153 protein-coding genes, 5 tRNA genes, 1 rRNA gene, 1 other RNA gene, 3 pseudogenes and 1 riboswitch (1 of these 164 running past the window's edge) are annotated in these 161509 nt (G+C 60.2%); of the genes and pseudogenes, 121 read left to right on the top strand and 42 right to left on the bottom strand.

Going from position 1 to position 161509, the window contains the following annotated elements; all coding sequences use genetic code 11:
- From BR00_RS05780 to BR00_RS05770, 3 genes are all read right to left on the bottom strand, one after another.
- Positions 1-483: ribosomal RNA gene (locus BR00_RS05780) — 16S ribosomal RNA — on the bottom strand; the annotation flags it as partial.
- 470 nt (positions 484-953) lie between these two features.
- A complete protein-coding gene (locus BR00_RS05775; RefSeq protein WP_496476637.1) occupies positions 954-1793 on the bottom strand; it encodes a hypothetical protein in 840 nt (279 codons plus the stop codon).
- Between the two features lie 3 nt (positions 1794-1796).
- Positions 1797-2375 carry a FlgO family outer membrane protein gene (locus tag BR00_RS05770; RefSeq protein WP_496476636.1) on the bottom strand — a complete coding sequence of 193 codons (579 nt, stop codon included), beginning with the start codon at positions 2373-2375 and terminating at the stop codon, positions 1797-1799.
- A 406-nt stretch (positions 2376-2781) separates the two neighbouring features.
- Here BR00_RS05770 and BR00_RS05765 point away from each other — a divergent pair, with 406 nt between their 5' ends.
- The 8 genes from BR00_RS05765 (at position 2782) to BR00_RS05730 (ending at position 11250) form a co-directional block, all read left to right on the top strand.
- The gene (locus BR00_RS05765; protein ID WP_496476635.1) at positions 2782-3360 is read left to right on the top strand and encodes a GspH/FimT family pseudopilin; all 579 of its coding nucleotides are present in this window, start codon (positions 2782-2784) and stop codon (positions 3358-3360) included.
- On the top strand, positions 3348-3953 hold the full coding sequence (locus BR00_RS05760; RefSeq protein ID WP_496476634.1) for a PilW family protein: 606 nt from the start codon (positions 3348-3350) through the stop codon (positions 3951-3953). Before BR00_RS05765 ends, BR00_RS05760 begins: the two co-directional genes overlap by 13 nt.
- The gene (locus BR00_RS05755) at positions 3943-4350 is read left to right on the top strand and encodes a type IV pilus modification PilV family protein (RefSeq protein WP_496476633.1); all 408 of its coding nucleotides are present in this window, start codon (positions 3943-3945) and stop codon (positions 4348-4350) included. Before BR00_RS05760 ends, BR00_RS05755 begins: the two co-directional genes overlap by 11 nt.
- A gap of 13 nt (positions 4351-4363) precedes the next feature.
- Positions 4364-4900 (top strand): pilus assembly PilX family protein, encoded by a 537-nt coding sequence (locus tag BR00_RS05750; protein ID WP_496476632.1) that lies wholly within the window; start codon positions 4364-4366, stop codon positions 4898-4900.
- A 20-nt stretch (positions 4901-4920) separates the two neighbouring features.
- Positions 4921-5205, top strand: coding sequence for a hypothetical protein (locus tag BR00_RS05745; RefSeq protein WP_281750625.1), 285 nt, complete (start codon positions 4921-4923; stop codon positions 5203-5205).
- 4 nt (positions 5206-5209) lie between these two features.
- Complete coding sequence (locus BR00_RS05740) at positions 5210-6373, top strand: PA14 domain-containing protein (RefSeq protein WP_496476631.1); 1164 nt, start codon at positions 5210-5212, stop codon at positions 6371-6373.
- A complete protein-coding gene (locus tag BR00_RS05735) occupies positions 6370-10596 on the top strand; it encodes a pilus assembly protein (RefSeq protein WP_496476630.1) in 4227 nt (1408 codons plus the stop codon). Before BR00_RS05740 ends, BR00_RS05735 begins: the two co-directional genes overlap by 4 nt.
- Before the next feature lie 264 nt (positions 10597-10860).
- Positions 10861-11250, top strand: a complete 390-nt coding sequence (locus tag BR00_RS05730; RefSeq protein WP_496476629.1) for a response regulator — start codon at positions 10861-10863, stop codon at positions 11248-11250.
- On the opposite strand, the gene BR00_RS05725 is transcribed toward BR00_RS05730, so the two are convergent.
- Together BR00_RS05725 and BR00_RS05720 are read right to left on the bottom strand one after the other, a co-directional pair.
- On the bottom strand, positions 11247-13841 hold the full coding sequence (locus BR00_RS05725; protein WP_496476628.1) for a PEP/pyruvate-binding domain-containing protein: 2595 nt from the start codon (positions 13839-13841) through the stop codon (positions 11247-11249). The genes BR00_RS05730 and BR00_RS05725 overlap by 4 nt on opposite strands.
- A 4-nt stretch (positions 13842-13845) precedes the next feature.
- Entirely contained in the window at positions 13846-16329 is a 2484-nt protein-coding gene (locus BR00_RS05720; protein WP_496476627.1) for a sigma 54-interacting transcriptional regulator, read from the bottom strand.
- A gap of 159 nt (positions 16330-16488) precedes the next feature.
- On the opposite strand from BR00_RS05720, the gene BR00_RS05715 reads away from it, so the two are divergent.
- The 6 genes from BR00_RS05715 to BR00_RS05690 are packed head-to-tail and all read left to right on the top strand — an operon-like array spanning position 16489 to position 19932.
- Positions 16489-16935 (top strand): universal stress protein, encoded by a 447-nt coding sequence (locus tag BR00_RS05715; RefSeq protein ID WP_496476626.1) that lies wholly within the window; start codon positions 16489-16491, stop codon positions 16933-16935.
- 9 nt (positions 16936-16944) lie between these two features.
- The gene (locus BR00_RS05710; RefSeq protein ID WP_496476625.1) at positions 16945-17232 is read left to right on the top strand and encodes a DVU0150 family protein; all 288 of its coding nucleotides are present in this window, start codon (positions 16945-16947) and stop codon (positions 17230-17232) included.
- A gap of 18 nt (positions 17233-17250) precedes the next feature.
- On the top strand, positions 17251-18309 hold the full coding sequence (locus tag BR00_RS05705; RefSeq protein ID WP_496476624.1) for a sulfite exporter TauE/SafE family protein: 1059 nt from the start codon (positions 17251-17253) through the stop codon (positions 18307-18309).
- A 16-nt stretch (positions 18310-18325) separates the two neighbouring features.
- Positions 18326-18919: a DUF4881 domain-containing protein gene (locus BR00_RS05700; RefSeq protein ID WP_496476623.1), complete on the top strand. Its 594-nt coding sequence runs from the start codon at positions 18326-18328 to the stop codon at positions 18917-18919.
- A 54-nt stretch (positions 18920-18973) separates the two neighbouring features.
- Positions 18974-19162 carry a hypothetical protein gene (locus BR00_RS05695; RefSeq protein WP_496476622.1) on the top strand — a complete coding sequence of 63 codons (189 nt, stop codon included), beginning with the start codon at positions 18974-18976 and terminating at the stop codon, positions 19160-19162.
- A gap of 11 nt (positions 19163-19173) precedes the next feature.
- Entirely contained in the window at positions 19174-19932 is a 759-nt protein-coding gene (locus BR00_RS05690) for a hypothetical protein (RefSeq protein WP_496476621.1), read from the top strand.
- A 19-nt stretch (positions 19933-19951) separates the two neighbouring features.
- Here BR00_RS05690 and BR00_RS05685 read toward each other — a convergent pair whose 3' ends face one another.
- From BR00_RS05685 to BR00_RS05670, 4 genes are read right to left on the bottom strand one after another with little or no spacing between them, the layout of a single operon-like run.
- Positions 19952-20734, bottom strand: coding sequence for a response regulator (locus tag BR00_RS05685; protein ID WP_496476620.1), 783 nt, complete (start codon positions 20732-20734; stop codon positions 19952-19954).
- Positions 20735-20744: 10 nt separating this feature from the next.
- Positions 20745-22280, bottom strand: coding sequence for a sensor histidine kinase (locus tag BR00_RS05680; protein ID WP_496476619.1), 1536 nt, complete (start codon positions 22278-22280; stop codon positions 20745-20747).
- Entirely contained in the window at positions 22264-22659 is a 396-nt protein-coding gene (locus BR00_RS05675; RefSeq protein WP_281750638.1) for a response regulator, read from the bottom strand. The genes BR00_RS05680 and BR00_RS05675 overlap by 17 nt, the downstream gene beginning before the upstream one ends.
- Positions 22634-24316: a sensor histidine kinase gene (locus BR00_RS05670; protein ID WP_496476618.1), complete on the bottom strand. Its 1683-nt coding sequence runs from the start codon at positions 24314-24316 to the stop codon at positions 22634-22636. Before BR00_RS05670 ends, BR00_RS05675 begins: the two co-directional genes overlap by 26 nt.
- 232 nt (positions 24317-24548) lie before the next feature.
- A riboswitch (TPP riboswitch) is annotated at positions 24549-24660 on the top strand.
- 37 nt (positions 24661-24697) lie between these two features.
- Between BR00_RS05670 and BR00_RS05665 the strand changes: the two genes are divergently transcribed.
- The 3 genes from BR00_RS05665 to BR00_RS05655 are packed head-to-tail and all read left to right on the top strand — an operon-like array spanning position 24698 to position 28379.
- Positions 24698-25726, top strand: a complete 1029-nt coding sequence (locus BR00_RS05665) for a thiamine ABC transporter substrate-binding protein (RefSeq protein WP_496476617.1) — start codon at positions 24698-24700, stop codon at positions 25724-25726.
- Entirely contained in the window at positions 25726-27363 is a 1638-nt protein-coding gene (locus BR00_RS05660) for an ABC transporter permease (protein WP_496476616.1), read from the top strand. The genes BR00_RS05665 and BR00_RS05660 overlap by 1 nt, the downstream gene beginning before the upstream one ends.
- Positions 27360-28379: an ABC transporter ATP-binding protein gene (locus tag BR00_RS05655; protein ID WP_496476615.1), complete on the top strand. Its 1020-nt coding sequence runs from the start codon at positions 27360-27362 to the stop codon at positions 28377-28379. Before BR00_RS05660 ends, BR00_RS05655 begins: the two co-directional genes overlap by 4 nt.
- On the opposite strand, the gene BR00_RS05650 is transcribed toward BR00_RS05655, so the two are convergent.
- The 12 genes from BR00_RS05650 to bioA form a co-directional block, all read right to left on the bottom strand.
- On the bottom strand, positions 28336-29217 hold the full coding sequence (locus BR00_RS05650; RefSeq protein ID WP_496476614.1) for an NAD(P)H-hydrate dehydratase: 882 nt from the start codon (positions 29215-29217) through the stop codon (positions 28336-28338). The genes BR00_RS05655 and BR00_RS05650 overlap by 44 nt on opposite strands.
- A complete protein-coding gene (locus tag BR00_RS05645) occupies positions 29205-29762 on the bottom strand; it encodes a putative Se/S carrier protein (protein ID WP_496476613.1) in 558 nt (185 codons plus the stop codon). Before BR00_RS05645 ends, BR00_RS05650 begins: the two co-directional genes overlap by 13 nt.
- Positions 29759-29968: a sulfurtransferase TusA family protein gene (locus BR00_RS05640; protein ID WP_496476612.1), complete on the bottom strand. Its 210-nt coding sequence runs from the start codon at positions 29966-29968 to the stop codon at positions 29759-29761. Before BR00_RS05640 ends, BR00_RS05645 begins: the two co-directional genes overlap by 4 nt.
- Positions 29965-31062 carry a YedE family putative selenium transporter gene (gene yedE / locus BR00_RS05635; RefSeq protein WP_496476611.1) on the bottom strand — a complete coding sequence of 366 codons (1098 nt, stop codon included), beginning with the start codon at positions 31060-31062 and terminating at the stop codon, positions 29965-29967. The genes BR00_RS05640 and yedE overlap by 4 nt, the downstream gene beginning before the upstream one ends.
- 408 nt (positions 31063-31470) lie before the next feature.
- Positions 31471-32610 carry a glutamate 5-kinase gene (gene proB, locus BR00_RS05630; protein ID WP_496476610.1) on the bottom strand — a complete coding sequence of 380 codons (1140 nt, stop codon included), beginning with the start codon at positions 32608-32610 and terminating at the stop codon, positions 31471-31473.
- Positions 32594-33658 (bottom strand): GTPase ObgE, encoded by a 1065-nt coding sequence (gene obgE / locus BR00_RS05625; protein WP_496476609.1) that lies wholly within the window; start codon positions 33656-33658, stop codon positions 32594-32596. Before obgE ends, proB begins: the two co-directional genes overlap by 17 nt.
- An 86-nt stretch (positions 33659-33744) precedes the next feature.
- The gene (rpmA, locus tag BR00_RS05620) at positions 33745-34011 is read right to left on the bottom strand and encodes a 50S ribosomal protein L27 (protein ID WP_496476608.1); all 267 of its coding nucleotides are present in this window, start codon (positions 34009-34011) and stop codon (positions 33745-33747) included.
- Between the two features lie 9 nt (positions 34012-34020).
- A complete protein-coding gene (gene rplU / locus BR00_RS05615; protein ID WP_281750649.1) occupies positions 34021-34338 on the bottom strand; it encodes a 50S ribosomal protein L21 in 318 nt (105 codons plus the stop codon).
- 435 nt (positions 34339-34773) lie between these two features.
- Positions 34774-35646 carry a sulfite exporter TauE/SafE family protein gene (locus BR00_RS05610; protein ID WP_496476607.1) on the bottom strand — a complete coding sequence of 291 codons (873 nt, stop codon included), beginning with the start codon at positions 35644-35646 and terminating at the stop codon, positions 34774-34776.
- A 146-nt stretch (positions 35647-35792) separates the two neighbouring features.
- A complete protein-coding gene (locus tag BR00_RS05605) occupies positions 35793-36257 on the bottom strand; it encodes a universal stress protein (RefSeq protein ID WP_496476606.1) in 465 nt (154 codons plus the stop codon).
- A gap of 28 nt (positions 36258-36285) precedes the next feature.
- Positions 36286-37722, bottom strand: a complete 1437-nt coding sequence (locus BR00_RS05600) for a sodium:proton antiporter (protein ID WP_496476605.1) — start codon at positions 37720-37722, stop codon at positions 36286-36288.
- A gap of 44 nt (positions 37723-37766) precedes the next feature.
- On the bottom strand, positions 37767-39062 hold the full coding sequence (gene bioA, locus BR00_RS05595) for an adenosylmethionine--8-amino-7-oxononanoate transaminase (protein WP_496476604.1): 1296 nt from the start codon (positions 39060-39062) through the stop codon (positions 37767-37769).
- 56 nt (positions 39063-39118) lie between these two features.
- Between bioA and queA the strand changes: the two genes are divergently transcribed.
- From queA to BR00_RS05520, 15 genes are all read left to right on the top strand, one after another.
- On the top strand, positions 39119-40201 hold the full coding sequence (gene queA, locus BR00_RS05590; protein ID WP_496476603.1) for a tRNA preQ1(34) S-adenosylmethionine ribosyltransferase-isomerase QueA: 1083 nt from the start codon (positions 39119-39121) through the stop codon (positions 40199-40201).
- A gap of 22 nt (positions 40202-40223) precedes the next feature.
- On the top strand, positions 40224-40451 hold the full coding sequence (locus BR00_RS05585) for a 4Fe-4S dicluster domain-containing protein (RefSeq protein ID WP_496476602.1): 228 nt from the start codon (positions 40224-40226) through the stop codon (positions 40449-40451).
- Complete coding sequence (locus BR00_RS05580; RefSeq protein ID WP_496476601.1) at positions 40448-41509, top strand: 3-methyl-2-oxobutanoate dehydrogenase subunit VorB; 1062 nt, start codon at positions 40448-40450, stop codon at positions 41507-41509. The genes BR00_RS05585 and BR00_RS05580 overlap by 4 nt, the downstream gene beginning before the upstream one ends.
- Positions 41510-41521: 12 nt before the next feature.
- The gene (locus BR00_RS05575; RefSeq protein ID WP_496476600.1) at positions 41522-42280 is read left to right on the top strand and encodes a thiamine pyrophosphate-dependent enzyme; all 759 of its coding nucleotides are present in this window, start codon (positions 41522-41524) and stop codon (positions 42278-42280) included.
- A gap of 2 nt (positions 42281-42282) precedes the next feature.
- Positions 42283-42825, top strand: a complete 543-nt coding sequence (locus BR00_RS05570; protein ID WP_496476599.1) for a 2-oxoacid:ferredoxin oxidoreductase subunit gamma family protein — start codon at positions 42283-42285, stop codon at positions 42823-42825.
- Positions 42825-43628: a shikimate dehydrogenase gene (gene aroE, locus BR00_RS05565; RefSeq protein WP_496476598.1), complete on the top strand. Its 804-nt coding sequence runs from the start codon at positions 42825-42827 to the stop codon at positions 43626-43628. Before BR00_RS05570 ends, aroE begins: the two co-directional genes overlap by 1 nt.
- Positions 43616-44527 carry a DMT family transporter gene (locus BR00_RS05560; RefSeq protein WP_496476597.1) on the top strand — a complete coding sequence of 304 codons (912 nt, stop codon included), beginning with the start codon at positions 43616-43618 and terminating at the stop codon, positions 44525-44527. Before aroE ends, BR00_RS05560 begins: the two co-directional genes overlap by 13 nt.
- On the top strand, positions 44524-44745 hold the full coding sequence (locus BR00_RS05555; RefSeq protein ID WP_496476596.1) for a hypothetical protein: 222 nt from the start codon (positions 44524-44526) through the stop codon (positions 44743-44745). The genes BR00_RS05560 and BR00_RS05555 overlap by 4 nt, the downstream gene beginning before the upstream one ends.
- 37 nt (positions 44746-44782) lie before the next feature.
- Positions 44783-45901, top strand: a complete 1119-nt coding sequence (lpxB, locus tag BR00_RS05550) for a lipid-A-disaccharide synthase (RefSeq protein ID WP_496476595.1) — start codon at positions 44783-44785, stop codon at positions 45899-45901.
- On the top strand, positions 45898-46305 hold the full coding sequence (gene acpS, locus BR00_RS05545) for a holo-ACP synthase (RefSeq protein WP_496476594.1): 408 nt from the start codon (positions 45898-45900) through the stop codon (positions 46303-46305). The genes lpxB and acpS overlap by 4 nt, the downstream gene beginning before the upstream one ends.
- Positions 46306-46346: 41 nt before the next feature.
- Positions 46347-46422, top strand: a tRNA-Lys gene (locus tag BR00_RS05540).
- Between the two features lie 5 nt (positions 46423-46427).
- Positions 46428-46503, top strand: a tRNA-Glu gene (locus BR00_RS05535).
- A gap of 9 nt (positions 46504-46512) precedes the next feature.
- Positions 46513-46588: transfer RNA gene (locus tag BR00_RS05530), tRNA-Glu, on the top strand.
- A 182-nt stretch (positions 46589-46770) separates the two neighbouring features.
- Positions 46771-47838 carry a hypothetical protein gene (locus BR00_RS05525; protein ID WP_496476593.1) on the top strand — a complete coding sequence of 356 codons (1068 nt, stop codon included), beginning with the start codon at positions 46771-46773 and terminating at the stop codon, positions 47836-47838.
- On the top strand, positions 47835-50468 hold the full coding sequence (locus BR00_RS05520; protein ID WP_496476592.1) for a cytochrome ubiquinol oxidase subunit I: 2634 nt from the start codon (positions 47835-47837) through the stop codon (positions 50466-50468). Before BR00_RS05525 ends, BR00_RS05520 begins: the two co-directional genes overlap by 4 nt.
- On the opposite strand, the gene BR00_RS05515 is transcribed toward BR00_RS05520, so the two are convergent.
- Positions 50465-51616 (bottom strand): glycoside hydrolase family 3 protein, encoded by a 1152-nt coding sequence (locus BR00_RS05515; RefSeq protein ID WP_496476591.1) that lies wholly within the window; start codon positions 51614-51616, stop codon positions 50465-50467. The genes BR00_RS05520 and BR00_RS05515 overlap by 4 nt on opposite strands.
- Positions 51617-51846: 230 nt before the next feature.
- Between BR00_RS05515 and cimA the strand changes: the two genes are divergently transcribed.
- On the top strand, positions 51847-53460 hold the full coding sequence (cimA, locus tag BR00_RS05510; protein WP_496476590.1) for a citramalate synthase: 1614 nt from the start codon (positions 51847-51849) through the stop codon (positions 53458-53460).
- Positions 53461-53497: 37 nt separating this feature from the next.
- On the opposite strand, the gene BR00_RS05505 is transcribed toward cimA, so the two are convergent.
- Positions 53498-53737: a hypothetical protein gene (locus BR00_RS05505; RefSeq protein WP_496476589.1), complete on the bottom strand. Its 240-nt coding sequence runs from the start codon at positions 53735-53737 to the stop codon at positions 53498-53500.
- Positions 53738-53895: 158 nt separating this feature from the next.
- On the opposite strand from BR00_RS05505, the gene BR00_RS05500 reads away from it, so the two are divergent.
- Genes BR00_RS05500 through BR00_RS05485 form a run of 4 tightly spaced genes read left to right on the top strand, consistent with a single transcriptional unit; the run spans position 53896 to position 57159 of the window.
- The gene (locus BR00_RS05500; RefSeq protein ID WP_496476588.1) at positions 53896-55488 is read left to right on the top strand and encodes a peptide chain release factor 3; all 1593 of its coding nucleotides are present in this window, start codon (positions 53896-53898) and stop codon (positions 55486-55488) included.
- 2 nt (positions 55489-55490) lie between these two features.
- Positions 55491-56381: a zinc dependent phospholipase C family protein gene (locus BR00_RS05495; protein WP_496476587.1), complete on the top strand. Its 891-nt coding sequence runs from the start codon at positions 55491-55493 to the stop codon at positions 56379-56381.
- Complete coding sequence (locus BR00_RS05490; RefSeq protein ID WP_496476586.1) at positions 56326-56685, top strand: hypothetical protein; 360 nt, start codon at positions 56326-56328, stop codon at positions 56683-56685. The genes BR00_RS05495 and BR00_RS05490 overlap by 56 nt, the downstream gene beginning before the upstream one ends.
- 42 nt (positions 56686-56727) lie before the next feature.
- Positions 56728-57159, top strand: a complete 432-nt coding sequence (locus BR00_RS05485) for an FKBP-type peptidyl-prolyl cis-trans isomerase (protein WP_496476585.1) — start codon at positions 56728-56730, stop codon at positions 57157-57159.
- Positions 57160-57218: 59 nt separating this feature from the next.
- Here BR00_RS05485 and BR00_RS05480 read toward each other — a convergent pair whose 3' ends face one another.
- From BR00_RS05480 to BR00_RS05455, 6 genes are all read right to left on the bottom strand, one after another.
- Positions 57219-59351: a RelA/SpoT family protein gene (locus tag BR00_RS05480; RefSeq protein ID WP_496476584.1), complete on the bottom strand. Its 2133-nt coding sequence runs from the start codon at positions 59349-59351 to the stop codon at positions 57219-57221.
- 95 nt (positions 59352-59446) lie between these two features.
- Positions 59447-61072, bottom strand: coding sequence for a hypothetical protein (locus tag BR00_RS05475; RefSeq protein WP_496476583.1), 1626 nt, complete (start codon positions 61070-61072; stop codon positions 59447-59449).
- A gap of 4 nt (positions 61073-61076) precedes the next feature.
- Positions 61077-61631, bottom strand: coding sequence for a hypothetical protein (locus BR00_RS05470; protein ID WP_496476582.1), 555 nt, complete (start codon positions 61629-61631; stop codon positions 61077-61079).
- 60 nt (positions 61632-61691) lie between these two features.
- Positions 61692-62912, bottom strand: coding sequence for a sulfite exporter TauE/SafE family protein (locus BR00_RS05465; RefSeq protein WP_496476581.1), 1221 nt, complete (start codon positions 62910-62912; stop codon positions 61692-61694).
- Positions 62913-62931: 19 nt separating this feature from the next.
- Complete coding sequence (locus BR00_RS05460; protein ID WP_496476580.1) at positions 62932-63708, bottom strand: DUF169 domain-containing protein; 777 nt, start codon at positions 63706-63708, stop codon at positions 62932-62934.
- A 226-nt stretch (positions 63709-63934) separates the two neighbouring features.
- Positions 63935-65041, bottom strand: coding sequence for an OmpA family protein (locus BR00_RS05455; RefSeq protein WP_496476579.1), 1107 nt, complete (start codon positions 65039-65041; stop codon positions 63935-63937).
- A 163-nt stretch (positions 65042-65204) separates the two neighbouring features.
- Between BR00_RS05455 and BR00_RS05450 the strand changes: the two genes are divergently transcribed.
- Both BR00_RS05450 and BR00_RS05445 read left to right on the top strand, forming a co-directional pair.
- A tRNA-Leu gene (locus BR00_RS05450) sits at positions 65205-65292 on the top strand.
- A 53-nt stretch (positions 65293-65345) separates the two neighbouring features.
- Positions 65346-65422 (top strand) — tRNA-Arg (locus BR00_RS05445).
- A gap of 204 nt (positions 65423-65626) precedes the next feature.
- Here BR00_RS05445 and gltA read toward each other — a convergent pair.
- On the bottom strand, positions 65627-67117 hold the full coding sequence (gene gltA, locus BR00_RS05440) for an NADPH-dependent glutamate synthase (protein ID WP_496476645.1): 1491 nt from the start codon (positions 67115-67117) through the stop codon (positions 65627-65629).
- A pseudogene (locus BR00_RS05435) lies at positions 67091-67924 on the bottom strand (sulfide/dihydroorotate dehydrogenase-like FAD/NAD-binding protein); the annotation flags it as partial. The gene gltA and the pseudogene BR00_RS05435, both read right to left, overlap by 27 nt.
- Positions 67925-68305: 381 nt before the next feature.
- Here BR00_RS05435 and BR00_RS05430 point away from each other — a divergent pair.
- From BR00_RS05430 to ssrA, 11 genes are all read left to right on the top strand, one after another.
- Entirely contained in the window at positions 68306-70246 is a 1941-nt protein-coding gene (locus BR00_RS05430; RefSeq protein WP_496476578.1) for a cache domain-containing protein, read from the top strand.
- Entirely contained in the window at positions 70221-71645 is a 1425-nt protein-coding gene (locus BR00_RS05425; RefSeq protein ID WP_496476577.1) for a sigma-54-dependent transcriptional regulator, read from the top strand. The genes BR00_RS05430 and BR00_RS05425 overlap by 26 nt, the downstream gene beginning before the upstream one ends.
- A 339-nt stretch (positions 71646-71984) precedes the next feature.
- Positions 71985-72638, top strand: coding sequence for a succinate dehydrogenase/fumarate reductase transmembrane subunit (locus BR00_RS05420; RefSeq protein ID WP_496476576.1), 654 nt, complete (start codon positions 71985-71987; stop codon positions 72636-72638).
- Positions 72639-72653: 15 nt separating this feature from the next.
- Positions 72654-74555 carry a fumarate reductase flavoprotein subunit gene (locus BR00_RS05415; RefSeq protein WP_496476575.1) on the top strand — a complete coding sequence of 634 codons (1902 nt, stop codon included), beginning with the start codon at positions 72654-72656 and terminating at the stop codon, positions 74553-74555.
- On the top strand, positions 74552-75340 hold the full coding sequence (locus tag BR00_RS05410) for a fumarate reductase iron-sulfur subunit (RefSeq protein WP_496476574.1): 789 nt from the start codon (positions 74552-74554) through the stop codon (positions 75338-75340). Before BR00_RS05415 ends, BR00_RS05410 begins: the two co-directional genes overlap by 4 nt.
- Complete coding sequence (locus BR00_RS05405) at positions 75327-76166, top strand: fumarate hydratase (protein WP_496476573.1); 840 nt, start codon at positions 75327-75329, stop codon at positions 76164-76166. Before BR00_RS05410 ends, BR00_RS05405 begins: the two co-directional genes overlap by 14 nt.
- Positions 76166-76711, top strand: a complete 546-nt coding sequence (locus tag BR00_RS05400) for a Fe-S-containing hydro-lyase (RefSeq protein WP_496476572.1) — start codon at positions 76166-76168, stop codon at positions 76709-76711. Before BR00_RS05405 ends, BR00_RS05400 begins: the two co-directional genes overlap by 1 nt.
- Positions 76712-76737: 26 nt before the next feature.
- The gene (locus BR00_RS05395) at positions 76738-78048 is read left to right on the top strand and encodes a malic enzyme-like NAD(P)-binding protein (RefSeq protein ID WP_496476571.1); all 1311 of its coding nucleotides are present in this window, start codon (positions 76738-76740) and stop codon (positions 78046-78048) included.
- A gap of 56 nt (positions 78049-78104) precedes the next feature.
- On the top strand, positions 78105-79463 hold the full coding sequence (locus tag BR00_RS05390) for an SLC13 family permease (RefSeq protein WP_496476570.1): 1359 nt from the start codon (positions 78105-78107) through the stop codon (positions 79461-79463).
- A gap of 175 nt (positions 79464-79638) precedes the next feature.
- Positions 79639-81591, top strand: coding sequence for a methyl-accepting chemotaxis protein (locus BR00_RS05385; RefSeq protein WP_496476569.1), 1953 nt, complete (start codon positions 79639-79641; stop codon positions 81589-81591).
- Between the two features lie 100 nt (positions 81592-81691).
- Positions 81692-82078: a transfer-messenger RNA gene (gene ssrA, locus BR00_RS05380) on the top strand.
- A 419-nt stretch (positions 82079-82497) separates the two neighbouring features.
- Here the strand turns inward: ssrA and BR00_RS05375 are convergent.
- From BR00_RS05375 to BR00_RS05360, 4 genes are read right to left on the bottom strand one after another with little or no spacing between them, the layout of a single operon-like run.
- Positions 82498-82920 (bottom strand): hypothetical protein, encoded by a 423-nt coding sequence (locus BR00_RS05375; protein WP_496476568.1) that lies wholly within the window; start codon positions 82918-82920, stop codon positions 82498-82500.
- Positions 82917-84503: a recombinase family protein gene (locus BR00_RS05370; RefSeq protein ID WP_496476567.1), complete on the bottom strand. Its 1587-nt coding sequence runs from the start codon at positions 84501-84503 to the stop codon at positions 82917-82919. Before BR00_RS05370 ends, BR00_RS05375 begins: the two co-directional genes overlap by 4 nt.
- On the bottom strand, positions 84496-85020 hold the full coding sequence (locus BR00_RS05365) for a DUF2924 domain-containing protein (RefSeq protein WP_496476566.1): 525 nt from the start codon (positions 85018-85020) through the stop codon (positions 84496-84498). The genes BR00_RS05370 and BR00_RS05365 overlap by 8 nt, the downstream gene beginning before the upstream one ends.
- Before the next feature lie 34 nt (positions 85021-85054).
- Complete coding sequence (locus BR00_RS05360) at positions 85055-85297, bottom strand: hypothetical protein (RefSeq protein ID WP_039644785.1); 243 nt, start codon at positions 85295-85297, stop codon at positions 85055-85057.
- A 295-nt stretch (positions 85298-85592) separates the two neighbouring features.
- On the opposite strand from BR00_RS05360, the gene BR00_RS05355 reads away from it, so the two are divergent.
- From BR00_RS05355 to BR00_RS05285, 15 genes are all read left to right on the top strand, one after another.
- The gene (locus tag BR00_RS05355; protein WP_022992976.1) at positions 85593-85826 is read left to right on the top strand and encodes a LexA family protein; all 234 of its coding nucleotides are present in this window, start codon (positions 85593-85595) and stop codon (positions 85824-85826) included.
- Positions 85827-85859: 33 nt separating this feature from the next.
- Positions 85860-86648 carry a hypothetical protein gene (locus BR00_RS05350; protein WP_496476565.1) on the top strand — a complete coding sequence of 263 codons (789 nt, stop codon included), beginning with the start codon at positions 85860-85862 and terminating at the stop codon, positions 86646-86648.
- Positions 86638-88740 (top strand): 7-cyano-7-deazaguanine synthase, encoded by a 2103-nt coding sequence (locus BR00_RS05345; RefSeq protein WP_496476564.1) that lies wholly within the window; start codon positions 86638-86640, stop codon positions 88738-88740. The genes BR00_RS05350 and BR00_RS05345 overlap by 11 nt, the downstream gene beginning before the upstream one ends.
- A 174-nt stretch (positions 88741-88914) precedes the next feature.
- Positions 88915-89241, top strand: coding sequence for a hypothetical protein (locus tag BR00_RS05340; protein ID WP_496476563.1), 327 nt, complete (start codon positions 88915-88917; stop codon positions 89239-89241).
- A gap of 195 nt (positions 89242-89436) precedes the next feature.
- Positions 89437-90021, top strand: a complete 585-nt coding sequence (locus tag BR00_RS05335; RefSeq protein ID WP_496476562.1) for a sigma-70 family RNA polymerase sigma factor — start codon at positions 89437-89439, stop codon at positions 90019-90021.
- A 104-nt stretch (positions 90022-90125) separates the two neighbouring features.
- On the top strand, positions 90126-90461 hold the full coding sequence (locus tag BR00_RS05330) for a hypothetical protein (RefSeq protein ID WP_029917937.1): 336 nt from the start codon (positions 90126-90128) through the stop codon (positions 90459-90461).
- Positions 90458-91474: a PD-(D/E)XK nuclease family protein gene (locus BR00_RS05325; protein WP_496476561.1), complete on the top strand. Its 1017-nt coding sequence runs from the start codon at positions 90458-90460 to the stop codon at positions 91472-91474. Before BR00_RS05330 ends, BR00_RS05325 begins: the two co-directional genes overlap by 4 nt.
- Positions 91475-91500: 26 nt before the next feature.
- On the top strand, positions 91501-92271 hold the full coding sequence (locus tag BR00_RS05320) for an ATP-binding protein (RefSeq protein WP_496476560.1): 771 nt from the start codon (positions 91501-91503) through the stop codon (positions 92269-92271).
- A 12-nt stretch (positions 92272-92283) separates the two neighbouring features.
- Complete coding sequence (locus BR00_RS05315; protein ID WP_496476559.1) at positions 92284-92757, top strand: DUF669 domain-containing protein; 474 nt, start codon at positions 92284-92286, stop codon at positions 92755-92757.
- Positions 92757-93239, top strand: coding sequence for an ERCC4 domain-containing protein (locus BR00_RS05310; protein ID WP_013258639.1), 483 nt, complete (start codon positions 92757-92759; stop codon positions 93237-93239). The genes BR00_RS05315 and BR00_RS05310 overlap by 1 nt, the downstream gene beginning before the upstream one ends.
- Complete coding sequence (gene recD2, locus BR00_RS05305; protein WP_496476558.1) at positions 93191-95395, top strand: SF1B family DNA helicase RecD2; 2205 nt, start codon at positions 93191-93193, stop codon at positions 95393-95395. Before BR00_RS05310 ends, recD2 begins: the two co-directional genes overlap by 49 nt.
- A gap of 2 nt (positions 95396-95397) precedes the next feature.
- Entirely contained in the window at positions 95398-98706 is a 3309-nt protein-coding gene (locus BR00_RS05300; protein WP_496476557.1) for a CHC2 zinc finger domain-containing protein, read from the top strand.
- Positions 98707-99194: 488 nt separating this feature from the next.
- Positions 99195-99965 carry a hypothetical protein gene (locus BR00_RS05295; RefSeq protein WP_496476556.1) on the top strand — a complete coding sequence of 257 codons (771 nt, stop codon included), beginning with the start codon at positions 99195-99197 and terminating at the stop codon, positions 99963-99965.
- Between the two features lie 3 nt (positions 99966-99968).
- Positions 99969-100247: a hypothetical protein gene (locus BR00_RS05290; RefSeq protein WP_011367837.1), complete on the top strand. Its 279-nt coding sequence runs from the start codon at positions 99969-99971 to the stop codon at positions 100245-100247.
- Between the two features lie 91 nt (positions 100248-100338).
- The gene (locus BR00_RS05285; protein WP_136873451.1) at positions 100339-100839 is read left to right on the top strand and encodes a hypothetical protein; all 501 of its coding nucleotides are present in this window, start codon (positions 100339-100341) and stop codon (positions 100837-100839) included.
- Between the two features lie 555 nt (positions 100840-101394).
- Here BR00_RS05285 and BR00_RS05280 read toward each other — a convergent pair.
- From BR00_RS05280 to BR00_RS05270, 3 genes are read right to left on the bottom strand one after another with little or no spacing between them, the layout of a single operon-like run.
- The gene (locus BR00_RS05280; RefSeq protein ID WP_496476555.1) at positions 101395-102309 is read right to left on the bottom strand and encodes a tyrosine-type recombinase/integrase; all 915 of its coding nucleotides are present in this window, start codon (positions 102307-102309) and stop codon (positions 101395-101397) included.
- Positions 102290-102664, bottom strand: coding sequence for a hypothetical protein (locus BR00_RS05275; protein ID WP_496476554.1), 375 nt, complete (start codon positions 102662-102664; stop codon positions 102290-102292). The genes BR00_RS05280 and BR00_RS05275 overlap by 20 nt, the downstream gene beginning before the upstream one ends.
- Positions 102665-102697: 33 nt before the next feature.
- Positions 102698-102892, bottom strand: a complete 195-nt coding sequence (locus BR00_RS05270) for a hypothetical protein (RefSeq protein WP_302413079.1) — start codon at positions 102890-102892, stop codon at positions 102698-102700.
- Between the two features lie 216 nt (positions 102893-103108).
- Between BR00_RS05270 and BR00_RS05265 the strand changes: the two genes are divergently transcribed.
- From BR00_RS05265 to BR00_RS05240, 6 genes are all read left to right on the top strand, one after another.
- The gene (locus tag BR00_RS05265; RefSeq protein WP_496476553.1) at positions 103109-104632 is read left to right on the top strand and encodes a terminase large subunit domain-containing protein; all 1524 of its coding nucleotides are present in this window, start codon (positions 103109-103111) and stop codon (positions 104630-104632) included.
- Between the two features lie 70 nt (positions 104633-104702).
- Positions 104703-105224 (top strand): Chromate resistance protein ChrB, encoded by a 522-nt coding sequence (locus tag BR00_RS05260; RefSeq protein ID WP_496476552.1) that lies wholly within the window; start codon positions 104703-104705, stop codon positions 105222-105224.
- Positions 105225-105239: 15 nt separating this feature from the next.
- Positions 105240-106520, top strand: a complete 1281-nt coding sequence (locus BR00_RS05255; protein WP_496476551.1) for an MFS transporter — start codon at positions 105240-105242, stop codon at positions 106518-106520.
- Between the two features lie 140 nt (positions 106521-106660).
- Positions 106661-108208 (top strand): phage portal protein family protein, encoded by a 1548-nt coding sequence (locus BR00_RS05250; protein WP_496476550.1) that lies wholly within the window; start codon positions 106661-106663, stop codon positions 108206-108208.
- Positions 108208-112797 carry a phage head morphogenesis protein gene (locus tag BR00_RS05245; protein WP_496476549.1) on the top strand — a complete coding sequence of 1530 codons (4590 nt, stop codon included), beginning with the start codon at positions 108208-108210 and terminating at the stop codon, positions 112795-112797. Before BR00_RS05250 ends, BR00_RS05245 begins: the two co-directional genes overlap by 1 nt.
- Positions 112794-113306 carry a hypothetical protein gene (locus BR00_RS05240; protein ID WP_496476548.1) on the top strand — a complete coding sequence of 171 codons (513 nt, stop codon included), beginning with the start codon at positions 112794-112796 and terminating at the stop codon, positions 113304-113306. The genes BR00_RS05245 and BR00_RS05240 overlap by 4 nt, the downstream gene beginning before the upstream one ends.
- A 437-nt stretch (positions 113307-113743) precedes the next feature.
- Here the strand turns inward: BR00_RS05240 and BR00_RS05235 are convergent, their stop codons facing one another.
- Genes BR00_RS05235 through modA form a run of 3 tightly spaced genes read right to left on the bottom strand, consistent with a single transcriptional unit; the run spans position 113744 to position 116457 of the window.
- The gene (locus BR00_RS05235; RefSeq protein ID WP_496476547.1) at positions 113744-114823 is read right to left on the bottom strand and encodes an ABC transporter ATP-binding protein; all 1080 of its coding nucleotides are present in this window, start codon (positions 114821-114823) and stop codon (positions 113744-113746) included.
- The gene (locus tag BR00_RS05230) at positions 114816-115595 is read right to left on the bottom strand and encodes a molybdate ABC transporter permease subunit (RefSeq protein ID WP_496476546.1); all 780 of its coding nucleotides are present in this window, start codon (positions 115593-115595) and stop codon (positions 114816-114818) included. The genes BR00_RS05235 and BR00_RS05230 overlap by 8 nt, the downstream gene beginning before the upstream one ends.
- Before the next feature lie 4 nt (positions 115596-115599).
- On the bottom strand, positions 115600-116457 hold the full coding sequence (gene modA / locus BR00_RS05225; RefSeq protein WP_496476545.1) for a molybdate ABC transporter substrate-binding protein: 858 nt from the start codon (positions 116455-116457) through the stop codon (positions 115600-115602).
- 224 nt (positions 116458-116681) lie between these two features.
- Between modA and tnpA the strand changes: the two genes are divergently transcribed.
- Genes tnpA through tnpC form a run of 3 tightly spaced genes read left to right on the top strand, consistent with a single transcriptional unit; the run spans position 116682 to position 119099 of the window.
- Positions 116682-116999, top strand: a complete 318-nt coding sequence (gene tnpA / locus BR00_RS05220; RefSeq protein ID WP_496476544.1) for an IS66 family insertion sequence element accessory protein TnpA — start codon at positions 116682-116684, stop codon at positions 116997-116999.
- A complete protein-coding gene (tnpB, locus tag BR00_RS05215) occupies positions 116999-117367 on the top strand; it encodes an IS66 family insertion sequence element accessory protein TnpB (RefSeq protein WP_354467147.1) in 369 nt (122 codons plus the stop codon). The genes tnpA and tnpB overlap by 1 nt, the downstream gene beginning before the upstream one ends.
- Before the next feature lie 46 nt (positions 117368-117413).
- On the top strand, positions 117414-119099 hold the full coding sequence (tnpC, locus tag BR00_RS05210) for an IS66 family transposase (RefSeq protein WP_496476543.1): 1686 nt from the start codon (positions 117414-117416) through the stop codon (positions 119097-119099).
- 58 nt (positions 119100-119157) lie between these two features.
- On the opposite strand, the gene BR00_RS05205 is transcribed toward tnpC, so the two are convergent.
- Entirely contained in the window at positions 119158-119517 is a 360-nt protein-coding gene (locus tag BR00_RS05205; RefSeq protein ID WP_496476542.1) for a winged helix-turn-helix domain-containing protein, read from the bottom strand.
- 202 nt (positions 119518-119719) lie between these two features.
- On the opposite strand from BR00_RS05205, the gene BR00_RS05200 reads away from it, so the two are divergent.
- The 47 genes and pseudogenes from BR00_RS05200 to BR00_RS04970 all read left to right on the top strand — a co-directional run.
- Complete coding sequence (locus BR00_RS05200) at positions 119720-122116, top strand: DNA adenine methylase (protein ID WP_496476541.1); 2397 nt, start codon at positions 119720-119722, stop codon at positions 122114-122116.
- Positions 122117-122128: 12 nt separating this feature from the next.
- Complete coding sequence (locus tag BR00_RS05195) at positions 122129-122491, top strand: hypothetical protein (RefSeq protein ID WP_496476540.1); 363 nt, start codon at positions 122129-122131, stop codon at positions 122489-122491.
- A gap of 18 nt (positions 122492-122509) precedes the next feature.
- The gene (locus BR00_RS05190) at positions 122510-123373 is read left to right on the top strand and encodes an HK97-fold major capsid protein (RefSeq protein ID WP_022992997.1); all 864 of its coding nucleotides are present in this window, start codon (positions 122510-122512) and stop codon (positions 123371-123373) included.
- Between the two features lie 18 nt (positions 123374-123391).
- Positions 123392-123751: a hypothetical protein gene (locus BR00_RS05185; RefSeq protein WP_052881349.1), complete on the top strand. Its 360-nt coding sequence runs from the start codon at positions 123392-123394 to the stop codon at positions 123749-123751.
- Positions 123738-124202: a hypothetical protein gene (locus BR00_RS05180; protein ID WP_011700598.1), complete on the top strand. Its 465-nt coding sequence runs from the start codon at positions 123738-123740 to the stop codon at positions 124200-124202. The genes BR00_RS05185 and BR00_RS05180 overlap by 14 nt, the downstream gene beginning before the upstream one ends.
- Complete coding sequence (locus BR00_RS05175) at positions 124189-124548, top strand: hypothetical protein (protein ID WP_011700599.1); 360 nt, start codon at positions 124189-124191, stop codon at positions 124546-124548. The genes BR00_RS05180 and BR00_RS05175 overlap by 14 nt, the downstream gene beginning before the upstream one ends.
- A complete protein-coding gene (locus BR00_RS05170; RefSeq protein WP_496476539.1) occupies positions 124538-125023 on the top strand; it encodes a phage virion morphogenesis protein in 486 nt (161 codons plus the stop codon). Before BR00_RS05175 ends, BR00_RS05170 begins: the two co-directional genes overlap by 11 nt.
- A 59-nt stretch (positions 125024-125082) precedes the next feature.
- Entirely contained in the window at positions 125083-125706 is a 624-nt protein-coding gene (locus BR00_RS05165; RefSeq protein WP_496476538.1) for a hypothetical protein, read from the top strand.
- A 12-nt stretch (positions 125707-125718) separates the two neighbouring features.
- Positions 125719-125976, top strand: coding sequence for a hypothetical protein (locus BR00_RS05160; protein ID WP_020886729.1), 258 nt, complete (start codon positions 125719-125721; stop codon positions 125974-125976).
- A 2-nt stretch (positions 125977-125978) separates the two neighbouring features.
- A complete protein-coding gene (locus BR00_RS05155) occupies positions 125979-127508 on the top strand; it encodes a phage tail sheath C-terminal domain-containing protein (RefSeq protein ID WP_496476537.1) in 1530 nt (509 codons plus the stop codon).
- A 15-nt stretch (positions 127509-127523) separates the two neighbouring features.
- A complete protein-coding gene (locus BR00_RS05150) occupies positions 127524-127985 on the top strand; it encodes a phage tail protein (protein WP_015721240.1) in 462 nt (153 codons plus the stop codon).
- A gap of 15 nt (positions 127986-128000) precedes the next feature.
- Positions 128001-128678 (top strand): T4 family baseplate hub assembly chaperone, encoded by a 678-nt coding sequence (locus BR00_RS05145; protein WP_496476536.1) that lies wholly within the window; start codon positions 128001-128003, stop codon positions 128676-128678.
- Between the two features lie 143 nt (positions 128679-128821).
- On the top strand, positions 128822-132457 hold the full coding sequence (locus BR00_RS05140) for a phage tail tape measure protein (protein WP_496476535.1): 3636 nt from the start codon (positions 128822-128824) through the stop codon (positions 132455-132457).
- A gap of 8 nt (positions 132458-132465) precedes the next feature.
- Positions 132466-132777 (top strand): DUF7768 domain-containing protein, encoded by a 312-nt coding sequence (locus BR00_RS05135; RefSeq protein ID WP_092193088.1) that lies wholly within the window; start codon positions 132466-132468, stop codon positions 132775-132777.
- A gap of 3 nt (positions 132778-132780) precedes the next feature.
- Positions 132781-133251, top strand: a complete 471-nt coding sequence (locus BR00_RS05130) for a CIS tube protein (RefSeq protein ID WP_011366981.1) — start codon at positions 132781-132783, stop codon at positions 133249-133251.
- Positions 133248-133538 (top strand): LysM peptidoglycan-binding domain-containing protein, encoded by a 291-nt coding sequence (locus tag BR00_RS05125; protein ID WP_013219047.1) that lies wholly within the window; start codon positions 133248-133250, stop codon positions 133536-133538. The genes BR00_RS05130 and BR00_RS05125 overlap by 4 nt, the downstream gene beginning before the upstream one ends.
- A gap of 66 nt (positions 133539-133604) precedes the next feature.
- Entirely contained in the window at positions 133605-134888 is a 1284-nt protein-coding gene (locus tag BR00_RS05120) for a phage late control D family protein (protein WP_496476534.1), read from the top strand.
- Positions 134881-135255 carry a YcbK family protein gene (locus tag BR00_RS05115; protein WP_496476533.1) on the top strand — a complete coding sequence of 125 codons (375 nt, stop codon included), beginning with the start codon at positions 134881-134883 and terminating at the stop codon, positions 135253-135255. Before BR00_RS05120 ends, BR00_RS05115 begins: the two co-directional genes overlap by 8 nt.
- Positions 135252-135671, top strand: coding sequence for a DUF1353 domain-containing protein (locus tag BR00_RS05110; RefSeq protein ID WP_133039028.1), 420 nt, complete (start codon positions 135252-135254; stop codon positions 135669-135671). Before BR00_RS05115 ends, BR00_RS05110 begins: the two co-directional genes overlap by 4 nt.
- Positions 135664-136713, top strand: coding sequence for a phage baseplate assembly protein V (locus tag BR00_RS05105; protein WP_496476532.1), 1050 nt, complete (start codon positions 135664-135666; stop codon positions 136711-136713). Before BR00_RS05110 ends, BR00_RS05105 begins: the two co-directional genes overlap by 8 nt.
- 12 nt (positions 136714-136725) lie before the next feature.
- Positions 136726-137100 (top strand): hypothetical protein, encoded by a 375-nt coding sequence (locus BR00_RS05100; protein ID WP_496476531.1) that lies wholly within the window; start codon positions 136726-136728, stop codon positions 137098-137100.
- Complete coding sequence (locus tag BR00_RS05095; RefSeq protein ID WP_011366988.1) at positions 137097-137360, top strand: PAAR domain-containing protein; 264 nt, start codon at positions 137097-137099, stop codon at positions 137358-137360. Before BR00_RS05100 ends, BR00_RS05095 begins: the two co-directional genes overlap by 4 nt.
- A gap of 11 nt (positions 137361-137371) precedes the next feature.
- Positions 137372-137680, top strand: a complete 309-nt coding sequence (locus BR00_RS05090; RefSeq protein WP_496476530.1) for a hypothetical protein — start codon at positions 137372-137374, stop codon at positions 137678-137680.
- A complete protein-coding gene (locus BR00_RS05085) occupies positions 137677-138687 on the top strand; it encodes a YfaP family protein (RefSeq protein ID WP_496476529.1) in 1011 nt (336 codons plus the stop codon). The genes BR00_RS05090 and BR00_RS05085 overlap by 4 nt, the downstream gene beginning before the upstream one ends.
- Before the next feature lie 12 nt (positions 138688-138699).
- Positions 138700-139590 (top strand): hypothetical protein, encoded by an 891-nt coding sequence (locus BR00_RS05080; RefSeq protein WP_496476528.1) that lies wholly within the window; start codon positions 138700-138702, stop codon positions 139588-139590.
- Positions 139590-140507, top strand: coding sequence for a GPW/gp25 family protein (locus tag BR00_RS05075; protein WP_496476527.1), 918 nt, complete (start codon positions 139590-139592; stop codon positions 140505-140507). The genes BR00_RS05080 and BR00_RS05075 overlap by 1 nt, the downstream gene beginning before the upstream one ends.
- Positions 140508-140606: 99 nt before the next feature.
- Positions 140607-142016, top strand: coding sequence for a baseplate J/gp47 family protein (locus BR00_RS05070; protein WP_496476526.1), 1410 nt, complete (start codon positions 140607-140609; stop codon positions 142014-142016).
- Positions 142016-143590, top strand: coding sequence for a phage tail protein (locus BR00_RS05065; RefSeq protein ID WP_496476525.1), 1575 nt, complete (start codon positions 142016-142018; stop codon positions 143588-143590). Before BR00_RS05070 ends, BR00_RS05065 begins: the two co-directional genes overlap by 1 nt.
- A 10-nt stretch (positions 143591-143600) precedes the next feature.
- The gene (locus tag BR00_RS05060) at positions 143601-144194 is read left to right on the top strand and encodes a hypothetical protein (RefSeq protein WP_496476524.1); all 594 of its coding nucleotides are present in this window, start codon (positions 143601-143603) and stop codon (positions 144192-144194) included.
- A 10-nt stretch (positions 144195-144204) separates the two neighbouring features.
- Entirely contained in the window at positions 144205-145194 is a 990-nt protein-coding gene (locus tag BR00_RS05055) for a hypothetical protein (protein ID WP_496476523.1), read from the top strand.
- 4 nt (positions 145195-145198) lie between these two features.
- Positions 145199-145330 carry a hypothetical protein gene (locus BR00_RS05050; protein ID WP_268870160.1) on the top strand — a complete coding sequence of 44 codons (132 nt, stop codon included), beginning with the start codon at positions 145199-145201 and terminating at the stop codon, positions 145328-145330.
- Positions 145317-145778, top strand: coding sequence for a hypothetical protein (locus tag BR00_RS05045; RefSeq protein WP_496476522.1), 462 nt, complete (start codon positions 145317-145319; stop codon positions 145776-145778). Before BR00_RS05050 ends, BR00_RS05045 begins: the two co-directional genes overlap by 14 nt.
- A 12-nt stretch (positions 145779-145790) precedes the next feature.
- Entirely contained in the window at positions 145791-146324 is a 534-nt protein-coding gene (locus BR00_RS05040; RefSeq protein ID WP_496476521.1) for a BW3TFN family phage tail fiber component, read from the top strand.
- A 15-nt stretch (positions 146325-146339) separates the two neighbouring features.
- Positions 146340-149888 carry a DUF4815 domain-containing protein gene (locus BR00_RS05035; protein ID WP_496476520.1) on the top strand — a complete coding sequence of 1183 codons (3549 nt, stop codon included), beginning with the start codon at positions 146340-146342 and terminating at the stop codon, positions 149886-149888.
- A 12-nt stretch (positions 149889-149900) separates the two neighbouring features.
- On the top strand, positions 149901-150158 hold the full coding sequence (locus tag BR00_RS05030) for a VrlD (protein WP_496476519.1): 258 nt from the start codon (positions 149901-149903) through the stop codon (positions 150156-150158).
- 249 nt (positions 150159-150407) lie between these two features.
- Positions 150408-151215: pseudogene (locus BR00_RS05025) on the top strand (amidoligase family protein); the annotation flags it as partial.
- Between the two features lie 74 nt (positions 151216-151289).
- Positions 151290-151442, top strand: a pseudogene (locus BR00_RS05020) (amidoligase family protein); the annotation flags it as partial.
- Between the two features lie 11 nt (positions 151443-151453).
- The gene (locus tag BR00_RS05015) at positions 151454-151975 is read left to right on the top strand and encodes a DUF5049 domain-containing protein (protein ID WP_496476518.1); all 522 of its coding nucleotides are present in this window, start codon (positions 151454-151456) and stop codon (positions 151973-151975) included.
- On the top strand, positions 151960-152757 hold the full coding sequence (locus BR00_RS05010) for a class II glutamine amidotransferase (RefSeq protein ID WP_496476517.1): 798 nt from the start codon (positions 151960-151962) through the stop codon (positions 152755-152757). Before BR00_RS05015 ends, BR00_RS05010 begins: the two co-directional genes overlap by 16 nt.
- Positions 152754-153293, top strand: a complete 540-nt coding sequence (locus tag BR00_RS05005) for a gamma-glutamylcyclotransferase family protein (RefSeq protein ID WP_496476516.1) — start codon at positions 152754-152756, stop codon at positions 153291-153293. The genes BR00_RS05010 and BR00_RS05005 overlap by 4 nt, the downstream gene beginning before the upstream one ends.
- Before the next feature lie 137 nt (positions 153294-153430).
- Complete coding sequence (locus tag BR00_RS05000; protein ID WP_011927933.1) at positions 153431-153634, top strand: helix-turn-helix domain-containing protein; 204 nt, start codon at positions 153431-153433, stop codon at positions 153632-153634.
- A 9-nt stretch (positions 153635-153643) separates the two neighbouring features.
- Entirely contained in the window at positions 153644-154159 is a 516-nt protein-coding gene (gene brxF / locus BR00_RS04995) for a BREX-3 system P-loop-containing protein BrxF (RefSeq protein ID WP_496476515.1), read from the top strand.
- Positions 154156-157887 (top strand): DUF6079 family protein, encoded by a 3732-nt coding sequence (locus tag BR00_RS04990; RefSeq protein ID WP_496476514.1) that lies wholly within the window; start codon positions 154156-154158, stop codon positions 157885-157887. Before brxF ends, BR00_RS04990 begins: the two co-directional genes overlap by 4 nt.
- Positions 157888-157934: 47 nt before the next feature.
- Positions 157935-158354 (top strand): four helix bundle protein, encoded by a 420-nt coding sequence (locus BR00_RS04985; protein ID WP_496476513.1) that lies wholly within the window; start codon positions 157935-157937, stop codon positions 158352-158354.
- A complete protein-coding gene (locus BR00_RS04980; protein WP_496476512.1) occupies positions 158351-160126 on the top strand; it encodes a DNA methyltransferase in 1776 nt (591 codons plus the stop codon). Before BR00_RS04985 ends, BR00_RS04980 begins: the two co-directional genes overlap by 4 nt.
- A gap of 21 nt (positions 160127-160147) precedes the next feature.
- Entirely contained in the window at positions 160148-161218 is a 1071-nt protein-coding gene (locus BR00_RS04975) for a hypothetical protein (protein WP_496476511.1), read from the top strand.
- Between the two features lie 2 nt (positions 161219-161220).
- Positions 161221-161509: the beginning of a DUF3800 domain-containing protein gene (locus tag BR00_RS04970; protein ID WP_496476510.1), read on the top strand. It continues 563 nt past the right edge of the window; the window shows 289 of its 852 coding nt (coding positions 1-289); its start codon is at positions 161221-161223; its stop codon lies off the right edge, out of view.

The raw sequence follows: 161509 nt of genomic DNA, 5'->3' as shown, positions 1-161509 counted from the left end.
CAGCCCTATTCGAACTGTGCCCGTTCTTCCCTTCTGACAGAGGTTTACGACCCGAAGGCCTTCATCCCTCACACGGCGTTGCTGGGTCAGGCTTGCGCCCATTGCCCAATATTCCCCACTGCTGCCTCCCGTAGGAGTCTGGACCGTGTTCCAGTTCCAGTGTGGCTGATCATCCTCTCAGACCAGCTACCCATCGTCGCCTTGGTAGGCCTTTACCCTACCAACTAGCTAATGGGACGCAGGCTCATCTCTGGACAGATGCATATGCAGAGGCATCCTTTACCGACTTCATCGAAATAAAGCCAGACCATTCGGTATTAGCTCCGCTTTCGCAGAGTTATCCCCAATCCAGAGGCAGATTACCTACGCGTTACTCACCCGTGCGCCACTCTACTGAGTGCCGAAGGCGTTTTCGCGTCCGACTTGCATGTGTTAGGCACGCCGCCAGCGTTCATTCTGAGCCAGAATCAAACTCTCCAGTTTGAAACGTCAAGGCAACCAAGTTGCCGTAGAAACCTTACCTTGGTTCTTCTCGCTATTTATTTGTCAAAGACCGTTGCCCTTCCGGGCGCGAGGTCGGCGCCTCTACCGAGACCCCAACCCCCTGTCAAGGAGTTTTTTCCACCGGGGCCATCCAGCCCCGCTCCCGAAGGGACGCACCCCCTACAGAGGCCCTCCCCTTACTGTCAAGGACTTTTTCGCCCCTAACCCAAAAAACTCCTTCACCTTTCAAAGAACCCCGCGCCCAAGACCTGCTCGCTCGCGGGAAGAAAACTCTTAGAGAAAAACCCAAACAGCGGTCAAGAAAAAATTGCGGAAGAACAAAAATTTCTCATTTTCTACTAAAAATTCAAAGAGATTTTACCATCTCCAGCGCCTTTGACCCCTTTCCTCCGAGGAGCCATCCCGCCGCTCCTGATTCTCAAGGGCACGCGTCCGTGGCCCCCGCGCAGCTACCGCCCTCCGCCTCCACGCACATCGATTTCCGCCAACGACCAGTGACGAGGAGAAAAATGGGCGGGATCCGCCACCGAAATCACCCGGGGCACCCCCTGCGAGCGCAAATCCTCGGCCCAGGCAGCCACAACAGGCCGCAGTTCCGGCAAAAACCCGGTGACCAGCACTGCTGGCTCAGGGCACACGGCATGGACGAGCCGCCGCGGACGCTTCCTCGCAAAAAGGCCCGGCACATGGGGCCAACGCCCAAGAAGGCCTTCCAGGGTGGCCATGGATTGCGGCTGTGCGAGCTCCCGGCGAAGCGCGGTCACCTGGCGCACCAAGGCATGACGCGCCGATGCCGGCCGCAGGGATTCTGCACGCCGCACCAGCCAGCACGAGAGCATCCCCTGCGGATGGACGAGCACGAGATCCACGCGGGGGGCACTTTCCGCAAGCAGGACATCCACCGCCCCCACACACGGCTCCCGCAGGGCAAGAAAATCCACCAACCCTGCCTGGGGATGAGCAACACGCATCACCCGACGGCGGAAGGCCACAAAACGTCGGGCGAGGTCATCTATCTGGCGGATAATCCCCGGAAAATCCGCAGCCGCAGGCTCCAACACCACCCGAAACCCCGGCGGCGAAAGACACAGGTATTCCTCGGCAGTGCGCACCAAAAGCCCCTGGGGGAGCGCGTCCACCCACAAGGCGGCATTGCCGGCCCAGCGCACCACCAAGGTGTGGTGGTCCCATGCGAGCACGGCCTGCGGATCTCGTGCCACCTGCGACCACCAGCTGGTCCCGTCCTGCGCAAGGAGGGCCAACTGATCACACACCTGACGCCATGACATAGACTACGGCACTCTCGAGGACAGACTCGTCGCCACCGAGGGCTCCCGGTAGGGAAGTTGTTGCCGCGGCACCAGGGCCTTGGCTGGCAAATCCATGTCCGCGGCAGCAAGCACCACATTGTCCTGCGCCCGCACCACCCGTACATTGACAAAAAGGCGCGCGCCTATCTGGGTGTACGTGCCCACCAATACGGCATAGGCCTCCGCCTCCGGGTCCAGGTCCTCAAGACGCCGCGACAACGCGAGCACCCCCCCCGGCCGCACCACCACCGACTGGGAGCGCAATTGCACGTCCTTCATGGCGTAACGCAGCTGTCCCAGACGCGAGGCCACCTGCTCGGCCAAAAGACGGCCCACGTCGCTGACGTGCTCCACGTCTGCGCCATCCACAAAAGCGGCCACCAGCATCGGGTGCGCCGCCGCCTCGGTAGAGCGCAATTGCCCATGCAAGGTGTCCGCAGCGCGGTAGGCCTCCCGCAAAAGCACCTGGTCCCCAGCCGGCTCACGCGGTGTCAACGAAACAAGCGAGGAAATCTGCCCACATCCGCTTATCATCAAGAGTACAAGCACAAGCCAACGCATGGGATCCTCCGGGAAAAAAACTCCACCAGACGGACACAAGCAAAAACTGGTCCACAAAAGCGACGGCCTAACCAGGACGCCGAGCTGAATGGAGCCGCCTTTGCGAGCACTTCTGTCAAGCGAGCAGCCTTGCCCCCCTTCTCCTCTGGGATAGAGTTTTCTTGAACACCGAATTGGGATTAAAGAGACTCCCCGTGAGGTGATTCATGAGCAAAGTTATCGGCAAATATCCTCCAGCGAAATACCGTGCATCGAAACAAAATATATTCAAAGAAATTAGCGAGTAAGCCCACAAAAAACCTGCTCAATACTCCCTGATGCCGTCAACAAAGCTGGAACAACTCCCTTGCTTTTACCATGGCAGGAAGGTATATGGGAAAAAAAGTTAACTTCCTGCGAGATCGCGATGTGTGCACCCACGCCGTCTAGTCATCAGCCTCGAGGTTTTACCTTGGTTGAAATCATGGTAGTCCTCGCCATCATGGCCATCTTGATGGGCCTATCCGCCATGGCCCTGTCCACATATTTGCCCTACAGCAATCTCAAACGGGCAACGCGTACCATCATCAGCCTCTGCCAGCTCGCGCGCATGGAAGCCATCAAAAGAAATACCAATGTTGCGGTGGTGTTCAACGCCGCCAACCGAACATGCGCAGTGTATACCGAAGACGGCCCAGACAACAACTGGAGCACCGAAAACGACAACGAACTCTTCCGCCGCTTTTCACTGAGTGAACTCCAGGGGGGAATCGACTTCGGCCACGGGGCCGCCACCAAAACGGTCAGCGGCGCCAGCATTTCCAACTCCACCTCTCCCCTGCCCCCGAGCAACCGCTTCGTCTTCAACCCACGCGGCGGCATTACCGGCTCGCTGGGGACCGTATATCTGCAAGATAGAACGGGCGCGACCATGGCGGTCACGGCCCGCAGTCTTTCAGGATCAATGCTCGTCCGACAATGGCAAGGAACCCAATGGATTCCATAACCAGGCATCGCTATCCACAAGGAATGACCCTTGTAGAACTCTTGGTGGTACTTGCCATCATGAGCATTTTAGGTGTTGCCATTTACAATTTGTTTGCCACACATAATCGACAAGCGCTCATTCGAGAAGAAACAGCATTAATGCAGCAAGAGCTGCTCTCGGCAATGACTTCCATGGCGGATTCTATTCGCATGTGCGGCTACTCTCCAAATACAAATGCAACAGATAATTTTGGTTTTACACCTATAACAAATCAAACACAAATAAATTACACTCAAGATGCTGACGGCAATGGGACTTTTGATGGATCTGACAATGAAATAACAACATTTTACTTCAATGCAACAACAAATTCCATTCAAAAATTTAGCACAGGCACTGTGCCATGGCAGCCACTCGCTATCAATATAGGTGACCTCCAGTTCACATATTTGGACGCTGATGGGAACGTAATTTCTGATCCGAATGCAAATTTGGAATCCATTCGTATGGTTCAAATCAACGCAACAGCAATTCCATCTTCCAATCGTGCAAACATGGGTATACGGAATCGTACTATGACAACAGTAGTGCAGGTTCGCAATGCCAAATAGGAAGTTATCGCAACAAAGTAAAATCTCTGGATTTTCTCTCGTAGAACTCCTCGTTGTCGCTGCAATCCTGGCAATAGGGTTGCTTGGCGTTGCCAGCCTTTTTTCGCAAGGATCTTTTCAGGACAGCAGATCTTATTATGCAACGCAAGCCAATTTTATTTTGGAGCAACTTATAGAAAATTCTACAATAAATCAGTATAATGAAAATACATATAAAAACATATCGAATATCAATAATAACATAACGATAGACAATGTAAATTATAATTTTATATGTAATATCACGAACAACACCCCAATTGCTAACTCCAAAGAAATGAACTGCTCTATATCCTGGCAAATTTTCAGAAACTCAGGAAGCATACGGACGACTTATGTCTTCTCCCCAAAATACTGAGCAAGGATCTTCCTTGGTCATTGCACTCATCGTTTTATTCGTCCTGACAGCCCTAGGACTCATGGTAGCTGACGTTACCGATATCAATGTCATGATTGCGGCCAATGATCGTGACGCCAAAAATGCCCTCATCCATGCCGATAGCGGAGTCAATGTCGGCCACGAAATCTTAGAAGCCAATCTCGAACAAAACCAGCCCCTTGCCCTCTGTAACGAAAACCTCGCAGGGCTTCCTTCGTGTCCAGCGGGAACTTGCGACGCTGCATGCTGGACGAACCAAACGGTGGCCAGCTTTAATGCCAGCGACAATGCCTCCTGGCCGATTTCTTTGTACACCAATGGCACCACCGGCATCTACCTTCGTGCCGGCCAATTCTCCCAGGGACTGGTCGTCGGCAGCGCTATCCAAATGGGCGCCGGATACGAAGGCGTTGGCAAAAGCGCCGCCAAAGGAGGTTCTTTTGTCGTCTACCTGGTGCGCTCTCACTATGAAGGAGATCGCGCGTCCAGGGCCGAAGTGGACCTCGGCTGGCGGCATGTGAACTATTGAGGAGAAGCGCGAGGTCTCTCATGAAAGTATTTTCTCTCCTTGTGATGATGATTCTTTTTCATCTGATGGCTTTTGCCATGCCATGGTCCAAGGGGACTGTGACCAAACCAGCATGGTACGATACGGGTGGCTATCAAGTAGAAATTGACCACATTCGATACGTATTCATCAGAACCGCCCGCATTAAATATGATGACCGATGGTATGACGTCCCAGATCGAGCCCATCTTCTGACGCCGAAGACACGCGTTCGCATCCAAAAAGAAGGCTTTCGTATTTATGCTCTGGAAATCGAAGGAAGGTGATAGCATGCGCCGCCTTGTTGCAATTTTTCTGTTTGTATGGACTCTCTGTTCCATAGGAAATTTTGCATTGGCAGAAGTTGCCTCGCAGTATAATTACGTTCCACCATTTTTGACCAACAGTCTACCACCGATGGTCATGCTCACTATGGCCAGAGATCATCGATTATACTACGAAGCCTATAACGACGCTTCTGACATCGATGGCGATGGAGAGCTCGATATTCGCTATAAACCGTCGATCAATTACTACGGCTATTTTGATTCCTTTAAATATTACGAATACAATAACGCGGCCGGGAGATTTGAACCTCGTGGAGTCACCACCACCAAGAAGGCCCCTGATGGACCCTATTGGAGCGGTGACTTTCTGAACTATGTCAGCATGACGCGCATGGATTGTCTCCGCAAGGTGCTCTATGGAGGATATCGCAGCACCGATACTGCAACAGAAACCGTGTTGGAGCGGGCGTATATTCCTCAAGACGCCCATTCTTTTGGAAAAGAATACGAAAGTATCGCCCGCGATGGGTATGATATCCGCGAATACACGCCTCTCGATCTCCCCCTTTCCGGTCGTCGCCATCTCATCGCCACAACCGCCCTCGGCACCGACGGCGCCCCACTTTTACGGGTTCTTCCCAATAGCTCAGCCCGTATTTGGGAATGGGTCGCCACCGAGCGCCCAGTGGTCAAAAGTAACTTTGGCGGAAGCACCAGCCATCCTGGACACCCTGCCAATGCGGCAGAGTTCCAAAACATGGTCGCTACCTATGCAACGCCAAGTCGGCAATTTGGGAATACCACCGGAGATACGATAACTATTAACGGATCAGACAATCCATTTGGCAATGACGACAACTTCCTCACGATTTTTTCTGGATCGTTGAATATCGATAAAACTGGAAACTATACATTTGCCATTGACGGCGATGATGCCGTTGAACTGCTTATTGACGGTAATGTGGTTGTAGGATGGTATGGAGGACATGGCAAATGTGACTGCAAAACACATAACGCAACAGTTGCTCTTACATCAGGGCAGCATACCATCGAATTTCGCCACGAAGAAGCTTCGGGATCAGCAAACTATTACTTATATTGGTATAATGTTAAAAAAATAAATGGTATATCGTTCCAGCAAGCAGCACTCTTGGTCTCTCCAACATGACTCATGCCACCTACAACTTAGTGGATACTGCAGTCATTACGGACTACATTCTTCGTGTTCAGGTAGGTGTCGCATCAATGCCTGAACCGAATTGCAAGCTCTATCCCAACGGGACGTATAAACCCATCGGCATTCTCCAGCGCCATGGCGAATCAGACAAAATGCTCTTTGGCTTGATCACTGGATCCTATACCAAGAATCTTTCCGGTGGAGTCCTGCGCCAAAATATTGGAAGTATCTCTCGCGAAATCAACAGTACAACAGGAGAATTCCTCTATCTTGACAATAGTTCCATAGGTGGAATTATAGCAACTATTGACAGACTTCGAATTCATGGATTTCGAAATGACTCTAATTTCGATTATAATGAAAATTGTGGATGGATTGCGACGAGACCACTCAGAGAGGGAGAATGCCGGATGTGGGGCAATCCCATGGCAGAAATGATGTACGAAACAGTACGCTACTTCGCCGGAGCAGGCAATGCCACCCCTGCATTTACTTATAGCAGTACCGATGTGAACTTAGACGATAATCAGCTTGGACTTCCCTTGGCCGCATGGAACAACCCGTATAATGCTTCCAACTACTGCGCCAAGCCAGTCATGATCGCCATCTCCGATATCTTTCCTTCCTACGACTCCGATCAACTTCCAGGCAGCGCCTGGAATAGCACGTTTACTTCTACACTCTCCGGACTCAACGTCCAAACACGTTCCCAGAACATTTCCGATACAGAATCCATCAACGGAACGTATTTTATCGGAGAGTCAAGCTCGTATAATGGTGCATGCACTCCAAAATCCGTCCTTGGATTTGGATCTATTCGTGGCCTTTGTCCGGAAGAGCCTACCAAACAAGGTTCGTTCTACAGTGCAGCGGTCACCAACTATGGAGCAACCACCGATCTCAATACTGTCAATGGAACACAATCCATGATTTCCTACATAGTGGCGCTTTCTTCGCCGCTTCCAGAAATTAAAATACCCGTCGGCAATAGCACTATCACTATGGTCCCATTTGCAAAATCCGTTGGTGGATACAGCATTAGTTCTGATCCAGGAGCATTCCAGCCAACAAATACCATTGTTGATTTCTTTGTGGAGGAAATCAATGCAACCAGCGGAAAATTTCGCGTCAATTTTGAAGACGTGGAACAAGGTGCAGACCACGACATGGATGCCATTGTCCGATATAGTTACGAAGTACTTGCCAACAATACGGTTCAAATCACTCTGACGTCGGAATATGCTGCTGGAGGCATCATCCAGCACATGGGCTATATCATCTCCGGCACCACTACTGACGGCACATATTTGGTCGTGCGCGATAAAGACACCGCTGAAGGCAGTGACCCCGACTATTATCTTGACTTCCCCAATGAGCCAGGACCTCTGCCACTGACTTCCACGCTATTCTTCACTCCTGGCTCCACCCCTGGCGCCAGCCTTCTCAAGACACCACTGTGGTACGCCGCCAAATGGGGGGGATTTGAAGACAGCAACAATAACGGCATCCCTGATTTGACCTCCGATTGGGACAAAAACAACGATGGCGTTCCTGATACCTATTTCTACGTCGCCAACCCAACGAAGCTTGAAGAGCAGCTCAATAAAGCGTTTGCGGATATTCTCCGCCGGACGGCATCCGGTTCGGCAGCGTCCGTCATTTCTCAATCCCGAGAAGGTGAAGGTGCTGTTTATCAATCGATATTCTTCCCAGAATTCCGAGATGAAGCGGGAAACACCATTCATTGGGCAGGCCAAGTCCACGCGCTGCTGGTCGATCCCCAAGGAAATATCCGTGAAGACACCAATGGCAACGGACAACTCGATATCCAATACGACAAGATTATTCGCTATCAAGACCTCAATATTTATCGATATACGGACGTCAATGCCAATGGAAAGCTCGATCCAGAAGAACAAAATGCAACAATAGAATTATTGAACAATCCTTTTGATGTTCATTATATATGGACATCCAGCGCATGGCTCAATCAGATAGACAATTCGGCCATTGTGGCACAGCGTTCATTTTACAATGCAACAACAGCCAACCGATACATCATCACCTTTGCCGACAAGAACGCCAACGGCGTTGTGGAAACCGGCGAGATCCAGCATTTCAAATGGCCACCGGATACCTCATACTCTCCAGGTCTCACCAACTCTACGGATTTCTACGCCTATTTGACGCTATACCCCTCATTCGAGGATACGCCAGCGGCCTACAATACACTCCGGACCAGCAATTCGAGCGCATTTGCCGCTCTCCTCGAAGGTCTTGCCCGCCGCCAGGTGGATTTCATCCGCGGGGCGGATCAATCGAGCGAGACCATCGCCGGCATCGCGGTCAATGCCTCACGCAGTCGTCATTATGTGGAGAACGGGACATCGTATACTTGGCGTCTTGGAGATGTCGTCTTTTCCACGCCAACGGTAGTCGGCAAACCTGCAGAAAATTATCATCTTATCTATAAAGATGAGACATACCAAGATTTTGTTGAAAAATATAAAAATAGGCGCAATGTTGTGTACGTCGGCGCCAATGATGGAATGTTACATGCATTCAATGCAGGATTTTATAACAGCACGAGGAAAGGGTTTGACACAACCCAAGATGGAAAGACACAATTTCCAATTGGATCGGAACTATGGGCATACATCCCATACAATCTACTTCCTCACCTTTACTGGCTCATGGATCCGTCCTACGGCAGACAACTCCATGTTTCCTACATGGATCTCAAGCCACGGGTCTTCGATGCCCGAGTATTTTTCCAGACAGACGGCATCACTCCGAAAGACAATGCTACCTATCCCGAAGGCTGGGGGACCTTGTTAGTCGCCGGCATGCGTTTTGGAGGCGGAAAAATCCGAGCCGACCTCGACAAGACTGGCCTTCCCGGCTTTGACAACGCCACCGACCGTATCATGGGCTCCGCGTATGTCATTTTCGACATCACCGACCCAGAACTCGGCCCCCAACCCTTGGCGGAAATCCGTCTTCCCGGCATGGGCTTCACCACCTGCTATCCCACGGTGATGCCCATGAGCACGCCCAACGCCAATACAGCTTCTGACAACAATTGGTATCTCGTATTCGGCTCCGGCCCGGCCAACAGCGCGGGCGAACCTGACCCCAATACAATCAATTTGGCCACCAGCGACCAAGCGGGCAAACTTTTTGTCCTTGACCTCAAAGCACTGACAACACAAAAAACGATCCGAACTCTGGATGCCACAGGATCATTTCTCTCCAATTCCACGTCATTTTTCGCAGAAACCGAACCAGGTTCCTTTATTGGTGACCCAGTTGCTGTCGACTTGGATGTTGGGAAAAATGATGCAAACCAGGAATTCAAGGCAGACGTCGTCTACTATGGATCTATTGCGGGAGATCCAACCAATGCAACCGGGAAGATGTACCGGCTCATAACCAACGACACCCAGGAGTCATCCAATATTGTTACGTGGATAGGAAATTCTACACTCATCAACGTCCAAAAACCATTTTCCGCATCCGCATCTATTGCCTTGGATGAAAAGCAAAACATCTGGGTTTATGCTGGAACCGGTCGTTTCTTTACTCGCAACGATATCCAGCAATCTCAAGGCATGTCTTTTTACGGTATCAAAGAGCCAAAATCTAACGGTACGGAGACATGGAGCGCCGTCAATGCAGCGGATCTTTTCAACAGCACGCAAATAAGTCTCGTCAATGCCACATGCGGCAATACGTTCACGAAGACATGCGTTCAAGTCATCAAAACAGAGGGCAGCACCAATACAACCCTTACATGGGACAGCTTGATCTCCCAGACAGAATCAAAACCTGGTTGGGAACGGAACTTTCCTTCCCAACCATTAGAACGCGTCCTTGGCCAAGCGGCGGTATTGGGAGGCACAACGCTCTTCACTACTTATATACCAAGTGACGACTTGTGTGAAATAGAAGGAAGAAGCAAACTTTATGCTGTGTACTACAAAACAGGGACGCCTTACTATATCCCGATACTCACAAATACAGAAGATCCCTTTGCAGTCTCTGTGGAACTTGGCAAAGGTCTTGCTCTAACTCCGAACATTCATGTGGGAGAAAAAAGCAAGGGAACGGCGTTCATCCAAACGAGCACCGGCGCCATTGCCACCGTGGAGCTCGCCATGCCGCTTCCCTTCAAGAGTGGTATTCTCTATTGGCTCAAACGCACCACGGACTAAGCGCTCGGGAGGGCATCCTCTCGCAAACCGTCCAATGGAGGACCTGAACCACCACAACACCGATCCTTGTCCCGGAGGATCGGTGTTGTGGTTTGTTGAACATCCGAGACGCCTCCCAAGCAGCAGGTATCGTTTCGCCGGATGGCCTGCTCTGTCTCTGAAAAATTGCCGCGTTCAAGAAGGTCAGTGTTACAACTCCAGCCTTGACCGCAGCCCTATACCGAGTCACAAAGTGGCCTATCTTCGTACCAAGGATGGACCTCTATGTCTCCCATTCGTATACTCATCGTCGATGATGAAGACCGCTTCCGCCAGCTCATGGCCAAACTCTTTACTGCCAAAGGTCTCGACGTGGTCACCGCCGCCAACGGCCCTGAGGCCCTCTGCCGTCTCGAAGACGCCGGCCCCTTCGACGTGGTGATCCTCGACATCAAGATGCCTGGCCCGAGCGGACTCGACATCCTCCCCCACCTACGCGCCTGCGCCCCGGCAACCCAAGTCATCATCCTCACCGGCCATGGCGATATCCAGGCTGCAAGCCGCTCTCTCCAAGACGGCGCTGCAGAATTCCTCCTCAAACCATGCTCCTTTGAAGAACTCCTCAGTGCCGTCCATCAGGCAGTGGACCGCATGCGCACCACGACAACACCCTAAACAGGGCATTGAAAGTACGCATCACCTCGCAGAAAACTTTCCACCATAGCGTCCACACATGCTTCATTGACCATGAGCATGTCTGCCTGCCGGGTAAATTGGAGCAATCGTCCCACATGCACCAGTCGATCGGCAATGACCTCGGCGCTGGCCTTATGGAAGCGGGCAAAACTTTGATCCGCCACGGTTTCCACCCGAAAATGCAGCCGAGCCAAAATGGCAGCAATGGCCCGGGCCCGGCGGCTGCGTTTGACGTCGTCAGCAGCCCCGCCCTTGAAGACAAACGAAATATAATTTTTATTCACCGTATTGCCGCAATAGCAATCCAGTACCCCGTAGTGATAGCCCACGCGGGAGCTAAAATTGAGATATTTATCGGACACAATGGCATAGCTCTTTTCCCCAAAGCGATCTTCCCCCGGACGAGCGCCGCCCAGCGCCTGCTCACGCAGTACGGAAAGCAGCCCTCCAACATGCACCGGCCGCGGCTGGCGCAAGGCCGCTTCGCCGAGCACCAAACCTTGCAGCAACGCAGCAAAAGGCCGCGATAGCACATCTTCAAGCCGCACCCATCCTTCCTGCCCTGCTTTCGGGGCAAGGGCGCCGCCCAAATCAATAATGTGGAGATCAAGACCAGTGGGGGCATTGAGCCGTAAAGTGGCCCCCTGGTGATCAGCCACCAAATCGCTCAAGCGAAACATCTCCGCATAGGAGTGCTCGTGGAGATAGCGCATGATGTCATGGATGGTGTGGCACCCCTGAGGAGCAAACTGGGGAGATTTGGGATCCACCAGCCGCAAAGGTACGACGAGGTCGTACAGGGATCGAGCCATGGCGTACGCGCTGCCACGACGACGTGGCCCCGCCTCTGCAGCACGACCCCCAGCCACCATCGCCTCCAGACGACCTGCATAGACCCGCCGGGTGCGGGCATCCACCGTCACCTCCTCTCCGGGACGCAAAGCCGCGAGGGCACCGGGGACCCCCACCAGTGAAGGGACATGAAATTCCCGGCACAGCGACGCCATGTGGCCAGTGACACTGCCGAACTCGGTGACCACAGCCGCAGCCTTGGGCAAGGCAAAAAGATACTCTGGCGACGAGTGGCTGGCCACCAGCACGGCGCCCTGGGGAAACACGTCGAGGTCGTGGGCATCGTGCACCACGAATACCGGACCAGCGCCGATGCCAGCATAGGCAGGCTCGCCGCCGCTCACAAGCACCGGCGCCTGCAAAACGAAATCCTCTTCCTGCGCTTGCGGGACGCATCCCAAAGGCCGACTCTGGACAATAACAATATCGCCATTGTCACGCACCACCCACTCCACATCCTGCGGCCCGCCTCCAAAACGCTCCAGCGCTTCGCCAAGACGGCCCAAGGCAAGAACGGTAGCCGTATCCAGGCAAAGGCTCCGACGCTGGGTTTCCGGCAGCGGGCAGTGCTTGATGCCGCCCGGAACGGGGACCACAGTAAACGCCTTGTCGCCAGGCTGGACCTCGGTCACGACCACATCCGCATCGGTGCGCTCCAAAACCCAACGATCCGGCACCACCAAACCGTCCACCACAGCCACGCCCAAACCCAACGCGGCCTCCAGCAAAAGATACGGACTTCCGCCCGAGCGGGGGTCGCGGGTAAACAGTACCCCGGCAGCTCGGGCGGGGATCATTTCCTGGACGAGCACGGCCATGGCCACCGAATCCATGCCCAAGGCCGCCCGATACACAATGGCCTCAGGGGTAAAAAGACTAGCGAGGACCTCTCGGTAGGCCTCCTCTATGCCGTCCACCCCCACTCCCAACACGGTGTGGTACTGACCGGCAAAGGAATAGTCGCCGTCCTCGCCCTCGGCGCTGGAACGCACCGCCACACGAAGATGCTCCAGCTCGATTCCACACTGACGCGCCAACGCCTCCATGGCCTGCGCCATTTGTTCTCCAAGCTCCGGGGGGAAGGCGACGGTTTGAACCACCTGCTTGAGCGCCTCCGAAGCCTGCCGCACCGTTGTGGGAACATGGGGATCCACCGTCAAAAGCCAGTGCTGGATCTCAGACCAACTTTCGCTTTGCTGGAGCACCGCCGCGCAGGCCGCAGTGGTCACCACAAACCCCCGCGGCACGGAAAAACCCGCCCGGACCAAAGCCCCCATAGTTGCGGCTTTACCGCCGACCAAGGAGGCTGGGAAGTCATGGATCTCCTCCACAGCGAGAATCCACGGTCCCGAAGGAGGTCCGGTCATTGCCTGGGCCAGTGCCTCCATGCTCTCCTGAAGCGAGAGCAGACGACGGTGCAATTCCGGCTCAGGGCGACCCGCAAGGGTCTCGAAGCTCCGCAGCATGCGCAAGGCATGAAAGACCGTCCGGCTGGCCCAGGTGCGCGGCACCCCAGGCCCGAAAGACCGCCCCTGTTCAAGGACATCTTCCATCTCGGCGATGATGCGCAACAGCTCGGTATTGCTCTCCAAAAGCTGCAAAAAGGCCTGGTATTTCTCCTTGAAGGAGCCATCCACCTCTGTGGGCCGCGAAGATGCACCGCGACCCCTCGCCCATTGCCACAACGCGCGCAACCCATCCAAAACACTGCCCGCCATACCATTATCCTCCTCTGTGTTGGGACTCGCGGTCTTCTGCGAGCACGTAGCGCGTCGATGGCCCTTTGCCTTCGAGTACGGCATATCCTTTGCGCACCAGCTCCTTGAGATCATAAAGGGCGGTGCGCGACGCAATGCGTTCCTCAAACAAGGATTCATATTGCTGCCGGGTCATGGATCCATGGGTACGCAGATATTCCAATCCGCGTTGCTGACGAGGGGTCAGGGCTTCCCGAGGTCGGACAGTACCCTCGGCAGGCGGGACGGACTTCTCGGGGGACTTGGCCACCAGCGGCGGGGCGCTGGCAGCCCCCTCGCCGGTACCCAATCCATTGCCCAGCAGAAGATCTTCGGCTTGAATCACCCCGGTCTCCACGAAGGCCGCTACGCGCAAAATACAATTTTTCAGTTCGCGGATATTCCCCGGCCAGTCATAGGCCATCAGCTTCGCCACGGCGCCGCGGCTCAGAAGCACCGGTGATCGGCCAGAAGCCTCGCAGGCCGCCTGCAGGAAATGGGCAGCCAAAAGGGGAATGTCCTCCTTGCGCTGCCGCAGAGACGGCGTGGCAATGGTGAGTACCTGAAGGCGAAAGTAGAGGTCTTCTCGGAAAAGACCTTGACGTACCATGTCCTCCAAATTGGCGTTGGTGGCAGCGATGACACGGGTATCGAAGGGGATCTCACGGTCACTGCCCAGGGGCTGGATCTTACGGGCGGAAAGGGCGCGCAAAAGCGCCTGCTGCACGCGCATGGAGGCATTGCCGAGCTCATCCAACAGGAGGGTACCACCATTGGCCGCCAAAAACGCCCCTTGGCGCTCACCTTTGGCCTCGGAAAAGGCGCCTTTGACGTGGCCAAACAAGGCGTCCATGAGGAGGTTTTCATCCAACGCCCCACAATTGATGGTGATGTACGGACCAAGGCTTCGACGACTGCACTCATGAATGGCATGGGCCACCAGCTCCTTGCCCGTACCGGTCTCGCCCACAATGAGCACATCGGCGTCCGTAGCCGCGGCCTTGGCGATGACCCCGCGCAGTTGTTCCACTGCCGCGCTGATCCCCACCAGCCCCACGCCCATACCGTCGCCAGGCGGCAGTTCCAACGCCACAGGCTCCCGTGCCTGCAAACTTTCCATCATCTTGTCGCGGCGCACGATTTCAGCATCCTTGCAGCGGAGGCTGTGGATGAGCGCTCCGATGGTCTGGCGCAACAAAACGGTTTCCTGATCCATTTCCGGCTCCAGAGGCAACTCCTCATATTTCCCGGCCTGCAAGTCCCGCACGTCTTCTGCAAGACGCAAAAGAGGTCTGGTGATGACCGCGCCCACGGCCCAAAGCACCAAAGAGAGAACGCCAATGGTGAGCACTCCTACTCCCAGCATCAGCCACAGCTGCTGTTCACCGGCGCGCGCCACGAGCAGACTGCGGTCCACATACACCAAGCCAGCCACGACCCGAGGCGGCTGCCCAGGATCTTCCGCAAAACGCACCGGCGCATACCCCACCACGATAGCCCCTTCGGAGCTCCCTACCCGGCGTGACCATAACGAGCGTACCACCCCATGCCGCCCCTCTTGAAGATCCGCCACCACCGCCCAATAACTCTCAAACTCCGACCCAGGACGAAAAGCCACCTCCAACGCCCCGCGCCCCTGAATCCCCTGAAACCCGAAACGCACATCATCCACATCCAGTGGGGCAAGGGGAGAGACATCACCTCTGGCCTCCAAATACATCCAGCCTTGAAGATCCAAGAGCACGGAATAACGCAGCCCTGGGGTGCGCGTGAAACCAGCCAAGGGAGAATCCGCCCCATGGTACCGAGCAAGGAGATTGCGCACGGCACGCAGACTTACGCCAACCACCAACACCGCGCCGTCGGGAAGCCCCATGGCCCACCGCACTACCTCCCAATGCACCGGCTGGTTATCAGCCCCCCGCAACTCAATGGGGTAGACCGTATCGACAACCCCCAACCATTGTCGCATCCCTGGGGCCAAGCCAGCGGCATCCGCGGGTAGCGGCGAATTGCGAATATGCGCGACCCAGCGCAAGGGGACCTCGAGAGGTTCCCCCTGGGAGTCGGCCACCACCAAGGCGCTGGTCTGCGGAGGCCTGGCGGCCAGGGCCGCTTCCACCACCACGCCATTGCCAAGCACAATTCGCGCATCGCGCAAAAATTGCTGCAAAACCTGAGACGACGGTTCGGCCTCGGCAAAAGCGCGTTCCGCCAATCGAACCGAAGTGGCGAACACCCCGGCCACGGCGTCGGCTTGCGCCAAGGTGGACAGCAGCGTCACCCGCTCTACAGCCATTCCCACGAAATAGTGGGTCGAGCGCATGAGTAGGGCACCGCTTATCGCCAAAACACCCAATACTACCGGAAACACCGCCGCGGCCAATTTGCGACGCACACTCCAATGCGCAAACCGGCTGGGTCGCCGGGGACGACGGGCAACGATATTGGAAAGCGAAAAGAGACGCATACCACCCTCCGATGCGCAAATAGTCACGCAAAAATCCCGCCAAGGCAAGACCCGCGACATAAAAAACAATCAACAAAAAAAGTGACTTATCAGCGAAGGCACAAAGCTTGATACTTCTTGCACAAGCACAACCCCCAAACCTTCTTGAGGAGGAAACGTATGGAATGGAAAAGGAAGCCCATCAAAACCATCTTGGTTCCACTGGACCTCTCCAGCCAAGCTCCATCGGTGCTGGAAGAAGCCATCCACCAGGCGAAGGCCTCGGAAGCAGAGCTGGTCCTCTTGATGGTGGCGGAAGATTTCTCCGACATCGGCGATTATGCCCACGCCGCCCAGGTGCAGACCAAGCTCCTTGAAGAGACGCAAGCCAAGGCGGAGGACTACGCGCAACATGCCAAGGCTGCGGGACTCATCCCTCAGGTAGAAGTATGCCAAAGCCCATCCCCGGCGGACGCCATCCTGCGCGTGGCTGAAGAGCGTCAGGTGGACTTCATCGTCATGGGGAGCCGATCCAAACGCGGCATCGACCGCTTCGTGTTGGGCAGCGTAGCAGGCAAAGTGGTTTCCCATGCCCCGTGTTCTGTGTTGGTGGTTCGTAACCCCTAAGGAGGATATATGCGACGTTTCATTTTCCCTATTCTTGCATTTCTGTTTCTTGTACTTCCAGTTACCGCATTGGCTGCAGGAGGTGGAGGATCGTCCATCGTGATCGTTGCCGACACCCGCTGGACCAGCGGCATCTCCCATTGGTGGGCGACGCTCTACAACGAAAGTCACCTCTATTTCACTATCGTCACTGTCATCATAATTCCAGTAGTAGGCGTTATATTTGGTACCATTGCCGACTTTATCATGGCACACATCGGTATTGATCTTACGAAGCGCGGCCACGGCGGCCACTAAAATCAAAGGAGGATGTATATGGATTGGCTTTACGTACACATGCCTATTGCCGGCGTGGATATTTTCTGGCCCGGACTCATCATCCTCGGTGTGGGAGTGGGAATTATCGGTGGTTTCTTTGGCATGGGCGGCGCATGGATGGTGACACCTGGGCTCAATATCTTAGGTTTCCCCATGGCCTTTGCCATCGGCACCGACATCGCGCATATGGCCGGCAAATCGTTGGTTTCCACCATGCGGCACGGCAAGTTCGGCAACGTCGACTACAAGCTCGGCATTATCATGCTCGTAGGCACCGTAGGCGGGTTCGAGGTAGGCGCCCAAATGATCATGTGGCTCGAGCGGTTAGGCTTGGTGGATAAAGTCGTCCGCTACATCTACTTGGTACTTTTGGCGTTCATCGCCTGGCTCGTCTTTTACGACGTCCACAAGAAGAAAAAGCGCGAAGAAGAAGCCCGGCGCTTAGGTCGCGATCCCGAAGAAGCCGTGGGCGTGGAATGGCATAAGACCCTGCATAAAATCAAAATTCCTCCCATGGTACACCTCAATGTCGCAGGCATCTATTGCTCTGCGTGGCTGCCTATCGCGGTCTCTTTTTTCACCGGGTGGTTGGCTGGCATCCTCGGCATCGGCGGTGGACTGATCCGCATGCCCTCCCTCATCTATCTTCTGGGATGTCCCACGCACGTAGCAGTAGGCACCGACCTCTTTGAAGTCATGATCTCCGGTCTCTATGGAGCAGCTTCCTATACCTACAAAGGACGCACCGAGCTTGTTGCCGCTATTATCATGCTCATCGGCGCTTCCATGGGTGCCCAGGTAGGGGCGGTAGCGACCAAATACATCCATGGATACGGTATCCGATATGTATTCGGGTGGGCGGTCATCGGCTGCGCCGTATCCATTGTCATGAAACTCGTTGGCGCTGCAGTCCCATCTACCAAGCATACAATGGACATCTCAGCCACCATCCTGGTCAATGGCTTGGTAGCAGCCATGTCGCTCTATATCTTCGTGCGCATGGTCCAGGGAGCTAAGGCGGAGCTTGCTGCCAAAAAACGTGGTGTTGTGAGCTAAGCAGAGGGAGGAAACCATGAAAATACTACACCGTATTGCATTCTTCGTCGTGGCGGCAAGCCTGTTTCTCGTGACCGGATGCCTGGAAGAAGGAAAGGTGGAACAAGGCCGCACCGTGGCCTATGACAAGTCCAAAGGCGAGGTCACCATCATCCGAGACACATCCGCGGTACAAGGCAAACCTGATTATACCCACCTGCCTCCCATCACTTTCAAAATCCCCGCGGATCCCGCAGAAATGGGCCCAGAACCTCGCCCCGGCGGGCGCATGAAACTAGACACGGAAAAGAACGAAGTGGTGATCTTCGACGCTGCGATCCAAAACTTTGTCCACATCCCCTTCAAGCTGGTGGATAAGCAGACAGAAATCACCAAAGATCACCCATTGGTGGCGGGCAAGAAATTCCCTATAGTGGACGCCGCCAAACGGACCGTGACCATTTATTCCAGCAGACAAAAGACCCTGGTGACCATCGAAGTAGCAGAGGCGGACATCCAACGCCCCCAGACCGTATGGCAGGCCGGTGACGAGATTCGGGTGTACTACAAGCAGCCAGGCCAGGCACTGCGACTCATGAATATCACCCAAACGGACATCTACAAAAAGTAACGTCAACCCACGGCAGGGGGGCATGCCCCCCTGCCCTTGCCCACGGAGGCCATCATGAAATCCTCTTCCCCTTGGTGGTTCGTCGTCACCCTGGACGTCCTGGTTTTGGGCTATCTCTGTATCGCCATGTACCAGGCACATCTGAACCCGGACACATTTACTCCCACCTTCATGAAGACATTCTTTGGGCTCCTGCTGCCAACCCTCGTGGCGTTCTTTTTCCTACGGCGCCGCCTTGTGTAGGGGAAAGAGGCATGAGTCCTCGCATCCAGCAACTCTTCACTCAACGTCGCATCCTGGGATGCATCGCTTCCCTCTTTTTTCTTCTGGCCCTTGGGGCGGTGGCGGATGGACTCCAGCACATGGCCAGGCAGGATGCTTCGCAACTCGTGATCATTGCAGGGGAAAGCGTCCCCATCTCCGGCTGGGTTCCAGCCAACGCCACGTCCCTGGCCAGAATCCATACCCAGCCGCCCCTCTCTTTGACCTTACGCGGCCAACAGACGGGATACTACCTCGGCGGTAACCAATGGCTGGGGACCATTACCGCCCCAGAGACTACCCCTGAGGGAAATTTCACGGCATCCGTCCTCTTCCCGGGCGCTCCCGCCCAAGAATTTCACATTCGCGTGGTCTCCTCCGCCGCGCATGCACAGCGCCTTGCCCCAAGCGTCCTCATCCGCACCCTTGGCGTGCACCCCTACCTGATAGCCGCCATACTGGCCACGTGCGGGGGTGTCGCGGCGATTGCCATCTACCGTCTCTCCTCGACCCTCGAGAAGCTGCTTGCGCTGCAAAACTTCGCGGAGACCACCATTGATCGCCGTGGTCGGCTCACTGTGCCTTGGGGAAGCCGCCACGGACTCACTCCAGAGACCCGCCTCGCCGTTGTCCTGCCAAGTGGAGAAGCAGTGGGGTATGCCCAGGTGGTGAATGTGTGGGAAGACCACGCCCAGGCATCCTACCCAGGGGTGCGGGGGGTGGTGCTCCTCGCCCGCCCCTCGCCGCAATAATGCCCTGCCCAATCGGGGTTCATGCTCCCTGGCCCCATCGCCATCGCACTGCCGCCGCGCGGAGTTGCTGAGGGCCGACAACCCCCACCAAGCTTCCAGCCATCCCCACGGCCACGATCCCATGGAGAGTCACCTGGGCTGCGGTTTCCACCAGGGTACAATGCGCATCCACCCATGACGGCGCGCAGCAGACACTGGCCACAGGATCCCGCCACAAGATCCGCCAAGGTCGGCTCGCCAAGGCCTTCACCCAAAGACCGGAGTCCCAAATGCCCTGAAGAGCGCCGTCTTCCATCAGCAAGACGACAGTATCTTCTGACCAGTGCTCTAAGGCCCCCAAGGTTTGTCCCACGCTCCAGGACGGCGCCGCCACCAAACACTGGTCCACTGGCATAAGGATGTCTCCAGCATGGAGATTGCGACCGCGGGAGGTTTGCACGGCCTCTCGCAAGCGGGTCACGAGGAGCGCCGTGTCACAAGGTTTGTGAAGCACATCAAAGGCCCCCTGTTCCACCGCCCTGGCCGCATCTTCCAAGGTGGCGTGACCTGTGAGCAAGATGACCGGCGCCCGAGGGCATACCGCTCGAATGCGCGGTAAGGCATCCACCCCGGAGAGTCCCGGCATCCGCACATCAAGGACGATAACATCCGGCTCGACCATCTGCAAAAACTCCAAAGCTTCCCCAGCGCTGGCAGCCGAAGAGGTCACAAATCCCTGGTGCTCCAAAACCTTGGCCAACACCCTGGTAAAGGCAATCTCATCATCCACGAGCAATACATGACTGCGCTGGCGCTCTTCCATGGCATTCTCCTTACGAACGGATAAGGGGAAGACGAGGCAATGTTACGGTAAAACGCGTACCCCGGCCAAGCTCACTGGAAAAGTCTATACGCCCGCCCATGGCCTGCACCAGGGCATGGCAAATGGGCAGCCCTAGACCTGTTCCCCGGTCCGGAGCCTTGGTGGTAAAAAACGGGGTAAAAATGGCTTCGTGGTGCTCAGGCGCAATGCCACACCCGTTGTCCTCCACCACGATGCACGCCTCCTCGCCGTTTTCGGCAACTTTCACCCGTACCGTCACCTGCGACTGGGGCCCCCGGCCTTCCACGGCATGCAAGGCGTTGACGATAAGATTGGCAAGCACTTGCTGGAGTTTGGCGGGATCGAGGCGTACTATGACTGGCTCGGGCAGAACGGAAGTCTCCAACTGGGCGCCCATACCCTCGGCCATGGAATGAAAGGTGGAAACCACTTCCGGCACAAAACGACACAAATCCACCACCCGGGACTCTGCGCCAGAAGAAAGACGACCAAACCCCAAGATGGCGTGGGTAATGCGACTACAGCGTTGGATCTGTCCCTCGAGTTGGCTCATGCTTTCCAAAAGCTCCTCTCCTGGCCTTGAGGCATCGGGACAAACCGCGCGCAGTTGTTCCAAAAGCATGCGCATATAGGCATGCTCACTCTTCATGACCTGCAAGGGATTATTGATTTCATGGGCAAAACCGGCAGCCATGGTCCCCAACTGGGCCAAAAGCTCAGCTCGGGAAAGGGCCTCGCGCAAACTCTCCTGCTCGGTGCGATACTGGGCCAAAAGCCGCGTCACCGCACTACTCGTGCGCAAGGCGACCCCCACCACCAGCACCCCGCCAGCCACCAAAACCGCTGCCAAAAAAAGCCCGAGCCACCGCTCCACAAAAAGGCCCCACTCTTGCGGCGCGGCCACTTCCACCTGCCAGGGGAGCCCTGGGACTCCAACCCTGGCCATTTCCCATCCTTCTTGAGGGGCATCTCCCCGCTCCACGCGCCCCCCTGAGACCTGGAGGACCACATGCTCGCGCTTTTGTCGGGCAAGATCGAGCCAACGACCCAGAGCGTTTGCCTCGAGATAGACCCATAGGAGGCCGTCTCCGCGACGAATCCCCACCACCACGCCAGCAACGGGTTGGGTTTGCAGGGGAGCGGCCACCAGGGACCCTTGCTGAGCGAACACGTCGCGAGCTGCGGCCAATGCCGCTTCCGGGGCCAATACCCCTCCCTGAAAACGCGCCTCTCCAGCATTATTCACCTGACCTACGGCCAAGATCCCCCACGCACGCATGCGCTCCACAGGAACGACCTGAGCAACCTCCAAGGTCTGACGTACCCATTGCTCCACGACGCGAGCCACTGTGGTCGCCCGCTGGCGCACCACTTCCTGATGGGCATGGTGGACGACTCCTACACCCCACACCAGGGCGCAGCCCAACGCTAAAAGCACCGGCACTAAAGGCGGACCAACGATAACCGCAATCAAACGCCCTTGGACCCCGCGGGCCCAAGCAAAGAGTTCAGGCAACGGGCGCATATTCTGCTGCTTGGATCACCGTATCCACGAGTCGAGCAAGCGGCACGGGCTTGAGAAGGTAGGCAAACGCCCCATAGGCCATGCCCCGCACCCCGAGTTCCTCACCACCATGTCCTGAAAGCAGGACCACCTGCACCCGAGGATAGTTTTCTTTGATATACCGTAACGTCTCAAGGCCATCCATGCCTGGCATGAGGATATCGAGGACCACCACATGAACGGGCTGCCGCTCTAGGGTCTTGAGGGCCTCTGCACCGCTGAGCGCACCCTGGGTCGCAAAGCCGCGGCGAGCCAGGCGCTTCACAAGAGCGTCCACAAAATCCTGCTCATCGTCCACCACGAGCACGGAAATTTCATTTTTCACCGAGGTGACGGTCATCGGCCTTACTCCCCCTGCGCACGGGCAGGCAAATGATGAATTCCGTTCCTTCACCCGGCTGGGAGACAAAGCGGATGGTGCCGCCCAACCGGGTGACAATAGAATAACTGATGGAAAGCCCAAGGCCAGTCCCTTCGCCCACCTGCTTGGTAGTAAAGAAAGGATCGAAGACGCGCGCCTGAACGTCCTTATCCATACCCGGCCCATCATCCCGAATACGCATGCAGACACAACCGCTTTGGGCGTCATAGGCAGCGCCAAGGGTAATAGTCCCGTTCTTGCCAATGGCGTCAATCGCATTGTCCACAATATTCAGAATCACTTGTTGGAGCTGAGATGGGTCAGTCTCTACCAACGGAAGATCTTCTTCTATATCCCATTTTAATTGAATATTACGGAAATGCATCTCATTTTCCAAAAAGACAACCGTCTCTCGCAAGAGATCTTTTATAGACACATCAAATCGTACCGGTTCCATGCGTCTTGCAAAGCCAAGCATTCGGTGGACAACACTTCCTGCCCGCTCAACATGTTGTTCTATCTTGATGACTGCGTCTCTGAGTTCTTGAAAATTGGGACTTGACTGGATGTCTTCCTCTTCCAAAAGATCACGAATCCACCCTGCTTGCTCACGGATCACCGCCAAAGGATTGTTGACTTCGTGGGCCACACCAGCGGCAAGCTTCCCTAAGGCAGCCATCTTGCTCGACTGCACCAGCTCCTCGTTGAGGCGCGCCTGCTCCCGCTCTTGGCGTTCCTGATGGACCACAATCATTCGACTTACCATCAAAATTCCAAGGAGCACACACAGCAGGCCACCAGCGCTGACGAGAATAGTCAACGTACGGGTACGTAACAGTGGTTCCAGCTCGCTGTGCTTATCCTCCTCGATCACTACAAGCCATTCTTTCTCCTGCAACCATATGCCAGCGATATAAACAGCATTACCATGCATTATTCCTTCATGAATGCGAACACCAGAAAACTTACTATCTATCAACGGACGGATCACTTGGATATCTTTTCCTGGAAATCTCGGATTTGTCTGAATCTCACCTTTCCTATTAATAATATATGCATCTCCTTTTTTTCCTATCTGAATAAGGCGAACAAATGAATCAAATATTTCAGAATTTATTGTTGCTCGCAAAATCCATTCCCGACCATTCTCCTGCTTGGAAACAGCAACAATAATATGTGGAAAACCACGAAATCCACTAAATACATCGCTAATATATAGCTTACGAACACGGACTATTTTAAACCATTCTTCATTTTTATAATTTATGGAACGAAGATTATAAGGCCCGCTGTACACCACGTGGTTCCCTTCGTCATCAATGAGTCCCAAATCAACTATAGTTTGAGTTCCTTGCTGCATGATGGAAAGCAGCCGATCCATGAACTCCTGAGAAGAAAGTTGGGCCAGGCTATGGCTTTGCGCAGCAACACGCAACTGAGCCACCTGATCGCGCAAAAACAAATCGATAGCATTGCGCTTATCCTCTGCAAAGATAGCGAGATTGTCACGCACCTTTGCGTGATAGGTAGACGCAAACATCCCATAAACCACCCACCCCAAAAGAAACAAGGGGACAAAAGAAAAAAGCAAAACAGTGCCAATAATGGATTTTCGGAGCGAAGGACTCGGGAGCATCTGGTCTCTCCTCCTTGAATACGCGTCGGGATGTCGCAAAAATTGCACAGGATATGCCACAGCCCCATGAAGGCTCCAAGAAAACTCCAAAAGCAACGAGGCACGGAATCGTTGCCTCCCGTGGGAAAGACACAAAGACACCCGGCGTCTACTGCGTTGCCCAGGGGACCGAGGGGTCTTGGCGATAGCACAAAGCCAATGGCTTGACCCCGACCGCCCGGCTCCGTAACCGGAGCGTGCATTCGGGAGTCCGGTGGAGCCGGGCTGAGAGGGCCCCCATTTTGGAGCCGACCGACGAACCTGATCCGGGTCATGCCGGCGCAGGGATTGCCTCCCCCTTCCGAGTGCGCCTGCATCCTTCTTCATGCCTCGGAGGTTTCCATGTGTCGTCTCGTATGCGCATTGGTCTTGGTGCTTGGCGCGCTTCCCATCCGTGCCACGGCCGAGGAACTCACCGTCCTCGTCCACGACAGCTTCAGCATCAGCAAGGAGACAGTCGCCCGTTTCGAGGCGGAGCACAACTGCACCGTGCGCTTTCTCCAAGGCGGCGATGCCGGACTGACCCTCAACCAGGCCATCCTCACCAAGCACGCCCCGCTGGCCGACGTGCTCTTTGGGGTCGACAACACTTTTCTGAGCCGCGCCCTCAAAGAAGACCTTTTTGAACCCTACCGCTCCCCGGCCCTGGCCCGGGTGCGGCCGGAACTCGTGCTGGATCCTGAACACCGGGTGACTCCCATCGACTTCGGCGATGTCTGCCTCAACTATGACCGCGCCTGGTTCGCCGCCCAGGGCATGACGCCTCCCCAAGACATCATGGACCTCATGCGCCCCGAGTATGCGCGCCTGCTGGTGGTGGAAAATCCCGCCACTTCCTCTCCGGGGTTGGCGTTCCTGCTCACCACCATCGCCCGTTTCGGTGAGGACGAGGCCTTTGCCTTTTGGGAAAGACTCAAGACCGGCGGAGTGTTGGTGCGTCCGGGCTGGAAAGACGCCTATTGGGGAGACTTCACCGCCGCGTCCAAGGGGCAGCGTCCCATCGTGGTCAGCTACGCCACCAGCCCTGCGGCGGAAGTCTACTTCGGCAAAAACGCCACCGCAGAAGCGCCCACTGCCGCCGTGCTCACACCCGGAGCAGCCTTCCGGCAGGTGGAGTTCGCCGGCATCCTCAAAGGGACCAAGCACCCCGAGCTCGCCCGCCGGTGGATCGACTTCATGCTCTCCGACGCCTTTCAGGAAGACATCCCCCTGCAGATGTTCGTCTTCCCCGCAGTGCACGACGTCCGCCTCCCCGAGGTCTTCACGCGCCATGCCCGCATGGCCGAAAGCCCGGCGTGGATCACGCCGGAGCGCATCGCGGCGCACCGCGAAGCCTGGATTACCCGCTGGAACCGCATCATGACCCCGTGATGCGCCCACACCTGCCATGGGTGGCGCCCCCCGCCTGGGCGCCCCTCATCTTTCTCGCCCTCTTTTTTGCCCATCCGCTGGCGGCCATCCTCTCGGTGAGTTTCGCCCAAGGAGGCTGGCAGGCAGCGGCCGTGGTGCTGCGCGACCCTGCCGTCCATCAGGTGCTCTCTTGGACCACCTTCCAGGCCCTTCTTTCCAGCGGCATAAGCGTCGTCCTTGCCCTGCCCGCGGCCTTTTTCCTCTCCCGGGTACAGTTTCCGGGACAAGGGCTTGCCTCCATGCTCCTCCTGCTCCCCTTCGTGCTCCCTACCGTGGTGGTGGCCACGGCCTTTGCCGTGCTCGCAGACCCCACCTCGTTTCTGGGCCGGCTCACGGCCCCGGTCTTCGGCGCCGCCGAGACCCCCGGCATGGCGGCCATACTCGGGGCACACGTATTTTATAACCTGGGGCTCGCCGCGCGTATCATGGCCGGCCTTTGGGCGCGCATCCCGCAAAGCGCCGCACACGCCGCCGCCACCTTGGGGGCGCCGCCCATAACCATCTTCTTCCGCGTCCACCTCCCCCTGCTCGCCCCGGGGATCCTCGCTTCGGCCATCACGGTCTTTGCTTTGTGCTTCAGCTCCTTCGGGGTGGTGCTCCTTCTCGGTGGAGGGCGGTTCGCAACCATAGAGGTAGCCATCTACCAGGCCACCATGCAGCAGTTGGATCTCCCTCGAGCGGGGATCCTGGCCGTGCTGCAGTTGGGCTGCAGCGCGCTCTTCTTTGCCTTGGCAAGCGTCAGTGCCCGCAGCGTGCCGCTCCACGGCCAAGCACCCCCCACGGCGTGGCGGCAACTTCCCCGGACCGTACAGGGGGCAGGGATCCTTTGCGGTGCCATTCTTTTTGCCGGGCTCATCCTCCCCCTCGTAGCGCTGATACTAGAATCCTTCCGCGTCCAAAACGCCTGGAGCCTGGAGGCCTACCGCCTCCTTGCCCAGGACCCCCGCCAATCGGCCCTAGGAACTGCCCCCATCGTTTCCCTCGCCTACTCCCTGCGCTACGCCGCCCTGGCCACGGCCCTGGCCGTCCCCTTGGGGCTTGCCGCTGCCCTCGGGGCCCGGCGCAGCCGACTGCGCACCGCCATCGAGACCGTGTGCATGCTCCCCATGACCACCTCTGCCGCCACCTTGGGTTTGGGGCTGCTGCTTGCCCTGCGCACGCCCTGGTGGGACGCCCGCACCGCTTCGTGGGTCATCCCCGTGGCCCACGCCCTGGTGGCCTTGCCCTTGGTGCTGCGCACCCTGCAGCCGGCCCTGGAGGCTATTTCCCCGCAGTTGGGCGAGGCCGCCGCCACCCTGGGGGCGAGCCCCAGACAGATTCTCGGCCGTATCACGCTCCCGCTGCTTGCCCGCCCCCTGGCCATGGCCACCACCGTGAGCCTGGCCGTAAGCCTGGGAGAGTTCGGGGCGAGCCTTTTTCTCGTGCGCCCCACCACCCCCACTTTGCCCGTAGCCATCTATCGTTCCCTGAGCTTGCCCGGCACCACCAACCACGCCCAGGCCTTGGCCCTGGCCACCATCCTCCTTGCCACGTGCGCAGTCTTGGGACTCGTGGCCCAGCGCCTCTGGGTCGGCGCGTCCCATAAGGCCCACCCATGAGCATCCTGCGTCTGCAACACATCGCCAAACGCTTTGCTGCTTGGGAGCTTGCGCCCCTTGATCTCGAACTTCCTCCCAACGCCACCCTGGCGGTGCTCGGACCAAGCGGCAGCGGCAAATCCACGCTGCTTCGCCTCATCGCCGGACTGGAACGCCCGGATCAAGGACGAATCTTTCTGGAAGACCGGGAAATCACCCATCTGCCGGCCCACCACCGAAAGATGGGGGTCATGTTTCAAGACTACGCCCTCTTTCCCCACCTGAGTGTGGCGGAGAACGTGGCCTTTGGCCTGGTGGTGCGCGGAGATGACCGGAGGAGCATTCGCCGACGGGTGGCGAGCCTTCTTGCCGATATGGGACTTGGCGGCATGGAAAAACGCCGCGTGTGGGAGCTTTCCGGGGGCGAACAGCAGCGCGTGGCCCTGGCCCGAGCCCTGGCCCCGCAGCCGCGGGTGCTGCTCCTCGATGAACCACTGGCGGCCCTCGACCAAGGGCTGCGTCGGCGCCTGGTGGGGCAGCTCGCCGCGCTCCTTGCCCAAGCGCAGGTGCCGACTCTGATCGTCACCCACGACCCGACCGAGGCCTGCCGCCTGGCCACCCACCTGGCCATCCTCTATCACGGAAGGCTGCTGCGCTTCGGCCCAGTGGATGCGGTGCTGGACGCTCCCGGCACGATCGCCGCAGCCACGCTCCTCGGCCAGACCACCATCGTCCAGGAAGGACCGTTGATCGCCCGTTTGGCCCAAACCCTGCCCGCGGCTCCGGCCTACCTCGTGCTGCCGGACGCCGCGCTGACTGCCCACGCACCGGACCGGGGCATTGCCCTGGAAGGAAAAGTACTCGGCCGCCGTCTGGAGACGGCCCACACCTTGGTGGAGATATACGGCAGCACCGTAGAGCTCTTCCTGCCGCCGGAACATCGCCCAGGGGAGCAGATCCGCCTTACCCTCAACGCGGCGCGGATCCGTCCCCTCAAGGAAGCGGACCCAAACGCCGTGCTTCCCACGCCCGCGTAAGGGCCGCCGGCACAAAGGGCAAAAACTCCGCCACTCCAAACGCCGGCGTGGGCTGAGCCAACTCCCCCAAGAAGCGATTGGCAAGGGCTGCCACGCAGCAGGCCTCCTGGATGGGGAGGCGTGCGGCCAAGAGCATGGAAACCAGGGCCGTAAGCGTGTCTCCCGTGCCACCGATGGGCTCCATGGCCGGCACGTCTGGAGCAGCGATGCGCGCCACAATACGGCCGCCCTCCACCACCGCATCGGTGCGCCCTTTGACAAGCAGGGCCCGGGCGGCGTTCTCCCCGGCATAGGCCCGGCGGACGAGATCGGGAACGGCCTCTTCGTCCTGCAAGAGAAACCCGCGCGTGTAGAAGGGATGGGGAGCGGATTCATCCGCCAAAAAGGCCATCTCCCCCACGTCCGGGGTGAAGAGGTCGTAGTGGGCGGCGAAACCGCTCATCTTGGCGGCATACATAAACCCGGCGTCCGCCACCAAAAGAGGCCGCGGACGCAACGATTCCAAGGCCCACAACACCTGGTTGTGCCCCGCCACATCGGGCATGAGGTAGTGGAAGGTCACCCCCGGGCCCTGGACGCGGTGCACCTCGGACGCCAAAGCCGCATAGATCCGACGACTGCCCTCACCGGTGCCGACATCGCCGGCCAAAAGTACCTCCGGGGCAGGCAGGTGCAAAAACGCCGCTGCCGTCAAGGCCGCGGCCACCAGGGCGGGCGTGCCCCGAGCCACCCGCACCCGTGCGCCACCCAGGAGGAGCTCCGTCCCGTCCAGCTGCGCCGGCCCCCAATAGAGGCCAAAATCCGCCCGAGGTACCGTACCGACGATCAGCCACGACATCGGCGTCGTACCTCCGTAAAGGCCAATTGCAAGGCGTACCCGCATAAGGTGCGGCCCAGAGAGCGCGGCTCCGGGGCCTCATCGATGCTGCGCCCCACCAAGACCTCGGCCAGATAGGGGACGTCCGGGCACCCCCCGCCCGAAACATTGACGATGCGTCCAGAGGATCGGTGCACCGTGACCTTCATGTTGGCCGCCCGCACCATGAGAAACTCCCCCAACTCCTTGACGTGAAAGAGGGAAACCGGCTCCAGGAGGTGATCTTCCACCACCGCCACCCGCAAGGGCACGAGGCGGTGGTTTTCCAGGATCTCACGCACCCGGAGTTCTTCCACCAGCGGGAACTCCACCACCATGTCACAACCTTGGCGCAGGGCCGGAGGCGGCCCCTTCACCGCCACGGGGACCCCGGCGTCCCGAAGCACGGCCTCGGCGCGGATGACCTCTCCGGTGCTGGGAAAGAGGAGCATGCCCCGATCGGACATGCCCCGCTTCGACGCATTGGCTGGATGGCGGCGCACAAAGCGCCGAACCCATGCGATCATTTCCGAAGTTCCAAACGGAACTCGCCGCCGGGAAGCCCGGTCACGGCAACACTCCAACCCCGGCCTTCCGCGGCCCGAGTGACGTTTTCACAGCTGGCTTCCGTATCCACCAGCACCTCGATGACGCCGGAGCCTGCCTCGCCGATGGCCTGCAGGGCAAGGAGCACCGGCTGGGGGCAAGAAAGCCCTCGCGCATCCACCTTCATGACTGCCTCCTCGTATGGAACCACCCGATGAGCACCAACACCACAAACCCGATCACCACCGCAGCCATGCCATGGGGACCGATGCCATTGGGAGAGCTCGCCAGGCCGAAATTGTGCGACACCGCTGCCCCCACGAGCATGCCCAGCCCGAACAGGGCGGCATCGGTATTGCCTTCTCCTGCCATGAAAAGCTGACGGCCCGGACATCCTCCGGCCAAGGCAAAGGCCAGGCCCGCCACCAGCATGCCAGCGAAGTTCCACAACCCCATGGTATGAGCCACAGGCTGGCCCTCAAAGCCGGGATGGAACTGCCCGACCACCACGTTGGTCACCAAGGCGGCGCCAAACAAGGCTACCACGCCCAAAAAGAGGTGCGCATGCCGGAAAAGAATGAGATCCCGCAGGGCGCCCATGGTACAAAAACGGCTGCGCTGGGCCAAGAAGCCGATACCCAAACCCGCGGCCAAAGACACCGCCACCGGGGCATAGGCCGCGCCGGGTCCTTTGAGAGAATACCACAGGATGTCGCTTTGGGCCTCGCCAGGAATCGGCGGGAAAATCAGCCGCAAGGCCAAAAGGCCCAGCATGATGGCCGGAAACACCAGGCCCGTTGCCACCGTCTGCGTCTGCGCCCGGCCCAGAGAAAAACCGGCCTTGAAAAAGAGGGTGCCGATCCACACCCCGGTGGCCAGGCCGGCCAGTCCGAACAGGGCGTTGCCATCTCCGCCGGCCAGACGCAAAAACACCCGCCACGGGCAGCCCAAAAAGACCAAGGCGCCAATCATGGCGATCATGCCGAGCACAAACCGTGTCACCGGGGCCGAGCCTCCGGAGGGCTTGAACTCCCCAAAGACCACGGCCGCCGCCAATGATCCGAGCACAAAGCCCATGATCTCCGGACGCAGGTACTGGACGACTGCAGCCCGGTGCAGGCCGATGGCGCCGGCCACATCCCGACCAAAACAGGCCACACACACGCCCATATTGGCAGGGTTTCCCCAGTACTGCAGCAGGGCCGCCACAGTCCCGATGAGTGCGCCCACCACCACGATCCCGATGGTCGTGGCGAAAACATTGCCTCGTCCTTTGCCCATATCCTCCTCCTCGGTAGTCATATTCCGTGCTCCGGCCTCGATATCACGGGGCAGAGCACTGCATCCGGAGTGTAGCGGTGCACCTTACCACACAAAGGGCAATGCACCCGCACGAGACCACGTACGACGCGGCCCTCGATCTCCGTTTCCTCCACCTGCAGACGCTCCTCGATGGACCAGGTGCTCTGGGAGAAAACCTCTCCGCATTCTGGGCATACAAACATCAATTCCATAGAAAATAAGCGCCGCATACGGCGCTTTCCCAGACGGAGTCCAATTGTCTTAACAAATATATAAAAAGAATATGTATTTTCAAAAAAAATACATACAAAAAAATCCTGCATCAAAATGCAGGACAACGCACCCGCGCCAATGAAAAGCGGGAGTGTGCACGGGGAACTTGCGGTGCTACAACGTCTCGTCCAGGACGAGGTTGTCGCGATGGATGACTTCCGGGTGCGGACAGACGCCCAAAAGCGCCGTGATCTCCGCCGAAGAAAGCCCTTGGATGCGCCGCAGCTCTGCGGCCTTGAAATTCGTCAGCCCAACACCGATGGTAGTACCTTCGGGGTCCACGACCTTCACCAGAGCACCCACGCCGAACTGGCCTTCCACGCCCACGACACCGGCGGCAAGGAGGCTCTTGCCGCGGGAGCGCAGGGCCTGGGCCGCGCCTGCGTCCACCTGCACCACGCCTGCGGGATCCAAGTGGTAGGCGAGCCAGAACTTCCGCCCGGAAATGTTTCGCTTGGGCCGCACCCAGGTCCCCAGCGCTTCCCCGGCAAAGATCCGCTCCAGGGCAAATTTCTCCCGGCCCGAGACGATGATGGTGGGGATACCCAAACGGGCGGCACGCCGAGCGGCCAAAAGCTTGCTGAGCATCCCGCCGGTACCGGCCTGGGTCTTGCCCCGACACATGGCGGCAAGGGGGAGACTCTCGATGTCTTCAATGCACGCAAGGAGCGTGGCCGCCGGATTTTCCAGGGGATTGTCGTCAAAAACCCCGGGGGCGGAGGTGAGGTTCACCACCAGATCCGCCCCCACCAGGTTGGCCACCATGACCGACAAGGCGTCGTTGTCGCCGAACTTGAGCTCCTGCACGGCCACGGTGTCGTTTTCGTTGACCACGGGAATGACCTTCCACGCGAGAAGCTCGGTCATGGTGTTGCGAGCATTGAGGAAGCGCTCCCGGCTGCGCAGATCGTCCTTGGTGAGGAGCACCTGGGCCGAAATCTTGCCAAAACGGGCAAAGGCCTCGTCATAGGCATGCATGAGACGGCTTTGCCCGACGGCGGAAGCAGCCTGCTTGTGCACCAGGCAGGCACACGCACTTCGGCCCACCACCGAACGCCCCGCAGCCACGGCCCCAGAGGTCACGAGGACGACTTCCACCCCCCGGTCATGCAGGGCCGCCACCTGATCCACCAACCGGCTCACAACCCGCATGTCCAAGCCTTCCGGACAGGTGAGCACCGCGCTGCCGACTTTGATCACCACCCGCCGGGCACTTTCCACGGCCCGACGCCGCTCCTCACGCCAGTCTCCCATCCCCCTTCCCCTCGGAATCCGGATTTGAGGCCACGGCTGAAGCTTCGGCGGTCTCCAGCATGGCCCACATGGCGGCCACTACCGCCTCCACCCCCTCGCCGTCCAGCGCGGACATGAAGAGCGCCGAAATGCCCGCGGCGGAAAGCGCCTGGGCAAGACGCGCACGCGCCGAGGCGTCCAAGAGATCGATCTTGTTGACCACGAGCAGTTGCGGCTTTTGGGCAAGAGTCGCGTCAAAGAGGCGGAGTTCCTCGTTGAGCATGGCGAACACCGCGCCCGGATCCTCGCCTTCCACGTCCGGGGCCGCTGCCAGGTGCACGAGGAACCGGGTGCGCTCCACGTGGCGCAAAAAGGTGTGGCCCAGGCCGACGCCGGCATGGGCACCCTCAACCAGGCCGGGAATGTCGGCCACCACCATGCGGGCGCCTGCGGGGTGTTCCACCACCCCAAGCTGCGGGGTGAGCGTCGTGAAGGGATAGGGCGCGATCTTGGGCCGTGCAGCAGAAATACGCGAAAGAAATGTGGATTTTCCGGCGTTGGGAAGCCCCAGCAGCCCTGCGTCGGCAAAGACCTTGAGCTCCAGACGCAGACGCTTCTCCTCCCCGGGCTCGCCAGGCTGGGCAAAACGCGGCGTGCGCATGGTGGCGGACTTGAAGTGGGCGTTGCCCTTGCCCCCGCGCCCCCCGCGGGCGACGACGATCTCCTGGCCGTCGGAGGCCAAATCCGCCAAAAGCACCTCGCCGTCTTCGGTCTCCTCGAAGACCAAGGTTCCCACAGGCACTTCCACGATCTTGGGCGCACCGGCGCGGCCAAAGCACATGCTGCCCCCTCCAGGGCGGCCGTTTTCCGCTTCCTGCACCGACTGGTGGCGATAGTCATACAGCGTCAAAAGCCGGCTCGAAGCTCGCACGATGACATCTCCGCCTGCGCCGCCATCCCCACCGTCCGGGCCGCCCTTGGGGATATACTTCTCCCGTCGAAAGGAGACACATCCCCGGCCCCCGTGTCCGGAACGCACAAGGATCCGGGCTTCATCCACAAAACGCATTGGCTCCTCCCTTGCCGACCGCTGCCCAAAAACACAAAAGCCGCCCGGAACTCCCGAGCGGCCAAGAAAACAAACGGGACCCGGCGCTAGGCCACCGGCACCACGTTTACCCGAGTCTTCACCACATTCTTGCGGGAATACTTCTCAAACTGCACCACGCCATCCACCAGGGCGAACAAGGTATCGTCCTTGCCCTTGCCCACGTTGACACCAGGATGAAACTTGGTACCCCGCTGCCGCACCAGGATATTTCCCGCGAGCACCTGCTGGCCGCCGAATTTCTTGACACCCAACCGCCGACCTGCGCTGTCGCGTCCGTTCCGAGAACTTCCGCCTGCCTTTTTATGTGCCATGACGTCCTCCTAGAGTGCGGCCTCGATACCCGTCACCTTCACCAAAGTGAAGTCCTGACGGTGGCCCTGCTTTTTGCTATAGCCCTTGCGGCGCTTTTTCTTGAAAACGATGATCTTTTTGTCCCGGCCATGATCCACCACCTGGCAGCGCACCACAGCGCCTTCCACCAGCGGCTGTCCCACCTTGAGACCGGACTCACCCTGCACCAAAAGCACCCGGTCCAGAGCGATCTCCGCGCCGACCTCGGCCTCCATCTTGGGCGCCTTGAACTGCAGCCCTTCTTCCACCCGGAACTGCTTCCCGCCCGTTTCTACGATCGCGAACATTGTATATGACCTCCAAAAAAGTGAACGACGCCCGAAGCATGCTGCGCGGACGTCACGCCTTGCCGTCGAGAGGGATGCCTTCTGTACGCGGCGATGGCGCTGACGTCAACCAGAAAGCAAAAACTCCCATCCGGACGTCCCGGGCCAGCGACTCCGCCAAGGGCCTGCAGCCGCACGGAGTAGTCTTGGCGCCGCCGGATGTCGGCAAAGGTCTGGATCCAAGGGGGCAATTTCTTGCGCCCCATGGAGGACTGCAAGCCGGAAGAGACGGAATCTTTCTGCACTCATGGGTTCCATGAAAGTCAGAACGCTGCAGCCACCCCAACGATGGGATTTTCCTCACACCAAGCGCCTGTGGCCATGGGTGCCTCGTTGCAGCGCACCATGCCCCGCTTGGAGCAAGCCCACCGCCTGGCCAAAGCATTGCGTGCCGCTTTACATAAACTCCACCACGTACTTGGCGGCAGTACCCCAAAGGACCAACACCAAGCCGGCCTTGATGACCCGCGACGGCACGAAACGCTGGCAGCGCGCCCCCAGATACATGCCCGCCATGCCGCCCAGGCCAAAAAGCAGGCCCAGCTTCCAGTCCGGGGCAACGGAAAGGTGCGGATACCACGGAGCAATGGCCTGGTAGAAGATCACGCCAGCCACGGAAGTCACGCACGTACCCATGAGCGCCGCGCCAGCCACAGCGTACACCGGCAGACCGAAGATGGACACAAAGAACGGGGCCACGATGGCGCCACCGCCGATGCCGTACACGCCCCCCACGACGCCCACCACCAGGCAAAGGACAAAAATCCCCCACACTGGGGCCTGATACCGCCTTCCTTGAAAGGTAAACGCCACCTGCCGCCAATTCCAGGCCTCCACCTCCACCACGCCATGGCCGGTGTCCTTTTTACCGCCGCCGCGCCACAGATCACGCACCATACGCGCGCCGATATAGGCGAGCACCAGGGCGGCAAACAGCTTGAAACGCCGCGGATCCGGCAAATAGGCCACGCGCAACATCGCGCCGAGAAACACCCCGGGCAAGGTACCCAGCACCACGGCCCAGGTGAGCGGCCACACCATGCGCCCTTCCTTGGCGTAGCGCCACACTCCGCTGGGGATGGCCACCACGTTGAAGAGCTGGTTGGTGGCGCTCACCGAAGGGTGCACATACCCCAGCACCGACATCTGAAAAGGAAGAAGAAGAAACGCCCCGGATACCCCGCCCATGGAAGTGCCCAGCGAAATGGCAAAGGCCGTCATCGGCGGCACCCACCACGCCACTTCGATACCTGCAGTGGAAAACATCATAACCCTCTCCCCCTGCTGTATTTTTTTACACATCTACTTTGTGATAAAAATCACAGAATCGTCAACCCCCTCATGGACCTCTCCTCAAAAAAAATCCCGGCCAGAACCCCCTGGCCGGGAAAGCACATTGGCAGCAGTTCCAAACGTCATATTCCGCAGGCGCCCTGCAGATACTTGTGGCGCAGGTTACGCGTCACCAGCACCGGGCATTGGGCCCCTTGGAGCACGTGAGTCACCACACTGCCCATAATGACCCCTTCCAAGGCCGAAAGCCCCCGAGATCCAATCACAATGAGGTCGCAGTCATACTCCTCCTGCACATCGAGGATGTCATACCACGGCCGGCCTTCACGGGCAATGAGCTCAATGCGCATGCCACAGGGCTCAAGCATCTTCTTATAATCCTCAAGCATCGCCATGGATTTCGCCTGCTCCTCTGCACGCAACATGGCAGCCTCATCTCCACCGATAGTCATATTGATAGGCTCATAGACATGCAGAAGATAGAGCACCGGATTTCGAACATTGAGTAAGTGAGTCGCATATTTTGCCGCGTTACGGGATGAATCGGAGCCATCCACAGGAACAAGGACGCGTTCAATCTTGATCATAAATCCTCCACGATATTCCTCTTCACCATTAGAGGAAAAATAGCACCGTCATCAAAATGAAGCACGGAACCAGAATTCCAATAGACCATGCCATATAGCCGAAGAAACTCGGCATCTTCACGCCTGTGGATTCCGCGATGGAACGCACCATGAAGTTGGGCGCATTGCCGATATAGGTGTTGGCGCCCATGAATACCGCTCCGGCGGAAATCGCCAGGAGAGTGGTCACTTCCTGCATGAGCACCTGGGCATCACCGCCAGCGGTATTGAAGAACACCAAATAGGTCGGCGCATTGTCCAAAAAGCTCGACAGCACGCCGGTGAGCCAAAAATACATGGCATGGTTGGGCTGGCCGTTCTCGGACACCAAGGCGATGATGCTCCGCAGGGCCCCTTCCTCGCCGGCGCGCAAGATGGCGATGGCCGGGATCATGGAGAGGAAGATGCCGGCAAAGAGCTTGGCCACTTCGCGGATGGGCTCCCAATCGAACTCGTTCTTGCGCCGGGTCTCAAAACTGGTGGTCTTGAGGCTGATGCCCGCCAGGATGAGCAGCAGGATATCCCGTACCACGTTTTGCAGCTCCACGTGCACATGATACACGTCAAAGCCTGTGCCCGGGTTCCACATGCCACTCATGAGCACCCCGCCGACGACACCTCCCAAGAGCAGGAGGTTATGGGTGCCTTCCAACCCAAGTTTCCCCTTGGCTTCCGGCGGCGTGGGGCGGCCTTCCTTGTTGAAGAGCACGGTATCCACAATCAGGTACAGGGTCAGCAAAATGGCGGCGAGCACGACCATGGGCACGAAGAGGTGCACCGTGGTCCAGAAGAACGACACCCCCTTGAGGAAGCCCAAGAAGAGCGGCGGGTCTCCCAGCGGCGTGAGCGAGCCGCCGATATTGGCCACGAGAAAAATGAAGAACACCACGGTGTGCACCTTGTACTTGCGGTGCGCGATGGCGCGAAGAAGCGGCCGGATCAGCAGCATGGCCGCGCCGGTGGTTCCCATCCAGCTCGCCAAGATCGTGCCCAAAAGCAGGAGCCCTGCGTTCACCTTGGGCGTGCCCACGAGGCTGCCGGTGAGGCACACCCCGCCGGCGATGGTAAAGAGGGAAAAGAGCAAGATGATGAAGGGAATGTACTCCAGAAGCGCGGTATGCACCACTTCGTAGAGGGCCAAGTCGAAGCCGTGGGTCAGGGCAAAGGGGACAAGAAACGCCAACCCCCAGAAGGCCGCCACCTTGCCGTAGTGATGGTGCCAGAAATGCGGCACGGTAAGCGGCATGACGGCAATGGAAAGGAGCATGCAGGCAAAGGGGATGACCCACAATGCGCCCAATTCTTTCCCAATCTCCTCGGCGGCATGATGCAAGTCTCCACCTGCGGCCCATGCCGGGGCCAACCCGCCAAGGAGCGCCACACCAAGGAGCGCGGCCACCCATGGCCAAATCCGTCGCTGTTGCATGCAAGGTCCTCCTGTTTTTCAAAGTCCCGGTTGACGTTGCCCCCCTACGCGGGAGGATGGGCGGCCACCACCGCCACCACGGCCTGGCACAACCGCGCCACATCTTCTTCCGTGATGACGTACGGCGGCATGACGTACACCAAGCGGCCAAAAGGCCGCACCCACACCCCTGCCGCGACCAAGGCCGGTTGCATCACGGCCATAGTCACCGGGGCGGTCAGCTCCACCACTCCAATGCCGCCCAGCACCCGAACCTCAGCCACATGGGAGAAGTCTTGGCATGGAGCCAGTCCCTCCCGCAAAAGCGTCTCCAGACGCGACACCGCCTGCCGCCAAGCACCCTGCCGGACGATTCCCACCGAAGCCCGGGCCACGGCGCAGGCGAGCGGATTGGCCATGAAGGTCGGGCCATGCATGAGACAGCCTGGGCCGCCAGCATTCACCCCTTGGGCCACCGCAGCTGTGGCAAGCACCGCCCCCAACGTCAGGTAGCCGCCTGTAAGCGCTTTGCCTACGGCCATGATGTCCGGGGAAATCCCCGCATGCTCGCAGGCAAACATGCGGCCGGTACGGCCAAAGCCGGTAGCGATCTCGTCGGCGATGAGCAGCACGTCATAGTCGTCGCACAAACGCCGCGCCGCACGCAAAAATTGTGGGTGGTAAAAATACATGCCGCCCGCCCCTTGCACCACGGGCTCCAGCACCAGGGCCGCGATCTCGCGTCCGTGGCGCGCCAGCACCGTCTCCAGGGGGGCCATGGCCTGATCGTCCCAGACAGCCCCCCAGGGCACTGCCGGGCGAGGCACAAAAAAGTGCTGGGGCAAAATCCGCGCGAAATGGGAGTGCATGCCGTTTTCCGGGTCGCACACGCTCATGGCGCCCAGGGTGTCCCCATGGTAGCCGCCGCGCAGGGCCACCAGCCGACATTTTTCCGGTCGCCCCCGCCCCATCCAATACTGAAAAGCCATCTTCATGGCCACTTCCATGGCCACAGAGCCCGAGTCGGCAAAGAACACCACAGAAAGCGGGTCCGGCGCCAGATCCACCAACTCCCGCGCCAAGAGCACTGCCGGCTCGTGGGTGATGCCGCCAAACATGACGTGGGCCATGCGAGAGAGCTGCTGGACGATGGCCGCATCCAGCTCGGGGTGGCGATAGCCATGAATGACCGCCCACCACGACGCCATGCCGTCGATGAGTTCCCGGCCATCGGCCAAGCGCAGACGGGCGCCCTGGGCGGACTCCACCACTACGGGGGGCACGGCCGCAGGCATGGTGGCATACGGGTGCCACACGTGCCGGCGGTCCAGCTCCAAGAGATGGTGCAGGGCGGAGTCCATGACGGGGAGACCTCCCATGGGTTGCGGGCGAGCGCCCTTTGCACTACGGGGCGCCCATGGTTGCCTCGCCCCCTATCCCAGAACGCTATTGCCTGCAATCCTACATCTACGAGTTGCCTGAAGATCGCATCGCGCAGACGCCGGCGCAACACCGTGAGGCATCCCGGCTGCTCGTGGTCCCCCGTGAAGGGACGATATTTTCCGAGCACGCCTTTGCCGAGCTCCCCCAGCTTCTGCCCCCGGAAGCGCTTCTCGTCTTCAACAACACCAAGGTGCTGCCGGCCCGGCTGCTCGCCACCAAGCCCACGGGCGGCAAAAGCGAATTTCTCCTGCTCACCCCCCTTCCCCGTATCGTCCCGGAGCCGGACGGCACAGGCTGGCAGGCCGAGGCCGAAGGGTTGGTGCGCGGCCTCAAACCAGGGCAAGCCCTCGATTTTCACGGCCTTGAGGTGCGCGTCCTCGAGCGTATGGACTTCGGCCGCTGCCGCGTGCGCCTTGCCTGGCAGGGAGAGCTTGCGGACATCTTTCTGCGCCACGGTCACATGCCGCTCCCTCCGTATATCGCCCGGCCCGACTCGGGTGAGGACCAGGAACGCTACCAAACCGTGTACGCCGATCCCGCCAAGCTCGGATCGGTGGCCGCCCCCACGGCAGGGCTCCATTTCACCCCGCAAATCCTCGCTGCCCTCCGCGAACGCGGGATGCAGACGGTGGCGGTCTGCCTCTACGTCGGGTACGGGACCTTCAGCCCGGTACGCTGCGAGGACATCCGCGACCACCGCATGCACGCCGAGTTTATCGAGGTTTCCGAGGACGCGGCCCAGGCCATTGCCCAGGCCAAGGCCCAAGGCCGGCCCGTCGTGGCCGTAGGGACCACGTCCGCCCGTACCCTGGAGAGCCTGCCCGTCAAAACCGGCGGCATCCACCCCTACCAGGGCTGGACCGACCTCTACATCCTCCCCGGCCACCGCTTTCAGGTGGTGGACAGTCTCATCACCAACTTCCACTTGCCCGCATCGAGCCTGCTCATTATGGTCGCCGCGCTGGCGGGCCTGCCCACCGTCCGCGCCGCCTACGCGCAAGCGGTGCGCTCCGGTTTCCGATTTTTTTCCTATGGCGACGCCATGCTCATCCGCTAACCCCACCCCTCGGAGGTCGCTTATGCCAAGTCGCGTCCAATTCCGGGAAGACCGCTGCAAAGGCTGCCTGCTCTGTGTCCAGGCCTGCCCCAGCGGCATCATCCAGCAATCTTCCCGTTTCAACCAACAAGGCTACAAAGTAGCCGAAGTCCCTGCCGAACGCATGGCGGAGTGCAAAGGCTGCGCCTTTTGCGCCATCATGTGCCCGGATTTCGCCATCCATGTCTTCAAAACCAAGGAGGCCGCATGAGCGAACGCGTCTTCCTCAAAGGCAATGAGGCCATCGCCCGGGCGGCGCTTGCCGCGGGCATGCGCTGCTATTTCGGCTATCCCATCACCCCGCAAAACGACATCCCGGAACTCCTTTCCGCGGAGCTGCCCAAGGCGGGAGGAGAGTTCGTCCAGGCGGAAAGTGAAGTGGCCGCCGCCAACATGCTGCTTGGCGCCGCGGCCTGCGGGGTGCGCGCCATGACCACGTCCTCGAGCCCCGGCATCTCCCTCATGCAGGAGGCCATCTCCTACATGGCCGGCAGCGAACTTCCCGGAGTCATCGTCAATATGAACCGTGGCGGCCCGGGCCTGGGCGACATCGGCCCCTCGCAGGGGGACTACTACCAGGCCACCCGCGGCGGCGGCCATGGCGACTACCGCACCCTGGTACTCGCGCCCGGCACGGTGCAAGAGGCCTACGACCTCACCATGCTCGCCTTCGACCTTGCCTTTCACTACCGCAACCCGGTCATGGTGCTCGGGGACGCCATCCTCGGGCAGATGAAAGAACCGGTCACCCCCCATACCCCCGCCCGCACCGCTGATCCTGAGGCCGCAAGCTGGTGTTTGCAAGGCGCCGTGGGTCGACCCGGGCGCATCATCAAATCGCTCTTTCTGGAAGACGGGGCCCTGGCAGGACAAAACACCCGCCTGGCCGCCAAGTACCAGGCCATGGAGGCGGAGGTCCGCGCCGAACAATTCCTCGTGGAGGACGCCGAACTCGTCGTGGTGGCGTACGGATCCATCGGCCGCATCGCCAAGAGCACGGTGCGCAAGCTGCGCAACGCCGGACACAAAGTGGGGCTGGTGCGGCCCATCACCCTCTTCCCCTTCCCCTCGGCCATGCTGCGCGCCCTTGCCGACCAGGGCAAACGCTTCCTCACCCTCGAACACAACCTGGGACAGATGGTGGACGACGTGCGCCTGGCCATCCGCACGGTGGCCGACAGTGCCTTCCACGGCCACCTGCCCGGCAACCTGCCCACGCCCAACGACTTCGAAGCCCCAATCCTGGCCGCCCTTGGCGCCGACCACTAACGGGAGACCAGCATGCAGGAAATCCGCGTCACCAATTATCCGGAAGTCTTGGTGGATCGTCCCACCCACTACTGCCCTGGGTGCCAACATGGCATCGCCCACCGCTTGGTGGCCGAGGCCCTCACCGACCTGGGAGTGGTGGACAAGACCATCGCCGTAAGCTCCATCGGCTGTTCCGTGTTCCTCTACAACTACCTCAACCTCGACACCGTAGAAGCCCCCCATGGCCGGGCCCCGGCCGTGGCCACGGGCGTCAAACGCGCCCGGCCGGATGCCGTGGTTTTCGCCTATCAGGGCGACGGCGATCTGGCCTCCATCGGCATGGCGGAGATCATGCACTGCGCCAACCGCGGCGAGCGGGTGACCGTCATCTTCGTCAACAACACGGTGTATGGCATGACCGGCGGTCAGATGGCGCCCACCACCTTGGTCGGCCAAAAGACCACCACCTGCCCGGGCGGCCGCTGTCTGGAACGCGAAGGCGCCCCCATCCGCATGAGCGAGATCATCGCCAGCCTTGGAGGCACGGCGTACTGCGAGCGCGTGGCCGTCAACACGGTGAAAAACGTCCTTGGCGCCAAGAAGGCCATCCGCAAGGCGTTTCAATACCAACTGGACGGCAAGGGGTTTTCCTTCGTGGAAGTCCTCTCCACCTGTCCCACCAATTGGCGTATGACGCCGGTGGCGGCCAATGAGCGGGTCGCCTCCGAAATGATCCCCTACTTCCCCTTGGGGACCTTCAAAGACATCGCCGCCACGGAGGGAGCCTAACCATGTACATGGATGCCATTATCGCCGGCTTCGGCGGCCAGGGAGTCATGCTCATCGGCAACCTCCTCGCCTATGCGGGGATGCACCACGGCCTGGAAGTCACCTACATCCCGGTGTATGGCCCCGAGATGCGCGGGGGCACGGCCAATTGCACCGTGGTGCTCTCGGACGAACCCATCGGCTCGCCCATCATCCACACCCCGCAAAGCCTCATCATCATGAACGGCCCGTCGCTCACCAAGTTCGCCCCCCGGCTGGTGGACGGCGGCGTTCTGGTGCTCAACACCTCGCTGGTGCCGGAAGAAACCGCCGATGCCTCCCGGGTGCGGGTCATCGGTGTGCCGGCCAACGAGATCGCCGACGGCATCGGCAACACCCGCATGGCCAACATGGTGGCCCTCGGCGCCTACGTGGCCGCCACGGAAGTCATGCCTTTGGACGTGGTGGAGGCCAGCCTCTCTTCGGTCATCTCCAGCCACTACAGCCACCTGATCCCCAAAAACGTCGAGGCCCTGCGCGCAGGCGCGGCTTGTGTGAAGCGCTGATGTTCCTTTTGGGCGTCATCGGTCATCCCGTGGGGCATTCCTTGAGCCCCCGGCTCCACAACTGGGCCCTGCGCCACGCAGGGCTCTGTGGGGCCTACCACGCCTGGGACATCGCGCCCCACGACCTCGCGGCCTTTGTCCAAGCGGTGCGGCTGCTGCCCATCCATGGGGCGAGTGTCACCATCCCCCATAAGGAAACCATTCTCCGCCTTGTGGATGGAGTGACCCCGGAGGCAAAGGCCATAGGTGCGGCCAACACCCTTTTGTGGGCGGAGGGCAAACTGGTGGCGGACAACACCGATGTCACCGGCTTCATGGCCCCCATCGCCGAACTTTCCCCAGGCCGAGCCCTGGTGCTCGGCGCCGGGGGTGCGGCCCGGGCCGCGGTGTACGGCCTTCGTGAGCGCGGCTGGCAGGTGGCGGTCACGGCCAGAAACCTCGCCCGCGCCCAAACCTTGGCTACAGACTTGGGAGCCGAGGCCGTCCCCTGGGAAAAACGCACACACCTCGATTTCGACCTCCTGGTGAACGCCACACCGCTGGGCATGCGCGGCCCCCAGGAAGACTGCTCGCCCTGGGAGGCAGCGCTCCCAGCCGCAGCCACGGTGTACGACATGGTCTACACCCCGGATCCCACGCGGCTTGTGCGCCACGCCCAAGACTGCGGCTGTACGACCATCTCGGGTCTGGCCATGTTTGTGGCCCAGGCTCAGGCCCAATTCACCCGCTGGACCCAAGCCACCTTCCCCGGGGATCAGGCCCACGCCCTCCTCGCCCAAGCGCTCTGCCCATGCCCCGCCTGAGTATCGCCCTTGCGGCCATCCTTTGGGGGACCACGGGCACGGCGCAGGCCCTGGCCTCCACACAAGCGCATCCGTTGGCCGTCGGGGCCATACGCCTGCTCATCGGGGCGGCCTGTCTCCTCGGTCTGGCCATGCTCGCCGATCGCCCAGGACTTCTGCGTCCCTGGCCGCGCCGGGCGACCCTGCTGGCCGGACTCGGAGTCGCCCTCTACCAAGTAAGCTTTTTCGCGGCCGTGAAGACCATGGGGGTAGCGGCAGGCACTGTCACGGCCATCGGCAGCGCACCCGTGGCGGCAGGCATCCTCGGCGTGCTCCTCCACGACGAGCGGCCGGCCTGGCCCTGGTATCCCGCCACGGCCCTGGCGGTCTGTGGCTGCGCGCTCCTCACTTCTTCCCATGCGGGGGAGTTTTCCTGGGCCGGCATGCCGCTCGCCCTGGGGGCAGGCTTCTCTTACGCCCTCTACTGCGCCGCCTGCAAAAGCATCCTTCGGGATCGACGGCCGGAGACCGCCATGGCCGGCGTCTTCGGCATCGCCGCGGTGCTGCTTGCCCCGCTTTTAGGGGTTCTCGAGATGACCTGGCTCTGGGAGCCCCAGTCCATGGCCGCCATGGCGCACCTCGGGGTCTTCGCCACCGCCCTGGCCTACCTGCTCTTTTCACGCGGGCTCACCCGCACCCCGGTGGCCACTGCGGTCACCATCTCGCTTCTGGAACCACTGACCGCAACAGCCCTGGGGATCTTTCTCCTGCACGAGCCCGTGAACACCGGCCAGCTCATAGGCATGGGAAGCATCCTCACAGGGATGCTGCTTTTGGCCATGGAGCGCACGGCCTTGCCAAAAACTTCCTCAGACCCTACTTTGAAGACCAAATATTCCAACGAGGGAGGAAGACCATGACCGACAAGCCTACCACCGAGACCCCCATGAGCATCCCAGCAGCGAAGGCCCCCAAGGCCCTGAGCGAGGACGCCAAGCCCGCCCTTCACGGACAAAAGTTCCAGGAACTCGACGCTTCCACGGCCGCCATGCTGGAGTCCCAGGAGGTGCCCGCCATCCAGGGCAGCGACGACGAATGGTGGTGCCCCAACCCCACCTGCGAAATCATCGACAAATAGCCCCTTGGCCCGTGGGCTGCACGGGCCGCCCCTTCCCATGCCCACCCTATGGATCAATGCCGGCGAAATTTCCGGCGACGTACACGGCGGTCTCCTCGCGCAGGAGATTCTGCGCCAATGCCCAACGGCCCGCCTGGTGGGCATGGCCGGCCCGGCCATGCGCGCCGCCGGGGTGGAGCCGCTTCTTGCCACCGAAGACCTCTCCGTCATGGGGATTACCGAGGTCCTGGCCCACGCAGGCACCATCGTCAAACTCCTGCGCCGCACCCGCCGGGAGCTTGCCGCACTGCGCCCGGACCTCATGGTGGTCATCGACGCCCCGGACTACCACTTCCGCCTCCTTGCCATGGCCAAAAAGCTCGGTATCCCGGCGGTATATTACATCAGCCCCAAACTCTGGGCCTGGCGGGAAAACCGCGCCCACTTCCTCAAAACGCACGTGCGGCGCATCCTCTCCATCCTGCCCTTCGAGTCCGCGTTCTACGCCCGTTTTGGCATGGAGGTGGATTTTGTGGGCCACCCCTTGGTGGACGCAGTCTGCACGCCCGAGGTGATGGCCATCCACCCCATCCCCGGGCGCATCGCCGTGCTTCCCGGAAGCCGTCGCAGAGAACTCACCGCCCTGCTTCCCACCTTTGCCGAGGCGTGCCGGCTCCTCGCCCGCCGCTATCCGGGGCTGGAATTCCTCCTTCCTGTGGCCCCAGGCATCTCCGAAGCCATGGTGCGTAACCTGTGGGGAGACGGTCCTGCCGTACGCCTGGTGCCCGCCGCAGAACGCTATCCGTGGATCCGCTCGTGCCAGCTGGCCCTGGCGGCCTCGGGCACCGTCACCCTGGAGACCGCCCTGCTCCACGTCCCCACGGTGGTGGCCTATCGTTTTTCGCCCCTCACCTACGCGGTGGGCAAGCGCGTGGTGCGGGTACCGTTCATCGCCCTGCCCAACCTCGTGCTCGGCACCGAGGTCTTCCCGGAACTCCTCCAAGATCAGGCCCACAGCGCCGCCCTGGCAGCGCACGTGGCCTACTGGCTTGACCTGCCGCACCGCGCCGAAGCCGTCCGCGCCACTCTCCGCTCCCTGCCGGGGCTCCTGGGCGGCGGCGCGGGAAAACGCGCTGCGCGCATCGTGCTGGAGGAAGCCCAGGGAGCGCAGCCGTGATCCTCGGTCTTGGGGTGGACGTAGTGGAAATCGCCCGCATCGCCCGGGTCATGGAGCGGCTGGGAGAGCGCTTCGCCCAACGCATCCTCCGACCCGAGGAAACGCGGGGCCATCTGACTCCAACCTACGTAGCCGGGCGGTTTGCGGCCAAAGAAGCCCTGGTCAAGGCGCTGGGCACAGGATTTACCCAAGGCATCGGCTTCCACGATTTCGCGGTTGTTTCGACCCCCAGCGGCGCCCCCCAGACACAGCTCTTCGGAGCTGCACACGCGCGGCTCATGCAGCTGGGCGGCACGGCCGTCCACCTCTCCATCAGCCACAGCCGAGAGCATGCCGTGGCCATGGCCATCGTCGAAGGGGCAACGCGCCCTCCTGCGCCGGATTTTTGGCCAGAAATTGGTTGACAGCGCCCAAGCACTCCCGCTAAGGGCGGCTTCTCGACGTCGGGCCGTTAACTCAGACGGTAGAGTATCTGCCTTTTAAGCAGAGAGTCGAAGGTTCGATCCCTTCACGGCCCACCACATGCGTCCCCATCGTCTAGTGGCCTAGGACACCGGCCTCTCACGCCGGTAACAGGGGTTCAAACCCCCTTGGGGACGCCACTCTTCCAGGTCCCCATCGTCTAGTGGCCCAGGACGCCGGCCTCTCACGCCGGTAACAGGGGTTCAAATCCCCTTGGGGACGCCACAGCGTACCACGGCCTTGCCACACCCACGCGGCAAGGCCGTTTTTTTTTTTTTTGATGCCGCTGCGGCCCAAATCCCACTGTCCTGCTCTCCTTTGCCCAATGCGTCCAGCCCTTTGACGGAAGGGCAGAAGCTCTGCTATGGCGCGCGTCATCCTGTCCTTATTTCCTCCAAGGAGCGCATATGGATGCAAGCCGCCTCATCCCGCAGGACCTCCCTCTTCCGGTCAGCCCAGGATGGTTCGTGGTCCTTCAGATGATCACCCTCACCCTCCATTTCCTCTTCATGAACCTCATGCTCGGCGGAAGCCTCATCGCCTTGGCCGTGAGCCTCACCCGAGGCGACACCCCCTCGCCCGCCGCGAAAACCCTGGCCACCAAAATCCCTTTCGCCATCGCCTTTGCCGTCAACTTCGGCGTGGCGCCGCTGCTCTTCACCCAAGTACTCTACGGCCAATTTCTCTACACCAGCAGCGTGCTCATGGCCGTGCCCTGGATCTCGGTCATCGCGCTGGTGATCCTCGCGTATCTCGCCGCGTATCTGGTGGATTTCCGCTACCACGAGCTCGGTAGCGCCCGCACGGCGGTCTTTGCCTTCATGGCCGCATGCCTGGCCACCGTGGCCTTCATCTACACCAACAACATGACCCTGATGCTCGACCCCGCCCGCTGGCAGGCCTATTTCCACAATCCCCACGGGACCATCCTCAACCTGGAAGACCCGACCCTTGCCCCCCGGTACCTCCACTTCGTCCTGGCCTCGGTAGCGATCGCCGGACTGGGGCTGGCTTGGGCCGCGCATCGGGGATGGGGCGCCCTTTCTCCCCAATGGGTGGCCCATGGCCTCACCTGGTACGCGGGGGCTTCCATGGGACAGTACGCCACGGGCATGTGGTTCTACTCCGCACTCCCGCAGCACGTCGCCCACGCCCTGGGCGGCGGCGCCGGGCTCCCCACCCTCACCTTCGCTCTCGGCGCCATCCTGGGCATCGCCAGCATCGCCACTGCCTTGCAAAAACGTCTGGTCACCACCACATGGCTGCTGCTCGCCACCACCGTGCTCATGGTGGCCCTGCGAGACATGGTCCGCGACCTCTATCTTGCTCCATATTTCTCCGCATACCAGCGCACTGTAACCAATGAATACGGGTCTCTCGTGATGTTTCTTTTCACCCTGTTTCTCGGCATTGGCGTTGTGGCATGGATGATCCGGACGATCATCCATGACTGCCGTACGGAGGTGCGGTCATGAATTTTCCAGTATGGGAACTCCATGCAGCAGGCGGCGGCATTCTGGTAGCGATCATTGCCGTCTTTCATGTCTATATCGCCCATTTCGCTGTAGGGGGCGGACTCTTTTTGGTGACGATGGAACACTGGGCGTACCGCACGGGCGACAACCATCTTTTGGAATACATCAAGAGGCACACCCTGTTTTTCCTCATCGTCACCATGGTGCTCGGAGGAGTCACGGGTGTCGGCATCTGGTTCATCATTTCCCTCCTTGCGCCCGCAGCGACATCGCTCCTGGTCCATAATTTCGTTTTTGCTTGGGCCACGGAGTGGGTCTTTTTCTCCGGCGAAATCATCTCGCTCTTTTTCTATTTCTACCTGTTCGGAAAGATCCGCCGTAGCCTTCACCTGGCCATCGGCTGGATCTACTTCGTGTGTGGCTGGATGTCGCTTTTCATGATCAACGGTATCATCGGCTTCATGCTCACCCCCGGAGACTGGCTTGCCACCCACAATTTCTGGGACGGACTGTTCAACCCATCCTTCTGGCCGGCGCTGGTCTTCCGCACGGCCTTTGCGCTGGCGCTGGCCGGCCTCTACGGCCTGGTCACTGCGGCGTGGGAAAAGGACACCTCCACCCGCGAACGCTTGGTACGCCGCTGCGCCCTCTGGCTCATCCTGCCCTTTATCGCTGTGCTCCCATCGGGATGGTGGTATCTTCAGGTCATCCCCGCTCCCCAACAGGCCCTCATCCTTGGCGGCAATCCAGAGATTCCAAGGCTATTCACCACCTTCTTCGGGATCTGCTCCCTGCTCGTGACCGGCGGCCTCATCCTGGCCGTCCGCATGCCTGCGCAGCTCAAACGCTCCGTGGCGCTCACCCTGCTCGTGATCGGCATCGCCTCCCTGGGGAGCTTCGAGTGGATCCGCGAGGCCGGACGCCGGCCGTACCTCGTTGCCGGCTACCTCTTTTCCAACAGCATCCTGGTGGACGAAGCCCCGGCGCTCGACCAAGGCTACCTCAAGGCCTCGGCATGGAACCAACACGCCGACCTCGCCGATCCTCTGGCCGCGGGCAAAGAGCTCTTCCGCGGACAATGCTCCGCCTGCCACTCCATCGGCGGTCCGCTCAACGACATCCGCAAGCTTTCTGCCTCCTTCGGGCTTATGGGCATGGAGAGCCTGCTTACCGGAATGGGCAAAATCTACGGCTACATGCCGCGCTTTGTGGGCACCGCGGCCGAGCGCCGCGCCCTGGCCAGTTATGTGGCGAGCCTCACCCCCCGGGTGGAGGAACCCATGCTGCCGCGGCCAGCCCTCGACCAAACCATCCCGGCGTTTTCCAAGGAAACGTCCGAATACGTACTGCTGGCCTGGTGCACCCTGGGCGAAAAATGCATCTCCGATTGTGACGCCCAATTTTCGCTGCTGCCGCCCGGAAGCACGCTCATGGCGCAGCTCGTGCGACGCGGCCCGCTGCCGGAACTGGTCTCCGAAGGCGTCGAGTTGCGCTACATCGCGCCCCCAGGCCACGAGCACCCCGGCGGCCAGGTGGATTTTTGGAAGTACGCCAAGAGCCTAGTGGGCAAAGAGCTCCCTGCGGATACCAGCGCCAAGGGGCTCTCCCCGTCCGGGGTCATGCACCCGGTGGAGGGACAGGCGCTCTTTATGGCCAACGGTATCCCGGCCCTGCCGTACCGCGACGACGGCGTCATCGACCCGTATCCCGTGTGGACCGTAGAAGCTCGAGACGCAACGAGCGGCGAGCTCCTTGCCTCCACCCAAGTGGTCCTGCCCGTGTCCACGGAAATCGGTTGCAAAAACTGCCACGGCGGCACCTGGCGCCGACAGGGCGCCATGGGCATTGCCGCCACCACGGCGTCGGACATTCTCGCCCGCCATGACCGCCGCCATCAGACCAGCCTCATGGCCAAAGCCCAGGCTGGAGAACCCGTGCTCTGCCAAAGCTGTCATCCGGATCCGCTCCTCGGCGCCAAGGGCGATCCCGATCTCCTCAATCTTCCGGCAGCCCTGCACGGCTTTCATGTCCACTACCTGGCGGACCGGCCTGGCGCCGAACCCTGCCACGCCTGCCACCCCACCGGCCCCACCAGCTACAGCCGCTGCGCCCGCGGGGTCCATGCCCAGCGGGGACTCACCTGCGTCTCCTGCCACGGCACCCTGGAAGACCACGCCCTTTCACTGCTGCGCGCCGAAGCCGACGCCGGCAAGCCCAAGGCCAAGCGTCTCATGGAAGGCGTGCGCCCCCGCGCTGTGGCCTCCGTTCAAGAAATTCAACCGCGCACGCCCTGGAACAACGAGCCGGATTGCCTCTCCTGCCATGAGGACTTCACGCGTCCGGAAAGCACTGAGGCCTCGGCCTTCAACGCCTGGACCCCAGGGGAAGAGGCGCTCTATCGCAGCCGCACCGATGACGCGGGCCTGCACTGCCCGGCCTGCCACGGCCCCACGCACGCCGAATACCCGGCGCACAATCCCTTCGCCAGCCAGCGGGACGCCATCCAGCCGCTGCAGTACCAAGGGACCTCCGCTCCCATCGGCGCCCGAGGCAATTGCGCCGTGTGCCATACCATGGACATGGAGTACGAATTCCACCACGAAAACATTCTGGCCAATATGGCCAACTAATCCTCCAGGCGGGTGCGCGGCTCCGTGCCGCGTCCGCCCGCAGGCAACTCCGCCTTCAGACGCATGATGCGCCGCCACGAGAACGCGATGCGCTGCGGGGAAAGACGTCCCGCAGCCACGGCGGCCTCCAGGGCCTGCACCACGCGGGGGACCACGTCGGGGTCGTATTGCAGGTTGTTGCCCACCAGGAGCATGTCCACGCCAGCGGCCACCGCCCGGACGGCCGCTTCCTCCAGGCCGAAATGGTCGGTGATGGCCCGCATCTGCAAATCATCGGAGATGACCACGCCATCAAACCCCAATTTTTGACGCAAAAGCCCCGTGATGATGGGTGCGGAAAGGGTGGCGGGGGCGCGGGGATCTATGGTCCGCACGAAGAGGTGCCCTGTCATGACGCACGGTGCAGCGTCTGTGGACAGGATGCGGGCGTACGGGATGAGCTCGGCCGGGCTCCAGGTGGCGGTGACGTCGGTGATGCCGAGGTGCGAATCCGTGCGGGCGCTGCCATGCCCGGGAAAGTGCTTGAGGCACGCAAGCACGCCCTGGCTTCGCAGCCCCTGGGCAAAAGCCAGGGCGTGGCGGGCCACGGTCTGCGGGTCTGCGGCAAAGCTGCGGCCCAAAGCACCAATGGCCGGACTTTGCGGGTCCACCGCCACGTCCACCACCGGGGCAAAATCGAGGTTGATCCCCACGTCCGCCAGCATGGCGCCGGTACGCTCCCCCCACCTGCGGGTGGCGGCCTCAGTCCCTTGCCCCATCTCCCAGGCTGACGGTAGCGCCAGGAAACCATGTTCCTCCCGCAACCGACGCACCCGTCCGCCCTCCTGATCCACACCAATGAAAAGCGGAATGGACGCGGCGGCCTGCAAGGACGCCGTCAGCTTACGCACCTGCGCTGGAGAAAGGATATTGCGCCCGCCGCCAGAAAGCACGTCCCGATCGAAAAGGATCACCCCGCCGATATGAAAGGTCTGGATATCCCGTAGGATCGGAGATCCTTCCGTTACCTCGGCCCCACGAAATCCCACCAGAAGCATTTGGCCAAGCATGGTGCGCAGCTCCGCCTCGGCCCCTGCCCGCGCCGGCAGAATCAAGGCCAAAAGCGCCCCTGCCACCGCCCGAGCCCACCACCTGCTGCCGCTCTTCATCCCTTACTGCTCCCTGCGCTGGATTTGCCGCAACGCCCCGCTTGACAATCGATTATCTGCCACATACGCAAACGCCATGAACGCCACGCTATGCCCCATTATTTCCATTACCGGCATTATCCGTATCGCCAGCGGGCGGTTCGGGGCGGCGTACGCGTAGCAGGCACACGTACCACACAGCACAACCCCGGACCCTCGGCCCGGGGTTTTTTTATGACGACGGGGGCCATATGATCCAGATCTACGACACCACCCTGCGCGACGGCAATCAAAGCGAAGAGATCTCCTTCTCCACGGATGACAAGCTGCGCATCGCCACCAAGCTCGATGAGCTCGGCGTGGCCTATATCGAAGGCGGTTGGCCTGGGGCAAACCCCAAAGACAAACGTTTTTTTCAAGAAATCCGGCAATATGCCCTACATCATGCCCGCATCGCCGCTTTTGGCTCCACCCATGCGGCCAAAACCTCCGCGGACAAAGACACCAACCTCACCGAACTCATCGCCAGCCAGGCCCCGGTGCTCACCATCTTCGGCAAGACCTGGGACATCCACGTCACCGAGGCCCTCAAGATCCCGCTGGAGCGCAACCTGGAGCTCATTGCCCATTCACTGCGCTTCCTGCGTCCCCACGCCGCGGAACTCTTCTACGACGCCGAGCATTTTTTCGACGGCTTCAAGGCCAATCCGGCCTACGCCCTCGCGTGCCTGCGTACCGCCCACGAAGCCGGGGCCGACGTGCTCGTGCTCTGCGACACCAACGGCGGCTGCCTGCCCCATGAAATCGCCGCCGCCTTCGATGCCGTGCGGCGTGAACTGCCGGACGCCAAGCTCGGCATCCACACCCACAACGACAGCGAGCTGGCCGTGGCCAACAGCATCGTCGCGGTGCAGCACGGCGCCACCCAGGTACAGGGGACCATCAACGGCTATGGGGAACGCTGCGGCAACGCCAACCTCTGCTCGGTCATCGCCAATCTGGAGCTCAAACTAGGCACGCCCTGTCTGCCTGAAGGCCGGCTTTCCCGCCTCACGGACACCGCCGAGTTCGTGGCGGACGTGGCCAACCTGCGCTCCTTTGCCCGCCAGCCCTTTACCGGAAAATCGGCCTTCACCCACAAAGGAGGAGTGCATGTGGCGGCAGTACGGAAAAATCCCCGCACCTACGAGCACATCCCCCCTGAGGCCGTAGGCAACCGCCAGCGCATCGTGCTTTCCGACCAATCAGGCCAGTCCAACATCCTCTACAAGGCCCGCCAATACGGGTTTGAACTCGACAAAGGCGATCCCTTTGTGCTGGAGCTTCTCACCGAGCTCAAAAACCGCGAGGATCAAGGCTACGAATACGCGGCCGCCGAGGCATCCTACGAGTTGCTCGTCAACCGCGTTCTCGGCCGGGCGAGAACGTATTTTCGCATCGCCGCCATCCGTATCCTGGATTCACTCTTCACCGAAGACGGCGAGCCCTTTACCGAGGCCACGGTGATGCTGCGTGTGGGCGGCCTTTTGGAGCACACCGCCGCCACCGGACGCGGCCCGGTCAACGCCATGGACAACGCCCTGCGCAAGGGTCTGGAAAAGTTCTACCCCGCCTTGGCGGAAATGCAGCTTCTCGATTTCAAGGTACGGGTCCTTTCCCGCCCCAAAAACGGAAGCGACACCAGCGGCACGGCATCCTTCGTGCGCGTGCTCATCGAATCCGGTGACCGCAAGGCGCGCTGGACCACGGTGGGCGTCTCTTACAATATTATCGAGGCCAGCCGCCAGGCCCTGGAAGACTCCATCAACTACAAACTCTTCAAGGACGACCAGCGCAAGCTCACCCAGGCCATCCGGGAGCTCTAAGCCGCCCCCTGAAGGACGTCTCCAGGGGGCACATCCCTCAGGCTTCCCGCACTTCCAGGGCGTCCTCGAAAAAGGCCGTGAGCTTGAGCTTCAACCCACCCGCATCGAGGACCGTGTCCTGGCCTGGAAAGAGCTCCAAGGCGGGCTCAAAGCTATCACCCAAGAACACAGCTTTGGCCTCGCCACTACTTTCCCAGCGGATTTCCGTTCCATCGTCCAAAACCAAAAGTTCCCCATCATGGAGCCGCACCGGCAAATCCGTCTGCGAGTAGGACATCTTCCCCCTCCTGGTTCCGGTTTTTCCCGCCGTATTGCGGATTTTTTTCTTTCCTAGCATGCGCCGCCCCCCGGTCAAGAAGCAAGATCCCCCTCAAACTTGACGCCGCCGCACCCGAGACCTACGTGCGGCCCGCACCTTTTTTCTGGAGAACCTCGATGTCCCTTGCCCGCGAAATCCAGCAGCAGACCGCTCGCCGACGCACCTTTGCCATCATCAGCCATCCGGACGCCGGCAAAACCACCCTCACGGAAAAGCTCCTCCTCTACGGCGGCGCCATCCAAATGGCCGGGGCAGTGAAGTCCCGCAAGGCCTCCCGCCACGCCACCTCCGACTGGATGGCCATGGAGCGGGAACGCGGCATATCCATCACCACCTCGGTCATGCAGTTCCACTACGCGGACATGGTGATCAACCTCCTCGACACCCCAGGACACGACGACTTCTCCGAGGACACCTACCGCGTACTCACCGCGGTGGACGCGGCCCTGCTCGTCATCGACAGCGCCAAGGGCGTGGAGGCGCAGACCAAAAAACTCATGGAGGTGTGCCGTCTCCAACGCACCCCGGTCATCACCTTCATCAACAAGTTGGACCGCGACGGCCTGGCGCCCCTCGACCTCCTGGCCGACGTGGAGGCCCACCTGGGAGTGGAGACCGCGCCGCTTTCCTGGCCCATCGGCATGGGCAAGCTCTTTCGCGGCACCTACAGCATCGCCGAAAAACGTCTGCACCTCTACTCCCCCACCCATGGCGGCCGCATCCAGCAGGGAGAGGTGTTTGAAGACATCCACGACCCGCGCCTGGACGCCATCCTCGGCCCCCAGGCGGACGAATTGCGCGACGACCTGGAGCTCCTCGCCGGAGCAGGCAATCCCTTCGACCCGAACCGCTACCTCGCAGGCCAGCAGACGCCGGTATTTTTCGGCAGCGCCCTCAACAACTTCGGCGTGCAGGAACTCCTGGACACCTTCGTGCGCATCGCCCCGCCCCCGCAGCCGCGCCGCACCCTCACCCGGGAAGTGGCCCCCACCGAAGAGGCCTTCTCCGGGTTCGTCTTTAAGATTCAGGCCAATATGGACCCCGCCCACCGGGACCGCATCGCCTTTGTACGCATCTGCTCGGGGAAATTCACCCGGGGTATGAAGCTGCGCCACCTGCGCCTCGGCAAAGACATCGCCGTCAATAACGCCCTCATCTTCCTCGCCCAAGATCGCAGCGGCGTGGATTCGGCCTATCCTGGCGATATCATTGGGCTCCACAACCACGGCACCATCAAGATCGGCGACACCTTCACCCAGGGAGAAGAGCTCAAGTTCGTCGGGATTCCCAGCTTCGCGCCCGAGCACTTCCGCAAGGTGGTGCTCCAAAGTCCCCTCAAGGCCAAACAGCTCCACAAGGGACTCCTCCAATTGGCCGAAGAAGGGGCGGTGCAGGTCTTCCGTCCCTTGTCCTCCAACGACTACATTCTGGGGGCGGTGGGGCTGCTCCAGTTCGAGGTCATCACCGCCCGGCTGGCGGACGAGTACGGCGTGGACGCCACCTATCAGCCGACTTCCTGGAACGTCGCCCGCTGGGTGCATAGTGACGATGCCGCCGAGCTTGCGCGCTTCCGACGGGAGATGCAGCACTCGCTCGCCATGGATGCCGAAGACAACCTCGCCATATTGGTGGACAGCGCCTGGCGACTGGACTACATTGCCGAAAAGTGGCCCGGCATCGTCTTTGCCGCCACTCAGGAAAAACGCTGACTATGATTTTCTTTGCCTTCGTCCTTGTGGCCGCCGCGGCCCTATTTCCCTCAGACGCCCTGGCCTGGGGGCCGGCCGCCCACCTTGCCATCGGCAACCATATCCTGTCCTCCTTGGAGCTGCTCCCCACGCACGTGGCCGCGGCCCTGGCCGCCCATCCCCGGGCCTTTTTGTACGGATCCCTGGCGGCGGACATCCTGGTGGGCAAGGGCAGCCGCCCGACACCCCACCACTCCCACAACTGGGACGTGGCGCGACGGCTCCTCAGTCAAGCGACGACCCCACGCCTCACGGCCCACGCCTACGGGTACCTGGCCCATTTGGCGGCCGATGTCATTGCCCACAATTATTTCGTGCCCAATATGCTGGGATATTCGGCAGGCCGCGGCAAACTCGCCCACTCCTATGCCGAGATGCTGGCAGACGCCCACATCCGCATCCCCCGCCGCCAGGGCAGCGCCATCGCCTCCCTCATGTTTCCCGAGGCGGACACGCTGCTGCGCCAGGCCACCTGCCAGCGGCCGATCACCTTCCGTTTGAAAAAGGGCATCTTCCAGCACGGGGTGCGCACCTTGGAACACCTTTCCCTCGCCCCTTTGGCACGGCGCCCCCGTACGGCCGACCTCGCCCGGCACAGCCTTGACCTTGCCCTGCGCCTGGTATGGACAACCCTCGCGGACCCACGGCATGGCGCGGCCATGGGACATGACCCCATCGGCTCCGGACGCCTTTTCGCCATCCGCCATTTCCACCGCCGCCAGCGTCGCTTCTACGACCTGCACGAGCGGGGCATCATCTTTCCCCTTGCCGCAGACCTCGCCGCCCTGGAGGGCCGCCATGAAACCCTTGATCGATTTTTTGCAGAACACCGCCCAAACCATTCGCACCCTTGAGGCCGAGGCCGAGACCGCCCTGCATCACGCCAAGGACACTCCCCGCTACCACGAGTGCATGCGCCGTAAGGCTCAAATCTTGGCGGACCTTGCCCAAAACGCCGCACCGTTTCTCCAGGACGTTCCGGGGCCACGCCGACAGGCCATCCAGGGGCGTCTCGAAGCCATGAGCCAAAGCGCCCAGCGCAGTTTGGACATCGGGAGCATCTTTTACATGTCCGCGCTCCTCTACCCCGAAGACCACACGCCCGGCACGCCCAATGATCTGGAAAAATGGGTTGCCGAGCTTGCGCGCCGCGGGTAGGCTCGCGCCATATTCATTCACCCCAAACCCCAAGGAGCTTTCATGGCATTGGCAGACGGCACCACCGTGGTGGTCCATTACACCGGCACTCTGGACGACGGCACCCAATTCGATTCTTCCCGCGGACGCGAACCCCTTTCGGTCACGCTCGGTCAAGGCATGGTCATCCCCGGCTTTGAAAAAGCCCTGCGTTCCATGAACGCCGTGGGCGACACCTGCACCACCACCATCCCCTGCGCCGAGGCCTACGGCCCACACCACGACGAAATGGTGCTTACCGTGCCCCGCGAATCCTTCCCGGATCACATCCCCGCCCAGGTGGGCGAACAGATCATTCTGCGCTCCCCCGAAGGGCACGAGATCCCCGCAGCCATCGTGGAGGTGAGTGAAGAATCCGTCACCATCGACGCCAACCATCCCCTGGCTGGCCAGGACTTGACCTTTGAAATCGAAGTGGTGCGTATCGACGCCTAGCGGACGCACCCCCTTCCGACGCCCGGGCCCGAGGGATCCTCCTCGGGCTTTTTTTGCGCCTAGCCTGTGGTCAGACGCACCACTTCCCGCACCGATGCCAGACGCCGCAGCTTGTCCATGGCGGTATAGAGGTGCGAGGCGTTTTTCACCTCCACCACGAACTCCATTTCCGTCAGGCCATCCGGGGTGGAGCTGAACTGGCCGGAGTCGATATTCACTCCTTCCTTGGCGAGCAAAGCGCTCACTTCCGCCAAGACGCCACGCTGATTGCGACACAAAATGCGCATGCGCGCCGGATACGGCCGTTCCTCTTCACCTTCCCAGCGCACGTCCAAAAGGCGCTCGGGCTCCATATTGGCCACATTGGGACAGTCCTGGGAATGGATGGTGACCCCGCGACCCCGACTGATGTACCCGATGATGGGATCACCCGGCACCGGGGTACAGCACTGGGCAAAGCGCACGAGCACGTCGTCCACGCCCTTGATGGCCACACCTTCGGTGGCCTTTTTCGGACTCGGCGCCGGACGCTCTTGGGCCTTGCGCTCGGCCTCCAGGACCTCCTTGGGCAAGAGCTTGGAGAGCACCTGACGCGGCGTGATCCGGGCATACCCCACCGCAGAGAGCAAATCCTCCACGGTTTTCAGGGAAAACTCCCGGGCCACGGGCTCCAGGTCGCCATTTTTCAGGGCGCGGGCAAAGTTGACCCCCATCCTGCGCCCTTCCTTCTCCAGGAGTTCCTTGGCCAAGGCGATGCTGCGCGCCCGCTCTTCGGTATTGATCCACTGCTTAATGCGCGAACGCGCCCGGGCGGATTTGACGAATTGGAGCCAGTCGCGGCTGGGATGGCGGCTGGGGTCCGTGAGGATCTCCACGGTATCGCCGTTTTTGAGCGGCGTATTGAGAGGCACGATACGGCCGTTGACCTTGGCGCCGGCGCAGTGGTGCCCCACCTCGGTGTGGATGGCGTAGGCAAAGTCTACAGGGGTGGCTCCTTCAGGGAGCTCCTTCACCTGACCTTTGGGGGTGAAGACGTAGACCTCGTCCTGAAAGAGATCGAGACGCAAGGTGGAGAGAAAATCCCGGGAATCCTTGAGATCGCCCTGCCAATCAAGGATTTGGCGCAGCCACGAGAAACGATCCGCGTCCTGGACTTGGCCGCCTTCCTTGTACAACCAATGGGCCGCCACGCCGAATTCCGCCAAGCGATGCATTTCTTCGGTGCGGATCTGGATCTCGATGCGCTCGCCTTCGGGCCCCACCACTGTGGTGTGGAGGCTCTGGTACATATTGGCCTTGGGCATGGAGATGTAATCCTTGAACTTCCCTGGAATAGGTTTCCAAAGGGAATGGACAAGGCCAAGAACCGTATAGCAATCCTTGACGGTATCGACGATGACGCGAAAGGCGATGAGATCGAAAATTTGATCAAGACTGAGCCCACGATGCTCCATCTTGTGAAATATGGAATAGATGTGTTTGATGCGTCCCTTGACTCTTCCGGAGATGCCATTCTCTTGGAGTACATTTTCGATGATGGTACAGACTTTCTGAATGTATGTCTCGCCCTTGCCGCGGTAATTGTGGATCCCGTCCAAGATCTGTTGGTACACATCAGGACGTAGATAACGGAGACTCTCATCCTCCAATTGTACCTTGATGCGGTAGAGTCCTAAGCGATTGGCAAGGGGGGCGTAAATGGTAAGGGTTTCCTGGGCGATGGCTTTTTTACGTTCCTCGCGCTGAAAATCCAACGTGCGGATATTATGCAATCGGTCGGCGAGCTTGACCAAAATGACGCGGATATCTTCGGCCATGGCCAGGATCATCTTGCGGATGTTCTCGGCCTGGGCCTGCTCCCGGGACTCGAAGTGCATCTTGCCGATCTTGGTCACCCCGTCCACGATGAGGGCGGTCTCCGGACCGAACTCCTCGGCGATGCGGTCCACGGTGACGCCCGAGTCCTCCACGGTATCGTGGAGCAGGCCTGCGGCGATGGTCACGGCATCGAGTTTGAGATCCGCGAGGATGCTCGCTACTTCCAAGGGATGGGAAAGATATGGTTCGCCGGAGAGCCGCATCTGGCCAGCATGGGCGGCGGCGGAAAAGACGTACGCTTTCTGGATGAGGGCGGTATCGGCGCTGGAAAGATAGGCGCCTGCCTTCTCGAGAATTTCAGAGATACGAATCATGGGGACGTCCTTGGGGGAAAAACCATGCCAAACGCATGGCCATACTGGAGGCCTAGCCCCAGCCCCGTCCGTTGGCAAGGGCCTTGCCGCCGAAGTCACCCCCGGCCCCACGACGCGACGACCCGGCGCCAGTCTTCCGCGCCCAGGAGCACGCCCCGCAGAATGCCTCCCAGCACCGCCAAGGCCCGCTGCATGGCCACCTCGCTGCCCTGGCCGATCCAGGCATCGAGTACCATGCCCTGCCGGGTCACCGTAAACCCTCGCTCCCCAAGGATCACAGCAGCCGCAGCCAACTCTTCCTGAAGCGCCCGCGGCGCCTTCCAGCGCACCACGACCTGGCGCCTGGGAGAAGTCAGCGCGTCCCCCTCCACGAAAAGAATATGTCGTCCTGGGTAGAGACAGACATGCATGGCGTCCGCGTCCACGATGCCATGCCCCACCACACCCCAAGATTTTGCCGGCCCCATCGCAGAACCCGCTACGGTCAACCACCCCGTCAGCATGGCCCACAAAGGAAGGGAGCGCACATCCTCCGCGCCCACAAGAATCTTTCCAGCGGCAGAAGGAAAGACCGCTCCGGGCGTGCAGTAGAGCCGCACTTCCCCCAGAGGGTTCAACGCCAAGGACTTCACTCCCGCGACGCCGGTGCCGGGGAGGCCGAGGCGGGCAAATACCGCCTCCCAGCAGGCCCCCAGGACCAAGACGGTCATGTCTTCCAGGTTGCGGCAATGCTCCGGCCGCGCCGGGGGATCTCCCTCTCCCACAATCCGGGCGAGCACATCTTCCAAACGTTGCCGCCAAGGCGCACCCGCCGGCACTCTCGAGGGCGAAGCCACCGGCACCCATGTTCCACCTTCCTGCAGCACCCATACGCCAGGGCCGGGAGCAACCGCGCCTTCGGGAGGCGCGCCGCCGTCCAGCCCGCGCACGCTTCCCTCCCACGCCACGGCCGTGGGCTCGGCAACCGCCACCACCCGACAGCCCACTTCCTCATCGCAGCGGCCCAAAAACCGGCGCCACGCCACGGCGTCCGGAGTGAACCGCTGCGCCCAGGCACGGCGCACCCCGGACCAAAACTCCCGCACCGGCGCCACCACAGGCGCCAGGACCCGTTGCCCTTCCGGAGCCTCAAGGACAGCCACGGCAGCAAAGTCCCGCGCCTGCCAGTCGAAGGCCTGGATCTCCCCTTCCCGCTCCACCACCTCGGGCAGAGGCATATCCTGCACCAGACGCGCGGCGCGCTGCCAACCGGGATCATCCACCGCGAACAAACGCCGCAGGACCCCATCCACACGGCGCTGCAAGTCCGCCACATCCATAGCGTAGCGCCATAAGTGGTTTTCCACCACCATCCCCCGTCCCTGCGCGAGGGGAGAAAAAAAGCTGGGCGAGATCTCGGGCTCCGGGTGTCCGGCCATCAGCCGGGCATAAAAAGTGAGCTTCACGGCCCATTCTTCCACATCGAGCCAGCGGGTGGGCTCCAATGCTTGCAGAAGGCGAACTGAACGCATGGTCGCCGTGGCCAGGCGCTCCACGTCCTGCTCCACCGCGGTCCAATCCACAGGACTTTCGGCGACGGCTGCGGCGCTGAGCCTCCCCAAGAGACGCAGCCATGCATGCACCGCGGCAAAAAAAAGGCGAACGCGGCGAAAACGCCGCGCCCCCAAGGTCCCTGCGGGAAAAGCGGAAAGAGGCAGCCGGGCCAGGCCCCGGAACTCCATGTGCCTACTCCTTGCCGATGTCCTCAAAATGCCGCGGGGTAATACCACCGCGGTGCTCCGCCCAAGCGCACAAGCGGCGGTACGGCCCCAAAAACGTCAACCGAGGCCCGACCACCAAGCGCACGCCGATATAGACCACGAGAAACACCACAAAATATGAGATGTTCCAGTCGAGTATCTCCAACGGCGCGTCGCGGAAGCGAAGATCCATCCAAGCCAAAATCACCGGCACCGGCCACAACGACACGGTGAACACCCCGGCTTGACTGAAAAAATACTTCCCAAAAGCCTCCATGGCCTCTTTATTGGCCGCCAAGTACGCCTCTTTGCTGCCATGGGCAACGGCATCCACGGAAAGATTGTGCATGCGGATCATCTCTTCATATTGGCGCTGATACCAGCCGCGATTGAGGCCCTTCACCAGCACCGAAGCAACGTTCCCCAGCACCACAGCCCCCACGGCGAGCACAGCACAGCCCGCCACAAAGGCAAACGCCCCCGCCGGAAAGAGACGGAAAGGCCAAATGAAGATCGGATCCAGATTCCACAGAAGTGCCATGTGCGTCATCGTGGCCCAGGGTCCCGGCGCGCAGCCGGGGCCCTGGAACCCATTTCACAACTAGATGTTGATTCCAAAGAATCCCCGCAAGGAGTAGCGGATGCCCACGTACAGGGCAAGGACGATGAAGAGGCGCTTGAGCCAAATATCCGAGAGGTATTTAGAGGTCCGAGGACCGATCACCGAGCCGATGGCGATACCGACCAACTCCGCCCCGATGAGCGCCCAATCCATGGGCGTGCCCTTGGAAATCAAGGTAGCGATGCTGGTGATCATACTGATGAGCACTGCCAAGGCCGAAGTACCGGCCGCCAGATACATGGGCAACTGGGTGATGCTGGTGAGGAAGGGAACCAGCAAAAAGCCGCCGCCGACACCCAAGAAGGCCGCCACGGCCGAAATCGCGACACCGCCGAAGATAGGAAGCAAGGGATTGAACGTGAATTCGACGCCGCAGAAGGTAAACTGCACTTTCGTCACACTGGCGCTCACGATCTTCACCTTGGTGTCGATCTCGCACCCAGCACCCTTTTCTTTCACCGCCCGCTCAAAGGCCTGCGCAGCCTCTTTGGCCTTCTTCTTACTGGCCTGCCCGGCGGGAGAGGTCTCCCAGAAAAGATAGCACCCCAAGGCCAGCACAAAGAGACCAAACCAGCCCTGGTACTGAGAGAAACTGATCTTGCCTGCCGTCAGGGTCACCGACCCCCAGGCACCAAGGAGCGATCCCAGCCCCAAGGCGATGGCCAGGGGCATGACCAACCGGCCCATCTTCCAGTAATTGAAGCTAGAGATCAGCGCCGAAAGACCCACCAAAAACTGGTTGGAGCCACGGATGGAGTCAGTGAGCGTTTTGTTGAGCTCAGGAGCCGTACCCTTGAAGCTCTTGGCGTAGCCCCCCAAACCAAAGATGGTCATATGCCCCACACCCGCCATAACGCCACCAAAGGCGCCCACGGTGGAGAAGATCCAGCCCACCCAGATCGCCCACAGCAAGGCAAGAATGGGATTCACCTGCGGCGCGCCCGGTATTCCCAAAAAGCCCGGGGCCTTGCTGGAATCAATATGCCCAGGCTCGCTGCCCACCGGAGCGGCCTGGATGGCGCGCTCCAATTTGCTCCCCCCTGCCGCCGGGGCAACGGGACCAGCCGGGGCAGATGGAGCGGCGGTTTCGGCCTTGACTTCCGCTGACTGTGGGGTCGCGGTGTCTTGCTGGGCCCAGGCCTGCCCCACACCGATCATCAGAATGACGCTCAAAACTCCAAGCAACCACAACCGACGCATGATATTTCTCCTCCACCTTTTAGGCTTTTTTGAAGACAATGAGCGGACAGTTCTTGCACACATCCGCACCCGGGAAGCCGTCGCCAGGCCGGGTAATGGAACTGCTGCCAAGCTTCTCCATACGCTCCACCAAGCGATCGCACACCGCACCAATGGCTTCACCCGGGATAATGACGTTGATCTCGCCCCGTTCGGTCTTCCCGGCATTGTACGACCCGGAACACGCCGGAAGCATGTTGAATTCCTTGTTCACATAGGTCCATACATTGCCGCCACAGGCAGAAGAATTCATAGTGATCGCCGGACGCAAGGGGTGGGCGTCCATAGCCGCCATATAATCCACCGCCAAATGGTAGGCCTGCATGTTGTCGCAATAGAAGTGCACGGTATCCGGACCACCGAAAAGATCGGCCTTGGCAAGCGGCGCCACGGCGATACCGATCATCCCTTCCGGCATACGCGCCTTGGAACGGACAAAACGCTCTGCCTGCTCCAAATCCCGAGTATACTTGGCGTGGCTTTTCACCTCACCTTCGTCAAAAGGCTTCCAGCCAAAGCTGTAGTGGGCATTGGAGCATCCAAGCCCCTCTTTTTCTGAGTACACTACCTGCCCTTTCATGCGCGCGGCAATCTCCCATTGACAAAACGTCATGGGCTTGACCGGAACCACATACTCCTCCGCTGCGGCCTTGAAGGCATCTACTTCCTGCTGATCGTAGAAAAACTTCACCGCGATGGGGTAATGGTACAAGCGTAGCTCACGCATGAGCAGATCTTGCATTTCCGAATACGTCATTGCTGCCTCCTTGGAATGAGATTTTCCCTGCGCCCCTTGTGGGCAACATCTCCTCCCGCCTCAAGCCTTTTTTGCTTCGTGCGGCATGTCACGTAATTCACGGAGTATTCCCGCTATACACCACCTTTTTGGAGAAAATTTTGATATTTTTTTCACTATACTGAAATTACTAAAAAAGCCGCCCCTCGGAAGAGGGGCGGCCCAAACATCTCTTTAAGAAAACGGGTTAACGCTTTTTATACACTCCATCCAACACCGCCTCGATGCGGCGGTTCTTGGCCCGGCCTTCCTCGGTGTCGTTGCTGGCAATGGGCTTGGACTCCCCAAAGCCCACGGCGGTCAACATGGAGGGGTTCATTCCCAACTTCTGCACCAGGTACATCCGCACCGCCTCGGCACGACGCTGGGAGAGTTTTTGATTGTACTCATCAGAACCAATGGAGTCGGTATGGCCATCGATTTCTACCTTCACTCCGGGATACTCTTTCATGAACGTGGCAAAGTTCGCCAATTCCTGGTGATACTGGGGCTTGATGTCCCATTTGTCGAAGTCGAAGAATACCTTGAGGGTCACGGAGAGCGGGATGGGGCAGCCATCGGCGTCCACCGCCAGGTCCATGGGTGTGCCCGGACATTTGTCCTTGGAGTTGGGCACGCCGTCCATATCGTCGTCACCGTCGCCCATTTCGTAAAAAACGTCACGAACAAAGGTCGCAAGCGCAGCTGGATCGTCCAATTGAGCAGCTCGAGCCGTCACCGAACAGTCCTTAAGCGAGGCAATGGCATCCAACAGCGCCTGCCCCGAGGCCTTGTCCGCATAACTGATCACATGGAAGCACACACCATATTTTTCCGCCAGCATCTTGGCGATGGGCAGCGTCGCCGGCCCCTGGTTTTCCATGCCGTCGGAAAGGATGATCACCGCGGTGCGGCCTGAGACGCTCTTGATGGCCGGCTCTAGGGCAGCCAAGCCCACGCCCAAGGGAGTCGGCCACACGCACTGCAGACTCGTGCACTGCGCAGGCACTTTGGTCACGGCCTCGCCGTAAGTTTTCTGCGCAAAGGGCGAAAGCACCTGGAGCTCCCGGAAAGGAGCGGCCGTGTACAGGCCTCCAAGATAGCCCAACTCGGGAATTTCCTTGTTCATGCGGCCAAGGAGCGCCGCAGCGTGCGCCACTTTGCTCTGAGGCCCTTTCTGGAAGCTGTCGTACATGGATCCAGAAGTGTCCACGAGAATCAAGAAGTTATCCACCTTGCGCACGTAGTCGGCGCCCCATGCCGGAGCGGCCAGGACAAGAACCGCAAAAAAAATACCAAATAATTTCAAACGCATAACTACCTCCATTGTTTCTATGAAACCAGTAAACGAACCTAGGTTTTTCTTGTACTCCTCTCCCCCAGAAAAGCAAGCCCCCCTCAAAAACATCACCACGACACATGCACCAATTCCCTGCTTGACGACCCCACGGCTCTTCTCTAAAGAGAGCTTCCTGCGTGCCGGAGTGGTGGAATTGGTAGACGCAGTGGACTCAAAATCCACCGGGGTTCGGCCCCTTGCGAGTTCGAGTCTCGCCTCCGGCACCAAACAAAATGCTTGACAGGGAAGCGGCTTTCCATAAAAGGCACCCCTGCACCACGCGCCCGTAGCTCAGCTGGATAGAGTACCTGACTACGAATCAGTAGGTCGCATGTTCGAATCATGCCGGGCGCACCAGCTTCTCCAGCCCTCTTGGCCCAAATGCCAAGAGGGCTTTTTCATTGCTTTGCGAACACGACATCCCCCTCTTGTCCCCAACGCGCCAGCGGGAGGCGAACTTCCCGCTGGCAAAGATTTCTGCAGACCAACTGGCCCAGGCAGCCAGCCTCCACGAGGAGGCGGCTCTTTTTCATCCAAAACAATAAACCAAGAGTGCGGCCTCTAGGCGTCGCCGCCTTGAGGTCCTCCATTGGAAACGCACCCCAGTCTGCGTGCGATCTCCTTGGCCGCCACGCGGCCAGCCCCCATGGCCAAGATCACCGTAGCGGCGCCGGTCACGATGTCGCCCCCGGCAAACACGTTGGGGATGCTCGTTTCTCCTGTTTTTTCATCCACCTGGATATATCCCCACTTGTTGACCGCCAGCCGGGGCTCATTTTCGAGGAGCACCGGATTGGCCCTGGTACCAACCGCGATGATCGCCAAGTCGGTTTCCAGCTCGTATGTGTCGCCAGGAACAGGGACGGGTTTGCAGCGCCCCGACTCGTCGGGGGCCCCGAGCTCCATGCGCTGGAGACGTACCCGCCCCAGGTTCCCATCCGGGCCGGCAAGGAACTCCAATGGAGCGGCCAAGCACTCCATGACCACCCCTTCTTCCATGGCATGTTCGATCTCTTCGCGCCGGGCAGGCATGGCATCCACGGTGCGGCGGTATACGATGCGGACACGCTCCGCCCCAAGCCGCAACGCGGTGCGCGCCGCATCCATGGCAACGTTGCCTCCACCATACACCGTCACCTGGCGCCCCCGGATGATGGGGGTATCAAAATTGGGAAAATCGTACGCCCGCCCGAGATTGACGCGAGTCAAGTATTCATTGGCGGAAAAAACACCATTCAAATTCTCGCCCGGAATGTTCAAAAACCGCGGCAGACCCGCGCCGACACCGATAAAAACGGCTTTATATCCCTTGTCGAACAGCTCCTGGATGCTGAACGTCTTTCCCCCAACGGCATTGAGCACAAATTCCACGCCAAGATCCCGCAAGGCGTTCACCTCCTTGGCGACGATCTTGTTCTTGGGAAGACGGAACTCCGGTATCCCGTAAACGAGAACACCGCCAAGTTCATGCAACGCCTCATAGACAGTCACTTTGCATCCACGAGATGCCAAATATCCAGCAACGGTCAACGAAGAAGGACCAGAGCCTATGCAAGCAACCTTCTTATCGATATCGATATAGGGACACTCAGGCTTATCCGAAATAAAGTCGCACGCGTCACGATGGAAAAATTCATCGGCGACGAAACGTTCCAATCGTCCTATGGCAATCGGTTGTCCCTTTGATTTGAGAACACAGCTTCCTTCACACTGAATTTCCTGCGGACAGACACGACCGCAAATGGCAGGCAGGCTGTTGGTAGATTTGATAATTTTATACGCTTTTTCGATGTTTCTTTCCGCCAGCGCAGCAATAAACTGCGGAATCGGAACCTCGACCGGACATCCCTTGACGCATTGCGGCTTTTTGCATTGAAGACACCGAGAGGCTTCCTGGATGGCCATATCCATGGTGTAGCCCAAAGCCACTTCGTCGAAATTTTTGATGCGCTGCTCCACGGGCTGGAGCGGCATCGGCACACGCGGGGCGACGATCTTTGTACGTTTCTTCTCTGCCCCAGCCCCGCACGTGCACTCGTGCCAGCGGGCCATGCTCTGGCCTTCCAAAGTTTTGAAAAAATTCAAACGCTTCGCAAGTTCGTCAAAATCAACCGCGTGTCCATCGAACTCCGGCCCATCCACGCACGCAAACTGCGTCTTGCCACCCACGCTGACCCGGCACGCCCCACACATGCCAATGCCGTCCACCATGATGGAATTGAGTGAAACCGTTGTTTTGACCTGAAAAGGCTTCGTGGCCCGCGCCACGGCCGCCATCATGGGCACCGGCCCCACGGCGACGACTTCGGCGACATCGGCATCCTGCTCCAACCGCTGCACCAACAGATCCGTCACCAAGCCCTTGTGTCCATAGCTTCCGTCGTCCGTGGAGACGAGCACCTCGTCCGCAAAGACTCGGAGCTCTTCCTCGAAGAGGAGCAAGTCTTTGGATCGAGCACCAATAATTGCAATAACCTTGTTCCCAACCTCATGGTGCCCTTTGGCGATATGATGCATGGCAGCAATTCCGGTCCCCCCGCCGACGCAGATTACGGTCCCTTTTTTTTCGATATGCGTGGGTCGCCCAAGAGGACCGCAAACGTCTAAAATAGTGTCGCCAGCGTTGAGCGTTTCCAACATCGCCGTTGTCTTTCCCAGGACAAGATAGACGATGGTAATCGTTCCCCGCTTCCGGTCTGCGTCCGCAATGGTCAAAGGAATGCGTTCCCCATGCGGGTGGACCCGAAGGATGACAAAATTTCCAGGCAGCGCTTTTGCGGCGATTTCCGGGGCTTCGATGACAAGCTTCGAGGTTTGATTCGGGATAAGTTGTTTTTTTTCTACGATCATGTTCGCCATAGATCCATCCTTTATTCGTATCGATACACAACGATATACAATGCATGCCCCAAAAGACCATTCCAAGCGTTGAGATTGCAGCCCTTGTGCCAGCATTCGAGAAGATAATAACAACTTTAAAAGTTTAACATTTTTATATCATCGACCACGCCCGTCCACACATTTTCCCACAACACGAGAATTGATTCCTACCCTATAAGAAAATACGAGACACAAGAGCGAACGGCGCCCCACAGCATAAAAAAAATTCATCCATCTCAAAGAGATAAAAATTCAAACCAAGGCATGAGGCTTGCTTTTGTCAGGCCAACCCCTGGCCCGTTCCCTCTGCATCCCCTGCGGTCGCAGAACATGATACGATAAAAACCCCAGTGATGCCCCATGAGAAGAATCAAAAATTTCATGCCCATGCTGAATTATTCCGTGATCAGCAGAATAGCGTTTCTCGTTTTGTTCATGATCGTTTTCGCTACAGCCATCAGCCTCGTATATAGCTTTTATATCAACAAATCTCTCGAAGAAACCCAAATAGCATCCAAAGAGATGATGCTCAATGACATCAAAAAAACACTCAAAAACTCTATACAGGCAATATCTGGAGCGCTTGGAGAAATACTCCAAACAAGCAAGAATAAAAAAGAAACTATTAGAAAAATTATAAAAAAATCAATGTACGACGAAAATGGATATTTTTTCGTGTATGATATTCATGGATTTAATATCGTACACCCATTTTTTCCCGAGTTTCAAGACAGACAACGAATGGAAACAGAAGATGACAACGGAAAAAAATATATCAAAGAGCTAACCAACAAGGCACTCGATGGCGGAGGCTTTGTCCAATATGTTTTTTACAAACCAGGAGAACCGATCAAGCGCAACAAGCTGGTCTACGCCCAACTCATCCCAGGAACAGAGTATTGGATCGGCACCGGCCTCTACATTGACGACATCGACCGCGACCAGCAAAAATTTGCTGAAATATTTACCAAAATACACCGCAAAGCGATCATCACCGTAGGAGCGATTGTCGGGGCCGTACTCCTCTTCGTTGTGATTCCGGTCAGCATCTTCATGATCAACTCGATCCTCAAGCCGTGGCGCCAGCTCGAGCGGGAGCTGATGCAGGCCCAAAAGATGGAAGCGGTGGGAATTTTCGCCAGCGGCATTGCCCACGATTTCGGCAATGTGCTCGGCGCGATCTCGTCTTGCGCCGACCTGGCGCTCATGGACGCCCCTGCCGACTCCCCCATCCGGGAAGACCTGGAGCACATTTCCAAGGCCGCCAAACGCGGCAAGAACCTCGTCCGCAAGATCAAAGACTTCAGCAGCACCACGGAAACGCACCGCCAAACCATCGACATGGTCCAAATCACCAATGATTGTCTGGACCTCGTCCAAACCATCATCCCCGCCAGCATCGAAGTCCGCCGCCACATCCACATCGAGCGGATCTGGGTCATGGCCGATCCAGACCACCTGCTGCAAATCATCATGAACCTCTGCACCAACGCAGAACAGGCCATGCGAGGCAACAGCGCAGGCATATTGACGATAGACCTTACGGCGGTGGAACTCTCTCCCGAAGAAGCCCAGACCATGGGGCTTGTCAGCGGCGTCTACGCCCGTCTCTCGGTGACGGACAATGGTGTGGGGATGAAGCCTGTGGTCCTCAAGCGCATCTTCGACCCATTCTATACGACGCGCAAGAAATCCGGAGGGACGGGGCTCGGACTCTCGATGACCAAAAGTATCGTTCAAATGTACGGCGGCGCCATCACGGTCATCAGTGCTCCAGGAAAAGGCTCGACATTCCACGTCCTCCTTCCTTCGGTCTCCCACTGTGAGGTCCGCCTCCCCGCAGACCGTCACCTCCCCCTGCCGGAAGGGACCGAGCGCATCCTCCTGGTGGATGACGACAAAGACCTGGCCGCTGCACTTCACAAGCTGTTCTCCCGCCTCGGCTACATGGTGACCAGCTGCACCGACAGCCAGGATGCCCTGCAGATCTTTACGGCCTCCCCCAACAAATTCGACCTCATCATCACCGATCAGCTCATGCCCAAGCTGACGGGGACCGAGCTCATCAAAAAAATCAAAAAAATACGCCAAGACATTCCTGTGGTCCTCTGCAGCGGCTTCGAAGGAGAAGGACTCCTCAGTCGGATCCCCAAAGACCTTGACAAAGCCGGGATTGCGGCCTTTTTCCGAAAGCCGTTCGACACGGTGGACATCTGCCAAAGCATCCGGAAGGTGCTGAACGCCACATACCCCCCCATCGACACGGCCAAGGACCATGCCCAAGATTCTCATCATCGATGACGACGAATCCATCTGCCATGTGCTCGCACGCACCGCAAAGCGCATGGGGTGCGAAGCGCAGAGCGTCGGGACTCTTGCCGCCGGCCTCCAGGCAGCGCGGAAGACCTCTTTCGACGTCGTTTTTCTCGATATCAAACTCCCCGACGGCAACGGCCTCTGCCTGCTCGCAGATCTGCTCTCCATGCCCGCCAAGCCGGAGGTCATCATCGTCACCGGCATGGGAGACCCTGCCGGCGCAGAACTGGCCATCCAAAACGGCGCGTGGGACTACATCGAAAAAAGCTACAGTATCGAACAGATCTCCCTGTCCCTCAAACGGGCCCTGGAGTATCGCCGCGCCCGCAGCAAGGAGGCCACGAAACTCTCCTCCACCTCGCTCACCCGGGAACGCATCATCGGGGAGAGCCCTGCCCTCATGCGCGCCCTCAACATGGTGGCCCAGTTCGCAGGCGAAGACACCAACGTCCTCATCACCGGCGAGACCGGGACCGGCAAGGAACTCTTCGCGGCCACCATTCACCAAAACAGCAACCGGGCAGCCGGACCATTCATCGCCGTGGACTGCGCCACGCTTCCCGAAAGCCTCGCCCAATCCATCCTCTTCGGACATCGCAAAGGCTCGTTCACTGGCGCAGAACGGGACCAAACCGGCCTGATCCTCCAAGCCAACGGCGGCACGCTCTTCCTCGACGAAATCGGCGAGCTTTCCCCCACCGTGCAGAAAAACTTCCTCCGCGTCCTGCAAGAACGCACCATCCGGGCCCTCGGCGACCGCCACGAACGGCACGTGGACTTCCGACTCATCGCTGCCACCAACCGCAATCTCGACGACATGGCGGAAGCGGGATCGTTCCGTGTCGACCTCCTCTACCGCCTCCGGGCCGCCCACATTCACCTGCCGCCGCTGCGGGAACGCAGCGGAGACATCCGCCTCCTCGCCGAACACTTCCTCGAAGTCTTGCAGAAAAGAACAGAAGACGCGCCCAAGGCATGCAGCACAGACTTTTGGGAAACGCTCGAGACCTATGATTGGCCCGGCAATGTCCGCGAGCTCATCCACACCCTGGAGTACGCCCTCGGAACCGCCCGGCACGACCAATATCTCTTTCCCCAACACCTCCCACCCCACGTGCGTGCCAAAGTGGCCCGCGCCAAAGTCCAGGGGCGCCCCGCCCCGGTGGAAAATCTTCCCGAAGACGACGCCCCCCTTCCTGGGCTCGAGTCCATCCCCCCCATCCAGGAGTTTCGCGACTCGGTCCTCGCTCGGGCCGAAAGCCGCTATCTCAAAAACCTCATTACCGCCACCAACGGCAATATCCGAGAAGTCATCCGCCTCTCCGGGCTCTCCCAGTCACGCCTGTACGCGCTGCTGAAGAAATACGGCATCACCACCCGCTAACACACCCGGCGTCCCTGCCTACCGCTCCAGCACCGGCTTTCCTGCAGGACGAGAAGCGCCATTCTTGCTCTGCAGGAAAGCCACCTGTATTTGCCCGAATCCGACAGCCAACTCCTAGAAAACACAAGAACTTTTTTCGGCACCCGATTGGTACGCCCTGTGCTGAAGTGCACTCAGAACGCACCGCCGCCTCTATCTGTCTGCTTCCGAGACCATGGCCATAAGGAGGTGAAACAGTACAGGCCGATTCCGAGGGATGCAGTGAGGTTTTTCGTACGGCGGAAACTCTTTTGGTGTTGGATCTACAAACGAACCCCTCACCGTTTTGGAGCGATCACAATGAATCTTAGTACACTCACCCTGCATGTACCACAGCACAGCAAGATCTCTGGACGCCTCGATTTCCTCATGATGGTTTCTGGAGCGCTGCTCATCCTCTTTCTCTGGGCGCATCTGCTGCTTGTATCCAGCGTCGTGATCAGCCCACGGCTTATGAATGCACTCGCGACATTCTTCGAAGCGACCTACATGGCGCAAGTGGGCGGACCGATCATCCTTTGCGTGATGCTGCTTCACTTTCTTCTCGCTGCCCGCAAGATGCCTTTCGAGCAAGACGAGTGGAAGGCATTCGTCGTCCACCACAAGATGATGCATCACAAGGATACGACGCTCTGGCTTGCCCAAGTGGTGAGCGCCATCGTCATTCTCGTCCTGGCCTCGGCGCATATCTTCACCGTTCTTACCGATCTTCCCATCACCGCAGCCAAAAGTGCTGCCCGCGTCCAAGGCGGGGTATGGCTGCCCATCTATCTCGTCCTTTTGCCCATGGCGGAAATCCATGTGGGCATCGGTTTCTACCGCATCGGCATCAAATACGGATTCATCTCCAGTGCTCGTCGGGCATGGTACCAAAAGACTGAAGTCGTGATGATGCTTGGCTTCATTGCCATCGGTCTCATCACCTTGGCCCGCTTCTACTGGCTCAGCATCTAACCCACGAGGTCTCCCATGCAGATTTTCTACACGGATGTATTGTGTATCGGAGCCGGGCTGGCTGGCGAACGCGTCGCCGTCGAAGCCGCCATGGCCGGCTTCAAGACCATCTGTCTCTCCATCGTGCCCCCCCGTCGCTCCCACTCCTCTGCAGCCCAAGGAGGGATGCAAGCGGCCCTCGGGAACGCCATCATGGGGGAAGGGGACTCCCCGGACATCCACTTCGCCGATACGGTCAAGGGATCGGACTGGGGCTGCGACCAGGAGGTCGCCCGCATCTTTGCCGAGACAGCCCCCATCGTCATGCGGGAAATGGCCCATTGGGGTGTGCCCTGGAACCGCGTGGAGGCCGGGGTGCACACCTACTACAAAGGCGGCAAACCCTTCCAGGCCGAAGAAAAGAAAGAAAAACACGGCCTGATCCACGCCCGCGCCTTTGGAGGCACCGCCAAGTGGCGCACCTGTTACACCGCTGATGGCACCGGCCGCTCCGTGCTCAACACCTTGGACAGCAAATGCCTCCAGTACGGGGTGACCATCCACGACCGCACCCAGGCCGAGGCCCTGATCCACGACGGAGAAAAATGCATGGGATGCATCGCGCGGTGCCTTCGCACCGGAGAGCTCCGGGCATACTTCGCCACCGCCACGCTCATCGCCACGGGAGGTTACGGGAGGTGCTACAGCGCGACCACCAACGCCGTCATCTGTGACGGCGGCGGACAGATCATCGCCCTGGACACCGGCGTCGTCCCCATGGGGAACATGGAGGCGGTGCAATTCCATCCCACTGGCACCGTCCCCACCGACATCCTGGTCACCGAAGGCTGCCGCGGCGATGGCGGCACCCTCCTCGACGTCAACGAATATCGCTTCATGCCGGACTACGAACCGGAAAAGGCCGAGCTCGCCTCCCGCGACGTGGTATCCCGGCGCATGGTGGAACACATGCGCAAAGGCTTCGGCGTCAAGTCCCCCTACGGAGAACACCTGTGGCTGGACATCCGCCACCTCGGCGCCAAGCACATCACCACCAAACTTCGGGAAGTCTACGACATCTGTACCAACTTCCTGGGCGTCAACCCCATCGAGCAGCTCATCCCGGTGCGCCCCACCCAGCACTACTCCATGGGCGGCATCCGCACCAACCGGGACGGGGCGGCATACGGGCTCAAAGGGCTCTACGCCGCGGGCGAGGCCGCCTGCTGGGACCTCCATGGCTTCAACCGCCTCGGCGGCAACTCTTTGGCGGAAACCGTGGTGGCCGGACGCTACGTGGGTAAAAAGATCGTCCAATATCTGCAGGGAGCATGCACCACGTTCTCCATGTCCGCGCTCAACGAGGCGAAACTCAAGGTGGAGGAGCGCATCAAGGATATCGTCACCGGGCGCAAAGGCAACGAAAGCGCCATTCAGCTACGCAACGAAATGCAATCCATCATGATGGATTGTGTTGGAATATTCCGCAACGGGAAAGACCTTCAAAGAGCCGTAGACACCCTCGCGGAACTGCATGAACGTGCGGACAGGATCGCTCTCCAGACAAGCTGCCGAGGGTTCAATCCAGAACTCTCCACTGCGCTGCGCATCAAAGGAATGATCAAGCTTTCGCAGTGTACTGCATATGGAGCGCTCATGCGTACGGAATCCAGAGGAGCACATACGCGAGAAGACTATCCTGAGCGTAACGACAAAGATTGGCTGAAACGTACTCTCGCCTACTGGAAAGAAGGCGATCACCTCCCAACACTTGAGTATGAAGACGCATCACCGTACTATGAGCTTCCGCCCGGAGACCGTGGATATGGCGGCGGCAAGATCATCCCCCATGAACTTCCCGAAGATCGCTTCAACGTCCCGGAAGCAGCCAAGGAAAACCTGAAATACGCCACGGGCAAAAACAAGGAGGCGCGATGAACCGCAAGCTGCACATCAAAATATTCCGGTACAATCCACTGGATCCGGATTCTCATCCCCATATGCAGTCGTTTCACATCCAAGAATACGACTCCATGACGCTCTTCATCGCCTTGACCAAAATCCGCGATGAGTTCGATCCATCGCTCAAGTTCGACTTCTGCTGCCGCGCCGGCATCTGCGGCTCCTGCGGCATGGTGATCAATGGGCGTCCGGGGCTTGCCTGCCACACGCAAACCAAAGACCTGCCCGAAGAAATCACCCTCCACCCGCTGCCGGTATTCAAACTCCTCGGCGATCTCTCCGTGGATACCGGCACCTGGTTCCGCGGGGTCGGCGCCAAAATCGAGGCCTGGGTGCATAGCAACGACGCGGCCTTCGACCCCACTGCCGAAGAGATGCGCATGGAGAACTCCCTGGCGGAACAGATCTTCGAGCTTGACAGATGCATCGAGTGTGGATGCTGCATCGCTGCATGTGGCACTGCACGCATGCGGGAAGATTTCCTCGGCGCTGCATCCATAAATCGTATCGCACGGTTCTATATTGACCCGAGAGATCAACGTTCCGACGACGATTACTACGACGTTATCGGTAACGATCAGGGTGTTTTTGGATGCATGGGACTTTTGGGGTGCCAGGATGTCTGCCCCAAACACATCCCGCTTCAGGACCAACTCGGTATTATGCGCCGCATGCTGATGCTGCATTCGGTCAAAGGTATTCTTCCCAAGGCGTTGATTCAAAAATTCCAACACAAAGGATGCTGTCATGAAAAGCATTAAGGCACAGGAAATTCATGACGCGGTACGCCGCATGATCATGGACGCCTGCCGGATCCTTCCGGACGACGTCTATCAAGCCTTTCTCCGCGCCCGAGACGCCGAGGAACTGGACTCCGCCAAAGAAGTCCTGACTCAGCTCATCGACAACGCGGACCTCGCCCGCTCCACCGAACTGGCGCTGTGTCAGGATACCGGGGCTGCGGTCTTTTTCGTGGACTATGGCGACGACGTCCGCATCGACGGAGGCCATCTCGAAGAGATCCTCAACGCCGCAATGGTCGAGGCCTATGACAAGGGGTTTCTCCGCAAGTCCATGTGCCATCCCCTGACACGCAAGAACACCGGCGACAACACCCCTGCCATCATCCACACCCACGTCGTTCCCGGAGAAACCCTGCGCATCCGCTTCATGGCCAAAGGCGGGGGGTCGGAAAACATGTCCCGCATTGCCATGCTGAAGCCCGCACAAGGCTGGAAGGGTATCAAGGAGTTCGTGGTGCGCACCATCGCCGAGGCAGGCCCCAACCCGTGTCCGCCCACCATCGTGGGGGTGGGGATCGGCGGCACCTTCGATCTCGCGCCAGCGCTGGCCAAGAAGGCACTGTTCCGGCCCATCGGCGAGCGTAACCCAAACCCGGAAGTAGCGGCCCTCGAAGAAGAGCTCCTGAGCGCCATCAACGACCTCGGCATCGGCCCCATGGGGCTCGGCGGCAAAACCACGAGCCTGGACGTCAAGGTGGAGATGCACCCCTGTCACATCGCCAGCCTGCCTGTTGCCGTCAACGTCCAATGCCACTCATCCCGCACCAAGGAGGTTGTTTTCTAATGGCAACGTACACCCTGACGACCCCCCTTTCGGATGACGACGTCCGCCAACTCAAGGCCGGTGACGTCGTCTACCTCTCCGGGATCATCTACACGGCCCGTGACGCGGCCCACAAAAAACTCATGGAAGCCCTTGATGCCGGCCAGCCGCTCCCCTTTGAGCTCCAAGGCGCGGTCATCTACTACGTCGGGCCGACCCCGGCCCCTCCGGGATACCCCATCGGCTCCGCTGGACCCACTACAAGCGGCCGGATGGACACCTACGCCCCGCGCCTGCACAGCCTCGGCGTCAAGGCGAGCATTGGCAAAGGCAAACGGAGCCAGGAAGTGCGCGACGCCCTCCAGCAATACGTGGGGGTCTATTTCGGCGCCACCGGCGGGGCTGGAGCGCTCTTGTCCCAGCGCATCACGGCTGCGGAAGTCATCGCTTACCCGGAGCTCGGGCCGGAGGCCATCCGCAAACTCACGGTCAAAGACTTTCCTCTGCTCGTCGTCAACGACGCCCACGGCGGGGAGCTCTACGCCCAACCCAACATCACCCTCTAGCCCGATCCTGCACGGAGGAATCTACCATGGCCCTCTTTACCAAAGAAGAAGCGCTGAAATACCACCGCTATCCCCGCCAAGGAAAGCTGGAAGTCATTCCCATCAAGCCCTGCGCCAACCAAAAGGATCTCTCCATGGCGTACTCGCCCGGCGTTGCCGAGGCCTGCAGGGCCATCGTCGCCGACCCGTCCACCGCAGCCCTCTACACCGGAAGGGCGAACCTCGTGGCCGTGGTGTCCAACGGGACAGCCGTCCTGGGTCTTGGCAACATCGGCCCCTTGGCCGGAAAGCCGGTCATGGAAGGCAAGGGAGTCCTCTTCAAGACCTTCACGGACATCGACGTCTACGACATCAACGTGGATTGCGCAGATCCGGACAAGTTCTGCGAGATCGTCAAGGCACTGGAACCCACCTTCGGCGGCATCAACCTCGAAGACATCAAGGCCCCGGAATGCTTTGTCATCGAAGAGCGCCTCAAGGCAGAAATGAACATTCCCGTTTTCCATGACGACCAGCACGGGACCGCCGTGATCTCCGGCGCAGGGCTGCTCAATGGGGCGGAAATCCTGGGACGCCGCCTCGAAGACATGAAGGTGGTCGTGGTCGGCGCAGGCGCAGCGGGCATTGCGTGCGCCAAGTTCTATGTCGCCCTCGGCATCGATCCCAAAAACATCTTTATGTTCGACTCCAAAGGGCTCATTTACAAAGGCCGCTCCGGAGTCAACGAATACAAGGCGCTCTTTGCCCAGGACAAGGAAGCGTCTCTCGCCGAATGCATGAAGGGCGCGGATGTATTTTTGGGACTCTCCAAAAAAGACCTCGTAAGCAAAGACATGGTTCGCTCTATGGCGAAAAACCCCATTATTTTTGCCATGGCCAACCCAGATCCCGAGATTTCCTACACCGACGCCAAAGAAGCCAACCCCAATTGCATCATGGGGACCGGGCGAACAGACTACCCCAACCAGGTCAACAATGTCTCGGGATTCCCCTACATCTTCCGTGGCGCCCTCGACGTCCAGGCAACGGAAATCAACGAGGCCATGAAAGTGGCTGCGGCCAAGGCGCTGGCAGCCCTTGCCAAGGAGCCCGTGCCCACCGAGGTCTGCGACATGTACGGCGTCAAAGAGATGCACTTTGGCCGAGACTACATCATCCCCAAGCCCCTCGATCCTCGCGTCCTGGAGTGGGAAACGCCAGCAGTGGCGAAGGCCGCCATGGATTCCGGCGTGGCCCAAGCCCCCATCGCCGATCTGGAGGCATATAAGGTCAGCCTGCGGGAACGAGTCGCGCAGTCGCGCCAACGCATCCAGGCATTCGTCAAGATGTACGCATAACCCCCCTCCGGCGGGCCCAAACGCCCGCCGGTTTTTCATCCTCCAGGAGATGTGCCATGCAGAAAAAAGGCTTCCGAATTGGCCTTGTCACATTCGTTTTGCTGCTGCTTGCAAGCCTTGCCTTTGGCGCAGAAGGCGCTGCCGAGCCGCCCATCACCCACGCCTATATCACCATTGGCGTCCTCATCGGCGCCGCCATACTCTTCTTCACCGAAATCGTCCCTTTACCCATCACGGCCATGCTCGTGCCTGTGGCCTTGAGCATCTTCCACATCATCCCCGCCAAAGTGGCGTTCTCCAACTTCGGCAACCAATGGGTGGTCATCTTCATGGCCATGTTCGTTGTCGGCGAAGCCACCTTTGTTACGGGATTTGCGGACAAGGTCGGCAAGCTCACGGTCAAGCTCTCCCAAGGGAGTGAAACCAAGCTCCTGCTCTTTTCCATGATCGCCATCGCGTCCCTGTCCTCGGTCCTCTCGAATACCGGGACCACGGTTGTCGCCATCCCCATGATCATGGGCATGTGCGCCACCGCGGGCATCCGCCCCAGCAAAATCCTCATGCCGGTCGCCTTTGCGGCAAGCCTGGGGGGGACGATCACGCTCGTGGGCACGCCTCCCAACGGCCTGGTCAACTCCATTATCGGCAAGATGGGCGGCCAGGAAATCGCCCCCTTTGGCTTCTTTGAATTCGCCAAGTTCGGCATTCCCCTGACCATCGTTGGCATCCTCTACTACGCCCTCATCGGAAAAAACTTCCTTCCCGACACCCAGGCCGCCTGCGACCTGGAAGACGAAAACCTCGAATCCAAGATCCCCAAAGTCAAACGCCCGGAGAAAATGTGGGTCTGTTTGGCCATCTTCGCCTTCGTCGTCGCCGCCATGGCAACGGACTTCATTCCGCTGGTCACCGCAGCCATGCTCGGCGCCTGCCTCGTGGTCATCACTGGATGTATGACTATGAAAGAAGCATTCAAATCCGTAGACTGGACCACGATATTCCTCTTTGCAGGAACTCTAGCATTATCGACTGCACTGGAAAAAAGCGGTGCCGCAAAACTCATCGCCACAACAGTTGTTTCCAAGGTATCTGATCCTTATGTACTCATGGCGGTCATCTGTGTACTTACTGCGATCATAACCAACTTTATGTCCAATACAGCGACTACAGCGCTCATGGCACCGCTGGCACTCCCCATCGCAACACAAAGCGGCGTGTCTCCACTACCATTGCTCATGGGAATTGCTATGAGTGCATCATCATGCTTGCTGACTCCAGTTGCAACACCACCGAATACAATTGTGCTCGGACCAGGAAACTATAAATTCATCGATTACTTTAAGTCTGGATGGCCTCTCCAACTGATCAGCATGCTGATGTGTATTTTCCTCATTCCGCTCATCTGGCCGTTCTAAACTGCAATGTACCCATAGCTTCTGCGCATAAGCGCTCCCTTATGCGCAGAAGCCCACATGACCGCTCCGCACATTTTGGGATCTCGCCGCGACATCTCGCCTTGATTTTTTCCCCCAGCTTCCCCAAGACTCCCTGCAGTCCGCACAATCCTCAATTCGCATCTCCGGAGGCCCCATGAAGCGCGTCTCGATTCGTGTGCAACTGATGGCAGGTTTTTTGATTCTCTTGGGGGGTGTCTGTGCCGGGCTCGGCGTCATCGCCACCCGGCAAGCCACCCACTCCTCCCTGCAGCAGACGGAAGAAAACATCGTCCTCATGGCGGAGACCGGGGCGAAACTCATCCGCAGCTACCTCGACTACCACCTCGTGGCGCTCGAAGCCATCGCCAACCGCAACGTCATCCGCTCCATGGATTGGACTCTGCAACGCCCAGCCCTGGAAGCGGAAACCTCACGAATGCACTATCTTGGTATGGGCGTGATCACTCCGGACGGTAAGGCTCAGTATCCTGACGGCAAAACCGCCTCTTTGGGAGATCGGAAATACTTCCAAGAAGCCATGACCGGAAAGTCCGTTTTCTCCAACGTCATCATCAGCCGAGTCACCAATTCTCCGGTCATCATCATCGCCACCCCCATCAACAATGACGCAGGAAAACCCCAAGGAGTCCTGATCGCACGGCTCGACGCTACGGCCTTGAGCACCATCACCGACACCATTCGCTACGGTTCTAGCGGATATAGTTATCTCATCGACAACCAAGGGACCATCATTGCCCACCCCAAACGTCAGTGGGTTTTGGACCGAAAGAACTTTCTCAAAGAAGGAAAAGAAAAGCCCGAATACGCCGCCCTTGCCGCCATGCAGCAGCGCATGACACGCGGCGAATCCGGAGCAGATCAGTACTCTCTCGATGGTCGCAACCTCTTCTTTGGATTCGCCCCGGTCCAGGGGACCGGATGGTCCCTGGCTGTTGGCGCTGTACGCGACGATGTACTCGCCCAAGTCTACACCATGCGCCGCACGATCCTCTGGGCCTCCGCCCTTGTTTTCGTCGCAGGCATCCTGGTCGCCGTGCTCGTCAGCCGGGCGGTCTTGGCCCCAGTCAAAAGCTGCGCCCACCTCCTCAAGGATATTGCGGAAGGCGAAGGCGACCTTTCCCAACGCCTGCCCGTGGAAACCACCGACGAATTGGGACAACTCGCCCACTACTTCAACGAGTTCGTGGAAAAATTGCGCAATATCATCGTCCAACTTACCAGAAACGCGCACAAGGTCGCTGATTCAGCAACAGAACTTTCTACCATCAGCACCCAAACCGTACAAAACGTCCATCATCTTTCCTCGAAAACTGCATCCGTTTCTTCGGCCACAGCGTCGATGAGTGATACGATTGCGTCCGTCGCCCAAAGCATGGAAGAAACGGCATCCAACCTCTCCTCGGTGGCAGCGGCCACCGAACAGATGACGGCAACCATCGGCGAGATTGCGGGCAACACGGAACGGGCCCGCAGCGTCACTGAAAACGCCGCATCCCAAGTCAATCGTTTTGCCGCCGTGCTTGAGCAGTTGGGCGAAGCAGCGCAAGAAATCGGCAAGGTCACAGAAACCATCGCCGCCATATCCTCCCAAACCAATCTCTTGGCACTCAATGCGACCATCGAGGCCGCACGGGCAGGAGAAGCAGGCCGCGGCTTCGCGGTAGTGGCCAACGAAATCAAAGAACTCGCACAAAAGACCGCCACCGCCACGCAAGACATCCGCGACCGTATTGCCGGCATCCAGTCGGCCTCCGACGACGCGGTGAGCGACATTGGCCAAATCGTTCGTGTTATTGGAGAAGCCAACTCGGCTGTCGCCACCATCGCCGCGGCCATTGAAGAACAGTCCGCCGTGACTCGGGATGTGGCACAAAACATTGCCCAGGCCACCCACGAGGTGGAAGGGGCCAAAAAACAAGCTTCTGCAATGTCTGAGGCGGCTCAAGACATCTCTCAGGAAATCATCGCAGTAGACGGAGTCACGGCAGAAATTCGCGCTGGCGGTGACCAAGTACAAGGCAGCGCGGAAAAGCTGGCCGCCCTCGCGGAAGAACTCAAAAACCTCGTGGGACAATTCCGCATTTAACCTCCCTGGGCCCCAAGACCTCCTTCGGCCCCCGTTCCAGCAAAGGGGGCGCGAAGGAGCCTTGCCTTTCCCCACCGAGTGCCTATACTGCAAAGCGCACGGGGCCGCCCTGGTTTCGACGGGGATAATGCGGCCAAAGTTGCAGGTCGAGGGGCTGGGAGGTCCTCGTAAAAACCCAGCACAATCACAAGTGCCGAAGACAACTTCGAGTACGCTCTCGCTGCCTAATTAGGCATGCAAGAGTTTGGCGGCAGAGACCGCCACATCCGTGCGGCTGAGGCTCCATACGCCGCATCCGGGTGTCACCCCCATGGGGCTGGCAAAGGTCCGTAGCCAGAACGGACCGGCGCGAGACTCCTTCTGGCTGGCCGGTCGGACGCCCGTCCTGGGGCTCCCCGCCCGGCAAGAATGAAAACCAGGACTAAACCTGTAGACGCTTTGCGCCAAGTGTTCTCGGACGCGGGTTCGATTCCCGCCGGCTCCACCATTTAAAAAAGACAAACCCGTCTCTCTGGGGTCATTCTCCGGGGTGACGGGTTTTCTTTTTCCCCTTGTTTCTAAAGGATTTGCGCCCGTTTCACATCTTTCCAAAGCACCTCTCCGCACCATCGATTCTCCCCATCTTCCCGCCTTTCTTTCTCTGTTTGGCCCCTGATTCTCTGTTTTCTCCGGACCAAGTCCGAAGCTCGTCCGGAAAGCTACATCCTTGATTGATATGGGTTTGCGGCTGATTGCCATTTTTGGCGGTTGTCTTAGGTCATCGTTCGATGCCGCAACCGGACGTTTTTTTCGAAATCGCCCGCCTCGGGCATGAAAAGAAGCGCGGTCAACTCCGGCTTCCTGCCCACTAAAGAAGAAAAGCCGACGCTGATGGTCGGCTCTCTGGGGCGGTCTCCGGTCCGGTCGTCAGTCGGTGGCAAAGCCGAACTGGCGGCGCTGCTCGGCCCAGTCCTCCGGGAAGGTCTGGGTCAGTTTGGCCAGCGAGAGCCCGTTGGGTTCCTCGCCGTTGATCAGGGCTTCCACGATGTCGGGGGCCAGGGTCGTCAGCTTGAGAATGCGGGCCACATACGAGCCATCGACGTCGAGGGTACGGGCAAGCTCGCTGATGGACCTGATCTGGCCGGATTCGAGGATGTCGGCCCAGGAAAAGGCCCTTCCCAGCGCCTGGAGGACGGCGGACTGCACCGGTTCCTGCGCTCCGGTGATTTCTCCATCCAGGGCCTGGGGAGCGATGACCGTCTTGCGGCCGCGCATGCGCCGGATCACCATCGGAATATGGATTTGAAGGTTGCCGTTGTCGGCAACGGTAATGGTCGGCTTCATTTTCATCGACTTGCCCTCCGTTCAGTGACTTCGCATGCCAGACCGGCCAGTTCGGCGATGAGCGTTGTCAGTCCGTTGGTGCGCAGCTCCATGTCGATTCCGGTCTCGCGTATCTCCACCTTGTCCACCAGGAGGCGGATGAGGCGATTCCGCTCCACCGGGAAAAGGTCTTCCCAGAAGCCTTCGACATTCTGGAAGGCCTCCGACACATCCTGTTCCGTGATGGTGTTCCCCTGGTAGGCTCTGCATCGCTCGCTCACATGGGTCAGTTGTTTCGAGAGCTCGACCGCCTGACGGTTGACGGTCGTCAGCATCTCGGCCTTTCCCGGCTGATCGTTGCCGGGCTTCATCAGTTCAAGTGCCTGCTCCCGCGCCTGCGACAGCTCCATCTCGAGCTGGGCTTTCTGCTTGAACAGACGCTCCCTCTCTGCCTGCTCGATGTCCCGGGCCGCGAAGTAGGTTTTGGCCACCAGCGTCGGCGTGCGGAACACCGCGCTCAACTGCTCGACCACGGCCTGCTCGATGTCCCCGGCGGGAATCCGTTTGAGGGGGCACCGGCTCACGGTCCGCTTGCTGTCCTTCTGGCAGATGTAATAGGTGTAGTGGCGGCCGTTCTTGCGGGCGTAGGTCGGTCCCATCGCGCATCCGCAGTGGCCGCAGCGGATGACGCCTTTCAGCGGGGCGACCATTTTGGCTCTTGCCATGGAAACCTTGACCGGTTTGTTGTCCTCCAGGATGGCCTGCACCTTGTCCCAGGTCGTCCGGTCGATGATTCCTTCGTGCTCACCGGGGTAGCTGCGATCCTTGTGGGCAATTTCGCCGATATAGATCCGGTTGTTCAGCAGCCGGTAGATGTGGCCTGTATTCCATTCTGAGCCCTCGCGAACCTTGCCTTTCTTGGTGGTCCAGGCTTTTGTGCGGTATCCCTGTTCGTTCAATTCCTGGCCCAGCTTCTTGGCCGAGCCGATCTGGATGAATCGGCGGAAGATGTACTGCACCGTCCTGGCTTCATCCGGGTTGACCAGCAGCTTCTTGTTCTCCCGGTCGACGTCGTATCCGAGAATGGGTACGCCGCCGCAGTATTTCCCCCGGCGCTTGGCTGCCGCCACCTTGTCCCGGATGCGTTCGGCGATGACCTCCCGCTCGTACTGGGCGAAGGTGATCAGGATGCCGAGAAACATTCGGCCGGTGGGGTCGGTGGTGCTGAAGTGCTGGGTGACCGAGACGAAGCTGACGCCCTTTTCGTTGAAGAGGTCGATCATCTTCATGAAGTCCAGCAGCGAGCGGGACAGCCGGTCGACCTTGTAGACCACGATCACATCGATCTTTCCGGCATCGATGTCCGCCAGCAGTCGGCGCAGCCCCGGGCGCTCCATGTTCCCACCCGAGAAACCGCCGTCATCGTAGCGATCCGGCAGAGCCGTCCATCCACGCATCCTCTGGGCTTCGATATAGTGTTCCGCCGACTCCCGTTGGGCATCCAACGAGTTGAACTCCTGTTCGAGCCCTTCCTCGTGGCTCTTGCGGGTGTAGATGGCACAGCGCAGGGTCTTGTTCTTTCCCGGCGCGACATTGCTGTTATCAAGCATCCGACCCTCCCTCGGCTTTTCTGCCGTAAACCTTCTTCAGTCCGAAAAAGACCTTGCCGTTCCAGCGCGTCCCGGTGATCTCCCTGGCCACCGCGCTGAGCGACCGGAAGGTGCGACCTTCGAAATCGTAGCCATCGGCAAGGACGATCACCTCATAGCGCCGGTCGTTCCAGACCCGCACCAGTCTGGTCCCGGGCAGGATCGCCTCGTTCGATTTCCGCTCCTCTGGGATGCGTCGATTGACAGTGGCGACCGGGTCCTCCTTGGCTGCCTGCTGGAGATGGACCTTGGCCTGCTCGGACAGCCCGCCGTAGAAAAGCTCCTGGATGCGATAGGCCAGCCTCTTGATGAGGAATTGCTTCTTGTACTGGGGCGGCTCTTCACCGTAGAGGTCGAGCCATTTTTCCCGGAGCTGCTCCAGGGACATGGATTGCAGCAGGGCCATCTGCCGAAGAACCGAGTTTCGGGTCCGGTCCTGGTTCTTGCCGCCGGTGGCGGCGTTCTGTAACTCATTCATTTTCAACTCCTTATTTTGGTTTCCGGACGAGTTGTCATGAATGAATGCTCTGTTCCGGCAATGAATCAAGTCCTTCTCCAAGCACAGGGGAAGAATCTTCGAAAACATCTAACTCATTGCCCACACATGCTTTTTTGGCCTTTCGGCGCAGGACCGCCGTGGCCAGTATGGAGGCGGCTGACTGGAGCCTCGCCTCACCCGACAGGCGGCCGGGTTTGCCGTTTTCGCCAAGGTCATCAAGCCCCGGCCCATCATTCATTTCCTGTACATCCAACATCGAACACCTCCGGTGGGACCGGGGGCTGGATGGTGTGGATGCCAGAAAACGGTGGCGGTCGGGATGCGCGTTCGATGGCACCCACAACCGCCTCAGCTCCGCCTCTGGTCGGTTATCTGGTTGTGCCCGGCTTTAACCGGACTTGCGTTCGTTACTTACCGGAGGGACGTGCAAGATGACGGAATCAGATGAAAAGTCCTGTTTTTTTGATTGACCTGATATTCATCAGGTCGTATATTTTTTAACCATAAGATGGGCCTAATCCGCTCAGTGGCCATGACACGGAGCAATCGCCATGGGAAAGAAAAAGTTATCGGAAATAACCGACCCGCAGGCCAGGACGCTGAGGGTCATTTGCCAAATCATCGATGAAAAGGGGTTGCCGCCAACGGTGAAAGAATTGTCGGAAGTCCTCGGTATCAGTCACGCGAGCGCCCACGAGCAGATCGCTCAACTGGTCCGTAAAGGCTATTTGAAGAAAGAAGCTCGTAAGGCCCGAAGCATCGTCGTCATCAGGAGGCCCGAATAACGATGCAGGGTCGCGAACAATAAGGAGATCGACATGGGGCACGTCAGACTTGGGAGCCTTCCAAGGTCGAGGGCATGGAAAGAGGTGGTCGGCCTGATCACGGCCGGTGCCGACGTGTCCCAGATCGCAAACGCCACAATACGGGCGGCTGACAAGGCCTTCTCATTTGTGCTCAACGATGAGGGGTTTACCGAGGCGGTATGGCTGATGACCCAGCTTGCCATTGCCGCAAAAAAAGAGAACATCGGTGAGCATCTCCAATCCCTCGGCGTCAACCTGCCGCAGGATACATCCCTTCCCGATCTTGCCGCCGCAGTCTCCGAGGCCCTGGATAATAAATTGGAGTCCAACGGTGGCCGATCCGACCTCGGTGAAATGTCTCAGCGGGCCTTGGTTGGAGCATTGGTAGAGCACATCTCACCAAAACTGCCGTCTCTCTTCGCCCCCGGGCCAGATGATGTTCGGGCCGCACTGGCAGCGCTCGGGAAAAAGCGGGAGTTCGGAGAGCTGTCGCGGACTTTCTTCGCCAAGCTGACCAACGAGAGCATGAACTATTTCCTGTCAAAAACGCTGGCGACCCATCTTGGCGAGGGCCAGCGCTTCGCCACCATGAATGAAATGGGACAATTCGAGAAGGCTCTGAACACGCACTGTAAAGAGGCGTCCCTGATCGTCGAACAGTTTTCAGCAGATTGGTTTTCGAAGCACAAATACGAAGAAGGTGGTGACATCTCCAGGGAGTCTTCCAATGGCTTCGCCTCTTACGCGCTGAAAAAGATGAAGGACGAGCTAAAAGAAGGAGCGCGAGCCGATGCAAGATAAACGATATGTCATCTGTGGGAACGCACCGACCGATGGGATTGAAGAAAATCCTGACCGTGATCTGCGCCTGCGCCTTTGGGGCAAGGATGGGCCGGACAAGATCACCCTACGCATCGAGGACATCCACAAAAAGATGAGCAAGGACGTTCCTGATTCTTTCCAGGATCTGCTCGAAATCGCCACCTACGTGTACAGTGCCGATCAGGCCATTCCCCGTGGAGCCGATGACGTTGATTCCTTTGGCCACGGTTGGCGAAGAAATCTGCATTTCATCATTCCGGTCCGGGACCCGGATTTCTGGAACGGCAAGGAGATTCAGCAGGCCCTGTGCTCGACGCTTGGGTTCCTGTCTGATGACAGCTATCACTTCGAATTCACCAAGCTGAAAGAGGCTCAGGCATTCCAGGGCTATCTGGACTTCAACGATGACGGACGGCTCTTCGGCTATCCGGAACAGGTAGTGATGTTTTCAGGTGGACTGGACTCGCTGGCGGGAGCCATCGATGAAGTTCTGAATGAAAAACACAAGGTCGTCCTTGTCACCCACAAGTCGACCCCGAAGCTCAACACGCGCCACCGGCGACTGGAAAAGATGATTGCCGAGAAGGCTGGGGAAAACGCTCCACTCCACATCGGCGTTCGCGTCAATAAGAACAAGGGGCTGAACTACGAGTACACCCAGCGGAGCCGCTCCTTCCTCTATGTGTCCATCGGCGCGACTATCGCAAAAATGATCAACCTGAAGAGCGTCCGTTTCTACGAGAACGGCGTCATCAGTCTGAATCTGCCGGTCTGTGCCCAAGTCGTCGGCGGCCGGGCGACGCGCACCACTCATCCCCGGGTAATTCGTGGCTTCCAGGAAATCATAAGCCTGGTGGCTGGCGAGCCCTTCACCATTGAAAATCCCTACATCTGGAAGACCAAGGCTGATGTCGTCGGGGTCATTACCAAGGCCGGGTGCCAGGAGATGATCGCGGCATCGACCACCTGCACGCACACATGGGAGATGACCAACCACCATACCCACTGCGGCACCTGCTCGCAGTGCATCGACCGGCGCTTTGCTGTGATCGCTGCCAAGGCTGATCAGTATGACCCTGTCGATGCCTACAAGACCGACATCTTTACCCAAAGTCGAAGCAAGGACGAGGACAAGATCATGGCTGCCGCGTACCTGGAGAGAGCCAACCAGGTCCGTGATCAGGATGACATCACCCAGTTTATCGCTCGATTCAGCGAGGTGAGTCGGGTCTTCCGCTACTTGAACGGGAACCCCGGAAGCGTGGCCCAGAAGGTCTATGACCTTTACAAGCGCCACGCCAAGGAGGTCTGCGAAGCGATGGACACCATGGTCGCCCGCAACATCACGGCAATCCGCCAGCGCACCTTGCCGGGAGACTGCTTGCTTCGAACGGTCTATGAATCGGGATCGGTGATCTCTGTCCCGGCCATTCCGGTCGAGCAGAAGCAGCCGGACAACTACTTCAGGAAACGCGGAGGTGTCTGGGCTGCACGCTTTAACGGCAACGCCGAGGTGCTCGTGACGGGTGTCGACAAAGGGGCCGAGTACATCAACTTCCTCCTGGCAAGGCCGAACAAGGAAACCTCGGTCTACGAGATCGTCTGCGGATTTGCCATCGATAGCTGCAACGCGGTCCTGAACTCCAATGAAACCGACGAAGGCTTTCAGGTCACCCAGGGGGTCCCGTTGGGTGATACCGGCTTCGTTGCTGACCGCAAGGCCGTCGAGCAATACCGGGAGAAGGCTCACGAGCTTCTCCGAGAGATTGAAGAAGCCCGGGCAGAAAACAACGATGCCGAAATCCAGCGGCTTGAGGACGAAATGACCCAGATCACCGCCGCAATCAACGAGGCGGTTGGTCTGGGTGGCAAACTCCGGAAATCCAACGACAAGCGGAAGAACATTCGTGACGCCTTCCGGAACGCCGTGAACCGGGCCATCAAGTATCTGGAGAAGTATGACAAGCCGCTGGCCGCCCACCTGAAGGAGTCCATCAAGTGCGGCAACGAACCGGTCTACCGGACCGAAGAGGAGATCGTTTGGGAGGTCCGCCCGATAGTCAACGACTGACCCGGGGACCATCCAGGAAGAAAAAACTAAAAAAAATTTCCGCTACGCCAAATGTAGCCATTGCGACGCCGGATGTAGCGCCTTCCCCAATGAAGGCGCGATCCGGCGTTTTTTATTGGTCAGCACAGGGTTGACCACCGGGCGTGCCAGAACTTCCGAACAAGGAGACTGGCAGTGGCACAAGTCAACAAAGCACACCTCACCCCACCGAAGCGGCGACTCATCGAATTGATGCAGGACATCAACTTCGGCCGCATCACCAACATTCCGGTCCGCGATGGCGAGCCGGAACTCACCCCTGAAACGGTCATCGAGCGCGAGATCAAGCTGGGCGGACAGAGCGGTCCCCGGCCCGAGCGCGACCAGGATGACTTCATTCTCAAGCAAGAGGTCGTGGCGCTGCTGGAGCACCTCGCGCAGATGGGCAGCGGAAAAGTCTGCCTGCTCGAGATCAAGCACGGTCTCCCGTTCCTGATGCGCATCGAGGAACGGGCAGCCTGAACACGTAACGACCTGAACCCTTAGACACTGGACAACAAGCTGGACGCATGGCGGAGGCTGTTGTGGGTGTCGCCGAGCCGAATACGGCAATTGGCGGCGTACCTGCGACCCCTTCGCCCACGCGACAGCTTTGTCCTGTGATCTGGCCCGTGCCGACACCCACGCGGACCTCCTCCTCGCTCCGAGGAGGCCCCGATGGTTTCTCAGAATTCTTACGACGGCATCGACAAGTATGCCGCCGACCTCATTCGGCACAAAGCACGTCAACTCGTAGGCAAGGCCGGATTCACCGAGGACGATAGACCCGACCTCGAACAGGAACTGATGATCGATCTGCTGCAGCGGATGCGGCATTTCAATCCCGCCAAGGCCAAGAAGACCACCTTCATGGCCCGGATCGTCGAACGTCACATCTCCACCATTCTGGAGGCCCGGTTCGCCCAATGCCGGGACTGGCGGCTCTGCCAAACATCACTCAACGAACCCCTCGACAACGGTGAGGGCGACACCACCGAGCGGATCGACTTCCTGGATAGCGAAGGCTCTCTGAGCGGCGGCAGCCGCGAAACAAGAGAGCGCCTCGCCCATGAGATCCGCATGGATCTCGGCCAGGCCATCGCCTCGCTGCCGGAAGAGCTCCGGGATCTGTGCTCGCGCCTGCACGACAGCACCATGGCCGAAGTCGCCCGAGAGATGGGCATTCCCAGAACCACCCTCTACGACCGGCTGAGCAAGCTCCGGGACGCGTTCCGCGAGGCCGGGCTCGAGGACTACCTGTGATCTCCGACGCATCGGCTCCGCCTCCGGTAAGTAAGCACCGTGCCGCATGGTGCGGCTATCCGGGGCCTCGGAAATCAGAACCTGAACAAAAGAGGAGTTCAACCATGACTCACGACACCTACAAGTACCGTTTTGACGAGTCGGTCCCGGCCCAGGAACTGGAAGACACTTTCATGCTGGCGATGCTGGCCGTCGAAAGCCTGCATGGCCGCTCCCGTGTGCGGATGGAGAGCCGGTTCAATTTGGACAAGGCCCGACGCACCTGCGTGATCGACGCCTCCACCGATGTCGGCAGCGACCTCGCCCGCATCTTCACTGGCTTCGCCACCAAGGAATACGGCGAACGTTCGGTCCTGATCGAACGATCCCAGCCGTCGGGTTGCGCCTGTGCCTCCAAGCATCGGGCAGCGCCCGCCGCCGAAGCGGGGGTGGCGGTATGAGCGAGCTGATGACCACCACCTATTCCATGTGGCGGCTGTTCCGCAACTGCCGCATGGCCTGCAAGTGGCGCTACATCGACGAGCTGGTGCCGCTCGAGCGCGACCCCAATCTGGCCTTCGGCTCGGTCATCCACGACTGCCTGGAGTGCTGGCACGGCGAGCGGGATCTGGCCAAGGTCCTCGACCACATCGACCGGACCTATCCGAATCGGGCGCAGGACGACCATCAACAGGCCGACTGGCATCTCGCCCGGGCCATGATGAGCGCCTATGCGAAACACTACCCGGCCGAAGCGTTCGAGGTCGTCGCGCTCGAGAAAACCTTCGAAGGTCCCATCGTCAACCCGGCGACCGGGGCGACCTCGCGCAGTTTCATTCTCGCCGGGAAGGTGGACGGCATCGTCCGTCAGGATGGCCAGTATTTCCTGCTGGAACACAAAACCGCCTCGCAGATCGACGCCAGTTACCTGGAGCGGCTGTGGACCGATTTCCAGATCATCCTCTACGCCTGGTACCTGGAGCAGACCCTCGGCATCACGGTCAGCGGCATCATCTACAACGTCCTGGTCAAGGCCAAGTTGCGCCAGGGCAAGGGTGAGACCGAAGCCGAATTCGAGGCCCGCCGGGCGGAGCTGATCGCCAAGTCGAAAACCGGCAAGAGCAGCGCCAAGCGCAAGCTGCCGGAGGACGACGACACCTTCCAGCAGCGACTCCAGGAGAAGTACCTCGAGCCGGGCATGTTCCATCGCGAGGTGCTCTACATCTCCCGCGACCAGTTCGAGGAACTGCGGGCGGAGCTGTGGGAACTCTCCAAGGCCATGCTCGACGCCCGTCGGCGCGACACCTTCTACCGCAACACCAGCTACTGCTTCCAGTACGGAAGGCCCTGCGCTTACTTCCAGCTCTGCCGCTCGGGCGGCAACCCCAACGTCATCGAAAACCATTTCCAACGGATCGCCCCGCACGAAGAGCTGCGGGACGGAGCCGGTGAAAACGCCGCTCCGGTGTTTTGAAATCCCAACCATAAGGAGACGAAGCCATGCTTCCCAAGACCAAAAGCAAACCCAAACACACGCTCTCGGACCTCACAGCCCTGGTGTACGGCCCGAGCAAGATCGGCAAGAGCACCTGGTGCTCCAAGGCCGATGACGCACTGTTCCTGGCGACCGAGCCGGGCCTGAACGCCCTGGAGGTGTTCCAGGCCCCGATCACCTGCTGGGACGACCTCCTGCAGGCCTGCGCCGAGATCGCCGAGGGCAAGCACGAGTTCAAGACCATCGTCCTCGACACGGTGGATAACGCCTACAAGATGTGCTCGGACTACGTCTGCAAGAAATTCAAGATCGAGCACGAGTCCGACCTGGGCTACGGTAAAGGCTACGCGCTGATCAACAACGAATTCCAGCGCGTCATCAACAAACTCGCCTTCCTGCCCTACGGGCTGATCCTGATCTCTCACTCCATGGAACGGGACATCGAGACCCGGACCGGCAAACACACCCGCATCGTGCCGACGCTGCCGGAGAAGGCGCGGAAGCTGGTCACCGGTCTGGTGGACCTGATCCTGTTCTGCGACCTGGACATGAAAACCGGCGAGGACGGCAAGCCTGTCTGGCAGCGCGTGATGCGCACCAAGCCCAGTCCCAACTACGACGCTGGTGACCGCACCGGCCGACTCCCCGAAGTCATCCCTCTCGATTTTATGAGCTTCATGAAAGCGTTCAACAGCACGGCAGCCGGAGCTGCGGCGAGTGCCGCCCGGCCGAAGCCGGAGCCGACCGCGAGTGCGGCGGCGAAACCTCAACAGTAAGGAGAGCCGACCATGGAACACTACGCAAATCAGTCCAACAGTAACCTCGACCTGGCGCAGTTCGACGACGCCTTCGAAACCGCCGAAGTCGAGGAACGTGAGTTCGAGGCCGTTCCCGACGGCAAGTACCAGGTCAACGTTGACCGGGTCGAACTGACTCGCGCCCAGACCTCGGGCAATCCCATGCTCAAGTGGACCCTGCGCATTCTCGCGCCGACCCACAAGGGCCGTCTGCTCTGGCGCAACAATGTCATGGCCAGCAACGAGAACATCAAGTGGCTCAAGCAGGACCTCTACACCTGCGGGCTGCAGCTTCAGAAGCTCTCCGACCTGCCGGGCCAACTCGAGCAGCTTCTCAATATCAAGCTGGAAGTGACCAAACGCACTCGCGGTGAAAACGAGAACATCTACTTCAACCGTCGCATTGTCATGGCCGACGATACCGGGGCTCCCGGCGCGGCGATGGATGACATGATCCCGTTCTGATGATGGACCGGATCACCGTTGTCGTCGACACCCGCGAACAGGAGCCCTACAGCTTTGATAGCGACAAGGTTTCGGCGGTTCGCAAGGCGCTGCCCGCCGGTGATTACTCACTGGTCGGCCTCGAGGAACGGGTGGCGGTGGAGCGCAAATCTCTGACGGATTTCGTCTCCACCGTCATCCGGGGGCGAAAGCGGTTTCACCGCGAGTTGGAAAAGCTCTCAGCCTACGAGTCCGCCTGCGTGGTTGTCGAATGCAACTTTCGCGATCTGGTCGATGGCCGCTACCGCAGCGATGCCCACCCGCATGCGCTGATCGGAACGGTCGCCTCCATCGTCGTCGACTTCGGTGTCCCCGTCTACTTCTGCTCGGACCGGCAGGCCGCCTGCCGTTTTGTCGAGGAGTACCTGACACGTTTTCACCGGAGGATCGCGAGATGCCAAAAAGAAATGAGAGTAACCCGGCGCGACTCCGGGGAAGAATAGAGCGCGTTTACTATGCCGGACCCAAGTTCTCCGCAGGCCGACTGCTCACCCCGACCGGTGAGGAATTCCAGTTCGCGGGCAATTTGTTCGCCCGGGAAAATCAGCCTGTGGTCCTGCTCGGGTCGTGGGCCACCCATCCCAAATACGGCCGTCAGTTCAAGGTCGACGGGATGGAGCACGACCTCGAACTCGATCCGGAGGGGCTGATCCACTATCTGGCCAACCATCCGGAGATCAAGGGCATTGGTCCGGCCAAGGCCAGATTGATCGTCGAGAGTTTCGGCGACGCCTTTGAAGAAACCCTTCTGAATGACCCCGAGCGCATCGCGCTCAAAGCTCGGCTGCCCTTGGACGCGGCCCGGCGGCTGCGTGACGAATGGTTGAATAACCGCAGCGTCAACGCCGTCATGGCATGGTTGTCGGCATTCGGACTGACCCATCATCAGGTCACCACTCTGGTCGAAAGACTCGGCGGCAACTGCCTCGATATTCTGAAGGAAGACCCGTATATCCTCATTCGGGAGATCCGGGGATTCGGCTTCAAGAAGGTCGACAAGATCGCCCGCAAGCTGGGCATCCCCAAGGACCACACCCCTCGTATCCGGGCCGGGTTGAATTTCTGCGTCCGTGAAGCCCTGGACAATGGTCACTGCTGGATCGAATACGAGGATCTGGTGGACCAGGCCAATCTGCTGCTGGTCATGGATGCCCTGGACAGCCGGGTCCGTATCGAAAGCGCCCTCGATGCGCTCATCCAAGAACAGGCGCTTGCCTGCGATTCCCACGGCGGACGTTTCGTGGTCGCTCTTCCGGAGATCGTCCGCATGGAGCGGGAGCTGGCTTCTCTGTTCGGCCAGGCCGAAACACCCAATCTTCATTTCCAGTCCGTCAGGAAACTCGATGCCCTGATTCGGCGCTGCGCATCAACGCTGAACGAGAGGCAGCTCGAAGCGGTGCGCTCGGCCCTCCAGCACAGCATAAGCCTGATTTCGGGTGGAGCGGGTTCGGGCAAGAGCTACACCATTTCGGTCATCAACACCATCTGCGAGGAGAGCGATCTGGAGGTCGTTCTCGCCGCGCCGACCGGCAAGGCAGCCAAGCGCCTGGAGGAAGTCAGCGGTCGCAGCGGCACCACCATCCACCGTCTGCTCGGCTATGACGGCAAGGGTTTCTCGCGCAGCAAGGAGAACCCCATCGATGCCGATGTCCTGGTGGTCGACGAGTTTTCGATGGTCGATGTGCCGTTGGCCTGGCACCTGTTCGAGGCGGTCGATCTGTCGCGGACCACGGTGCTGCTGGTCGGGGACCACAACCAGCTTCCGCCGGTGGGACCAGGGAACATCCTGCGCGATCTGATCCAGACACGCGCCATCCCCACGGTCATCCTCGACAAGGTCGTGCGTCAGGCTGGTGTCCTCAAGGAGAACTGCACCGCCGTTCTCAAGGGCGAGGTGCGCAAGACCAGCGAGGCATCGGTGGGCGGATGCCGGGATTGGTATCTGGTGGATCAGTTCACCGACCCGATGGCGGCACGCTCGTTCCTGCTGGAGTTGTTTCAGGAGCGGCTCGATACCCTGGGTTTCAACATCATCAAGGACGTGCAGGTGCTGACGCCGACCCACAAGGGGCCGCTCGGCACCAAGGAATTGAACGAGGAACTGCAGCGGCTCATCCAGCGCAAGCTCTGGAACACCGAGGTGCCGCCGGTCGCCATGGGACGCCGCGCACCGTTTCTCAAGCACGACAAGGTCATCCAGACCCGGAACAATTACGACCTGAACGTGATGAACGGTGCCATCGGCTATGTGGTCGATGTTCTCGCGAACGGCACACTGGTCATCGACTTCGACGGCATGCCGGTGGAACTGGAGAAAGGGTCGCCCGACCTGCAGGATCTACAGCTCGCCTATGCGCTCACCATCCACAAAACCCAGGGTTCCGAGTTCCCCTGTGCCGTGGTGGTGGTTCACAAGGCGCATTCCTTCATGCACCACCGCAATCTGCTCTACACCGGGGTGACCCGCGCCCGGCGCACCGCCATTGTTCTGGGTGATCACTGGGGCATCCAGAACTGCGCCAAGCGCTGCCAGGTGGATGACCGCCGGACCTTTCTACCCCTGTTTCTGGACGCCGCCCAGCACGCGGAGGCCGAATGAGTATGGGCGGAACGGATAACGTCAGGGAGTATTACCGGCTCGTCACCGAGATGGATATCGGTGACGTGACCCGGGAACTCCTGCCGGGACGGATCACCCAGGAGACCGGTCAGCGATTGATGTGCGACTGCCCCAACCATCAGAGCCAGTCGCGCCTTTCGCTGCACGTGATGCTCGACAAGCAAGGCTGGTACTGCTTCGGCTGCGGAGTCGGCGGTGACGTGCTGCAGCTCGTGGAGTTCATCCAGTCGGGCTCGGTCACCGCCGGGCAATCCGGTCCGATGCCGGACAGCCACCGCCAGGCCCGGGACTATCTCGCCAAGAAGGCGGGCTTGCCGCCGCTGTCGCGCTATGGCCTGAGCCAGGAGCGTCTGGCCCAGACAGAGGCCGACCGCGCCTTCGAACTGCGGGTCAAGGATGCGCTGACCGCGCTGGCCAGGCTTTACCACGCCAGGCTCAAGGAGTCGCCGGATGTCCTCGACTGGCTGAAATCCAAATATGCTCTGAGCGAAGAGACCATCGACGATCTCCTGATCGGCTATGCGGACAATGCGTCCGGCGCAGTCGCCCAACTAACCGGGATCGAAAACGGGTTCTCCATGCGGGAACTATCCGCCACCGGCGCTTTTCGCCCGACCAACCAGGACGGCCTGACGCCATTTTTCGAGCGACGGATCGTCTTTCCGTACTGGAGCCGTGGCCGGGTGGTGTTCATGATCGGCCGCAAGACGCCGTGGACCCCGGACTTGGGCTGGGAGCAAGGGAAATACAAGAAGCTGCCGGTTCACGACGAGCACCAGCGGCCCTACGTCGCCGACTTCATCAACAACGCGCTGCTGTTCAACGAGGACTGCCTGCTGGCCAGGCCCGGCAAAGTGATCATCACCGAGGGGGTGACCGATTGCCTGGCGCTGATGCAACTGGGCCTGCCCACCGTATCGCCGGTCACCGTCCGCATCCGGGCCGCCGACTGGGAGCGCCTGATCCCCAAGCTGCGCGGCGTCGAAACCGTCTACATCTGCCAGGACAACGAACTCTCCCAGGCTGGTCTCAAGGGGGCGCTGCAAACCGCCCGCACCCTGGCCGAACACAAGATCGACACGCGCCTGGTGACGCTGCCCTTGTCGGAGACACAGATCTCGGCCCGGCAGGAGCTGACCGAACGCTTCGGCCTGACGGCGAGCGTGGGGCCGAAGGAGCTGGCCAAGCTGCTGGCGGGACGGCCCGCCGAAGAGATTCAGGCGGCCGAGGCGCTTCTCGCCACCGCCAAGATCGACGTCAACGATTACATCGCCGCCGGACATACCCGGGAGGATTTCGAGCGCCTTCTTGTGGAGGCCAGCACACCCATCGAGTTTGGCGTGCGCTCATTACCAGCAGACATCCCCGAGGAGGATCGCAATCGCCTGCTTGAACCGATCCTGGGAGAGATTTCCGAGCAGTCGCCGCTGGAACAGGTCCGCCTGCTGAAGCTGGTGCAGGAGCACATCGGCGGTGGCGTCTCTATGGCTACCCTGAAGGAACAGATCCGCGCCATCCAGAAGGACCGCAAGGTCGAGTTCCGCAACGAAAAGAAAAAGGCCAAACGGATGTCCGGCGCGATGCCCGGATCATGCCGAGCCCGGGTCGACGAGGTGCTGATCGACACGGAACTGGAGAACGGCGCTCCCGACTACACCCTGGCCGCCGAGGCTGCCTACGACTGGTTCAACGCCAATGGTGCCCAGTTCTTTCACACCCTGCAGGGCGAGCCGTTCATGTATTTCGATAACGCCATCTACTGGATGGATTCACCGGACCGTGGCCGCAAGCGCCATTACGCGGCCATGCTCTACAAGCACACGGGCATGGTGCCGACCACGGGCGGCGGACGGACATTTTTCGAGGTACTGCCCAGCCTGGCGATGATCCGTGGCCAGGTGCGCGACCATTTCTCCTGGCTGCACACCGATGTGGCTTCCTACACCGTCTATTTCAACCTGAACAATCCAGAGCACGAGATCGCCAAGATCACCCCGGACGAGATTCAGATCATGAAGAATGGCGGCAACGAGGACGGTATAATCCTGGATGGCTCGCGCAAGATGAAGCCGCTGAAATTCCTGCCCAACGCCGACCTCGAAGAGGCGGACCGGCTCCTGGTCGATCTACTGGTGGGCAACATGACCTGTCCGCAGGGGGATCGCTTTCTCATCCTTTCCTGGCTCTCCTGTTTTCTGCTGATCGACTTCGCCGGAACGCGGCCCATGACCCGCTTCGAGGGATCGGCCGGATCGGGCAAGACCACCGCCAGCAAGATCACGTCGACGCTGCTTTACGGCGAGCCCCAGCACAAGAAGGCCACCGACGCGGCGAACTACACCGATGGCTCGCAGAACCCACTCATCGTCCTCGACAACATCGAGGTCAAGCAGATGACCGAGGATCTGACCACCTTCATGCTGACCAGCATCACCGGCATCGCCAAGGAGAAACGCAAGAGCGGCACCGACAGCGAGACCATCACCGAGCGGACCAAATGCCTGCTGAACACCACCGGCATCGAGCCGCTGTGCGGGGAACTTTCGGAGATCCTGTCGAGGTCCTTCGTCATCAACTTCGACCTCGCCAACCAGGCCAGCGACTGCTTTCTGGAATCGGAGGTCATCTCGGCCATCCAGCAGAACCGGGATCTGATCATTTCGGCCATCATGAAGCGAACCAGCCATGTGCTGGCGATGATCCGGGACGGAGCCCAGAAACAGGTCATGCGCCTGCTGCACCGAACCATGCCGACCCATGGCAAGCGCCGTTGCAACGATTATCTGAGCCTGATGTACCTGATGATGCTGGCCGGGTCCGAGGAGCACGAGGTGACTACCGAACTCGAGGATCTGAGCCCGCTGTTCATCGAGCAGATCCATTCCATCAACGACACCAGCCAGGAGATGGCGCGGGAGTCGAACCCCATCGCAACGGCGCTGGCGTCGCTTTTCCACGCCTACCGAAACGCGGTGGAGCTGGATGAGAAGGCCCGCTACGGCGAGGACGACCGGGCAAACCATGTGGTGGGGTTCATCGAGCGCTACCAGGTGAGGTTCGAGAACGAGAACACCATGGAACCGGTGTCGGCGGGACGGCTGCTCGCGGCGCTACGCAGAGTCGGCCGGGAATTCAACCTCGAGTTCGAATACAAGAAGCCCGCCCAGCTCGGTCGGCGCATCAGCAACGACCTGGACGTCATCCGGGATGCCGGGTTTGACATCGACCGGCAGCGCAACGCCCACACCAAGAATTTCGAGTACCGGATCGTCAAGACCGCCAATCTCTGATTCCACCCCATACTGACGTAATCATCCAGGACGCTCTCGGGCGTCCTTTTCTTTTGCGGTGGTGCGGTGAACACCGCTGTCTCTTGCGGTGGATGACCACCGCACGCCAAACCCTTGCCAGACAAGGCTTTCATGGCCTTTGCGGTGGTTGCGGTGGTAAATCCAAAGGTCTCACCCCCTATGGGCTGAAATATTTTTTCTACCTACCAACCCGACATACCACGCCAGGGAAATTCCGGCCCAGCGTGAGAGACATTCCCCAAATACCAACGCAACCACCGCACTCTATCTTCTCTTTCTTCATAACTATCTAAAAACAAATAACAAACAAAGAACTACCCCCTGCGGTGGGACAAGAAAACCTTCCACCGCACGACCACCGCAACCACCGCTCATATCCACCGCAGCGGGTGGTCACCGACGGTTTCAGGGCAGCTCCGGTAAGTAACGGGAAAAGCGATTAACCCGTATTTCTGGAGCCCGAAGCCATGAGCCTTCTGAAAACCATGATCAAGCACACCGCCGGAGGGCAGGAAGCCTCGGCCGAATGTGAAACCCCATCATTACCACCGCAACCACCGCAGCCCGCCATCTATGTCTCCACCGGGCTCGATGTCCACGAGATCGAGGACGCCCGCGACTGTCCTGAAGACAGGGAGATCGACGGCACGCTGTGTCGCCGTCTGTCGCCTGAATACTTTGCTTGGCTACGTTCCCGCATGGTCACCGCCCAAGCCGCGCACAAGGCCGGAAAGCTCCCCGACGATGCCTGGAACACGCTGCGGCAGCGATTCAACGCCCTGCAGGAGCTGGCCATCCGGGAATTCGGCAAGGAAAGCGTTCAAGAGGTCCTCCAGTCCTTTTCCCCAAAGAACTATCGGCCACCCGCGCTTCGTTCCGAGCCCCAGGAGAAACCCGTCGAAGTTCCCGGAAAGGACTGGATTTATCCCGGGAACCAAGCTTGGAAATGTAAGCAGCCGGTGACTTCCCAGGCTGTCGCCAAGGTCGACGCCATCCGTGAGGAGGCCATGGCCAAGGGTTGGTCCGAGGCACGCCTCTATCAGAACCAGGGCCGCTTCCGGTTTCCCTGCGGCGAGGACTACGGTCTGGTCTGTTTCGTCGATGGCGATCAGGAGATTGGCGAGGTCACCGAGCGTTCTATCGAAATTATCCACGGGCCGAAGTCCGGGCGTCCCAGCACGCTGCGGTTCTACAACCCGGACGTGCCGCAGCCGTGGATGAAGAAAGTGGAGGATTGAGTCGTGAAGAAAAAGAAACGCTACGCCAACGCCAAGGATGTCCTGCCCGAGGAACTCTTCGAGCAGATTCAGAAGCACTACACCGGAATTCTCTGGGTCCCGGCACCGAGCCGGTTTTACCAAGAGCGCCGCGACCTGGTGCTTGCCCTTCATCTGCAGGGTATCAGCAGCCAGGAGATCTCCAACCTCGCCGGAGTGACCACCCGCCGGGTCAACCAGATCATCGCCGCCGAACGAAAACAGGATCGGGACCGACAGTTGGCCGCCGCTTCCGGTAAGTAACCCCTGAACCGGCGGGAGCGCGTTTGGAGGCTAAATCGGCCTCCCGCCCCGCATCCCGGCTTGGGAAAACAATATTTGGCAGGATTTCCACGTGGCACTGAACAAACCGGACAAAGAGACGCTGGACCGCTGGCACCGCAACGAGGGCAAGACCGAACCGCCCCGGCGCGGGCCTGGTGCGCCCGAGGGTAACCAGAACCGGCTGCGTCACGGCATCTTTGCCGACCGCTGTCTGACGCCGGAAGAGAAGGTCATGTTCGACGCCATCATCGACCGCCTCAACCAGGACTTCGAGTTCAACAAGTCCAGCGACTTCCTGCAGGTGGAGCTGGTGGGCGTCTACTCGGTGAAGCTGGTCCGCGCCCAGATCGAGGGGAACACGGACGCCGCCGAAAAACTCGACCGGATGATCCGCTGCCACATGAAGGACCTCAAGACCACCAAGATCGCCCGCGAGGGTGAGGAGCCGAAAGGCCCGCAGACCTCTCCGGCGGAATGGGCGGCGGCGCTGCTCGAGAAGGTGGCCGAGGCCGCCAACGCCCCGGGCACGAAACCCTCCGGCCGCAAGAAACGCGGAAAGAATTGCGGATAACACCATGGAGGGCTTTTCCGATGACCCCGACACACGGCGACTTGCGGCAGACAGCTTCACCAGGAATTGCGGATAAGACGTGTTCCTTACACTTTCGGAATCGGCATTCTTCGGCGGCCGATCATCATTTCCACTCCTCTATATCTTCCTGCAGCTCTCGATATTCGCTTGGCATGTGTGCGCATAAGCCGAGCCCCATAAGCCAAGTAGATATTGGCCTGTTCACGCCGGAGCTCTCTCACACAACCCAAGTAAATATTGGCATATCGTGCCCCAGGCAGAACCGGCCAAGCCCCACAAACAGCCATTCCTTCGGCAGCGGCCCTCGCACATGCCAAGCAGATATTGCCATGTGCGGCCGACAGACAGAAAAGGAGAAATTTCGATCAATCGATATTTCCCGCTCCGCCCGGGAGGCTGAGAACCTTCGTCATGATCATTCATCATCGGCGGATGTGTTCTTCTGCGGGCACTGTCATTCACTGTCTTCGATACTGTCTTGCCCAACGAAAACAGGAGCAGCCGAGGCCGCTCCCATCGTCGGGTCCGGTAGGATCAGAGGCGTTCGAGGGCTTCCTCGAGCTGGCCGTCCACGAGGTGGGTGTAGATCTGGGTGGTGGACACGTCCCGATGCCCCAAGGCCCGCTGCACCACGAGCAGGTCATTGGTCGCGCCGTAGAGGTGGGTGGCGAAGGTATGCCGCAGCCCGTGCGGCGTCAGTTCCTTTTCGATCCCGGCCTTCCGCAGCCAGTGAGCGAGCCGGTTGGCAATCTGCCGCTGGCAGAGTCTGCCGTCCCGGTTCGACAGGAACAGGGCTTCCATTTCCGGGCGGCCGTGTCGACGTCGCTCGGCCAGGTAACGGCGCAGCAATGTGCGGAGGTCGGTCTTGATGAACTTGACCTGCGGCACATTCCCCTTGGCCCACACCCGCAGATGCTTGGCGTCGAGGTCGATGTCATCCAAGTCGAGCGCGGCCAGCTCGCCAAGCCTGATCCCGGTGCCCAGCAGCACCTCGATCATGGCGCGGTCGCGCAGCGCGGAGAAGTCGGTCCGTCCCTTGAGCTCCTTGAGCAATCGTTTCTTTTCGGCGGCGGTCAGGAACACCGGCAGCTTTCTCGGCAGCCGATGCATGCGGATGGACCGAGCAGGATTGTCATCGACCACGCCCGCCTCGACGGCCCAGGCGAAAAAGGCCCGCACCGCCGCCTTCATCCGATGGAGCGAGGCCGCCGAGCGTGGGCCGCGCCCGCTCTCGGTGACCGCCCCGGCGGAGAACACCTGGTCGAGGAGCCCGGCCGTGACCGCCCGGCAGACGATACCCGGGGCCAGCTCCCCGGCCACGCGGGCCACCAGGGCGAGGTCCCGTCGGTATGCGGCTATGGTCGCTGGGGAGCGTCCTTCGGCCGACAGGCGGGCACAGAACGCCTCTATCGCGGCCGTCAGGTCGAGGTCAGCCGTTCGGTTGCTCATCGCTGGACTCCTTCACCCGGCTGTGGCCCATGGGTGTGCTCTTGGGCAGCGGCAACTCCTCGATGCGACCCGACTCCTTGGCCCAGACCATCATCATGCGGAACACCCGGACGGTCTTGGCGACGGTGCGCTCGGCCCGCTCCTTGCCATAGGGGAGTTTGAGCAGCAGGTCGGACTTGTAGAACTTGCCGACCTGGGGGAGCCGGATCTCGGCGAGCTGGCGATCCGCGCCGAAGAAGGCCTCAACCACGTCGAGGTCCTTCCGGTATGTGTAGAGGGTCCGCTCTTTCTTTCCGGATTCCCGCAGGTGGCCGATGAAAGCCTCGGCGGCTTGATGCACGGTGCATTCGCTCATGTTGATGTCTCCTTTGTCGGTGGCCCGGAGTGTTCAGGACAGGAACTCGTCCAGCTCCCGCAGCAGTTCCTCGACGTGGCCGAGGGAGCCGACGCTCGCCCAGGTGATGTCCGGCTGCTTCGCGTCCGTTTCGAGCTTGCCGCGAATGCCCTCGATCAGCCGGGCGATGTTCTCCTGCTTTTCTCGGTACGCCTTGAGTGCCTGCTGGCGGTTTCTGTCGTAGGTCATGGCCTGCCTCCGGTTCCGGTTTTCGTTGATGCGGGACCATCCCGCGTCACATCCAATGACGCTTCTATTTCGTTGGAAATCAAGTGTTTGTAGAGATCTTTCTGCATGTGCCCCAAACCCATAACCCAAAGGAGATCAACATGTTGAAGAAGACCCTCGAATGGACCATCCCGCTGGTCGCATCCTCGGCAATGCCTTGAGGACGGGAATGCACTGATGGCGGTAACCGACAAGGAGCGCAAACTCGCGGCGACCCTGAGCGATCCCGTGTTGTGGGGGCAAGCCTACCTCTACAACCGGGATGGCTCAGGCCGCGACTACTGGCCGCATCAGGTGGAGGACCTGCGCTGCCCGGCCAAGAACATCATCCACCTCGACGGCCGGGACGTGGGCAAGTCCATCGTGCTCTCGACCGACGCGCTCCATTACGCCTTCACCACCCGAGGCGGCCAGGGTTTGATAGCGGCCCCGCACCAGGGGCACCTCGATACCATCATCGAGGAGGTCGAGTTCCAGCTCGACACCAACCCGGATCTGATGAACAGCATTGCCCTGACCAAGTATGGCAAGCCCAAGATCCACCGCAAACCCTACTTCCGGCTGGAGTTCACCAACGGTTCGGTGCTCTATTTCCGCCCGGCCGGGGCTTATGGCGACGCCTTTCGTTCGTTGCACGTGGGCCGCATCTGGGTCGATGAAGGAGCCTGGCTGACCGAACGGGCCTGGAAGGCGCTGCGCCAGTGCCTCAAGGCCGGGGGGACGCTACGCATCTACTCCACGCCCAACGGCCTGCGCGACACCACCTATTACCGGCTCACATCATCAGAGCAGTTCCATGTGTTCCGCTGGCCGTCCTGGCTCAACCCCTTGTGGACTGAGGATCGCGAAGCCGAACTGCTGGAGTTCTACGGCGGCCGCGACAGCTCCGGTTGGCAGCACGAGGTGGCCGGTGAACACGGCAAGCCCTCCTATGGGGCCTTCAACGTCGAACAGTTCAACCTCTGTCGGCAGGATCTGCTGGAGTATCAGAAGATCGTCATCACCGATTCCGAGATGCGCGACTGCGACACCGAGGAAGCGGCCCATGACCGGCTGGAGATGCTGCTCAACCTCACGCCCCGCAGCGGGCAGTTCTGGGTTGGCGGCGACCTGGGCTACACCAACGATCCCACCGAGATCGTCGTATTCCAGGAAATGGAGGTCGGCGAGCGGACCCTGCTGAAGATGATCCTGCGCGTGCATCTGGAACACGTTTCCTATCCGCATATCGCCCAGATCTTCGCTCTGCTGGAGCGGTACTACACCCCGGCAGGCATCGGCGTGGACAACGGCGGTAATGGACTGGCCGTGGTCCAGGAACTGCTCACTTTGGACAAATACAGGGGGCTGGAGCTGGAAGGCAGGCTCAAGGGATACGACTTCGGCGGCATGACCCTACTGGCGGTGCGGAACGGCAAAGAAATCAAGAAACGGACCAAGGAGTTGATGACCAGCCTCATCAACGGGGCACTGCAACGCAAGCAGCTCATTTTCCCCTCGGACGACCTGGAGGTGGAAGACCAGTTCACCACCCACACCTACACCCTGCGGGACGGCAAGATCATCTATTCCAAGGGCAACGACCACATCATCGACGCGGTGCGCTGCGCCATGCTGATCCGGGAGGAAGGCAACCTCGACCCGGTCGGCGAAGAGGTGGTCTCGCTCAAGCCGGTGCTTACGGAGCCGATTTTCATTTGACCGAAATGTTACTGTTGATTTGTTACGGTCGTTACATTATTTTAGTTCCATGGAGACTAACAACTGGCTATTGCTCACATATAAAGTACCTGCGGAACCGGCCAAAAAGCGGGTCGCCCTCTGGCGTCGGCTCAAGAGCATGGGGGCGGTCTATCTGCAGAACGGTGTGTGTTTGCTGCCCAGAACCGACGACCACGCCCGTCGCCTTAAAATGGTCGAGAATGAGATCGCCAGAATGGCGGGCGAGTCGGTCCTCCTGGAGACTGTTGGACTGGACCAGGCACAAGAAAACAAGGTAATTGCTCGCTTCAAGGCCGACCGCGACGAAGAGTATGTCGAGTTTCTCGGCAAATGTAAGGACTTCGAAGCCGAGATAGCCAAGGAAACTAAGGCCCGTCATTTCACCTATGCGGAGCTTGAAGAAAACGATGTGGACCTGAAGAAACTTCAGTCCTGGTTGGAGAAGATCCACAAACTTGATTTCTACGGTGCGACCCTGGCGGAAGAAGCCTTGCAACGCTTGAAACACTGCGAGGCGTTGCTCGACAGCTTCGCCCAGCGGGTTTTCGATGCACACGACGAAAATCATTAAGGGGTTGTAGTGGGTATGCGTGAATCCAGGGAATCTTCTTTACAGACCTCCGCAAAGGGAGGCGCCACCGCACAAGACAAGAGATCTTCGCGCTGGCTGAACCGCACGGTTGCGGGAGCGGGCATCACCAGTGCGCTGGGCGATTTCTGCTACGAAACCACCACGGTAATCCTTCCAGGCTTTCTTGCCGTGCTCGGCGTTCCGGCAGCGGCTCTGGGTATTATCGAGGGCATCGCCGACGCGGTGGCCAGCTTCACGAAAATGATTTCCGGTTATATCGCTGACAAGCTGGGCCATCGGAAACTGCTGGTATTGATCGGTTACGGACTGACTCCCGTCGGACAGGTGCTGATCGCTCTGGCGGCAGGTTGGCCATTGGTCCTGCTCGGGCGGTTGGTTTCGTGGTTTGGCAAGGGCCTGCGCGGACCCTTGCGCGATGCCATCGTGACCCAGTCGGTCACTTCTGAAACGCGTGGGCGGGCCTTCGGCTTTCACCGGGCGACCGACACGATTGGCGCGGTGGCCGGTCCTCTGCTGGGGGTCGCGCTGCTCGGCCTGGCCCAGAGCTGGAATTGGAACGATGCGGCCGGGCCTTTCCGCCTCGTGTTGTGGATTTCGATCATCCCGGGTCTGCTGGCGGTGCTGGCGTTTCTGACTTTGGTCAAAGACCCGCAGCATTCATCAAATCCTGCCATGAAATTTTTCAGCTCGCTGAACGGTCTACCAAAACGATTCAAGCGCTATCTGGGTTCGGTCGGTCTGTTTGGCATTGGCGACTTCTCACACAGCTTGCTGATTCTGGCTGCCACTACATTGCTGACGGCCTCTCTGGGGGTCGTCAAAGCGGCCCAGGTGGCGGGACTTTTGTACGTATGGCGCAATGTCGTGCAAGTCGCGATGTCCTATCCGGTGGGCATCCTGGCTGACCGCATCGGCCATTTGACTGTGTTGGTCATCGGCTATGTGCTGGGAGCATTGACAGCCATCTTGACAGTGCTGGCCTTCTGGTTCGGAATAGACAGCGTTCCCTTGCTGGCAGGTCTCTTCCTTATCGCCGGGCTTTATATGGCCGTGCAGGAGACGCTTGAATCGACCGTAACGGCGGAAATGGTTCAGCCTGAGACCTTGGCCATGAGCTATGGCGCTCTGGGTACCGTCAATGGAACAGCGAAATTCATTTCGAGTTCCTTGGTTGGTGTGCTGTGGACAGCTTTTTCTCCCATGGTCGGCTTCAGCGTCGCCGCGCTTTTCATGGTTGCCGGAACAGTGACCTTGATCCGGCTTTCCCCTCGATAGTCCAAAGATCCCTGCCTGAATTAGCGGCTTGGTCCGCTTGATTCGAAAACTTTCCTACCCGACAAACTCATCCTCCGACGCTTTCTACCCCGCTCCGGTAAGTAACAGGCATCGAGCCGGATTCGGCCCACACGGGCCGGATGTGCGGCTGTCATGGCCGAAACTACCGAGAGGATCACGTGGAAAGCACCGCCCATCAGGACGAACAACCCGAAAGCCTGGACACCACTGGCTTTATCATCGCGCCGCTGGCCGCAGCGGCAGCGCTCGACTCGGCCGCTTTCAACAAGGTCAACGCCACCGAAGCGATTCCGGCCACCTGGGAAGAACGCGCCCGCAAGGCATGGGAATACTACGTCGAGGAGCCGTTGGTGAAGAATTGCGTCAACTCCTGGCGCACCTTCGCCGTGGGCGACGAGATCAAGATCACCAGCGACGACGAGACCCTCAAGGAGCAGGCACTGGAGGCCGCCTGGCGGTTGAACATCACGCAATTCATCAAGGACATGGTCCTTCAGCTCCTGGTGAAAGGCGACGCCATCGGCTTCAAGCGCTTCACCAAGTCCGGCCAGGACATCGAGGAGCTGGTCTGCGTCAACCCAGTTTCGGTCAAGGTCAAATACGCCCAGGGCGAACTGATCGAGGCCCGGCAATTTCCCGAGGACACCCCCGGCGGCGGTGAATCCATTCCGCTGCCCGTCGAGCAGGTGGTCCACCTTAAATGGGACGCACCGGCCTTCTCGCCCCGGGGCAACTCCCTCGTGCTTCCCGCCTTTCAAGCCATCGAACTGCTGCGCGACTACCGCCGGGCCGAACAGGCCATCGCCAAGCGCTGGGCCACGCCGTTCCGCCTGCTCAAGGTGGGCGGCGCGTTCGGCCAGAAGATGGTGATGCCGGACCAGCGGATGCTCGAACAGGTCCGCGACATGGTCAACAAGATGGACATGAAAAGCGGCCTGGTGGTCCCGTTCTACGTCAACGTCGAAACCCACGGCACCGACGGCCAGGTCCTCAACGTCGAGGACAAGGTCAAGGAGGTGAAGGAAGACATCGTGGTGGCCCTGGGGCTGTCACGCTCGCTGGTGACCGGCGACGGTCCGAATTTCGCCACCGCCTCGGTGAGCATGCAGAAGATGATGGTCATGATCCGCGAGATCAAACAGGCCGCACGCAAGCTCCTCGACTGGGTGTTCGACGACTGGATGGAGCTGAACGGCCACGGCGACAAGAGCATCCAGTTCATCTTCAACGACCTCGATCCCAGCGACGCGGTCGATTTCAAAAAGCTCCTCATCGAACTCTACGACCGCAAACTCATCAGCCGCTCCAGCCTTCAGATCAAGATGGACCTGGACCCAGACATCGAGGCCGCCAACCGCGAGAGCGAACGCAAACAGATCGACCTGATGGACGAGAAACAGGTGAAGCCGGTGGTGGATATGGTCGTCTCCGGCATCCTCAGCGTGCCTCGCGCCCGGAAGATGCTCGGGATTCCGGCCGAGGACGATCAACCCACGGCGGAGGCGGCATTGGTCTGGTCGGGAGACCTGGAGTCCACCGGCATTGCTGCCGTGTGCGACGAGTGCAGCCACTTCATTGCTGACACCAACCACTGCCGGGTCCTGGGCAGCGAGCGCCCTTTCGACGCCCCGGCCTGTCGTTTCATCGACCGCCGGGAGCCCCGCTGATGCCGTCGGACCTCAAGCAGCGCATCCAGGCGGCCACCCTGAAGAGTCTGACGGCCCGTAACCGCTACAACGACCAGGTCACGGCCCAGCTCACCCAGGCACTCAAACAGGCCGAAGACGAGGTCGCCCGCGCCATCCTTCAGTACCGCTCCCTCGGCTCCCTGCCGGACAACAAGCTCGCCGCCCTCAAAGGGCTGAAAAAGCTCCAGCTCGAACTCGACGACACCATGAAACGGCTCAAGCGGGAGCAGACCCTGGTCTTTCGCAAGACAACCAAGGACTCCTTCAAGCTCGGCATCCAGCAGGGAATCGGCGAACTCGCCGACGCGGCGCTGCCGTTCTACGCCGACCTGAAGCCCGAGGGCATCGACAAGCTGGCCACCAAGGTGTTCACCATCGTCGACACCAATGCCCTCGACTTCATGGCGCAATACAACCTCACACTCGCCGGTGACGTCCACCGCGAACTCGCAGACGGCATCAAGCGTACCATCCTGAACGGCGTCGCCACGGGCAAGGGAGCCGACGACATCGTCCGGGATATGGGCAAGGTGATCATCGACAAGGACTCCTTTCGCCAGGCCGGAAGCCGGGTGTTCAGCAAGGCGCAGTACCGCATGGAGATGATCGCCCGCACCGAGGTCCTCCGCGCCCACAACATGGGCAGGCTCAAATTCCACGAGCGGGTCGGCATCCAAAAACTGGAATGGCTGGCCATGGAGGATGAGCGCATGTGCCCGGTCTGCGGCGGCCTGGACGGCAAGACCTTTCCCATCGACAAGTTCCCTCAGCAACCCGCGCATCCGCACTGCCGCTGCACCAACATCGTGGCGTGGCCGATGACCGTCTGCGGCAGCGAGATGGCCGCGAAGGCCGCCGCTCAGGCATCGCAGGGGGACGCCTGCATTCTCCCGCCCCACGTGCTGGAAGGCATGGCCGACGCCCAGGCCAAGGAGAACGCCAAGCTCAAGAGCGCCTTTGAAACCGGCGACATCGCCGACCTCGGTTCGCTGACGGTCAAACAGCTCCAGACCCTGGCGAAACAGAACGGCGTGGCCATTGCCCGGACCAAGGCCGATTTCATCAAGCTGCTCGATCTGGCCGAACCGGGTATCGATCACGGTGACCTGGCCGGAGCGGCGCTCAGCGCCAAGCTCAAGGAACACAAGATCGGTCTGCTGCGGACCAAGGAAGAACTGGTCGAGCTGCTCGGACTGAAACAGGCGGAACTCAAACAGGCCAAGCTACTCGCCGCCCAGATGGCGAAGATCCCTCCCGCCGAGGGGCTGGAGGGCATGACCGCCCATCAGCTCAAGGAGATGGCGAAGGAGAACGGCATCTCCCTCAACATGACCAAACAGGAGACCATCGAGCTGCTGGACAAGCTGGAGCCCGGCGTGGATCACAGCGGCCTGATGGGCAAGGAACTCGCGGCGGCCAAACAGAAGCACGGCATCGGCATCCTCAAGAACAAGCAGCAGCTCGTCGAGGCGCTGCAGAAGAAGGCCGGTGCCGACATGGCCGAGTCGGTCAAGAAAAAGGCGGTCGATGAGGCCAAGCAGAAGCTGATCCAGAAACAGAAAACGGCCCTGGAAGACGCCGCCAAGACCGTGGTCGTTCCCGACTCGCCGACCGGCTACAAGGATTTTCTCGACGCGATTGCCAAGGCGGAACAGGCGGTTTCCGGCGGCACCGATTTGCCCCAGGAACTGCTTGCGGCTCACAGCAAGGAAATCGCCCTCAAGAAACAGCTCTTCCAAGATCAGGTCGGCAAACTGAAATCGGCGGAGCTCAAGACGCTCGCCAAGGAGACCAAGGTCCAGTATTGGCAGTGGGCCAACAAAGACGAGCTGACCACGCTCTTCACCGAGACCGACCCGGCGAAAATCAAAGCGGTTCAGGCCAGCATCGACACCAAGCACGCCGCCTGGGCCGAAAAGCATGGCGGCAAAAAGAAAACCGCACCGGCCAAGCCCGCCACACCGAAGAAAGAGCCACCGAAACCGGCTCCGCAGCCGATGCCGGTCAAGCCGCCCGAGCCCAAGATCGGCAAGAAAGGCGCAGAGTTCGCCACCGTCGATACCGCGTGGCAGCAGAAGGGTCTGCCTTCGAAGTTCAAGAAAACCGGCAAGGCCGCTGTCGGCGGCGCACATGAAAAGGAGTTCTGGACCGATGAAAACGGCGACAAATGGCTGTTCAAGCCTCATGACCGCAAGGACGATGAGTTCATCGCCTTCGGAGAGGAAGCCGCCTACAAGATCGGCCGCTTGATCGACCCCCATTCCATCAAGGTGCGCACCATCCAATTGAACGGCCGCACCGGCTCCATCCAGAAATGGCGCACCGATCTGCGGGAAGACTTCGATTTTCGCAACATCCTGCCCCAGGATCTGACCACCATCGAACTGGAGCAGATCCAGCGCGAGCATGTGGTCGACTGGCTGATCGCCAATCACGACGGACATTCCAAGCAGTTCATCCGTGCCCGGGACGGTCGCGTCTACGGAATCGACAAAGGCCAGGCCTTCAAGTTTCTGGGCCAGGACAAGCTCTCGCTCGACTATCACCCCAACGGCGTCTGCGGCGAGGAAGAGCCGTTTTACAACAAGGTCTTCCGGGCGGCCAAGGAAGGGAAGGTACGGGTCGATCCGAACGCGACCCTTCGCTACATCCAGGAAGTCGAAAAGATCGCCGACGAGGATTACCTCGATCTGTTGCGACCCTACGCCGAGGGACGGTTCGCGAAGAACCCGGCCGGGCTGCGGCATTTCTACGATCAGGCCCTGGAGCGGAAACACAATCTCCGGCGGGACTTCGAGGGTTATTACGCCGATGTGCTGGGGGATCGGGGGTTCCGTTTTGACAAGCTGAGTACCGCCACCGGCAAGAAAAAGCTGCTCTCCTCAACAGAGGAAGCCCTGGTCGAGGAGGCCCGCAAGCTCGGCTGGCAGGGCAAGACGCTGCCCTTCGACAGCGGCGACGTGGAAGACCAGAACGCGCTGATCTTCACCGAGAGCTTCAAGGGGAAGAAGCGCACCGTGGTCAAGATGAAGATCCGGCCGGATACCGACCGCCGCATCGACGAGGTGCTGCGCAATTATGTGCAGACGGCGGCCGGTGAAAAGGGACAGCCGCTGGTCGAAGACAGCTTCTTTCCGACGATTCTGGACGCCGTCAAAAACGTCAACTTCCACGTGGGCGACGGCAAGTACAACCGGACCAAGATCGACAAGGCCCTGCGCCTGCGCAAGAAACTGGAGACCCTGCAGAAGAGCGCCGACCCCAAGGTCAAGGAGATGGCGGACCACTATCTGAAATGGGTCAAGGAGATCGAAGAATCCGTCGACTGGGATCGGGCTACCAACGGCGTTTTCGAGCAGTATCTGCCGAAGCTCGACGCGCAGAAACCCAAGGAGAAACCGCCGTTCAAGGTGGAACGCGGCAAGGTGACCCACACCAAGCGCAGGATCGGTTCCGGCACCATCACTGCAGAGGCCGACGACATCGACAACCGGACGCTGTTCAATCACAACTCCCGCATGCAGGACGGACACCAGTACACCGTCACCTTCGAGGACGGCACCCGGGTCCGCTATCGCCCCTGGTCGGACACCAACCTCTATGCCCAGCGCGGCGAGCTGGAAATGATCCTGGAAGGCGACGCAACCCCCGGACGGGTCGAGGCGATGCTGGAAAAGCTCGAACAGCTCGGCATCGATACCCGGGTGGCCACGGCGGAAAACGCGGAGCAGATGTATCTCGAAAAGCTCGCCTACATCCGCAAGACCGACAAGAGCGCCGACTACAAACGACTGCAGAAATCCCTCGACGACCGCAACGCCACCACCACCGAGCGGGTCCAGGCCCTGCGCGGCTATTGGCAGAAGGAGCTGGGCGTCCAGGACATCACCCAGCTTTCCGGATACAACCCGCTGGGCGAATACCAGGCGGGCTTTCTGGACCGCGACGCCAAGGGCGGATACCGGCACCAGTTCCGGTTCGACATCACCGAGGAGGACCTGGAAAAACAGATGAAGGGCTACTCGCTGGTCCACGATCTGACCAACGGCGAGAGCATGTCCGGCTTCATCGACTTGATCATGGAGAACAACGGAGCCATGGTCAGCACGGTCGAGAAGATGCGCATGGGCGTGGCTCCGGGAGGAATGTCCCCGGTGGCCGACATGCAGACCGGCGGCGCGAGCTATTTCTTCACCCGAATCAAGAAGCAACCGTCCAGCGACGCCTCACCGGCCCTCTACTTCAAGAAACAGATGCTGCGGCGCATGGACGCCATCAGCTATGACCATGACGCCTACGGCAAGGTGATCGACGACTACGTGCAGCGCAACCGGGGGACCGGCATCGACGACTGGAAGCGGTTCTCAGAGCGCCATGGCAACGAAACCATCTTCAAATACTCGGTGACGCTGCTGGACAACATCGAGTTCATCGTGGCCAGAAGCGACAACGAACGCCGGGAGATCATCCAGAGTTTCACCCGGCGTGGCATCAAGAAACTGCCCGACGGGCGCAAGGTGGAGGACATCGTCCATACCCCGCAAAGCTGGAGCAAACGCAAACAATGACCATGAAGGACTTTATCGAACAGGAAAAACGGCGGCTGCAGGAATCGCTGCACTGGTTCAACAGCCGGGGCAGCCGCATGACGGTCAGAGAATCCGGGGATCTCTTTCTGGATACCCTGGTGGACAGCTTCACCGTCACCCGGATCGCACCCCATTTCGACGCCGCTGGAAACCATCTGCGCACCGATTTCTGGCTGTTGTGGAAGGCGCTCGGTTACGACAAGGGCTTCCAGCACGCCCACACCGTCAAGGTCGTCGATATCATGATCGAAGATACCCTGACAGCCGAACATGACGGTAAGGAGGCCGAAGGGTGGCTGATTGTCGATCTGACCGACGACCTGGGCCGCACTCACCATGTCGAAATGATCGAGCCGGTCTCGGAGCCCGAACTCGCGGCGGACTGGCAACGCTGGATCGCCTACCGCCAGAAAAACGCCGAGAGATTCCACCGGCTCGACGCCCAGCTTCTGGTCGAACATCTCCGGATCGCGGAGGACTGGTCATGAAACTGCGCTATATGATCGACTCGATACTCGCCGACCGGCAAGCCACCGTCCCAGAATACGTGCCCGTGGGCGTCTGGGTTCAGGGGCCGGGTCCCGGTCTGGATGTGGAGATGTACTACCTCGACCGGGGACCGAACGGGCTTGCCGACCGCAAGGATGAGGCTGCCTGGGTGGTCAACCGTCTGGTCGAGGTCGGGGCCACCTCGCTTCCGGCGGATTTTCTCGAATACCACCGGCTGTCCCGCTCTCCCTACGACGGGGTCTTTTCCGAGATCACCGAGACCGACGAATACCCCTCCCTCGACGCATGCGGCAAGGCCGTTCTGGCCCATCTGAACTCCGCCCGCTCCCCTTCTGCACAGGGGGCACGATCTGCATATCGAGATGTACAATGCACTCTTGCGCATATAGACAGCTACAAACGATTTGGTGCCGGATTATTCGTCACGAACCCAGAACATCGCGGAGGAAGGCAGGGCGATGGTCACCAGGTTTTGATCGTTCTCGACTCTGAAGCAGTTCGCCACCCGTCGCGAAGCTACGATTTCGATGACGGACGGCAGTTGTTGCGAATGGAAATGCATCGCTACGTTCGCGCCCATGTCGATGAGCCGGACAGTGCCGGTGAGCAGGCAATCATCGGGGCGAGGCGGGTGGCCGGCATCGCGAAGCATGATGTCTTCAGCGCGGATACCGAGGCGGACCGCCGTGCCGATCGGGGCCTGCCCCTGGAACCGAAAACGGCGACCCAGGCTGGGACAGTCAACTTCGATGTTTTCTCCCGACGCATCGACGATGGTGGCTGGAAAGAGGTTTTTGATACCGAGAAAGCGGGCCACGGCAAGGTTGGCGGGATGCCTGTAGATGGTTTTTTTGTCGCCACTCTGTTCCTGACGGCCATCGATCAAGACCGTGATCTTTTCGGCCAGAAAATAGGCTTCGGTGAGATCGTGGGTGATCAGCAACGCCGAAAGGCCGCGCTCACGTTGCAATTCGCTGACCAGCCACCACAACTCTCTGCGCAGGGTTTCGTTCAAGGCGGTAAAGGGTTCATCCAGCAATGCCAGACGCGGGTTGGCCGTCAGGGCGCGAACCAGCGCGACGCGTTGGCGCTCGCCTCCCGAGAGGGTGGTGATGCGGCGTTCGAGCAGCGTGCCGATACCGGTTATTTCAATCAGCCTGTCGAGCAGTGGTTGGAACTCCTCACGAGGGAGTTTACGTGCGCGTGCGCTGTAGCTGAGGTTGTCACGGACCGACAAATGCGGGAACAACCCTAAATGCTGCGGCACATAACCCAGGCGTCGTCGCTCTATGGGCCAGTGCGTAATCTCCTCGTCACCCAGACGTATCCGTCCGGCGGTCACGGGCACCGTCCCAAGGATGGCATTCAATAACGTGCTTTTACCGGAGCCGGACGGCCCCAATACCGCGTGGCACTCACCCTCGGCAAGAGAAAGGTGAATCTCTTCGAGACGGAAGTTGCCAACCCGGGTATGTAGCGCCTCGACCTCAAACATGCGTGCTCCTCCGTAACAGACGGCGTGCAGTGTACAGGGCGGACAGGCCGATAGCGACAAGCACAATGATCAGCGCCACCGTGCCTTCTATGTTCGCACTGGACAAACGCATGAAGATCGCAATGGGCAGCGTTTCGGTGCGCATGGCCATGCTTCCAGCCACCATCAACGTTGCCCCGAATTCTCCCAGAGCCTTCGCCCAGGTGAGGATAAAGGCGGCGATAAGACCGTTGCGCGCCAGTGGCAGCGTCACCGTGAAAAAAACGTGGCGTGGGCTGCCGCCCAGAGTACGAGCGACAGTCTCCAGATCCACCGGCACCTCGTCAAAGGCTGTCTTGAGCATGCGCGTTGCCAGGCCGAGGATGGTGACAAACTGCGCCAGCACAATCCCCGCGAAGGTAAATACGAAATACATCACATGGGTTTGCAGCCATTCACCCAACGGATTATTGAAAAAAATGAGGATAATCGCGCCAAGCGCCGCCGGAGAGACGATGATGGGAAACTCCAGCACGGTTTCGACCGCCTCTTTGCCGATGAAAGAGAAGCGCGACAGCGCATAGGCGGCGGGAATGGCCAGCAGCAGCGCCAGGAGGGTGGCCACCGTAGCGGCCATCAGCGACAGATTCACGGAGAACAGTGTGCGTCCCGAAAACAGGGTTTCCCACAGCGTTGTTCTGTTCAGAAACCAGGCCAGCGAGAGGATCAAACTGCCATAGAACATCAGGACCGCCAAAGCGGCCCCGATGCTGGTGTGCTTCAGATTGACCATGAACTTATTTCTTCAGCCAATCGGCAGGCACCACGTATTCGCCGCCCACCGGTTTTTGATCGCCCAGCCAAGCCATTGCGTCCTCCGAGGAGGCGAAGTATTCATACTTGGCGTAGATTTTCTGACCTTCCGGACCGGTCAGAAAATCGATGAACTTTTGCGCCTCATCACTCTGCTTGGTAAATTTGGAGATGGCGATGGGGATGTAGCCAATCCGGGGAATCTGCTCTTTGGGTATGCGGATGGTCTCGATACGTTCCGGATCCCAATACTGGAAGACCCGCCAGCCGATCACCGCATCGGCCTGTTTCAATGAGATGGCCGTGGCGGTTTTTTCGCATGAGCCGGTGTAGTTGGCGAGGTTTTTCTTGAAGGCGGCCTTTTCCTGGGGTGAAAACTCATTCTCAATGATCTCCACCGCGTAGGCACCCACGCACACCCCTTCCGGATTGGCAATGGCCACGCGCAGGCCCGGTTTGGTCAAATCTTTCAAGGTGCGGACGTTGTGCGGGTTGCCCTTATACACATTGATTGCAGGCACCAGATAGACGATCACCTTTTCCGTTTCGGCGAACACGTCGCCGTCACGCTTTGCGAGCTCCATATAATCTGATGATCCGGGGAAGTAGATGTCGCCCTGTTTGGCGAGCTTCATCTGCGACAGGACATAGCCGGAGCCACCAAAAACAACGTCAACCTTGATGCCGGTCTTCTGCTCGTAGGCTTTTGCGGCCTCTTCGGTTGGGGGTTGGGATGCAGCCCCGGCATAAACCAGCAGGCTGTCGGCCGCCTGGACGGACACAGCGGACACCACCAGCCCCAGGCAAGCAATCAATGCGTAAATCGACTTCAGTACTTTCATTTTTTTCTCCTTTGTCTGATTTGCTACAGTTTTGTAGGACAGAAAATGCAAAAATGTTCTTTCTTGCCTGAACAAAAGGCACATCCTGGCAATTTTCCACAAAAGCAACCCTGCCATTCACAATACGTAGCAGAATCAGTGTAAGCGCCCTTAAATCAGCACCTTTTTTCCAACCACTGACCGCCGCACACTGATTCCATCGTCACCTACGCGAGGAATCCACCATGAACTCAACCGAGCGCACACACTACTGGCAACAGCACATTGAACACTGGCGCGATACCGGGCTGTCCGGCGCTGCTTTCTGCAAACAGCAATCACTGTCCTATCACCAGTTTGTCTATTGGCGCCGAAAATTCGAAAGCACTGATGATGCGGCCGCTACCGAGCGTGTACCTACATCCGGCTTTGCTCGCGTTACCCAAGTGGCCGCTTCACCGCTATCGGATGATCTGACCCTGAGGCTTCCCGGTGGCATGGCCATTACCGGTCTGCATGCCGGTAATGTCGATCTGCTCGGTGCGATCCTGAGGCAGCTTTGATGAAGCCACGGTATCTTCGTCCCTCTCGGTCAATGCCGGAGATCTATCTGTACCGTGAGCCCATTGATTTTCGCAAGCAGGCCAATGGTCTGGCGGTGCTGGTTGAGCAGGAGCTGGGACATAGCCCCTTTACCGGTGCCCTGTATGCCTTCACCAACCGGCAGCGTAACAAGATCAAGTGCCTGATGTGGGAAGACAACGGTTTTATCCTCTACTACAAGGCGCTGGCCGAAGAGAAATTCAAGTGGCCCAGCCCGGCTGATGAGCTCATGCCGTTGACCGGCGAACAGATCAACTGGTTGCTCGATGGTTATGACATCAGCCTGCTGCAAGGCCATAAAACCTTGCATTATGAGGCCGTTGGATAGCCGGTTTTGGGTGCTTCAACTGGCTGTTTTTGATATAATTTTGCCCATGAAAACACAGCCCAAAACCACCTCAAAGACGCCTGATATCAGCGGTTTATCGACCGCTGACTTGTTGTCGATGGTGGCTGGGCTGCAGCAGCAACTCGCCTCGAAAGAGGCTGTGCTTGAGCGGCAAAACCAGGTGCTTGAGCAGCGGGATCAGGCCGTCAAAGAGCGTGACCGGCAACTCCAGCAGCGCGAGCAGTACATCCTGTTGCTGGAAGAGATGCTGCGCTTGCAGCGCATCCAGCGGTTCGCGGCCAGCAGTGAGAAAACGGCCCACCAGATCCACCTGTTCGATGAGTCCGAACTGGAAGCCGAGATCGATCAGCTGCGGGATCAGCTCCCGGACGATATTGAAGTTGCTGAAGACGATACTCCTGCTGCCACGTCTGCGCCCAAACGCCGTCAGCGCGGCTTCTCCGATCACCTGCAGCGTGAGCGTATCGAGCTGCTGCTGAGTGATGAAGAGAAGGCCGGGTCCGTCAAAACCTTCTTCACCAAGGTGAAGGAAGAACTGGAATATATCCCCGCCCAGCTCAAAGTACTGGAATACTGGCAGGAAAAAGCGGTGTTCGAGCAGGACGGTGATGAGCGTATCGTCGCTGCGGCGCGCCCGACACACCCGCTGGGTAAATGCATCGCCACCCCGGCCCTGCTGGCCTACCTGATCACCTCCAAATATGCCGATGGTCTGCCGTTGTATCGGCAAGAGCAGATGTTCAAGCGTCTGGGCCACGAGCTGAGCCGCACCAGCATGGCGCACTGGATCATCCGTCTGGATGAGGTGTTCAAGCCGCTGATCCACCTGATGCGGGAAGCACAGAACAGCGCGGCCTACCTGCAAGCCGATGAAACCCGGATCCAGGTACTCAAAGAGGATGGCAAGGCCGCCCAATCCGATAAATGGATGTGGGTGACCCGGGGCGGACCACCGGGCCAACCCTCAGTCCTGTTCGCCTATGATCCCTCCCGAAGTGGAGCGGTACCCGTACGCCTGCTCGATGACTTCAAGGGTGTCCTGCAGGCCGATGGTTACTCCGGTTATGCGCAGATCTGTTCAGCCAATGAGCTGACCCGCATCGGCTGCTGGGATCACGCTCGCCGCAAGTTCATCGAAGCGACCAAAGCGGCCAAGCCGGCGGGTAAAGGCAAACAGGCCAAGCTGTCCAAAGCGGATGTGGCACTCAGTCATATCAACAAACTGTATGCCATCGAACGTCAGATCAAGGACCTGAGCGTGGCCGAACGCTATCAGATCCGTCAGGCATCGAGCCTGCCTCGACTGGAAGCGTTCAAGGCCTGGCTGGACGCTAACGTGGGGCGTGTAATGAAGGGTGGACTCACCCGCAAGGCGATGGAATATACCCTGAACCAGTGGTCCACCCTGATCGGCTACTGTGAGCGGGGTGACCTGCACATCAGCAACGTGCTGGCCGAGAATGCCATCCGTCCGTTCGCCGTGGGTCGCAAGGCCTGGTTGTTCGCGGATACCCCGCAGGGCGCTCACGCCAGTGCTACCTGTTACTCCCTGATCGAAACGGCCAAAGCCAACGACCTGGAACCCTCGGCCTATATCCGGCATGTACTGGAGCGCATCGCCAACGCCGACACACTGGAAAAGCTGGAGCGACTGCTGCCCTGGAATGTTGAGTTGGAGCGAACTTCAAAAAAAGTGGCGCAGTACCGTTAAGGGCAAGTGGGTCGTTTTAACGGCGTTTACGAATCAGTGCCAGCCGGACAAGCTCCCTTCACCCGTCTTGTCTGGCATCAGATTCTGCAGAAAGAGGACGCTCGGCTAAAAAAGTTTTGAATTCTCTATACACCGCCCAGAACATTTCGATGGCCTGTACCCCCGCTTCGGTCAGGACCGCTCCACCGCCGCCTTTTCCTCCCGTGGTTTTCTCGACGACCGGTGTGTCGCTTTGCCGGTTCATCGAATCCACCAGTTTCCAGGCATGGCGATAGGACATTTCCATTGACCGGGCCGCCGCGCTGATCGAGCCGTAATCACGGATACGTTCCAGCAGGACGACCCGACCATAACCGAGAAAAGTGCCCTCGGAGCCTTCTATCCAGATTCTTCCTCTTACGCGATATGGTTTCGACATGGATTTAGGGCTGGTTTAAGGATCGTTATGTTTTCGCCAATATAGCGAGGACGAAATTGATTTTCAATGAAAAATATCCGGCTGAATCCCGCCCGCTGAAATTCGCCGTCACCCTCCGACACATCGCCGACGCTTCCGGTAAGTAACCGCTGAACGCTCCCCGCAGGTCGCGGAGAGCACAGCAAACTGACCGGAGACGTTGATGGAACTGTTCGCCACAGACCTGGAAAGGCTGGCGTTTCTACTGGAGGCCGATGCGGCGCTGACTCTCGATCCCGACACGCTCGGGTCCGAGGCCGCCGAACAGTCCGCTCCTGAAGAGCTCCCTCCCGAGAAGCGCCCCAAGTACATCACCAACTACATCGGCAGTAAGCAGAAGCTCGTCGACTGGATCTGGAAGCATACCCCGGAGGGCACTGGCACCGTGCTGGATGCCTTTTCGGGGTCTGCGGTCGTGGCCTACATGTACAAGACCAAGGGCCTCCAGGTCATCGCCAACGACCGGCTCCGCTACTGCCACCACGCCGCCAAGGCGATCATCGAGAACAACTCGGTTCGCCTGAGCGAGGACGAGATCGAGGCGCTCCTGGCCGACAACGCCAAGGCGGGCAGCTTCGTTCAGGACAACTTCAAGGGCATCTTCTTCGCCAAGGGCGTCCATGCGCTGATCGACACCATCCGCGCCAACTGCGACAAGCTCTCCGGCTTCAAGAAAGACATCGCCCTGTTCGGCCTCGGCAAGACCTGCATGAGCGGCAAGGGTGGCTTTGGCCACTTCTCGTCGTCCACCGATTATGGCCGCCGCCAGGACACTCCCGACGAGTTCAAGGATCGCTTGCGCAAGAACCTGCAGCGCATCAACGCCCTGATCTTCGACAACGACAAGGAAAACAAGGCATACCGGCAGGACATCAACGAACTGCTGCCGAAAGCCAAGGCGGATCTGGCCTACTTCGATCCGCCCTACGCCACCGAGTTTTCGACCACCAACTACGAGCGGGCCTACCACTTCGTGGAGGGGCTCATGACCTATTGGGAAGGGCTCGAAATCAAGACCGACACCAAGGTCAAGTATTACGAGACCGACCACAAGACCGTCACCAAGGCCAACGCCAACGAGTTCTTCCAGACCTTTCTCGGTAATGCAAAGCACATCCCGCACTGGCTGATTTCCTACCGCGATCACGCCTATCCCAACGAGCAGGAGATGAAACGGATCATCGGCTCCTTCGGCAAGCAGAGCCGGATGAAGTCCAAGGATCACCATTACGCCATCACCTCCAAGCACGGTGAGGCTTCCAACGCCAAGGAGCGTCTGTTCGTCTGCGCTCCCGGGGCCAAGGCCAGCGCCGAGCGGGAGGAAAAACCCGTTCCGATGGCCGCCGCCGCGAACTTCCACACCAGCATCCCCGTGGATATCCGGCTGGGCGAAGGCGAACGCCTCGCGACCGAGGCCATGGATGTCGGCTCGGCGGGCGACCCCCAGTTCAGCTTCGTGCTCTGCCGCACCGGGACCAACAAGAACGGCGACCACTTCACCGCCGAGGAGTTGTCCGGTCGGCACATGACGGCGGTGAACAAGAAGGTCGATCTGCAGCATTCGCAGGAGTTCAACGACATCGTGGGCGGCATCGTCGCCGCCGACTACCTGGAGGACGACAACGGCGGCCGCGTGGAATGCGTCGGCGAGCTGTACGTCCACGACACCCCGGCCGCCCGGCTGGCCTACAAGCTGATGAAGCGCGGGATCATCTCCCAGGTCTCCATGGAATGCGACTACCAGGAGGGTGAATGCTCGGTCTGCCACAAGCGCTTCCAGAACAAGGCCGACTACTGCACCCACCTGCGCAAATTCAAGGGCCGTGATGTGGGCGGCCAACCCGTTTTCGAGATTCTGCACGGCGTCACTTTCACCGGACTGGGACTGCTCGACCGCAAAGGCGCGGACGAAAACGCCAGGATTCTGCAGGTGGCGTCCCTTCAGAGCCAGCCCGACCAATCCCAACCCGAAGGAGATTCCACGATGGAAGACAAAACCAAACCTACCGATGACCCGGCCGTCGAAGCGGCCAAGAAGAAACCGGCCCAGCAGGAAGGCGATCCTGCCCGCGTTTCCGACCTGGAAAAGGAAAACCGGCAGCTCAAGGCCCAGGTGGCCGAGCTGCAGAAGCGCGTCCAGGAACTGGAAGCCGAACAAAAGGCGGCCGCTTGCCGCTCCCGCGCCAAGAAACTGCTCACCCGGCTGGAGAAGCAGGGGCTCTCCTTTGCGTCCGATGAGGACCGGGAAGCCGAGCTGAAACGCCTGGCCGAACTGTCCGACGAAGCCTTCGCCGCCACCGAGGCCGCTTACGAGCGCCTGCCCAGGTCGGCCAAGGCGGACAAGGACAAGGAAGAGAAACCCGCTGACAGCGACCAGGGCGGCAAGCCCGCCGCCAAGGCATCGACGGAAACCCCGCTGCGCAGCGACGCCGGTGTCCGGCCCCACGATGTGGACGACCGCAAGGTGTCGCTCGAGGACCGTCTGCGCGACGGGTTCATGGCCGCTTACCGCAACCGTGTCGGCGAGGACTCTCCCGAACACTCGCAAATCAACGCATAAGGAGGAAACACCATGTCATTCATCAATCCGTGTCACCGCAGCCTCGCCTATGGCGACGGCCACATCCAGGGCGACGGCCAGCTCGGCCAGGTGGTCCGCGTGGTCGGCGACGACCTGTTCGCCGTCAACACCGATCCCACCAAACGCTCCTTCGGCATCCTGATCAAGGATTACGCCGGTGGCGAAATGCCCGGCATCTACTGCGACGGCGGCGTTTACGAGACCAACGCCTTCGAAGGGACCGTCGTCGCCGGAGACGACCTGAAAGTTTCGGCGAGCGGTCGCCTGACCAACGGCGTCGCGGCCGGAGAGCACGTCGTCGCCCACGCCATTTCCGTACAGAGCGGCGTCCTCAAATTTCGCCTGCTCGTCTAACCCAAGGAGCCAACGCACATGAAAACCAATCAGTTGAAGATCCATTCCCAGGAATACATGGAAACCATGGCGCGGCTCATGAGCGAGGCTCTCGAGTCGCCCGAAGGCATGCGGGCGCTTGCCGCCGCCATCGCCGCGCCCATCGAACAGGAGATCAAGCGCAAGGAGATCTCCTCGCTGCTGCTCACCAAGCACACGTTGCCCAAGGGCGAACGTCCGGTCTACCAGAAGAAACCGACCGTCAAGGCCCACTGGATCAGCAAGGACGGCGACGCCCAGGAACAGGAGGTGGGCAAGGACGAGGTCGAGTTCCCCACCAACCGCATCCACTCCAACCCGATGGTGGACGTTTCCGTTCTCAAGAACGGCAACATCGGCACGCTGATGGACATCCAGACCAGCGCCGCCGACGCCATCCGCAAGGAGATGGACCGCCGCACCATCTCGGTGCTCTCCTCGGCCATCCCGGCGGCCAACACCATCGAGGTCACCGGCGACCTGCTCACCGAGGATGCACTGAACGAGGCCATCTCGATCATCGAGGACCTGGAGCTGTCGGTGAAGTACATCGTCATGCGCGGCCGCCGTTTCAACGACATGCGCGGCTGGAACCTCGATCCCCAGACCAAGCTCGAGCTGCGCCAGAAGGGTGTCATCAAGAACTACGGCACCGGCGGCATTCTGTTGACCGCCTCCATGCCGCTGGACGAGATCATCATCGTCCCGGATGAAGAGGTCGGGAAGATGCCTGTGCGCGAAAACCTGAAGACGGAGTCCATCGATCAGAAGACTCGCTTCAAGACCGGCTGGCTGGTGTGGTCCGAGATCGGTCAGGGCATTACCCGCCCCGACATCATGGCCAAGGTCAAACTGGTTCCGTAATCCGGGAGGTGACGTGAGATGAATCGAATCAAGAACATCCGTCCCGGCGTTCTGGTGATCCCCGACGCCGGGCTGAAACTCAAGCCCGGCCAGGTGGTCGAGGTGGAACGCCTCACCAAGCAGATCCAGGCGGCGCTCAAGAACGGCCGCCTGGCCATGGCCGACAAACCGAAGCAGGAACCGCTCGCCCCTCCAGAGCCCGACCAGGACGCGGAACCGGTGGACCTGAGCAAACTCTCCGCCACCGATGCCATCTCCAAGGTCAACGAGGAAGCCAATCCGGAAACCCTCAAAGGCTACATGGACACCGAGAAACGCCGCACGGTGATCGACGCGCTCAAGAGCCGTCTGGAGGGCCTGCAAGGTGCTGCTGAGTGACCTGATCGCCGACCTGCGGCTCGACCTGTCCGATCCGGGCGCATCTCTCTTCGAGGATCAGACCCTGGAGAGATGCGTCCGGAAAGCCGTTTTCCGGGTCGGCCGTGACCTCGACCAATCGCTGACGATCACGGCCGGAGAGATTACCCCCGATCCCACCGGCGAGGTCCGCGAGCTCCTGGTGATCATGGCGCAGATCCACGCCTGCCAGGTCATGCGTTCGGCCACCGCCAACGCCTTCTCCTTTTCCAGCGGCGACAAGCGGGTGGACAAAACCGGCCAGCCCGGCCACTGGGCCAAGCTCGAAGCCGATCTGCTCGCCGACTACCGCCAGCGGCTCACCGAGTTGCGTCCGGCCACCCAGCTCGACCAGGAAGCCTACATCCTGACCCCGAGCGGCCTTATGCCGGTCATCTACGAACAAGGGATCGATCTCGATGTTGTTGAATGACCGGGAACGCGCCGAAGCCGTGGCCGACGTCGCCCGGCTGATCCTCTCCTCCGGCCAGACCGCACGCATTCTGCGCGTGGTTCCCGGCGAGCGGCTCTACGGCACCGACGATGCCGAATACGCGGAAGTCTCTGTCATCCCCCTCGAACTGAACGAAACCCCGCCGGAGGAGCTGAGCGGCAAGATCGACGCGCTCGCCTGCGTCCTTCCGGATGCCGATGTCCAGGGTGAAGACCGCCTGGCCGCAGACAGGGAAACCTATCGCATACAGAGTGTGGAAGAAGAACACTTCTTCGGCACCGTCACCCATAAGAACCTGCAACTGGTGAAGCTCAATGGGCGTTAGGCGAACCGGTGACTGGGACAAGGCCCGCGCCAAGCTGACCACCGGCATGGGGCCGCGCCTGGCCACGGCCCTGCGTCAGACCACGATCCGCAACGCCCTTTTTCTGGTGCGCGAGATCCAGCGGGGGATTCGCTCCCAGGCCCCGGGCGGACAGGCCTTCGTGAAACTCGCCGAAAGCACCACCCTGCGCAAAGGATCAAGCAAGGCGCTCATCGACACCGGCTTTCTCGTCAACGCCATCACCCAGAAGATCATGGCCGACAAGGCGTTCGTCGGCCTGCTGCGCGGCACCGTCAACAAGGACGGTGAAGACATGGTGAACATCGGTGCCGTCATGGAGTACGGAGCCACCATCAAACATCCAAACGGCGCGACCATCGTCATCCCCGCCAGACCCTTTCTGCATCCGGTGATGGAGAAGTACCGCGAGCAGATCCTCCAGAACTATCGCGAGGCGATCCGCTCCGCGCTTTGAGCCTCCGACACATCGCCAGCGCTTCCGGTAAGTAACCAGGCAGAAAACGGAGGCGTCCCTTGAGCACGATACAGACCGTCACAGAAACCCTGATCCGCCTGGCCAAGCAGGCCATCCACCCGGACACCGTGCTGGTGTTCCCGGATGACCTGTTCGAGGTCCAGCGCACCCCCAGCGTCATCCTCCAGGGGCCGAAGCTGGCGGAAGACCGCTTCCGCCGCAGCCAGAGCCGCCTGTTCGAGAAGAATGTCGCGGAGCTGAGTTTCGAGGAGTGCCGGTTTCCCCGGCTCTATCACCTCGATTTCGACCTGGTGGTGACCGTGGACCGGGAGTCCGAACTGCTCGGTTTTCACGAATCGGTGTCGCGGTTTCTCCAGCTTCACCCGGAGATCGCCATCGCAGACCAGGGCAGCCTGAACCTCACCGAACTGGTTCCTCTGGGCGGTCTGGCCCGTGTGAACCTCTCCAACCTCCGGCAAAGCTCCGGACGCATCCGTATCGAATCCTGCCCGGTGTACGACGGCGACCTGCGCGACGGTCGGCTGATCCGGGACCGGACCTTCCAGTTTCATGTCGCACATCCCTGTGCTCCACCCCTTCGGGGCGACCTTCGGTCGTGCCAAACGGCTGTCCTGCCGTTTGGTCACGGCGACGTGACAGAGCAACGAACCATTCAACCGTAAAGGAGAACAACCGTGATCGAGATCAGAAACCTGCAGTTCCAACCCCTGACGTTCAACCTCTCCGGCCAGGGAACCCTCCACCTCGGGCCGCGAGAGCGCAAGAGCATCGCCCGCAAGGACCTCTCCGCCGAGATCAAGACCGCCGGAAAACGCGGGCTGGTACGCATCACCGACCTGACCGGCGGCGCGGAACCGGAGCCTGAAAAGCCCACGGCGACCGAGGACGCCGGAACCGATGAGGCCAAGACCACCAGCAAGCGGAGGAAATAACCATGCCGACCTATCTATCCCCCGGGATTTACACCCGGGAAACGGACTTCAGTTTCTATGTGAAGCAGATCTCGACCTCGTCGGCCGCCATGGTCGGGGTGGCCGAAAAAGGCCCGATCAACAAGCCCGTGCTGGTGACGAGCTGGGAGCAGTTCATCAACCGTTTCGGCTCCTATAGCAACGAGAGCTATCTGGCCTACGCCGCCCGGGCGTTTTTCGACAACGGCGGCTCGGTCCTCTATGTCACCCGTATCGCCCATCTCACCGATCCCACCGACCGGGACACGCTGACGGCGCTCAAGTCTTCCATCGTCCTGCAGAACCGGGAGGCGACGCCCGCCGACGCCCTGCGGATCGAGGCCGTGAACGAAGGCGTCTGGGGCGACCGGCTCTCCGTCTCCATCGAGGACGGCTCCCTTGACCCGGCCAACCATTTCAACCTGGTGGTCCGGCACAAAGGCGATGTGGTCGAGGTATTCAAGGATCTGAGCATGGACGAGACGCTACCGAACCATGTGGAGCTGGCGATCAACGACCGCTCGGATTTCATCCTGGTCCAAGATCTGGCCGCAGCAACGGGGACTCCCGGCGACCGTCCGGCATTGGGCGTGTTCACGCTCAGCAGCGGCGACAATGGGCTGACCAATCTGGCCGATGCGGACTTCATCGGCGATCCCTCGCAGCATACCGGCCTCTATGGCTTTGACGAGATCGACGCCCTGAACCTGCTGATGGTCCCCGGCGTCACCACGGTGCCGGTGATCAACGCCGGAATCGCCTATGCCGAGGGGCGTAAGGACCTGCTGTTCATCGCCGACACGCCCATGCATCTGGAGCCGCTCGAAGCGGTCGACTTCCGCAAGGGACAAGGGATGTACAGCCACGCGGCCTTCAACTCCTCCTACGCGGCGCTCTACTACCCCTGGCTGGAGATCAGCGATCCGGTCAACTCGCGCAAGAAGCTGGTGCCGCCCTGCGGCGCGGTGGCTGGATGCATCGCCCGCAGCGACCAGAAGACCAACGTCTGGAACGCGCCCGCCGGTATCGACCGTGGCCGCATCTTCAACACGCTCTCCCTGGCCTACAAGACCAGCCGTGGCGAGCGCGATGTGCTCTATCCGGAAGGGGTCAACGTCATCGCCGTGTTCCCCGACACCGGCATCAACATCTGGGGCCAGAAGACACTGCAGAGCCAGCCATCGGCCGTGGACCGCATCAACGTCCGCCGCCTGATGATGTACATGGAGGAAGCCATCTCGGAATCCTCCCGCTTCGTGGTGTTCGAGCCGAACCATCCCCAGACCTGGCGTGCCCTCGGCCGCCTGATCAACCCCTTCCTGCAGGACATCAAGGACAAGGGTGGCCTCTACGACTTCGCATTCCAGTGCGACGAGGAGACCAATACCCCGGCGGTCATCGACCGCAACGAAATGGTGGCCCGCGTGTTCGTCAAGCCGACCAAGACGGCGGAGTTCATCGAATTGAACTTCATCCTGACCAGCACCGGCGCGGACTTCAAAGAAATCATCTAACGGGAGAACACGGCTATGAGAAGCGGAAACATGCCCAAGAGCCTTTACCAGAACTGGCAGTTCGCCATCGAGGTAAACGGCTTCGACGTGGCCCTGTTCCATAAGGGACAGGAGCCCAAAACCGAATTCGAGGAAGTGGCCTTTGCCCCGGCCGGTTCGATGTTCGACCAGAAGGTGGCAGGCCGGGTCAAGTTCGAGGACATCACCCTCGAGAAAGGCACCCTGCAGGACGGCTCCGACGAGGCGGCCCGCGAATGGATCAAGAAACAGGTGGACGTGAACGCCGTCACCGGCGGCCTTCCGGCCGACTACATGCGCGACATCGACGTTGTCCGCTACGACCGCACCGGCAACGAGACCCGCCGCTGGACCCTGCACGGGGCCTGGGTGAAGGCGCTCGAATACGACGAGCTCGAGGGCGGCAACACCGAGAACACCATCGAGAAGCTCACCATCTGCTTCCAATACTGGACCTAAACCGGAGGATCGACCATGTACAGCTTTGAACTGCCAAGCGGCACTGAACTCGAGCTCCGGGAAATGACCGGGGCCGAGGAAGAACTGCTCACCAACCAGCGCCTGATCCGCTCCGGAGAGGCGATCAACCAGGTGCTCCGCAACTGTTTCGTCCGGCTGGGCGAGAAGACCGCCCCCGATCTTTCCGAGGTGATGAACCTGCTCTCGGGTGACCGGCTGTTCGCCTTGGTCCGCCTGCGCCAGATTTCCCTCGGCGACGAGGTGGAACTGGAGCTGAGCTGCCCGAACAGCGCCTGCCGCATGACCAACTTCGTGACCATCAATCTCGAGGATCTCAAGGTCACCCCCTACGGCGAGGAGCGCGAGTTCGCCTTCAAGCTGCCCGGCTCGAAGAAAGCCGTCCGCTTCGGATATCTCGACGGCCACAAGGAAAAACGCCTGGCCAGCCTGCGCGAGCCCAACATCTCCTCGGCCATGCTCATCCGCATCCTCGACATCGACGGCAAGGCTCCCTCCAAGAAGAGCCTGGCGGAAATGTCGATGCGCGACCGCAACGCGCTGCGGCAGGAAATGTCGCGGGTCGACGCGGGAATCGACACCTCGGTCGAAACCGAATGCGATGGCTGCGGCACCAAGATCCGCACCCGTCTGGAGGCAGAACCGGCTTTTTTGTTCCCAGGAGTTCGCTTGTAAGCGACGCATTCTTTCTCGCTTACGGCGGACTGCATTGGGGCTGGTCGGAAACCCGCTCGCTGCCGCTCAGGGTCCGGCGTCAGTTCGTCGAGGCCCTCGAGCGGCAGCTTGATTTTGAACGTGAGCAAACGGAACGGCGATAGATGAACGGCGATCTCGGACTGGGCATAGTGGTATCGATGAAGGATGCGTTTTCGCAGAACGCGCAGCGCATCCGTGGCTCCATGATGGACCTCGATTCCACCGTGGCGGATGCCAGCGAGCGGATGACCCGCAACCTGGACCGCATCCAGCAAGGCACCATGATGCTGGGGGCGGGACTGGCCCTGATGGCAGTGCCCGCCGCCCTGGTCGCCTCCACCGCCGCGACCCAGAAGGCTCTGGGCGAGCTGGCGTCCCTCGGCGTGCAGGACCTCCGGGCCATCGAGGACGCCGCAGAATCCTTCACCAACCAGTGGTCCGGTGCTGACAAGGCCGCGTTCATCACCGCCACCTACGATGTGAAATCGGCCCTGTCCAACCTCAGCGACGAGGCGGTGGGCGTCTTCACCTCCATGGCCGCCATGACCGCCAAGGCGACCAAGGCCACCACCCAGGAGATGGTCGGCACCTTCACCACGGCCTACGGGATCTTCAAGCCCATCATGGCCGACATGAACGACATGGAATGGGCGACCGCCTTTTCCGGAGCCATGGCGCAGACCGTGGCCTCGTTCAAGACCAACGGCACACAGATGGCCGACGCCATCAAGAACATCGGCGCGGTGGCGGCCGCGAGCAACATTCCCTTGAACGAGCAACTCGCCGTGCTCGGCCAGCTCCAGACCACCATGCCCGGCTCCGAGGCGGGCACGCTGTACAAGGCGTTCATCATGAAGGCGGCCGAGGCCGGTGACGAGCTTGGCCTGTCCTTCACCGACACCAGCGGCCGTCTCAAGGGCGTGGTTCCCATCCTGCAGGAGATCAAGCGCCAGTTCCCCGATCTCTCCAACGCCGCCGCCCAGGTGAAGCTGAAGAAGGCCTTCGGCTCCGACGAGGCGGTCAAGTTCCTGCTGCAGATGTCGGCGGGTATGGAGAGCCTCGAAGGCAATATCCAGTCGGTGGGCCGGGCCATGAAGACCGGCACGGTGGTCACCGAACAGATGGCCGACGCCATGAACCAGGACATCGGAGCCCGGTTCCTGCTCCTACGCCAGCAGGTGGCCAACTTCAGCGAAATTCTGGGTCGCACCTTGTTGCCGGTGGTGACGCCGGTGATCAACGGTGTCTCCCGCTTCATTCTGTTTCTGCAACGCATGGCCAAATCGATGCCGGGTGTGACCCGGGTGATCCTGGGGCTGTCCATGGCCCTCGGCACCATTCTGGTCGTGGCCGGAGCCGTCACCGCCGCCGTAGGCATGGTGGGACTCATGCTGCCCGCCATCAAGGCCGGATTCGTGGCCATCAGCGCCGCGCTCGCCGGAGTGGGTTCGGCGGTCGCGACCTATTTTCTGCCCGTCACCGCGATTATCGCTGGCGTGATCCTCTCGGTGTATCTGCTCAAACGCGCCTGGGAAACCAACTTCGGCGGCATCCAGGATGTCATCACCGGGGCCTGGAACAAGGTCTCGCTGGTCTTCCGGGGGATCAGGGAGCTGGTGGGCTCGCTCAGCGGCGGCGGCGGGCAGATGTCGGCCGAACTGGCCCATAAGCTCGAATCCGCCGGACTGCTGGGCTTCGTGGTCACCGTCTTCAAAGCCTATTATCGCGTTCGCGAAGCCTTGGCCGGATTGTGGGGCGCGTTTTCCCATGCCTTTGGCCGCATCCGCGCCATCCTCGAACCGACCGTCCGCACCCTGATGAGCGCCTATGCGGCGCTGGCCAGCGCGGTCTTTTCGGTGGTGGAGATCTTCGGCGTGGCCGCCAGCGCCACCGACGGGTCGTCCTGGCGCACCTTCGGCACGGTTATCGGCACCGTCGCCGGTGTGCTTCTGCAGGGGCTGGCATTCGCGCTGAAGATCGTGGCCTGGAACCTGTCGCTCATCGTCCGAGCCCTGGCGGTGGTGGTGCGCAGCGTGGTCTGGGTCGGCAAGATCATCGTCGGGTCCCTGGTCGGAGCGGCCAAGTTCATCTACAAGTTCCTGCTACCCGTGCGCATGATCGGCGAGGCCTTCATGGCCGCCGGGAAGATCGTCTATTCCGTCTGGCAGGTGCTGACCGGCGACATCTCCCTGCTGGACGGTCTCAAGGCCATCGGCGGCGCTGTCTACGATTTTCTTGCCACCCCGTTCCGATGGACGCGGGATGTGGTGGTCGGTGTCTGGAATTTCATTTCCGGCATCTTCACCTCCATCGGACGCCTGGTGGCCGACGCCGCCGGGCAGATCGGCCAGGCGATTTTGAATCTGCCGATCATCAGCACCCTGCGGGATCTGTTTGCCACCGTGCGCTCCTTCTTCGCCGGGGACACCACCTTTTTCGAGGCGGGCAAGAAGCTACTGATCACCCTGGGTGAAGGGATCTGGTCGGCGGTGACCTATCCCTTCACCATGCTCAAGAACGCCTTGGGCAAGCTGCGCAATCTGCTGCCGTTTTCCGACGCCCGCGAGGGACCGCTCGCCAGCCTGACCGCCTCCGGCTCCGCGCTGCTCAAGACCCTCGCCGACGGCATGAGCCTTACCCAGACGCTGCCCGCGAAAGTGTTCGGCTTCGCCGCTCGCGGGATTCTCTCGGCCGCTGCGGGAGCCTGGCAGCAGATCAAAACGGCAGGCGGAAACCTCATGGACGCCGCCTCGGCTCCTTTCCGGATGGCCGGAAAACTCTGGGACGGTCTGACCTCCGGGGCTCAATCCGTCGCGGCCAAGGCCGGTGCCATCTTCGGCGGTCTCAAACAATCACTGTTTGGCGACACACCTGAGCTGGCGATCAAGCAGCCCCAGGTCAATACCTGGGACGCGCTGGCCACGGGAGCCGTCACTGTCCGTGACCGGATCGTTGCCACGCTGTCGGCCGTCCCCGGGGCTGTGGGCCGAATCTTTGCCAGTACCGGTACCGAAGGGCAATCCCTCTGGCAAAGGCTTTCCAGCGGCGCGAGCGCGGGCATTCAGGCGATCAAGGATCGCAGCGCCGGGATTGCCAACGGTTTACTGTCCTCCGCTCGCGCCATGCTGGGAGTCCAGACCCCGATTCCGCAGGTGGCCGAGCAGAAGCAACCGCTCGGAGCTGCGCCGCCCGCCGAATCGATTGGGCAACGCATCATCGAAAGCGTGCTCAGTCTCGTGCCGCGTCTGGACGAGCGCCTGGTGCCCAAGGCCCTGAGCGCCATGCTGATGCTCCAGCCGGTCATGGCCACGGCCGCACCGCCTCCGCAACCGATGAACGGTACCGTGCAGACCGTCGCGGCGGCCGTCGAGCCGGTAAGTAAGAGCTATATCCAGCCGTTCGCGGTGGAACCGGCACTGGAAAAGGGAGACGCCTCTCTGGCTCCGGCCGGGATCGAGCGGCCCATAACGGCCGCTCCGACTCCGATAGCGAAGCCCCTGCAATCCGGACTCGCCGAGACGGTGCCTTCCGAACGGTTGATTACTCCGGCCCGCACCGCTCCCGCGACACCCCTGCGGGGAGAGGACGCCGGTCCGGGTCTGCGCGAGCTTCTGGAATCGCTGCTCTCGCGCCTCGATGGTCTGGCCGACCGCCCGGTGGAACTGAGCGTGACCACCAACATCGATGGCCGGAAGGTGGCCGAGGCCGTCTACAAGGATCTTCGGGAGCGGAAGATCAGAAACTACGAAACACTTTGAGAGGACCGATGAAACGCATCTTTGTCTGCAGCCCGTTCGCGGGTGACATAGCCCGAAACGTGAAGGTCGCAGAGGCGCTTTGCCGACGGGTCATGAGAAACGGTCACGCGCCGTTCGCGCCGCACCTGTTGTATCCAACATTCACCGATGACAGCGTCCCCGAGCAGCGGGAGACTGGCATCGCCTGCGGTCTGGCCTACATGGAATGTTGCGACGAGGTGTGGGCGTTCACCGGCAACGGCATTTCCAGCGGCATGCGGCAGGAACTCGACCGGGCCGGACAACTGGGCAAGCCGATCCTCGAGATCGCCGAGGTGTAAGCAATGGCCTGGGATCAACAGCCCATCAAGGGATATCTGGTGGACGCCGACACGGGGGAGCGGCTCGAATTCCAGTACAACCCCAACTCCATCAGCGACGAGAAGTCGACCGACTACGCGACGATCAAGATCCCCGGCATGAGCCACCCGCGCTACCAGTACGTCGCCGGGGAACCGCGCCGGATTGCCTTCAAGGTCGAGCTGTTCAAGGGGCCGGTCAAACAGAAGGTCGACTGGCTCCGCTCGCTGCAATATCCGGAGCACGCCGGAACCATGCTCAAGAACGCACCGCACCGCGTACTGCTCATTTTCGGCGATCTCTACCCCGGCGTGACCTGCATCGTCCGGCAGGTGAAGGCGCGTTTCTTCGGCCTGTTCGACCGGGACAACCTGCTGCCGCAACGGGCCGAGGTGGACATCGTCCTCGAGGAATATGTGGACCGTTCCATCAACTGGTCGGAGGTGCGCTCATGATCGGCCGCAATTCCCGATACGCCCGCTGCCTTCTCTACCGGGACAGCGACGGTACCTCCCTCGGCATGCGCCAGCGCATCGACACCACCCCCAGACACGACGACCGCCTACACACCGTGGTCGAGGGCGACCGCCTGGATCTGCTCGCGCACCGCTATCTGGGTGACGCCAGGCTCTGGTGGATCATCTGCGACTACAACGACCTCTTTTTCCCGTTGGCGCTCGAGCCGGGTCTGGCGCTGCGTATTCCCTCCCGCGAACACGTCCAAATGCGCCTGCTCGACTGAAGCGTCCGACACCTCGCCATGCCTTCCGGTAAGTAAGCAGGGAACTGCGAACCGCCGGAGAGACGCATGGATCTGGATACCTTCAAACCGACATTTCTGATTCAGATCGAGGGGCAAGACCTCTCGAAGGACATCACCCAGGAGATCACCTCGTTCGTTTTCACCGACAACGAGGAGGAGTTGGATGTCCTCGAACTGTCGGTGACCGACCGCAACCTGCAGTTCGTCGACGATCCGCTGTTCCAGGAAGGCAACGAGATCGTGGCCCGCTTCGGCTACGTGGGAAACCTCTCCCCGCGCAAGAAGGCGGTCATCAAGGACATCGATTACGATTTTCCGGAAAACGGCGATCCGACCATCCGGATCAAAGCCTATGACAAAGGCTTCAAGCTGGCCGGAAAGGAAAACCAGAAGGTCTGGCAGAAACCCGCTCCCGGCATCCTCTATTCGGAAATCGCCGAACAAGTCGCTGCCGCCAACGGCCTCACCCCGGTGGTCACGGCCACCAAGGGAACCCATCTCCGCGTCACCCAGAGCAACATCTCGGATGCCCAGTTCCTCAAGGAGCTGGCGGAAAAGGCTCGCGACCGCGATGGCGACGGCGTGAGTGGCTATGTCTTCTACATCCAGGACGACGAACTCCATTTCCATCCCCGCGAGCTCGACCAGACGCCGCTTCTGACCCTCGAATATTTCACCGACACCAAGGGCCTGCTGCGCTCGTTCCGCCCCAGCACCCAATCCCAGGGAGCCAAGGGCGCGGGTGTCGAGACCAAGACGGTCGGCGTCGACCCGCGCAAGAAGGACGTGGTCGAGCACAAGGCCAACAACGCCAGTACGCCCGAGCGGACGGCCCTGGGTAAGCAGACTTATCTGGTCGACGGCAACACCGGCGAAGGCAGCTTCAAGGAACAGGAGACGGGGCAGATCGTGCCCAGCTTCGACCGTTCCGAAGGCTTTCACGAAGAGCCGCGCCAGGAGCCCGCCCAGGACAGCGCCGAAGGCAAGTTCCGCGAGGCCGAGCTGCGCCAGGTCGAGGCGGATGCGGCAACCATCGGCATTCCCCAGCTACGCGCCAAGAAGAACGTCGAGATCAAGGGCGTGGGCCGGAAGTTTTCCGGCATCTACTACTGCCACTCGGTGCGCCACAGCATCAGCGGCGCTGGCTATCTCTGCGAACTCAAACTCAAGAAGAACGCCCTCGGCAAGGGCGCGGGCGACAAGTCCGCCGAGTCCCAGGGCAAACCCAACGACAGGGAGGCCCCGCCCACGCCGCAAAACGAGCCACCAGCCATGGTGACCATCGACGCGGATTCCGGCGCGGTCACACAAGGAGGCGGCAATGGGTGATCTCAGCAAAAATTTCAACCGTTCGGAATTCGCCTGCAAGGGCAAAAACTGCTGCGGCCATTCGGCTGCGGTCCATCCCGACCTGGTCGACGCCTTGCAGACACTGCGCGACCGCATCGGCAAACCGCTGTCCATCACCAGCGGCTTTCGCTGCAACCGGCACAACAAGGCGGTGGGCGGCGCGGAGCAGAGTTTCCACACGCTGGGCATGGCGGCCGACGTGAGCTGTCCCGCTGGCGTTTCGCCTGACGCACTGGCGGTCATCGCCGAGGAGATCCCTCTTTTCCGCGAGGGCGGCATCGGGGTCTACGCCTCCTGGGTCCATCTCGACGTGCGCCAGTCGGGCAAGGCGAGGTGGCGGTCATGAGCGCCCAAACCAAGACCCTGTTTTCCGGCACCGCGCTGGGTCTCTCCGGACCGCTTCGGGTGGAGATCCTGCCCAATGGAATGACCGCGAGGTTGACCCAGCCGTTCCGTGTCCGCACCGGCGCTGGCCGCATCATCGAAGTGCCCGCAGGGTTCGAGACCGACTTCGCCTCGGTGCCGCGCCTGTTCTGGCGCGTGGTGCCGCCCTGGGGACGATATTCCCCGGCGGCCGTCGTTCACGACTATCTCTACCACACCGGTAAGGTCTCGCGGCTTGCTGCCGACCGCCTCTTTCTCGAATTGATGGCGGCCCTGGGCGTGCCCCTGTGGAAAAGGCAGGTCATGTATTGGGCGGTTCGCCTGGGCGGTTGGCTGGCCTGGGACGCCAGTCGAAAACGGGAGGCGGAGCATGCTTGAAACCCGCGACCGTCAATCCGAGGAGCGCTACCGCAACCGCTGGTACGGCAAGTACCGGGCCTTCGTGCGCGACAACAACGATCCCGAACGCCTTGGCCGGGTCCGCCTGGAAATCCCCGCCGTGCTCGGCAGCGGGCGGGAGAACTGGTCCGAATGGGCCGCGCCCTGTTTCCCCTACGGCGGCAACGACGACACCGGCATGTTCCTGGTCCCCGAGGAAGGGGCCTCGGTCTGGGCCGAGTTCGAGGGCGGCGTCGTCCAGTATCCGATCTGGACCGGGGTGTGGCTGGCCAGGAGCAATCCCGGCGAGCAACCCGAGGAATCCAAGCGCACCTGCGCGAATGCCTTCTGTCATGACTGTGAGGACAAGGTCGAGCATCAGGCCAACCGGCACGACGATCTCGAACACAAGAAGTACCACGGCCATCCGCCGTATTACTGCCCGCGACTGAAGGTTCTGCTCAAGACCGAAACCGGACACACCATTCTGGCCGATGACCGCGACGGCGACGAGCTGCTGCGGATCATCGACCGCGCCGGTCAGATCCTCACCATGGAAGGGAAGGTGAAGCCGGAAATGCAGAGCGGCAACGCCCTGCGGCGTGGCACGAAGGACGCCGAGAAAGGTGACCAGCTCGACATCGCCTCGCAGATCGTCGGCTCCCGCGCCCGCATTCAGCTCACCGACCTCTGCCGCCAGCAGGTGATCCTCGAAGCCTGGCAGGACAAGGAGAAGGTTCACATCCTTTCGTGCGACAAGGGCCGCTCCCGCTGGCAGAAGATCCTCGTCGATACCACCAAGGGTCGGGAGAAGGTTCACATCTGGGGACTCAACGGTACCCAGGAAATCCTCGTCGATTCCACCGCCGCCGCCGAACAGATCCGCCTCACCGACAAGGCCGGTCAGGTGGTGCGCATGAACGCCGCGCCAGGCCAGGAGAGCATCAGCGCCACCGACAAGTCCGGCAGCCTCGTGTTTATGGATGGGGTGGCCGGAAACATCATCATTCGCTCGACGAACACTGTCTTGATCAATACCTGAAGGAAGCATCGCATGGGAGAAAGAACAACAACGCCCTCCGGACTCTCGGCCAGCGAGGAATTGCTGGCCCGGACTTTCGATCATTGGCGGGAGGAATTCCGCAGCATCCTCGAAAACCACCGCCGGGAAATCCAGGACCGACTCGAGAAGATCGAACGTGAAATCGAGAAGAAATCGGACAAGGAAAACGTCGAGGTACTGGTCCGCTCGATCTATTCCGATCTGCACCGTCACGCCGAGGAGATCGACCGGCTGCACGCCCGGGTCGGCTCCAAGATGGGGACCGAGACCATGTGGAAGATCGTCGGCCTGGTGTTGACCATCGGCAGCACCATCGGTGGACTCGTCGGCTTTCTGATCCATCTGTTGCTGAAGGTGAGCCCATGAGCTCCCAGGCGCGACTCGGCGACATCAGTAGTCACGGCGGCGTCATCATCACCGGAGCAAGCCGGACGCTGGACAACGGCATGCCCGTGGCCCGCATGGGGGACTTGCACGTCTGTCCCATCCCGGGGCATGGCGTGACGCCCATCGTGACCGGCAGCTTCGACACCATCACCGAAGGATTGCCCAACGCCCGCATCGGCGACATCACCGCCTGCGGAGCCATCATCGTTACCGGCAGTCCCGACACCATCGACAATTGAGGGGGGACGCCATGAACAATCTCGAACAGCTGCAGGAACCGCACTACTGGGATGTCTTCCCGAAACTGATCCGGGTCTCGCGATCCCCATTCGTCCAGCGCATTCCGCTCTCGATCCGTGGTCTACCCGAAGCGCCGGTGTTCGAATCGTCCAATCCCGACGTGGCCAGTGTCGATGAGGACGGCAATGTCGAGTGCGGCTTCGTTCCCGGGGCGGCCATGATCCTGGTCTGGGATTCGCCCGAGCGGCTCAGCCTGCGTCACGTCCAGGTCGAGGTCTATGGCGGCGGCGTCTCCGCACCGGTGGAGGTTCCTTCATGACGGATACCGCGTCAGCCTATAACCACTGGGAGGTACAGCCTCGCTCCATCCGGCTCTCCGCTGGCGAGTTCGAGCAACGGGTTCCGCTCTCCCTGCGCGGCGACGTGGACGCTCCGGTCTTTGCCACCAGCAACCCGGAGGTCGCGGAGATCGGGCCGGACGGTGTCATTCGCTGCGGCTGGACCATCGGCAACGCCGTGCTCATGGTCTGGCGATCCTCGGCCCGGGACAGTCTCCGCCATGTTCTGGTGGAGGTCCGCGATCCGTCCTGGTTCGCCGACCACCCGGACTTTGCCAGCGGAGCCACGGTCTTCCTCAGCGGCATGGTGGTCAACGCCCTCAACACCAGCGGCGTAGGCAACGCGCTGATCGAATTCCGCCGCTCGGAATCCGGCCCGGCTGCGTACCAGACCTTCGCCAACGCCTATGGCGGGTTCGAGCTGTCCGTACCCGAGGGGTTCTATTACGTGGAGGTCACCGCGCCGGGATACATCGCCTGGCACGGCTGGGTGAACGCTGACCCCAACACCTCCGGCGACATCCAGATCGTTCTCTCGCCCGAGCTCGACGGCCAGATCGCCCGCATCGTGTTGCAGTGGGGCCTGAATCCCCGGGACCTCGATTCCCATCTCACCGGACCGACGCCATCGGGCGGCCGCTTCCATGTGTTCTATTCCCACACCATCGAAAACGAGGCGGCGGAATTGGATGTGGACGACACCAGTTCCTACGGACCGGAGACCATCACCATCCATCGGCTCATCCCCGGCGTCTACCGTTACGCGGTCCACGATTACACCAATCGCAACGCCAATCCGAGCACCGGCCTGGCGCAGTCCGGAGCATCGGTGAAGGTGTTCTTGAGCGATGGCCGTGAGCAGACCTTCACCGTTCCCAATGCCCCGGGCACGGTCTGGACCGTATTCGAAATCGACGGCGCGACCGGAACGGTGACGCCGGTCAACGCCATGAGCTATCAATCCCAACCCGCCAATGTCGGCATGTAATGGAGGTTTTCCATGATTTCCGAAGAACCCTCCGACTTGCAGGCCACCATCGAACAGACCGATTCCGGCGAGCAGCAGTATGTGCTGCGGGCGCTCTGCGATCACCTGTCTGGCATTCGTGAGGAGCTTTCCGGCATCCGCACACTGCTGGAGGCCGGTCACGCCGCCTCGGAGGCGATGCGCGGCCAGGCCCAGGCCTATCTGGAAGCCCAGCAGGCCAGGACGCAGGAGTATCTGGATCAGATACAGGTCGAGCCGGAGCCCGATTTCTATCCCTTCGTCGAACTGCCTGCGGGCACCGAACCCCGGGATCTGCCGGACGGCAACCGACTCTTCACATTGCCCGACGGCATGATCCTGCGGACGACGGACGAACAGCGAATCTGCGTTATCGACGCCGGGGAACAGCAGGTCGTCACCCCCGGACCCGGCACGGCCGTCGAGGTCGCCCCGGGACGCCTTTACACCTTGGTCGAGTCCTATCTGAGCGCGACCCAGGAGGCAGCCGGTATCAGCGGACTGCCCGCCGGGATCGATCCGACCGCCATGGGCGCGGAACGCTTCGCGGTGGATCTACCCGAGGGCATCCGTCTCGACGTCGATCACCGGGAGCGGTTCATCACCCTGATCAACCCGGCCGGACCAATCGACTTCATCGGCATCGGCCGCATCGAGGGCATCGGCGAAACCATCGACGTCCGTCTGCTTTCCGGGGGAGCCAAGGGATTCCAGTGCGGCCAGTCCGGCCACGGCGGGCTGATCGAGGCGGACGGAACCATCCACCTGGGGCTCAAGAGCGGTCTGGATCTGGTGATCCGGTTCCAGGGAGAAGCCGTCGACGACGGCGCACCGGAAAATGGCTGCTCGGGACAGTGCGGCATCGACTGCGAGGAGCGTACCTGATGAGCTACGACTTTCTCGGTAAGGGATTGCGCTACCCGTTCCGGTTTCAGTCGGTATCCGGCGGCACCCAGGTATCGACCGCCACCTCGCGGGAGCACGAGCACATCCGCGAAAGCATCCTGCAGATCCTCGGCACACGGATCGGCGAACGGTTCATGAATCCGGAGTTCGGCTCCAGGCTGAAGGATCTGGTGTTCGAACAGAACGACGAGGTGCTCAAGGGCCTGCTGCGCCATTACGTGATCGACGCCATCAAGCGCTGGGAAAAGCGGGTGATCATCACGGAGGTGCGCTTCGACGACCGGCCGCTGAACATCGACGGCAACCTGCTGCTGGTACATATCGCCTACCGGGTGATCCAGAGCCAGGTGGACGGCAACCTGGTCTATCCCTTCTACAGAGAAGACCCGAACAATCCCGCGCCCAGCTATCCCCAGCCGGAACCCGAGCCGGAACCGCCGCCGGTGCGCAGCGTGCGCCTGTCGCCGGACGTGCGCTCACTGTTCAATCTGCTCTGGTTCGATGCGGCCGAAATGAGTCCCGATCCGGACGATTCCTTCATCTGGCCAGCCGGAGAATACGAGATCGCCTACATCGAGGGAGCCTTTCAGGACCGCAACGGCAAATGGATCGTTAGCGATCCGGGTGACAATCACGGCCATTACCTGGTCTTCGAGGGAGCGCCTGAAACGGAAGCGCCCCAGGCCGAGCATGCCCTCTATCTGGCTGCGAGCGGTCTGGGCTTCAACACCCAGAGCCAGGCGGAAGACAACGCCGCTGGCACCGTTCACCGGATCACCACGTCGGAGTCTGGTCGCATCGGCCTGTTCTATTTCGAGGGCAAGAAGGAATCCCACTACCTCAACAACACCTCCGGACAGCCCAATCCCGTCTGGCAACTGCGCGGCCCGCTCTGAGGCATCCAGCCTCCGACACATCCAGGCCCCTTCCGGTAAGTAACCGGCGTGGCGAGAGCATCAGGCGCTCTCGCATAACCGCCGAAAACCGGAGAGACCATGGGCCGCGCAAGCATCGGATATGTCAACAAGGATTACGAATCGATCCGCCAGGAGCTGTTGGCGAAGATCCCGCAGCTCACCGACCGCTGGACCGATTTCAACCACTCCGATCTCGGCGTCGTCCTGCTCGATCTGTTCTGCGGCGTGGGCGACATGCTGGCCTACTACCTGGATGCCCAGGCGGCGGAGGCCTTCCTGCCCACGGCCCGCCAGCGGCAGAACGTCATCAACCTCTGCAAGCTCATCGGCTACCGGCTGGACTCGCCGGTGGCTTCCACCACCACACTGCGTTTTCGGCTCTCCGCCCCGCTTGGCAAGGACCTGACCATTCCGGCGGGAACGGCCTGCCGTGCCTTGCTGAATGACGGCGAGGCGGATTTCGAGACGGTCGAGGACGGCCTGATCCCGCGAGGCGTGCTCTCTGTGGACATCCCGGCCCGTCAAGGCGTGCGCCGCACCGAGACCTTCACGTCGACGGGGCTGCCATTCCAGCGCATCCGCCTGACCGGCGACGTCATCGCCCAGGGCACCATCACCGTTACGGTGGGGGACGACGCCTGGAGCGAGGTCGATCATTTTCAGGACAGTATTGCCGACAGCCGCCATTTCATGGCCGACCTGGATGCGCTCGACATCTCTACCCTGATTTTCGGCGACGGGCAAAGCGGCGCTGTACCCGCTCAGGGAAGCGCCATCACCGTCAGCTATCTGCAGACCATCGGAGACCAGGGCAATCTCGGCCCGAACCGGATCACCCAACTGCTGAGCCCGGTCTACCTCGACGGCGGCCAGGTTTCCCTGACCGTCACCAACCCGGTTCCCGCCACCGGCGGCGCTTCGCGGGAAGCCCTCGAACACGCTCGCCGACGGGCACCGGCGGAGTTGCGCAGTCTCTGGAAGGCCGTCACCCTGGAGGATTACCAGGCGCTGGCCGAAGGTTACCCCGGCGTCGCCAAGGCCAAGGTGCTCGACACCAATGCCTGTCAGAACATCCGCTATTACAACGTCCAACTGGCCATCGCCCCCAACGGCGGCGGCATGCCCTCGGCGCTGCTCAAGCGGGATCTCGCGGAGTTTCTCGAACGCCGCAAGGTCATCACGGTCGAGATCAACCTGTTTGACCCGATCTACCGCCCCGTTTCCATCGACGCCGAGGTCTACGTCTGGCCCGGTGAACCGCTGGAAAACGTGCGCAGCCGCATCGAAGCCGCGCTCTCCGATTTCTTTTCCTTCGACCAAGTCTCTTTCGGCCAGACCATTCACTTCTCCGACCTGGTGGCCCTGATCGACGGCGTGCGTGGGGTCAGCCACATGCACCTCTACGCGCCCCAGCAGGACACCCTGCTGCGCCACGGCGAAATCCCGGTTCTCGGCAGCGTCAACCTCGATCTGCGGAGGGCCGGTTGATGTCGGATTGGTTCAAGGACAATCTGCTCGGCCTGCTGCCGCCGCTTTACGAGCACAACGACGAGGCCGGTGACCTGCGCACCTTTCTGAGCCTTCCCGCCGGAACGCTCGACGAGCTCAAGCAGGCCATCGACGACTTTCCGACCATCTTCGACGTCGATCACTGCGACGAACGCTTTCTGCCGCTGCTGGCGAGATTGGTCGGCCTCGAAGTGGATGGCACCTGTTCGCCGGACTGCCAGCGCCGCCGTGTGCGGGAGGCGGTCGAAATCTATCGCCGCAAGGGCACCATCACGGCCATCGAACGCGACTTTGACGCGCTCGGTTGGCAGGGAGAACTGCAGGAGACCTTCCGCTCGGCTCTGCGTCTCAATGCCCGCTCCAGACTCAGCAGCGCCAAGCTGCCCGGGCTGGTGTTCAGCCTCGGCGTGTTTCGCGTGCTGTGTCTCAACCAGACCGAGGGGCTGCGCGACGCCCTGGTGTTTCACCACCCGGCGGGCACGCGCTGTTTCTGGCTCCAGTTTCTGCTCGAATGGATCGAAGGCGGCGCGATGCTCGACTTCGGGCACGCCAACGCCGTGCGCCGGATCGTGCTGGCGTTTCTCGACGAAACCTTCGTCCTCGGACGTTCCTCGCTCGGTTCATGTTGTCACCTGACCAACAAGCAGAGGGCCTGGGAGCTGCTGCAGCTCACCAGCACCACGGAGATGATCCCGGAGATCGACCGGGCCGCCGTGAAGGTCTCCCGTTTTCACGGCCGTCAGAACCGGATGCGCCTGAACCACCGGACCCTCAACGACTGGCGGCTTCCGTACACCCGCGTCGGCGAGGACCGGGTTTCCTTCTGCACGCCCATCTACACCGGCCGTGATTTCGAAGGCGATGTGCTGGAAAGCGGCTTCGGGCTGGGCGAGAGCCATCTCAACCGCACATCGCTGACCCATGGCGAGACCGCGCTGCGCTACTGCTTCCGGCAGAAGGATTTCTTTTTCGACACGCAGGCGGAACCGGTCGAGCGGGCGGAGGCCAAGTACGACTTGCGCCTGCCCCTAGAATCCCGGCACCGCCTCTGCTTTCAGTTTGGCCGCGCCAGGCTCAACGCCGATCTCGATCTCACCGCCAACCAGGGCGGCATCAGCAATCTGCTGCTCGCCTCCACCGCTGGCTGCGATGCGGACGTCACCCTAGCCGTCGACCGGATCGACCGATGGCGGCGGAGAGGGCCTGTGTTCCGGCTGGGCGCGAACACCCTGAACACCCGGTATCTGAGCAATGCGAATCTGACCGGCGAACGGGCCTCGCTTGAAGTCTACGTGGACACGGGCTCTCTCCAGCGCCATCGGGTCGAGACCATGAAGCTGGGCGCGAGTCCGCTCAACACCACCGGCCTGCGTCTCTCCGTGGACCGGACTCGCCCCATGCGCGTCAGCCGCATGCGCCTCAACCAGGCCGGATTCCGCTGGTCGCGGCCGTCCTACCGTTGGCTGTTCCGTCAGCAGGATCTGCACGCGCCGACACAGCCCGGGTTCGAGGCCGCCACCAACAACTATCGCGCCACCCAGTGGCCCACCTGAAGGAGAACCCATGGCGATACATCTCTATCTTGACGAAGGGCTGACCCAGCAGATTTCCGAGGGGGATTTCAGCCGCCCCGAGGCCGAGAGCTACAATGGCACCGACGGCGACATCAAGGATCGGCAAATCTACGTCGCCAACGAGCAGACGAGCCTCGCCTCCGCCATCGATGCGGCGCAGACTGCCATTCCATTGGCCGAACCGCGCTTTGCCGACGGCGAACTCATCATCATCGATGGCGAGCAGATGCTCGTCGAAAGCGGCGGCGGCACCGCCAATCTCACCGTGCAGCGGGGCGTGGCCAACACCGCTCCGACCGCGCACAACGCCGGAACGACCGTCTATTCCGGCTACGACTACACCGGACTGGTGATCGATCCCATCGACGAAACCGGCACCGACGAATCGGTCTGGTACCGCCTGGCCCTGACCCAGGCCGGACTCGACACCGCCACCCAGGGCGCACCGCTCAACCTCGGTGACAAGGCCTTCCCACAGACGCGGTCTTTCTGGCGGCGCTGCACCGTGCTCCCGGGCACCCCGGTGCAAAACAAACTCGACATCAAGCTGCGCCTGACCGGCACGGAAAACCCGATTCTCTAAGGAGGCCGCCATGGCATACCACAGCTTTCAAGGACTCGCTCACGGTCGGCTCGACCTGCTCAATCAACTGCGGACCTTTCTGGTGACCACCACCGGATGGACCCTACACGACGACCAGTCGGCCGAACCGCAGCCGTATTTCGTCTTCAAGTCGCACGGGGAATCCGGAGCTGAGGACGTCTATCTGCAGTTCCGTATCAGCACCACCTCCGGGCGGATTCACGTCGCCGCATTCCAGTATTGGAACGCGACCGCCCACACCGGCATCAACGAGGCTTCGCACACCAGTTACACCTACCTGCGGGTGGAGGACAGCGCCGACTTCATCTTCTGGCTGTTCGCCGATCTGGACCACGTCTTCGTGGTGACCAAGCTCGTCTCCACCTACTACGGCCATTACAGCGGATTGCTGAAACGGTTCTGGTCCGGGGCCATCGCGCTCACGCAGGCGGCGGTCACCGCCGGAAGCGGCGTGGTGCTTCAGGTCAACGACGCCACCGTAGTCACACCCGGACAAGACTATGTGATCAAGGACGACGCGGGCATCGAACGCGTGCGGGTCAGCGCCACCGACACCGTCGCCACGCCGAACACCATTACTGTGGAGGCCCTCGTTCGGGATTACGCCTCGGGGGCAAAGATAGGCGAAGACCCGCAGCCGGTCATAAACAGTTACTACAACGCGCCGGGTACCTTTTACGCCGTGAACAAGTTCGACGGCTGGACTTCCGCCTCCGGCCAGCGGGGCCGTTGCGGCGCGGCCAACGGCGGTCTCCAGGGCGAAACCGATCCGGAGATGCGCTACGGCACCACCATCCTTTTTCCCTGGCTCGCCTCGATGTCCGGTTCCGCCGCCTACCAGGAACTGCGCGGCGAACTCATCGAGATCTTCTCCGTGGGCGGCGGCAACGTCGCCTCGGAAGACACCATTCAAATCGGAACGGACAGCTACCGCGTGTTCAACCTGACCACCGGCGGCTGGTGCGCGGTGAAGGAATAACGCCATGGCAACGCATAGCGGAAAGCTCAAACCCATCACCACGATCACCGGCCAGCGTCGTCCGGAAACGCTTGTGTCCATGAACCGTGGCCAGGCGCTCAAGCTCAGCGGGAGGATTCGCCGTGGCCGTGCATAAGGGACAACTGGCATCCATCGACACCCGCAGAGGCACACGGCGGCCGGAACTGCTCGCCATTGGAGCGGCGCAACCCGGAGCGCTTTTCGAGCTGTTTTCCGGGGCACCTGCCAGGCGCACGGTGATGGTCCGGGCCGACAGCGCCGTTCGGGTCGCCCATCGGCTAGAGCGTCGATCCGACCTCGCACTTCGCGTGAACAACCGCCTGAACCGGAGCGCCGACCTGTGGCTCGTCGTCCATGGCCGTCTGGGCGTCGATGTTGACGCGGCGGTGCGGGTGACGCGCCCCTGGCTGCGGAGTATCGACACCAGCGTCCGGACATCCGGTGCACACATCAGCCGCTCCGACACCGTTCAGCGCATCGCGATCCCGGCCGGGCTGCTGGCCGACACGTGCCAGATCCTGTTCGCGGTGCTCATCGATCAAGACCACGAAATTCAGACCTAAAGGAGAACAGCAATGGCACTGGGACTCATCGTTAAAACCGGCCGGATACTGACGGCCAAACTCCTCCTCGGCCAGGCCGTGGACGGCATCACCCACTGCGCAATCGGCGACGGGGACGCCAGCTTCACCGACCCGCAGAATCCGCCCGCGCCGGACATCGGCCAGACCGGGCTCAAAAACGAACGCGCCCGCAAGCGCTACTACAAGCGGACCTTCCTCAAGGAGGACGCCGAAGGGGCGCTCCTGGTCAACGGCGTGCGCTATCTCGAAACCGGCGAGGAGACCAACACCATCGGCATCTTCTTTCGCTTCGACGAGGCCGAGGCCAACGGCATCACCATCCGCGAATACGGATTCTTCGGCGGCGACGTGCAGTACGTGCAAAGCGTCACCAGGGATCTCGCCATGGGCGGCGTGTTCCATCAGGACACCAACCCGACCGGCGAGGTGCTGCGCCCGGGCTACCTGTACGAGGTGAAGAACATTCCCGACTTCAACAAGATTTCCGACACCCGCGTGGAGCTGGTCGGGATCATCAAGATCTAACTGGAGGATTCAAACATGAGCATCTCACGCGAGACATTCGACCCGACCAAGAACTACAAGCGCATCCGCTACCATCAGGATCGCGATCTGCTGGATTCCGAACTCAACGAGCAGCAGGACATCATCAACCTGGAGCGGCGCAAGATCGCCGACATCCTGTTCAAGGAAGGCTCCATCATCATGGGCCTCGAGGTCAGCGCGGCCGCCAACGTCCTGACCCTGGCCCCGGGAGTGGTCTACATCGACGGCCATCTGGAACAGGTGAGCGGCGCGACCCTGACCTATGATCCGGCCACCACCAGCGGGGCCGATTACGTCTATGTGGAGCTACTGAAGTACAACTACGGCTACACCCAGGACCCGGCCCTGATCAATCCGGCCACCGGCGAGCCCACCGCCGAGCGGGAAAAATGGGTTCTTTCTCTCAAGGCGACGGACACCAGCGGCCAGACGCTGCCCAACAACGTGACCGAGCGCCGGGTGATTCCGATCTACAAGTTCGACCGCGAGAGCGGCGACGTCACGCCCACGGTGCAGGAGAAGTCCAACCTCTACCTGCGGGATCTGCTGGGCACGCTGCCGGGCAGCCGGATCACCGTCTCCTCGATCACCGAGGACCAGCTCTCCTTCGCCGCCGCCGAGGGGCTGAACTCCCTGATTCAGAACCTCGCCGAGCGCACCTTCGACCAGGCCGGAAGCTATCTGGTGCGGGGCTTCGACACCTTCATCGGCGGCGTCGACGACGACAGCGTGGAGGCGATCACCAACGCCGGACGCGCCTACATCCAGGGCTTCCGGCATCAGCGCGATCTGCCCACCTCGACCCTGGTGCCCAAATCCATCGCCACCAAGTCGGTGCGCGGCGAGCAGAAGACCTTCGACATCAACAAGCGCCGCTATCCGGTCAACTCCACGCCGCTCAAGGAGACGACCCAGGTGGAAGCCATCGTCGAGATCACCCGCAACGTCACTCGCGGCTCGGTGGGCGGCGGCGAAGACCTGCTCGATCCCAATCCCGTGGTGGACATCCTCGAGGTCAGCCAGGGGGCGACCATCTTTCAGAAGGGCGTGGACTGGCAGCAGTCCGGCAACCATGTCGACTGGCTCGGCTCCGGCAACGAACCGGCCATCGGCACCACCTACACGGTGCGCTGGACCTACACCAAACAGATGGTCAAGGGCACCGACTACGTGGACAGCGGCTGGTTCGGGCAGGCCAACCATCCGGCGGCCGGAAACTACTTCTATCTGGTGACCGCCTACAACGCCACCGGTGAGACCGCCTTCAACGCCGCTGCGGTCATCGCCCGGGCCACCGCCGCCGGTGAGATGAACAAGCTCTCCTGGCTGCCGGTCAGCGGCGCGACCGGCTATCGCGTCTACCGGGCAGCCACCAACGGCGCACGCACCGACTACAAGCGACTGATGGAGCTGGGCAGTGAGGCACTCTCCTACATCGACGACGGCGTCGAGGAGGTCGGCACCGCTTCGCCTCCGGCCACCAACACGGCCGGACTCACCATGTCGCCGGTCCAGCTCGAGCTGGGCAACGGGGGCGTGATCAACTTCGGGCGCGGCAGCCTCGGCGATCAGCCGGTGAACGGCTCCAACTGCAGCCTGGACTACGACTATTACCTCGGCCGCCGCGACATCGTTTACGCCACCACCACCGAGATCAAGCGGCTGGAAGGGGCTCCGGCGGATTTCCCGAAGCTGCCCATCGTGCCGGAAAACGCCCTGGAGCTGTGCAGCATCGACTGCCCGCCCAACTCCACCGACATGGAGATTCGCAACTTCGGCCTGACCCGCATCACCATGGACCAGATCCACGACATCATCCAGGACGTCGAGGACCTGAAGTACAACGATGCCCAGTACCAGATGAACAACGAGCTGCAGAACCGGGACGCCCAGACCAAGAAAGGCATCTACTCGGACGACTTCTCGAACACCGCCCAGTCGGACATCTACCACGCCGAATGGGACGCCCGGGTCAACGAGATCGCCCGCTTCGTCGCGCCGGACCGTATTCCGCACTCCACGGTGCTCTCGGTTGATCAGGCGGGCAGCAACGCGAGCTTCTTCGGCAGTCTGGCGCTGTTGCCGGGCAACGAGACCGTGCTGGTTGAACAGAACGACTGGTCCGAGGAGCGCAACATCAACCCCTACGCCGTATTCGACAAGCCCCCGGCCATGCTGCAGATCACGCCCAACCTCGGGCGGCGTGGCCAGACCGGGATCGCCGTCACCGGCATCAACTTCACCCCGAGCAAGTCCGGCATCGTGCTGCGCTGCGACGGCCAGGTGATGGCCAGCAACCTGATCAGCGACGAGGCCGGTCGGGTCAGCGCCTCCTTCACCATTCCGACCAACGCCCGCAACGGCAACCGCATCGTGGAGATGGCCGACGGCGTCTACTCGGCCCGGGCCAGCCTGCAGATCAACGATCCGCTGGTCATCACCCGCATCGAGCGCATCATCGAGAACCGCATCATCCGCGTGCCCGTGGTGCAGGTGGTCTGGCGCACCCAGACCATCTTCGTGCCCCGTGACCCCCTGGCCCAGACCTTCAGCTTCACCCAAAACCAGGTGATCTCCAGCATCGGGCTTCAGTTCACCGCCAGGGACCCGAGCATCCCGGTCACGGTGCAGATTCGCGGCGTCACCACCGGTTTGCCCAACGGCGTGGTGTTCGCCGAAAAGGTGCTGGCCCCGAACGAGATCAGCCTGAGCGGCGAGACCCGCATTCGCTTCGACGACCCGTTCTACGCCGAGGCCAACACCAGCTATGCCGTGGTGCTGCTGACCAACAGCACCAACTACAAGGTGCGCACCGCCACCCTGGGCAAGATGGGCCGCTGGGGCATCATCACCCGCCAGACCTACATGGAAGGCGTGCTGCTGGAGAGCTCCAACGCCGAGACCTGGACACCGCTCAACGGCTCCGACCTGGCGATGAAGATCTACGGCTACAACTTCCAATCCGAGGGGATGATCCGCTTCCAGCCGATCACCGGCGTGCAGTTCTCCGACATCAACCTCGACGAATACTCGGCCATTCCCCAGGGCACCAGCCTCGACTGGGAATACTCCACCGACGGCGGCGTGACCTGGGACGCCATGGTTCCGGCCGAGGAGGAACGGCTGCCCAACCTCGCCACCCGGGTCCAGATCCGCGTGCGCCTGAGCAGCTCGCTTTCCAACGACACCCCGGCCATCAACTTCCGCGACGTCAACCTGTTGGGCTACCTCAACAAGACCACCGGGGCCTACCTGACCCGCGAGAACGAGCTGACCCAGGGAGTGGAATCGACCAAGGCCTATGTGCAGATGCAGATCCCCAGCGGCACCACCCTGCAATGGTACGCCAGCAACGACGGCGGCCTTACCTGGGAGGCGATGACCATCCAGGACACCCGGCCCATCGACGAGAACTGGACCGAGTACACCCTGGTGCGAACCTTCACCGACAACACCGGCAACAAGGTCCGTTACAAGGCCGAGATGACCGGCACGCCGCTGATCTACCCGCGCATCCATTCGCTGGGCGCGACCCTGAGCTAAGGAGGCACGGCCATGATCGTTCGACGCAAAGGCGGCCTGACCGAGTTCATTCCCACGCCGCAGGAGAAGCGCGACGGCCTGATCCGCGACAACGCCCTGGGCCTGCTGGAAAATCTGCACCAGCGCCTGGCGCGGCTGGAACGGGCATCAAAGCTCCCGGCCGACGAAGCGGAGGCCTTCACGGCGCTGCTGGCGGGGATGCGGGCCGACGAGTCGCGCAACCTCGAGCTGCACGCCAGCCTGATCACCTCTGATACCGCCTCCGGCTGACCCGCTCGCTGCCACCGCCAACCCAGAAACCCCGGATACGGCCAGTCCGTTCCGGGGGTTCTGCCGCCTGTGCGCCGCCCAATCCGGCCAAGTTCGCAAGTCATTGAAAATAAAGGTGTTAAATGTCGGCTTCGGCTGTTCTTCTACTTGATTTGTGTCCGGAAAGAAGCATTCATTCATGGTGTGAGCGAAGGCTGAAAAGCCTTACCAGACAATGACTTAGAAGCGCCATGAACGACGGAGGCACGCATGAACCTGAAAGAGATCCACTACGGGATCGAGATCGAGACCGTAAAACGCACCCGGGAACAGATCGCCTGGGCCATCCACTCGGTGGTGGGCGGCACGGTCCGCCATGTCGGCATCCCCAGCAGCTATGACCCCTGGGAGGTCGAGGACCTGCGCGGCCGCGTCTGGAAGGTGGTGGGGGACGCCTCCCTGACCAGCGTCCCGGCCCATCTGCGGGCCGAGGTGGTCAGCCCGGTGCTCGGCTACGACGACATCCCGCAACTGCAGGAGGCGGTCCGGGCCATCCGCCGCGCCGGGGGCAAGATCAACAGCCAGTGCGGCATCCACATCCATATCGACGCCGCGCCCTTCGACGGCAGGCACCTGGGCAACCTGGCCAAGATCGTCTACAAGCAGGAGCCGCTGATCCTCCACGCCCTCGGCATCAGCCGTGACCGGCTCAACCGCTACACCCGGCCGGTCAGCGACGAGCTGATCCAGCGCATCGAACAGCATCGCCCCCGTACCAAGGGCCAGCTCAACCGCATCTGGTACGGCTACCACAACCGCCAGCCCCAGCACTACGACAACAGCCGCTACCACGGGGTCAACCTGCATAACGTCTGGTACCGGGGCACGGTGGAGTTCCGCTGGTTCGAGGCGACCCTCCACGCGGGGCGGATCAAGGCCTACCTGCAGTTCTGCCTCGCCGTCGCCGCCAAGGCGCTCAATGGATGAGCCGCATCCAGCCGCAAGCGGGATTTCGATCCCCAAAGCGCCAAGTACGACTTCCGGGTCTTCCTGCTCCACCTCGGCTTGATCGGCGAGAGCTGATTCGCGCCATCCCTGGCGCTCACCCTTCGGGCGCACTTCGTGCGTCCAAATCGGCTGTCCTGCCGATTTGTCAAGACCGCCCGCAAGCATCTGATGGCCAACATGCCCGGCGACGCCGCCTTCAAGAACGGACGACCCAAACCGGAGAACGTCCTCCCGGACGAAACCGAAACCACCACTCTCACCAACGAGGCCGGGCAAGTTCCCGGCCTCACTGTTTAAGGAGGTGCCCCATGAAGATTCTGATCCGCTCCACCCGGCTTTCCGGCGAACCGATCCCCGGCAGCGGGGAAACCCTGCAGGCCGCTGACTGCCTCGAAGTTGTCGAACTGATGCGCGGCCAGACGCCGTTCACCGCCAGCCGAGCGCCCAGGGACTACATGACGGAGGTACTCTCCGGCATCGAAGGCGGGCCGACCCAGCCTCTGCCGGAGGACGCCGCCGCTGCGGCCGCCGAGTTTCTCACCCGTTTGGCCGGGTACGGTCTGATCGAGTTCCTGCCCGACGAAAAGGCCAGCGATCCCTGGCCCGAACGCTTCCTCGAAGCCTTGGAGACGGTGCGGCTCTCCGGGCTCACCAACATGCTCGACCAACCGGAGGTGACCCGGCTGACCGCCGAGATGGGCTACCCGGAGGTGGCCGAGTGGCTGGCGGACCACCGGCGCAAATACGCGGCCTTTGTTCTCGAAGGGACGAGACCGCTCGGCAAGAACTTCGGCGGCGAGGAGGACCCGGCTCCATGTGCGGACAAGTAGGCATCATCTTCGGCCGCAAGCGCAGACGGCCCGACGAGCGCGACTACCTGCGCGAGCTCTTCATCCGCATGCTGCTGCACAGCGAGGAACGCGGGCCGCACGCTTCCGGTCTCGCCTGGCTCAAGACCGACGGCAGCCACCGCATCTTCAAGCGACCGATGCGGGCACACGAGCTGGTCTACGAGAAGCCTTTCCAGGAGCTGCTCGGGCAGGTCGGCAACGAGACCACCATCCTCATGGGCCACACCCGTTGGCGCACCCGGGGCAACGAGTTCAACAACCGCAACAACCATCCCATCCGGGCTGGGATCGTCATCGGCACCCACAACGGCACCATCTACAACGCCGATTATCTGTTCCGCCGCCTCGGGCTGCCGCGCTACGCCGAGGTGGACAGTGAGCTGATCTTCCGTCTGGCCGACCGTTTCGCGCCTGAAGGCCCCATCGATCAGGCGGACCTGAAGAAGGCGCTTGCCCTCTGTCGCGGCCAGATGAGCGCTGTGCTGGCCTCGCGCCTCGACCCCGGCACCATCACCGTGCTCAAGGGCAACAAGCCGCTCTGTCTGCGCATCCACCGTCAGCACCGGGTAGTGCTTTACGCCTCGGAGTCCGCCTTCATCGACTTTGCCGTGGACAACGAGAAGGGCTGGCGCGAGCTGGAGGTGCCGCCCATGACCATGCTCACCATCCGTCACGAGGATGTGCGGGCCATCGAAAACAGCGAATTCCGCTTCATCCCCCAGGAGCGCAAAGGGACACTGCCCGAAGGAGTGAATGCATGAACATTGGAGACACCGCGAAGCTGAACACAAACCCGGAAGACACTCCCGAGACCATCCTCCGGCTCTTCGTCTACGGCACCCTGAAACGGGGCTACTGGAATCATCAACGCTTCTGCGCCCAGGCCCGCAGCATCGAACCGGCCGTGGTCTGGGGCAGGCTGTACTACCTCCACGCCGGGTTCCCGGCGCTCGAGGTACCGGAGGGGCTGATCCTGGCCCGGGGCACCGCCGACCCAATGGCCGATGCCCGCAGACAACAGGAGATCGACACGCCACGCTTCGGCCGCCCGACCGGTGACTGGGATCTGATCCATGGAGAGCTGGTGACCTTCACCGATCCGCAACGCGACCTGCCGCCCATCGACCGGCTGGAAGGCTTTCGGCCCGGCGGGCACAGCATGTACCAGCGGGTGATGGTGGCTTCACTGCAAGGCACAACCGCATGTGCCGTATGGATTTACATCATGCGTGCGCCTCAAAACGGCGAGCGGATCGCCAACGACAATCAGGCCGTTTTTTGGAAAAGTCGGCACTAATCGGCACAAAACGCTTGATTTTGGTAATCCGCCAATGTAATTTGTGGGGGTTAATTTGCGGCACTGTGTCCGGATTTCGGGTTTCCCGGAGACCTTCGGGCTTTTACCGAAAACATGATGAACGAAGGACGAAGGCTATGGATGAGAGATGGCTGACGGTCGATGACATTTGTAAATATCTGAATGTAAGCAACGAGACGGTCTACAAGTGGATCGAACAACGGGCTATGCCCGGTCATCGCGTCGGCCGTCGCTGGATGTTCAAACAAGACGAAGTGGACGAATGGGTCCGCTCCGGCGGTGCGGCTGATAAATCCGATAAGCCGGACACCGAGCAGTAAGGAGCGACCATGGCCGAACCGATTCACGACAAGTTAAAACGATCCCTCCAGGCAGCCGAAGGCTTATACCACCGCCTGGTGCTGCTGGTGGGTGAGACCGGTTCCGGCAAGACCGGCGTCCTTCGGGATATTGCCGAGGAGTTCGGCTCGTCCGTCGTTAACGTCAATCTGGCGCTCTCCGGCGAGCTACTGGAGCTGACAGCCAAGCAACGGTCACTGCGGCTGCCGGGCATCCTCGATCAGATCGCGGACCAGGCTCAGTCACTCGTGGTGCTGGATAATCTCGAGATCCTCTTCGACAAGGATCTCCAGCAGGACCCCTTGCGGCTGCTGCAGTCCATTTCAAGAAACCGGGCCGTGGTGGCTTCGTGGAACGGAATCGTGAATTCCGGGAGGCTTTTGTACGCCGAAACCGGCCATCCCGAGTACCGCAGCTATGACTCGGTCGATGCGCTGATTGTGGGCATGGATGGCACGGCCACGGTCGATTCGGCAAAAAACAATAGAGAGGCAGGACAAGCATGAAATACGGAGACCTTATCCAATTCGACCCGATTGAGTCGGTCGTTCAGTTGCGTGACGCGGACAAATCGAGCGCCGCGCACACCCTCGTGAACACCTATGTCATTTCCGAGGAAATGGCCGAACGGCTCACCCAGCTTGTCATTCCTCAGATGCAGTTCGACCAGCCGGTTGACAACAAAGGACTGCTGGTCGTCGGTAACTACGGCACCGGTAAGTCGCACTTGATGTCGGTGGTCTCCAGTCTTGCCGCAGACGCCTCCCTGCTGGAAGGGCTGAACCACGCCGGTGTCCGCGATGCAGCCTCTCAGATCGCAGGTCGGTTCAAGGTCATCCGTACCGAGATCGGAGCCACCACCATGTCCCTGCGCGACATCCTGGTGGCCGAACTGGAAGAGCATCTCGAAAAACTCGGTGTGGAGTATGTGTTCCCCGAGGCGGGCACCATCACCAGCCACAAGCGGGCCTTCGAGGACATGATGGCCAAGTTCGGCGAGGTGTTCCCCGAACACGGCCTGCTGCTGGTGGTCGATGAGCTGCTCGACTACCTGCGTACCCGCAAGGATCAGGAGCTGATCCTCGACCTCAACTTCCTCCGCGAGGTCGGCGAGGTCTGCAAGGATCTGCGCTTCCGCTTCATGGCCGGTGTCCAGGAAGCCATTTTCGACAGCCCGCGCTTCGCTTTTGTCGCCGACAGCATCCGCCGGGTGAAGGACCGCTTCGAGCAGATCCTCATTGCCCGCAGCGATGTGAAATTTGTCGTCGCCGAGCGTCTGCTCAAGAAGACAACCGAGCAACAGGCCAAGATCCGCGACTACCTGATGCCCTTTGCTAAATACTACGGCGGGCTCAACGAGCGCATGGACGAGTTTGTACGGCTCTTCCCGGTGCATCCCGATTACATCGACACCTTCGAACGCGTCACCGTGGTGGAAAAGCGCGAGGTGCTCAAGACCCTGTCCATGGGCATGAAAGGCATCCTCGGCAAGGATGTGCCGCAAGACGAGCCCGGCCTGATCGCCTTCGACAGCTATTGGAACACGCTCAAGCAGAACGCCTCGTTCCGCGCCATTCCCGAGATCCGGGCGGTTATCGATTGCAGCCAGGTGCTGGAATCCCGCATCGAGAACGCCATCACCCGCAAGCAATACAAGCCGATGGCGCTGCGCCTGATCCATGCGCTGTCCGTCCACCGCCTCACCACCGGCGACATCTATGCTCCCATGGGCGCATCAGCCGAAGAGCTGCGCGACCGTCTCTGCCTGTTTGATCCGCTGATCGCCGAGCTGGGTAGCGACGAACCCGACAAGGATCTCCAGACCCATGTGGAAACGGTCCTGCGCGAGATCCATAAAACAGTCAGCGGCCAGTTCATCTCCTTCAATGCCGACAACCGCCAGTTCTACCTCGATCTGAAGAAGACCGACGACTTCGACGCCCTGATTGACAAGCGGGCCGAAAGCCTGGGTCAGGCTCAGCTCGACCGTTTCTATTACGAGGCGCTCAAGCGGGTCATGGAATGCCAGGACGCCACCTATGTGACCGGCTACAAAATCTGGCAGCACGAACTGGTCTGGCAGGAGCATAAGGCAGCCCGCAGTGGTTATCTGTTTTTCGGTGCTCCCAACGAGCGCTCCACCGCCGTGCCGCAGCGGGACTTCTACCTTTATTTCATCCAGCCTAACGACCCGCCACGCTTCAAGGATGACAAGGTCAACGACGAGGTCTTCTTCCGCTTGAAAGGCACCGACGAGGAATTCCAGACTGCGCTGAAAAGCTATGCGGCGGCGCTGGACCTTGCGGCTACCTCCTCGGGCCATGCCAAGGCCACCTACGAAGCGAAGGCCAACGGCTTTCTGAAGAAGCTGGTCCAGTGGCTGCAAAAGCACATGAGCGACTCATTCGAGGTCACCTATCAGGGCCGCGCCAAGTCCATGACCGAATGGGCCAAAGGCAAATCGATCCGCGACCTGTCCGGTCTGTCGCCCCACGAGACCATCAACTTCCGCGACCTGGTCAATACCATCGCCGGTGTCTGCCTGGCTCCGAACTTCGAGAACCAGGCCCCGGATTATCCGTTCTTCTCGGTCCTGATCACCGGCAACAACCGCGCCCAGGCCGCGCAGGACGCCCTGCGGGCCATCGCCGGGCAGAACCGCACCAAGCAGGCCACCGCCGTGCTGGACGCCCTGGAGCTGCTCGACGGCGAGAAGATCGACCCCTACAAGTCAAAGTACACCAAGTTCATCCTCGATGCCGTCAAGGCCAAGGGCCACGGCCAGGTGGTGAACCGCAGCGAGATCATCCAGGACGACCACGGGCTGGAATACATGAATCCCGGCGGTGGTCGGCTCGAACCTGAATGGGTGGCGGTCATCCTGGCGTCACTGGTCTACTCCGGTGACATCGTGCTCGCCATCCCGGGCAAAAAATTTGACGCTACCGGACTGCAGCAGCTTGCCGCGACCGGCATGGATGAGCTGGTCCGTTTCAAGCACCTGGAGCAACCGAAAGAATGGAACCTGCCCGCGCTTAAAAGCCTGTTCGAACTGCTTGGCATGACGCCGGGCATGGCCCAGCTCGTCACCCAGGGCAAGGATGAGCCGGTGCAGAACCTGCAGCAGGCGGTGGGCAAGATCGTCAAGCGCATCGTCATGACCCAGCAGACCCTGCGCGAAGGACTTTCCTTCTGGGGCCTGGACCTGCTCGCGGGCACCGGCCTGGCCAGCCAGGCCAGCGGACTGGACGAGGCCAAGGGCTTCTTTGAATCGCTCCAGGCCTACTCCTCACCGGGCAAGCTGAAAAACTTCCGCTACAGCGCTCCCGAAGTGCTGGCCCATGAAAAGGCCGTGAAGGCGCTGGATGAACTGGATGCCCTGCGCGAGTTCATCATGGATCACAGCCCGACGGCATCCTGGCTCTCCACCGCCGAGGCGGTGCTGCCCGCCGAGCATGACTGGGTGGATCGCATGAAGACCACTCGGCAGGACGTGCTGGATGCCCTCAAGCAGGCCGACCTCACCGAGCTGGCCAGCCAGTCCCAGAGCATCGGGGCCAAGCTGCAGAAGCTGAAGAAGGATTACACCGTCGCCTACATCGGCCTGCACACCAAGGCCCGGCTGGGCGTGAACGACGACAAGCGCAAGGCGGGCCTGCTCAACAATCAGCGCCTGCAAACCCTGCTCAAGCTGGCTGGTATCGATCTGATGCCCCGGCAGCAGCTCACCGATTACCAGAACCGCCTGGCCGGGCTGAAGAGCTGCTTCGCCCTGACCAAGCAAAACCTCGACGCCTCGCCGATCTGCCCGCATTGTGGCTTCCGGCCTTCGATGGAGGCCGGTGCGGCGGCAGGCTCGCAGATGATCGACCAGATGGACGCCCAGCTCGATGCCATGGTGACGGCCTGGACCTCCACCATCCTCAGTAACCTGGAGGACCCGATCACCCAGACCAACATGGATCTGCTGAAGATCGATGACCGCGAGCCTCTGGAGGCCTTCATTAAGTCGAAGGAACTGCCGGTGCCGTTAGACAGCAACTTTGTCCACGCCCTGAAGGAAGTGCTCTCCGGCCTGGTCAAGGTCACCGTCAAGGCGCAGGAGCTGCATACTGCCCTGCAGGTTACCGATGGCCCGGCCACTCCGGCGGAGATGAAGAAACGCTTTGAGGAGTACATCGATCAGCTCACCAAGGGCAAGGACCCGGCCAAGGTGCGGATCGTCATGGAATGAATGAGTCTCGGGTCGCGAGTCATGAGTCACGAGTCGAAGGATTGAAGATGGCAAGGATTGAAAAGTTCGAGGATATCGAAGCATGGCAGCGGGCAAGACAGCTCGCCAAAGCTGTGTATGCCGTCACGTCGAAAGGAAAGTTTGCTCGTGATTTCGGACTGCGTGACCAGATTCAAAGAGCAGCCGTTTCGGTGATGTCCAACATTGCCGAAGGATTCGAGCGTGGCGGAGATGTTGAATTCCGGCGATTCCTTGCCATCGCAAAGGGCTCTGCCGGTGAAGTCAAAGCACAGCTCTATGTCGCTCTTGATGCCGGGCTAATCGATCAGACTGCTTTTGACTCGCTTTACAAATCAGCCACAGAAACTGGAAACCTCATTGGCGGTTTCATGCGCTATTTGAGTCGCGAGTCTACGAGTCGAGAGTCGCGAGTCAGAAGCAAAACAAAGAATCGGAGTAACGTATGAGCGAAAAATACAGACAGCAACAGACCATGTTCGAGATAGAAGGACCCGCGACCCGCGACTCGGGACCCGTGACCTGCTTAGGCATGACCTTCGAGAACGACGAGGCCCGCCGTGCCCACTTTACCGAGGAGCTGCGCAAGAAGCTGCGTGACCCGGAGTTCCGCAAGATCGAAGGCTTTCCCATCGGCAGCGACGAAGACATCCTTGCCTTGAGCGACCCGCCGTACTACACCGCCTGTCCGAACCCGTGGATTGCGGATTTTATCGCCGAGTGGGAGAGGGAAAAGTTGGCGAGTAACGAGTTGCGCGTTAAGAGTGAGGGCGACCAACTCGCAACTCCCAACTCGCAACCCGAAACTCATTATCACCGGGAACCCTTTGCCTCTGATGTAAGCGAGGGGAAAAACGACCCGATATACAACGCGCACTCCTACCACACCAAGGTGCCGCACAAGGCCATCATGCGCTACATCCTCCACTACACCGAGCCGGGGGATATCGTGTTTGACGGCTTTTGCGGAACTGGCATGACGGGTGTGGCCGCGCAGATGTGTGGCGACCGCGAAGTGGTCATGTCTCTTGGCTACCAGGTGAAGCCGGACGGAACCATTTTACAGGAAGAGATTGATGACGATGGCAAAAAGGTCTGGCGGCCGTTTTCAAAACTGGGGGCTCGTAGAGCCATCCTAAACGACCTATCCTCTGCCGCAACATTTATTGCTTATAACTACAATACTCCCGGCGAGGTTTCCGAGTTCAGTAAACAAACTAGAAATACGTTGAAGTCCATCGAGAAAGATCTTGGATGGATGTACGAAACCAAGCACAATGATGGTCGTATTGGAAAAATTAATTATGTCGTGTGGTCCGACGTTTTTCTCTGCCCAAGCTGCACCGGAGAGGTCGTTTTCTGGGAAGCGGCCGTCGATAAAGACCTTAAAAAAATCAACGATGAATTTAAATGCCCCCATTGTTCTACAAGCCTGAACAAGAGAAGCGTTGATCGTGCTTGGACTACCAAATATGACGAGGCAATCTCTGAAACTGTAAAGCAGATTAAGCAAGTCCCTGTATTTATTAATTATTCAATTAGCGGAAAACGCTTCAACAAATCCGTAGATGAATTTGACCTCCGATTAATCGAAGAAATCGCAAATACCAAAATCCCATACCCATTTCCTACGACTCCTATTCCAAAAGGTGACAAAACTGGAGAACCTTTGAGAATAGGGATAACTCATGCACATCACTTTTACACAAGAAGAAACCTGTTTGTTTTGTCGGCCCTTTGGTCTGCGTATGAAAACAACCCAAAAGGAAGACTGGCGTTAACATCAGTTCTGATCAAAACAGCCAGCTTACTGCATAATATTGGGCTGAAAGATGGGAAAATAAATCTTGCTGGCGCTCTTCCGAATGCCATGTACATCCCATCAAATCTGGCAGAAAGAAACCTATTTCAGCTTATTGATGGAAAGATCGAGGATTTTACGCATGCGAACCTTGAACGAATCAAGGCCAGACAGGTCGTCACACTTGGTTCTCTTAGCGCCCCATACATAAGCAATTCCTCGTCGAGAAAGATTGATTACATTTTTATCGACCCCCCGTTCGGTGCCAATTTGCATTACTCCGAGCTCAGCTTCCTTTGGGAGGCATGGCTTGGCATCGTAACAAACAATGAACACGAGGCCATAGAGAACAGAACACAGGGGAAAAAGATTGATGACTATCGATCTTTAATGACCGATTGCTTCAAGCAAGCGTATTAGACGCTACGACCTGGAAGGTGGATGACTGTTGAGTTTTCTAATACCAGTTCTTCTGTTTGGAATAGCATCCAAACGGCTTTAAGTGATGCTGGTTTTTTGGTTGGGAATGTTTCTGCTCTGAATAAAGGGCAAGGTACTTTCAATGCGCAAACAAACCCAACCTCTGTCAAACAAGACCTCGTTATCTCCGCCTACAAACCCAATGGCGGTTTTGAAGAGCGCTTCCAGAAAGAGGCGCAAAGCGAAGAAGGCGTTTGGGATTTTGTCCGCACACACTTGACGTATCTGCCGGTCACCAAGCAACAAGGAGCCTTGCTGCAGTTCGTCCCGGAGCGCGATCCACGCATCTTGTTCGACCAGATGGTGGCCTACTACGTGCGAAAGGGTTACCTTGTACCGATCTCCAGCCAGGAGTTCCAGATCGGATTGGCGCAGCGCTTCACCGAACGTGATGGCATGTATTTCCTGCCTGATCAGGTAGCCGAATATGACCGTAAGAAGATGACCTCGGGTGAACTCAAGCAGATGACAATGTTCGTCTCAGACGAGGCATCCGCGATCCAGTGGCTCCGCCAGCTCATCAAGGAAAAGCCGCAGACCTTTTCCGACATCAACCCGCAGTTCATGCAGCAACTGGGCGGCTGGAGCAAGAACGAGGCCCAGCTCGACCTGCGCGAACTGCTGAACCAGAACTTCCTCTGCTACGACGGCAAAGGCCCCGTCCCCGAGCAGATCCACGCCTACCTCTCCACCAACTGGAAGGAACTGCGCAACCTGCCCAAGAATGACCCGGCGCTGGTGTCCAAAGCCCGCGACCGCTGGTATGTGCCCGATCCCAACAAGGCGGGCGACCTGGAGAAACTGCGCGAAAAGGCACTGCTCAAGGAGTTCGAGGAATACAAAGAGGTCAAGAAAAAGCTAAAGATTTTCCGCCTGGAGGCTGTCCGCGCTGGATTCAAGAAAGCCTGGCAGGAGCGCGACTACGCCGTCATCGTCGCCGTGGCCGACAAGATCCCCAACAACGTCCTGGAAGAAGATCCCAAACTGCTCATGTGGTACGACCAGGCGGTAACACGGATGGGAGGGGAATAGGTATGCACTTCTATTACCTTGATGAAGCTGGCTGTACTGGCGAAGACCTTAACAACGACCAACAACCAGTTTTTGTATTGGGTGGTGTAAGTGTACGTGACGAGGGCTGGAATAAAACCCAGGAAGATTTCGCCAAAATCCTCTCGGATTATTTTGGCGGTAACATCCCAGACAACTTTGAATTGCATGCCGAGCAGTTACTATCACCCAACGGTGATGGACCATTTCAAAATCATGACCGAGAACGGCGAAGCCAGCTAGCTAAGACAGTCCTGACCCTACTGAATACCA

It is taken from the genome of Thermodesulfomicrobium thermophilum DSM 16697, from assembly GCF_059568695.1.
This window is presented reverse-complemented; position numbering and strand designations above follow the sequence as displayed.

Coding starts and splice junctions, on each gene's coding strand:
- BR00_RS05650 (WP_496476614.1), bottom strand. CDS start 29,217: ATGTCGTGGCTGATCGTCGGTACGGTACCTCGGGCGGATTTTGGCCTC.
- BR00_RS05640 (WP_496476612.1), bottom strand. CDS start 29,968: ATGAAGGTGGATGCGCGAGGGCTTTCTTGCCCCCAGCCGGTGCTCCTT.
- BR00_RS04980 (WP_496476512.1), top strand. CDS start 158,351: ATGAGCGAAAAATACAGACAGCAACAGACCATGTTCGAGATAGAAGGA.
- BR00_RS05400 (WP_496476572.1), top strand. CDS start 76,166: ATGGCAACGTACACCCTGACGACCCCCCTTTCGGATGACGACGTCCGC.
- BR00_RS05390 (WP_496476570.1), top strand. CDS start 78,105: ATGCAGAAAAAAGGCTTCCGAATTGGCCTTGTCACATTCGTTTTGCTG.
- BR00_RS05090 (WP_496476530.1), top strand. CDS start 137,372: ATGAACAATCTCGAACAGCTGCAGGAACCGCACTACTGGGATGTCTTC.
- tnpA (WP_496476544.1), top strand. CDS start 116,682: ATGAACTCAACCGAGCGCACACACTACTGGCAACAGCACATTGAACAC.
- BR00_RS05000 (WP_011927933.1), top strand. CDS start 153,431: ATGGATGAGAGATGGCTGACGGTCGATGACATTTGTAAATATCTGAAT.
- BR00_RS05690 (WP_496476621.1), top strand. CDS start 19,174: ATGAGTCCTCGCATCCAGCAACTCTTCACTCAACGTCGCATCCTGGGA.
- aroE (WP_496476598.1), top strand. CDS start 42,825: ATGTTCCTTTTGGGCGTCATCGGTCATCCCGTGGGGCATTCCTTGAGC.
- brxF (WP_496476515.1), top strand. CDS start 153,644: ATGGCCGAACCGATTCACGACAAGTTAAAACGATCCCTCCAGGCAGCC.
- BR00_RS05775 (WP_496476637.1), bottom strand. CDS start 1,793: ATGTCATGGCGTCAGGTGTGTGATCAGTTGGCCCTCCTTGCGCAGGAC.
- BR00_RS05055 (WP_496476523.1), top strand. CDS start 144,205: ATGGCATACCACAGCTTTCAAGGACTCGCTCACGGTCGGCTCGACCTG.
- BR00_RS05740 (WP_496476631.1), top strand. CDS start 5,210: ATGCGCCGCCTTGTTGCAATTTTTCTGTTTGTATGGACTCTCTGTTCC.
- BR00_RS05315 (WP_496476559.1), top strand. CDS start 92,284: ATGGAACACTACGCAAATCAGTCCAACAGTAACCTCGACCTGGCGCAG.
- BR00_RS05475 (WP_496476583.1), bottom strand. CDS start 61,072: ATGGAGTTCCGGGGCCTGGCCCGGCTGCCTCTTTCCGCTTTTCCCGCA.
- BR00_RS05485 (WP_496476585.1), top strand. CDS start 56,728: ATGGCATTGGCAGACGGCACCACCGTGGTGGTCCATTACACCGGCACT.
- BR00_RS05060 (WP_496476524.1), top strand. CDS start 143,601: ATGGCGATACATCTCTATCTTGACGAAGGGCTGACCCAGCAGATTTCC.
- BR00_RS05255 (WP_496476551.1), top strand. CDS start 105,240: ATGCGTGAATCCAGGGAATCTTCTTTACAGACCTCCGCAAAGGGAGGC.
- BR00_RS05695 (WP_496476622.1), top strand. CDS start 18,974: ATGAAATCCTCTTCCCCTTGGTGGTTCGTCGTCACCCTGGACGTCCTG.
- BR00_RS05110 (WP_133039028.1), top strand. CDS start 135,252: ATGAGCGCCCAAACCAAGACCCTGTTTTCCGGCACCGCGCTGGGTCTC.
- BR00_RS05705 (WP_496476624.1), top strand. CDS start 17,251: ATGGATTGGCTTTACGTACACATGCCTATTGCCGGCGTGGATATTTTC.
- BR00_RS05115 (WP_496476533.1), top strand. CDS start 134,881: ATGGGTGATCTCAGCAAAAATTTCAACCGTTCGGAATTCGCCTGCAAG.
- BR00_RS05085 (WP_496476529.1), top strand. CDS start 137,677: ATGACGGATACCGCGTCAGCCTATAACCACTGGGAGGTACAGCCTCGC.
- BR00_RS05685 (WP_496476620.1), bottom strand. CDS start 20,734: ATGGAAGAGCGCCAGCGCAGTCATGTATTGCTCGTGGATGATGAGATT.
- BR00_RS05385 (WP_496476569.1), top strand. CDS start 79,639: ATGAAGCGCGTCTCGATTCGTGTGCAACTGATGGCAGGTTTTTTGATT.
- BR00_RS05195 (WP_496476540.1), top strand. CDS start 122,129: ATGTCATTCATCAATCCGTGTCACCGCAGCCTCGCCTATGGCGACGGC.
- BR00_RS05455 (WP_496476579.1), bottom strand. CDS start 65,041: ATGCGTTTGAAATTATTTGGTATTTTTTTTGCGGTTCTTGTCCTGGCC.
- BR00_RS05145 (WP_496476536.1), top strand. CDS start 128,001: ATGTACAGCTTTGAACTGCCAAGCGGCACTGAACTCGAGCTCCGGGAA.
- BR00_RS05265 (WP_496476553.1), top strand. CDS start 103,109: ATGGCGGTAACCGACAAGGAGCGCAAACTCGCGGCGACCCTGAGCGAT.
- BR00_RS05245 (WP_496476549.1), top strand. CDS start 108,208: ATGCCGTCGGACCTCAAGCAGCGCATCCAGGCGGCCACCCTGAAGAGT.
- BR00_RS05760 (WP_496476634.1), top strand. CDS start 3,348: ATGGATTCCATAACCAGGCATCGCTATCCACAAGGAATGACCCTTGTA.
- BR00_RS05525 (WP_496476593.1), top strand. CDS start 46,771: ATGGATGCAAGCCGCCTCATCCCGCAGGACCTCCCTCTTCCGGTCAGC.
- BR00_RS05335 (WP_496476562.1), top strand. CDS start 89,437: ATGGTTTCTCAGAATTCTTACGACGGCATCGACAAGTATGCCGCCGAC.
- BR00_RS05030 (WP_496476519.1), top strand. CDS start 149,901: ATGATCGTTCGACGCAAAGGCGGCCTGACCGAGTTCATTCCCACGCCG.
- BR00_RS05190 (WP_022992997.1), top strand. CDS start 122,510: ATGAAAACCAATCAGTTGAAGATCCATTCCCAGGAATACATGGAAACC.
- BR00_RS05050 (WP_268870160.1), top strand. CDS start 145,199: ATGGCAACGCATAGCGGAAAGCTCAAACCCATCACCACGATCACCGGC.
- BR00_RS05355 (WP_022992976.1), top strand. CDS start 85,593: ATGGGAAAGAAAAAGTTATCGGAAATAACCGACCCGCAGGCCAGGACG.
- BR00_RS05010 (WP_496476517.1), top strand. CDS start 151,960: ATGTGCGGACAAGTAGGCATCATCTTCGGCCGCAAGCGCAGACGGCCC.
- BR00_RS04975 (WP_496476511.1), top strand. CDS start 160,148: ATGACTGTTGAGTTTTCTAATACCAGTTCTTCTGTTTGGAATAGCATC.
- BR00_RS05070 (WP_496476526.1), top strand. CDS start 140,607: ATGGGCCGCGCAAGCATCGGATATGTCAACAAGGATTACGAATCGATC.
- obgE (WP_496476609.1), bottom strand. CDS start 33,658: ATGCGTTTTGTGGATGAAGCCCGGATCCTTGTGCGTTCCGGACACGGG.
- BR00_RS05765 (WP_496476635.1), top strand. CDS start 2,782: ATGTGTGCACCCACGCCGTCTAGTCATCAGCCTCGAGGTTTTACCTTG.
- BR00_RS05310 (WP_013258639.1), top strand. CDS start 92,757: ATGATGGACCGGATCACCGTTGTCGTCGACACCCGCGAACAGGAGCCC.
- BR00_RS05350 (WP_496476565.1), top strand. CDS start 85,860: ATGGGGCACGTCAGACTTGGGAGCCTTCCAAGGTCGAGGGCATGGAAA.
- BR00_RS05170 (WP_496476539.1), top strand. CDS start 124,538: ATGGGCGTTAGGCGAACCGGTGACTGGGACAAGGCCCGCGCCAAGCTG.
- BR00_RS05420 (WP_496476576.1), top strand. CDS start 71,985: ATGAATCTTAGTACACTCACCCTGCATGTACCACAGCACAGCAAGATC.
- BR00_RS05585 (WP_496476602.1), top strand. CDS start 40,224: ATGCCAAGTCGCGTCCAATTCCGGGAAGACCGCTGCAAAGGCTGCCTG.
- BR00_RS05645 (WP_496476613.1), bottom strand. CDS start 29,762: ATGATCGCATGGGTTCGGCGCTTTGTGCGCCGCCATCCAGCCAATGCG.
- BR00_RS05430 (WP_496476578.1), top strand. CDS start 68,306: ATGAGAAGAATCAAAAATTTCATGCCCATGCTGAATTATTCCGTGATC.
- BR00_RS05405 (WP_496476573.1), top strand. CDS start 75,327: ATGAAAAGCATTAAGGCACAGGAAATTCATGACGCGGTACGCCGCATG.
- BR00_RS05370 (WP_496476567.1), bottom strand. CDS start 84,503: ATGCTTGATAACAGCAATGTCGCGCCGGGAAAGAACAAGACCCTGCGC.
- BR00_RS05395 (WP_496476571.1), top strand. CDS start 76,738: ATGGCCCTCTTTACCAAAGAAGAAGCGCTGAAATACCACCGCTATCCC.
- BR00_RS04990 (WP_496476514.1), top strand. CDS start 154,156: ATGAAATACGGAGACCTTATCCAATTCGACCCGATTGAGTCGGTCGTT.
- BR00_RS05495 (WP_496476587.1), top strand. CDS start 55,491: ATGATTTTCTTTGCCTTCGTCCTTGTGGCCGCCGCGGCCCTATTTCCC.
- BR00_RS05375 (WP_496476568.1), bottom strand. CDS start 82,920: ATGAAAATGAAGCCGACCATTACCGTTGCCGACAACGGCAACCTTCAA.
- BR00_RS05105 (WP_496476532.1), top strand. CDS start 135,664: ATGCTTGAAACCCGCGACCGTCAATCCGAGGAGCGCTACCGCAACCGC.
- BR00_RS05345 (WP_496476564.1), top strand. CDS start 86,638: ATGCAAGATAAACGATATGTCATCTGTGGGAACGCACCGACCGATGGG.
- gltA (WP_496476645.1), bottom strand. CDS start 67,117: ATGGCCCGCTGGCACGAGTGCACGTGCGGGGCTGGGGCAGAGAAGAAA.
- BR00_RS05745 (WP_281750625.1), top strand. CDS start 4,921: ATGAAAGTATTTTCTCTCCTTGTGATGATGATTCTTTTTCATCTGATG.
- BR00_RS04985 (WP_496476513.1), top strand. CDS start 157,935: ATGGCAAGGATTGAAAAGTTCGAGGATATCGAAGCATGGCAGCGGGCA.
- rpmA (WP_496476608.1), bottom strand. CDS start 34,011: ATGGCACATAAAAAGGCAGGCGGAAGTTCTCGGAACGGACGCGACAGC.
- BR00_RS05095 (WP_011366988.1), top strand. CDS start 137,097: ATGAGCTCCCAGGCGCGACTCGGCGACATCAGTAGTCACGGCGGCGTC.
- BR00_RS05470 (WP_496476582.1), bottom strand. CDS start 61,631: ATGGCACTTCTGTGGAATCTGGATCCGATCTTCATTTGGCCTTTCCGT.
- BR00_RS05520 (WP_496476592.1), top strand. CDS start 47,835: ATGAATTTTCCAGTATGGGAACTCCATGCAGCAGGCGGCGGCATTCTG.
- BR00_RS05155 (WP_496476537.1), top strand. CDS start 125,979: ATGCCGACCTATCTATCCCCCGGGATTTACACCCGGGAAACGGACTTC.
- BR00_RS05555 (WP_496476596.1), top strand. CDS start 44,524: ATGACCGACAAGCCTACCACCGAGACCCCCATGAGCATCCCAGCAGCG.
- BR00_RS05200 (WP_496476541.1), top strand. CDS start 119,720: ATGGAACTGTTCGCCACAGACCTGGAAAGGCTGGCGTTTCTACTGGAG.
- BR00_RS05205 (WP_496476542.1), bottom strand. CDS start 119,517: ATGTCGAAACCATATCGCGTAAGAGGAAGAATCTGGATAGAAGGCTCC.
- BR00_RS05185 (WP_052881349.1), top strand. CDS start 123,392: ATGAATCGAATCAAGAACATCCGTCCCGGCGTTCTGGTGATCCCCGAC.
- BR00_RS05710 (WP_496476625.1), top strand. CDS start 16,945: ATGCGACGTTTCATTTTCCCTATTCTTGCATTTCTGTTTCTTGTACTT.
- BR00_RS05275 (WP_496476554.1), bottom strand. CDS start 102,664: ATGAGCGAATGCACCGTGCATCAAGCCGCCGAGGCTTTCATCGGCCAC.
- BR00_RS05665 (WP_496476617.1), top strand. CDS start 24,698: ATGTGTCGTCTCGTATGCGCATTGGTCTTGGTGCTTGGCGCGCTTCCC.
- BR00_RS05770 (WP_496476636.1), bottom strand. CDS start 2,375: ATGCGTTGGCTTGTGCTTGTACTCTTGATGATAAGCGGATGTGGGCAG.
- BR00_RS05480 (WP_496476584.1), bottom strand. CDS start 59,351: ATGATTCGTATCTCTGAAATTCTCGAGAAGGCAGGCGCCTATCTTTCC.
- BR00_RS05280 (WP_496476555.1), bottom strand. CDS start 102,309: ATGAGCAACCGAACGGCTGACCTCGACCTGACGGCCGCGATAGAGGCG.
- BR00_RS05325 (WP_496476561.1), top strand. CDS start 90,458: ATGAGCGAGCTGATGACCACCACCTATTCCATGTGGCGGCTGTTCCGC.
- rplU (WP_281750649.1), bottom strand. CDS start 34,338: ATGTTCGCGATCGTAGAAACGGGCGGGAAGCAGTTCCGGGTGGAAGAA.
- bioA (WP_496476604.1), bottom strand. CDS start 39,062: ATGGACTCCGCCCTGCACCATCTCTTGGAGCTGGACCGCCGGCACGTG.
- BR00_RS05240 (WP_496476548.1), top strand. CDS start 112,794: ATGACCATGAAGGACTTTATCGAACAGGAAAAACGGCGGCTGCAGGAA.
- proB (WP_496476610.1), bottom strand. CDS start 32,610: ATGGGAGACTGGCGTGAGGAGCGGCGTCGGGCCGTGGAAAGTGCCCGG.
- BR00_RS05460 (WP_496476580.1), bottom strand. CDS start 63,708: ATGACGTATTCGGAAATGCAAGATCTGCTCATGCGTGAGCTACGCTTG.
- BR00_RS05320 (WP_496476560.1), top strand. CDS start 91,501: ATGCTTCCCAAGACCAAAAGCAAACCCAAACACACGCTCTCGGACCTC.
- BR00_RS05015 (WP_496476518.1), top strand. CDS start 151,454: ATGAAGATTCTGATCCGCTCCACCCGGCTTTCCGGCGAACCGATCCCC.
- BR00_RS05605 (WP_496476606.1), bottom strand. CDS start 36,257: ATGATCAAGATTGAACGCGTCCTTGTTCCTGTGGATGGCTCCGATTCA.
- BR00_RS05505 (WP_496476589.1), bottom strand. CDS start 53,737: ATGTCCTACTCGCAGACGGATTTGCCGGTGCGGCTCCATGATGGGGAA.
- BR00_RS05755 (WP_496476633.1), top strand. CDS start 3,943: ATGCCAAATAGGAAGTTATCGCAACAAAGTAAAATCTCTGGATTTTCT.
- BR00_RS05120 (WP_496476534.1), top strand. CDS start 133,605: ATGGATCTGGATACCTTCAAACCGACATTTCTGATTCAGATCGAGGGG.
- BR00_RS05295 (WP_496476556.1), top strand. CDS start 99,195: ATGAGCCTTCTGAAAACCATGATCAAGCACACCGCCGGAGGGCAGGAA.
- BR00_RS05670 (WP_496476618.1), bottom strand. CDS start 24,316: ATGCTCCCGAGTCCTTCGCTCCGAAAATCCATTATTGGCACTGTTTTG.
- BR00_RS05125 (WP_013219047.1), top strand. CDS start 133,248: ATGATCGGCCGCAATTCCCGATACGCCCGCTGCCTTCTCTACCGGGAC.
- BR00_RS05660 (WP_496476616.1), top strand. CDS start 25,726: ATGCGCCCACACCTGCCATGGGTGGCGCCCCCCGCCTGGGCGCCCCTC.
- BR00_RS05065 (WP_496476525.1), top strand. CDS start 142,016: ATGTCGGATTGGTTCAAGGACAATCTGCTCGGCCTGCTGCCGCCGCTT.
- BR00_RS05735 (WP_496476630.1), top strand. CDS start 6,370: ATGACTCATGCCACCTACAACTTAGTGGATACTGCAGTCATTACGGAC.
- lpxB (WP_496476595.1), top strand. CDS start 44,783: ATGCCCACCCTATGGATCAATGCCGGCGAAATTTCCGGCGACGTACAC.
- BR00_RS05005 (WP_496476516.1), top strand. CDS start 152,754: ATGAACATTGGAGACACCGCGAAGCTGAACACAAACCCGGAAGACACT.
- BR00_RS05425 (WP_496476577.1), top strand. CDS start 70,221: ATGCCCAAGATTCTCATCATCGATGACGACGAATCCATCTGCCATGTG.
- tnpB (WP_354467147.1), top strand. CDS start 116,999: ATGAAGCCACGGTATCTTCGTCCCTCTCGGTCAATGCCGGAGATCTAT.
- BR00_RS05580 (WP_496476601.1), top strand. CDS start 40,448: ATGAGCGAACGCGTCTTCCTCAAAGGCAATGAGGCCATCGCCCGGGCG.
- BR00_RS05465 (WP_496476581.1), bottom strand. CDS start 62,912: ATGCGTCGGTTGTGGTTGCTTGGAGTTTTGAGCGTCATTCTGATGATC.
- BR00_RS05100 (WP_496476531.1), top strand. CDS start 136,726: ATGGGAGAAAGAACAACAACGCCCTCCGGACTCTCGGCCAGCGAGGAA.
- BR00_RS05250 (WP_496476550.1), top strand. CDS start 106,661: ATGTGCGGCTGTCATGGCCGAAACTACCGAGAGGATCACGTGGAAAGC.
- modA (WP_496476545.1), bottom strand. CDS start 116,457: ATGAAAGTACTGAAGTCGATTTACGCATTGATTGCTTGCCTGGGGCTG.
- cimA (WP_496476590.1), top strand. CDS start 51,847: ATGATCCAGATCTACGACACCACCCTGCGCGACGGCAATCAAAGCGAA.
- BR00_RS05130 (WP_011366981.1), top strand. CDS start 132,781: ATGGCCTGGGATCAACAGCCCATCAAGGGATATCTGGTGGACGCCGAC.
- BR00_RS05720 (WP_496476627.1), bottom strand. CDS start 16,329: ATGCGTCTCTTTTCGCTTTCCAATATCGTTGCCCGTCGTCCCCGGCGA.
- BR00_RS05080 (WP_496476528.1), top strand. CDS start 138,700: ATGATTTCCGAAGAACCCTCCGACTTGCAGGCCACCATCGAACAGACC.
- BR00_RS05675 (WP_281750638.1), bottom strand. CDS start 22,659: ATGACCGTCACCTCGGTGAAAAATGAAATTTCCGTGCTCGTGGTGGAC.
- BR00_RS05075 (WP_496476527.1), top strand. CDS start 139,590: ATGAGCTACGACTTTCTCGGTAAGGGATTGCGCTACCCGTTCCGGTTT.
- BR00_RS05150 (WP_015721240.1), top strand. CDS start 127,524: ATGAGAAGCGGAAACATGCCCAAGAGCCTTTACCAGAACTGGCAGTTC.
- BR00_RS05230 (WP_496476546.1), bottom strand. CDS start 115,595: ATGGTCAATCTGAAGCACACCAGCATCGGGGCCGCTTTGGCGGTCCTG.
- BR00_RS05365 (WP_496476566.1), bottom strand. CDS start 85,020: ATGAATGAGTTACAGAACGCCGCCACCGGCGGCAAGAACCAGGACCGG.
- BR00_RS05235 (WP_496476547.1), bottom strand. CDS start 114,823: ATGTTTGAGGTCGAGGCGCTACATACCCGGGTTGGCAACTTCCGTCTC.
- BR00_RS05140 (WP_496476535.1), top strand. CDS start 128,822: ATGAACGGCGATCTCGGACTGGGCATAGTGGTATCGATGAAGGATGCG.
- BR00_RS05415 (WP_496476575.1), top strand. CDS start 72,654: ATGCAGATTTTCTACACGGATGTATTGTGTATCGGAGCCGGGCTGGCT.
- recD2 (WP_496476558.1), top strand. CDS start 93,191: ATGCCAAAAAGAAATGAGAGTAACCCGGCGCGACTCCGGGGAAGAATA.
- BR00_RS05330 (WP_029917937.1), top strand. CDS start 90,126: ATGACTCACGACACCTACAAGTACCGTTTTGACGAGTCGGTCCCGGCC.
- BR00_RS05680 (WP_496476619.1), bottom strand. CDS start 22,280: ATGCGCCCGTTGCCTGAACTCTTTGCTTGGGCCCGCGGGGTCCAAGGG.
- BR00_RS05490 (WP_496476586.1), top strand. CDS start 56,326: ATGAAACCCTTGATCGATTTTTTGCAGAACACCGCCCAAACCATTCGC.
- BR00_RS05040 (WP_496476521.1), top strand. CDS start 145,791: ATGGCACTGGGACTCATCGTTAAAACCGGCCGGATACTGACGGCCAAA.
- BR00_RS05500 (WP_496476588.1), top strand. CDS start 53,896: ATGTCCCTTGCCCGCGAAATCCAGCAGCAGACCGCTCGCCGACGCACC.
- BR00_RS05515 (WP_496476591.1), bottom strand. CDS start 51,616: ATGAAGAGCGGCAGCAGGTGGTGGGCTCGGGCGGTGGCAGGGGCGCTT.
- BR00_RS05410 (WP_496476574.1), top strand. CDS start 74,552: ATGAACCGCAAGCTGCACATCAAAATATTCCGGTACAATCCACTGGAT.
- queA (WP_496476603.1), top strand. CDS start 39,119: ATGGTTGCCTCGCCCCCTATCCCAGAACGCTATTGCCTGCAATCCTAC.
- BR00_RS05560 (WP_496476597.1), top strand. CDS start 43,616: ATGCCCCGCCTGAGTATCGCCCTTGCGGCCATCCTTTGGGGGACCACG.
- BR00_RS05575 (WP_496476600.1), top strand. CDS start 41,522: ATGCAGGAAATCCGCGTCACCAATTATCCGGAAGTCTTGGTGGATCGT.
- BR00_RS05175 (WP_011700599.1), top strand. CDS start 124,189: ATGTTGTTGAATGACCGGGAACGCGCCGAAGCCGTGGCCGACGTCGCC.
- BR00_RS05270 (WP_302413079.1), bottom strand. CDS start 102,892: ATGACCTACGACAGAAACCGCCAGCAGGCACTCAAGGCGTACCGAGAA.
- BR00_RS05715 (WP_496476626.1), top strand. CDS start 16,489: ATGGAATGGAAAAGGAAGCCCATCAAAACCATCTTGGTTCCACTGGAC.
- BR00_RS05570 (WP_496476599.1), top strand. CDS start 42,283: ATGTACATGGATGCCATTATCGCCGGCTTCGGCGGCCAGGGAGTCATG.
- BR00_RS05655 (WP_496476615.1), top strand. CDS start 27,360: ATGAGCATCCTGCGTCTGCAACACATCGCCAAACGCTTTGCTGCTTGG.
- tnpC (WP_496476543.1), top strand. CDS start 117,414: ATGAAAACACAGCCCAAAACCACCTCAAAGACGCCTGATATCAGCGGT.
- BR00_RS05610 (WP_496476607.1), bottom strand. CDS start 35,646: ATGATGTTTTCCACTGCAGGTATCGAAGTGGCGTGGTGGGTGCCGCCG.
- BR00_RS05360 (WP_039644785.1), bottom strand. CDS start 85,297: ATGTTGGATGTACAGGAAATGAATGATGGGCCGGGGCTTGATGACCTT.
- BR00_RS05135 (WP_092193088.1), top strand. CDS start 132,466: ATGAAACGCATCTTTGTCTGCAGCCCGTTCGCGGGTGACATAGCCCGA.
- BR00_RS05700 (WP_496476623.1), top strand. CDS start 18,326: ATGAAAATACTACACCGTATTGCATTCTTCGTCGTGGCGGCAAGCCTG.
- yedE (WP_496476611.1), bottom strand. CDS start 31,062: ATGGGCAAAGGACGAGGCAATGTTTTCGCCACGACCATCGGGATCGTG.
- BR00_RS05035 (WP_496476520.1), top strand. CDS start 146,340: ATGAGCATCTCACGCGAGACATTCGACCCGACCAAGAACTACAAGCGC.
- BR00_RS05725 (WP_496476628.1), bottom strand. CDS start 13,841: ATGGCGGGCAGTGTTTTGGATGGGTTGCGCGCGTTGTGGCAATGGGCG.
- BR00_RS05300 (WP_496476557.1), top strand. CDS start 95,398: ATGGGCGGAACGGATAACGTCAGGGAGTATTACCGGCTCGTCACCGAG.
- BR00_RS05730 (WP_496476629.1), top strand. CDS start 10,861: ATGTCTCCCATTCGTATACTCATCGTCGATGATGAAGACCGCTTCCGC.
- BR00_RS05600 (WP_496476605.1), bottom strand. CDS start 37,722: ATGCAACAGCGACGGATTTGGCCATGGGTGGCCGCGCTCCTTGGTGTG.